This window comes from Micromonospora chersina, assembly GCF_900091475.1.
GTDB classification, from domain to species: domain Bacteria; phylum Actinomycetota; class Actinomycetes; order Mycobacteriales; family Micromonosporaceae; genus Micromonospora; species Micromonospora chersina.
On the sequence record NZ_FMIB01000002.1, the window covers coordinates 5,635,395 to 5,859,961 of the forward strand.

General features: G+C 73.6%; 206 protein-coding genes, 2 tRNA genes, 3 rRNA genes and 1 riboswitch (1 of these 212 only partly in view). Of the genes, 143 read left to right on the forward strand and 68 right to left on the reverse strand.

What is annotated here, in order from left to right:
* Both GA0070603_RS26290 and clpX read left to right on the forward strand, forming a co-directional pair.
* Window positions 1–323, forward strand: partial view of an ATP-dependent Clp protease proteolytic subunit gene (locus GA0070603_RS26290; protein WP_091319117.1) — the end only. It extends 340 nt beyond the left edge of the window; 323 of the gene's 663 nt are visible here — the last part of the coding sequence; its start codon lies beyond the left edge, outside the window; it ends in the stop codon at window positions 321–323.
* A gap of 215 nt (window positions 324–538) precedes the next feature.
* Window positions 539–1,834, forward strand: coding sequence for an ATP-dependent Clp protease ATP-binding subunit ClpX (clpX, locus tag GA0070603_RS26295; protein WP_091319119.1), 1,296 nt, complete (start codon window positions 539–541; stop codon window positions 1,832–1,834).
* Window positions 1,835–1,906: 72 nt separating this feature from the next.
* Here the strand turns inward: clpX and GA0070603_RS26300 are convergent, their stop codons facing one another.
* A complete protein-coding gene (locus GA0070603_RS26300) occupies window positions 1,907–2,530 on the reverse strand; it encodes a helix-turn-helix domain-containing protein (RefSeq protein ID WP_091319122.1) in 624 nt (207 codons plus the stop codon).
* Between the two features lie 41 nt (window positions 2,531–2,571).
* Here GA0070603_RS26300 and GA0070603_RS26305 point away from each other — a divergent pair, with 41 nt between their 5' ends.
* Both GA0070603_RS26305 and GA0070603_RS26310 read left to right on the forward strand, forming a co-directional pair.
* The gene (locus tag GA0070603_RS26305; RefSeq protein WP_091319124.1) at window positions 2,572–3,405 is read left to right on the forward strand and encodes a DMT family transporter; all 834 of its coding nucleotides are present in this window, start codon (window positions 2,572–2,574) and stop codon (window positions 3,403–3,405) included.
* Between the two features lie 40 nt (window positions 3,406–3,445).
* Window positions 3,446–4,243, forward strand: a complete 798-nt coding sequence (locus GA0070603_RS26310; protein ID WP_091319127.1) for a carbon-nitrogen hydrolase family protein — start codon at window positions 3,446–3,448, stop codon at window positions 4,241–4,243.
* A 6-nt stretch (window positions 4,244–4,249) separates the two neighbouring features.
* On the opposite strand, the gene GA0070603_RS26315 is transcribed toward GA0070603_RS26310, so the two are convergent.
* Window positions 4,250–4,477 (reverse strand): hypothetical protein, encoded by a 228-nt coding sequence (locus GA0070603_RS26315; protein WP_212833068.1) that lies wholly within the window; start codon window positions 4,475–4,477, stop codon window positions 4,250–4,252.
* Window positions 4,478–5,133: 656 nt separating this feature from the next.
* On the opposite strand from GA0070603_RS26315, the gene GA0070603_RS26320 reads away from it, so the two are divergent.
* The 3 genes from GA0070603_RS26320 (at window position 5,134) to rrf (ending at window position 10,341) form a co-directional block, all read left to right on the forward strand.
* Window positions 5,134–6,648: ribosomal RNA gene (locus tag GA0070603_RS26320) — 16S ribosomal RNA — on the forward strand.
* A 377-nt stretch (window positions 6,649–7,025) separates the two neighbouring features.
* A 23S ribosomal RNA gene (locus GA0070603_RS26325) occupies window positions 7,026–10,136 on the forward strand.
* Window positions 10,137–10,224: 88 nt separating this feature from the next.
* Window positions 10,225–10,341 (forward strand): 5S ribosomal RNA (gene rrf / locus GA0070603_RS26330).
* Together the 16S, 23S and 5S rRNA genes form the textbook arrangement of a ribosomal RNA operon.
* A gap of 82 nt (window positions 10,342–10,423) precedes the next feature.
* Here rrf and GA0070603_RS26335 read toward each other — a convergent pair.
* Window positions 10,424–11,101 carry a hypothetical protein gene (locus GA0070603_RS26335; RefSeq protein WP_091319131.1) on the reverse strand — a complete coding sequence of 226 codons (678 nt, stop codon included), beginning with the start codon at window positions 11,099–11,101 and terminating at the stop codon, window positions 10,424–10,426.
* 70 nt (window positions 11,102–11,171) lie between these two features.
* Between GA0070603_RS26335 and GA0070603_RS26340 the strand changes: the two genes are divergently transcribed.
* The 3 genes from GA0070603_RS26340 to GA0070603_RS26350 are packed head-to-tail and all read left to right on the forward strand — an operon-like array spanning window position 11,172 to window position 15,561.
* A complete protein-coding gene (locus tag GA0070603_RS26340) occupies window positions 11,172–13,790 on the forward strand; it encodes a valine--tRNA ligase (protein WP_091319134.1) in 2,619 nt (872 codons plus the stop codon).
* Window positions 13,787–15,121 (forward strand): bifunctional folylpolyglutamate synthase/dihydrofolate synthase, encoded by a 1,335-nt coding sequence (locus GA0070603_RS26345; protein ID WP_091319135.1) that lies wholly within the window; start codon window positions 13,787–13,789, stop codon window positions 15,119–15,121. Before GA0070603_RS26340 ends, GA0070603_RS26345 begins: the two co-directional genes overlap by 4 nt.
* Complete coding sequence (locus GA0070603_RS26350) at window positions 15,118–15,561, forward strand: DUF4233 domain-containing protein (RefSeq protein WP_244282612.1); 444 nt, start codon at window positions 15,118–15,120, stop codon at window positions 15,559–15,561. The genes GA0070603_RS26345 and GA0070603_RS26350 overlap by 4 nt, the downstream gene beginning before the upstream one ends.
* A 34-nt stretch (window positions 15,562–15,595) precedes the next feature.
* Here the strand turns inward: GA0070603_RS26350 and GA0070603_RS26355 are convergent, their stop codons facing one another.
* Window positions 15,596–16,840, reverse strand: a complete 1,245-nt coding sequence (locus tag GA0070603_RS26355) for a VOC family protein (RefSeq protein ID WP_091319138.1) — start codon at window positions 16,838–16,840, stop codon at window positions 15,596–15,598.
* Between the two features lie 144 nt (window positions 16,841–16,984).
* On the opposite strand from GA0070603_RS26355, the gene ndk reads away from it, so the two are divergent.
* Complete coding sequence (ndk, locus tag GA0070603_RS26360; protein ID WP_091319140.1) at window positions 16,985–17,410, forward strand: nucleoside-diphosphate kinase; 426 nt, start codon at window positions 16,985–16,987, stop codon at window positions 17,408–17,410.
* A gap of 56 nt (window positions 17,411–17,466) precedes the next feature.
* On the opposite strand, the gene sigJ is transcribed toward ndk, so the two are convergent.
* The 3 genes from sigJ to GA0070603_RS26375 all read right to left on the reverse strand — a co-directional run bounded on the left by sigJ (window position 17,467) and on the right by GA0070603_RS26375 (window position 20,100).
* Window positions 17,467–18,354 carry an RNA polymerase sigma factor SigJ gene (sigJ, locus tag GA0070603_RS26365; protein WP_244282613.1) on the reverse strand — a complete coding sequence of 296 codons (888 nt, stop codon included), beginning with the start codon at window positions 18,352–18,354 and terminating at the stop codon, window positions 17,467–17,469.
* Window positions 18,351–18,791 (reverse strand): carboxymuconolactone decarboxylase family protein, encoded by a 441-nt coding sequence (locus GA0070603_RS26370; RefSeq protein ID WP_091319142.1) that lies wholly within the window; start codon window positions 18,789–18,791, stop codon window positions 18,351–18,353. The genes sigJ and GA0070603_RS26370 overlap by 4 nt, the downstream gene beginning before the upstream one ends.
* A gap of 298 nt (window positions 18,792–19,089) precedes the next feature.
* Window positions 19,090–20,100, reverse strand: coding sequence for an ArsR family transcriptional regulator (locus GA0070603_RS26375; RefSeq protein ID WP_091319144.1), 1,011 nt, complete (start codon window positions 20,098–20,100; stop codon window positions 19,090–19,092).
* A 131-nt stretch (window positions 20,101–20,231) separates the two neighbouring features.
* Here GA0070603_RS26375 and GA0070603_RS26380 point away from each other — a divergent pair, with 131 nt between their 5' ends.
* The 3 genes from GA0070603_RS26380 to GA0070603_RS26390 all read left to right on the forward strand — a co-directional run bounded on the left by GA0070603_RS26380 (window position 20,232) and on the right by GA0070603_RS26390 (window position 26,115).
* A complete protein-coding gene (locus GA0070603_RS26380; protein WP_091319146.1) occupies window positions 20,232–21,788 on the forward strand; it encodes an alkaline phosphatase D family protein in 1,557 nt (518 codons plus the stop codon).
* Window positions 21,789–22,145: 357 nt separating this feature from the next.
* Window positions 22,146–25,292: an isoleucine--tRNA ligase gene (gene ileS, locus GA0070603_RS26385; RefSeq protein ID WP_091319149.1), complete on the forward strand. Its 3,147-nt coding sequence runs from the start codon at window positions 22,146–22,148 to the stop codon at window positions 25,290–25,292.
* A gap of 133 nt (window positions 25,293–25,425) precedes the next feature.
* Window positions 25,426–26,115 carry a lysophospholipid acyltransferase family protein gene (locus GA0070603_RS26390; protein ID WP_091319151.1) on the forward strand — a complete coding sequence of 230 codons (690 nt, stop codon included), beginning with the start codon at window positions 25,426–25,428 and terminating at the stop codon, window positions 26,113–26,115.
* A 4-nt stretch (window positions 26,116–26,119) separates the two neighbouring features.
* Here the strand turns inward: GA0070603_RS26390 and GA0070603_RS26395 are convergent, their stop codons facing one another.
* Together GA0070603_RS26395 and GA0070603_RS32200 are read right to left on the reverse strand one after the other, a co-directional pair.
* Window positions 26,120–27,589: a cryptochrome/photolyase family protein gene (locus GA0070603_RS26395; protein WP_091319153.1), complete on the reverse strand. Its 1,470-nt coding sequence runs from the start codon at window positions 27,587–27,589 to the stop codon at window positions 26,120–26,122.
* An 88-nt stretch (window positions 27,590–27,677) separates the two neighbouring features.
* Window positions 27,678–29,438 carry a hypothetical protein gene (locus GA0070603_RS32200; protein WP_091319156.1) on the reverse strand — a complete coding sequence of 587 codons (1,761 nt, stop codon included), beginning with the start codon at window positions 29,436–29,438 and terminating at the stop codon, window positions 27,678–27,680.
* 249 nt (window positions 29,439–29,687) lie between these two features.
* Here GA0070603_RS32200 and GA0070603_RS26410 point away from each other — a divergent pair, with 249 nt between their 5' ends.
* From GA0070603_RS26410 to GA0070603_RS26455, 10 genes are all read left to right on the forward strand, one after another.
* A complete protein-coding gene (locus tag GA0070603_RS26410; protein ID WP_091319160.1) occupies window positions 29,688–31,673 on the forward strand; it encodes a TIGR03960 family B12-binding radical SAM protein in 1,986 nt (661 codons plus the stop codon).
* A gap of 180 nt (window positions 31,674–31,853) precedes the next feature.
* On the forward strand, window positions 31,854–32,297 hold the full coding sequence (locus tag GA0070603_RS26415; RefSeq protein ID WP_091322314.1) for a hypothetical protein: 444 nt from the start codon (window positions 31,854–31,856) through the stop codon (window positions 32,295–32,297).
* A gap of 13 nt (window positions 32,298–32,310) precedes the next feature.
* Window positions 32,311–33,759, forward strand: a complete 1,449-nt coding sequence (locus tag GA0070603_RS26420) for a hypothetical protein (protein ID WP_091319162.1) — start codon at window positions 32,311–32,313, stop codon at window positions 33,757–33,759.
* 10 nt (window positions 33,760–33,769) lie between these two features.
* Window positions 33,770–35,143 carry a type VII secretion-associated serine protease mycosin gene (gene mycP, locus GA0070603_RS26425; RefSeq protein ID WP_091319164.1) on the forward strand — a complete coding sequence of 458 codons (1,374 nt, stop codon included), beginning with the start codon at window positions 33,770–33,772 and terminating at the stop codon, window positions 35,141–35,143.
* Between the two features lie 244 nt (window positions 35,144–35,387).
* Window positions 35,388–36,107, forward strand: a complete 720-nt coding sequence (locus GA0070603_RS26430) for a TIGR03936 family radical SAM-associated protein (RefSeq protein ID WP_091319166.1) — start codon at window positions 35,388–35,390, stop codon at window positions 36,105–36,107.
* Window positions 36,108–36,238: 131 nt separating this feature from the next.
* Entirely contained in the window at window positions 36,239–39,247 is a 3,009-nt protein-coding gene (locus GA0070603_RS26435; protein ID WP_091319169.1) for an Rne/Rng family ribonuclease, read from the forward strand.
* A 310-nt stretch (window positions 39,248–39,557) separates the two neighbouring features.
* The gene (gene rplU, locus GA0070603_RS26440) at window positions 39,558–39,872 is read left to right on the forward strand and encodes a 50S ribosomal protein L21 (RefSeq protein ID WP_067312477.1); all 315 of its coding nucleotides are present in this window, start codon (window positions 39,558–39,560) and stop codon (window positions 39,870–39,872) included.
* 11 nt (window positions 39,873–39,883) lie between these two features.
* Entirely contained in the window at window positions 39,884–40,138 is a 255-nt protein-coding gene (gene rpmA, locus GA0070603_RS26445; protein ID WP_013288010.1) for a 50S ribosomal protein L27, read from the forward strand.
* Between the two features lie 89 nt (window positions 40,139–40,227).
* Entirely contained in the window at window positions 40,228–41,688 is a 1,461-nt protein-coding gene (gene obgE, locus GA0070603_RS26450) for a GTPase ObgE (RefSeq protein ID WP_091319172.1), read from the forward strand.
* 70 nt (window positions 41,689–41,758) lie between these two features.
* Window positions 41,759–42,208: a GNAT family N-acetyltransferase gene (locus tag GA0070603_RS26455; RefSeq protein ID WP_091322315.1), complete on the forward strand. Its 450-nt coding sequence runs from the start codon at window positions 41,759–41,761 to the stop codon at window positions 42,206–42,208.
* Between the two features lie 9 nt (window positions 42,209–42,217).
* Here GA0070603_RS26455 and GA0070603_RS26460 read toward each other — a convergent pair whose 3' ends face one another.
* The gene (locus GA0070603_RS26460; RefSeq protein ID WP_091319174.1) at window positions 42,218–42,877 is read right to left on the reverse strand and encodes a DUF6766 family protein; all 660 of its coding nucleotides are present in this window, start codon (window positions 42,875–42,877) and stop codon (window positions 42,218–42,220) included.
* 125 nt (window positions 42,878–43,002) lie between these two features.
* The gene (locus tag GA0070603_RS26465; RefSeq protein WP_091319177.1) at window positions 43,003–43,485 is read right to left on the reverse strand and encodes a DUF4383 domain-containing protein; all 483 of its coding nucleotides are present in this window, start codon (window positions 43,483–43,485) and stop codon (window positions 43,003–43,005) included.
* Between the two features lie 199 nt (window positions 43,486–43,684).
* Here GA0070603_RS26465 and GA0070603_RS26470 point away from each other — a divergent pair, with 199 nt between their 5' ends.
* From GA0070603_RS26470 to GA0070603_RS26480, 3 genes are read left to right on the forward strand one after another with little or no spacing between them, the layout of a single operon-like run.
* Complete coding sequence (locus GA0070603_RS26470; protein ID WP_091319180.1) at window positions 43,685–44,470, forward strand: F0F1 ATP synthase subunit B family protein; 786 nt, start codon at window positions 43,685–43,687, stop codon at window positions 44,468–44,470.
* Between the two features lie 31 nt (window positions 44,471–44,501).
* Entirely contained in the window at window positions 44,502–44,966 is a 465-nt protein-coding gene (locus GA0070603_RS26475; RefSeq protein ID WP_091319183.1) for a phage holin family protein, read from the forward strand.
* A complete protein-coding gene (locus GA0070603_RS26480) occupies window positions 44,963–45,613 on the forward strand; it encodes a DUF3618 domain-containing protein (protein WP_091319186.1) in 651 nt (216 codons plus the stop codon). Before GA0070603_RS26475 ends, GA0070603_RS26480 begins: the two co-directional genes overlap by 4 nt.
* Before the next feature lie 87 nt (window positions 45,614–45,700).
* On the opposite strand, the gene GA0070603_RS26485 is transcribed toward GA0070603_RS26480, so the two are convergent.
* Window positions 45,701–46,828 carry a hypothetical protein gene (locus GA0070603_RS26485; protein WP_091319187.1) on the reverse strand — a complete coding sequence of 376 codons (1,128 nt, stop codon included), beginning with the start codon at window positions 46,826–46,828 and terminating at the stop codon, window positions 45,701–45,703.
* Window positions 46,829–46,971: 143 nt separating this feature from the next.
* Between GA0070603_RS26485 and GA0070603_RS26490 the strand changes: the two genes are divergently transcribed.
* The 5 genes from GA0070603_RS26490 to GA0070603_RS26510 all read left to right on the forward strand — a co-directional run bounded on the left by GA0070603_RS26490 (window position 46,972) and on the right by GA0070603_RS26510 (window position 52,289).
* Window positions 46,972–47,610, forward strand: coding sequence for an SRPBCC family protein (locus GA0070603_RS26490; RefSeq protein ID WP_091319189.1), 639 nt, complete (start codon window positions 46,972–46,974; stop codon window positions 47,608–47,610).
* Window positions 47,607–48,785 carry a zinc-dependent alcohol dehydrogenase gene (locus tag GA0070603_RS26495; RefSeq protein ID WP_091319191.1) on the forward strand — a complete coding sequence of 393 codons (1,179 nt, stop codon included), beginning with the start codon at window positions 47,607–47,609 and terminating at the stop codon, window positions 48,783–48,785. The genes GA0070603_RS26490 and GA0070603_RS26495 overlap by 4 nt, the downstream gene beginning before the upstream one ends.
* A gap of 62 nt (window positions 48,786–48,847) precedes the next feature.
* Window positions 48,848–49,378, forward strand: coding sequence for an HPP family protein (locus GA0070603_RS26500; RefSeq protein WP_091319193.1), 531 nt, complete (start codon window positions 48,848–48,850; stop codon window positions 49,376–49,378).
* A 3-nt stretch (window positions 49,379–49,381) separates the two neighbouring features.
* Complete coding sequence (locus GA0070603_RS26505; protein WP_091319195.1) at window positions 49,382–51,829, forward strand: molybdopterin oxidoreductase family protein; 2,448 nt, start codon at window positions 49,382–49,384, stop codon at window positions 51,827–51,829.
* 1 nt (window position 51,830) lies between these two features.
* Window positions 51,831–52,289, forward strand: coding sequence for a hypothetical protein (locus GA0070603_RS26510; RefSeq protein WP_091319197.1), 459 nt, complete (start codon window positions 51,831–51,833; stop codon window positions 52,287–52,289).
* 30 nt (window positions 52,290–52,319) lie between these two features.
* Here the strand turns inward: GA0070603_RS26510 and GA0070603_RS26515 are convergent, their stop codons facing one another.
* The gene (locus GA0070603_RS26515; RefSeq protein WP_091319199.1) at window positions 52,320–53,567 is read right to left on the reverse strand and encodes a cytochrome P450; all 1,248 of its coding nucleotides are present in this window, start codon (window positions 53,565–53,567) and stop codon (window positions 52,320–52,322) included.
* Window positions 53,568–53,896: 329 nt separating this feature from the next.
* On the opposite strand from GA0070603_RS26515, the gene GA0070603_RS26520 reads away from it, so the two are divergent.
* Entirely contained in the window at window positions 53,897–54,286 is a 390-nt protein-coding gene (locus GA0070603_RS26520; protein ID WP_091319202.1) for a hypothetical protein, read from the forward strand.
* Window positions 54,287–54,296: 10 nt separating this feature from the next.
* On the opposite strand, the gene GA0070603_RS26525 is transcribed toward GA0070603_RS26520, so the two are convergent.
* The gene (locus tag GA0070603_RS26525) at window positions 54,297–54,515 is read right to left on the reverse strand and encodes a DUF397 domain-containing protein (protein ID WP_091319205.1); all 219 of its coding nucleotides are present in this window, start codon (window positions 54,513–54,515) and stop codon (window positions 54,297–54,299) included.
* Window positions 54,516–54,581: 66 nt separating this feature from the next.
* Between GA0070603_RS26525 and pepN the strand changes: the two genes are divergently transcribed.
* From pepN to GA0070603_RS26560, 7 genes are all read left to right on the forward strand, one after another.
* The gene (pepN, locus tag GA0070603_RS26530) at window positions 54,582–57,098 is read left to right on the forward strand and encodes an aminopeptidase N (RefSeq protein ID WP_091319208.1); all 2,517 of its coding nucleotides are present in this window, start codon (window positions 54,582–54,584) and stop codon (window positions 57,096–57,098) included.
* Between the two features lie 104 nt (window positions 57,099–57,202).
* A complete protein-coding gene (gene nadD, locus GA0070603_RS26535) occupies window positions 57,203–57,799 on the forward strand; it encodes a nicotinate-nucleotide adenylyltransferase (RefSeq protein ID WP_091319211.1) in 597 nt (198 codons plus the stop codon).
* A 110-nt stretch (window positions 57,800–57,909) separates the two neighbouring features.
* Entirely contained in the window at window positions 57,910–58,314 is a 405-nt protein-coding gene (gene rsfS / locus GA0070603_RS26540; protein ID WP_091319213.1) for a ribosome silencing factor, read from the forward strand.
* Complete coding sequence (locus GA0070603_RS26545; RefSeq protein ID WP_091319215.1) at window positions 58,311–58,940, forward strand: histidine phosphatase family protein; 630 nt, start codon at window positions 58,311–58,313, stop codon at window positions 58,938–58,940. Before rsfS ends, GA0070603_RS26545 begins: the two co-directional genes overlap by 4 nt.
* 48 nt (window positions 58,941–58,988) lie before the next feature.
* Window positions 58,989–59,840 (forward strand): DegV family protein, encoded by an 852-nt coding sequence (locus tag GA0070603_RS26550; RefSeq protein WP_091319217.1) that lies wholly within the window; start codon window positions 58,989–58,991, stop codon window positions 59,838–59,840.
* Between the two features lie 142 nt (window positions 59,841–59,982).
* Entirely contained in the window at window positions 59,983–60,768 is a 786-nt protein-coding gene (locus tag GA0070603_RS26555; protein WP_091319219.1) for an SDR family NAD(P)-dependent oxidoreductase, read from the forward strand.
* Between the two features lie 125 nt (window positions 60,769–60,893).
* Complete coding sequence (locus GA0070603_RS26560) at window positions 60,894–61,616, forward strand: alpha/beta fold hydrolase (protein ID WP_208862950.1); 723 nt, start codon at window positions 60,894–60,896, stop codon at window positions 61,614–61,616.
* Window positions 61,617–61,621: 5 nt separating this feature from the next.
* On the opposite strand, the gene GA0070603_RS26565 is transcribed toward GA0070603_RS26560, so the two are convergent.
* Window positions 61,622–62,257: a class I SAM-dependent methyltransferase gene (locus tag GA0070603_RS26565; RefSeq protein WP_091319223.1), complete on the reverse strand. Its 636-nt coding sequence runs from the start codon at window positions 62,255–62,257 to the stop codon at window positions 61,622–61,624.
* 175 nt (window positions 62,258–62,432) lie between these two features.
* Here GA0070603_RS26565 and GA0070603_RS26570 point away from each other — a divergent pair, with 175 nt between their 5' ends.
* The 4 genes from GA0070603_RS26570 to GA0070603_RS26585 all read left to right on the forward strand — a co-directional run bounded on the left by GA0070603_RS26570 (window position 62,433) and on the right by GA0070603_RS26585 (window position 67,608).
* Window positions 62,433–63,455 carry a ComEA family DNA-binding protein gene (locus GA0070603_RS26570; RefSeq protein ID WP_425270473.1) on the forward strand — a complete coding sequence of 341 codons (1,023 nt, stop codon included), beginning with the start codon at window positions 62,433–62,435 and terminating at the stop codon, window positions 63,453–63,455.
* A 164-nt stretch (window positions 63,456–63,619) separates the two neighbouring features.
* Entirely contained in the window at window positions 63,620–66,022 is a 2,403-nt protein-coding gene (locus tag GA0070603_RS26575; protein ID WP_425270474.1) for a ComEC/Rec2 family competence protein, read from the forward strand.
* Window positions 66,023–66,169: 147 nt separating this feature from the next.
* The gene (holA, locus tag GA0070603_RS26580) at window positions 66,170–67,150 is read left to right on the forward strand and encodes a DNA polymerase III subunit delta (RefSeq protein ID WP_091319228.1); all 981 of its coding nucleotides are present in this window, start codon (window positions 66,170–66,172) and stop codon (window positions 67,148–67,150) included.
* The gene (locus tag GA0070603_RS26585) at window positions 67,147–67,608 is read left to right on the forward strand and encodes a hypothetical protein (protein WP_244282614.1); all 462 of its coding nucleotides are present in this window, start codon (window positions 67,147–67,149) and stop codon (window positions 67,606–67,608) included. Before holA ends, GA0070603_RS26585 begins: the two co-directional genes overlap by 4 nt.
* Before the next feature lie 186 nt (window positions 67,609–67,794).
* On the opposite strand, the gene rpsT is transcribed toward GA0070603_RS26585, so the two are convergent.
* Both rpsT and GA0070603_RS26595 read right to left on the reverse strand, forming a co-directional pair.
* Window positions 67,795–68,061: a 30S ribosomal protein S20 gene (gene rpsT, locus GA0070603_RS26590; protein WP_091319230.1), complete on the reverse strand. Its 267-nt coding sequence runs from the start codon at window positions 68,059–68,061 to the stop codon at window positions 67,795–67,797.
* 316 nt (window positions 68,062–68,377) lie between these two features.
* A complete protein-coding gene (locus GA0070603_RS26595; RefSeq protein ID WP_244282615.1) occupies window positions 68,378–69,358 on the reverse strand; it encodes a phosphotransferase family protein in 981 nt (326 codons plus the stop codon).
* Window positions 69,359–69,411: 53 nt separating this feature from the next.
* Here GA0070603_RS26595 and GA0070603_RS26600 point away from each other — a divergent pair, with 53 nt between their 5' ends.
* The 8 genes from GA0070603_RS26600 to GA0070603_RS26635 all read left to right on the forward strand — a co-directional run bounded on the left by GA0070603_RS26600 (window position 69,412) and on the right by GA0070603_RS26635 (window position 77,038).
* On the forward strand, window positions 69,412–69,948 hold the full coding sequence (locus GA0070603_RS26600; RefSeq protein ID WP_091319235.1) for a DUF4240 domain-containing protein: 537 nt from the start codon (window positions 69,412–69,414) through the stop codon (window positions 69,946–69,948).
* A 95-nt stretch (window positions 69,949–70,043) separates the two neighbouring features.
* Entirely contained in the window at window positions 70,044–71,921 is a 1,878-nt protein-coding gene (gene lepA, locus GA0070603_RS26605) for a translation elongation factor 4 (protein WP_091319238.1), read from the forward strand.
* A 240-nt stretch (window positions 71,922–72,161) separates the two neighbouring features.
* The gene (locus GA0070603_RS26610) at window positions 72,162–72,443 is read left to right on the forward strand and encodes a GlsB/YeaQ/YmgE family stress response membrane protein (RefSeq protein ID WP_091319240.1); all 282 of its coding nucleotides are present in this window, start codon (window positions 72,162–72,164) and stop codon (window positions 72,441–72,443) included.
* A 283-nt stretch (window positions 72,444–72,726) separates the two neighbouring features.
* A complete protein-coding gene (locus GA0070603_RS26615) occupies window positions 72,727–73,011 on the forward strand; it encodes a GlsB/YeaQ/YmgE family stress response membrane protein (RefSeq protein ID WP_091269914.1) in 285 nt (94 codons plus the stop codon).
* Window positions 73,012–73,233: 222 nt separating this feature from the next.
* Window positions 73,234–74,526 (forward strand): sugar ABC transporter substrate-binding protein, encoded by a 1,293-nt coding sequence (locus GA0070603_RS26620; RefSeq protein ID WP_091319242.1) that lies wholly within the window; start codon window positions 73,234–73,236, stop codon window positions 74,524–74,526.
* Window positions 74,523–75,509 (forward strand): carbohydrate ABC transporter permease, encoded by a 987-nt coding sequence (locus GA0070603_RS26625; RefSeq protein ID WP_091319244.1) that lies wholly within the window; start codon window positions 74,523–74,525, stop codon window positions 75,507–75,509. The genes GA0070603_RS26620 and GA0070603_RS26625 overlap by 4 nt, the downstream gene beginning before the upstream one ends.
* Complete coding sequence (locus tag GA0070603_RS26630; protein WP_091319246.1) at window positions 75,506–76,336, forward strand: carbohydrate ABC transporter permease; 831 nt, start codon at window positions 75,506–75,508, stop codon at window positions 76,334–76,336. The genes GA0070603_RS26625 and GA0070603_RS26630 overlap by 4 nt, the downstream gene beginning before the upstream one ends.
* 57 nt (window positions 76,337–76,393) lie before the next feature.
* Window positions 76,394–77,038, forward strand: coding sequence for an MOSC domain-containing protein (locus GA0070603_RS26635; protein WP_091319248.1), 645 nt, complete (start codon window positions 76,394–76,396; stop codon window positions 77,036–77,038).
* 25 nt (window positions 77,039–77,063) lie between these two features.
* Here GA0070603_RS26635 and GA0070603_RS26640 read toward each other — a convergent pair whose 3' ends face one another.
* Together GA0070603_RS26640 and GA0070603_RS26645 are read right to left on the reverse strand one after the other, a co-directional pair.
* Window positions 77,064–77,924, reverse strand: a complete 861-nt coding sequence (locus tag GA0070603_RS26640) for a hypothetical protein (RefSeq protein WP_208862951.1) — start codon at window positions 77,922–77,924, stop codon at window positions 77,064–77,066.
* A 100-nt stretch (window positions 77,925–78,024) separates the two neighbouring features.
* A complete protein-coding gene (locus GA0070603_RS26645; RefSeq protein WP_091322319.1) occupies window positions 78,025–78,810 on the reverse strand; it encodes an enoyl-CoA hydratase-related protein in 786 nt (261 codons plus the stop codon).
* A 19-nt stretch (window positions 78,811–78,829) separates the two neighbouring features.
* Here GA0070603_RS26645 and hemW point away from each other — a divergent pair, with 19 nt between their 5' ends.
* Entirely contained in the window at window positions 78,830–80,053 is a 1,224-nt protein-coding gene (hemW, locus tag GA0070603_RS26650) for a radical SAM family heme chaperone HemW (RefSeq protein ID WP_208863082.1), read from the forward strand.
* Window positions 80,054–80,101: 48 nt separating this feature from the next.
* Here the strand turns inward: hemW and GA0070603_RS32430 are convergent, their stop codons facing one another.
* The gene (locus GA0070603_RS32430; protein ID WP_091319252.1) at window positions 80,102–80,767 is read right to left on the reverse strand and encodes a DUF4870 domain-containing protein; all 666 of its coding nucleotides are present in this window, start codon (window positions 80,765–80,767) and stop codon (window positions 80,102–80,104) included.
* Between the two features lie 230 nt (window positions 80,768–80,997).
* Between GA0070603_RS32430 and hrcA the strand changes: the two genes are divergently transcribed.
* From hrcA to GA0070603_RS26670, 3 genes are all read left to right on the forward strand, one after another.
* Window positions 80,998–82,020, forward strand: coding sequence for a heat-inducible transcriptional repressor HrcA (hrcA, locus tag GA0070603_RS26660; RefSeq protein WP_091319255.1), 1,023 nt, complete (start codon window positions 80,998–81,000; stop codon window positions 82,018–82,020).
* 74 nt (window positions 82,021–82,094) lie between these two features.
* Window positions 82,095–83,237, forward strand: coding sequence for a molecular chaperone DnaJ (dnaJ, locus tag GA0070603_RS26665; protein ID WP_208863083.1), 1,143 nt, complete (start codon window positions 82,095–82,097; stop codon window positions 83,235–83,237).
* Between the two features lies 1 nt (window position 83,238).
* The gene (locus GA0070603_RS26670; protein WP_091319260.1) at window positions 83,239–83,973 is read left to right on the forward strand and encodes a 16S rRNA (uracil(1498)-N(3))-methyltransferase; all 735 of its coding nucleotides are present in this window, start codon (window positions 83,239–83,241) and stop codon (window positions 83,971–83,973) included.
* 110 nt (window positions 83,974–84,083) lie between these two features.
* Here GA0070603_RS26670 and GA0070603_RS26675 read toward each other — a convergent pair whose 3' ends face one another.
* Window positions 84,084–84,854 (reverse strand): SDR family NAD(P)-dependent oxidoreductase, encoded by a 771-nt coding sequence (locus GA0070603_RS26675; protein WP_091319262.1) that lies wholly within the window; start codon window positions 84,852–84,854, stop codon window positions 84,084–84,086.
* Between the two features lie 94 nt (window positions 84,855–84,948).
* On the opposite strand from GA0070603_RS26675, the gene GA0070603_RS26680 reads away from it, so the two are divergent.
* The 8 genes from GA0070603_RS26680 to GA0070603_RS26715 all read left to right on the forward strand — a co-directional run bounded on the left by GA0070603_RS26680 (window position 84,949) and on the right by GA0070603_RS26715 (window position 92,371).
* Entirely contained in the window at window positions 84,949–85,299 is a 351-nt protein-coding gene (locus GA0070603_RS26680) for a histidine triad nucleotide-binding protein (RefSeq protein ID WP_091319264.1), read from the forward strand.
* Window positions 85,300–85,320: 21 nt separating this feature from the next.
* The gene (locus GA0070603_RS26685; protein ID WP_091319266.1) at window positions 85,321–86,697 is read left to right on the forward strand and encodes a serine hydrolase domain-containing protein; all 1,377 of its coding nucleotides are present in this window, start codon (window positions 85,321–85,323) and stop codon (window positions 86,695–86,697) included.
* Between the two features lie 130 nt (window positions 86,698–86,827).
* On the forward strand, window positions 86,828–87,886 hold the full coding sequence (locus GA0070603_RS26690) for a PhoH family protein (protein WP_091319269.1): 1,059 nt from the start codon (window positions 86,828–86,830) through the stop codon (window positions 87,884–87,886).
* Window positions 87,887–87,904: 18 nt separating this feature from the next.
* Window positions 87,905–88,378: an rRNA maturation RNase YbeY gene (ybeY, locus tag GA0070603_RS26695; protein ID WP_091319271.1), complete on the forward strand. Its 474-nt coding sequence runs from the start codon at window positions 87,905–87,907 to the stop codon at window positions 88,376–88,378.
* Window positions 88,354–89,763: a hemolysin family protein gene (locus GA0070603_RS26700; protein ID WP_091319274.1), complete on the forward strand. Its 1,410-nt coding sequence runs from the start codon at window positions 88,354–88,356 to the stop codon at window positions 89,761–89,763. Before ybeY ends, GA0070603_RS26700 begins: the two co-directional genes overlap by 25 nt.
* On the forward strand, window positions 89,756–90,142 hold the full coding sequence (locus GA0070603_RS26705) for a cytidine deaminase-like protein (protein WP_091319278.1): 387 nt from the start codon (window positions 89,756–89,758) through the stop codon (window positions 90,140–90,142). The genes GA0070603_RS26700 and GA0070603_RS26705 overlap by 8 nt, the downstream gene beginning before the upstream one ends.
* On the forward strand, window positions 90,139–91,035 hold the full coding sequence (gene era, locus GA0070603_RS26710) for a GTPase Era (RefSeq protein WP_091319280.1): 897 nt from the start codon (window positions 90,139–90,141) through the stop codon (window positions 91,033–91,035). Before GA0070603_RS26705 ends, era begins: the two co-directional genes overlap by 4 nt.
* A gap of 196 nt (window positions 91,036–91,231) precedes the next feature.
* A complete protein-coding gene (locus GA0070603_RS26715) occupies window positions 91,232–92,371 on the forward strand; it encodes an acyltransferase family protein (RefSeq protein ID WP_091319282.1) in 1,140 nt (379 codons plus the stop codon).
* A gap of 13 nt (window positions 92,372–92,384) precedes the next feature.
* Here GA0070603_RS26715 and GA0070603_RS26720 read toward each other — a convergent pair whose 3' ends face one another.
* Window positions 92,385–93,164 carry a DUF4097 family beta strand repeat-containing protein gene (locus tag GA0070603_RS26720; protein WP_091319284.1) on the reverse strand — a complete coding sequence of 260 codons (780 nt, stop codon included), beginning with the start codon at window positions 93,162–93,164 and terminating at the stop codon, window positions 92,385–92,387.
* Between the two features lie 102 nt (window positions 93,165–93,266).
* Here GA0070603_RS26720 and recO point away from each other — a divergent pair, with 102 nt between their 5' ends.
* The 5 genes from recO (at window position 93,267) to GA0070603_RS26745 (ending at window position 96,333) form a co-directional block, all read left to right on the forward strand.
* Window positions 93,267–94,142: a DNA repair protein RecO gene (gene recO, locus GA0070603_RS26725; RefSeq protein WP_091319286.1), complete on the forward strand. Its 876-nt coding sequence runs from the start codon at window positions 93,267–93,269 to the stop codon at window positions 94,140–94,142.
* A gap of 8 nt (window positions 94,143–94,150) precedes the next feature.
* The gene (locus GA0070603_RS26730) at window positions 94,151–94,951 is read left to right on the forward strand and encodes an isoprenyl transferase (RefSeq protein ID WP_091319289.1); all 801 of its coding nucleotides are present in this window, start codon (window positions 94,151–94,153) and stop codon (window positions 94,949–94,951) included.
* Between the two features lie 70 nt (window positions 94,952–95,021).
* Window positions 95,022–95,207: a hypothetical protein gene (locus GA0070603_RS26735; RefSeq protein WP_091269936.1), complete on the forward strand. Its 186-nt coding sequence runs from the start codon at window positions 95,022–95,024 to the stop codon at window positions 95,205–95,207.
* Between the two features lie 140 nt (window positions 95,208–95,347).
* On the forward strand, window positions 95,348–95,569 hold the full coding sequence (locus GA0070603_RS26740) for a thioredoxin reductase (protein ID WP_091319292.1): 222 nt from the start codon (window positions 95,348–95,350) through the stop codon (window positions 95,567–95,569).
* Window positions 95,566–96,333: a pirin family protein gene (locus GA0070603_RS26745; RefSeq protein ID WP_244282616.1), complete on the forward strand. Its 768-nt coding sequence runs from the start codon at window positions 95,566–95,568 to the stop codon at window positions 96,331–96,333. Before GA0070603_RS26740 ends, GA0070603_RS26745 begins: the two co-directional genes overlap by 4 nt.
* A gap of 6 nt (window positions 96,334–96,339) precedes the next feature.
* Here GA0070603_RS26745 and gndA read toward each other — a convergent pair whose 3' ends face one another.
* The gene (gene gndA / locus GA0070603_RS26750; protein ID WP_091319295.1) at window positions 96,340–97,782 is read right to left on the reverse strand and encodes an NADP-dependent phosphogluconate dehydrogenase; all 1,443 of its coding nucleotides are present in this window, start codon (window positions 97,780–97,782) and stop codon (window positions 96,340–96,342) included.
* A gap of 341 nt (window positions 97,783–98,123) precedes the next feature.
* Between gndA and GA0070603_RS26755 the strand changes: the two genes are divergently transcribed.
* A complete protein-coding gene (locus GA0070603_RS26755) occupies window positions 98,124–98,360 on the forward strand; it encodes a hypothetical protein (RefSeq protein WP_091319298.1) in 237 nt (78 codons plus the stop codon).
* Window positions 98,361–98,452: 92 nt separating this feature from the next.
* Here the strand turns inward: GA0070603_RS26755 and GA0070603_RS26760 are convergent, their stop codons facing one another.
* From GA0070603_RS26760 to GA0070603_RS26770, 3 genes are all read right to left on the reverse strand, one after another.
* Window positions 98,453–99,253 (reverse strand): energy-coupling factor transporter transmembrane component T family protein, encoded by an 801-nt coding sequence (locus GA0070603_RS26760; RefSeq protein ID WP_091319300.1) that lies wholly within the window; start codon window positions 99,251–99,253, stop codon window positions 98,453–98,455.
* An 82-nt stretch (window positions 99,254–99,335) separates the two neighbouring features.
* On the reverse strand, window positions 99,336–100,751 hold the full coding sequence (locus GA0070603_RS26765; RefSeq protein ID WP_091319303.1) for an ABC transporter ATP-binding protein: 1,416 nt from the start codon (window positions 100,749–100,751) through the stop codon (window positions 99,336–99,338).
* 108 nt (window positions 100,752–100,859) lie between these two features.
* The gene (locus GA0070603_RS26770) at window positions 100,860–101,450 is read right to left on the reverse strand and encodes an ECF transporter S component (protein WP_091319305.1); all 591 of its coding nucleotides are present in this window, start codon (window positions 101,448–101,450) and stop codon (window positions 100,860–100,862) included.
* A gap of 74 nt (window positions 101,451–101,524) precedes the next feature.
* Window positions 101,525–101,631: riboswitch (TPP riboswitch) on the reverse strand.
* 77 nt (window positions 101,632–101,708) lie between these two features.
* Between GA0070603_RS26770 and GA0070603_RS26775 the strand changes: the two genes are divergently transcribed.
* The 5 genes from GA0070603_RS26775 to GA0070603_RS26795 all read left to right on the forward strand — a co-directional run bounded on the left by GA0070603_RS26775 (window position 101,709) and on the right by GA0070603_RS26795 (window position 106,823).
* A complete protein-coding gene (locus tag GA0070603_RS26775) occupies window positions 101,709–102,524 on the forward strand; it encodes an alpha/beta fold hydrolase (RefSeq protein WP_091322322.1) in 816 nt (271 codons plus the stop codon).
* Entirely contained in the window at window positions 102,521–103,333 is an 813-nt protein-coding gene (locus GA0070603_RS26780; protein WP_091319307.1) for an AAC(3) family N-acetyltransferase, read from the forward strand. Before GA0070603_RS26775 ends, GA0070603_RS26780 begins: the two co-directional genes overlap by 4 nt.
* Window positions 103,330–104,079: a sugar isomerase domain-containing protein gene (locus tag GA0070603_RS26785; protein ID WP_091319310.1), complete on the forward strand. Its 750-nt coding sequence runs from the start codon at window positions 103,330–103,332 to the stop codon at window positions 104,077–104,079. Before GA0070603_RS26780 ends, GA0070603_RS26785 begins: the two co-directional genes overlap by 4 nt.
* 88 nt (window positions 104,080–104,167) lie before the next feature.
* On the forward strand, window positions 104,168–104,671 hold the full coding sequence (locus GA0070603_RS26790) for a DUF6328 family protein (RefSeq protein WP_091319313.1): 504 nt from the start codon (window positions 104,168–104,170) through the stop codon (window positions 104,669–104,671).
* Between the two features lie 118 nt (window positions 104,672–104,789).
* Window positions 104,790–106,823, forward strand: coding sequence for an acyl-CoA dehydrogenase family protein (locus GA0070603_RS26795; RefSeq protein WP_425270476.1), 2,034 nt, complete (start codon window positions 104,790–104,792; stop codon window positions 106,821–106,823).
* 58 nt (window positions 106,824–106,881) lie between these two features.
* Here GA0070603_RS26795 and GA0070603_RS31620 read toward each other — a convergent pair whose 3' ends face one another.
* From GA0070603_RS31620 to GA0070603_RS26830, 8 genes are all read right to left on the reverse strand, one after another.
* Complete coding sequence (locus GA0070603_RS31620; RefSeq protein ID WP_167537054.1) at window positions 106,882–107,049, reverse strand: hypothetical protein; 168 nt, start codon at window positions 107,047–107,049, stop codon at window positions 106,882–106,884.
* A 9-nt stretch (window positions 107,050–107,058) separates the two neighbouring features.
* On the reverse strand, window positions 107,059–107,664 hold the full coding sequence (locus tag GA0070603_RS26800) for a hypothetical protein (RefSeq protein WP_091322324.1): 606 nt from the start codon (window positions 107,662–107,664) through the stop codon (window positions 107,059–107,061).
* 48 nt (window positions 107,665–107,712) lie between these two features.
* Window positions 107,713–108,105, reverse strand: a complete 393-nt coding sequence (locus GA0070603_RS26805) for a Fur family transcriptional regulator (protein ID WP_091319315.1) — start codon at window positions 108,103–108,105, stop codon at window positions 107,713–107,715.
* The gene (locus GA0070603_RS26810) at window positions 108,102–108,404 is read right to left on the reverse strand and encodes an ArsR/SmtB family transcription factor (RefSeq protein ID WP_091319318.1); all 303 of its coding nucleotides are present in this window, start codon (window positions 108,402–108,404) and stop codon (window positions 108,102–108,104) included. The genes GA0070603_RS26805 and GA0070603_RS26810 overlap by 4 nt, the downstream gene beginning before the upstream one ends.
* 43 nt (window positions 108,405–108,447) lie before the next feature.
* Window positions 108,448–109,323, reverse strand: coding sequence for a metal ABC transporter permease (locus tag GA0070603_RS26815; protein WP_091319320.1), 876 nt, complete (start codon window positions 109,321–109,323; stop codon window positions 108,448–108,450).
* Complete coding sequence (locus tag GA0070603_RS26820; protein WP_091319323.1) at window positions 109,323–110,084, reverse strand: metal ABC transporter ATP-binding protein; 762 nt, start codon at window positions 110,082–110,084, stop codon at window positions 109,323–109,325. The genes GA0070603_RS26815 and GA0070603_RS26820 overlap by 1 nt, the downstream gene beginning before the upstream one ends.
* Window positions 110,081–111,022, reverse strand: coding sequence for a metal ABC transporter substrate-binding protein (locus GA0070603_RS26825; RefSeq protein WP_091319326.1), 942 nt, complete (start codon window positions 111,020–111,022; stop codon window positions 110,081–110,083). The genes GA0070603_RS26820 and GA0070603_RS26825 overlap by 4 nt, the downstream gene beginning before the upstream one ends.
* Window positions 111,023–111,092: 70 nt before the next feature.
* Window positions 111,093–111,350: a DUF6703 family protein gene (locus GA0070603_RS26830; RefSeq protein ID WP_091319329.1), complete on the reverse strand. Its 258-nt coding sequence runs from the start codon at window positions 111,348–111,350 to the stop codon at window positions 111,093–111,095.
* 27 nt (window positions 111,351–111,377) lie between these two features.
* Here GA0070603_RS26830 and GA0070603_RS26835 point away from each other — a divergent pair, with 27 nt between their 5' ends.
* The 3 genes from GA0070603_RS26835 to GA0070603_RS26845 all read left to right on the forward strand — a co-directional run bounded on the left by GA0070603_RS26835 (window position 111,378) and on the right by GA0070603_RS26845 (window position 113,834).
* The gene (locus GA0070603_RS26835) at window positions 111,378–111,719 is read left to right on the forward strand and encodes an antibiotic biosynthesis monooxygenase family protein (protein ID WP_091319331.1); all 342 of its coding nucleotides are present in this window, start codon (window positions 111,378–111,380) and stop codon (window positions 111,717–111,719) included.
* A 148-nt stretch (window positions 111,720–111,867) separates the two neighbouring features.
* Window positions 111,868–112,341, forward strand: coding sequence for an Rv0361 family membrane protein (locus tag GA0070603_RS26840; RefSeq protein ID WP_091322325.1), 474 nt, complete (start codon window positions 111,868–111,870; stop codon window positions 112,339–112,341).
* A gap of 113 nt (window positions 112,342–112,454) precedes the next feature.
* Complete coding sequence (locus GA0070603_RS26845) at window positions 112,455–113,834, forward strand: glycine--tRNA ligase (protein ID WP_091319334.1); 1,380 nt, start codon at window positions 112,455–112,457, stop codon at window positions 113,832–113,834.
* A gap of 52 nt (window positions 113,835–113,886) precedes the next feature.
* Here the strand turns inward: GA0070603_RS26845 and GA0070603_RS26850 are convergent, their stop codons facing one another.
* Complete coding sequence (locus GA0070603_RS26850) at window positions 113,887–114,843, reverse strand: type IV toxin-antitoxin system AbiEi family antitoxin domain-containing protein (protein WP_091319337.1); 957 nt, start codon at window positions 114,841–114,843, stop codon at window positions 113,887–113,889.
* 177 nt (window positions 114,844–115,020) lie between these two features.
* Between GA0070603_RS26850 and dusB the strand changes: the two genes are divergently transcribed.
* Entirely contained in the window at window positions 115,021–116,193 is a 1,173-nt protein-coding gene (gene dusB, locus GA0070603_RS26855; RefSeq protein WP_091319340.1) for a tRNA dihydrouridine synthase DusB, read from the forward strand.
* A 50-nt stretch (window positions 116,194–116,243) separates the two neighbouring features.
* Here dusB and GA0070603_RS26860 read toward each other — a convergent pair whose 3' ends face one another.
* Window positions 116,244–116,894, reverse strand: coding sequence for a C39 family peptidase (locus GA0070603_RS26860; protein ID WP_091319342.1), 651 nt, complete (start codon window positions 116,892–116,894; stop codon window positions 116,244–116,246).
* Window positions 116,895–117,551: 657 nt separating this feature from the next.
* The gene (locus GA0070603_RS26865; protein ID WP_091319344.1) at window positions 117,552–119,333 is read right to left on the reverse strand and encodes a beta-N-acetylhexosaminidase; all 1,782 of its coding nucleotides are present in this window, start codon (window positions 119,331–119,333) and stop codon (window positions 117,552–117,554) included.
* Between the two features lie 309 nt (window positions 119,334–119,642).
* Here GA0070603_RS26865 and ppdK point away from each other — a divergent pair, with 309 nt between their 5' ends.
* From ppdK to GA0070603_RS26885, 4 genes are all read left to right on the forward strand, one after another.
* Window positions 119,643–122,351, forward strand: a complete 2,709-nt coding sequence (gene ppdK, locus GA0070603_RS26870; RefSeq protein ID WP_091319346.1) for a pyruvate, phosphate dikinase — start codon at window positions 119,643–119,645, stop codon at window positions 122,349–122,351.
* Window positions 122,352–122,477: 126 nt separating this feature from the next.
* Window positions 122,478–122,828 carry a VOC family protein gene (locus GA0070603_RS26875; protein WP_091319347.1) on the forward strand — a complete coding sequence of 117 codons (351 nt, stop codon included), beginning with the start codon at window positions 122,478–122,480 and terminating at the stop codon, window positions 122,826–122,828.
* A gap of 3 nt (window positions 122,829–122,831) precedes the next feature.
* Window positions 122,832–124,076 carry a deoxyguanosinetriphosphate triphosphohydrolase gene (locus GA0070603_RS26880; protein WP_091319349.1) on the forward strand — a complete coding sequence of 415 codons (1,245 nt, stop codon included), beginning with the start codon at window positions 122,832–122,834 and terminating at the stop codon, window positions 124,074–124,076.
* 64 nt (window positions 124,077–124,140) lie between these two features.
* Window positions 124,141–124,980 carry a siderophore-interacting protein gene (locus tag GA0070603_RS26885; protein ID WP_091319351.1) on the forward strand — a complete coding sequence of 280 codons (840 nt, stop codon included), beginning with the start codon at window positions 124,141–124,143 and terminating at the stop codon, window positions 124,978–124,980.
* Window positions 124,981–124,984: 4 nt separating this feature from the next.
* Here GA0070603_RS26885 and GA0070603_RS26890 read toward each other — a convergent pair whose 3' ends face one another.
* Window positions 124,985–126,958, reverse strand: coding sequence for an acyltransferase family protein (locus GA0070603_RS26890; RefSeq protein ID WP_091322326.1), 1,974 nt, complete (start codon window positions 126,956–126,958; stop codon window positions 124,985–124,987).
* Between the two features lie 86 nt (window positions 126,959–127,044).
* On the opposite strand from GA0070603_RS26890, the gene GA0070603_RS26895 reads away from it, so the two are divergent.
* The 5 genes from GA0070603_RS26895 to GA0070603_RS26915 all read left to right on the forward strand — a co-directional run bounded on the left by GA0070603_RS26895 (window position 127,045) and on the right by GA0070603_RS26915 (window position 131,628).
* The gene (locus tag GA0070603_RS26895) at window positions 127,045–128,019 is read left to right on the forward strand and encodes an ABC transporter ATP-binding protein (protein WP_091319353.1); all 975 of its coding nucleotides are present in this window, start codon (window positions 127,045–127,047) and stop codon (window positions 128,017–128,019) included.
* Entirely contained in the window at window positions 128,016–128,867 is an 852-nt protein-coding gene (locus tag GA0070603_RS26900; protein WP_091319355.1) for an ABC transporter permease, read from the forward strand. The genes GA0070603_RS26895 and GA0070603_RS26900 overlap by 4 nt, the downstream gene beginning before the upstream one ends.
* 10 nt (window positions 128,868–128,877) lie before the next feature.
* Window positions 128,878–129,129: a helix-turn-helix transcriptional regulator gene (locus GA0070603_RS26905; RefSeq protein ID WP_091319357.1), complete on the forward strand. Its 252-nt coding sequence runs from the start codon at window positions 128,878–128,880 to the stop codon at window positions 129,127–129,129.
* Window positions 129,130–129,198: 69 nt separating this feature from the next.
* A complete protein-coding gene (gene dnaG, locus GA0070603_RS26910; RefSeq protein ID WP_091319359.1) occupies window positions 129,199–131,091 on the forward strand; it encodes a DNA primase in 1,893 nt (630 codons plus the stop codon).
* A complete protein-coding gene (locus GA0070603_RS26915) occupies window positions 131,092–131,628 on the forward strand; it encodes a hypothetical protein (RefSeq protein ID WP_091319361.1) in 537 nt (178 codons plus the stop codon). It abuts the gene before it with no gap.
* Window positions 131,629–131,632: 4 nt separating this feature from the next.
* Here the strand turns inward: GA0070603_RS26915 and GA0070603_RS26920 are convergent, their stop codons facing one another.
* The 5 genes from GA0070603_RS26920 to GA0070603_RS26940 all read right to left on the reverse strand — a co-directional run bounded on the left by GA0070603_RS26920 (window position 131,633) and on the right by GA0070603_RS26940 (window position 138,625).
* A complete protein-coding gene (locus GA0070603_RS26920) occupies window positions 131,633–132,601 on the reverse strand; it encodes a TAXI family TRAP transporter solute-binding subunit (protein WP_091319363.1) in 969 nt (322 codons plus the stop codon).
* The gene (locus GA0070603_RS26925) at window positions 132,598–132,990 is read right to left on the reverse strand and encodes a roadblock/LC7 domain-containing protein (RefSeq protein WP_091319365.1); all 393 of its coding nucleotides are present in this window, start codon (window positions 132,988–132,990) and stop codon (window positions 132,598–132,600) included. The genes GA0070603_RS26920 and GA0070603_RS26925 overlap by 4 nt, the downstream gene beginning before the upstream one ends.
* Window positions 132,987–135,461 (reverse strand): sensor histidine kinase, encoded by a 2,475-nt coding sequence (locus tag GA0070603_RS26930; RefSeq protein WP_091319367.1) that lies wholly within the window; start codon window positions 135,459–135,461, stop codon window positions 132,987–132,989. Before GA0070603_RS26930 ends, GA0070603_RS26925 begins: the two co-directional genes overlap by 4 nt.
* Window positions 135,462–135,524: 63 nt before the next feature.
* Window positions 135,525–136,544, reverse strand: coding sequence for a TAXI family TRAP transporter solute-binding subunit (locus tag GA0070603_RS26935; RefSeq protein WP_091319369.1), 1,020 nt, complete (start codon window positions 136,542–136,544; stop codon window positions 135,525–135,527).
* Window positions 136,541–138,625, reverse strand: coding sequence for a TRAP transporter permease (locus GA0070603_RS26940; RefSeq protein ID WP_425270520.1), 2,085 nt, complete (start codon window positions 138,623–138,625; stop codon window positions 136,541–136,543). The genes GA0070603_RS26935 and GA0070603_RS26940 overlap by 4 nt, the downstream gene beginning before the upstream one ends.
* A 461-nt stretch (window positions 138,626–139,086) precedes the next feature.
* Here GA0070603_RS26940 and GA0070603_RS26945 point away from each other — a divergent pair, with 461 nt between their 5' ends.
* On the forward strand, window positions 139,087–140,019 hold the full coding sequence (locus tag GA0070603_RS26945) for an ABC transporter ATP-binding protein (protein ID WP_091319370.1): 933 nt from the start codon (window positions 139,087–139,089) through the stop codon (window positions 140,017–140,019).
* A 349-nt stretch (window positions 140,020–140,368) separates the two neighbouring features.
* Here the strand turns inward: GA0070603_RS26945 and GA0070603_RS26955 are convergent, their stop codons facing one another.
* Entirely contained in the window at window positions 140,369–140,614 is a 246-nt protein-coding gene (locus GA0070603_RS26955) for a flavin reductase (RefSeq protein WP_091319372.1), read from the reverse strand.
* Between the two features lie 284 nt (window positions 140,615–140,898).
* On the opposite strand from GA0070603_RS26955, the gene GA0070603_RS26960 reads away from it, so the two are divergent.
* The 22 genes from GA0070603_RS26960 to GA0070603_RS27065 all read left to right on the forward strand — a co-directional run bounded on the left by GA0070603_RS26960 (window position 140,899) and on the right by GA0070603_RS27065 (window position 166,631).
* The gene (locus GA0070603_RS26960) at window positions 140,899–141,687 is read left to right on the forward strand and encodes a helix-turn-helix domain-containing protein (protein ID WP_091319374.1); all 789 of its coding nucleotides are present in this window, start codon (window positions 140,899–140,901) and stop codon (window positions 141,685–141,687) included.
* The gene (locus tag GA0070603_RS26965) at window positions 141,678–141,869 is read left to right on the forward strand and encodes a DUF397 domain-containing protein (RefSeq protein WP_091319376.1); all 192 of its coding nucleotides are present in this window, start codon (window positions 141,678–141,680) and stop codon (window positions 141,867–141,869) included. The genes GA0070603_RS26960 and GA0070603_RS26965 overlap by 10 nt, the downstream gene beginning before the upstream one ends.
* Before the next feature lie 129 nt (window positions 141,870–141,998).
* Entirely contained in the window at window positions 141,999–142,793 is a 795-nt protein-coding gene (locus GA0070603_RS26970) for an ABC transporter permease (RefSeq protein ID WP_425270477.1), read from the forward strand.
* 11 nt (window positions 142,794–142,804) lie between these two features.
* On the forward strand, window positions 142,805–143,614 hold the full coding sequence (locus GA0070603_RS26975; RefSeq protein ID WP_091319381.1) for an ABC transporter permease: 810 nt from the start codon (window positions 142,805–142,807) through the stop codon (window positions 143,612–143,614).
* A 63-nt stretch (window positions 143,615–143,677) separates the two neighbouring features.
* On the forward strand, window positions 143,678–144,694 hold the full coding sequence (locus GA0070603_RS26980) for a YihY/virulence factor BrkB family protein (protein ID WP_091322328.1): 1,017 nt from the start codon (window positions 143,678–143,680) through the stop codon (window positions 144,692–144,694).
* 240 nt (window positions 144,695–144,934) lie between these two features.
* Complete coding sequence (locus GA0070603_RS26985) at window positions 144,935–146,113, forward strand: ROK family transcriptional regulator (protein WP_091319383.1); 1,179 nt, start codon at window positions 144,935–144,937, stop codon at window positions 146,111–146,113.
* A 20-nt stretch (window positions 146,114–146,133) separates the two neighbouring features.
* Window positions 146,134–147,696, forward strand: a complete 1,563-nt coding sequence (locus GA0070603_RS26990) for a sugar ABC transporter ATP-binding protein (protein ID WP_425270478.1) — start codon at window positions 146,134–146,136, stop codon at window positions 147,694–147,696.
* Complete coding sequence (locus GA0070603_RS26995; protein ID WP_091319387.1) at window positions 147,693–148,802, forward strand: ABC transporter permease; 1,110 nt, start codon at window positions 147,693–147,695, stop codon at window positions 148,800–148,802. Before GA0070603_RS26990 ends, GA0070603_RS26995 begins: the two co-directional genes overlap by 4 nt.
* Before the next feature lie 91 nt (window positions 148,803–148,893).
* A complete protein-coding gene (locus GA0070603_RS27000) occupies window positions 148,894–149,937 on the forward strand; it encodes a substrate-binding domain-containing protein (protein ID WP_091319389.1) in 1,044 nt (347 codons plus the stop codon).
* A gap of 20 nt (window positions 149,938–149,957) precedes the next feature.
* Window positions 149,958–151,163, forward strand: a complete 1,206-nt coding sequence (locus GA0070603_RS27005) for a Gfo/Idh/MocA family protein (RefSeq protein ID WP_091319392.1) — start codon at window positions 149,958–149,960, stop codon at window positions 151,161–151,163.
* Between the two features lie 257 nt (window positions 151,164–151,420).
* Complete coding sequence (locus GA0070603_RS27010) at window positions 151,421–152,569, forward strand: inositol-3-phosphate synthase (RefSeq protein WP_091319394.1); 1,149 nt, start codon at window positions 151,421–151,423, stop codon at window positions 152,567–152,569.
* Window positions 152,566–153,483, forward strand: coding sequence for an SCO3242 family prenyltransferase (locus tag GA0070603_RS27015; protein ID WP_091319396.1), 918 nt, complete (start codon window positions 152,566–152,568; stop codon window positions 153,481–153,483). Before GA0070603_RS27010 ends, GA0070603_RS27015 begins: the two co-directional genes overlap by 4 nt.
* On the forward strand, window positions 153,480–154,355 hold the full coding sequence (locus GA0070603_RS27020) for a sugar phosphate isomerase/epimerase family protein (protein ID WP_091319399.1): 876 nt from the start codon (window positions 153,480–153,482) through the stop codon (window positions 154,353–154,355). The genes GA0070603_RS27015 and GA0070603_RS27020 overlap by 4 nt, the downstream gene beginning before the upstream one ends.
* A gap of 33 nt (window positions 154,356–154,388) precedes the next feature.
* Window positions 154,389–155,009 carry an EboA domain-containing protein gene (locus tag GA0070603_RS27025; RefSeq protein WP_091319401.1) on the forward strand — a complete coding sequence of 207 codons (621 nt, stop codon included), beginning with the start codon at window positions 154,389–154,391 and terminating at the stop codon, window positions 155,007–155,009.
* Entirely contained in the window at window positions 155,009–155,860 is an 852-nt protein-coding gene (locus GA0070603_RS27030) for a TatD family hydrolase (RefSeq protein ID WP_091319404.1), read from the forward strand. Before GA0070603_RS27025 ends, GA0070603_RS27030 begins: the two co-directional genes overlap by 1 nt.
* Window positions 155,860–157,107, forward strand: a complete 1,248-nt coding sequence (gene eboE / locus GA0070603_RS27035; protein ID WP_139131936.1) for a metabolite traffic protein EboE — start codon at window positions 155,860–155,862, stop codon at window positions 157,105–157,107. The genes GA0070603_RS27030 and eboE overlap by 1 nt, the downstream gene beginning before the upstream one ends.
* A complete protein-coding gene (locus GA0070603_RS27040; protein WP_091319406.1) occupies window positions 157,104–158,498 on the forward strand; it encodes an alkaline phosphatase family protein in 1,395 nt (464 codons plus the stop codon). The genes eboE and GA0070603_RS27040 overlap by 4 nt, the downstream gene beginning before the upstream one ends.
* A complete protein-coding gene (locus tag GA0070603_RS27045; protein ID WP_091319409.1) occupies window positions 158,495–159,562 on the forward strand; it encodes a polyprenyl synthetase family protein in 1,068 nt (355 codons plus the stop codon). Before GA0070603_RS27040 ends, GA0070603_RS27045 begins: the two co-directional genes overlap by 4 nt.
* Window positions 159,563–159,849: 287 nt before the next feature.
* Complete coding sequence (locus GA0070603_RS27050) at window positions 159,850–162,684, forward strand: ricin-type beta-trefoil lectin domain protein (RefSeq protein ID WP_091319411.1); 2,835 nt, start codon at window positions 159,850–159,852, stop codon at window positions 162,682–162,684.
* 74 nt (window positions 162,685–162,758) lie between these two features.
* Window positions 162,759–164,864 carry a lectin gene (locus tag GA0070603_RS27055; protein ID WP_091319413.1) on the forward strand — a complete coding sequence of 702 codons (2,106 nt, stop codon included), beginning with the start codon at window positions 162,759–162,761 and terminating at the stop codon, window positions 164,862–164,864.
* Between the two features lie 78 nt (window positions 164,865–164,942).
* On the forward strand, window positions 164,943–165,428 hold the full coding sequence (locus GA0070603_RS27060; RefSeq protein WP_139131937.1) for a sensor histidine kinase: 486 nt from the start codon (window positions 164,943–164,945) through the stop codon (window positions 165,426–165,428).
* 192 nt (window positions 165,429–165,620) lie between these two features.
* Window positions 165,621–166,631: a sugar phosphate isomerase/epimerase family protein gene (locus tag GA0070603_RS27065; protein ID WP_091319418.1), complete on the forward strand. Its 1,011-nt coding sequence runs from the start codon at window positions 165,621–165,623 to the stop codon at window positions 166,629–166,631.
* A 57-nt stretch (window positions 166,632–166,688) separates the two neighbouring features.
* Here GA0070603_RS27065 and GA0070603_RS27070 read toward each other — a convergent pair whose 3' ends face one another.
* The 4 genes from GA0070603_RS27070 to GA0070603_RS27085 form a co-directional block, all read right to left on the reverse strand.
* Complete coding sequence (locus GA0070603_RS27070) at window positions 166,689–167,873, reverse strand: ROK family transcriptional regulator (protein WP_091319422.1); 1,185 nt, start codon at window positions 167,871–167,873, stop codon at window positions 166,689–166,691.
* 107 nt (window positions 167,874–167,980) lie between these two features.
* The gene (locus GA0070603_RS27075; protein ID WP_167544591.1) at window positions 167,981–169,051 is read right to left on the reverse strand and encodes a sugar phosphate isomerase/epimerase family protein; all 1,071 of its coding nucleotides are present in this window, start codon (window positions 169,049–169,051) and stop codon (window positions 167,981–167,983) included.
* A gap of 87 nt (window positions 169,052–169,138) precedes the next feature.
* Window positions 169,139–172,477: a ThuA domain-containing protein gene (locus GA0070603_RS27080; protein ID WP_091319429.1), complete on the reverse strand. Its 3,339-nt coding sequence runs from the start codon at window positions 172,475–172,477 to the stop codon at window positions 169,139–169,141.
* A gap of 262 nt (window positions 172,478–172,739) precedes the next feature.
* The gene (locus GA0070603_RS27085) at window positions 172,740–173,129 is read right to left on the reverse strand and encodes a hypothetical protein (protein ID WP_091319432.1); all 390 of its coding nucleotides are present in this window, start codon (window positions 173,127–173,129) and stop codon (window positions 172,740–172,742) included.
* A gap of 274 nt (window positions 173,130–173,403) precedes the next feature.
* Here GA0070603_RS27085 and GA0070603_RS27090 point away from each other — a divergent pair.
* From GA0070603_RS27090 to GA0070603_RS27120, 7 genes are all read left to right on the forward strand, one after another.
* Window positions 173,404–173,476: transfer RNA gene (locus tag GA0070603_RS27090), tRNA-Asn, on the forward strand.
* Window positions 173,477–173,652: 176 nt separating this feature from the next.
* Window positions 173,653–175,773 carry an MMPL family transporter gene (locus GA0070603_RS27095; RefSeq protein WP_091319436.1) on the forward strand — a complete coding sequence of 707 codons (2,121 nt, stop codon included), beginning with the start codon at window positions 173,653–173,655 and terminating at the stop codon, window positions 175,771–175,773.
* Window positions 175,763–177,010 (forward strand): NAD(P)/FAD-dependent oxidoreductase, encoded by a 1,248-nt coding sequence (locus GA0070603_RS27100; RefSeq protein ID WP_091319440.1) that lies wholly within the window; start codon window positions 175,763–175,765, stop codon window positions 177,008–177,010. Before GA0070603_RS27095 ends, GA0070603_RS27100 begins: the two co-directional genes overlap by 11 nt.
* Before the next feature lie 133 nt (window positions 177,011–177,143).
* A tRNA-Ile gene (locus tag GA0070603_RS27105) sits at window positions 177,144–177,220 on the forward strand.
* 268 nt (window positions 177,221–177,488) lie between these two features.
* Window positions 177,489–177,848 (forward strand): hypothetical protein, encoded by a 360-nt coding sequence (locus tag GA0070603_RS27110; protein WP_139131938.1) that lies wholly within the window; start codon window positions 177,489–177,491, stop codon window positions 177,846–177,848.
* A gap of 252 nt (window positions 177,849–178,100) precedes the next feature.
* A complete protein-coding gene (locus GA0070603_RS27115) occupies window positions 178,101–178,589 on the forward strand; it encodes a hypothetical protein (protein WP_091319448.1) in 489 nt (162 codons plus the stop codon).
* Between the two features lie 35 nt (window positions 178,590–178,624).
* On the forward strand, window positions 178,625–179,305 hold the full coding sequence (locus tag GA0070603_RS27120; protein WP_091319451.1) for a cytidylate kinase family protein: 681 nt from the start codon (window positions 178,625–178,627) through the stop codon (window positions 179,303–179,305).
* An 8-nt stretch (window positions 179,306–179,313) separates the two neighbouring features.
* On the opposite strand, the gene GA0070603_RS27125 is transcribed toward GA0070603_RS27120, so the two are convergent.
* Window positions 179,314–179,694, reverse strand: a complete 381-nt coding sequence (locus GA0070603_RS27125; protein ID WP_091319455.1) for a YciI family protein — start codon at window positions 179,692–179,694, stop codon at window positions 179,314–179,316.
* Between the two features lie 161 nt (window positions 179,695–179,855).
* Between GA0070603_RS27125 and GA0070603_RS27130 the strand changes: the two genes are divergently transcribed.
* Together GA0070603_RS27130 and GA0070603_RS27135 are read left to right on the forward strand one after the other, a co-directional pair.
* The gene (locus tag GA0070603_RS27130) at window positions 179,856–181,151 is read left to right on the forward strand and encodes an oligosaccharide flippase family protein (protein ID WP_091319458.1); all 1,296 of its coding nucleotides are present in this window, start codon (window positions 179,856–179,858) and stop codon (window positions 181,149–181,151) included.
* The gene (locus GA0070603_RS27135; protein WP_091319461.1) at window positions 181,148–182,461 is read left to right on the forward strand and encodes an O-antigen ligase family protein; all 1,314 of its coding nucleotides are present in this window, start codon (window positions 181,148–181,150) and stop codon (window positions 182,459–182,461) included. Before GA0070603_RS27130 ends, GA0070603_RS27135 begins: the two co-directional genes overlap by 4 nt.
* 64 nt (window positions 182,462–182,525) lie before the next feature.
* Here the strand turns inward: GA0070603_RS27135 and GA0070603_RS27140 are convergent, their stop codons facing one another.
* A complete protein-coding gene (locus GA0070603_RS27140) occupies window positions 182,526–183,749 on the reverse strand; it encodes a Clp protease N-terminal domain-containing protein (protein ID WP_091319463.1) in 1,224 nt (407 codons plus the stop codon).
* A gap of 89 nt (window positions 183,750–183,838) precedes the next feature.
* On the opposite strand from GA0070603_RS27140, the gene GA0070603_RS27145 reads away from it, so the two are divergent.
* Complete coding sequence (locus GA0070603_RS27145; protein WP_091319466.1) at window positions 183,839–184,780, forward strand: inositol-3-phosphate synthase; 942 nt, start codon at window positions 183,839–183,841, stop codon at window positions 184,778–184,780.
* Window positions 184,781–184,814: 34 nt separating this feature from the next.
* Here GA0070603_RS27145 and GA0070603_RS27150 read toward each other — a convergent pair whose 3' ends face one another.
* On the reverse strand, window positions 184,815–185,207 hold the full coding sequence (locus GA0070603_RS27150) for a pyridoxamine 5'-phosphate oxidase family protein (RefSeq protein WP_091319470.1): 393 nt from the start codon (window positions 185,205–185,207) through the stop codon (window positions 184,815–184,817).
* 82 nt (window positions 185,208–185,289) lie between these two features.
* Between GA0070603_RS27150 and GA0070603_RS27155 the strand changes: the two genes are divergently transcribed.
* The 4 genes from GA0070603_RS27155 to GA0070603_RS27170 all read left to right on the forward strand — a co-directional run bounded on the left by GA0070603_RS27155 (window position 185,290) and on the right by GA0070603_RS27170 (window position 187,474).
* Entirely contained in the window at window positions 185,290–185,733 is a 444-nt protein-coding gene (locus GA0070603_RS27155; RefSeq protein WP_091319474.1) for a DUF5990 family protein, read from the forward strand.
* A gap of 20 nt (window positions 185,734–185,753) precedes the next feature.
* A complete protein-coding gene (locus tag GA0070603_RS27160) occupies window positions 185,754–186,353 on the forward strand; it encodes a nucleotidyltransferase family protein (protein WP_091319477.1) in 600 nt (199 codons plus the stop codon).
* Window positions 186,354–186,425: 72 nt separating this feature from the next.
* Window positions 186,426–186,824: a hypothetical protein gene (locus tag GA0070603_RS27165; RefSeq protein ID WP_244282617.1), complete on the forward strand. Its 399-nt coding sequence runs from the start codon at window positions 186,426–186,428 to the stop codon at window positions 186,822–186,824.
* A gap of 32 nt (window positions 186,825–186,856) precedes the next feature.
* Complete coding sequence (locus GA0070603_RS27170) at window positions 186,857–187,474, forward strand: biliverdin-producing heme oxygenase (RefSeq protein ID WP_091319481.1); 618 nt, start codon at window positions 186,857–186,859, stop codon at window positions 187,472–187,474.
* 274 nt (window positions 187,475–187,748) lie between these two features.
* Here the strand turns inward: GA0070603_RS27170 and GA0070603_RS27175 are convergent, their stop codons facing one another.
* A complete protein-coding gene (locus GA0070603_RS27175; protein ID WP_091319484.1) occupies window positions 187,749–188,906 on the reverse strand; it encodes an acyl-CoA dehydrogenase family protein in 1,158 nt (385 codons plus the stop codon).
* Window positions 188,907–189,129: 223 nt separating this feature from the next.
* On the opposite strand from GA0070603_RS27175, the gene GA0070603_RS27180 reads away from it, so the two are divergent.
* The 3 genes from GA0070603_RS27180 to GA0070603_RS27190 are packed head-to-tail and all read left to right on the forward strand — an operon-like array spanning window position 189,130 to window position 192,579.
* Window positions 189,130–189,816 carry a hypothetical protein gene (locus tag GA0070603_RS27180; protein ID WP_091319487.1) on the forward strand — a complete coding sequence of 229 codons (687 nt, stop codon included), beginning with the start codon at window positions 189,130–189,132 and terminating at the stop codon, window positions 189,814–189,816.
* Between the two features lie 25 nt (window positions 189,817–189,841).
* Window positions 189,842–191,929 carry a sensor histidine kinase gene (locus GA0070603_RS27185; RefSeq protein WP_091319491.1) on the forward strand — a complete coding sequence of 696 codons (2,088 nt, stop codon included), beginning with the start codon at window positions 189,842–189,844 and terminating at the stop codon, window positions 191,927–191,929.
* A complete protein-coding gene (locus GA0070603_RS27190; RefSeq protein ID WP_244282618.1) occupies window positions 191,926–192,579 on the forward strand; it encodes a response regulator in 654 nt (217 codons plus the stop codon). Before GA0070603_RS27185 ends, GA0070603_RS27190 begins: the two co-directional genes overlap by 4 nt.
* On the opposite strand, the gene GA0070603_RS27195 is transcribed toward GA0070603_RS27190, so the two are convergent.
* Window positions 192,570–193,151: a TetR/AcrR family transcriptional regulator gene (locus GA0070603_RS27195; RefSeq protein WP_091319494.1), complete on the reverse strand. Its 582-nt coding sequence runs from the start codon at window positions 193,149–193,151 to the stop codon at window positions 192,570–192,572. The two genes, GA0070603_RS27190 and GA0070603_RS27195, sit on opposite strands and share 10 nt — an antisense overlap.
* A gap of 71 nt (window positions 193,152–193,222) precedes the next feature.
* Here GA0070603_RS27195 and GA0070603_RS27200 point away from each other — a divergent pair, with 71 nt between their 5' ends.
* Complete coding sequence (locus GA0070603_RS27200; protein ID WP_091319497.1) at window positions 193,223–194,428, forward strand: FAD-dependent monooxygenase; 1,206 nt, start codon at window positions 193,223–193,225, stop codon at window positions 194,426–194,428.
* A 4-nt stretch (window positions 194,429–194,432) separates the two neighbouring features.
* Here GA0070603_RS27200 and GA0070603_RS27205 read toward each other — a convergent pair whose 3' ends face one another.
* Window positions 194,433–194,960, reverse strand: coding sequence for an SRPBCC family protein (locus GA0070603_RS27205; RefSeq protein WP_091319500.1), 528 nt, complete (start codon window positions 194,958–194,960; stop codon window positions 194,433–194,435).
* Between the two features lie 2 nt (window positions 194,961–194,962).
* A complete protein-coding gene (locus GA0070603_RS27210) occupies window positions 194,963–195,271 on the reverse strand; it encodes an ArsR/SmtB family transcription factor (RefSeq protein WP_091319503.1) in 309 nt (102 codons plus the stop codon).
* An 87-nt stretch (window positions 195,272–195,358) separates the two neighbouring features.
* Between GA0070603_RS27210 and GA0070603_RS27215 the strand changes: the two genes are divergently transcribed.
* Window positions 195,359–196,288 carry an LLM class F420-dependent oxidoreductase gene (locus GA0070603_RS27215; RefSeq protein WP_091319507.1) on the forward strand — a complete coding sequence of 310 codons (930 nt, stop codon included), beginning with the start codon at window positions 195,359–195,361 and terminating at the stop codon, window positions 196,286–196,288.
* Between the two features lie 10 nt (window positions 196,289–196,298).
* Here the strand turns inward: GA0070603_RS27215 and GA0070603_RS27220 are convergent, their stop codons facing one another.
* Window positions 196,299–196,496 (reverse strand): hypothetical protein, encoded by a 198-nt coding sequence (locus GA0070603_RS27220; RefSeq protein ID WP_244282619.1) that lies wholly within the window; start codon window positions 196,494–196,496, stop codon window positions 196,299–196,301.
* A gap of 55 nt (window positions 196,497–196,551) precedes the next feature.
* On the opposite strand from GA0070603_RS27220, the gene GA0070603_RS27225 reads away from it, so the two are divergent.
* Together GA0070603_RS27225 and GA0070603_RS27230 are read left to right on the forward strand one after the other, a co-directional pair.
* Window positions 196,552–197,097, forward strand: coding sequence for a PH domain-containing protein (locus GA0070603_RS27225; RefSeq protein ID WP_091319512.1), 546 nt, complete (start codon window positions 196,552–196,554; stop codon window positions 197,095–197,097).
* On the forward strand, window positions 197,094–198,320 hold the full coding sequence (locus GA0070603_RS27230) for an FAD-binding protein (protein ID WP_091319515.1): 1,227 nt from the start codon (window positions 197,094–197,096) through the stop codon (window positions 198,318–198,320). The genes GA0070603_RS27225 and GA0070603_RS27230 overlap by 4 nt, the downstream gene beginning before the upstream one ends.
* Before the next feature lie 10 nt (window positions 198,321–198,330).
* On the opposite strand, the gene GA0070603_RS27235 is transcribed toward GA0070603_RS27230, so the two are convergent.
* Window positions 198,331–199,473, reverse strand: coding sequence for a site-2 protease family protein (locus GA0070603_RS27235; RefSeq protein ID WP_091319518.1), 1,143 nt, complete (start codon window positions 199,471–199,473; stop codon window positions 198,331–198,333).
* A gap of 182 nt (window positions 199,474–199,655) precedes the next feature.
* Between GA0070603_RS27235 and GA0070603_RS27240 the strand changes: the two genes are divergently transcribed.
* Window positions 199,656–200,780 (forward strand): DUF3103 family protein, encoded by a 1,125-nt coding sequence (locus GA0070603_RS27240; RefSeq protein WP_244282620.1) that lies wholly within the window; start codon window positions 199,656–199,658, stop codon window positions 200,778–200,780.
* An 11-nt stretch (window positions 200,781–200,791) separates the two neighbouring features.
* Here GA0070603_RS27240 and GA0070603_RS27245 read toward each other — a convergent pair whose 3' ends face one another.
* Window positions 200,792–201,640, reverse strand: coding sequence for an alpha/beta hydrolase (locus GA0070603_RS27245; RefSeq protein ID WP_091319522.1), 849 nt, complete (start codon window positions 201,638–201,640; stop codon window positions 200,792–200,794).
* A 43-nt stretch (window positions 201,641–201,683) separates the two neighbouring features.
* Window positions 201,684–202,424, reverse strand: a complete 741-nt coding sequence (locus GA0070603_RS27250) for a TetR/AcrR family transcriptional regulator (RefSeq protein WP_091319525.1) — start codon at window positions 202,422–202,424, stop codon at window positions 201,684–201,686.
* Window positions 202,425–202,536: 112 nt separating this feature from the next.
* On the opposite strand from GA0070603_RS27250, the gene GA0070603_RS27255 reads away from it, so the two are divergent.
* The 5 genes from GA0070603_RS27255 to GA0070603_RS27275 all read left to right on the forward strand — a co-directional run bounded on the left by GA0070603_RS27255 (window position 202,537) and on the right by GA0070603_RS27275 (window position 207,597).
* On the forward strand, window positions 202,537–203,988 hold the full coding sequence (locus GA0070603_RS27255) for an MFS transporter (RefSeq protein WP_091319528.1): 1,452 nt from the start codon (window positions 202,537–202,539) through the stop codon (window positions 203,986–203,988).
* A gap of 83 nt (window positions 203,989–204,071) precedes the next feature.
* Window positions 204,072–204,965, forward strand: a complete 894-nt coding sequence (locus tag GA0070603_RS27260) for an ABC transporter ATP-binding protein (protein WP_091319530.1) — start codon at window positions 204,072–204,074, stop codon at window positions 204,963–204,965.
* A 29-nt stretch (window positions 204,966–204,994) separates the two neighbouring features.
* Entirely contained in the window at window positions 204,995–205,801 is an 807-nt protein-coding gene (locus GA0070603_RS27265) for an ABC transporter permease (protein ID WP_091319533.1), read from the forward strand.
* Between the two features lie 21 nt (window positions 205,802–205,822).
* Entirely contained in the window at window positions 205,823–206,977 is a 1,155-nt protein-coding gene (locus GA0070603_RS27270) for a sensor histidine kinase (protein ID WP_091319537.1), read from the forward strand.
* On the forward strand, window positions 206,974–207,597 hold the full coding sequence (locus tag GA0070603_RS27275; RefSeq protein WP_091319540.1) for a response regulator transcription factor: 624 nt from the start codon (window positions 206,974–206,976) through the stop codon (window positions 207,595–207,597). The genes GA0070603_RS27270 and GA0070603_RS27275 overlap by 4 nt, the downstream gene beginning before the upstream one ends.
* A 6-nt stretch (window positions 207,598–207,603) precedes the next feature.
* On the opposite strand, the gene GA0070603_RS32435 is transcribed toward GA0070603_RS27275, so the two are convergent.
* Both GA0070603_RS32435 and GA0070603_RS27285 read right to left on the reverse strand, forming a co-directional pair.
* Window positions 207,604–208,518, reverse strand: coding sequence for a L,D-transpeptidase (locus tag GA0070603_RS32435; protein ID WP_091319543.1), 915 nt, complete (start codon window positions 208,516–208,518; stop codon window positions 207,604–207,606).
* Between the two features lie 72 nt (window positions 208,519–208,590).
* Window positions 208,591–210,036 (reverse strand): alpha-amylase, encoded by a 1,446-nt coding sequence (locus GA0070603_RS27285; protein WP_091319546.1) that lies wholly within the window; start codon window positions 210,034–210,036, stop codon window positions 208,591–208,593.
* A 248-nt stretch (window positions 210,037–210,284) separates the two neighbouring features.
* Here GA0070603_RS27285 and GA0070603_RS27290 point away from each other — a divergent pair, with 248 nt between their 5' ends.
* The 4 genes from GA0070603_RS27290 to GA0070603_RS27305 are packed head-to-tail and all read left to right on the forward strand — an operon-like array spanning window position 210,285 to window position 214,911.
* Entirely contained in the window at window positions 210,285–211,922 is a 1,638-nt protein-coding gene (locus tag GA0070603_RS27290) for a ferric reductase-like transmembrane domain-containing protein (RefSeq protein ID WP_244282621.1), read from the forward strand.
* Entirely contained in the window at window positions 211,919–213,385 is a 1,467-nt protein-coding gene (locus tag GA0070603_RS27295; protein WP_091319550.1) for an NADH-quinone oxidoreductase subunit NuoF family protein, read from the forward strand. Before GA0070603_RS27290 ends, GA0070603_RS27295 begins: the two co-directional genes overlap by 4 nt.
* 21 nt (window positions 213,386–213,406) lie before the next feature.
* On the forward strand, window positions 213,407–213,997 hold the full coding sequence (locus GA0070603_RS27300) for a TlpA family protein disulfide reductase (protein ID WP_091319553.1): 591 nt from the start codon (window positions 213,407–213,409) through the stop codon (window positions 213,995–213,997).
* Window positions 213,994–214,911: a cytochrome c biogenesis CcdA family protein gene (locus GA0070603_RS27305; RefSeq protein ID WP_091319556.1), complete on the forward strand. Its 918-nt coding sequence runs from the start codon at window positions 213,994–213,996 to the stop codon at window positions 214,909–214,911. Before GA0070603_RS27300 ends, GA0070603_RS27305 begins: the two co-directional genes overlap by 4 nt.
* On the opposite strand, the gene serS is transcribed toward GA0070603_RS27305, so the two are convergent.
* The 5 genes from serS to GA0070603_RS27330 all read right to left on the reverse strand — a co-directional run bounded on the left by serS (window position 214,895) and on the right by GA0070603_RS27330 (window position 220,195).
* Entirely contained in the window at window positions 214,895–216,181 is a 1,287-nt protein-coding gene (gene serS, locus GA0070603_RS27310) for a serine--tRNA ligase (RefSeq protein WP_091319559.1), read from the reverse strand. The genes GA0070603_RS27305 and serS overlap by 17 nt on opposite strands.
* 100 nt (window positions 216,182–216,281) lie before the next feature.
* A complete protein-coding gene (locus GA0070603_RS27315; protein ID WP_091322347.1) occupies window positions 216,282–217,355 on the reverse strand; it encodes a DNA polymerase III subunit beta family protein in 1,074 nt (357 codons plus the stop codon).
* A 47-nt stretch (window positions 217,356–217,402) separates the two neighbouring features.
* Window positions 217,403–218,578 (reverse strand): saccharopine dehydrogenase family protein, encoded by a 1,176-nt coding sequence (locus tag GA0070603_RS27320; protein ID WP_091319562.1) that lies wholly within the window; start codon window positions 218,576–218,578, stop codon window positions 217,403–217,405.
* Window positions 218,579–218,609: 31 nt separating this feature from the next.
* Complete coding sequence (locus GA0070603_RS27325) at window positions 218,610–219,761, reverse strand: zinc-binding dehydrogenase (protein ID WP_091319565.1); 1,152 nt, start codon at window positions 219,759–219,761, stop codon at window positions 218,610–218,612.
* Window positions 219,758–220,195: an SRPBCC family protein gene (locus tag GA0070603_RS27330; RefSeq protein ID WP_091319568.1), complete on the reverse strand. Its 438-nt coding sequence runs from the start codon at window positions 220,193–220,195 to the stop codon at window positions 219,758–219,760. Before GA0070603_RS27330 ends, GA0070603_RS27325 begins: the two co-directional genes overlap by 4 nt.
* A gap of 164 nt (window positions 220,196–220,359) precedes the next feature.
* Here GA0070603_RS27330 and GA0070603_RS27335 point away from each other — a divergent pair, with 164 nt between their 5' ends.
* Window positions 220,360–223,248: a winged helix-turn-helix domain-containing protein gene (locus tag GA0070603_RS27335; RefSeq protein ID WP_091319572.1), complete on the forward strand. Its 2,889-nt coding sequence runs from the start codon at window positions 220,360–220,362 to the stop codon at window positions 223,246–223,248.
* A gap of 12 nt (window positions 223,249–223,260) precedes the next feature.
* Here the strand turns inward: GA0070603_RS27335 and GA0070603_RS27340 are convergent, their stop codons facing one another.
* Window positions 223,261–223,812 carry a DsbA family protein gene (locus GA0070603_RS27340; RefSeq protein WP_091319575.1) on the reverse strand — a complete coding sequence of 184 codons (552 nt, stop codon included), beginning with the start codon at window positions 223,810–223,812 and terminating at the stop codon, window positions 223,261–223,263.
* A 59-nt stretch (window positions 223,813–223,871) separates the two neighbouring features.
* Window positions 223,872–224,549 (reverse strand): BON domain-containing protein, encoded by a 678-nt coding sequence (locus tag GA0070603_RS27345; protein ID WP_091319580.1) that lies wholly within the window; start codon window positions 224,547–224,549, stop codon window positions 223,872–223,874.
* Between the last annotated feature and the right edge of the window lie 18 nt (window positions 224,550–224,567).

Here is a 224,567-nt window from a genome sequence, read left to right on the forward strand (position 1 = left end):
CGGCGGCGGTGCTGCTCGCGGCGGGCACCCCGGGCAAGCGGATGGCGCTGCCCAACTCCCGGATCATCATCCACCAGCCGGCCACCGAGGGCGGCTACGGCCAGGGGTCGGACATCGAGATCCAGGCCCGGGAGATCCTGCGGATGCGCACGCAGTTGGAGGACATGCTGTCCCGCCACTGCAACCGGCCCATCGAGCAGGTCCGCAAGGACATCGACCGTGACAAGATCATGACGGCCGAGGAGTCCAAGGAGTACGGGCTGGTCGACACGATCCTGACCAGCCGCAAGAAGGGTCTGCTGGCGTCTCACGCCGCCAGCTGAGCAGTGCCAGGTCGGAGGTCGGTCGGGGCGTCGTTCCCGGCCGACCTCTGACACACCCGTTTTGGGGGTCGGAGAAACCTCCGGCAGCGGGTAACGTCGGGTCTGTGCCGCTTCGCAGGGTCGGACCGGCGAGGTGGGACGACAGGACGGACGGGCGCGCGGCGCCCGCAGGTCAGGGGCCGGCGGACCGGCCGACGAGTGCAGGGAGAACGTAGGTGGCACGGATCGGTGACGGCGGCGACCTACTGAAGTGCTCCTTCTGCGGCAAGTCGCAGAAGCAGGTCAAGAAGCTGATTGCGGGCCCCGGGGTCTACATCTGCGACGAGTGCATCGATCTCTGCAACGAGATCATCGAAGAGGAGCTGGCCGAGTCCGGCGAGGTGAAGTGGGAAGAGCTTCCCAAGCCGATGGAGATCTGCCAGTTCCTCGACAACTACGTCGTCGGTCAGGAGCAGGCCAAGAAGGCGCTCGCCGTCGCGGTCTACAACCACTACAAGCGGATCCAGGCGGAGGCCGCCGGCGCCCCGGGTTCCGGTAGCGACGGCGTCGAGCTGGCCAAGTCCAACATCCTGCTGCTCGGCCCGACCGGCTGCGGCAAGACCCACCTGGCGCAGACCCTGGCCCGGATGCTCAACGTCCCGTTCGCCATCGCCGACGCGACCGCGCTGACCGAGGCGGGCTACGTCGGCGAGGACGTGGAGAACATCCTCCTCAAGCTCATCCAGGCCGCCGACTACGACATCAAGCGCGCCGAGACCGGGATCATCTACATCGACGAGGTCGACAAGATCGCCCGTAAGTCGGAGAACCCGTCGATCACCCGGGACGTCTCCGGCGAGGGTGTGCAGCAGGCGCTGCTGAAGATGCTCGAGGGCACGGTGGCCAACGTGCCGCCGCAGGGCGGGCGCAAGCACCCGCACCAGGAGTTCATCCAGATCGACACCACGAACGTGCTGTTCATCTGCGGTGGCGCCTTCGCCGGCCTCGACCAGATCATCGAGGCACGCACCGGCTCCGGCGGCACCGGCTTCGGCGCCCGGCTCCGGTCGGTCTCCGAGCGGTCGACCGACGACATCTTCAGCCAGGTCATGCCGGAGGACATGCTCAAGTTCGGGCTGATCCCCGAGTTCATCGGCCGGCTCCCGGTGATCACCAACGTGCGCAGCCTTGACCGCTCCGCGCTGGTCCGCATCCTCACCGAGCCGCGCAACGCCCTGGTCCGGCAATACCAGCGCCTCTTCGAGCTGGACGGCGTCGAGCTGGAGTTCGAGCAGCCCGCGCTGGAGGCCATCGCCGACCAGGCCATGCTCCGGGGCACCGGCGCCCGTGGACTGCGGGCGATCATGGAAGAGGTCCTGCTCTCCGTGATGTACGAGGTGCCGAGCAACCCCGACGCCGCCCGGGTGCTGATCACCCGCGAGGTCGTCCTGGAGAACGTCAACCCGACGATCGTTCCCCGCGAGTTCACCGGCCGGCGTGCCCGCCGGGACCGCGAGGAGAAGTCGGCCTGACCGCCCGCCGCGACCGCGCCCGGGTCAGCTCGGGCGCGGTCCGCCTGACCGCCCGCCGCGACCGCGCCCGGGTCAGCTCGGGCGCGGTCCGCGTGACCGGGTCCGCCGGTCCCACTCGCCCGACGGGGTGACCACCACCATCACCAGCCGCGCCGGCTCGTCGCCCGCGGTGCGGTAGCCGTGCTCGCGGTCGGCGTGGAACTCCACGGTCTCGCCGGCGCGCACCTCGTGGTCGACGCCCTCGACGGTGACCGTGACGGTACCGGCCAGCACGTGCAGCACCTCCCGGGTGCCGCGCGGGTGGTCGGCGGAGTGGTGCGCCTCGCCGGGCTGCAACCGCCACTCCCACAGCTCCACCAGGTCGGGCTCGCCGAGGCCGCTGAGCAGTCGCGCGGTGCCGCCGCCCTGGCCCCGCCACAGCACCGGAGCGTCGCCGGCCCGGGAGACCCGTACGGTGCTCTCCTCGGCGGGTTCGAGCAGCCGGGCGATGTTGACGCCGAACGCGTCGGCCACGCGGCAGAGCGTGCCGACGCTCGGGTTGGTCCGCGCTCCCTCGATCTGCACGAGCATGCCCTTGCTCACCCCGGAGCGGCCGGCCAGTTCCTCGAAGGACCAGCCGCGGGCGGCCCGCAGCTCGCGTACCTGTCGGGCGACCGCGGAGGTCACCGCGCCCACCCGCCCTCCGGCGTCGGTCATCACACTATCCTTCGCGGTCAATATTGTGGTACGACTGCCTGATGTTCCCCATTGTGCTCGCGGCGGTGTCCGCGGTCGCGTTCGGCACGGCCGACTTCTCCGGCGGCAAGGCGTCCCGGCACGCCGACCCGATCGCGGTGACAGTGGTGTCGCAACTGCTCAGCGTCCCGCTGCTGCTCGCCCTCGTGCTGATCGTGCCCGGCACGCCCGGCCCGCTCGACCTGGCCTGGGGGCTGCTCGCCGGGGTGGCCGGCGCGGCCGGCGTGATGCTGCTCTACAAGGCGCTGGCCGGCGGCATGATGGCGGTCGTCGCACCGGTCACCGCGATCACCGCCGCGGTCGTGCCGATCGTCGCCGGGCTGGTCACGGCACACTCCCCGGGCACCCTCGCGCTCGCCGGCGCCGGGCTCGCCGTCGTGGCCATCGCGCTGGTCAGCCTGGGGGAGGGCGGCACCACGGGGCGGGTGTCCGGCCGGCTCATCGGCATGGCCCTCGGCGCCGGGCTGCTCTTCGGGATCTTCTTCGCGCTGCTCGGCCAGGCCGACGAGGGCGCCGGCATGTGGCCGGTCGCCGCGGTACGCGTCAGCTCCATCGCCTTCGGTCTCGCGCTCGCCGTGCGCACCGGCGTACGCCTGCGGCTCGGACCGCGCGTGCTCCGGTGGGCGGCGGCGGCCGGCCTGCTGGACTCGGCGGCCAACGCGCTCTTCCTGGCCGCCGCCGGCCGGGGGCACCTCAGCGTGGTGGCCGCCATCGCCGCGCTCTATCCGGCGAGCACCGTGCTGCTCGCGCTCGCGGTCGACCGGGAACGGCTCCGCCCGGTGCAACTGGCCGGGCTCGGATTCGCCGCCGGCGCGCTGGTGCTGGCGAGCGTCTGAGCCCTGTCGCCGCCCGTCCTCCGCCCGTACGCTGAGCGTCATGCGTGTCGCCGTGTGTCAGCTCAACGCCCGTGACGACCGGACCGCGAACCTCGCCGCCGCCGAGGCCCTGCTGGCCCGGGCCGCGGCGGCCGGCGCGGACCTCGCCGTCCTCCCGGAGTACGTGGACTACCTCGGCCTGGCCGCCGGCATGCCTCCGGCCGAGCCGGTCGACGGCGTGGTCGGCCGCTTCTTCGCGGACGCCGCCCGCCGGCTCGGCATCTGGGTGATCGCCGGCTCGTTCCACGAGGCGGGTCCGGACCCCGAGCACACCTGGAACACCTCGCTGGTCTTCGACCGGGACGGCGCGCTCGCCGCCAGTTACCGCAAGATCCACCTGTACGACGTCGAGATTCCCGGCCGGGTCTCCTACCAGGAGTCGGCCACGGTGGCGGCGGGTGAGAAGCCCGTGGTGGTCGACGTCGAGGGTCTCCGGGTCGGCCTGTCGATCTGCTACGACCTCCGGTTCCCCGAGCTTTACCGGCAACTGGCCACCGAGGGCGGAGCCGAGCTGCTGGTCGTGCCGGCCGCGTTCATGATGCACACCGGGCGCGACCACTGGGAGGTGCTGCTCCGGGCCCGGGCGATCGAGAACCAGTGCTACGTCGCGGCCGCCGGCCAGACGGGTGACCACGAGCCGGGGCGGACCTGCTTCGGGCGCAGCATGGTGGTGGACCCGTGGGGGACGGTCCTCAGCCAGGTTGCCGACGGCCCGGGGCTCGCCGTGACCGACCTGGACCTCGACCGCCTGCGGACGATCCGCGTCGAGGTGCCCAGCCTCGCCAACCGGCGGCTCTGAACCGGCTCAGCTCTCCAGCAGCACGCCGACGACGGTGAAGCCGGCGATCGCCGCCGCGGTGACGAGCAGGGCGGTGGTCATCCGCGAGGGACCGCGCCGGACGAGGCGTCCCACCGACAGCAGGACGACGGCGAGCACGAAGGCGCCGATGACCAGCTGCCAGAACGGCAGGAGGAGCCCGAGCAGGGCCTCCTCGGCGAGCGTCGTCGCCGGGAGCCGGGACACGTCATCCATGCCAGACACTCTGGCACGGATGAGCCCGCGGTGGTCCCGTCCGATGGGCGGCTTTCCGCCGCCGGCCGCCGGCTTCGGCCCGCCGGCCGCTCGGGCAGAGATGATCGTTGATTTGCCTTCTCAGGGCCGTCCGCGTAACTTTCTCTCTGCACGCGGGAGGCCGGACAAACCGGCCGAGAACGGGCGCCAGGCTGGTGGCGGTGACGCCGAGCCAGACTGAGGATCGGGCGGTGCGGAACACTCCGGGAAACACGGGGTTGCGATCGCGAAGCCGACCGGGTAGAGTTCGAAAGCCGGCAGGGAGCCGGGCGGGTGGCCGCGAAAGCGGCGATCGGCCGGTCCGCCGGAAACCACGACAGTAACGACCGCCGGTCACGGCGTGCGTGAGCGTGGATCGGCTCGAACCAAGTTGATCACCTCAAACACGAGGTTGACAGCGAGGATCGCACCGAGTAAGTTAGAGAGGTTGCCCCGGACGGGGTCCTGCTGGTGCGGGGTTCCGGATGGTGTGTGGTTGTTCTTTGAGAACTCAACAGGGTGCTTGTTAAGCCAGTGCCAAATTGATTTATACCCCGGACTGGTCAGGCTTTGTTCTGGCTGGTTGGGATTCCTTTGGCAACACTTTTGTTGTCAGGATGATTGTTCAACAAAGATTTTTGTTGGAGAGTTTGATCCTGGCTCAGGACGAACGCTGGCGGCGTGCTTAACACATGCAAGTCGAGCGGAAAGGCCCTTCGGGGTACTCGAGCGGCGAACGGGTGAGTAACACGTGAGCAACCTGCCCTAGGCTTTGGGATAACCCCGGGAAACCGGGGCTAATACCGAATAGGACCTGGCCTCGCATGAGGTTGGGTGGAAAGTTTTTCGGCCTGGGATGGGCTCGCGGCCTATCAGCTTGTTGGTGGGGTGATGGCCTACCAAGGCGACGACGGGTAGCCGGCCTGAGAGGGCGACCGGCCACACTGGGACTGAGACACGGCCCAGACTCCTACGGGAGGCAGCAGTGGGGAATATTGCACAATGGGCGGAAGCCTGATGCAGCGACGCCGCGTGAGGGATGACGGCCTTCGGGTTGTAAACCTCTTTCAGCAGGGACGAAGCGTAAGTGACGGTACCTGCAGAAGAAGCGCCGGCCAACTACGTGCCAGCAGCCGCGGTAAGACGTAGGGCGCGAGCGTTGTCCGGATTTATTGGGCGTAAAGAGCTCGTAGGCGGCTTGTCGCGTCGACTGTGAAAACCCGCAGCTCAACTGCGGGCCTGCAGTCGATACGGGCAGGCTAGAGTTCGGTAGGGGAGACTGGAATTCCTGGTGTAGCGGTGAAATGCGCAGATATCAGGAGGAACACCGGTGGCGAAGGCGGGTCTCTGGGCCGATACTGACGCTGAGGAGCGAAAGCGTGGGGAGCGAACAGGATTAGATACCCTGGTAGTCCACGCTGTAAACGTTGGGCGCTAGGTGTGGGGGGCCTCTCCGGTTCCCTGTGCCGCAGCTAACGCATTAAGCGCCCCGCCTGGGGAGTACGGCCGCAAGGCTAAAACTCAAAGGAATTGACGGGGGCCCGCACAAGCGGCGGAGCATGCGGATTAATTCGATGCAACGCGAAGAACCTTACCTGGGTTTGACATGGCCGCAAAACTCGCAGAGATGTGAGGTCCTTCGGGGGCGGTCACAGGTGGTGCATGGCTGTCGTCAGCTCGTGTCGTGAGATGTTGGGTTAAGTCCCGCAACGAGCGCAACCCTCGTTCGATGTTGCCAGCGCGTAATGGCGGGGACTCATCGAAGACTGCCGGGGTCAACTCGGAGGAAGGTGGGGATGAGGTCAAGTCATCATGCCCCTTATGTCCAGGGCTTCACGCATGCTACAATGGCCGGTACAATGGGCTGCGATACCGTGAGGTGGAGCGAATCCCAAAAAGCCGGTCTCAGTTCGGATCGGGGTCTGCAACTCGACCCCGTGAAGTCGGAGTCGCTAGTAATCGCAGATCAGCAACGCTGCGGTGAATACGTTCCCGGGCCTTGTACACACCGCCCGTCACGTCACGAAAGTCGGCAACACCCGAAGCCGGTGGCCCAACCCTTGTGGAGGGAGCCGTCGAAGGTGGGGCTGGCGATTGGGACGAAGTCGTAACAAGGTAGCCGTACCGGAAGGTGCGGCTGGATCACCTCCTTTCTAAGGAGCACCTTCACCCGAAAGGGTGCAAGGAGCCCGCGCCACCCGAATGTGGTGGTGGGGTGCTCAATGGCGGAGACACTGGCGAGTCTTTCCCTGGCAACGGCTGGGATCCTTCTAGTACGGCCACCTTCGGGTGGTGTGGAACGAAGTCCTGGTGCGGCTGGGGGAGGATGTAAAGCACCCTGTTGGGTCCTGAAGGAACAACCGTTGGTTGTCTTTCAGAGCCGTGAGCGGAGCGGATGAGCTTCGCCGGCGCCAGGCATGGCCTGGCCTCGCATACCGGATCCTCCTGTGGGGGGTTGCTGGTGTGGGGCGTGTCGGGTTGTGGGTTGGTCGTTTGTTGAGAATTGCACAGTGGACGCGAGCATCTTTGTGGTCAAGTTGTCAAGGGCGAACGGTGGATGCCTTGGCACCAGGAGCCGATGAAGGACGTGGGAGGCCGCGATAGGCCTGGGGGAGCTGTCAACCAAGCTGTGATCCCAGGGTGTCCGAATGGGGAAACCCGGCACCAGTCATGTGGTGTCACCCGCACCTGAACACATAGGGTGTGTGGGGGGAACGCGGGGAAGTGAAACATCTCAGTACCCGTAGGAAGAGAAAACAACAAGTGATTCCGTGAGTAGTGGCGAGCGAAAGCGGATTGAGGCTAAACCGGCTGCGTGTGATACCTGTCAGGGGTTGCGTGGTCGGGGTTGTGGGACCCCGCTGAACGAGCTGACACTCGTTCGAGGAGTTACAAAGTCAGTGGCTAGTCGAACAGTCTGGAAAGGCTGACCGTAGACGGTGAGAGTCCGGTAGGTGAAAGTTGCTGACCTTCTGTGGGTGTTCCCGAGTAGCGGCGGACCCCTGAAATCTGCCGTGAATCTGCCAGGACCACCTGGTAAGCCTAAATACTTCCTGGTGACCGATAGCGGACGAGTACCGTGAGGGAATGGTGAAAAGTACCCCGGGAGGGGAGTGAAATAGTACCTGAAACCGTTCGCCTACAATCCGTCGGAGCCTTGCGGGGTGACGGCGTGCCTTTTGAAGAATGAGCCTGCGAGTTAGTGGCATGTGGCGAGGTTAACCCGTGTGGGGGAGCCGTAGCGAAAGCGAGTCTGAATAGGGCGAATATAGTCGCATGCTCTAGACCCGAAGCGGAGTGATCTAGCCATGGGCAGGCTGAAGCGCGGGTAAGACCGCGTGGAGGGCCGAACCCACCAACGTTGAAAAGTTGGGGGATGACCTGTGGTTAGGGGTGAAAGGCCAATCAAACTCCGTGATAGCTGGTTCTCCCCGAAATGCATTTAGGTGCAGCGTCGCGTGTTTCTTGCCGGAGGTAGAGCACTGGATGGTCTAGGGGGCCCACAAGCTTACCGAAATCAGCCAAACTCCGAATGCCGGTAAGTGAGAGCGCGGCAGTGAGACTGCGGGGGATAAGCTTCGTAGTCGAGAGGGAAACAGCCCAGATCACCAGCTAAGGCCCCTAAGCGTGTGCTAAGTGGAAAAGGATGTGGGGTCGCATAGACAACCAGGAGGTTGGCTTAGAAGCAGCCACCCTTTAAAGAGTGCGTAATAGCTCACTGGTCAAGTGGTTCCGCGCCGACAATGTAGCGGGGCTCAAGCACACCGCCGAAGCTGTGGCATTCACATTTTAACCTCGCTTGGACTTGATTCCTTGTGCAGGTGTGTGGATGGGTAGGGGAGCGTCGTGCCGCGAGTGAAGCAACGGGGTGACCTAGTTGTGGACGCGGCACGAGTGAGAATGCAGGCATGAGTAGCGAAAGAAGGGTGAGAAACCCTTCCGCCGGATGACCAAGGGTTCCAGGGCCAGGCTAATCCGCCCTGGGTGAGTCGGGACCTAAGGCGAGGCCGAGAGGCGTAGTCGATGGACAACGGGTTGATATTCCCGTACCCGCGAAAGAGCGACCCTGACGAACCTCGTTGTGCTAACCACCCAAACCAGCCAAGGTCTTCGGACTGAGGTTGGGGAGCGTGGGAACCTGGCGGGTAGTAGTCAAGCGATGGGGTGACGCAGGAAGGTAGCTGAGCCCGGCCGGTGGTTGTGCCGGGGTAAGCGTGTAGGCCGTGCCGTAGGCAAATCCGCGGTGCATATAGGCTGAGACGTGATGCCGAGCCGATTCAGGTGAAGTCAGTGATCCTATGCTGCCGAGAAAAGCCTCTAGCGAGTTCTTAGCGGCCCGTACCCCAAACCGACACAGGTGGTCAGGTAGAGAATACCGAGGCGATCGGGCGAACTGTGGTTAAGGAACTCGGCAAATTGCCCCCGTAACTTAGGGAGAAGGGGGGCCGGAGACGTGAAGCCCCGCGCGGGTGGAGCGTTGTATGGCCGCAGAGAGCAGGGGGAAGCGACTGTTTACTAAAAACACAGGTCCATGCGAAGAAGTAATTCGATGTATATGGACTGACGCCTGCCCGGTGCTGGAACGTTAAGGGGACCTGTTAGCTCTTCGGGGCGAAGCGGAGAACTTAAGCGCCAGTAAACGGCGGTGGTAACTATAACCATCCTAAGGTAGCGAAATTCCTTGTCGGGTAAGTTCCGACCTGCACGAATGGCGTAACGACTTCCCCACTGTCTCAACCACAGGCCCGGCGAAATTGCATTACGAGTAAAGATGCTCGTTACGCGCGGCAGGACGGAAAGACCCCGGGACCTTTACTATAGCTTGACATTGGTACTTGAGTTAGCTTGTGTAGGATAGGTGGGAGCCGGTGAAGCTCATACGCCAGTATGGGTGGAGGCAATCTTGAAATACCACTCTGGTTGATTTGGGTATCTAACTTCGGACCGTTATCCGGTTCAGGGACAGTGTCTGGTGGGTAGTTTAACTGGGGCGGTTGCCTCCTAAAGGGTAACGGAGGCGCCCAAAGGTTCCCTCAGCCTGGTTGGCAATCAGGTGTTGAGTGCAAGTGCACAAGGGAGCTTGACTGTGAGACTGACAGGTCGAGCAGGGACGAAAGTCGGGACTAGTGATCCGGCACTGGCATGTGGAAGCGGTGTCGCTCAACGGATAAAAGGTACCCCGGGGATAACAGGCTGATCTTCCCCAAGAGTCCATATCGACGGGATGGTTTGGCACCTCGATGTCGGCTCGTCGCATCCTGGGGCTGTAGCAGGTCCCAAGGGTTGGGCTGTTCGCCCATTAAAGCGGTACGCGAGCTGGGTTTAGAACGTCGTGAGACAGTTCGGTCCCTATCCGCCGTGCGCGTAGGATACTTGAGAAGGGCTGTCCCTAGTACGAGAGGACCGGGACGGACGAACCTCTGGTGTGCCAGTTGTCCCGCCAGGGGCACGGCTGGTTAGCTACGTTCGGAAGGGATAACCGCTGAAAGCATCTAAGCGGGAAGCTCGCTTCAAGATGAGGTATCCCACCACTCTTTGAGTGGGTAAGGCCCCCAGCTAGACGACTGGGTTGATAGGCCGGAAATGTAAGCCCGGTAACGGGTTCAGTTGACCGGTACTAATAGGCCGAGGACTTGACTACGAAGCTGCTACGCGTCCACTGTGCAACTCTGAACGAGCGAACAACACCCAACAATGGTTGGTTGAGTTGTTTGACATGTTCATAGAGTTACGGCGGTCATGGCGGAGGGGAAACGCCCGGTCACATTCCGAACCCGGAAGCTAAGCCCTCCAGCGCCGATGGTACTGCACTCGGGAGGGTGTGGGAGAGTAGGACACCGCCGGACAATCTTCCAGTCAGGGCCACCCTTCGGGGTGGCCCTGACTGCGTTCACAAGTGAAATGGCGCCCCGAAGGGGCGCCGCCGGGTCACCGGTGCTGGATGCCCTCGCGGAGCTTGCGGAACAGCGCCGCGGCCTCGTCCACCGACCGGCCCGGGAACATCCCCATCGCGACGCTGCCGTGGTCGGCCCAGCCGCAGACCGCGAAGTCGCCGCCGTCGCCGCTCGTCGTACCGCACTTCATGACGCCGCCCAGGCGGCCGGCGTCCACCTCGCGCAGGGCCGTCACCTTGCCGGTCTCGTCGGCCATCAGCCCGAAGAGGCTGTCCAGGTCCCGCTCCGGCTGCCACAGCAGGGTGGTGCCGCCGAAGAGCAGCACCGACCGCTTGGCGTCCGCCGGGTCGGTGTAGACCGTGCCGAAGCTCCGGTCCAGTTCGATGTCGGCGGCGAAACCGTCGCGCAGGTAGTCGGCGGTGCTGCGGGCCCGGTCGCTGTCGTCCCGCGTGAGCCCCGCCACCGTTGCCGGCGCGGTCAGCTCGGTGTCCTTCTCCGACAGCACCCGCCAGCCACCGAGGCCGAGCGCCCCGGCGCCGGCCAGCCCGACCACCAGCGCGGCCGTGAGCGCGATCTTCCGCCGCCGCGAGACGGGGCGTCGTTCGGGCTCCAGCGCGGGGTCGCGGCGGCTCAGCCGGATCGGCTCGTCGGTCAGGTCGACGGGCTCCGGGCCCTCGTCGACCGGACGCTCGGTGAGGTGCGCGTCGGACATGTCCGCCACCGTACGCGAACTAACAGGTGGCGCACGCGGGGTCTCCGAAAGCGCTCCGTAGACTTTCAGGGTGACCGAGAGACTGGATGCCCGACGCCCCGACGCCCCGACCCTTGCCGGCCAGTACCAGCCCGGCGAGGTAGAGCAGCGACGGTACGAGCAGTGGGTAGCCGCCGGCCACTTCCGGGCGTCGGCGGACAGCGACAAGCCGCCCTTCACCATCGTCATCCCGCCGCCGAACGTCACCGGCTCGCTGCACATGGGCCACGCGTTCGAGCACACCCTCATGGACGCGCTGAACCGGCGTAAGCGGATGCAGGGCTACGAGGCGCTGTGGCTGCCCGGCATGGACCACGCCGGCATCGCCACCCAGAACCTGGTCGAGCGGCAGCTCGCCGGCGAGGGGCTGTCCCGGCACGACCTGGGCCGGGAGAAGTTCGTCGAGCGGGTCTGGCAGTGGAAGGCCGAGTCCGGCGGCGCCATCCTGGGCCAGATGCGCCGGCTCGGCGACGCCGTCGACTGGGACCGCGAGCGCTTCACCATGGACGAGGGCCTGTCCCGGGCCGTCCAGACGATGTTCAAGAAGCTCTTCGACGACGGGCTCATCTACCGGGCGAACCGGATCATCAACTGGTGCCCGCGCTGCCTCACCGCGCTCTCCGACATCGAGGTCGAGCACACCGACGACGAGGGTGAGCTGATCTCGATCCGCTACAGCGACGAGGTAGTGGTGGCCACCACCCGGGCCGAGACCATGCTCGGCGACACCGCGGTCGCGGTGCACCCGGACGACGAGCGCTACCGGCACCTCATCGGCACCGAGGTCGCCCTGCCGCTGACCGACCGGCGCATCCCGATCGTCGCCGACGAGCACGTCGACCCGAGCTTCGGCACCGGCATGGTCAAGGTGACGCCGGCGCACGACCCGAACGACTTCGAGATCGGCCAGCGGCACGACCTGCCGCAGCTCACGATCATGGACGAGCGCGGCATCATCACGGCGCCGGGCCCGTTCCAGGGCCTGGACCGGTACGAGGCCCGCCCGGCGATCGTGGCGGCGCTGCGCGAGCAGGGCCTGATCGTGGCCGAGAAGCGGCCGTACGTGCACGCGGTGGGGCACTGCTCCCGCTGCAAGACCACCGTCGAGCCGCGGCTGTCGCTCCAGTGGTTCGTCAACACCGCCCCGCTGGCCAAGGCCGCCGGTGACGCGGTGCGCGACGGCCGGGTGAAGATCGAGCCGGCCGAGCTGGCCAAGCGCTACTTCGCCTGGGTCGACAACATGCACGACTGGTGCATCTCCCGGCAGCTCTGGTGGGGTCACCGCATCCCGGTCTGGTACGGCCCGGACGGCGAGATCGTCTGCGTCGGCCCGGACGAGGAGCCGCCGACCGGCGACGGCTGGCGGCAGGACGAGGACGTCCTGGACACCTGGTTCTCCAGCGGCCTCTGGCCGTTCTCCACGCTCGGCTGGCCGGAGCGCACCCCGGACCTCGCGAAGTTCTACCCGACCAGCGTGCTGGTCACCGGCTACGACATCCTCTTCTTCTGGGTCGCCCGGATGATGATGTTCGGCCTCTACGCCATGGACGGCGTGCAGCCGTTCGACGTGGTCGCCCTGCACGGCATGGTCCGCGACGAGCACGGCAAGAAGATGTCGAAGTCGTTCGGCAACGTGGTCGACCCGCTGGACTGGATCGACCGGTTCGGCGCCGACGCCACCCGGTTCACCCTCGCCCGGGGCGCCAACCCCGGTCAGGACGTGCCGGTCAGCGAGGAGTGGTGCCAGGGCTCGCGGAACTTCTGCAACAAGCTCTGGAACGCCACCCGGTTCGCGCTGCTCAACGGCGCCCACACCGACGGGCCGCTGCCGGCCGCCGCCGAGCTGTCGACCGTCGACAGGTGGATCCTCTCCCGGCTGGCGCACGTCACGGCCGAGGTGGACGAGCAGTTCGAGGCGTACGAGTTCGCCAAGGTCTGTGACCTGCTCTACCACTTCGCCTGGGACGACGTCTGCGACTGGTACGTGGAGCTGAGCAAGCCGGTGCTCGCCGAGGGCGGGCCGGCCGCCGACGCCACCCGCCGGGTGCTCGGGCACGTGCTGGACCAGCTGCTGCGGCTGCTGCACCCGGTGATCCCGTTCGTCACCGAGGAGCTGTGGACCGCGCTGACCGGCGGCGAGACGGTGATGACCGCCGCCTGGCCGGCGGCCGACCGTACCCTCGTGGACGACGCCGCGGAGGTCGAGGTCGGCACCCTCCAGCGGGTGGTGACCGAGATCCGGCGCTTCCGGTCCGACCAGGGCCTGCGCCCGACGCAGCGGGTGGCGGCCCGGCTCGACGGCCTGGCCGGCGCGGGCATCGCGGCGCACGAGCCGCTGGTCCGCTCGCTGGTCCGGCTCGACGCCCCCGGCGACGACTTCCAGGCCAGCGCCACCCTCGCCATGCCGGGCGAGGTCAGCGTCGCCCTGGACACCCGGGGTTCGATCGACGTGGCCGCCGAGCGGGCCCGACTGACCAAGGACCGGGCGGCCGCCGAGAAGGAGGCCGCGCAGGCGCGGGCGAAGCTGGACAACCCGGCGTTCGTCGGCAAGGCCCCGGAGCCGGTGGTCGCCAAGATCCGCGAGCGGCTGGCGGTGGCCGAGGCGGATCTTGTTCGGATCAACGCCGCCCTGGAGGCGCTGCCGTCGTGACCGACCGCACCGAATTCGCCGAGGTGGAGGCCGCGCTCAACGCGCGCGGCTTCACCCGCATGCGCTTCGAGCTGGAGAAGATCGAGAGCCTGCTCGACCTGCTCGGCAGCCCGCAGCGGGCGTACCCGTCGATCCACCTGACCGGGACCAACGGCAAGACCTCGACGGCCCGGATGATCGACTCGCTGCTGCGGGCGTTCGGGCTGCACACCGGCCGCTACACCAGCCCGCACCTGGAGACCGTCCGGGAGCGGATCAGCCTGGACGGCGAGCCGGTGAGCGAGGACCGCTTCGTGGCGACCTACCGCGAGGTGGCGCCCCTCGCCGAGCTGGTCGACCAGCGCTCCGAGGAGCCGCTCACCTACTTCGACCTGACCACCGCGCTGGCCTTCGCCACCTTCGCCGACGCCCCCGTGGACGTCGCCGTGGTGGAGGTGGGGCTCGGCGGCGCCGAGGACGCCACAAACGTCATCCAGGCCGGGGTCGCCGTGATCACCCCGATCGGGCTGGACCACACCGAGTGGCTCGGCGACACCATCGAGGACATCGCCCTGCACAAGGCGGGCATCATCCACTCCGGCGCCACGGTGATCGCCGCGGCCCAGGAGGAGGAGGCCGCCCGGCCGATCCTGGAGCGCTGCGCCGAGGTGAACGCCACCGTCGCGCGGGAGGGCGCCGAGTTCGGCGTGCTGCGCCGCGCGGTGGCCGTCGGCGGCCAGGTGCTCACCATCCAGGGCCTGGGCGGGGTGTACGAGGAGATCTTCATCCCGCTGCACGGCGCCCACCAGGCACAGAACGCCGCCGTGGCGCTGGCCGCGGTGGAGGCGTTCCTCGGCGCGGGCGCGCGACGGCAGCTCGACATCGAGGCGGTCCGGGAGGGCTTCGCGGCGACCAGCTCGCCGGGGCGGCTGGAGAAGGTGCGCACCGCCCCCACGATCCTGCTCGACGGCGCGCACAACCCGCACGGGATGGCCGCCACCGTCACGGCGCTCCAGGAGGAGTTCGCGTTCAGCAAGCTGGTCGGCGTGCTGGCCGTGCTCGGCGACAAGGACGCGGCCAGCCTGCTGGAGCTGCTGGAGCCGGTGCTCGACTCGATCGTGGTCACCGCGAACAGCTCGCCCCGGGCGATGCCCGTCGACGAGCTGGCCGCGCTGGCCCGGGAGACCTTCGGGCCGGACCGGGTGCAGGTGGCCGAGGAGATGCCGGACGCCATCGAGGCGGCCGTCGCCGAGGCCGAGTCCGACGTGCCGGGCGAGCTGGCCGGGGTGGGCGTGCTGATTACCGGATCGGTGGTGACCGTGGCCGACGCCCGCCGGCTGCTCAAGCGATGACCGGCCCGGTGGAGGAGCGCCCCGGCACGGGCGCCCCGTCCGAAGGCGCCCCGGCTCAGGGCGCTCAGACCGGAGGCGCTCCGGCCGAGGGCGGCGGGCAGCGGCGGTCCGGGCTGCGCAACCCCGACAAGGCGGTCCGCGGCCTCGGCGCCGGCACGCTCGCCCTGGAGGCGCTCGTGCTGCTGCTGGCCATCCAGCCGATCCGGGTGGTCGGCGGCGACCTGAGCGGCGCCGCCCTCGGTGCGATCGTCGCGCTGGCGGTCGCCTGTGTGGCGCTCGCCGGGCAGATGAAGCGGGCCTGGGCCTGGCACGCCGGCACGGTGCTCCAGGGCCTGCTGCTGCTCTCCGGGCTGCTGCACTGGTCGCTGTTCGCGCTCGGCGTCATGTTCGCGCTGGTGTGGGCGTACGCGCTGCACGTGCGGCGGGTCATCCTCGGCTGAGCGGGGCCCCGGTCGCCGTGCTGCGGGGCGGGGCTCAGGCGTCGGCGAGGGTGCGCCACTGGGTGAGCGCCACGCCGTGCCCGTCCGGGTCGCGGAAGGCGGCCGCCCACACCTCCAGCTTCGTGCCCCGGTTGACCACCCGCGGGGCGTACGTGAACCGGACGCCCGAGCCGCGCAGCCGCTCGTACGCCGCCTGGATGTCGTCGACCTCCAGGTTGACGTGGACCAGCCGGCGGCTGATCGGGGCGGCCCCGGTCACCCGGCGCAGCACCAGGCGGGTCGGCCCGGAGGCGAGCACGGCGTTGCCCTCGCCCCGGTCCAGCTCGTCGAAGCCGAGGTCCCGGTAGAAGTCCAGGGATCGGTCGAGGTCGGTGACGAGCAGGGTGATGCCGACCCCGCTGATCGGGCTCGCCACCTCGGCCGGCGCGTCGCCGGCCGGGCCGAAGATGGCCTCGTCCAGCTCCTCCGCGGTGGGCGGCGCGTCGCCGGCCGGCTCGTCCAGCGGGACGTCGATGGGGTCCATCGGCACGGTGTCGAACCCCTCCTCGGCGGGCGGGCGGGGCGCCGGGGCCCGGCGGGGGAGCGGGCCGCCCACGGTCGGCTCGACCAACTGCCCCTCCAGCACGACCCCGCCGCCGGGGCGCTGGTGCAGCACCACGGGCTCCCGCTCCTCCGGCAGCACGGTGAGGTCGTCGAGGAGGGGATCGGGCGCGGGCGGGTAGTCGTCGCGGAAGTCGTCCTCCGGGGCCCGGTCGGCCCACGGCGGGGCCTCCTGCCCGATGAGCACCTCGTCGATCGGGTCCGGGTCGGCGTACTCGGGTGGCAGGTCGGCCACCGCGGCGGCGGTCTCGGCGTGGGTGGGCACCTCGTCCCACAGCACGCGGACGTGCCGCTGGTCGTCAAGGGCGACCCGGACGGGCAGCGCCTGGCCGAGCGACGGCCACTTGGCGACCGGGACCCGCGGCTCGATGATCTTCTTGGACCGGGGCGGCAGGCCGGGCGCGTCGATCACCAGTTGCAGTTCACAGCGGCCGAAGGCGTACTGGGTGGGCGGCTCGGAGGCGCTGTGCACGTGACCCAGCCCGACCACCCAGGTGCGGCCGCCGCCACGGACCGTGGCCAGGGCGATGGCCAGCACCAGCAGGGCGAAACCGAGCGCCACGATGGCCCAGCTCGTCATGCCCAGCCCGAACAGGATCACGAACGTGGCCAGGGTGCCCAGCACGGCGCCGATCAGCTTGCGCACGGGCGCGATCGGTCGGTTCCCGCCATTCGCCACAGTGGACCTCCCAGGGGTTCCAGGGCCAGGCTAGGCCGCCGCGACGACCCAGGGAAGGAGCAGCCGCCGCGCCGGCGCCGGGACCGGGTCGCTACGCTGACCGTACCCAGCCCGACCCGGTTCCGCGCACAGGAGGAAACCAGCGTGTCCAGCAGCAGCCCGGACGAGCGCACGCTCGTACTGATCAAGCCCGACGCGGTCCGCCGCGGTCTGGTGGGGGAGATCCTCGCCCGTTTCGAGCGCAAGGGCCTGCGGATCGACGCGCTGGTGACCCGCACCATGGACGGCGACTTCGCCGACCAGCACTACGCCGAGCACGTGGACAAGCCGTTCTACCCGCCGCTGAAGGCGTTCATGACCGGCGGTCCGCTGGTGGCCCTGGTGCTCTCCGGCGACCAGGTGATCGAGGTGGTGCGCGGCATGATCGGCAGCACCGACGGCCGCAAGGCCGCCGCCGGCACGATCCGCGGTGACTTCTCGCTCTCGAACCGGGAGAACCTGGTCCACGCCTCCGACTCGGTCGACAGCGCCAAGCGCGAGATCGGCCTCTGGTTCCCCGAGCTCGGCTGACCCGGCTTCACCACGGCCCCGGTCCCGCGCCCGCGGGCCGGGGCCGCGGCACGTGCTCAGCCGGGCAGGAGGTCGAGCTTGTCCGGGTTGCCGATCAGGTAGAAGCCGGTGATCCGGCCGTCGGCGGCCGCCACGGAGAGCGTGTAGCGGGCTCCGGACGGCAGGTGCAGCAGCAGCGCCGGCGCGCCGTTGAGCTCGATCCGGTCGCCCCGGACGCCGGGGTGCCGTCGGTGGTACAGGCCGGTGAAGAAGCGGGCGATCCGCTCCGCGCCGAGCACCGGTTTGCGGGCGGCCGAGACCCGGCCGCCGCCGTCGTTCCAGGCGGTGGCGTCGTCGGCCACGAGGCCGGTCAGCCGGGCCAGGTCGCCGTCGCGCGCCGCGGCCAGGAAGGCGTCCAGCAGGCGCCGCTGCTCCGCCGCGCCGGCGGTGAACCGCCGCCGGCCCTCGGCGATCCGGGCGACCGCGCGGTGGTGCAGCTGCCGGCAGTCCGCCGCGGACCGGTCCAGCAGGTCGCCGATCTCGGCGTACGGCAGGGCGAAGGCGGTGTGCAGCACGTAGACCGCGCGCTCGGGCGGGGTGAGCCGTTCCAGCAGGTGCAGCAGCGCGGTGGAAAGCGTGTCCCGCTGCTCGACGGTCTCCAGCGGGCCGAACGGCGACGGATCGGTCGGCACCGGCTCCGGTAGCCACGGCCCCACGTAGGTCTCCCGGGCCGACTGCCGGGCGCGGAGCCGGTCCAGGGCGAGCCGGGTGACCACCCGGGACAGGTAGCGGCGCGGTTCGGCCACGCTGTCCCGGTCGACGTCCAGCCAGCGCAGGTACGCCTCCTGGAGCACGTCCTCGGCGTCGTGCAGGCTGCCGAGCAGCCGGTACGCCAGCCCGAGCAGCATCGGCCGGTGCGCGAGGAGCGCACCGGCCGCCTGCGCCGCCGCCGAGGGTGAGGTCACACCTCGACCGGCGGCTCGGTGCGGGTGCTCACCGAGATCCTGTTCCACACGTTGATTGTGGCGATCGCGACCACCAGATCGGCCAGTTCCTTCTCCGACCAGACCTTCGCGGCGGCGTCCCACACGTCGTCCGGCACGCCGTGCTCGCCGAGCCGGGTCACCGAGTCGGTCAGCGCCAGCGCGGTCCGCTCCCGCTCGGTGAAGAAGGGCGCCTCGCGCCACGCCGCGACGGCGAACAGCCGCCGGCTGGACTCCCCGGCCGCCAGCGCGTCCCGGCTGTGCATGTCCACGCAGAACGAGCAGCCGTTCAGCATCGACGCCCGCAGCTTGACCAGCTCCAGCACGGTGTGGTCGACGTTCTTCTGCACGTACTTCTCCAGGCCGAGCACCGCCTGGTACGCCTGCGGCACCACCGCCGGCATGTCGATTCGGCTCATGGCCGCCTCCCTCATCTCGTCGGTACGCCCATACGACGGATCGGGGTCGCGGCGGTGTGACGGTGCGGGATGTGACGGTGGTCATGGGGGAGCTGCCCGGGCGCCGCCCTGGGGGAATCGGACCGGACAGCTCCCCGTGTCGACCCCCGGTCGACGCCGCGGACCGCTCCCCGCCCCGCGGCGTCGGCCGACTGACCCGGGCGGACGCGAGGCGACCATCCGGCGGGACCGGTGCTGCGCGGGTCACGCTAGGCGCGGGGCGGCCGTCTGCGCCATGGATTCGGGCGTGGCCGAATCCTCACGCGGTCCGGTCCACGGGCTCGCCGGAGAGCAGGCCCAGCAGCGCGGCGCCGGTCGGCTCCAGCCCGTAGAGCACCCGCCGGCCGACCCGCCGGCGGTGCACCACCCCGGCGGCGAGCAGCGCGGACAGGTGCTCCGAGACGGTGCTCGGCGCCAGCCCGAGGGCGGCGGCCAGGCCGGCGGTGGTGGCCGGGCGGCCCAGTGCCCGCAGCACCGTGGCGCGGCCCCGGCCGAGCAGCAGCGCCAGGCGGTCGGTCACCGGGTCCGGTTGCCCGGCCGGCCCGGCGGCCAGCAGCGCCGCGCCCCGGGCCGGGTAGGAGACCGCCACCACGTTCGGGTGGTCGGTGGAGCAGGCCAGCCCGCCGCCGGAGAAGATCAGCGGAATGAGCAGCAGCCGCTGGTCGGCGGCACGGACCTCCTGCTCCCACGGCTTCACCACGGTCAGCACCGGCCGCTCCCACCGGGCCTGCTCGTGCAGGTCGGCCAGGAGCGCGTCCGGCCCGTCGGCGGCCAGCGCCCGCGCCCGGTGCAGCACCTCCTCGTCCAGCGCCGCCCGCATCGCCGGCCACCAGGGCGCGAGCGCCGCCTCCCACCAGCCGAGCAGGTCGTCGGCGACCCGGTCGAGGGCGGCGCGCGGGTCGGTCGCGTACGGGCGCAGCCAGTCCGGGACACCGTCCGGCCAGTGCCGGGCGAGCTGCTCGGCGACCAGTTCCGCCGGGGTGTCGCGCAGCGCGGCGGTCTCCTCGGCCAGGGTCGGCGCGGCGGTGGGCGGGATCGGGCTGAGGAAGTCCGGCATGTTCGCCCCGGCGTCCAGGTAGACCCGCAGCGGCGCCGACTCGGGCAGCCCGGCCAGCACCCGGCGGGCCTGCCGCGCCCAGTCGGTGTAGGGCCAGGGCAGCTCGTCGGGGTTGCGGTGCAGCAGCCAGAAGCCGGCCTGGATCTCCCACAGCGGACTGACCGCGATCCGGGTGTGGGCCACGGTCCTGTCGTCCAGATGGATCCGGATCACGCCGCGAGGCTACCGGTACCGGTGTGGCGGGTGTGGACAGCCGCCGTTGAGGTGCTGGCCACCTCGGGCGGCACCCGCCGTCATGTCCGGCCGGTAGACCGGGCTGGCGGACTTCTGAACCGGGAGGATCCATGACACAACTCGACCGACGTACGCTGCTGCGCGCCGGCCTGGTGGCCGGGGCCGGCGTCGCCGGCGGCGCGGTGCTCGGCGCGCCCGGCGCGCTCGCCGCCCCCGCCTGGCGGCCGGCCGGGCGGCCGCTGCTCACCCACGGCGTGCAGAGCGGCGACGTGACCGCCGACTCGGCGCTGGTCTGGACCCGCGCGGACCGGCCCGGCCGCATGCTTGTGGAGTTGAGCCGCCGGCCCGACCTGCGCGGGGCGCGCGTGGTGCGCGGGCCGGTGCTCGACCCGGGCGGCGACTTCACCGGCCGGGTCCGGTTGCGCGGGCTGCCGGCCGGCGAGCGGCTCCACTACCGGGTCCGGGTGGAGAGCCTGGACCGGCCCGGCCTGTGCAGCGAGCCGCTGGCCGGCTCGTTCGCCACCGCGCCGGGGCGGCACAAGCGCCGGGACGTGCGGTTCGTCTGGACCGGCGACATCGTGGGGCAGGGCTGGGGGATCAGCCCGGACTTCGACGGCCTGGCCATCTTCCGGTCGATGCGCGAGCGCCGCCCCGACTTCTTCCTGTGCAGCGGCGACACCGTGTACGCGGACGGCCCGCTCACCGAGACCGTCACGCTGCCCGACGGCCGGATCTGGCGCAACCTGGTCACCCCGGAGAAGAGCAAGGTCGCCGAGACCCTGGCCGAGTACCGGGGGCAGTTCGCGTACAACCTGCTCGACGAGCACCTGCGGGCGTTCGCCGCGGAGGTGCCGCAGGTGAACCAGTGGGACGACCACGAGGTGCTGAACAACTGGTACCCGGGGGAGATCCTCGTCGACGACGGGTACGCCGAGAAGCGGGTGGACGTGCTCGCCGCGCGGGCCCGGCAGGCGTTCCACGAGTGGCTGCCGGTCGCCGCCGACGGCCCGCTCTACCGCAGGCTGTCGTACGGGCCGCTGCTGGACGTCTTCGTCCTCGACATGCGCACCTACAAGGACCCGAACGACGGCAACACGTACGCCGACCCGGGCCGCGGCCTGCTCGGGCGGGAGCAGCGGGAGTGGCTGGTCCGCGAGCTGACCCGGTCGACGGCGACCTGGAAGGTGATCGCCAACGACCTGCCGGTCGGCCTCGTGGTGCCGGACGGCCCCGGCGCGCAGGAGGGTGTGGCGCAGGGCGACCCGGGCGCGCCGGCCGGCCGCGAGCGGGAGTTCGCCGAGGTGCTGCGTGCCGTGCACCGGGCCGGGGTGACCGGGCTCGTCTTCCTCACCGCCGACGTGCACTACACCGCGGCCCACCACTACGACCCGGCCCGGGCGGCGTTCGGCGAGTTCACCCCGTTCTGGGAGTTCGTCTCCGGCCCGGCCCACGCCGGCGCCTTCGGCCCGAACGCCCTGGACGGCACCTTCGGCCCGCGGGCCGTCTTCGTCCACGCACCGCCCCGCGCCAACACCTCCCCGGCGGAGGGCTTCCAGCACTTCGGCGAGGTGGAGATCGACGGCGAGACGGCCGCCCTGACGGTGAACCTCCGCGACCGGTCGGGCGCCTCCCTCTGGACCACCACCCTCCCGGCCCCCACCCGCTGACCCGCGTCGATCATGAGGTTGGCGGCGACGACGATCTCGGATGCCGCCGTCAACCTCATGATCACCGGGGCGGGGCGATACTCGGAGGCGGGACGGGCGGTGGGTCGAGTACGCTTGTGGGCACACAGGCGACGACCCGGCCATCACCGGCGAGCCTCCGGAAGAACGGCCGGGTGACCGGCTCAGTAGAACCGGACGGGACGGCCCGTCACAGCCGACAACGAGCGGGCGGTCGCACCTTGACCGCCAAGCGGGGTGGTACCGCGGGCCACCCGGGGGCGCCGACACGGCCAACCCGGAGAAGCTCGTCCTCGCAGACCCACCGACGAGTGAGCTGCGCGAGGAGAGCGACCCCCGATGGCCTATCCGTTGCACGACCCGACCGCCGGCGGCGTCCCGGCGAGCCCGGACCTGCCCGCGGTCGAGCGCCGGGTCCTGGAGCACTGGACGGCCGACAAGACCTTCGAGGCGTCGGTCGAGGCCCGCCCCGCCGGGCAGGACGGCAAGAACGAGTACGTCTTCTACGACGGCCCGCCCTTCGCCAACGGCCTGCCGCACTACGGCCACCTCTTCACCGGCTACGTCAAGGACGTGGTGCCGCGCTACCAGACCATGCGCGGCCGGCACGTCGAGCGCCGGTTCGGCTGGGACTGCCACGGCCTGCCCGCCGAGGTGGTGGCCGAGAAGCAGCTCGGCATCACCACCAAGGCGGAGATCCTCGACCTCGGCGTGGCCCGGTTCAACGAGGCCTGCCGCACCTCGGTGCTGGAGTTCACCCAGGACTGGGAGCGGTACGTCACCCGGCAGGCCCGCTGGGTCGACTTCGCCAACGACTACAAGACGCTCGACCTGGACTACATGGAAAGCGTCATGTGGGCCTTCCGGACCCTGCACGACAAGGGCCTGGTCTACGAGGGCTTCCGGGTGCTGGCGTACTGCTGGCGGTGCGAGACCCCGCTGTCGAACACCGAGACCCGGATGGACGACGTCTACAAGGACCGGCACGACCCCACGCTGACCGTGTGGTTCGAGCTGACCGCGGACGAGTCGGCCCCCGAGCCGGTGCGCGGCCCGGTGCGGCTCGGCGTCTGGACCACCACGCCGTGGACGCTGCCGTCGAACCTGGCGCTCGCCGTCGGCCCCGACATCGAGTACGCCGTGCTGGAGCGCGACGGGCAGCGGTTCGTGGTCGGCGCGGCGCGGCTGGGCGCGTACGCCAAGGAACTGGAGGGCTACGAGCAGGTCGGCACCGTGTACGGTCGCGACCTGGTCGGGCGCCGCTACACCCCGCTCTACGACTTCCTCGTCGAGCACGCCGGCGAGAACGCCTACCAGGTGCTCGGCGCGGAGTTCGTCACCACCGAGGACGGCACGGGGATCGTCCACCTGGCCCCGGCCTTCGGTGAGGACGACCAGAACACCTGCAACGCGGCCGGCATCCCGACCGTCGTGACGGTCGACGACCACACCCGGTTCACCGGGCTGGTCCCGCCGTACCAGGGCGAGCAGGTCTTCGACGTGAACAAGCCGGTGATCCGGGAGCTGAAGGAGCGGGGGGTGGTGCTGCGGCAGGACACCTACACCCACTCCTACCCGCACTGCTGGCGCTGCGACACGCCGCTGGTCTACAAGGCGGTCTCCTCCTGGTTCGTGGCGGTCACCCGGTTCAAGGACCGGATGGTCGAGCTGAACCAGCAGATCAACTGGACGCCGGGGCACATCAAGGACGGCTCGTTCGGCAAGTGGCTGGCCAACGCCCGGGACTGGTCGATCAGCCGGAACCGGTTCTGGGGCTCGCCGATCCCGGTGTGGAAGTCCGACGACCCGAACTACCCGCGGGTCGACGTGTACGGCTCGCTGGACGAGCTGGAGCGGGACTTCGGCGTACGCCTGACCGACCTGCACCGGCCGGCGGTGGACGACCTCGTCCGCCCCAACCCGGACGACCCGACCGGGAAGTCGATGATGCGCCGGGTGCCCGAGGTGCTGGACTGCTGGTTCGAGTCCGGCTCGATGCCGTTCGCCCAGGTGCACTACCCGTTCGAGAACCGCGAGTGGTTCGAGCACCACTACCCGGGCGACTTCATCGTCGAGTACATCGGACAGACGCGCGGCTGGTTCTACACCATGCACGTGCTGGCCACCGCGCTGTTCGACCGGCCGGCGTTCCGCAACTGCCTGAGCCACGGCATCCTGCTCGGCTCGGACGGGCGCAAGATGTCCAAGAGCCTGCGCAACTACCCGGACGTCTACCACGTGTTCGACTCGTACGGGTCGGACGCGATGCGCTGGATGCTGATGTCCTCACCGGTGCTGCGCGGCGGTGACATGGCGGTCACCGAGACGCTCATCCGGGACGCCGTGCGGCAGGTGCTGCTGCCGCTCTGGAACGTCTGGTACTTCTTCTCGCTCTACGCCAACGCGGACGGGTACACCGCGAAGCGGCGGACCGACTCGACGCACCTGCTCGACCGGTACGTGCTGGCGAAGACGAACGAGCTGGTGTCGACGGTCCAGGGGCAGTTCGACGCGTACGACATCTCGGGCGCCTGCGCCACCGTCCGGTCCTACCTGGACGCGCTGACCAACTGGTACGTGCGCCGGTCCCGGGACCGGTTCTGGGCGGGCGACGCGGACGCGTTCGACACGCTGTGGACGGTGCTGGAGACGCTCTGCCGGGTGGTGGCGCCGCTGGCGCCGCTGACCGCGGAGGAGATCTGGCGCGGCCTCACCGGCGAGCGGTCGGTGCACCTGACCGACTGGCCGTCGGCGGAGGAGTTCCCGGCCGACCACGACCTCGTGGCCGCCATGGACAACGTCCGGGCAGTCGCCTCGGCGGCCCTGTCGCTGCGCAAGGCCAAGGGGCTGCGGGTCCGGTTGCCGCTGTCGAAGCTGACCGTGGCCTCCCCGGTCGCGGCCCAGCTGCGGCCCTTCGCCGACCTGGTCGCCGACGAGGTCAACGTGAAGGCGGTGGAGATCACCGACGAGGTGTCCGCGTACTGCCAGCAGGTGCTGACCGTGGTGCCCCGGGCGCTCGGCCCGCGGGTCGGCAAGTCGGTCCAGCAGGTGATCAAGGCGGTCAAGGCGGGCGAGTGGGAGCTTGTCGACGGCGCCCCGGTCGCCGCCGGGATCACCCTGGCCGAGGGCGAGTACGAGCTGCGCCTCGTCGCGGCCGACGCCGAGCACTCCGCGCCGCTGCCCGGCGGCGAGGGCGTCGTCGTGCTGGACACCGAGGTCACCCCGGAACTGGCCGCCGAGGGGCTGGCCCGGGACGTGGTCCGCGTGGTGCAGCAGGCCCGCCGGGACGCCGACCTCGACGTCTCGGACCGGATCGTGGTGGCCGTCTCCGCCTCGGAGGAGGTCCGCGCGGCGGTCGCCGCGTACACCGACTTCGTGGCCCGGGAGGTCCTGGCCGACACTGTCGACTTCGCGGAGGGCGTCGACGGCTTCGCCGGCGAGGTCGGCGAGGGCGAGCGGGTGACGGTGGCCGTCCGGCGGGTATGACATCCGGATGGCGGGTCCGGCGGCGTCCGCGCCGCCGGACCCACCCCGCGGACGCCTGACCACCCGATCCGCCGGATGCCGACCCGTCCGCTACCGTGACAGCGCCTGTTCACGTACGACCGCCGGAGGACCCGTGCCCCTGCTCTACACCATCGGCAAGCTCACCGTGGCGCCCACGCTGCGGTTGGCCTTCCGTCCGCACGTGGAGGGGTTGGAGCACATCCCGGCGACCGGCGGCGCGATCTTCGCGGGCAACCATCTCTCGGTGGCCGACGAACTGCTGCTCGGCACGGTGGTGCCCCGGCACCTGGCCTTCTGGGCCAAGTCGGAGTACTTCAAGGGCACCGGCGTGAAGGGCGCGTTCTCCAAGTTCGTGCTCACCGGGCTGGGCGCCATCCCGGTCGAGCGGGCCGGCGGCCGGGCGGCGCTGTCCGCGTTCGACGCCGCCATCCCGGTGCTCAAGGCCGGCGACCTGGTGGCCGTCTACCCCGAGGGCACCCGCTCGCCCGACGGCCGGCTCTACCGGGGGCGCACCGGCGCCGCGCGGCTGGCCGTGGCGGCCGGCGTGCCGATCATCCCGGTGGGCGTGACCGGCACCGACAAGGCGCAGCCCATCGGCACGCGGGTGCCGCGGCCCGGCCGGGCGCAGATCACCATCCGGTTCGGCAAGCCGCTGGACTTCACCGGCCGGTCGGACGACCGCACGTCGCTGCGGGAGATGACCGACGAGCTGATGGCCGAGATCCAGAAGCTCACCGGCCAGGAGTACGTGCCGCGCTACGCGCCGAAGCGCGCCGAGCCCACCGCCGACCCGACCGCCTGAGGCGTCACGGCGGGTCGCTGCCGCGCCGCTTCTCCTGGGCCACCACCGCGTCCAGGTCGCTGAGGCGGCTCAGCTGCTTCATGGTCCGCGCCATCCGCGCGTTCGCCGGGATCCGGCTGCGGTTCCGGGCCAGGAACGCCCAGTAGCCGGCGGTGAACGGGCAGGCGTCCTCACCGAGGCGCTGGCGCGGGTCGTAGCGGCAGCCGCCGCAGTAGTCGCTCATCCGGTTGATGTACGCGCCCCCGGCCACGTACGGCTTGGTGGTCATCCGGCCCAGGTCGGCGTACTGGCTCATGCCGACCACGTTGCCGGTCATCACCCACTCGTAGCCGTCCACGAACCGGGTGTGGAACCACTCGACCAGCTCCGCCGGGCGCCAGCCGCGCTGGAGGGCGTAGTTGCCGAGCACCATGAGCCGCGGGATGTGGTGCACCCAGGCCCGGTCGCGGACGCCGGTGAGCACGTCGGCGAGGCAGCGCGCGCCGACCGCGTCCGCGTCCAGGTCGCGCCACCAGTCCGGCAGGGAACGGCGGGCGCCCAGCTCGTTGCTGTCCCCCCAGCCCTTCCCGAAGTACCAGTAGGTGTGCCAGATGTAGTCCCGCCAGCCCATCACCTGCCGGACGAAGCCCTCCACGGCGGCCAGCGGCGCGCCCTGCCGCCGGTACGTCCGCTCGGCGCCCCGGACCGCCTCCACCGGGTCCAGCAGGCCCAGGTTGAACGAGGACGACAGCAGGCTGTGCGCCAGCCACGGGTCGGTGGAGAGCATGGCGTCCTCGTACCGGCCGAACGCGGCGAGCCGGTGCTTCAGGAAGTGCCGCAGCCGGGCCGTGGCCTCCCCGGCAGTGGCAGGGAAGCGGCGCGGCCCGTCCCGCCCGGTGAACCGGATGCCCTCCCGCGCCCAGCGGTCCAGGTCGGCCCGGACCTCCGCGTCGATGTCGTCCTCCTTCGGCATCGGCGGGGCCGGCACGCCGAGCCGGCCGTCCTTCGGCGGCGGCTCGCGGTTCTCCGTGTCGAAGCTCCACCGGCCGCCGGCCGGCTCGCGGCCGTCCATCAGCACCCCGTGGTGCTCCCGGGCGAACCGGTAGAACGCCTCCATGCGCAGCGCGCCCCGCCGGCCGTCCGCCCAGTCGGCGAAGTCCTCCAGGCTGGTCACGTGGCCCCGGGCCGGCAGCACGGTCACACCGTCCCGCTCGCGGACGAACTCCAGCGCCCGCCGCGACGTGGGGTGGCAGACCTCCAGCGGCTCGCGGACCGTCCGCAGCGCCTGCCCGTACGTCTCGCCGCGCAGAAAGATCGCCTGGTCGCCCAGCTCGGCGGCGCGGTGCCGCAGCGCGGAGAGGATCAGGTGGGCCTTCTGCCGGTGGTAGACGCGGCGCCGGAAGACCGCCTTGGACTCGATGAGGAGAACCGGCTGCTTCCGCTCGTCGAGGAAGTGCGGCCCCAGCTGGTCAGCGAAGAGCCAACGCCGCGACATGTCCTGATTGTCGCCCCTCGCGCCGATCCGGCCCGGGAGGAAGACGGAACCTTTACGTGTTCGATACGTTGCGAACGGTGACGACGGCTCAGGATCCCTCGGGGACCACGACCTGCTCGCGCAGCTCGTCCAGCAGCCGGCCGCTGTCGTCCAGCGACAGCCGGGTGAAGACGCCGGTGGCCAGGCTGCCGTGGTCGACCGAGGTGCACACCACCACCGTGTCGCCGTCGGCCCGGCCGATCGCGCAGCGCTCGTACCGGCCCCGGACGCCGGTCTCCACCGGCACGGACTGTTCGAGGTCGTACCGGTCGGTGAGGCGGACCAGCTCGGCCTCCGCGTCCGACTCTGGGGTGAGTCGGAACCCGGTGCCGCCGAAGAGGGTGACCCGCTTGCCGTCGGTCGTGCCGTAGATGCCCGCGAAGGTGTCCTCGGCGAGCAGGTGCGACTGGCGTACCTGTGACTTCAGCTCCTCGGCGGCGGCCTGGCTGCGCTCGTCCTGGCGCAGCCGCAGCGAGCCGAGCTGGTCGGGCAGGCTCGCGCGGGCCGGGTACTGGGCGGAGAGCGGCTGGGCCCACCAGAGCGGCACGCCGCAGCAGCACGCGACGCTGAGCAGCAGCACCCAGGGCCACCGGCGCCGGCGGCGGACCGGCACGGCCACGTACCCCTTGGGCGGCCGCCACCCCGGCGGCGCGGTCACCGCCGGCGGGGTCTTCCCGCGGCGCTGCTTCGGCACCGTGGGCCGGGGCGGCGGGACCGGCGGGGCGACCGCCGGCGGCGGGGTCGGAGCCGGGCGGGCGGCGGGCGCCGGGTGCCGCGGCGGCGGTGCCGCGACCGGCGGGGCCGGGTAGGGCGGGGTGTGTGCCGGCGGCGGTTGCGGCACCGGGTAGGGCGCCGTGTAGGGCAGCGTCGGCGGCAGCGCCGGGAAGTCGGCGGAGTGCAGGTCCCAGCCGGTGGTGTCCACGCCCGCCCACGGGTCGACCGGGACCTGGTGCTCCGGCGAGTCCGCCGGCGGCGCCGGCGTGGGCTCGGCCGACTCGCCCCAGGCGCGCTTGCGCGGCGGCGGGGGCGGTACGGCCGCCGAGCCGCTCCAGCGGGGCGCGGGAGGCTCGGCGGGGGTGGCGTCCGCCTCGGTCTCGACCCGGGTCGGGTCGGGTCGCCGCTCCACCCGGGTGGGATCGGGACGGGGCGCGACCGGGGCCGATCCCGCGGCGCGGGCGGGGCCGGGCACGGCGGCGGAACCGCGCGCGGGATGGGCCGGGGAGACCGGGGTGGGGTCGGGGTCCGCGGCGGCCGAGGGCTCAGATTTCGCCTCGACGTCCGGCGCCACCTGGGCATCGGGTGCGGCCTGGCCCTCGGGTTCGGCCTGGGCGTCGGCTTCGGTCTGCGTGCCGACTACGGCTTCGGTGTCCCGTGCGGCCTGGGTCCCGGCTTCGGCTTGTGGCTCCGGGTCGGCCTGAGCGGCGGGTTCAGCCGGCGAGGCGGCCGCCGGCGCCGGCTGCGCGCCAGGCTTCGGCTGCGCGGCAGGCTCCTGCGTCGAGGTGGCCTCCGCCCCTGGCGCGGGCTCGGCCGGGGCGGCGGTCTCAGCCGCTGGGGTCGGCTGCGGGTTCGGTGCGGTGGGCGGGGCCTCGGCGTCCGGCGCCACGGACTCCGCCATGGCCGACTCCGGCCCGGGCTCCCGCGCGGAGGAGGCGTCGGTCGTGGTCGGGGGCGTGGGGGCGGCCTGCGGCGGCACGGTGGCCTGCGGCGGCACGTCGGCCGACGGCCCGGTGACCGCCGGACCCCCGTCCCGGCCGGTGGCCGGGGTGCCCCCGTCGGCCGGCCGGTCCGCCCCCGGCTGCGGCTGCGACATCGCGGCAATCTCCTCTCGCGCCGGAGACGAGGTTAGTACCGCCCCGCCACCCCGACGAATCGCCCGGCACGCGCGCTCCCGCACCCGCCACCCGTGTCGATCAAGAGGTTCGCGTCCGGATCGCCGGCGATCCGGACGCAAACCTCTTGATCAACGCGCCCGGGGCAGGCTTCGGCGCTGGTCGGGCCGGGCGGAAAGGGGAGCGGTGCGGCGTGGTGGATGGTGGGGGACCGCGTACCCTTGGGCATCATGAGTGCCCCGTCGACGACGCCGCGCCCGGTCGCGGCCAATTCCGTGTGGCCGCGGCTGGAGCCGCTGCTGCCCCAGGTGACCAAGCCCATCCAGTACGTCGGTGGCGAGCTGGGCGCGGTGGTCAAGGACTGGGACGCGGCGACCGTCCGGTGGGCGCTGATGTATCCCGACGCGTACGAGGTGGGCCTGCCCAACCAGGGCGTGCAGATCCTCTACGAGGTGCTCAACGAGCTGCCCGACGTGCTGGCCGAGCGGACGTACGCGGTCTGGCCGGACCTGGAGAAGCTGATGCGCGCCCACGGCGTGCCGCAGTTCACCGTCGACGCGCACCGGGCGGTGCGCGACTTCGACGTGTTCGGCGTCTCCTTCTCCACCGAGCTGGGCTACACGAACCTGCTCACCGCGATCGACCTGGCCGGCATCCCACTGCTGGCCGCCGACCGCACCGACGCCGACCCGGTGATCGTGGCCGGCGGGCACGCCGCGTTCAACCCGGAGCCGATCGCCGACTTCGTCGACGCCGCCGTGCTCGGCGACGGCGAGGAGGCGGTGCTGGAGATCACCGCGATCGTCCGGGACTGGAAGGCCGAGGGCTGCCCGGGCGGCCGGGACGAGCTGCTGCTGCGGCTGGCCCGCACCGAGAGCGTCTACGTGCCGCGCTTCTACGACGTGGACTACCTGCCCGACGGCCGGATCCAGCGGGTCGTGCCGAACCGCCCCGACGTGCCGTTCCGGGTGCACAAGCGCACGACCATGGACCTGGACGCCTGGCCGTACCCGAAGAAGCCCCTCGTGCCGCTGGCCGAGACGGTCCACGAGCGGTACGCGGTGGAGATCTTCCGCGGCTGCACCCGGGGCTGCCGGTTCTGCCAGGCCGGGATGATCACCCGCCCGGTGCGGGAGCGCTCGATCACCACGGTCGGCCAGATGGTGCAGCAGGGGCTGGAGTTCTCCGGCTTCCACGAGGTGGGCCTGCTGTCCCTGTCGTCGGCCGACCACTCCGAGATCGGTGACATGTGCTCCGGCCTCGCCCAGCAGTACGAGGGCACGAACGTCTCGCTCTCGCTGCCGTCGACCCGGGTGGACGCCTTCAACATCGACCTGGCCCAGGAGCTGTCCCGCAACGGGCGGCGGACCGGCCTGACCTTCGCCCCGGAGGGCGGGTCGGAGCGGATCCGCAAGGTCATCAACAAGATGGTGTCGAAGGAAGACCTGATCCGCACCGTCGTCACCGCGTACACCAACGGCTGGCGGCAGGTGAAGCTCTACTTCATGTGCGGCCTGCCCACCGAGACCGACGAGGACGTCCTCGAGATCGCCGACATGGCGCACGAGGTCATCCGGGCCGGCCGGGCGGCGACCGGGTCCAAGGACATCCGCTGCACCGTCTCGATCGGTGGCTTCGTGCCGAAGCCGCACACCCCGTTCCAGTGGGCCGCCATGGAGCGGCCGGAGGTCATCGACGGCCGGCTGAAGCTGCTCAAGCAGGCCATCAACAGCGACCGGTCGCTGGGTCGGGCCATCGGCTTCCGCTACCACGACGGCGAGCCGTCGCTGATCGAGGGCCTGCTGTCCCGGGGCGACCGCCGGGTCGGCGCGGTGATCCGCAAGGTCTGGGAGAACGGCGGCCGGTTCGACGGCTGGAGCGAGCACTTCTCCTACCAGCGCTGGGTGGACGCCGCGGCCGAGGTGCTGCCGTCCTTCGGGGTGGACCTGGACTGGTTCACCACCCGCGAGCGCGACGAGCTGGAGGTCCTGCCCTGGGACCACCTCGACTCCGGCCTGGACAAGGACTGGCTCTGGCAGGACTGGCAGGACTCCCTGTCCGAGTACGAGCAGGACGACTGCCGCTGGACGCCCTGCTTCGACTGCGGCGTCTGCCCGTCCATGGACACCGAGATCCAGATCGGCCCGACCGGAAAGAAGCTGCTGCCGTTGACCCCGGTCAACGGGCTGAAGCTGCCCACCGGCGCCCAGCAGTAGCGCCGGCGACGCACACCGGAGCGCGGGATCCCCACGGGGTTCCCGCGCTCCGTCACATTCCGGGACTCGTCGCCCGTCGATGTCCCGTGGCGCGGGGTGGGGGTGCCTCGACTGGCCGTCACTCGATACGCTGCGTCCGTATTGGACCGGCCGGGGGCCGGCAGCGGGGAGGGCAGCAGCATGGGTGACATCAGGCCGCCGGACACCGGCGATCTGCACGTCAGCGTCGAGGACCTGGACGCCGCGGCGGAGTACGTCGAGCGCCTCAAGCAGTACGTCGACGACACCATCGGCTACGAGATGGAACGCATCAAGGAGCGGATGAAGGGCGACAGCAACAACGCGCAGACGGTGCCCAACGGCACGCCGTTCGGCGCGTACGAGGACGCCCGCATGCAGTGGCAGGCGCTGACGAAGTCGACGGCGAACATGGAGGGTCACCTCAAGGCGCTCTCCCTCAAGCTGGCCACCCTGAAGCAGGGCACCGAGGACATCGCCAAGGCGTTCCGCGACACCGAGGCCCGCAACGCCGCCAACGGCAAGGAGATCGAGCGGATGCTGGAGTCCGCCGCCCCGCCGCCGGCGACGGGCCAGCAGCCGCCCACCTACCCGTACACGGCCTGAGGGGGAGAAGGTCATGGCTGGAGGAACCTGGGAGCGGTGCGTCCGCGAGGTGACGCTGTCGGCGGACCCGGAGACGGTCGGCTCGGTCGGTGTCGGCTGGAGCAGCCTCTCCACCGGCCTGGGCTACCTGCGCGACGCGCTCGTCGGGCGGTCCTTCGTCGGCCCGATCGCGCCCGGCCAGGAGCGCCCGCACAGCGGCGGCCTGCCCGGCCTGCTCGCCGGCTGGAAGGGCAGCGGCGGCGACGCGTACCGCGAGCACCTGGGCGAGATCGGCAAGGAGATCGAGGAGCTGATCACCCACGCCAGCAACGTGAGCGGTGCGCTGTCGCGGATCGAGGGTGACATCCGCAAGTCGGTGGCGAGCATCCCGATCCCGCTGATGGACGACTTCGGCTGGAACGAGTGGAGCCTGCCCAACGGCACCGAACTCGACGACGCCCGCGACGGCGAGAGCGCCTCGGGCTTCCTCGCCGCGCTGCGCAAGGACTACCAGAGCAACCCCGCCTCGTACGCCGACGGCGCGTTCCGCGACAAGGCCGACGACCTCGAGGCGACCATGAAGGTCGACGGCAACGCCGACGACAACAAGCGCGGCGGCTGGTGGGACACCAAGTCGCACCTGGACAACTGGTACCGGGACAACCAGCAGGCGGCCAACTCGGCCATGTCGCCGCTGCCCGCCGCGGTGGAGACCGAGCGGCCCAAGCTGGTGGTGCCGCAGCCGAGGACCGAGTCCGACGACTACCGCCCCGACGACCGCAAGCCGCCGTCCGGCCTCCCGGGCGGTGGTGGCGGTGGCGTCGGTGGCGGTGGCGCGGGCGGCGGTTTCGGCGGCGGGCCCTCCCTCGGCAGCACCGGCGTGGGCGGCGGGGGCTCCTTCGGCGGCGGCGGTGGCGGATCGTTGACGCCGCCGCCCACGACCGGCGGCCCGGACTTCGGCGGCGGGGCCGGCGGCGGCGCCGGCAGCTACACCCCGCCGTCCACCGGCGCCGGCTACCCGGGCACCGGTGGTCACGACTACGGCAGCGGCCTCGCCGGCGCCGGCGGGCCCAGCACCATCGGCGGCACCGGCGGTCTCGGTGGCGGTCTCAACCCCACGGGGCTCGGCGGCGGGGGCGGCGGCTTCGGCGGTGGTGGGGCCGGTCTCGGCTCGGCCGGCGGCATCGGCGGCGGCGGTCTCGGCGCGGCCGGAGCGGTGGGCATGGGCGGCATCCCCGGCATGGTCGGTGGCGGCAACGGCAAGGTGCCCCCGATGACCAGCGCGGCGAGCGCGTTGCGCAACGCGGCCGGCGCCGGCGCGGGTGGCCTGCGCGGCGGCGCCGGCATGATGGGCGGCGGGATGATGGGCGGGCACGGCGGGGCCGGGCACGGCGGCAGCGGCAGCGAGCACTCGTCGTGGTTGACTGAGGACGACGATCCGTGGGGCAGCGGTGACGCCGCGTCCCCGGGCATCCTGCGCTGAGGACGGACGGATGAGGTTGCACGCGGGCGCGTTCCGACCGGTTGCGGCCGGGCTGCTGGCCGGGCTCATGGTGCTGGGGGTCGCCCAGCCGGCGGCCGCCGCGCCGCGACGGGCCGAGCAGTGGTACCTGGACGAGCTGCGCATCGACCAGGTGCACCGGCTCTCCACGGGGCGCGGGGTGACCGTCGCCGTGGTGGACAGCGGTGTCGACGCCACCCACCCGGAGCTCGCCGGCCAGGTGCTCCCCGGCCGCCGCAGCTACGGCGCCGCGGGCGACGGACGCTCCGACGTGGACGGCCACGGCACCCACATGGCCGGCATCATCGCGGCGAAGAACGCCGGTTCGGACGGGGTGACCGGCATCGCGCCGGGTGTGCGCATCCTGCCGATCAAGACGAAGCCGGGCGACGGGGAGATCAGCGAGGCGGCGTCCGCCCAGGGCATCCGGATGGCCGTCGACGGCGGCGCCAAGGTGATCAACCTGTCCTACGGCGCCATGGGCGCGGCCTCCGCCGACGAGGAGTCCGCGATCAAATACGCCCTGGACCGGGACGTGGTGGTGGTGGCCGCCGCGGGCAACACGGCCAAGGGCGAGGTCGACGTGACAAGCCCGGCCAACGTCCGCGGGGTGATCGCGGTGACCGGCACGACGCGGGGCGGGCGCTTCTGGTCGGGCTCGGCGCAGGGCCCCGAGGCCGTGGTGGCCGCACCCGGCGACGCCATCTACAACGCGGGCCCGGACCACGGCTACGGCTGGGGTGACGGCACCTCCGACGCCACGGCGATCGTCTCCGGGGTGGCGGCGCTGATCCGGTCGAAGTACCCCGACCTCTCCGCCCCCAACGTGATCAACCGGATCATCCGCACCGCCCGGGACGCCGGCCCGCCCGGCCGCGACCCGCAGTACGGCTTCGGCCGCCTCGACGCGCTGGCGGCCCTGACCGCGAAGGTGCCGGCGGTCTCGGCGAACCCGCTCCTGGAGCCGGCCGCGGCCAGCCCGGCCCCGCCGCAGGCCGCCGAGGACGACGACTTCGACGTCACCGAGCACGGCGACCGTGGCGGTCCCACGGACCAGCAGGTCATGGTCATCGGCATCGGCATCGCGGTGGCGCTGCTGGTGCTGGTGGGGCTCGTGGTCTTCCTGATCTGGAACCGGCGCCGCTACCGCCGCGAGGCGGCCCGGGCCGCCGCCGTACCGGACGAACTGCTCGACCAGGGCGCCCGGGGCGGATACGGCACCCCGCCCGTCCCGGCCGGCTACCACGCCCCGCCGGGCGCGCCGGGTGGTCAGGCCCCGCCGGGCGCCAACCCGTACGCCCCGCCGCCCGGTCACGTTCCGCCCCCACCGGGGTCCTACCCGCCACCGGGCGGGAACCGGTCCTGAACCGTGGTGGCCGGCCGGGTGACCTGCGGGTCACCGGCCGGCCACCGTCGCCTCCGGGCGGGGCGGGAATCCCCCCGCCGACCGGTTTCCACCGGTTCGTCCGCCGCTCGCGCCGCCCCGGCTGCGGGCCGCGCCGGCCGCTGCGCCAGGATGGGACGGACACGCAGGTACAGCCGAGGAGCTCACGATCGCCAGAAAGCCTCAACCCGAGGGCGGCCAGGCGCCGGTCGTCCAGCGGGTCCGGATCCGGTACGCCAAGCGTGGACCGCTGCGGTTCACCTCGCACCGGGACTTCGCCCGGGCCTTCGAGCGCGCGCTGCGCCGGGCCGGCGTGCCGATCGCCTTCTCCCAGGGGTTCACGCCGCACCCGAAGATCTCGTACGCCTCCGCGGCGCCCACGGGCGTGGCCAGCGAGGCCGAGTACCTGGAGATCGGCCTGCGCGAGCCGGTCGACCCGGCGCGGCTGCGGGCGGCCCTGGACGCCGCCCTGTCGCCCGGGCTCGACGTCCTGGACGCGGTGGAGGCCACCGGCGGCAGCCTGGCCGACCGGATCGAGGCGTCCCGCTGGCGGATCGAGCTTCCCGAGGTCGACCCGGCCGCGCTGGAGCGGGCGGTGAGCGCGTTCACGGCTGCCGAGGAGATCCAGGTCGAGCGGATGACCAAGCAGGGGCGGCGCACCTTCGACGCCCGTGCCGCCGTCATAGCCATCGATACGCTGCCGCCGTCCGAGACGCCTTCCGGGGCGACGGCCGTACCGTGTGCGATACTCGAACTGGTCGTGCGGCAGGTCACCCCGTCCGTACGACCCGATGACGTCCTTTCCGGCCTCCGCGTGGTGGCCGACCTGGAGCCGCCGGTCTCCCCGAGGGTGATCCGGCTGGCGCAGGGCACGCTGACCGCGCAGGGCGAGATCGTGGATCCGTTGGACGCGGACCGCGACGGGGCAGCCATCGGAGAACGCTGACCGACGGTCGGCGTTCTGGCAGGCAGACTTCGGCGGTCGCGCACCTGCGCGCCCGGCGGAAACACCTTTTGCGGCGACCCTGCGTGGCAGCGCTCACCCGCGCCCGGGGCAGCCAGAACTGGAGAACGTCCATGCTCGAGAACGAGCCCGAGGGCGGCGAACGGACCGGCGCAGAGCCGGCCGAGGCCACCGCCAGCAGCAGCACCGAAGGCACCGCCGAGGTCAAGCCGCCGGCCCGCAAGCGGGCCAGCCGCCGCAAGGCCGCGCCGCTGAACCAGCCGGAGCAGACGGACGCGCCGGTGGAGGCGCCGACGGCGGCGACCGGCAGCGGCGAGTCGCCGCAGGCCGAGGTGTTCGCCCCGGTCGCCGGGGACCTGGAGGCCGCGCCGAAGACCCGGCGGCGGCGCAAGGCGACCCCCGCCAAGGCGGTCGAGGAGCCGGTGGCCGCGGCCGGGGTGGAGGCCGCCTCCGACGAGGTGGTGCCGCCGGTCAAGGTGACCCGTACCCGCCGTCGCAAGACCACCCCGCCGCCCGTGGAGGCCCCGGCCGACGAGTCGCCGACCGAGGCGCCCGCCGAGGCCGCCGGGCCGGCGGCCGAGCCGCACGCGGTCGCCGAGCCGCAGGCCGACGTCGAGCCGGCCGCCGCGCCGGCGCCCGCCGCGGGCGAGCCCGAGGACGAGGACGCGGTCGGCGAGGACGCCGAGGACGAGCCGACCCCTGAGGACCAGGCCCGCCTGGCCCGCGCCGGCGGTCCGGAGGACCGGACGGGTGAGGTGTCGCCGGGGGCGGCCGTGCCGGGCCCGGCCGAGGAGCCGGCCCCGACCACCCGCCGGCGCCGGGCCGCGCTCTCCGCGCCGACCGTCCTGTTCATGCCTCCGCAGCCCGAGGAGGCCCCGGTCGTCCGGGTCACCTACCCGGTCGCCGAGGAGCCGGTCGAGGAGCCGGCGGAGACCGGCCGGCGCCGCCGGCGCGGCCGCCGCGAGGCCGAGCCGGTGGCGGTCGAGGTGGAGGTCGAGGCCGAGGAGGAGCCGACCGCCGAGGCCGAGGAGACCGCCGAGGCGGAGGAGGACGAGGACGAGGCGGCCCTGCGTCGCCGCCGTCGTCGTGGCCGCCGGGGCCGGGGCCGCGGCCGGGGCGCCGAGGAGGCCGAGGACGAGGAGGCCGAGGAGGCCGTCCGTGCCGAGGCCGCCGAAGCGGAGGCCGAGGAGACCGAGGACGAGGAGGAGGCCGAGGGCGAGGGGATGACCCGTCGTCGCCGTCGGCGCCGCCGCCGGGGCGCCGGTGAGGCGGAGACCGCCGCCGAGGACGGCGTGCCCACGGTCGTCAAGATCCGCGAGCCGCGCAAGGCCGTCGACGAGGTGCAGGGCGTCTCCGGCTCGACCCGGCTGGAGGCCAAGCGGCAGCGTCGCCGGGACGGCCGCGAGCAGCGGCGTACGCGCCCGCCGATCCTCAGCGAGTCGGAGTTCCTGGCCCGCCGGGAGGCGGTCGACCGGGTGATGGCCGTGCGCCAGCGGGGTGACCGGACCCAGATCGCGGTCCTCGAGGACGGCGTGCTGGTCGAGCACTACGTGACCCGCAACTCGTCCGGCACCATGGCCGGAAACGTCTACCTGGGCAAGGTGCAGAACGTCCTGCCCAGCATGGAGGCGGCCTTCGTCGACATCGGGCGCGGCCGCAACGCCGTGCTCTACGCCGGCGAGGTCAACTGGGACACCACCGGCCTGGAGGGCCGGGCCCGCTCGATCGAGCAGGCGCTCCGGTCCGGCGACTCGGTGCTGGTGCAGGTCACCAAGGACCCGATCGGGCACAAGGGCGCCCGACTCACCAGCCACATCGCGCTCTCCGGCCGGCACCTGGTCTACGTGCCGAACGGCAACGCCTCCGGCATCAGCCGGAAGCTGCCGGACACCGAGCGCAAGCGGCTGCGGGACATCCTGAAGAAGCTGGTGCCGGACGGCGCCGGGGTGATCGTCCGGACGGCCGCCGAGGGCGCCAGCGAGGACGAGCTGGCCCGGGACGTCAAGCGGCTCCAGGCGCAGTGGGAGGAGATCCAGGCCAAGGCGGCCGAGGGCGGCGCCCCGGTGCTGCTCTACGAGGAGCCCGACCTGGTCATCCGGGTGGTCCGGGACCTGTTCAACGAGGACTTCCGCGAGCTGGTCATCGAGGGTGAGTCGGCGTACGACCTGGTCGAGTCCTACCTGTCGCACGTCTCGCCGGACCTGGTGGCGCGGCTGCGCCGGCACGCCGGCACCACGGACGTCTTCGCCGAGTACCGGATCGACGAGCAGATCCTCAAGGGGCTGGACCGGAAGGTCTTCCTCCCCTCCGGCGGGTCGCTGGTGATCGACCGGACCGAGGCCATGACGGTCATCGACGTCAACACCGGCAAGTACACCGGCTCCGGGGGCAACCTGGAGGAGACGGTCACCCGGAACAACCTGGAGGCGGCCGAGGAGATCGTGCGCCAGCTCCGGCTGCGCGACCTCGGCGGCATCGTGGTGATCGACTTCATCGACATGGTGCTGGAGTCGAACCGGGAGCTGGTGCTGCGCCGGCTCACCGAGTGCCTGGGCCGGGACCGCACCAAGCACCAGGTCACCGAGATCACCTCGCTGGGCCTGGTGCAGATGACCCGCAAGCGGATCGGCGCCGGCCTGCTGGAGGCGTTCAGCGAGACCTGCGAGTGCTGCAAGGGCCGGGGCGTGATCATCCACACCGAGCCGGTGCCGGAGAAGCCGCGCGGCGGCGCGGGGGAGAAGGTCAAGGCGGTCGCCTCGGCCGTCACCGCCCCCGCCGGCGAGGAGAAGGGCCGGCGCCGGGGCCGCAAGGCAGCCCCGGAGAAGCCCGCCGCGGAGGCGGCGGAGCAGCCCGCCCCGGCCGCGCCGGAGAAGGCCGTCGCCGAGGTGGTCGAGAGCCCGGACGACGACTACTACGACACCCAGGGCTACGACCTGTCCCGGTTCGAGAGCCAGGGCGTGGCCGGCCCGGCGGTCACGGACAGCCAGGAGGGCGACTCGGCCCGGCTGGCCGCCGCGGACGACCCGGACGCCCTCGGCGACGGGGACGAGGAGGGCGCCGACACCGGCACCGCCCGCCGGCGGTCCCGGCGTGGCGGCGCCCGGCGGCGCACCCGGCCGTAGGCGCCGACCCGCACGCGCGTTCGACAGGGCCCCTGCCCCGGCCACAGAGCCCGGGGCAGGGGCCTCTGCCGTCTCCGTGGCAGGGCCGCTCAGCGGTGCGTTTCGCCTCACCCGCGCGCCGAACCGGTGGCCCGGTTTGGGTGGCGGGCCGGGTATGGCGTACGCTTGCCTGCGGCGCACTTTGGTGTGCCGAGTTCCCGCGTGCCCGCGCCGCCGGTGTCACGGCTCCCGGCGAGACGCCGTGGGAACGACCGACCGGCAACGGTGGGTAAAGACGCCAGCAGCCTCAACGACAGGGAGTCCGCCTCCGATGTACGCGATCGTCAAGACCGGCGGCAAGCAGTACAAGGTCGCCGAGGGCGACGTGATCGAGGTCGAGAAGCTCACCGGTGCCCCCGGTGACGCGGTGAAGCTCACCGCGGTGCTCCTCGTCGACGGTGACGACCTGGTGACCGACGCGGCGAAGCTTGCCAAGGTCGCGGTGTCCGGCGAGATCGCCGCGCACACCAAGGGCCCGAAGATCCGGATCCACAAGTTCAAGAACAAGACCGGCTACCACAAGCGCCAGGGTCACCGCCAGCCGCTGACCCAGGTCAAGGTGACCGGCATCTCCAGCGGGAAGTAGGTCGTCCTCCAATGGCTCACAAAAAGGGTGCGTCCAGCTCGCGTAACGGTCGCGATTCCGCGGCCCAGCGGCTCGGCGTGAAGCGCTTCGGTGGTCAGGTCGTCAGCGCGGGTGAGATCCTCATCCGTCAGCGTGGCACCAAGTTCCACCCCGGTGACCTGGTCGGCCGTGGCGGCGACGACACGCTGTTCGCGCTGGCCGCCGGCTCGGTCCAGTTCGGCACCAAGCGCGGTCGCAAGACCGTCAGCATCGTGCCGCAGCAGTAATTCGCAGGCGTCGCGGGCCGTGGACCTCGGGTCCCGGCCCGCTTCGCTTTTTCAGGTGCGGGGTGGATCCCGCTGGAAGGATTGGCGTCGTGACGACGTTCGTTGACCGGGTCGTCCTGCACATGCAGGCCGGCGACGGCGGGCACGGCTGTGTCTCCATCCACCGGGAGAAGTTCAAGCCGTTCGGCGGCCCCGACGGCGGTAACGGCGGGCACGGCGGCAGCGTCTCGCTGGTCGTCGACCCGCAGGTGACCACCCTGCTCGACTTCCACTTCCGGCCGCACATGAAGGCCGAGAACGGCAAGGGCGGGGCCGGCTCGAACCGGGACGGCGCCAACGGCCACGACCTGATCATCAAGGTCCCGAACGGCACTGTGGTGCAGACCCTCGACGGTGAGGTGCTGGCCGACCTGGTCGGCGCGGGCACCACCTTCGAGGCGGCCCGGGGCGGGCGCGGCGGCCGGGGCAACGCCTCGCTGGCGAACGCCCGGCGCAAGGCCCCCGGCTTCGCCGAGCTGGGCGAGCCCGGCGACCGGCTCGACGTGGTGCTGGAGCTGAAGAGCGTCGCCGATGTCGGCCTGGTGGGCTTCCCCTCCGCCGGCAAGTCCTCCCTGATCTCGGTGATCTCCGCCGCCAAGCCGAAGATCGCCGACTACCCGTTCACCACGCTGGTGCCGAACCTGGGCGTGGTCCGGGTGGACAACCACACCTTCACGGTCGCCGACGTGCCGGGGCTGATCCCGGGCGCGGCCACCGGCCGGGGCCTGGGCCTGGAGTTCCTCCGCCACGTCGAGCGCTGCGCCGTGCTGGTGCACGTGGTCGACACGGCGACGCTGGAGCCGGGCCGGGACCCGCTCGCCGACATCGACGCCATCGAGTCCGAGCTGACCCAGTACGGCGGCCTGGCCGACCGTCCCCGCCTGGTCGCGCTCAACAAGATCGACGTGCCGGACGGGCGGGACCTCGCCGACATCGTCCGGCCCGACCTGGAGGCCCGCGGCTTCCGGGTGTTCGACGTCTCCACCGCCACCCGCGAGGGGCTGCGGGAGCTGATGTACGCGATGGCCGAGCTGGTCGACCAGGCCCGCCGCGCGGCACCGCCGGCCGAGCCGACCCGCATCGTGATCCGCCCGAAGGCGGTCGACGACGCCGGCTTCACCATCGAGGCGGAGGAGGACGGCTCCTACACCGTCCGGGGCAGCCGTCCGGAGCGTTGGGTGAAGCAGACGAACTTCGACAACGACGAGGCGGTGGGCTTCCTGGCCGACCGGCTGGCCCGCCTCGGCGTCGAGGAGAAGCTGGCCAAGGCCGGCGCCCAGGCGGGCGACCTGGTCCGCATCGGCGACCGGGAGTTCGACTGGCAGCCGACCCTCTACGCCGGCGTCGACTTCGTCCCCGGCAACCGGGGCACCGACGTCCGGCTGGAGGACAAGTCGACACGCGTCTCCGCCGCGGAGCGGCTGGCCGCCCGCAAGGCGCGCCGGGTCCGTGCGGAGGACGAGGTGGTGGCCGCCCCGCAGGACGACGCCGACGACGAGGACTGGGACTAGTTCCGCTCCGTCCGTGTTCGGGATGTTGGCCGGAAACCTCCGCGAAATCCGGCCGACCTACCGTGACGGCATGCTGATCGAATCCCGTCCCGCCACGGATCCGGAGATCGCCGCTCTGGTCGTCGCCCAGCAGCGCGAGCTGCGCGAGGCCGACGGCGGCCTGGACGGGCAGGCGACGATCACCCACGACGACATCCGCTACCTGGCGGTGGTCGACGGCGGGCGGGCGGTCGCCTGCGGAGGGCTCCAGGCCCTCGACGCCGAGACCGGCGAGCTGAAGCGGATGTACGTCCGGCCGGCGTACCGGGGGCGGGGCATCGCCCGGCAGTTGCTGGCCGCCCTGGAGGAGTTGGCCTTCCGGCAGGGGCACAGCACCGTCTGCCTGGAGACCGGCACCTACCTCCCGGCCGCCATCGGCCTGTACCGGTCCTGCGGCTACCGGCCCGTCCCGGTGTACGGGGAGTACGTCGACAACCCGTACAGCGTCTGCTTCGCCAAGCGCCTGCCGGTCGCCGCCTGAGCCGACGGCCTAGGCGCCGGTCTGGGCGTGCGCGGCGGTGACCGGCTTGGACTCGGGGCTGGCGTGCTGGCGCAGCACGATGCTGAGCAGGATCAGCACGCCGACGGCGAGGAACTCGCTCTGCCAGTTCTGCATCGACTGGAACCAGAAGTCGCTGGTGCCGAGGAACTGCCAGGCGCTGATGGGGGCGGCCCCGCTCTGCAACGCCTGCTCCTCGTTGTACGCGGCCACGCCGCCGAAGAGGTGGCCGAGGAACGCCCCACCGAAGATCATGAGCAGCGCGATGGAGAGGCTGTTCCGGTAGACCACGAGCGGGAGGCCACCGGCCCGCACCGGCCAGGGGGAGTCCGGGTTGGCGTGCCGCGGGTCGTCCTCGGGCCGGTCCGTCTGGTCCTCGGGCTTCGACTCGGCCGAGCCCTTCTGCACCAGGTACGCGGTGAGCAGCACGTAGCCGCCCATCTGGAGGAACTCCGACTCCCAGTTCTCGAAGACCGCCTCCGCGAAGTGGCCCGTGCCCAGGTACGCCCACCAGCTCAGCGGCGTGGCGCCGTACTCGGCCAGCTCCTCGTTGTGCACCTGCCAGCCGAACACGCTCTGTAACAACAGGAAGACCACGAACGCGCCGAGCATGGCGACCGTGAGCGCGTTCTCCCGCAACCACCGTGGCATCGCCGGACCTCCTCGTCCCGCCGGGGTCACTCCCCGTGGTGGTCCTCGTGCCCCGGGCGGTGATCGGGCAAACACGTGCCCGGTGTGTCCGCGGGCGATGCCGCCCGATCGGGTGACGGCGCTGGTCAGGGCCGATCGAGAGGGCTGTCCGGCCGGCCGCCGGTGCCCAGCTCGTTGTTGAGCAGCAGGCCCAGGGCGAGCATGCCGAAGCCGAGGAAGAGGTGCAGCCAGTTGTCGGCGTCGTTGAGCGGGATGAAGTTCGCGGCGGTCTCCCGGTCGATGGCGAAGCCGTACAGCCAGAGGCCCAGGTAGGCCGCGCCGCCGCCGGCCAGGAACAGCCGCGCCCCGGCGATCCGGCGGGCCAGCACGAGGCCGGCCAGGCCGAAGAGCAGGTGCAGCAGGTTGTGCAGGATCGACACCTGGAACAGGCCGATCAGCTTGGCCTCGGAGTGGTGGCCGGCGAACTTGAGGTCGCCGTAGTGGGTGGTGAAGCCGGGCACGAAGCCGAGCACGCCGATCAGCAGGAAGACGGCGGCCACCGCGAGGGCGACCTTCTGGATCGCCGGCCGGGGCCGGGCCGGGGCGCGTCCGCGCACGGCACGTGCCATCGCTGTCACCTCCGTGGAACTCACCGCCGCCCGGGCGGGCAGACCCTCCATTGTGTGACCGACGCCTGCCGCTTCCGCAGAGAAATGACGAATCAGGCATGGACGCGACGACCGGGGGTAGGGAATTCGACACGCCGACAGCAACGTCGGCGTGATCCCCCGAGCACAACCGCTACGAATTCCGAGCGGAAGGGACATCATGACCTACGATCTCTCATCCACGTCCGGCACGTACGAGTCGACCAACGGCGGCGGGGTCCGTGACCAGGCCCGCCAGGTCGGCAACGAGGCCGCCAACGCGGGCGGCGCGGTCGCCCAGACCGCCAAGGAGCAGGGCCAGGAGGTCGTCGGCGAGGCGAAGCGCCAGGCCCGCAACCTCTACGGCGAGGCCCGGAACCAGGTCACCGCCCAGACCAGCCAGCAGCAGCAGCGCGCGGCGAGCGGGCTGCGGTCGCTGGCCGAGGAGATGCGCTCGATGGCGCAGAACGGCGGCAGCGGCGGCCCGGTCACCGAGCTGGCCCACCAGGCCGCCGACCGCGTGCACGGCGTGGCCGGCTGGCTGGAGCAGCGCGAGCCGGGCGACCTCCTCAACGAGGTGAAGACCTACGCCCGCCGCAACCCGGGCACCTTCCTGCTCGGCGCCGCCGTCCTGGGCGTGGTCGCCGGGCGGCTGACCCGGAACATCGCGGCGATCGGCGACGGCGCCGACGGTGTCCGGCCGTCCTACGACCCGGACCGCACCGCGGTCATCCCGACCTCGCGGGCGGTGCCGGAGCAGGTGCCGCCGGGCGGCTACCTCGACCCGACCCCCGGCACGTACGCCGAGCCGGACCCGGGTTACTCCGCGCCGGGCGCGACCTACCCGGCCGGCGGCGCCCCGAACACCTGGGCCGACCCGGAGGGTGGCACCGGCCAGCCGCTGCCCCCGCCGAGCCGGACCGACCCGCTGCCGGGCGTGCCGTCGAGCGGCGTGAACCGTCCGTGAACGGCCTGACCGGCAGAAGGGAGGCGACGGCATGAGCATGCCGACGCAGGGGTCCGGACTGGACTCCGGCTACCAGGCGGCGGGCGCGCCGCCCACCGCGGACGAGGTCCGGGGCAGCTCCATCGGTGAGCTGATGCGCCAGGTCACCACCGACCTGTCGACGCTGATGCGCCAGGAGGTCGAGCTGGCCAAGGCCGAGATCCGCCAGGAGGGCAAGAAGGCGGGCAAGGCCGCCGGGCTCTTCGGCGGCGCCGGCTTCGGCGGCTACATGGTGGCGCTCTTCGTCTCCATCGCGATCTGGCAGTTCCTGGACAACGTGATGGATTCGGGCCTGGCCGCGCTGATCGTGGCCGTGATCTGGGCCGTCGTCGCCGGGGTCCTCTACTCGATGGCGAAGAAGAACGCCGAGCGGATCCGCGGCCTCAAGCAGACCAACGACAGCGTGCAGCGCATCCCCGACGCGCTCAAGCCGCACCCGGAGGGAGTCACCCGATGAGCACCGACCCCGACCAGATCCGCCGGGAGATCGAAGCCACTCGCAGCAACCTGAGCTCGGACGTGGACGCCCTGGCGTACAAGGTCAGCCCGAGCCGCATCGTCGACGACCGCAAGCAGCGCGTCCGCAGCGCGCTGACGAATGTGAAGGACAAGGTGATGGGAACCGCATCGGACCTCGGCCACAGCACCGGCCACGCCGCCTACTCGGTGGGCGACCACGCCTCCTCGGCTGCGTCCACGGTCGGCGACAAGGCGCACGCCGCCGCCTCGACCGTGGGTGACGCCGCCCAGCGGGCGCCGCAGGTGCTGCGGGAGAAGTCCGAGGGCAACCCGATCGCCGCCGGCGTGATCGCCTTCGGCGTCGGCATGCTGGTCTCCTCCCTGATCCCGGCCACCCGCCGCGAGCAGCAGGTCGCCGCGCAGGTCAAGGAGAAGGCCGCCGAGCACGGCGGCGTGGTCAAGGAGAAGCTCGGCGAGGTCGCCAGCGAGCTGAAGGAGGAGCTGCGCGAGCCGGCGCAGCACGCCACCGAGTCGGTGAAGGCCACCGCGCAGGACGCCGTGCACGCGGTCAAGGACGACACGAAGACCGCCGCGCAGGACGTCAAGGACACCGCCCAGCAGTCCCGCGACCAGGTGCGGTACTGATCAGGGCATCCGTACGCCGCAGCTCGCGGCCACTCCCGGCAGCACGCCGGGGAGTGGCCGCGAGCTGTTCGCGTCCGGGGTGACCACTCAGCCGGCCAGCCGGTCCGCCCGGGCCGGGGCCCGCGCGGCGCCGGTCTCCACCCAGAGCACCAGGTCGTCGGGCCGGCGATCGGCCAGCCGCCGGCGCAACGCCCGGGTGGAGTGCGCGACCGGGCGGGCGTCCGCGCCGGGACCGCCCTCGCGCAGCCGCCCGCCCAGGGTGAGCCAGGCGCAGACCCCGCGTTCGAGCAGCCAGACCGGCGCCGCGAGCGCGGTGTGCGCCGGGAAGACCCGGGCGCCGCCGGCCCGCCGCCGGCCCAGCTCCGCCACGGCCACCGTGGCCACCCCGGCCCGCAGCAGCAGCCCGGGCCGACGGGCGGCGAGCGCGACCGCCGCGGCCGGCAGCACCGCCAGCGCGGCCACCAGCCACCCGGGTCGGGCCAGGTCGTCGTACGCCTGCCGGACCCGCTGCCGACGGAACCGCGCGACGGTGGGCGGGCGCCGGCGCACGTACAGCCAGGCGGGGGCCGCCGTGGCGGCGCCGTAGGCGCGGACCGTCCGGACCAGCTCCAGGCCCCCGAAGAGCACGTCCGGGTCGTAGCCGCCCATGGCCAGGAAGGTGCTCCGGCGCACCGCGAGGCTGCCCGGCCGGTCCCCGCCCAGCGCCCGGTGCAGCAGCAGCCGCCCGGTGTCCCACCAGGCCGGCCAGGGCAACGGGTCGAAATGGTGCTGCGGCCGGACCAGGTCCACCCGGTCGAGCAGCCCGTGCACGGTCCCCAGCGCCGCGCGGTCGTACCGGACGTCGGCGCCGGCGATCACCACGTGTTCGTGGCGGGCCAGGGCCACCCCGGTGAGCACACCGAGCGCCGTGCCGTTGCGCCCGTGCAGCGCGGGATCGGGCGGGACGTGCCGGACCAGGCCGCGCCAGGCGGCGGCGTGCCGGGCGAACAGCTCCGGCGGTGAAGCGTCCACCACGATCACGTCCACCGACCGGCTCAGCTCGCGCAGGTAGCCGGTCAGCTCGGCGAGTTCGGTGTCGCCGGTCCCGGGCAGCGGCAGGACGTACGCCATCGGGAGCCGGTCCGGCGCGGGCGCCGCGTCGGGGTCCCGCGGGACGAACGGCGCGCCGTCGGCGGCCGGAAGGCGCCGGCCGTACTTCTCGCGGTCAAAGGCCACGCGTGCCCCTCTCCGGTCTGGCAGGGTGGCCGGCAGCGTGCCCGAAATTTCGGTGATCAAACCGTTTCACCGTTTCGACCCCGTCGGGCCGGGTAGCGCTGCGGGATGCGGGCGGTCCGAGACGCCCCGGTGGAGGAGACGTGATGAGCAGCAACGCGACGAGGTGGGCGCTGGCCGGCGCCGCCACGATGACCGCGCTCGGGGTCGGCCGGGTGGTGGCCCGGCGCCGGCGCCGGCACCAACCCGACCGGGCGGACGGCTGGTACGTCGTCCACCGGGGGATCACCGTGGACCGGCCGATGCCGGCGGTGATCGGCTTCTGGACCGACCGGGAGCGGCTGGACCGGGGGCTCGCCGAGTGGGCGACCCTGGAGCAGATCGACGACAACCGCTGGCGCTGCGTGGCGAGCGACCCGGCCGGCGGGGGCACCGAGTGGCGGGCCGAGATCACCGTCGACGGCCCGGGCCGGCTGAGCTGGCGGGTCACCGACGGGCCCGTGGCCCAGGAGGGGCGGGTCGAGCTGGTGCCCGCGCCGCAGGACCGGGGCACCGAGATCCGCGCCGAGCTGCGCTGGCGGTCCGGTCCGGTCCGCCGGGCGCTCGGTCTGGCCACGGGGGACGATCCGGATATCGCGCTGCGCAGCGGCCTGCGGCGGATCAAGTCGCTGATCGAGACCGGGCAGGTGCTGGACACCCGGCACGACCCGTCGGGGCGCAGCCCGAAGCAGGAGGAGGCGACCGACCGGATCCGGGAGAAGCTGATGGCGGGAGGGCGGCCGTGAGGGCGCTGTGCTGGGAGGGCGTCGGCCGGCTGGCCGTGCGCGACGTGCCGGAGCCGACCATCCGGTCGGCCGGCGACATCATCGTCAAGGTGCGGGCCAGCAGCGTCTGCGGGTCCGACCTGCACCTCATCAACGGGTACCTGCCGGCGATGCGTGAGGGTGACATCCTCGGTCACGAGTTCATGGGCGAGGTGGTGGAGACCGGCCCGGACGTGCAGCGGATCAAGGTGGGCGACCGCGTCGTGGTGGGCTCGGTGGTGGCCTGCGGCGGCTGCTGGTACTGCCGCACCGAGCAGTACTCGCTCTGCGACAACTCCAACCCGCAGCCGGTCTTCACCGAGAAGCTCTGGGGTCACTCACCGGCCGGCATCCTCGGCTACTCGCACGCGGCCGGCGGCTACTCCGGCAGCCACGCCGAGTACATCCGCGTGCCGTTCGGTGACGTCGGCGCGTTCACCGTGCCCGACGGGGTGCCCGACGACTCGGTGGTGTTCGCCTCCGACGCCATGCCGACCGGCTGGATGGCCGCCGACTTCTGCGGCCTCAAGGGCGGCGAGGTGGTTGCCGTCTGGGGTGCCGGCGGGGTCGGACTGATGGCCGCCCGGTCCGCGCAGATCCTCGGCGCCGAGCGGGTCATCGTCATCGACCGCCTGCCGGAACGGCTGGCCACCGCGACGCAGCGGCTCGGCGTGGAGACGATCAACTACGCGGAGACCGACGTGCTGGAGGCGCTGCGCGAGATGACCGCCGGGCGCGGGCCGGACGCCTGCATCGAGGCCGTCGGCATGGAGTCGCACGACGTGGGGCCGACCTACGCGTACGACAAGGCGAAGCAGACGGCCCGGCTCCAGAGCGACCGGCCGACCTCGGTCCGGCAGGCCATCATGGCCTGCCGCAAGGGCGGCACGGTGAGCATCGTCGGCGTGTACGGCGGCCTGGTCGACAAGTTCCCGCTCGGCGCGGCCATGAACAAGGCGCTGGTGCTGCGGATGGGGCAGATGCACGCCCAGCGCTACATCCCGATGCTGCTGGACCGGCTCGCCATCGGCGAGATCGACCCGGGCTTCCTGGCCACCCATCCGATGTCACTGGAGGACGGCGCCCGGGGCTACGAGGTCTTCCAGAAGAAGGAGGAGGGCTGCCTGCGTACCGTGCTGCACCCGCAGGTGGCCTGACCGGCGCGACACCGCCGGGACGTGCGTCGATTCGAAATCCCGGGGCGGGGTACAGCATCCCCATGCCCGCCGAGATCGATGAGACGCCGTCCCGGCCCGCCGCGCGGGCCTTCGCCGGCAGCGCGGTCGCCGTGGTGGTGGCCGGCGCGGTCGCACTGCTGACCCGGCAGCCGTGGCTGTTCCCCAGCCTCGGACCGGCGATCATGCTGCACATCGAGCAGCCCGCCAAGCCGGAGTCCTCGCCCCGCAACACGGTCGTCGGGCATCTGGTGGCGCTCCTCGCCGGGTACGCGGCACTGCTCGCCACCGGCCTCGCCGACCATCCGAGCGCGCTCCAGGAGGGAGTGTCCGGGGCGCGCATCGTCGCCGCGGCCGCCTCGCTCGCGGTCACCGCCGCGGTGCTGGTGCTGCTGAAGGCCCCGCACCCGCCGGCCGGCGCGACCACACTGATCGTGAGCCTCGGGCTCCTGCACACCCCCGGCCAGCTCGTCGTCGCCTTCGCCGCCGTGCTGCTGGTGACCGTGGTGGACCTGCTGTTCAACCGGGCGACCGGTCGACCGATGCCGCTCTGGGCGGCGCCGAAGGAGGGCTGAGCGATGGTGGACCGGATCGCCGACCCCTGGGGGCCGCGCACGCCGTACGGTCCGGGTGAGCGCTGGCCGGTGCGGGTGGACACCTTCCTGGCCGACGGGCACACCGAGGCCGACGTGCAGCGCTGGGTGCCCAGCGCCTCGATCCTGCACTCCAACGGCGACGCCATGGACATCGCCGTCCTGGACGACCGGATCGTCGGTGTCCGGGGCCGCTCCGGCGACCGGATCAACCACGGCCGGGTCGACCCGAAGGACCTCTACGGCTGGCAGGCCAACCACAGCCCGGACCGGCTGCGCCGGCCGCTGGTCCGCGACGGGGACCGGCTGGTCGAGACCGACTGGGACACCGCCATGGGCCGGATCGTGGCCCGCTCGAAGGAGTTGCTGGACGGGCCGGGCGGCTGGGGCCACTTCGGCTTCTACACCAGCGGGCAGCTCTTCCTGGAGGAGTACTACACGCTCGGCGTGATCGGGAAGGCCGGGCTCGGCACCCCGCACATGGACGGCAACACCCGGCTCTGCACCGCGACCGCCGCGGCGGCGCTCAAGGCGTCCTTCGGCACCGACGGGCAGCCCGGGTCGTACACCGACGTGGACCACTGCGACGCGATCGCGCTGTGGGGGCACAACGTCGCCGAGACCCAGACGGTGCTCTGGACGCGGATGCTGGACCGGCGGCGCGGGCCCAACCCGCCGGCGATGCTCGCCGTCGACCCGCGCTCCACGCCGGTGGCGCGGGAGGCCGACGTGCACCTGGCGCTGCGCAACGGCACCAACCAGGCGCTGCTCAACGGCCTGCTCCGCGAGGTGATCCACCGCGGCTGGTACGACGAGGCGTACGTCCAGGCGCACACCCTCGGCTTCGACGAGCTGTGCCAGGTGGTGGAGGACTACCCGGTCGCGAAGGTGGCCGAGATCTGCGACCTCAAGGCCGCGGACATCGAACGCGCCGCCGAGCTGCTCGGGCGGTCGGAACGGCTGCTCTCCACCGTCCTCCAGGGCTTCTACCAGTCCAACCAGGCCACCGCGGCGTCCTGCCAGGTGAACAACCTGCACCTCATCCGCGGCATGCTCGGGCGGCCCGGCGCCGGGCTCTACCAGATGAACGGGCAGCCCACCGCCCAGAACAACCGCGAGTGCGGCGCCGACGGCGACCTGCCCGGCCTGCGCAACTGGGCCAACGAGGAGCACATCGCCGAGCTGGCCCGCCTGTGGAACGTCGAGGTCGACAGGATCCCCCACTGGGCGCCGCCGACGCACGCCATGCAGATCTTCCGGTACGCCGAGCAGGGCTCGATCAAGCTGCTCTGGATATCGGCCACCAACCCGGCGGTCTCCCTGCCCGACCTGGCGCGGATCCGCCGGATCCTGGCGAACCCGGAGCTGTTCGTGGTGGTGCAGGACCTCTTCCTGACCGAGACCGCCGAGCTGGCCGACGTGGTGCTGCCGGCGGCCACCTGGGGCGAGAAGACCGGCACCTTCACCAGCGTCGACCGCACCGTGCACATCTCCGACAAGGCGGTCGAGCCGCCCGGCGAGGCCCGGCCCGACCTGGACATCTTCCTCGACTACGCGCGCCGGATGGACTTCCGGGACAAGGACGGGAACCCGCTGATCACCTGGACCGGGCCGGAGGAGGTGTTCGAGGCGTGGAAGGAGTGCTCGCGCGGGCGGCCCTGCGACTACACCGCGATCACCTACGACAAGCTGCGCACCGGCGGCGTCCAGTGGCCGTGCACCGACGAGCACCCGGACGGCACCGAGCGGCTGTACACCGACGGGGTGTTCAACACCGACCCGGACTACTGCGAGTCGTACGGCCACGACCTGGCCACCGGGGCCGAGCTGCTGCCCGGGGAGTACCGGGCCAAGCAGCCCGGCGGGCGGGCGTTCCTGCACGCCGCGCCGTACCAGCCGTCCCCGGAGGTGCCGAGCGGGGACTTCCCGCTGCTGCTCACCACCGGGCGGACCGTCTACCAGTTCCACACCCGGACCAAGACCGGCCGGGCCACCCAGCTCGTGCACGCCGCCCCCGAGTCGTGGGTGGAACTCAACCCGGCCGACGCCGGACCGCTCGGCGTCGGCGAGGGGGACCTCGTGCGCATCGAGTCGCCGCGCGGCACCGTCCGCGCCCGGGCCCGCGTCTGCGGGGTACGCCCCGGCGTGGTCTTCGTCCCCTTCCACTACGGCTACTGGGACGCGGCCGACGGGGCCGCACCCGGCGAGGGGCGGCACGACCGGGCGGCCAACGAGCTGACCATCACCGCCTGGGACCCGGTCTCCAAGCAGCCGATCTTCAAGGTGGCGGCGGTGCGGGTGGTGAAGGAGGCCGACTCGGGCGGCCGGCCCTCGCCCGCGCCGACGGTGGGCGGGTCCGCCCCGCCGGAGGGCTCCGGGATCCCGGCCACTGTCGGCGGGCCGGCCGCCGAGGCGCCCTCGAGGGGGGAGTGACATGCACCTGGCCCACTATCTCGGCCTGCTGCACAAGGCCCAGGAGCGCCTCGGTGACGCGTTCACCGAGGTGGGTAAGGCGCACGGGGACGAGCCGGACGTCTTCCACACCTGCGAGAAGCTCGCCATCCAGTGCCGCGGACACGCGGAGAAGCTGGCGCCCTTCGCCCGCCGGTACGCCGAGGAGGCCCCGGCCGAACCGGACCGGCTGCACTCCGAGCTGTTCTCCGGCACCCGGACCGGACCGATCGGGCTGCTCCGCGACCTCCAGGACCTCTACCTGATGGCCGCCCAGTGCGACATCTGCTGGACGGTGGTCGGGCAGGCCGCGTACGGAGCGCGGGACGAGGACCTGCTCGGCGTGGTCAAGGCGTGCGAGCAGGAGACCGCCATCCAGCTCAAGTGGCTCCGCACCCGGATGAAGCAGGCCGCCCCGCAGGCGCTCGTGGTCGCCGAGTGACCGGTTGATGTTCGGCGCGTGGTGCGCTGATCACGCGGTCCGGCGTACCCCGTCGACGACCAGGCCGCTCGGCGGCAGGGTGGGCATCCGGCCCAGGTCCAGCGCCAGGTCCTGCGGCGGCACCCGGTAGCTCATCGACCCGGTCAGGTTGCCGACCGCCCGTTTCAGCAGCTCGATGGTGATCCACTCGCCGGCGCAGCGGTGGCCGGTGAGGTGGTCGCCGCCGCCCTGCGGCACCATCCCGTACGGGTCGTCCCGCCAGCCGTCGAACCGCTCCGGCCGGAACCGCTCCGGCTCGGGCCAGAGCCGCGGGTGGTGGTTGGTGCCGTACAGGTCGAGCAGCACCCGCCGGCCCTGCGGGAAGGCGTACCCCTGCCACTCGAACGACCGCCGGACCCGGGCCGCGGCGACCGGGAAGAACGGGTAGTAGCGGCGGACCTCCTGCACGAAGCTCTCGGTGGCCGCGTCGTCGCCGCGCACCCGGTCCCGCCAGTGCGGGTGGTCGTGCAGCGCCAGCGCGGCGAAGACCACGAAGCGGTCCACCGCGACGGTCGGGCGGAGGATGTTCAGCAGTTCCACCGCGGCGATCCGGCGCGGCAGCAGGATGCCCCGCTCGTCCCGGTGCCCGGCGATCACCCGCAGGGCGCTCCCCTCCGGCGCGGGCAGCGCACCGGAGCGCACCCGCTCGATCAGGTCGCCGGCCCACCGTTCGGCGCGGCGACGGCCGAGCACGCCCCGCCAGTACCGGGGCCCCACCGCGGCCGGCCCCTCGATCATCGCGTGCATCTCGGCGGTCCGGCGCGGTACGTCGGCGTCGGCCAGCGGCACCCCCGCCCAGGCCCAGACCGCCCGGGTCAGCATCCGGGCCACCTCGTCGTAGAGCACCACCGGTCCGGACTCGGCCCAGGCCGGGATCCGGGCCCGCCACTCGTCGTCGAAGAGCTGCCCGAGGTGGCGGACCGCCGCCGGCGTCATGATCGACATGAACATGGCCTTGCGGTCCCGGTGCGTCGCGCCGTCGAGGCCCTGGACGCCGCCGACGCCGACCAGGGTGCGCTGCCCGCGCATCGGCATGGCGCCGCGCCGCACGAAACGCTCGTTGTCGTAGAACAGCTCGGCGGCCGGGCGGCCGCGCAGGCAGATGGTCGGCTCCAGCAGCAGCCGGGTCTGGAAGATGTCGCTGCCGAGGCGGTCGCACCGCGCGCCGACGAACCGGTAGCCCTCGCGGAGGAACGCCAGGGTGCTCTCCGGGCTGCGGTCGCTCGGGATGGTGCTCATCGGCTGCTCCTGACGCGGCTCGGCGGCCCTGCACGGTCGCTGCGCTACCTACCCGGGGCGGCGCGGGCGAATCCTCCACCCGGGCCCCGCCCGTCCGTCCGTCCGGCCGCACGCGTCTGCGCCGCCGGCGCTCTCGGGCCGTCCCGGCCGCCCGGTCTCCCGGTTCCGGTGGTCGCGGCGTGCCGGGGGAGGGGTCGGCGGAGAGCGCGGAAGCTGGCCCCTCCCAGGGCGCGGAAAAGCTGGTTGTCTTCGGGGCGGGGCCGGCGGCGGCCGGTCCCGCCCGCGCCGGCACGACCCCGGCGGGGCGGCATCGGCGACGGGGAGGACGGATGCGCGACGACAGGGCGGCACACCGGCGGCACCGGCGGGCGGTGGCCGGGCTGCGGCACGGCGACCGGAAGGAACCGCTGATCGCCCCGGCCCGGCGCGCCGGGGCCCGGCCACCCCGGCACTTCACCGTGCACCTCGGCTTCGAGGCGGCCGACCCCACGAGCGCGCGGGAGCTGGCCGTGGCATACGCCGAGGCGCTCGGCCTGCTCCGCCCGGAGCTGGCGCTCGGCGCGGCGGCGCTCTCCCCGGCCGACGCCTGGCACCGCGCGGAGCGGCTCTTCTGCGGGGCGGTCGGCCCCGACGGCGAGCGCTGCGCGGACGTGGCCGGCCACCCGGGCTTCCACCACGCGCCCGGCCCCGGCGGGCTCGGCTGGGGCGACGGTGACTGAGCGCCCGGGCTCAGCTCAGGTCGAACTCGCCGTCCTGGGCGCCCGCCACGAAGGCGTCCCACTCGTCCTGGGTGAAGACCAGCACGGGCCCGTCCGGCTCGGCCGAGTTGCGCATGCCGATCAGGTCGTCGACGAAGGCCACCTCGACCGCGCTGTCGGACGTGTCGCCGTCGGCCCGCTGCCAGACCGCCCGGGACAGGTCGAAGTCGCCCTTGGGGTGCTGACCCATCGTTGTTCCTCCATCGCCACGGGTAACGGGGGAGCCCACTCGGACCCCATCGGGCAGGATAAGCGGATGCCGAGCCTGAGCCGTGTAGAGGCGACCGCGCGTGGCGCGCTGATCACCGTCGAGTCCTACCAGGTGGACCTCGACCTGACCGGCGACGCCGAGCGGTTCCGCTCCACCGTCACCATCCGGTTCCGGGCGACCCCCGGCGCCGAGACCTTCGCCGAGGTGAAGCCCCACCGACTCCTCGGGGTGCGCCTCAACGACCGGGACGTCGACCCGGCGCTGCTGGACGACAACCGCCTGCCGCTGACCGGGCTCACGGCGACGAACACGCTGACCGTCAGCGCCGAGATGGCCTACTCCAACACCGGCGAGGGGGTGCACCGCTTCGTCGACCCGGCCGACGGCGAGACCTACCTCTACGCCATGTCCTTCCTCGACGACGTGCAGCGCATCTTCGCCGCGTTCGACCAGCCCGACCTCAAGGCCCCGGTGACCCTCTCGGTCACCGCCCCGCCGGAGTGGACGGTCGCCGCCAACGGCCGGGTCGCCGACCGGCCGGCGCCGGGGCGGTGGGAGTTCGCGCCCACCGCGCCGCTGGCCACGTACTTCGTCACGCTGATCGCGGGCCCCTGGCACGTCCGGGAGGACGAGCACGACGGCATCCCGCTCGCCGTCTACTGCCGGAAGTCCCTCGCCGCGCACCTGGACGCCGACGCCGAGGAGATCTTCACGGTCACGAAGCAGTGCCTCGACCGGTTCCACCAACTCATCGCCGAGCGCTACCCGTTCGGCAAGTACGACCAGGCGTTCGTCCCCGAGTTCAACGCCGGCGCCATGGAGAACCCGGGCCTCGTGACCCTGCGCGACGACTACGTCTTCCGCTCCGCGGTCACCGACACCCAGCGCGAGCTGCGGGCGACCACCATCGCGCACGAGATGGCGCACATGTGGTTCGGCGACCTGGTCACCATGCGCTGGTGGGACGATCTGTGGCTGAACGAGTCCTTCGCGGAGTACCTGGGCACCCGGGTCACCGCCGAGGCCACCCGCTTCACCCAGGCGTGGACCACCTTCGCCATGCGCCGCAAGGCGTGGGGCTACGCGGCCGACCAGCGCCCCTCCACCCACCCGGTGGCCCCCGAGGAGGTCACCGACGCGGCCCAGGCGCTGCTCAACTTCGACGGCATCTCCTACGCCAAGGGCGCGAGCGTGCTGCGCCAGCTGGTCGCCTGGGTCGGCGACGAGTCCTTCCTGGCCGGCCTCAACGCGCACTTCGCCAAGCACCGGTTCGGCAACGCCACCCTCGCCGACCTGCTGGAGAGCCTGAGCGCCGCCAGCGGGCGGGACCTGGCCGACTGGGCCGAGCGCTGGCTGCGCCGCCCGCAGGTCAACACGCTGCGGATGGAGGCCGCAGTCGACGCCGACGGCCGGTGGGCGGAGGCGGCCGTGGTGCAGACCGCGCCGGAGGCGTACCCGGTGCTGCGCCCGCACCGCATCGGCGTGGCCCGCCACGCCGCCGACGCCCCGGTCCACCACTTCGAGGTCGACCTCGACCCGGCCGCCGACCGGGGCCGCACGGTGCTGGCCGAGCTGGTGGGGCAGCCGGCCACCGGCCTGCTGCTGCCCAACGCCGGTGACCTCACCTTCGCCAAGATCCGGCTCGACCCGGCCTCGGCGGACGCGGTGCCCATGGTGCTCCCGGGGCTGGCCGACCCGCTGGCCCGGGCGCTGCTCTGGGGCGAGGCCCTGGACGCGGCCACCGACGGCGAGCGGCCGGTGACCTCGCTGGTCTCCCTCATCGCGGCGGCGTTGCCGGCCGAGACCGAGGTGATCATCGCGGAGGACGTGCTCAGCCTCAGTCGCAACCTCGTCGACCGCTACCTGGACCCGCTCGCCCGGGAGGCGGCCCTGCTCCGCGTCGCCGGGGCGTGCGCCACCCTGCTGGCCGGCGCACCGGCCGGCGGCTCGCTGCAACTCGCCGCGGCCCGCGGGCTGATCGAGGCCACCACCGACACGGGGCTGCTCGCCGGCTGGCTGGCCGGCGACGGCGTGCCCGAGGGGCTGGCGGTCGACGCCGACCTGCGCTGGGCGCTGCTGCACCGGCTCGTGGTGCTGGGCGCGGCCGGCGAGCCGGAGATCGCCGCCGAGGCGGCAGCCGACCGCAGCGCCACCGGTGCGGAGCGGGCCGCGAGCTGCCGGGCCGCGCTGCCCGACGCCGAGGCCAAGCAGGCCGCCTGGGAGATCGTGACCAGCAACACCGACCTCTCCAACCGCCTGGTCGAGGCGACCGCGGAGGGCTTCTGGCAGCCCGAGCAGGCCGAGCTGACCGCCGGCTACGTCGAGCGGTACTTCGCCGACATGCCGGCGGCGGCGCGGCTGCGTACCCCCTGGACGGCGGACCGGGTCGCCACCCTGGCGTTCCCCCGCTACGCCGTGGCCCAGCCCACCCGCGACATGGCCGCGGCGCTGCTGGCCCGCGACGACCTCACGCCGGGGCTGCGCCGGCGGGTCGTCGACCTCGACGACGACCTGCGCCGCGCCCTCGTCGCCAGGACGGCGGTGGCCGCCGCGGGCGCCTGACGGGGCGACCGCGCCGGGTGGGGCGTACCCCTGTCCGGCGCGGTCCGTGGGACGGCCCGGCGGCCCCGGCGGACGCTCGCCGGGCCCCGGCCTACGATCGCGGGGTGGAGGAAGACATCCGGCGGATCGGGATCATGGGCGGCACCTTCGACCCGATCCACCACGGGCACCTGGTGGCGGCCAGCGAGGTGGCGGACCGGTTCGGCCTGGACGAGGTGGTCTTCGTGCCCACCGGGCAGCCGTGGCAGAAGGCGGACGAACCGGTCAGCTCGGCCGAGGACCGTTACCTCATGACGGTGATCGCCACCGCCTCCAACCCCCGCTTCCAGGTCAGCCGGGTCGACATCGACCGGGGCGGCCCCACCTACACCGTCGACACGCTGCGCGACCTGCACGCCGAGTACGGCCCGAAGGTGCAGCTCTTCTTCATCACCGGCGCGGACGCCCTGGAGCGCATCCTGTCGTGGAAGGACCTGGACGAGGTCCTCGAACTGGCCCACTTCATCGGGGTGACCCGTCCCGGCTTCGAGCTGTCCGACAAGCACCTGCCCGCCGACTCGGTCAGCCTCGTGCAGGTGCCCGCCATGGCCATCTCGTCGACCGACTGCCGTGCGCGGGTCGCCCGGGGCGAGCCGGTCTGGTACCTGATTCCCGACGGTGTGGTGCAGTACATCGCCAAACGGCGGCTCTACCAGCGGTGATTCCGCCCGGAACGTGAGCGTTTGTCCGCGTAATCGACCAGAACTGACAAGTCGCCGCCCCGGCGGGTGTGAGAGGCTTGGAGGGTCGCACGGTTGATCGAAGGAGAACGGTGACAGTTTCCGAACGCGCTCACGAGCTGGCGATGGCCGCCGCCCAGGCCGCGGCCGACAAGAAGGCGCAGGACATCGTCATCATCGACGTGGGCGACCAGCTCGCGATCACCGACGCGTTCCTGCTGGCCGCCGCGCCGAACGAGCGTCAGGTGCTCGCCATCGTCGACGCCATCGAGGAGCGCCTGCTGGAGCTGCCGGAGAAGGCAAAGCCGGTCCGCCGCGAGGGCGAGCGGGGCGGCCGCTGGGTGCTGCTCGACTACGTCGACATCGTGGTCCACGTGCAGCACACCGAGGAGCGCGAGTTCTACGCCCTCGACCGGCTCTGGAAGGACTGCCCGCAGATCCCGTTCGTGGACCGGGACCTCGCCGACTCGGCCGCCGGCACCGCCAGCGCGGAATGACCCGCCTGATCATCTGGCGGCACGGCAACACCGACTGGAACGCCGCCGGCCGGGTCCAGGGCCAGACCGACGTGCCGCTCAACGACCTCGGCCGCGAGCAGGCCCGGACCGCCGCGCCGGTGCTGGCCGCGCTGCGCCCGGACGCCATCGTCGCCAGCGACTTGCGCCGGGCCGCCGACACCGCCGCCGCGCTCGCCGCGCTGACCGGGCTGCCGGTCCGCTCCGACCCCCGGCTGCGCGAACGGCACTTCGGCCAGTGGCAGGGCCTCGCCCTCACCGAGGTCGCCGAGCGCTTCCCCGACGAGTACGCCCGCTGGCGGGCCGGCGACCCGGACCCCGGCGCGGGCATCGAGAGCCTCGACGACCTCGGCAAGCGGCTCGGCGCCGCCTTCCAGGAGGCGGCCGACCTGGCCGCCGGCGGCACCGTGGTCGTCACCACGCACGGCGGCGGCGCCCGGCAGGGCGTCGGCCACCTCCTCGGCTGGGACCACGCGGTGCTGCGCAGCGTGGGGTCGCTGGCCAACTGCCACTGGACCGAGCTGCGGCACGACGACGTCCGGGGCTGGCACCTGCGGGCACACAACGTCGGGCTGATCACCCAGCCCGCACTCACCGACGCGGTCTGAGCCGTTCGGCCCCGGCGCTCCGCCGTGACATCGGCTAGCGTGCCGGGCATGCCCGTCGCGGTCGTCACCGACTCCACCGCCTACCTGCCGCCCGACCTGGTCCGTGCGCACCGGCTCACCGTCGTCCCGCTGACCGTCGTGCTCAACGGCGCCGAAGGGCTGGAAGGCGTCGAGACCTCCCCGGAGGACGCCACCCGCGTCCTGAGCGGCCGGCGGGTCACGGTGAGCACCTCCCGGCCGGCCCCCGAACAGTTCGCGCAGGTCTACCGGCAGCTGCTCGCCGACGGCGCCGACGGGGTCGTCTCCGTGCACCTCTCCGCCGAACTCTCCGGCACCGTGGAGGCCGCCCGGCTGGCCGCCGCCGAGGTCGGCGACGACCGGGTCACCGTTGTCGACAGCCGCTCCACCGGCATGGGCCTGGGCTTCCCGGTGCTCGCCGCCGCCGCGGCCGCCGCCCGGGGCGCGGACCTGACCGGGGTACGCCAGGCGGCGCTCGACGCCGTCGACCGCACCACCATCTTCTTCTACGTCGACACCCTGGAGTTCCTGCGCCGGGGCGGCCGCATCAACGCGGCCGAGGCACTGCTCGGCACCGCCCTCTCGGTCAAGCCGATCATGCACATGCCGGACGGCGTGATCGTGGTGCGGGACAAGGTCCGCACCGCCAGCCGGGGCATCGCGCGCCTCGTCGACCTGGCGGTCGAGGCGGCCGGCGACGCCGACGTCGACCTCGCCGTGCACCACCTCGCCGCGCCGCAGCGCGCCGACCAGTTGCTGGCCGCGCTGACCGAGCGGCTGGGCGGCCGGCTCCACGACACGTACGTCACCGAGGCGGGAGCGGTGATCGCCGCGCACGCCGGCCCGGGCCTGGCGTGCGTCGTCCTCCACCGGCGCCCGTGACGGCGTCCGCTGCCGTGTTTGCCGGGCCGCGACTGGTCGTATCTTGGCGAGTTTCCGCTCCCCTCGAACGGCAACTCGCCAGGATTGCCGGGCCTCGGGTGGTCGCACCGTCCTCCGTGGTCGCCGCGTCTCGGGTGGCCGGATGAGCGCCGGGTCTTTCGTGGTGACCGGCGGGGGCCGGGGCGTCGGGCGGGCCATCGTCGAGCGGCTGGCCGCCGGCGGTGGCACCGTCGTCGTGGTCGAGCGGGACGAGTCCGCGCTGGACTGGCTGGCCGGGCACCCGGCCGCGGACCGGCTGCGCGCGGTGGCCGGCGACGCCGCCGACGAGGACACCACCGGGCGGGCCGCCGACCTGGCCGAGGCGGCCGCCCCGCTCGCCGGCTGGATCAACAACGCGGCCGTGTTCCGGGACGCCGCCCTGCACCGCGCGCCGGCGGGGGAGGTGTTCGACCTGATCGCCGCCAACCTGCGCCCCGCCGTGGTCGGCGCCGGCACCGCCGTACGCCGGTTCCTGGCCGCCGGCACCGGCGGCGCGATAGTCAACGTCTCCTCCCACCAGGCCCGCCGGGCGGTGCCGGGCGCCCTGCCGTACGCCACCGCCAAGGCCGCCGTCGAAGGGCTGACCCGGGCCCTCGCCGTGGACTACGGCGGCCGGGGGATCCGCACCAACGCGGTAGCGCTCGGCTCGATCCACACCGAGCGGCACGCCGCCTTCCTGGCCGGCCTGGATCCGGCCGAGGCGGACCGGGTCGAGGCGGAACTGGCCCGGCTGCACCCGGTGGGCCGGATCGGGCGTGCCGGGGAGGTCGCCGAGGTGGTGGCCTTCCTGCTGTCGCCGGGAGCGGCCTTCGTCAACGGGGTGACCCTGCCGGTCGACGGCGGCCGGGCGGCGCTCGGCCCGGACCCCGAGGCACGGTTGGCGTGGTGACCCTGGTGGTGGACGGGGGCCGGGCGGCACTCGGCCCGGACCCCGAGGCGCGGTCAGCCTTGTGACCCTGGTGCTGGCCGGGGTCGGGCGGCGTCGGGTCCGGTGCCGGAGGCAGACTGTGCACTGTGGACCGTCCCGCGATCGTCCTGGTGCACGGCACCCGCTTCGCCCGCGGCCAGTGGCAGCCGCAACTGCCCGCCCTGGCCGCCGACTTTCCGGTCACGGCCGTCGATCTGCCCGGGCACGGCAGCCGCGCGGCCGAACCCTGGAACCTCGACCGGGCCGCCGACATCGTGGCCGAGGCGGTCCGCGACCTCGACGCCGGCCCTGCCCTGGTCGTGGGGCACTCACTCGGCGGGTACGTCTCGCTGCACGTCGCCCGCCGACATCCGGACCTGCTGGCCGGGCTGGTGCTGATGGGCGCGAGCGTGGCCACCACCGGGCCGCTGACCGTCCCGTACCGGCTGTTCGCGTCGCTTGTCGCCCGGCTGCCGGCCGCCCGGCTCACCCGCTGGAACGACCGCCTGCTGCGCCGCCTCTACCCGCCCGAGGTCGTCGACGCCACCATCGCCGACGGGTACGCCTTCCACACCCTCCCGGTCGCCTGGCGGGACATCATGGGCCGGTTCGACGCGTCGAGCCTGGCGGCGGTGCGCGCCCCGGTGCTCATCCTCAACGGGGAGCGGGACCGGCTGTTCCGCTCGGGGGAGCGGGAGTTCGCCCGGGCGCGCCCCGGCACCCGGATCGAGCTGGTCCCGGGCGCCGGCCACCTGGCCAACTTCGACAACCCGGCAGCGGTCACCGACGCCGTACGCCGCTTCGCCCGGGAGCTGTCCCCGGCCCGCTGACGTCGTTACTCGCGCTCGGGGCGGCGCAGTGTCAGCGACTGGAACCGGTGGCCGCCGCCGACGTCCACGGCATGGAAGTCCACGACCTCGAACGACGCGGCGGCGAACGTGAGCAGTTGCTCGTCGGTGCGGAACGAGAAGAAGCGCGGCGGCTCGTGCTGGTCGTCGCTGAGCGGACCCTCGGCGCTCTCGGTGCCCCCGTACACACCGACGAAGAACAACCCGCCGGGGCGCAGAACCCCCCGGATCGCCGCCAGGACCGCGGGTAGGTCCTGGTTGGGGACGTGCAGCAGGCAGTTCAACGCGAACACCGCGTCGAACGAGTTGGCCGGGAAGTCCAGCCGCAGGAAGTCCATGACGTGGGCCTCGATGCCCTTGGCCCGGCAGTGCTCGACCATCGCCGGCGAGAGGTCGGCCGCGACGACGCCGAAGCCCTCCCGCTGGAACCAGGCGCTGTCCTGTCCGGTGCCCGCACCGATCTCCAGCAGCCGCGCACCCGCCGCCAGCCGGTCACGGAACGCCTGCCGTTCCGCCACCTTCCACGGCTCCTTGGTGAGCCCCTCACGCCATGCCGCACGCCCGTCGTAGGCCTCTCGTAAGGGACTGAGCACGTCGGCGTATCGGATTGTCATGTCGGCCATTGTTAACGAGCCGGGGTGGTCGCGGCGCCCCGGCTCGACAGCTCTGACGCCCGCCCTGCGAGGGCCCGATAGCACAGAAAAAGGCGGTCCGGGGGGTCGTCCACAGGGCCGTCGGTCGTCCACAGGCGAGCGCCGACGTCCGCCCCGGGCTGAGTTGGCGCCGTAGCTTCCAGCCGTGTCAGAAGACGAGGAGACGACGGTACGGCGGCGGCTGTCCCGGCTGTTCGAGCCGGTCGACGGTCTCGTCGCGCCCGGCGGTGCCGCCCTGGCGGCAGAGGGATCGCGGCTCGGTCCGGGTCTCGACCCTGACCTGCCGTGGGCTGAGCTGGCGCGATCCTCTGCTGCCCCTCGACCACTCGCGGCGGCCGCGGGTCCGGCTCCCGTGCGTGGGTCCGGCCGCGCACCCGAGCCGGGCCGGGTGTCCTCGGATCCCGAGGCCGGTGAGAGCTGGCCGAGAAGTCCTGCCGACGAGGCCCTGCCGGCCGATGGGGAAGGTGGTCGACTCGGGCCCGAACCGGGGGATGCCGGCGGACGACGTCCTTCTCTGGCGTCCCGGTTGCCCGGGCCGGGTGCCTTCGATCCCGGCCGGCGGGGTGTCCGGGCCCTCGCGGCCGTGGCGGTCGTCGTCGTGCTGGTCGCGGGAGTCTGGGCCTGGCGCTCCCGGCCACAGGCGGAGCCGGTCCGTCCGGCCGCGGCGGTCGGCGCACCGGAGACCTCCGCGCCAGCGCCCACCGCGTCCGCCGGTCAGGTGGTGGTGGCGCTGGCCGGCAAGGTCCGTCGCCCGGGCCTCGTCCGCCTCCCGGCCGGCGCACGGGTGGCCGACGCCATCGAGGCGGCCGGCGGCGCGCTGCCCGGCGTCGACGTCGCCCTGCTCAACCCGGCCCGCAAGGTCACCGACGGCGAGCTGATCCTGGTCGGCGTCAGCGCCCCACCCGGCCAGGCCGCCCCGCCCGGGCCGGCGACCGGAGGCGGCGGACCCGCGGCCGGCGGCGCGGCGCCGGGAAGCGGCCCGGTCAACCTGAACACCGCCACCCTGGCCCAGCTCGACGCGCTGCCCGGCGTCGGCCCGGTGCTCGCCCAGCGGATCCTCGACCACCGCGACCAGCACGGCAACTTCCGCTCGGTCTCCGACCTGCGCCAGGTCGACGGCATCGGCGACGCCCGGTACGAACAGCTCAAGGACCTGGTGACGGTGTGAACACCGGCGAGCCGCAACGCGACCACCGCGCATCGGATATCCCGTCGGCGGCGACCTCCGCTGTCCGATCGGCGGGGACCTCCGCCGGAGGGCGTCATCCGGCCTCGATATCCGGCGGGAGGCGTCATCCGGCTGCGACCGTCGCCGGTGTCGCCGTTGGTCCTGTGGCGCCAGTGAGCGCGCCGGTGGACGGCGGCAGCGCGACGGCGGGGGAGGTGCCCGACCTGCGGCTGGCCGGGCTGGCCGTGGCCGCCTGGCTCGCCGCACTGGCCGGCCTGCACTCCAGCGTGACGGCGAGCGCCACGCTGGCCGCCGTCGCCGCCGGCCTGGCGCTGGTCACCGGCGCGCACCTGTGCGGCCTGCTCGGCCGCCCGGCCGACCCGGTCCGCCGCTACGGCTGGATCGCCGTGGCCGTGCTGCTCGGCGTGGTCTGCGGCGCGACCGCCACCGCGGCCCGCCTGGCGGTCCGCGACGCCGCCCCCGTGCGGGCGCTCGTGGCCGAGCGGACCCTGGTCACCGCCGAACTGGTGGTCCGCGACGACCCGCGCCCCATCCGGAGTGCCACAGGTCGTCCGGCGACCCTGCTGGTCAGCGCGGACCTGACCCGCCTCACCGACCCCGCCGGCCGCCGGGTCACCGGCACGGTGCGCGGCCTCGTGCTGGCGAGCGACCCGGCCTGGCGCACGCTGCTGCCCGGGCAGCGGGTGACCGCGAAGGGCCGGCTGTCCGCCCCGCGCGGCGGGGACCTCACGGCTGCGGTGCTGTCGGCCACCGGGCCACCGATTCGGCACGGCGCGGCACCGTGGCCGCAGCGGGCGGCCGGGGCGCTGCGGGCCGGGCTGCAACGGGCCTGCGCGCCACTTCCCGACGCCCCGGGCGGGCTGCTGCCCGGCCTGGTGGTGGGGGACACCAGCCGGCTGCCGCCCGAGGTGGAGGAGGACTTCCGGGCCACCGGCATGACCCACCTCAACGCGGTGTCCGGGTCCAACGTGGCCATCGTCGTCGGGGCGGTGCTGCTGCTCGCCCGCTGGGCGCGGGCCGGTCCGCGGACGGCCGCCGCGCTGTGCGTACTCGCCCTGGTCGGGTTCGTGATCCTGGTCCGGCCCTCGCCGAGCGTGGTCCGCGCCGCGGCCATGGGGGCCATCGGGTTGGCCGCGCTCGCCACCGGTCGGACCCGGGCCGCGCTGCCCGCCCTCGCCGCCGCGGTCACCGTGCTGGTGCTTGTGGACCCGGAGCTGGCCGGGGACCCCGGGTTCGCGCTCTCCGTCTGCGCCACCGGTGGGCTCCTGCTGCTCGCCCCCGGCTGGCGGGACGGGCTGCGCCGGCGTGGCGTACCGCCCGGGTTGGCCGAGGCCCTGGCCGTGCCGGCGGCCGCGCAGGTCGCCTGCGGCCCGGTGATCGCCGGGATCTCGGGGACGGTGAGCCTGGTCGCGGTGCCGGCGAACCTGCTGGCCGTGCCGGTCGTCGCGCCGGCCACGGTGCTGGGCGTGCTCGCGGCGGTGCTGTCACCGGTCTGGCCGGCCGGCGCCGAGTTCGCCGCCTGGCTGGCGAGCTGGCCGGCGCGCTGGCTGGTGACCGTGGCCGGGCAGGGGGCGCGGCTGCCCGCCGGGAACCTGCCCTGGCCGGGCGGGGTTACCGGGGCCCTCCTGCTGGCCGCCGTGAGCGTGGCGCTGCTGGTCGCCGTCCGGCGGCCGGTCCTCCGGCGGCTCGTCGCGGTCGTCGTGGTAGCCGTGGTGCTCGGCGCGCTGCCCGTCCGGCTGCTCGCGGCCGGCTGGCCACCGCCGGGCTGGGTGATCGTGGCGTGCACGGTGGGGCAGGGGGACGCCCTGGTTCTGCCGGTCGCCGCCGGACGGGCCGTGGTGGTCGACGCCGGCCCGGACCCGTCCGGGGTGGACGGATGCCTGCGCCGGCTCGGCGTACGCGAGGTGTCGCTGTTGGTGGTCAGCCACTTCCACGCCGACCACGTGGGCGGGGTCGCCGGGGTGTTCCGCGGCCGGCGGGTGGCGGCGGTGGCGACCCCGCAGTGGTCCGAGCCGCCGTACGGCGTCGCCCAGGTACGCGACGCGGCGCGCGGGGGCGGCACCCCGCTGGCACCGGTGCAGGCGGGCTGGCGGTGGCGGGCCGGGGCGGTCGAGGTGGCCGCGATCGGGCCCCCGTATCCGCTGCGCGGCAGCCGGTCGGACCCGAACAACAACTCCCTGGTGCTGGCCGCCACCGTGCGCGGGGTCCGGATCCTGCTGCCCGGCGACGCCGAGACCGAGGAGCAGCGGGCGCTGCTGGAGACCGTGCCGTCCGCCGCCATTCGGGCCGACGTGCTGAAGGTCGCCCACCACGGGTCGGCGTACCAGGATCCGGAGTTCCTCGCGGCGGTCCGCCCGGCGGTCGCGCTGGTCTGCGTGGGCGTCGACAACGACTACGGGCACCCCAACCCGGGCCTGCTCGACCGGCTGACCCGGACCGGCGCCCGGGTGCTGCGCACCGACACCGACGGCGACGTGGCCGCGGTGCGCGCCGGCGCCGGCCTGGCGGTGGTGGCTCGCGGGACAGGTCCGGGGCGGCGGCGGTGAGACCGGCTCGGGAAGCGCCCCGAGAATCGAGGCGGCTTATTGGGATAGCTGGTAGATCGACTCAAATGTCTGGATTTGCGCTGAGTGCGGGCCGTGCCGTCACAGTCCCCGATGACCAGGCACGATCCGGTCGGAGGCCGTGCGAATATGGGCGACGTGACCCCCGCCAGCCTGCCCCCCATTCTGCTCGTCCTCGGCGACGAGGAGCTGCTCGCCACGCGAGCCGTCTCCGAAGCCGTCGCCCGAGCCCGCAGCGTCGACCCGGATGTGGACGTCCGGGAGTACCAGGCCGGCTCGCTGGCGGTGGGCGAGATCGCCGAGATGCTCAGCCCGTCGCTGTTCGGCGGCCGCCGGGTGCTCGTGCTCCGTGCCGGACAGGACGCCCGCAAGGACCTGGTCACCGCCCTGCTCGGATACGCGAAGAACCCGGACCCGGACGTGCAGCTCGTGGTGCTGCACCTGGGCGGCGCGAAGGGTAAGGCGTTCGCCGACGGGCTGCGGGCCGCCGGCGCGACAGTGGTGCCGGCGGTGAAGCTCAAGGGTCATCGGGAGCGCGTCGCGTTCGTCCGGGACGAGATCCGCCGCCTCGGCGGCAAGTGCACCGAGGACGCGGCCGAGACGCTGATCGCGGCCGTCGGCACCGACCTGCGTGAGCTGGCCGCCGCCTGCTCCCAGCTCGTCGCCGACACCGACGGGCGGATCGGGGCCGACACGGTGTCCCGCTACTACCGGGGGCGCGTCGAGGTGACCGGCTTCACGGTGGCCGACGCGACGATGGTCGGTGACGTCCCCGGCGCCCTGGAGGCGCTGCGCTGGGCGCTGCACGTCGGCGTCGACCCGGTGCCGATCGCCGACGCCCTCGCCGACGGGGTGCGGACCGTCGCCCGGGTCGCCTCGGCCGGGCGGGGGAGCCCCTACCAACTGGCGAGCAGCCTGGGCATGCCGGCCTGGAAGATCGAGCGGGCCCAGCGGCAGGGCCGGGGCTGGACGCCGGAGGGCCTCGTGGAGGCCATGCGCGCCGCCGCCGAGTGCAACGCCGCCGTCAAGGGCGGCGCCGACGACCGGGCGTACGCGCTGGAGCGGGCCGTCTTCTCCGTGGCCGCGGCGCGGCAGGGCGGCGGCCGGTGACCCGAACGTGGTCGACGGTCCCGACGGACGAGGAGCGGTACCGGCCGCTCTACGCCCGGGTCCTCGGGCTGCGTTTCGTCAACCCCGGCGGGGTGCTGTGCTTCCTCTTCTTCGAGGGCGCCGTGGCGCTGGCCGTGCTGCTCGCCCTCGCCGAACTGGTGACCTGGTGGGCGGTGCTGGTGCTGCCGGCGGCGGTGGCGGCCATGGTGAAGCTCAACGACATGGTCGCCGAGATCGTGATCCGCACCGCGGCGCAGGTGCCGGAGCAGGAACGGGACCGCTTCCGCCGGCAGATGGAGCCGGTGGTCGGCCGGGCCAGCGTGCCGTCCACTGCCCGGGCTCTGCCCGGCGGGGTGTCCCTGGCCGGCGACCCGAGGGTGCGAGCGAGCCGTCCCGCCGACCCGCCCTCCGACATCGAGCCTTGGCCGGACCCGGCCCGGCACGATCCGTACCGCTGACCGGCCCCGACCCGGCACGACCCGTATCTGAGTCGCGGCAAGCTCCCGGCCGGCACTCGGTCGTCGGCTGCCGGACCGGGAGTCGAGCCGATCAGGAGTGGTTCCGACGGCCGGTTACCCGAACGCAGACGGCCGGAAGCCCCGGGGCGGTAACCCCGGGGCTTCCGGTCAGGTCTGAGGCGCTCGTCAGGCCGAGAACGAGGCGACGCGCTTGGCGATCGCCGACTTCCGGTTGGCCGCCTGGTTGGCGTGGATGACACCCTTGCTGGCAGCCTTGTCCAGCTTGCGGGTGGCCTCACGCATCAGGGTGGTGGCCTTCTCGGTGTCGCCCGCCTCGGCAGCCTCGTTGAACTTCCGGATGGCGGTCTTCAGCGACGACTTGACCGACTTGTTACGCAGCCGGCGCTTCTCGTTCTGCCGGTTGCGCTTGATCTGGGACTTGATGTTCGCCACGCGACAGCCTCGTCTTGATAGCTCGGGTTGGTCTGCTTTCACGCACGGCGGACATGCGCCATCGCCGCGCGAAAAGCCAGGTTACCAGGTCGCCCGGCGGCGAGCCAAAACGCCTCCGGTGCCCCGGGGCGTCCGCCCTGCTCAACCCGGCCCGCCGCCCGATCGGGCCGCGCACCGCCGCCCTGCGCAGAGCCCCACACCGCAGCCCCGCGCGGAGCCCCGGACCGCAGCCCCGCGCAGAGCCCCGCACCGCAGCCCCGCGTAGAGCCCCGCAGCATCGAGCCGCGTACAGCCGCCCGCATCGAGCCGCGCACGCTCACGTCCAGCCCTGGCGGGCGGCGAGCCAGGACAGGGCCTGCTCGCCGCTCCAGCGCTGGTGGGCCCGGATGTGCGGGGACGCGGTGGACGGGCCGGCGGCGGCGCCGGTGAGGAGGTAGCCGGAGAGTGCGGCGAGGGTCACGTCCAGCGCGTCGGCGGGGGCGCCGGCGGCGGCCGGGTGGCCGGCGAAGGCAGCGTTCGCGTCGAGGCCGCTGGCGTACCCGGTGATCAGCAGGGTGACCAGGTCGAACCAGGCCGGCCCGTGGCAGAGCCAGTTCCAGTCGCAGATCCAGGCCCGGCCGGCGGCGTCCAGCAGGACGTTGTCCACCCGCAGGTCGCAGTGGGCCAGGCCGGGGGCGGCGTCGGCGTAGCCAGGGAGGCGGGACTCCAGCGCGGCCAGCTCGGGCAGCGGCGCCCAGGGCGGTAGCGCGGGCGCCGGTTCGCGGCCGGCGGCCACCTCGCCCCACCAGAGGATGTCGTCGCGGGCCAGGTCGGCGAGGCGCGGCAACCCGAGCGCCACGAGGTCCGCGGGCGGCGCGGCGAGCGCGGCGGCCACCTCGGCGTACGCGGTGAGGGCGGCGTCCAGCTCGGCCGGCTCCCAGGGCAGCCGGGGCGTGTGCCCGTCGACAGCGGTCAGGGCGAGCGCGTACCAGCCGGCCTCGGTGAGCGCCCAGCGCGGGCGGGGGACCGGCAGGCCGGCGGGGAGCCGGGCCAGGACGGCGGCCTCGTGGGCGTACCAGTCGACCAGGTGCCGCTGCTCGGCGAGGGCCGCCGCCTTCACGAAGACGGGCTCGCCGGTGGGGCCGGTGAGCACGGCGGCGAAGCCGCGCGTGAAGCCCGCACCGGCCGGGCGGACCGTCACCGGGTGCCCGCCGAGCCGGGCGGCCAGCGCGTCCCGCAGCCCGGCGGGCAGCTCGGCCCAGTCCGGCCGGTCGGCGGTGGCGTCGTACGGCACCGGGGGCAGCGAGATCGCGGGCACCCGCCCATGCTGCCGCACCGGGACGTCGGTGTGCTCTGCCAGACTGGCCAGCCATGAGGACCGACGAGTTCTGGCAGTTGATCGACGACGCCCGGGCCGGGGGCGGGGGAGAGCCCGCGGCGGTCGCCGCCCGGGCCGTGGCGCTGCTCGCCGAGCGGGACCCGGAGGAGATCGTCGGGTACGCCCACCACCAGCAGCGGGTGCTCGCCGCGTCGTACAAGGTCGACCTCTGGGGCGCGGCCTACCTGATCAACGGCGGCGCCTCGGACGACGGCTTCGAGTACTTCCGGGGCTGGCTGATGACCCAGGGCCGGGCGGTGTTCGCCCGGGCGGTCGCCGACCCGGACTCCCTCGCGGAGCTGCCGCAGGTCCGGTCCGCCGCGCTCAGCGGCGAGGAGTTCGAGTGCGAGGACATGCTGGCGGTGCCGTGGGAGGCGTACCGGAAGGCCACCGCGGCCGACCTGCCGGCGGACCGGGACCCGGTGCGGGCGCCGGACCTGAACGACTTCTGGGACTTCGACGACGAGGAGGAGGCGCGGCGCCGCCTGCCGAAGCTCGCCACTCTCTTCGTCGAGCCACCCGAGGAGTGACGGGGGAGCACCGGCGCGCCCCGGACGACGTGGGAGCATAGAGGGGGCCGGCGGCGCGCCGGCCCGCTCACGTCAGCCGACCAGAACGGACAGCTGTGCCACCGACGCTCGATCCCGGCGCTAACGCTCCTGGTGCCACCGACCCGGCGCGCATCAGGAACTTCTGCATCATCGCCCACATCGACCACGGGAAGTCGACCCTGGCCGACCGGATGCTGCAGCTCACCGGCGTGGTCGACCCCCGGCAGATGCGTGCGCAGTACCTCGACCGGATGGACATCGAGCGCGAGCGCGGCATCACCATCAAGAGCCAGGCCGTCCGGATGCCGTGGACCATCCGCGAGGGCGACCGGGCCGGCGAGACCGCCGTGCTCAACATGATCGACACCCCGGGCCACGTGGACTTCACCTACGAGGTGTCCCGCTCCCTGGCGGCCTGCGAGGGCGCCATCCTGCTCGTCGACGCCGCCCAGGGCATCGAGGCGCAGACCCTCGCGAACCTCTACCTGGCGCTCGAGAACGACCTGCACATCATCCCGGTGCTCAACAAGATCGACCTGCCGGCCGCGCAGCCGGAGAAGTACGCCGAGGAGCTGGCCCACCTGATCGGTGGCGACCCGGCGGACTGCATCAAGGTCTCCGGCAAGACCGGTGAGGGCGTGCCGCACCTGCTCGACGAGATCGTCCGGCAGTTCGTGCCTCCGGTCGGCAAGGCCGACGCCCCGGCCCGCGCCATGATCTTCGACTCGGTCTACGACGTCTACCGCGGCGTGGTCACCTACGTCCGGGTGGTCGACGGCCTCATCAGCGCCCGGGACCGGATCAAGATGATGTCCACGGGCGCCGTCCACGAGCTGCTGGAGATCGGCGTCATCTCCCCGGAGATGGTGAAGGCCGACGCGCTCGGCGTCGGTGAGGTGGGCTACCTGATCACCGGTGTGAAGGACGTCCGCCAGTCCCGGGTGGGTGACACGGTCACCATCAACGCCAACCCGGCCAAGGAGGCGCTCGGGGGCTACAAGGACCCGAAGCCGATGGTCTACTCCGGCCTCTACCCGATCGACGGGTCCGACTACCCCAACCTCCGTGAGGCGCTGGACAAGCTCAAGCTCAACGACGCCGCCCTGGTCTACGAGCCGGAGACCTCGGGTGCCCTCGGCTTCGGCTTCCGCTGCGGCTTCCTCGGCCTGCTGCACCTGGAGATCATCCGGGAGCGGCTGGAGCGGGAGTTCAACCTCGACCTCATCTCCACCGCGCCGAACGTGGTCTACCGGGCCATCCAGGAGGACGGCGAGGAGATCGTGGTGACCAACCCGAGCGAGTACCCGACCGGCAAGATCGCCGAGGTGTACGAGCCCACGGTGCGGGCCACGGTGCTCACCCCGAACGACTACGTCGGCGCGGTGATGGAGCTGTGCCAGGGCCGGCGGGGCAGCCTGCTCGGCATGGACTACCTCTCCGCCGACCGGGTGGAGCTGCGCTACACCCTCCCGCTGGCCGAGATCATCTTCGACTTCTTCGACCAGCTCAAGAGCCGGACCAAGGGCTACGCGTCGCTGGACTACGAGCCCTCCGGCGAGCAGGCGTCCGACCTGGTCAAGGTCGACATCCTGCTGCACGGCGAGCCGGTGGACGCGTTCAGCGCGATCGTGCACAAGGACAAGGCGTACAACTACGGCACCACGATCGCGGCGAAGCTGCGTTCGCTGATCCCGCGCCAGCAGTTCGAGGTGCCGATCCAGGCGGCCATCGGCAGCCGGGTGATCGCCCGGGAGACCATCCGCGCCATCCGCAAGGACGTGCTCGCCAAGTGCTACGGCGGTGACATCAGCCGGAAGCGCAAGCTGCTGGAGAAGCAGAAGGAGGGCAAGAAGCGGATGAAGATGGTGGGCCGGGTGGAGGTCCCGCAGGAGGCCTTCATCGCCGCGCTCTCCTCCGACTCCGGCGACGGCAAGCCCGCCGGCAAGAAGTAACGCGTTGACGCCACGGCCGGCGCCCCCGTCGCGGGGCGCCGGCCGTCCGCGTACCCGGAGATTTTTTCCTCGGCGGCGGGCCGTGCGAAACCGCTCCCACCTGCGGCCCTTCACGCCGGGCCGGGGCTGGCGCTGGGCGGGGCGGGGAGTGGGTCGGTTTGGTTTTTCGGCGGCTCGGGAACTTACCGGTCACGACAGGAACCACACAGACCGTGTGAAACCTCTTAGAAGGAGACAACCGTGACCGTCTGGGGCATCATCACCGCGCTCGTCGTTGGTCTGATCGTCGGTGCGCTGGGCCGCCTGGTCGTTCCGGGCCGCCAGAACATGCCGATGTGGCTGCACATGCTGATCGGCGTGGGCGCCGCGCTGCTGGGCACCGTCCTGGCCCGCGCCATGGGCATCGCCACCGAGACCTCCGGCATCGACTGGATGGAGCTGCTGGTCCAGGTCGTGCTCGCCGCCATCGCCGTCGCCCTGGTGGCCGGCGTGGGCCGTCGCCGCAGCGTCTCGCGCTACTGACGCAACACCCCTCGAAGCGCCTCAGCGGGCGCCCGACCGGACGGTCGGGCGCCCGCTGGCGTTTGCGCCCGGCCGGTGAACGGGCATTGAACGGGGTCAGCGCGGGAAATGGCCGGCCGCTCGCCTCCCGGCGCCCGGATTCGGCCACGAAAGACCAGCTCAGAGCCCTCCGGAGCAATTCGTCACCGGAGTCGGTTTGGATTTTCGGCGGGTCGGGAACTTAGCGGTCACGACAGGAACCACACGATCCCGTGTGACTCATTCTGAGAGAAGGAGGGCGACCGTGGAGCTCACCGTTTGGGGCATCATCACCGCGCTCATCGTTGGTCTGATCGTCGGCGCTCTGGGCCGCCTGGTCGTCCCGGGCCGTCAGAACATGCCGATGTGGCTGCACATGCTGATCGGCGTCGGCGCCGCGCTGCTGGGCACGATCGTCGCCCGGGCGTCCGGCTTCGCCGACACGGCCGGCATCGACTGGCGGGAGCTGCTGCTGCAGGTTCTGTTCGCCGCCATCGGCGTGGCCCTGGTGGCCGGTGTGGGGCGTCGCCGCGGCGTCTCGCGCTACTGACCTCATCCCCCTGAGCGCTCCAGCGGGCGCCCGACCGACCGGTCGGGCGCCCGCTTCCATGTCCGCCTGAGCTGCCCGGACGGCACCCCTGCCGCCCGGGCGCACGCCTGCGATACGGTCGCCACGGCCGTCCGCCGCGAGTACCCCCTGTTGTAAAGGAAATTTTCCTACTAAGGTGCGGCGGAGAAGGTTAGTGCCAACCGGCCCCGAGGGAGATATGGCGTGAACAGGTGGAAGCGGCTGGCTCCGGTCACCGCCATCGTGGCGTCGGCCGCGATGGTGCTGTCCGGATGCGGTGGCTCCGACGACGACGACAAGGCCGCGGACAACAGCAAGCTGACGGTCTGGATGATGGGTGAGGGCGGCGACGCCCAGACCAAGTTCCTCGACGGCGTCGAGGCGGAGTTCAAGAAGAAGCACCCCGAGACCGACGTCGTGGTGCAGTACATCCCCTGGCTCGAGGCGCCGAAGAAGTTCCAGGCCGCGCTCGCCGGCGGCGAGGGGCCGGACGTCACCGAGCTGGGCAACACCGAGACCCAGGGCTGGGCGGCGCAGGAGGCCCTCGCCGACGTCTCGGGCAAGTTCAACAGCTGGTCCGAGGGGAAGGACATCCTCCCCGACCTGGTGAAGAACGCCCAGCTCGACGGCAAGCAGTACGGCGTCCCGTGGTACGCCGGCGTCCGCGCCATCTACTACCGCACCGACTGGTTCGCCGAGGCGGGCGTGAAGCCGCCGACGACCTGGGACGAACTGGTCACCACCGCGAAGGCCGTTCAGGCCAAGAAGCCGGGCACCTACGGCATCGCGCTGCCCGGCAACTCCGAGCTGCCGTTCTACTCCTTCCTCTGGGCCGCCGGCGCGGAGATCGCCACCAAGGACGGCGACAGCTGGAAGTCCGGCTACAACACGCCGGAGGCGCAGAAGGCGGTCAAGTTCTGGACCGACCTGGTGACCGTGCACAAGGTCGCCCCGCCGGCGGCCGCCGGCTGGAACGAGGTCGACGCCCGTACCCAGTTCGCCACCGGCAAGGCCGCCATGGCGTTCGCCGGTAGCTGGCAGGGCGGCGCGATGAAGAAGGACAACCCGGACATCGAGAAGGTGTGGGGCACGTTCCCCATCCCCGGTCCGGACGGCAAGGCCGCCCCGGCCTTCGCCGGTGGTTCCGACATCGCCCTCTGGAAGGACAGCAAGCGCCAGGACCTGGCCTGGGACTACCTGACCGTGCTGCTGAGCAAGCAGAAGGACCAGGAGTTCGCGAGCAGCCTCGGCTTCTTCCCGGTCTACAAGGACCTGGTCAGCGGCGGCAACTACGCCAACGACAAGGTGATGGCGGCGTTCGCCACCGCCATGCAGAACACCAAGCTGACCCCGCTCACCCCGAAGTGGGTGGAGGTGAGCCGGACCAAGACGGTGACCCAGGCCATGAACAGCTCCGTCATCAAGGGGCAGAAGACGGTCGAGAAGGCCACCGCCGACGCGGCCACCGAGATGGAAAGCATTCTCAACGCCAAGTGACCACGCTGACCAAGGCCACCGGCGAAGCCGCCGCGCGGGAGACCCCCGCGCGGCGGCGCCGCCGCGTGGACCGCCTCCCGTACCTGTTGCTCCTGCCCTGCCTGGCCATCATCGGGGTGCTGCTTCTCTGGCCCCTCGGCCAGGTCGTGATGATGTCCTTCTACAAGCTGGACAGCGTCCGGCAGTTGCGGGGGGACCGCGAGTGGCCGTGGGTCGGCCTGGCCAACTACGCGCAGATCCTCGGCGACCCGTTCTTCCGTACGGTGCTGCGCAACACCGTGCTCTTCGCCGTGGCCAACGTGGTGCTCACCATGATCCTCGGCACCCTGGTCGGGCTGCTGCTCAACCGGCTCGGGAAGAAGATGGCCACCTTCGTGGCGAGCTGCGTGATGCTGGCCTGGGCCACGCCCGCGCTGACCGGCACCATCGTCTGGAAGTGGATCTTCGACGACACCAGCGGCCTGGTCACCTGGCTGTTCAACAAGCTTCCGGACGGGCTCTCCACGGCCGTGTTCGGGCGCAGCGACTGGACCGGCTACGGCTGGTTCAACGACCCGCTGCTCTTCTTCGCCATCCTGACCCTCGTGGTCGTCTGGCACTCGTTCCCGTTCATCGCGGTCAGCGTGCTGGCCGGCCTGAAGAGCGTGCCGAGCGAACTCCAGGAGGCGGCCCGTGTGGACGGGGCCGGGCCGTGGCGGGTCTTCTGGTCGGTGACCTTCCCGATGCTGCGGCCGGTCTTCGGCATCCTCGTGGTGCTCTCCACGATCTGGGACTTCAAGGTCTTCACCCAGCAGTTCGTGCTGGCCGGCGGCACCCAGGACCGGTCGACCTTCATGCTCTCCATCTACTCCTACGCGGAGGCGTTCTCGCCGCCGCCCAAGTACGGCCTGGGCTCCTCGATCGCCGTCATCCTCACCCTGATCCTGCTCGTGGTGACCGGCGTGTACGTCCGTATGGTGCTCCGGCAGGAGGACGAGTCGTGAAGAAGATCGCCCTCAACGGCGCCGGGCTGCTGGTCGCGCTGTTCGCGGCCTTCCCGGTCTACTGGATGGTCGCCACCTCGCTGAAGCCCAACCGGGAGATCTTCTCGGCCACGCCGCGCCCGGTGCCCGCGAAGCCGACCCTGGAGCACTACCGGGAGATCCTCACCGGCAACCTGATCCCGGGCGTCACCTTCACCGACTTCTTCCTCAACAGCGCGCTGGTCGCGGTGGCCACCGTCGTGCTCAGCGGGCTGGTCGCGCTGCTCGCCGCGACCGCTGTGGCCCGGTTCCGCTTCAAGCTGCGCACCACCTTCCTGATCCTGCTGCTGGTGGTGCAGATGATCCCGCTGGAGGCGCTGGTCATCCCGCTGTTCCTCATGATCCAGCGGCTCGGCCTCTACAACACCCTGCCCAGCCTGATCCTGACCTACCTCGGCTTCTCGCTGCCGTTCGCGGTCTGGATGCTCCGCGGCTTCGTGGCCGCGGTGCCCAAGGAACTGGAGGAGGCGGCGGCGATCGACGGGGCCAGCCGGGCCCAGACCTTCCGCAAGGTCCTCTTCCCGCTGGTCGCGCCCGGCCTGGTGGCCACCAGCATCTTCTCCTTCATCACCGCGTGGAACGAGCTGATCTTCGCGTTGACCTTCGTCAACGACCAGAGCAGGTACACGCTGCCGGTGGCCATGACGTTCTTCTTCGGGCGGGACGACACGGCGTGGGGCTCGGTGATGGCCGCCTCGACGCTGTTCACCCTGCCGGTGATCGTCTTCTTCCTGCTGGTCCAGCGCCGGATGGTCTCCGGCCTGGTCGCCGGCGCGGTCAAGGGCTGAGGCGCGCGGGCGGAACCCGTTTCCCGGCGCCCGGCCGCGGCACCTAGGCTGACCGCCATGACAGGCAGGCTGGCGGCGGTGAACCTCGGCGTGGTGACCGAGGCGGAGTGGGCGGGTGACCCGAGCGGTCGCAGCGGCATCGACAAGCGGCCCGTCGACGGCCGGGTGGACATCCGGTTCGCCGGCGTCGCCGGCGACTTCATCGGCGAGCGGGCCCACCACGGCGGCCCCGACCAGGCGGTCTACGCGTACGCCGAGGAGGACGCCGGCTGGTGGGCCGGCGAGCTGGGCCGGGCATTGCGGCCGGGCGCCTTCGGCGAGAACCTCACCACCTGGGCGGTGGACGTCACCGGGGCGGTCATCGGCGAGCGCTGGGCCGTCGGCTCGGCGCTGCTGGAGGTGACAAAGCCCCGCACCCCGTGCACCACCTTCGCCGGGTTCTGGGGCATGCCCGACCTGATCAAGCGGTTCACCGTCCGGGGCGCGCCCGGCGCGTACCTGCGGGTGCTGCGCGAGGGCGAGGTGGGCGCCGGCGATCCCGTCGAGGTGGTCGACCGGCCGGCGCACGGCGTGACGATCGGCGAGGTGTTCCGGGCGACCACGCTGGAGCCGGACCTGCTGCCGCGCCTGCTCGACGTGCCGGAGCTGCCCGAGTCGCTGCGGGAGAAGGTCCGCCGCCGCCTCGGCGCCGCCGCCGGCTGACCGCCCGGCCCGCAGCGAGGCCGGGTCAGGCCGCGGCGAAGACCTCGGCCAGCACCTGGGTGGCCGGGTCGCCCTTCACCTTGGCCCAGGTGCCCTGCTCGGCCGTCCACTCCAGCTCGCCGAAGCGGACCCGCTTCACCCCGTGGTCGTCGGCGTGCGAGACCAGCCAGTGGGCGTACCGCCAGCCGTTGCGGCTGTCGACGGCCGGCACGGTGAGCCCGGTCAGGTCGGTGGCCGAGTTCAGCTCCGGCAGGCCCCAGTCCAGGGCCAGGCTCTGGAGGAGGGCGGTGGCGGCGGCCGGGCCCCGCATCGTCGGCGTCGGGCCGACCGTGCAGGCCACCGCGCCGGTGGCGTCGCCGAGCAGGGCGCGGGTGAGCACCTGCGACTCGTCCGCCCACTTCTCGTACGCCTCGGGGTAGGCCGACCGCTGCACCCGCTGGGCGGCCTCGGTGACCCGCAGCTTCTCCCAGCCCTTGACCTTCTTCAACGCGGCGTAGAACTTCTTCGCGGCGTAGCGCGGGTCGCGGATCTCCTCCGGCGTGCCCCATCCCTGGCTCGGGCGCTGCTGGAACAGGCCGAGCGAGTCCCGGTCACCGTGCGCAATGTTGCGCAGGTGCGACTCCTGGTACGCCGTCGCCAGCGCCACCACCACGGCCCGCTCGGGCATGTCCCGCTGCACGCCGATCGCCGCGATGGTGGCCGCGTTGGCCATCTGCTCGGCGCTGAGCACGACCTCCCCGTCGGCCTGGACGGTGCAGGTCCGGCTGGCCAGCGGCAGCCGCAGGTGGTGCCCGAACTGCTTCGTGACGAACCAGACGCCGAGCAGGGCCAGCACGGCCACCACCACACCCGATGCCACGATCGCCCCACGCGTCCGCACCCGCACCCCCAGTCCCGACAGCCCGCCCAGCGTACGTCGCCCACTCCAGTCTCCGGGTCGGCCGACCGGACGCCTCACGGTCCGTAGCCGACCCGTGCCTCCGGCCTCAGTCTGCGGCGGGCACCCAGGCCGCGGGCCGCTTCTCCCGGAACGCGAGGACGCCCTCCCGGCCCTCCTCGGACAGGAAGTACCCGGTGGAGAGCGCGGCCAACTCGGCGATCTCGGCCCGCAGGTCGGTGGCGGCCGGGCGGCGCAGCAGCTCCTTGGTCCCGGCGAGGGCCTTCGGCGCCCCCTTCACGAGCGAGGCGCGGTAGCGGTCCACGGCGGCGTCCAGCTCGTCCGCCGGCACGGCGGCGGTGACCAGGCCGATCTCGGCGGCCCGCCGGCCGTCGAAGGTGTCGCCGGTCAGGTACAGCTCGGCGGCGGCCCGGGGGTGCAGCCGGGGCAGCACGGTCGCCGAGATCACCGCGGGGATCACCCCGATCCGGACCTCGGTGAAGGCGAACGTGGCCTCCTCGGCGCAGATCGCGAGGTCCGCGGCGGCGATCAGACCCAGCCCGCCGGCCCGCGCCGGCCCGGCCACCTTCGCCAGCACCGGCTTCGGGCACTCCCGGACGGCCACCAGCACGTCGCCCAGCATCCCGGCCGGCACGCTCCCGCTGGCGTACGCGGCGGCGGTCTCCTTCAGGTCGGCCCCGGAGCAGAACACCGGGCCGGTGTGGTCCAGCACGATCGCCCGGACCGCGTCGTCGGCGACGGCCGCGGTCAGCCCGGCCAGCAGCTCGGTCATCAGCGGGGTGGAGAGCGCGTTGCGGTTGTGCGGGCTGTCCAGGGTGAGGGTGGTCACCCCACGGGCCGTGGCGACCCGCACGAGAGCGTCCGGAGAGGTCATGCCGGGCACACTAGTGGCCATGCCCGGCGTCCTTCCAGAAGGCGAACCCGTCCCGCGCGACGGGGCGCTGCCCGCTGCCGCCCGCCGCGCCGTCGGCGCGCGCGGCTTCGGCGTGTACGTGCACGTCCCGTTCTGCGCCAGCCGGTGCGGCTACTGCGACTTCAACACCTACACGGCGGCCGAGCTGGGCGGCGGCGCGAGCCGCGAGACGTACGCCGACACCGTGCTGGCCGAGCTGGCCCTCGCCGGCCGGGTGCTGGGCGACACCCCGCCGCCCCGGGTGGACACCGTCTTCGTGGGCGGCGGCACGCCCACGCTGCTCCCCGCCGACGACCTGGCCCGGATCCTCGACGGCATCGACCGCACCTGGGGACTGGCCGCCGGCGCCGAGGTGACCACGGAGGCCAACCCCGAGACGGTCACCCCGGAGTCGCTCAGGACGCTGCGGGCCGCCGGCTACACGCGGATCTCGCTGGGCATGCAGTCCGCGGCGCCCGGGGTGCTGGCGATCCTCGACCGGCAGCACAGCGCCGGCCGGGCCACCGCCGCCGCGCTGGAGGCCCGCGACGCCGGCTTCGACCACGTGAACCTGGACCTGATCTACGGCACGCCGGGGGAGAGCGCCGAGGACTTCGCCGCCTCCCTGGACCAGGTGGTGGCGGCGGGGGTGGACCACGTCAGCGCGTACGCCCTCATCGTGGAGGACGGCACGCGGCTTGCCGCCCGGATGCGGCGCGGCGAGCTGCCGTACCCCAGTGACGACGTGGCGGCGGACCGCTACCTGGCCGCTGAGGCCGCCCTCGGCGCGGCCGGCTTCTCCTGGTACGAGGTCTCCAACTGGGCGCGCTCCGAGGCGGCCCGGTGCCGGCACAACCTGCTCTACTGGACGGGCGCCGACTGGTGGGGCCTCGGCCCGGGGGCGCACAGCCACGTCGGCGGGGTGCGCTGGTGGAACGTCAAGCACCCGACGGCGTACGCCCAGCGGCTGGCCGCCGGGGAGTCGCCCGGCCTGGCCCGGGAGGTGCTCACGCCGGACGAGGCGCACATGGAGGACGTGATGCTGCGGCTGCGGCTCGCCACCGGGCTGCCGCTGTCCGGGCTCGACGAGGCGGGTCGGGCGGGCGCCGAGCGGGCCCGGGCCGACGGCCTGCTGGATGCCGAGGCGTACGCCGCCGGCCGGGCGGTGCTCACCCTGCGCGGCCGGCTGCTCGCCGACGCGGTCGTGCGCGACCTGCTGCCCTGATCGCCTGACGCGCCGGGTCCCGGCCGGCCCGTGGGCCGGCCGGGTCGGTCACTTCACGAACGTGTAGGTCATCGGGTAGCGGTAGAGGACGCCCTCGGTGGCCTTCACGCCGCCGATGATGCCGAAGATGATCGGGATCAGGGCGACGATGATCGGGATGAAGAACAGCAGGCCGCAGGTGACCACGGCCAGCACGAAGCTGATCAGCGTCGCGATGACCCAGGTGATCTGGAAGTTCAGCGCGGCGACCGCGTGCGCGCGCACGGTGGGGGACTGCTGGCCCTTGGCGGAGAACGCGATGAGCGGCGCCACCCAGCCGAGCAGGCTGCCGCCGACCACGACACCCACCGGGCCGCCGAAGTGCGCGATGAGCGACCAGGTCTTGTCGTCGTTGTTGGCGTAGCCGGCGGGCGCACCGTACGCGCCGCCGCCCGGGTAGCCGGCGCCCGGCGCGCCGTAGCCGCCCGGCGGGGGGTAGCCACCCGGCGGAGGGTAGCCGCCCGGGGGCGGGTAACCGCCCGACGGCGGCTGGCCGCCGGGAGGCGGCGGATAGCCACCGGGCGGGGGATAGCCGCCCGGCGCCGGTGCCCCGGACAGTGGTGCGGTGGGGGGCTCGTCCGCCGACGACGAGCCGTACGGTGCCGACGGCGGGGTCGCCTCCGGCGGCGGGGCGCCGGAGTCCCCCGCTCCGGGAGGGCGAGGAGGTTCAGTCATGGCCGTCACGGTAGGTCCCGGTGGCAAGGGCGCACCAGAGCGGGATCGCCCGGGATGTCCGGCTGTTCGGCCCTGGCGGGCCGGATGTGCGGCGGGCCGCACCGGAGGTGCGTCGCTGATCATCGCGTCGGCGGGCACGCCGACGTAGACTGGCACTCGCTACAGTCGAGTGCCAGACGCCCGGCGGACGCCCCGCGCCGGTGCGACGAGGTGCGTCAGGAGGTGGGGAGATGGGTCTCGACGACCGCAAGCTCGCCGTGCTGCGCGCGATCGTCGAGGACTACGTCGCCACGCAGGAGCCGGTCGGCAGCAAGGCCCTGGTCGAGCGCCACCAGCTGGGCGTCTCCCCGGCGACCGTGCGCAACGACATGGCGGTGCTGGAGGAGGAGGGCTACATCCGGCAGCCGCACACCAGTGCCGGCCGGGTGCCCACCGACCGCGGCTACCGGCTGTTCGTCGACCGGCTCTCCCGGGTCAAGCCGCTCAGCCCGGCCGAGCGCCGGGCCATCGAGCGCTTCCTGGTCGGCGCGGTCGACCTCGACGACGTGGTGCACCGCACCGTCCGGCTGCTGGCACAGCTCACCCGACAGGTCGCCGTGGTGCAGTACCCGAGCCTCGCCCGCTCCAAGGTGCGCCACCTGGAGCTGGTGCCGATCTCCACCACCCGGCTGATGGTCGTCATGATCGCCGACACCGGCCGGGTCGAGCAGCGGCTGGTCGAGATGCCCGGGCCGGTCCCGGCCGAGGACGTGACCGACCTGCGCCGCCTGGTCAACGAGAAGCTCGTCGGCAGTCGGCTGTCCGACACCCCGCCGCTGGTGCAGGCCCTGGTCGACGAGTCCACGCCGCAGCTGCGCCCGGCCATGGCCACGCTCTCCACCGTGCTGCTGGAGACCCTGGTCGAACGGCACGAGGAGCGCATCGCCCTGGCCGGCACGGCCAACCTCACCCGGGGCGGCCTGCTCGACTTCCAGGGCTCGCTGCGGCCGATCCTCGAGGCGCTCGAGGAGGAGGTCGTGCTGCTCAAGCTGATCGGGGAGGCCGAGCCGAGCACCACCCGGGTGCTCATCGGCGACGAGAACGAGATCGACAACCTGCGCGCCGCCTCGGTGGTCAGCACCGGCTACGGCCCGGGTGCCACCATCGTGGGTGGTCTCGGCGTGCTCGGCCCGACCCGGATGGACTACCCCGGCACCATCGCCACGGTGAGGGCCGTGGCACGCTACGTGGGCGAACTGCTGGCCCAGAACTGACCAGTCAGGGCCGACGGCCGGCTCCGGCCGACGACCGGCGCAACGCGAGACGAAACATGAGGACACCGAACGCAGTGGCCAGGGACTACTACGGCATTCTCGGCGTGAGCCGGGACGCCTCCGACGACGAGATCAAGCGCGCCTACCGCAAGCTGGCGCGGCAGTTCCACCCGGACGTCAATCCGGACCCGGAGGCACAGGAGAAGTTCAAGGACATCAACGCCGCGTACGAGGTCCTCTCGGACGATCGGAAACGGCAGATCGTCGACCTGGGCGGCGACCCGCTCGCCCCGGGCGGCGGGGGCGCGGGTCCGGGTGGTCCGGGCGGCGCCGGCCCGTTCGTCGGCTTCCAGGACATCATGGACGCGTTCTTCGGCGGCGCCGCGGGCGGCGCTCGTGGCCCTCGGCCGCGTACCCGGCCGGGCGCCGACGCGATCCTGCGGCTGGAGCTGGACCTGAACGAGACGGCGTTCGGCGTCGAGGCGCCGATCACCGTCGACACCGCGGTGCTCTGCACCACCTGCGCCGGCGCCGGCACCGCGGCCGGCACCCACCTGGCCACCTGTGAGGCGTGCGGCGGTCGCGGCGAGGTGCAGTCGGTGCAGCGGACCTTCCTCGGCCAGGTGGTCTCCGCCCGGCCGTGCACCGTCTGCCAGGGCTACGGCACCACCATCCCGCACCCCTGCCCCACCTGCGCGGGCGACGGCCGGGTGCGCACCCGCCGGTCGCTCACCGTCAAGATCCCGGCGGGCGTCGAGGACGGCATGCGGATCCGGCTGGCCCAGCAGGGCGAGGTGGGCCCGGGCGGCGGCACCGCCGGCGACCTCTACGTGGAGATCCACGAGCGGCCGCACGACGTCTACTCCCGCAAGGGCGACGACCTGCACTGCCGGGTCACCGTGCCGATGACCGCCGCCGCGCTCGGCACCCGGCTGACCATCAAGACGCTGGACAGCGAGGAGACCGTCGACGTCAAGCCGGGCACCCAGCCGGGCAGCACGCTGCGGCTGCGGGCCCGCGGCGTGCCGCACCTGCGCGGCACCGGCCGGGGCGACCTCTACGTCCACCTCGACGTGCGGACCCCGACGAAGCTCGACGCCGACCAGGAGCGGATGCTGCGCGATTTCGCCAAGACCCGGGGCGAGGAGGTCGCCGAGCTGAGCAAGCAGGGCGGCTTCTTCTCCCGGATGCGCGACGCCTTCAACGGGCACGCCTGAGGTGTCGGCGCCGCTGTTCCTGGTCGAGGCGCTGCCCACCGGTGACACGCTGACGCTGGACGGCCCGGAGGGGCACCACGCGGCCACCGTGCAGCGGCTGCGCGTCGGCGAGGAACTGCTGCTCGCCGACGGGCGGGGCGGCACGGCCACCGCCGTGGTCAGCGCGGTCGGCAAGGGCACCCTCGACCTCCGGGTCACCTCCCGGGGGTACGTCGACGCGTCCGTCCCGAGGCTCGTCGTGGTGCAGGGCATCGCCAAGGGCGACCGGGGCGAGCTGGCCGTGCAGGCCATGACCGAGGTCGGGGTGGACGAGATCGTGCCCTGGGCGGCGTCCCGGTCGGTGACCCAGTGGCGCGGGGACCGGGGCGTACGGGCCCGGGAGAAGTGGGCGGCCACCGCCCGGGAGGCGGCCAAGCAGGCCCGCCGCCCGTGGCTGCCGGTGGTGGCCGGCACGCCCGACGAGTCCACCACCACGGTGACCCGCCGGATCGCCGGGGCGGCCGCCGCGTTCGTCCTGCACGAGGAGGCCGAGGAGCGGCTGACCACGGTCGACCTGCCCGACGCGGGCGAGATCGTCCTGGTGGTCGGCCCCGAGGGCGGCATCGCCGACACCGAACTGACGGCCTTCGAGCAGGCCGGCGCCCGCCCGGTCCGCCTGGGCCCGTCGGTGCTCCGCACGTCGACAGCCGGCGTGGCCGCGTTAAGCGTGCTCTCGGCCCGCCTGTCCCGCTGGTAACCCCATCCTCTCCCCGTCGATCTTGCACTTTCTGCCCCGGCAAAAGGCGTATATCGCCCACCTTCCGGGCCGCAACTGCAAGATCGGCGGGGTGGGGGGCGGGGGGGGGGTTAGGTGCGGAGGTAGGAGGCGCCGTTCAGGTCGACGATCGTTCCTGAGGCCCACTCCGCCTCGGGGCTGGCTAGCCAGTGGACCGCTGCGGCGATCTCCTCGGGGCGGGCCACGCGGTTGAACGGGGACTGGGCGCGGATGGCGTCGCCCCGCTCGCCGCTCAGGTGGGTGGTGGTCATGTCGGTCGCCACGAAGCCCGGCGCCACGGTCGCCACCGCGATGCCGTACGGGGCCAGGGCCAGCGCCAGCGACTGACCGAGCGCGTTGAGCCCCGCCTTGCTCGCCCCGTACGCGGGCTGCTCCGGCTCACCCCGGAAGGCGCCCCGGGACGACACGTTCACGATCCGGCCACCCCGCTCCCGCATGTGCTGGGCGGCGCACCAGGTGGCGTTCGCGGCGCCGGTCAGGTTGGTCTCCAGGACCAGCCGCCACTGCTCCTGCCACTGCGCGTAGGTGTTGCCGAAGACCGGGTGGGGCAGGTCGCGCGGGCCGTAGACGCCGGCGTTGTTGACCAGGACGTCGAGGCCACCCAGGCGCTGCGCCGCCTCGTCCACCATGGCCCGGACCGCCTCCGGGTCGGCCAGGTCGGCGCGTACCACCACGTGCCCGTCGCCGGGCAGTTCCGCCCGCAGCGCCTCGGCCAGGTCCGCGGAGTCCCGGTGGTGGATCGCCACCCGGTCCCCGCCCGTCGCGAACGCCCGCGCCACCGCGCGGCCGATGCCGCGCGAGGCCCCCGTCACCAGTACCGCCCGTCCCGCCCGTCCCGCCATGCCGGCCATCCTGCCGCACCCGCCCGGCGTGGTTAGGAAGGGCCCCTTCCTATGCAGCAGGCGTTAACAGGGGGCCCTTCCTTACACTGCCCCGATGGGAACCGACTGCCTGTTCTGCCGGATCGTCGCCGGGGAGATCCCGGCCACCGTGGTCCGCGAGACCGCCACCACCCTGGCCTTCCGGGACATCGACCCGAAGGCGCCCACGCACGTGCTGGTGATTCCGAAGGAGCACTACGCGGACGTGGTCACCCTGGCCGAGGGCGACCCGGGGCTGGCCGGTGAGCTGCTCGGCACCGCCGCCGTGGTGGCCGAGGAGGAGGGGCTGACCGTGGACGGGTTCCGGCTGATGTTCAACACCGGCCCGTACGGCGGCCAGGAGGTCTTCCACGTGCACGCGCACCTGCTCGGCGGCGCGCCGCTCGGCCCGATGCTCTGCCGGTGAGCCGCTGCCTAGACTGCCCTCATGATCACGGTGCATGACCGGCTCGGCCGGATGGTGCGGCAGGCGCAGGCCCACGGGCGGATCCCGGCGGTGTCGGTGGCCCTGCACCGGGCCGACCGGCCGCTCTGGACCTGCGCGGTCGGCGGGACCGGCAACGACACCCCGCTCGGGCCGGAGACGGTCTTCCGGATCGGCTCGGTCACCAAGACCTTCACGGCCGTGCTGGTCATGCAGTGCCGGGACGAGGGGCTGCTCGACCTGGACGACCCGATCGGGCGGCACCTCGACCTGCCGGCGCACGGCGAGCTGACCGTACGCCGGCTGCTGTCGCACACCGCGGGCCTCCAGCGGGAGCCGCACGGCGACGTGTGGGACAGCCTGCGCGCGCCCGACGTCACCGAGCTGCTCGCCGACCTGGCCCGGGTGGAGCGGGTGCTGCCCACCGGGCGGCGTTACCACTACTCCAACCTCGGCATGGCCCTGCTCGGTGAGCTGGTGGCCCGGCTGCGCGGGGGCACCTGGGCCGAGGTGCTGGCCGAGCGGGTGCTCGCCCCGCTCGGGCTGGCCGCCACCGGCCCGACGCCGGGCGGCCGGGCGGCGACCGGGTTCCTGGTCGACGCGTACTCCGACGAGGCCCGGCCGGAGCCGAACACGGACTTCGGTGCGGTGGCCCCGGCGGCGCAGCTCTGGAGCACCGCCCCGGACATGGCGCGCTGGGCGGCCTTCCTGGCCGACCCGGCCGCGCTGGACCCGGCCGGCGCGGTGCTCGCGCCGGCCACCCTCGACGAGATGCGCTGGCCGCTGACCACGACCGACGAGACGCTCTGGGCCGGCGGCTTCGGCCTCGGCCTGATCCTGGTGCCGCAGCCGGGGCGGGTGATGCACGTGGGGCACGACGGGGCGATGCCCGGTTTCCTGGCCGCCGTCTACGGGCGGCGCGGCGGTGACGGCACCGCGGGCGCGATGGGCTGCGCGGTGCTCGGCTCCTCGGGCACCGGCGTGGAGGTCTTCGAGCTGACGCACCGGCTGCTGGCCACCGCCGCCGAGCACGACCCGGCCGACGTCGAGCCGTGGCGGCCGGGCGCGCCCGCCCCGGAGCACCTGCGGGGCCTGCTGGGCCGCTGGTGGGGCGAGGGCTTCGAGTACGTCTTCTCCTGGCACGACGGGGCGCTGCGGGCGCGGGGTGCGGACGACCCGGCCGGCAAGCCCCCCTCGGTCTTCGCCCCGCTGCCGGACCGGCCGGACGTGTTCCGCACGGTCGCCGGCCGGGAGGTGGGCGAGCTGCTCCGGCTGACCCGGGACGAGCGCGGGGTGGTGGTCCGGATGCACTGGGCCACCTACCGGTTCACGCGGCACCAGGAGACCTTCGAGGGGTACGACTTCCGCGCCGGCAGTTGATCTCCTACCGCCGGAAATGGGCGAGGTGCGGTCGGTGTTGACCCGATACGATGGGAGTCACGACCGCCGCGCCAGCAGGGCCCGGCGCCGAGTTCGAGAGCAGGTGGCGTAGGGCCCGACGGCCCGATCTATGACCGGCACCCCACCTCCCGGCCCGCCCCGGGTGCAGACCAGGATCACGGTCCCCGACCAGAAGATCATGGTGAACCTGCTCGGCGCGGGCGACGAGATCCTGCGGCTCGTCGAACGCTCGGTCAACAGTGACGTCCACGTGCGGGGCAACGAGATCACCATCACCGGCGCGCCCGCCGACAACGCCCTCGCCGAGCGTCTCTTCAGCGAGCTGCTCGAACTGATCGAGAAAGGCGAGACCCTGACCACTGATGCCGTCCGGCGCACCGTCGGCATGCTCGAGCAGGGCGGCGCCGAGCGGCCCGCCGAGGTGCTGACGCTCAACATCCTCTCCCGGCGCGGTCGCACCATCCGCCCCAAGACCCTGGGGCAGAAGCGCTACGTCGACGCCATCGACGCGCACACCATCGTCTTCGGCATCGGCCCGGCCGGCACGGGCAAGACCTACCTGGCCATGGCGAAGGCCGTCCAGGCGCTCCAGGCCAAGCAGGTCAACCGGATCATCCTGACCCGGCCGGCGGTCGAGGCGGGTGAGCGGCTGGGCTTCCTGCCCGGCACGCTCAACGAGAAGATCGACCCCTACCTGCGCCCGCTCTACGACGCGCTGCACGACATGCTCGATCCGGAGTCCATCCCGAAGCTGATGGCCGCCGGCACCATCGAGGTGGCGCCGCTGGCGTACATGCGGGGCCGCACCCTGAACGACGCGTTCATCATCCTCGACGAGGCGCAGAACACCACGCCCGAGCAGATGAAGATGTTCCTCACCCGGCTCGGCTTCGGTTCCAAGATCGTGGTCACCGGTGACGTCACCCAGGTGGACCTTCCCGGCGGGACGACCAGCGGCCTGCGGGTGGTCCGGGAGATCCTGAGCAACGTCGAGGACGTGCACTTCGCCCAGCTCTCCAGCTCCGACGTGGTCCGCCACAAGCTGGTGGGCGACATCGTCGACGCGTACGCCCGCTGGGACGCCGAGCGGGAGAACCAGCAGGCGCAGAGCGTGCACGCCGTGCCCGGGCGGACCGCCCAGGGCGGCCGGGCCGGCCGGCGCCGCTAACCCACCAGAGGAAGACAGTTGTCCATCGAGATCGCCAACGAGTCCGGTGTCGACGTCGACACCGACGCCGTGCTCGCCGTCGCCCGGCACGCCCTCGACGAGATGGGGGTCAACCCCCTCGCCGAGCTGTCCGTGCTGCTGGTCGACATCGAATACATGTCGGAGCTGAACCACCGCTGGATGGGTGGCGACGGCCCGACCGACGTGCTCGCGTTCCCCATGGACGAGGGCAGCGTCGACCACGGCCCGGGGGAGAGCGCCCCGGCCGGCGGTGAACCGGCTCTGCTCGGCGACATCGTGCTCTGCCCGGAGGTGGCCGGCAAGCAGGCCGCCACCGCCGGGCACTCCGCCGCCGACGAGCTGCACCTGCTCACCGTGCACGGCGTGCTGCACCTGCTCGGCTACGACCACGCCGAGCCGGAGGAGGAGCGGGAGATGTTCGGTCTCCAGGCGCGACTGCTGGCCAGCTGGCGGTCGACCCGATCGCAGTGACAGCCACCCTGGCGGCCGGCGGCGCGCCCGCCGGCCTGCCCGATCTCCCTCTCCTCGCCGTCGCGGCCGGGCTGGTGGTGCTCGCCGGCCTGATCGCGATGACCGAGGCCGCGCTGGCCGCCGTCTCCCCGGCCCGGGCCGCCGAGCTGGCCCGGGACGGCGCGCGTGGCGCGCGTACCCTCCAGGCGGTCGCCGGTGACGTGGTCCGCCACCTCAACCTGCTGCTCCTGCTCCGGCTGCTGGCCGAGCTGACCGCCACCACGCTCGTCGCGCTGGTGGCTGTGGACACCTTCGGCGCCGGCTGGCGGGCCGCCCTGGTCACCGCCGGGGCGATGACCGTGGTCAGCTTCGTGGTGGTCGGCGTCGCGCCGCGCACCCTGGGCCGGCAGCACGCCTACGCGGTGGGCCGCGCGGTCGCGCCGCTGGTGCGCTGGCTGGGCCGGGCGCTCAACCCGCTGGCCTCGCTGCTGATCCTGATCGGCAACGCGGTCACCCCGGGGCGCGGCTTCCGGGAGGGGCCGTTCGCCACCCAGGTCGAGCTGCGGGAGCTGGTCGACCTGGCCGAGCAGCGCGGCGTGGTCGAGCACGGCGAGCGGCAGATGATCCACTCGGTCTTCGCGCTCGGCGACACCATCGCCCGCGAGGTGATGGTGCCCCGCACCGAGATGGTGTGGATAGAGGATTCCAAGACCCTCGCGCAGGCGCTGGCGCTCTTCCTGCGCTCCGGCTTCTCCCGGATCCCGGTGATCGGCGAGAACGTCGACGACGTGCTCGGCGTGCTCTACCTCAAGGACCTGATCCGGCGGATCCAGGGCAGCCCGGAGGCCCGGCAGATGCCGGTGGCCGAGCTGATGCGCCCGGCGACCTTCGTGCCCGAGTCCAAGCCGGTCGACGACCTGCTCTCGGAGATGCAGGCGGCCCGCAACCACCTGGTCATCGTCGTCGACGAGTACGGCGGCACCGGCGGCCTGGTCACCATCGAGGACATCCTGGAGGAAATCGTCGGCGAGATCACCGACGAGTACGATGTCGAACGCCCGCCGGTCGAGCGCCTGGCGGACGGGGCCGTGCGGGTGACCGCCCGGCTGCCGGTGGAGAATCTGGGCGAGCTGTTCGACACCGACCTGCCCACCGACGAGGTGGAGACGGTCGGTGGCCTGCTCGCCCAGGCGCTCGGCCGGGTGCCGATCCCGGGCTCCGGCGCCGAGGTGGCCGGGCTCCGGCTGATCGCCGAGGGCACCACCGGTCGGCGCAACCGGATCGACACCGTGCTGGTCAGCCGGGTCGAGCCGGGCGACGCGCCGGACAGCGCGGGGCGCGGCGAGCAGACCGACCCCCGCGGCAACCACAACCGTTCCGAGGAGAGGCAACCCGCCGATGCCTGAGTCACCCGCCGTGCCGGCCGCCCGGCCCACCCCGTCCGACCCGGCCGAGCTGAGCGCCGAGGACGGCAAGCTGGTCGTCCTGGCCCGGGGCGCGCGGGGCCGGGTGGGCGCCGTGGAGGGCGCGGCGGTCCGCGACCAGGACGGCCGGACGTACGCGGCAGCCAGCGTGGCGCTGCCGTCGCTGACCCTGACCGCGCTCCAGCTCGCGGTCGCCTCGGCGGTGGCGGCGGGCGCGAGCCGGCTGGAGGCCGCCGTGGTGGTGACCGAGGCGTCGACGCTTGACGGCGCGGGGCACGCCGCGGTCCGGGACCTCTCCGCCGACGCGCCGATCCACGTGGCCGCGCCGGACGGCACCGTCCTCGGCACGGTGGTCGAGTGAGCGACGCGCAGGGGCGGCCCTACCGGGCGGGTTTCGGCTGCTTCGTCGGGCGGCCGAACGCCGGCAAGTCGACGCTGACCAACGCGATCGTCGGCACCAAGATCGCGATCACCTCGAACAAGCCCCAGACCACCCGGCACATCATCCGGGCGGTGCTGCACCGGCCGGAGTCGCAGCTCGTGCTCGTCGACACCCCGGGCCTGCACCGTCCGCGCACGCTGCTCGGCGAGCGGCTCAACGACCTGGTCCGGGAGACCTGGAGCGAGGTCGACGTGATCGGCCTCTGCATCCCGGCGAACGAGCCGATCGGGCGGGGCGACCGGTTCATCACCGGTGAGCTGGCCGACCTGCGGGCCACCGTGCTGGCCGTGGTCACCAAGACCGACCTGGTGGACAAGAAGCGGCTGGCCGAGCAGTTGCTCGCGGTGAGCGAGCTGGGCGAGTTCGCCGACGTGGTGCCGGTGAGCGCGGTCTCCGGGCACCAGGTGGACACCCTTGTCGACGTGATGACCGGCTACCTGCCGGAGTCGCCGCAGCTCTACCCCGACGACATGCTCACCGACGACCCCGAGCAGGTGCTCGTCGCCGAACTGGTCCGTGAGGCCGCTCTGGAGGGGGTCCGGGACGAGCTGCCGCACTCGATCGCCGTGGTGGTCGAGGAGATGATCCCCGAGGGCAACGTCACCAAGATCTACGCGGACGTGTACGTGGAGCGACCGAGCCAGAAGGCGATCGTCATCGGTCACCGGGGCAGCCGGCTCAAGCACGTCGGCACCACCGCCCGCCGCCAGATCGAGGAGCTGCTCGGCACCCGGGTCTACCTGGACCTGCACGTCCGGGTCGCGAAGGACTGGCAGCGCGACCCGAAGCAGTTGCGCAAGCTCGGCTTCTGACCCCGTACGCCCGACCGCCGGTCCTCCGATCCGGGGGGCCGGCGGTCCGCGTTTTCCGGCGGTTGTCGGGCTGGTCCGGATCGGCCGGCTTTATGGGATGTTTCACTTTTGACCCGGCCCCGCGCACCGTTTCGTCGCGCCAGGTCGGAGGGTAGGGAGGCGTTGCTGCCCCCGCCCCCGACGCCCCCGCGAGCTGATGCGAAACCGATACCTCGACCTGCTCCGCTTCCTGGCCATCGTTCGAGTCGTCGTCTACCACGTCACCGGCTGGGCGACGCTGACCCTGATCTTCCCGGCGATGTCGGTGATGTTCGCGCTCGCCGGCTCGCTGATGGCGGCGTCGCTGGACCGGACCGGCGTACCGGCCGTGGCGCGTCGGTTGCGCCGGCTGCTGCCGTCGCTCTGGGTGCTCGCCGCCGTCTTCGTGCCGGCCATGCTGCTCACCGGGCTGCCGCTCACCCCGAAGGTGCTGCTGTGGCTCTTCCCGGTCAGCGACCCGCCGGCCAACGACTGGGGCGCCATCGCGCTGAGCCCGATCTGGTACCTGCGGGACTACCTCTGGTTCGTTCTCGCCTCGCCGGTGGCCCTGTGGCTGTTCCGCCGGGCCCCGCTGCCCACCCTGCTGGCCCCGTACGCGCTGCTCGCCGCGATCGAGTTCGGCGTGCTGGCGAACCCGCCGACCGTGCTGCGCGAGTTCGGCCTGTACTTCGGCGCCTGGCTGCTCGGCTTCGCCCACCACGACGGCCTGCTGCGCCGCACCGCCAACCGGGTGCTCGTCCCGCTCGCGGTGGCCCTCGGCGCGGCCGGCCTGGGCTGGGTCCTCACCCACCCCGGCCCTCGCGGGTACGACCTGAACGACATCCACCTGGGCAACGCGCTCTGGTCGGCGGCGTTCATCCTGGTGGCGATCGGCCGGGCGCCGGCCGCGGCGCCGTGGGTGGACCGCGTCCCGGCGCTGGGCCGGGCGGTCACCGTGCTGAACCGGCGCGCGCTGACCGTCTACCTGTGGCACATGCCGTTCGTGGCCGCGCTCACCCCGCTCGTGGATGTGGTCGGCTGGTCGCACCGGGACCCGGTCGGGCTGGCGATCCGGGTGGTGCTGGTGTTCGCGCTTGTCGGCGTGGTAACCCTCCTGGTCGGCTGGGTCGAGGACCTGGCCGCTCGGCGTACCCCCGAACTGGTGCCCGGCCGCCCCAGGCGGACCGTGGCGGAGCGGGCGGCGGCCGCACCGGCCAGCCCGGCGCCCGCCGGCGCGGCTACCGCACTCGCGGTGGCCGGCGCCCGGGTGCCGGGGCCGCGCCGCGCGCCGGAGCGGGCCGACCGCACACCGCGCTGACCGGCGGCCGCCCTCAGCGCTGGTGGACGGTCACGTTGCCGCTGGTGGCGGTGACGTCGAGCAGCAGGGAGGCGGCCGGGTCGTCCGGCACCCTCAGGTCGGTGTCGCCGGACTTCGCGTCCGCCCGCACCCGGTACCGGCCCGGCGGCACGGTCAGGTCGACGTCGCCGCTGGTCGCGTGCAACCGGGCCGCGGCCGGCTTGTCCAGTTCGACGACGAGGTTGCCCGAGGTGGCCTCCGCGTCCAGGCCGGCGGCGAGCCGGCGGGCACTGATGTCGCCGGAGGAGGCGCGCAGCCGGACCGGGCCGGTCGCGTCGACCACCTCGATGTTCCCCGAGGTGGTGGTGGCGCGGACCTCGCCACGGGCCTCGGTCACGGTGAGGTCGCCGGATTTCAGCGTGAAGTCCACCGGCCCGACCCGGTTCAGGGTGACGTTCCCGGAGCTGGTCTCACCGCGCACCGTCACGCCTTCCGGGGCGGTCACCTCCCAGGAGACCGTGCACCGGGGGCCGCAGTCGTTCGGCAGCACCAGCTCGTCGCCCTTGATCTCGTACCGGGTGTCCGGCTCCCCGCCCTGGTAGCGGACGATCCGCTTGATCCGCACCTGGTCGGGCGCGCCGGTAGCCCGGATCGTGATGTCGCCCGCGCCGCCGGCCGGCACGGTGATCCGGGTGATCTTCGCGCTCTCGGTCTGGTCGTAGTCGAGGCGGCGGAACGACAGGGTGTCGCACCCGGCGAGGACGATCAGGGTGGCGGCCGCGGCTGCGGCGACGGCGGTCCGGTGCAGAGCCATGGCCAGGACGCTACGGGCGACCGCGCGGGCGGCGCATCCGGGTTCGACCGCCGGTCCACCCCGAAGAGACCCTGAGATCACACCCCGAGGGAGAATGGCCCGATGGCCGGATACCGCCGACAGCTCTACCGCGACGACGCGGTGGTGCTGCGCGTGCAGAAGCTGGGGGAGTCCGACCGGATCATCACCCTGCTCACCCGCCGGCACGGCCGGCTGCGCGCGGTGGCCCGGGGCGTACGCCGCACCACCAGCAAGTTCGGCGCCCGGCTGGAGCCGTTCGGGCACGTCGACCTCCAGCTCGCCGGCGACCCCAAGGGCAACCACGGCAGCTCGCTGCACACCATCAGCCAGGCCGAGGGCATCGACCTCTACGGCAAGCGGTTCCTCGGCGACTACCCCCGCTACACGGCGGCCAGCGCGATCGCCGAGACCGCCGAGCGGCTCACCCCGATCGAGCGTGAGCCCTCGCTGCGGCTGTTCCAGCTCACCCTCGGCGCGCTGCGCTCGCTGGCCACCGGCGACCACGCCACCACCCTGGTGCTCGACGCCTACCTGCTGCGCGGCATGGCCTTCGCCGGGTGGGCACCCGCGCTGACCGCCTGCGCGGTCTGCGGCACCCCGGGGCGGCACCGGGCCTTCTCGGTCCCGGCCGGCGGCGCGGTCTGCCCCGACTGCCGGCCACCCGGCGCCGCCCACCCCGCCCCGGCCACCATCGACCTGATGTCCGCCCTGACCACCGGCGACTGGGCGTACGCCGACGCCACCGAGACCGGTGTGCGCCGCGAGTGCAGTGGCCTGGTCGCGGCGCACCTCCAGTGGCACCTGGAACGCGCGCTACGCTCGCTGCCGCTGGTCGACCGGGGTGCCCCGGCGTCCAGCGCGGTCCCGCCGCCCGGCGGCGCGGGGCCGGGTGTGGTCCCGCCGCGCACCGGAGGCGGGCCCACCGCCGCTGGTGTGAACAGGGAGATGACCGAGTGATCCGATCGATGAGGGCCGGCCGGCGCGAGCCGCTGCCGCCGACTCCGCACCCCTCCGGCGCCCGGCCGCCGGCGCTGCCGGCCGACGCGCTGCCGAAGCACGTCGCCGTGGTGATGGACGGCAACGGCCGCTGGGCCAAGGAGCGCGGGCTGCCCCGGACCAAGGGTCACGAGCAGGGCGAGCACAGCCTCTTCGACACCATCGAGGGCGCCATCGAGCTGGGCATCCCCTACCTGTCGGCGTACGCCTTCTCCACCGAGAACTGGCGGCGCTCGCCGGACGAGGTCCGCTTCCTCATGGGCTTCAACCGGGACGTCATCCGGCGCCGCCGGGACCAGCTCGTCGACCTGGGCGTCCGGGTGGTGTGGTCCGGCCGGGCCGGGCGGCTCTGGAAGAGCGTCATCTCCGAGTTGCAGACCGCCGAGGAGATGTCCCGCGGCAACTCGACGCTGACCCTCCAGTTCTGCGTCAACTACGGCGGGCAGGCGGAGATCGCCGACGCCGCCGCCGCGATCGCCCGCGACGCTGCCGCCGGCCGGATCGACCCGGGCAAGGTCACCGAGAAGACCATCGCGAAGTACCTCTACCACCCGGAGGTCCCCGAGGTGGACCTCTTCCTCCGCCCCTCCGGCGAGCAGCGCACCTCCAACTTCCTGCTCTGGCAGAGCGCGTACGCCGAGCTGGTCTTCCTCGACACCCTCTGGCCGGACTTCGATCGCCGCCACCTCTGGTACGCCTGCGAGCTCTACGCCCAGCGGGACCGCCGCTTCGGCGGTGCGCTGCCCAATCCGGTGGCCCCCACCACCTGAGGTCGCGCTTACCGATGCCGCCTGCTGGGTATCAATCCGGACAGCAGGCAGATTGCGGAGGTGAACCCACATGATTCAGAAGCGGATTGCCCAGTGGGCGGTCATGGCGGTCGCCGTGCCGCTGGCAGCGGCCGGCGCGCGCCGGCTCAGCCACACCCTGGAGGCCCGTCGCGGCCCGACCGGGGTGAGCCGACTGCTCACCAAGGGCGCCGACATGCTGCGGCCGCAGAAGGCCAAGCGCCGTCGGTTCTGGTGACGTCGACGGTCCGCCGCAGCGTTGCGGCGGGCCGTGCCGCGGGCGCCCCGCGTCCGGCTTTCCGGCCGGGAGCGGGGCGCCCGCGCGTACGATCGGCGCGAGGGCGCGCCGCCGGGACGCGCCCGCCACGGGGGTGGGGGATGCCGGATCTCCGGTTCAAGATGATCATGGCGTTGAACGCGGCGGACCTGGGCAGCCCGATCTGCGAGCAGGTCGCCGACATCTGCGCGGAGATCGCCGAGCAGCACTGCGCCGAACTCGGCCACGCGCCCGCCGTGCGCGCCGGTGAGATCGGCGAGCTGGCCACCGGCGAACCGGCGCTCACCTGGGCGCCGGCCGAGACCGGGCAGCGTGCCTGGTGACGGCGACGATGCCCGCGCCGGCGGTGGACGTCCGCCGGGCCGACGACCGGTTCAAGACCCGGCTGTCGTGGCTCGACTCCAAGCACTCCTTCTCGTTCTCCCGGCACTACGACCCGGCCAACACCCACCACGGGCTGCTGCTGGTCAACAACGACGACGTGGTGCACCCGGGCACCGGTTTCGAGACCCACCCGCACCAGGACATGGAGATCGTCACCTGGGTGCTGCGTGGTTCCCTGGTCCACCAGGACTCCACCGGCCACTCCGGCGTCATCTACCCGGGCCTGGCCCAGCGGATGAGCGCCGGCACCGGCATCCTGCACTCGGAGAAGAACGACTCCTGGCGGCTGGAGAACACCGCCCCGCACCGCGACCCGGTCCACTTCGTGCAGATGTGGGTGCTCCCGGACGAGGAGGGGATCGACCCCGGCTACGAGCAGCTCGAAATCGGCGACGAGTTGCTGCGGGGCGGCCTCGTGCCGGTCGCCTCCGGCATGGACCGGTACGACGGCGCCTCCGCCATCCGGATCCGCAACCGGTACGCCACCCTGCACGCCGCCCGGCTCGGCCCCGGCGACTCGGTGAACCTGCCCGAGGCGCCCTTCCTGCACCTCTACGTGCCCAGCGGCGCCGTGACGCTGGAGGGGACCGGCGAACTCGGTGAGGGCGACGCGGCCCGGATCACCATGGCAGGGGGCCAGCGGGTCACCGCCGCCGAACCCGCGGAGATCCTGGTCTGGGAGATGCACGCCACGCTCGCCTGAGCGCGCTCACGCCTCCACTTCGGAGCGGTCACCCGCCCAGAGCGTGTGGAACGACCCCTCCCGGTCCACCCGGTGGTAGGTGTGCGCGCCGAAGTTGTCCCGCAGCCCCTGGATCAGCGCGGCCGGCAGCCGCTCGGCCCGCAGGGCGTCGAAGTAGGCCAGCGACGACGAGAAGGCCGGCGTGGGCACGCCCGCCCGGGCCGCGTCGGCCACCACCCGCCGCCAGGCCGGAACCCCTGCGCCGACCCGGTCGGCGAACCAGGGGGCCACGAGCAGCGTGGACAGGTCCCGCTCGCTGTCGTACGCCTCCCGGATCCGGTCCAGGAAGCGCGCCCGGATGATGCAGCCGCCCCGCCAGATGGTGGCCGTGCCGCCCAGGTCGATGTCCCAGTCGTACTCCCGGCTGCCGGCGCGGATGTGGTCGAAGCCCTGCGCGTACGCGACGATCTTGCTGGCCAGCAGCGCGCGCCGGACGTCCTCGACGAACGTGTCCCGGTCGTCCACCTGCCACTTCTCGCCCGCGTCGGCGAACGCGCGGCGGGCGGCGGCGCGCTGGTCGGCGTGCCCGGACAGCGACCGGGCGAAGGTGGCCTCCGCGATGCCGGTGATGGGGATGCCGAGGTCCAGGGCGCTCTGCACGGTCCACCGGCCGGTGCCCTTCTGCTCGGCCTGGTCCAGCACCACGTCGACGAACGGCCGGCCGGTCGCCGCGTCTGTGTGCCCGAGCACCTCGGCGGTGATCTCGATGAGGAAGGACTCCAGCTCGCCGCCGTTCCACTCCCGGAAGATCTCCGCGATCTCCGCCGGGCTCGCCGACAGGCCGGCCCGCAGCAGGTCGTACGCCTCGGCGATGAGCTGCATGTCCGCGTACTCGATGCCGTTGTGGACCATCTTCACGAAGTGGCCGGCGCCGTCCGGCCCGATGTGCCGGCAGCACGGGACGCCGTCCACCTGGGCGGCGATCCGCTCGAAGATCGGGCCGAGCTTCCGGTAGGACTCGGCCGAGCCGCCCGGCATGATGCTGGGCCCGCGCAGCGCACCCTCCTCGCCCCCGGAGACCCCGGTGCCCACGAAGTGCAGCCCGTGCCCGCGCAACGCCTCCTCCCGGCGGCGGGTGTCGGCGAAGTGCGCGTTGCCGCAGTCGACGACGATGTCCCCCTCCTCCAGCAGCGGGACCAGTTCGTCGATCACCGCGTCGGTGGGGGCGCCGGCCTTCACCATGACGATCACGGCGCGCGGGCGCTCCAGCGAGGCGACGAAATCGGCCATCGACTCCGAGGCCACGAACATGCCCTCGCCGCCGTGCTCGGCGAGCAGGCTGCGGGTGCGCTCGGGCGAGCGGTTGTGCACGGCCACGGTGAAGCCGTTGCGGGCCAGGTTCCGGGCCAGGTTGCGGCCCATCACCGCCAGGCCGGTGACCCCGATCTGCGCCGTCGCCTGCTGTGCCATGCGTACCGCCACCCCTCGTCTCCGGTGCCCGTGCTGCGACCGTATCGCGGCGCGTACGGCGCGGGGCCGGGACGTCGACGCCGGGTGAGGGAGTGGTTGCCGTCGGTCCTTCCGTAATTCGGGTGCGCGTCCGGGCGGCGGTGGGTTAGCGTTCCGGCATGCGTAACTGACGCCCACCTCTCGCAGGCCCGGTCCACCGTGCGTACCGCCGTGGACCGTGCGCCCCGGGCGTCCGCATCCTCCGCGCCACCGGTCGGTGGTGGCGTCGTGTGCCTCGTCGGACCGCCCGGGTGTTCCCCGCTCGCCGTGCCCACGGGTGCCCGACAGTCAGGAGGCAGCGTATGCCCGCCAAGCGCAGTCCGAAGAAGTCCCACAAGCCCGCGCCGTCCCCGGTGGACCTCACCCCGGCGGATCTCGACGCGCTCACCGTGGCGCCGGCCGCGCCGGTGGTCCTGCCCGGGCGCACCGACACGCCGCCGCCACCGAAGGCCGGCCCGCCCGCCGGCCGGGACGCCCGGCTCTCCGGGCGCAGCCAGCGCGCCGGACAGACCCGGTTCTACGCCTTCCGGCGCAGCTGACCGGCACTGATCGACTCGGGTTGCGGCAGTGCGTGGTGTCCCGCCGTCGGGACGACCGCCGCAACCCGAGCCGCTATGCCGGCGGCCGCCGATCAGCCGATCAGCGGCCGGAAGGTGCCCAGCAGCACGCTGACCGTCAGCGCCGCCGCGGCCAACGTCCCGGCGGCGACCACCAGCAGGGTGTCGGCCCGGGTGAAACGCTGCCGGCGGGCGACCGTACGCGGGGTGCCGGCGTCGAAGCCCCGGGCGTCCATGGCCACGGCCAGCCGGGTGCCCCGCCGGATCGCCCCGACCAGCAGCGCGAACGCCGTCGACCCGAACAGCCGCAGCTTGGCGATCGGGTTGCGGCCGGCGTCCACACCCCGCGCCCGGCGGGCCATGCTGATCATCCGCCACTCCTCCTCCAGCAGCGGCACCAGCCGGAACGCGGCCAGCGCGCCGATGGCGAACCGGGCGGGCGCCTTCGCGTTCTGGATCAGCGCGTCGGCCAGGTCGGTGGGATCGGTGGTGGCGAAGACCAGGATCCCGGGCAGCGCCACGGCGAGCATTCGCAGCACCAGACCCAGCGCGGTGACCAGCACGCCCTCGGTGACCAGGACCGGGCCGGCCTCGACCAGCACCCGGCCGGAACGGTCGGCGGCGAAGAGCACGAGCGTGACCAGGATGCCGCCGGCGCCGGCCAGCAGGGGCCAGGCCCGCCGGGCCAGCACGCCGTAGCGGACGCCGAACAGTGGCAGCACCGCCAGTTCGACGGCGATGGCGATGGCCGGGGCCACCGGGTCGAGGGTGGCCACCAGGATGAGGGTGAAGACCAGCGCGGCGGCCAGCTTCGCCACCGGGTTGCGCCGCGCCAGCGGAGCCCCTGGCGCGGCGACCGGTTTCACGCTGATCATCGGCGCTCCACCGTGACGGTGGGGGTGGCGGTCGCCATGGGCGCTGCCGGGCGACGGCCGGGCGCTCGGAGTGGCGCGGGCGTCATCGGCGCTCCAGGGTGATCGTCCGGTCGGCCAGCGCGGCGACGAAGTCCGCGTCGTGGGTGACCGCGACGACGCCGTGGCCGGCGTCGCGCAGGTCGGCCAGGAGGTCGACCAGCTCGAGCCAGGTCCGCCGGTCCTGGCCGAAGGTGGGCTCGTCGCAGATCAGCAGGCGGGGCGCGGTGGCCAGGGCAGTCGCCACGCTCAACCGCCGCGCCTCCCCGCCCGAGAGGGTGTACGGGTTGGCGCCCGCCAGCCGGTCCAGCCGCAGCCGCTCCAGCAGCGCGTCCACGGTGGCCGTCACGGCCGCCTCCGGCTGCCCGGTGCGGCGCGGACCGAGGGCCAACTCGTCCCGGACGGTGCTCGTGACGAACTGGTGCTCCGGGTCCTGGAAGACGGAGCCGATCCGGCCGGCCAGGGCGGGCGCCCGCCAGCGGTGCGGGGGAGTGCGCGCGTCCCGGCCGGCGAGCGCGGGGGTGGCGGCGACCGTACCGGCGCCGGGGCGGAGCAGGCCGCCGAGCAGCAGGGCCAGGGTGGACTTGCCGGCGCCGTTCGGGCCGAGGACGGCGAGCGCCTCGCCGGCGCGTACCCGAAGGTCGGTGGGGGCCAGCCGGGGCGGCAGGCCGAGCCGGTCGGCGGTGAGCAGCGCCTCGCCGGGCGGCGTGGTGGCGTGCCGGGGCGGCACGGTGCGGCCCGGCACCCAGACCCCGGCGGCGGCCAGCGCGTCGCCGTGTGCGGCGAAGACCGCCTCGGGCGGCCCGTCGGCGCGCACCCCGCCGCCGGGTTCCAGCACGACCACCCGGTCGACCAGCGGCAGCGCCTCGGCGACCCGGTGCTCGACCAGGATCAGCGTGGTGTCCGCGTCCAGGGCGGCCGCGACGGCCCGGCGGACCAGGTCGGCGCCGGCCGGGTCGAGGTTGGCGGTCGGCTCGTCGAGCAGCAGCAGCCCCGGCCGCAGGGCGAGCGTGCCGGCCAGGGCGAGCCGCTGCTGTTCGCCGCCGGACAGCGCGGCAGTGGGCCGGTCGCGGTCGTAGGGGAAGCCGACCCGGCGCAGCGCCTCGTCCACCCGGGGCCAGATCTCCTCGGCGGGCACGCCGCGGTTCTCCAGCCCGAACGCCACGTCGTCGCCGCAGCGGGCCATGACGAGCTGGCTCTCCGGGTCCTGGAAGACGATGCCGACCCGCTCCCGGGCCTTGCGCGGGTCGAGCCCGTCGATCTCGACGGTGCCCTCCTGCTCACCGGAGTCCTCCGGCAGCAACCCGGCCAGCGCGGCAAGCAGAGTGCTCTTCCCAGCGCCGGAAGGCCCAAGAAGCAGAACCCGCTCCCCGCTCTCGACGCGCAGGTCAACGCCCCGAAGGGCCCACCCCTTCCGCCCGGCGTGCCGCCACCCGAACCCCCGCAACTGCACGGCACCCACGCGCCCACCTCCCCTCTCGGCCCACCCTGCCCCGTCGATCATGAAGTTGACGGCGGTTTCAGAGATCGACATCGCCGCCAACTTCATGATCAACGCGGTCGTGCGCTGTTACACCAGGGCGCGGTCGCGGCCTGCGGGGAAGCGGTCCAGGACGCCCGTGTTGGCCAGGGCCTTGGTGAGGAGGTGGGAGCCCAGGCCGGCGATCACCGTGGCGCTGACGATGGTCAGCAGGGCGTAGGGCAGGCGGTAGCTGACCAGGTCGTAGGTCTTGTTCCAGTAGACGAAGTCGAAGATCGCCGCGGTCAGGCCGGTCAGCGCGCCGGCCAGCAGGGCGACCGGCAGCCGGTACGCGCGGTAGCGGAACGCGGCGAAGGCCAGCTCGGCGCCGAGGCCCTGCATGAGGCCCTGCACGATGACGATGCCGCCCCACTGGCTGCCCAGCAGCGCCGAGATGATCGCCGCCAGCAGCTCGCAGTAGAGCGAGGCGCCGGGCTTGCGGATGACCAGCCCGCCGAGCACGGCCGGCACCAGCCAGACGCCGTAGATGAGTGTCTGCGCGGGCGGGAAGAACGCGAAGGCCGCGTCCGTGGCGCCCCAGAGCAGCCCCCAGGCCCAGAAGATGACGCCGAAGGCGACGGCGATCACCGAGGCGACGACGATGTCGACGGTGCGCCAGCGGTTGCTGTCGGTGTGGTTCATGACTGACTCCCAGTTCAGGTGAGGAACCAGGAGAAGACGCACGCCGCGCCCGGTGGTCACCGGACGGCGGCGCGGCTGGAGGTCGACCGAACTCCCTGCGCTGGCATTACCCAGATCAGGTTCGAGGGTCTGCGGGCACCGGCCCGCACTCTCAGCGCTGTGCGCTCCCCTGTCGGATGTGAAGTTGTCTCGTCGGAGACGCTAGCACCGACCCCGGCCCCGGGCCCAGCAGGGCGATCGCCCGTTAGGGTGGCGATCATGCGGGTCGACGCGCGAGGTCTGACGTTCGAGGTACGCACCGGCGGCCCCGAGGGCGGCGAAGCCGTCCTGCTGCTGCACGGTTTCCCGCAGCACGCCGGCGAGTGGGACGAGGTGACCCCGGCGCTGCACGCCGCCGGGCTGCGCACGTACGCCCTCGACCAGCGCGGTTACTCGCCCGGCGCGCGGCCGGCGGACGTCGCGGCGTACCGGATCCCGGAGCTGGTGGCCGACGCGGCCGCCGTGCTCGACGCGCTCGGGGTGACCACCGCCCACCTGGTCGGCCATGACTGGGGCGCGATCGTGGCGTGGGGGCTTGCGGCCGCGCACCCGGAGCGGGTCCGCACGCTGACCGCCGTGTCGGTGCCGCACCCGGCGGCGATGGGGCACGCGCTCGCCACCGACCCGCGGCAGAAGGCCCGCTCCTCCTACATCGCCCTGTTCCGCAAGCCGGGCAAGGCGGAGAAGGTGCTGCTGGCGTTCCGCGCGGCGACCCTGCGCCGGATGCTCGCCGGGGTGGGCGACGTGGACCGCTACGCCGACCCGATGCGCGAGCCGGGCGCGCTGACCGCCGCGCTGAACTGGTACCGGGCCATGACCGGGGCGGACATGAAGGCCGTCGGGCCGGTGGGCGTGCCGACCACGTTCGTCTGGAGCGACAGGGACGTGGCCATCGGCCGGACCGCCGCCGACGCGTGCGCCGCCCACGTCACCGGCGACTACCGCTTCGTGGTGCTGCCCGGCGTCACCCACTGGATCCCGGACGAGGCGCCCGGCCCGCTGGCCGCGGCGATCCTGGCCCGCGCCGGCCGATGACCGCGAGCCCCGCGCCGGCCCGGCCGCACACCCGCGCGTCGCTCGCCGCGCAGCTCCACGACCTGGGGGTACGCCCCGGCGCGACAGTCCTGGTGCACGCCTCCCTGCGCCCGCTGGGTTTCCTCTGCGGCGGCCCGGAGGCCGTGCTGCTCGCCCTGCGCGACGTGCTCGGCCCGGCCGGCACGGTGGTGGTGCCCACCCACACGCCGGAGAACAGCGACCCGGCGGGGTGGAGCAACCCGCCGGTGCCGGCGGACTGGTGGCCGGTGATCCGCGAGGAGATGCCGGGCTTCGACCCGGCGGTCACGCCGAGCCGGTTCATGGGCGCGTTCGCCGAGCTGGTGCGCACCTGGCCGGGGGCGCGGCGCAGCGACCACCCGCACGTGTCGTTCGCCGCGCTCGGGCCGGCCGCCGCGCGGATCGTCGACGGCCACGCCCGGGCCGACATGCTGGGCGAGGGCTCCCCGCTGGCCCGCCTCCACGACCTCGACGCCGACGTGCTGCTGCTCGGCGTGGACCACGGCAGCAACACCTCCCTGCACCTGGCCGAGTACCGGCAGCCCGCGCCGCCCCGGCAGCGCTGCGGCGCGGCCGTGCTGACCGCGGACGGCGGGCGGGAGTGGGTGTGGTGGGACGACATCCGCCTGGACGACGAGGGTTTCACCCGGCTCGGCGCCGACCTGGAGGCCACCGGTGCGGTGCGGCTCGGGCCGGTCGGCGACGGGACGGGCCGGTTGATGAGGCAGCGGGCGGCCGTCGACTTCGCGGTCGAGTGGCTGGCCCGGCACCGACGGACGGAGGGAACATGACGGTGAGCGCGGATGCGTACCTGGCGGTGGTGACCGAGACGATCGGCCGGGTCGCCGCCGACCAGCGGGAGAACGTGGCCCGCGCGGCGGACCTGATCGCCGCGTCGCTGCGCGCCGACGGGGTGGTGCACGCGTTCGGCACCGGCCACTCCGAGGCCCTCGCCATGGAGATCGCCGGCCGGGCCGGCGGGCTGGTCCCCACCAACCGGATCGCCCTGCGCGACCTGGTCCTGCACGGCGGTGAGCCGGCCGACGTGCTCGGCCCGAAGCTGGAACGCGAGCCTTCCGTGGCGCACCGCCTCTACGAGCTGGCCCCGGTACGACCGCAGGACGTGTTCGTCCTCGCCTCCAACTCCGGGGTGAACGGGGCGATGGTCGAGTTCGCCTCGATCGTCAAGGAGCGCGGGCACGGGCTGGTGGCCATCACCTCGGCGCAGCACTCGGCCCGGATGACCTCGCGCCACCCGTCCGGGCGCAAGCTCGCCGACTTCGCCGACGTGGTGCTCGACAACGGCGCACCGTACGGCGACGCCACCCTGCCGCTGCCCGGCGGCGGCGCGGTCGGCGCGGTCTCCTCGATCACCGCCGCGCTGCTGGCCCAGCAGATCGTGGCCGAGGTGGTCGCCCGGCTGCTCGCGGCCGGGGAGCGGCCCCCGGTCTACCTGTCCGCCAACATCACCGGCGGCGACGAGCACAACGCCGAGCTGGAGGCCCGGTACGCCGGCCGCATCCGCCGGGGGGCGTGAGCGCGTTTCACGCTCGGCCCTATCGGGCACTGGCAGGCTGCCGGTGGGAGGCCCCCACCGGCAGTACCGTCTTCCCTGGAGGTAGCGGGTGTCCAAGGAAACCGAGAAGCAGCGCTGGCAGCGCAACTTCGCCGACCTGCTCCAGGAGCTGCGGGTGGCGCAGACGGGCGTGCAGATCCTCTTCGCCTTCCTGTTGACCCTGCCGTTCAGCAACGGGTTCACCCGGACGAGCGGTTTCCAGAAGGACGTCTACATCGTCGCGTTGCTGTCGGCCGCCGCGGCCACCGCGATGATCATCTCGCCGGTGGCCTTCCACCGGGCCCTGTTCCGCCAGGGCCGCAAGCCGGAGCTGGTCCGCTTCGCGCACCGGATGGCCAGCGGCGGCCTCGGCTTCATGCTGATCTCGATGGTCAGCGCGGTTCTGCTGATCACCGACTTCGTGCTGAGCCGGCCCATCGCCTTCCTGCTGAGCGCGATCACCGGCGTCTGGTTCCTGGTCTTCTGGGTGATCCTGCCGTTCGCCCGGCGCAACTGGGGTGACGACGACATCGACGACGAGGACGACGATCCGCCGGCGCTGGCCGGCGACTGACGGCGCCGGTCCCGCCAAATCGGACGTGCGCGCGAGGCTACCCCTGGGTAACACCCGGGGGTAGCGTCGTTTTCGTCGCACGTCGACGCAGCCGGACCGAGGTCTCCAGGAGGCAGCCGTGACCACGACACACAACAGCCGACCCGACCCCGCCGGACACGGCGGCCCGACCGGGCGGGTGGCACCCATCGACGACCCCCGGCAGCCGGCCGACGCGGACGGGGCCGGGCCGCTCCCCGCCGAGGCCGGCCAGGTCTCCGAGAAGGAGGCGCGGCAGGTCGCCGAGGCGGCCCGCGAGGCCGCCTGGGACCGGCCCAGCTTCGGCAAGGAACTCTTCCTCGGCCGCTTCCAGCTCGACCTCATCAACCCGTGGCCCCGCTCCGATCCCGACGACGTGGCGCGGGCCGAGGAGTTCCTCGGCGCGTTCGGGGCGTACCTGGACTCCGAGGTGGACGGTGCGGCCATCGAGCGGGACGCGCGCATCCCCGACGACGTGTTCCACGGCCTGGCCCGGCTCGGCGCCTTCGGCATGAAGATCGACCGGAAGTACGGCGGCCTCGGGCTGAGCAACCTGCACTACTGCCGGGCGCTCATGCGGGCCGGCTCGGTGAACCCGTCGATCGGCGCGCTGCTGTCCGCGCACCAGTCGATCGGCGTGCCGCAGCCGCTGAAGATGTTCGGCACCCCCGAGCAGAAGCAGCAGTTCCTGCCCCGGCTGGCCGCCGGCGAGGTCTCCGCCTTCCTGCTCACCGAGCCGGACGTCGGCTCCGACCCGGCCCGGCTGGCCACCACGGCCGAGCCGACCGAGGACGGCACCGGCTACCGGCTCAACGGCGTCAAGCTCTGGGCCACCAACGGCACGGTCGCCACCCTGCTCGTGGTGATGGCCCGGGTGCCGGCGGCCGAGGGGCGGCGCGGCGGCATCACCGCCTTCGTGGTGGAGGGCGACAGCGAGGGCATCACCGTCGAGCGGCGCAACGAGTTCATCGGGCTGCGCGGCCTGGAGAACAGCCTCACCCGGTTCCACGACGTCTTCGTGCCGAAGGAGAACGTGATCGGCGGCGAGGGCAAGGGCCTGAAGATCGCGCTGACCACGCTGAACACGGGCCGGCTCTCGCTGCCGGCCATGTGCGTGGGCGCCGGCAAGTGGGCGTTGAACGTGGCCCGCGAGTGGGCAGCGGACCGGGTCCAGTGGGGCCGGCCGGTCGGCGAGCACGAGGCGGTCGCCAAGAAGCTCGCCTTCATCGCCGCCACCACGTACGGCATGGAGTCCATGCTCGACCTCTGCTGCCTGCTCGCCGACGACGACCGCAACGACATCCGGATCGAGGCCGCGCTGGTGAAGCTCTACGCCAGCGAGATGGCCTGGAAGATCGCCGACGAGCTGATCCAGATCCGGGGCGGTCGCGGCTACGAGACGGCCGACTCCCTCGCCGCCCGGGGCGAGCGCCCGGCCGCGGTCGAGCAGCTCCTGCGCGACCTGCGGATCAACCGGATCTTCGAGGGCTCCACCGAGATCATGCACCTGCTGATCGCCCGCGAGGCGGTCGACGCGCACCTGTCGGTGGCCGGCGACATCATCGACCCGGACGCCGGGCTGGGCCGCAAGGCGAAGGCCGGCGCGCGGGCCGGCGTCTTCTACGCGAAGTGGCTGCCCACGCTGGCGGTCGGCAAGGGGCAGGCGCCCGGGGCGTACCACGAGTTCGGCCCGCTGGCCGGCCACCTGCGGCACGTCGAGCGGACCTCCCGCAAGCTGGCCCGGTCCACCTTCTACGCGATGTCCCGCTGGCAGGGGAAGATGGAGCGCAAGCAGGCGTTCCTCGGCCGGGTGGTGGACATCGGCGCGGAGCTGTTCGCCATGTCGGCGGTCTGCGTGCGGGCGGTCGCCGAGCGCGCCGAGCACCCGGAGAACATGGAGCTGGCCGACCTGTTCTGCCGGCAGGCCCGGCTGCGCGTCGACGAGCTGTTCACCGGGCTGTGGTCCAACACCGACGCGGTCGACGTGGCGGCCGCGAAGCGCATCATCGCCGGCCGGTACGCGTCCGTGGAGGACGGCGTGGTCACCCCGCCCGCCGACCGGCCCTGGGTGGCCACCTGGCAGCCGGGTCCGTCCACGGCGCAGGACGTCCGCCGCCGCATCCCGCCCGCATGAAAGGAAGGGCCCCCTGTTAACGCCTGCGGTATAGCAGGGGGCCCTTCCTAACCCGTGGTCAGCGGGCGACCGCCCAGGCGATCACCCCGGCCAGGATGAGCCCGTTCAGCCCGGCGAGCACCAGGTACGCGGCCGGCGGGATCCGGCGGCCCTTGCGGACGAAGCTCACCAGGACGCCCGCGTATATGAGCAGCAGGACCGCGACGACGATCAGGAAGTACAGCACCGGAACACCTTAACGGCCGGTACGCAGCCCGAGTCCGCGCAGCTCCAGTGCGGCGAGCGCGTCGACCGTCTCGTCGTCGCCGCGGCGCCACGCCTCGGCCACGTCCGGCGCGATCCGGTTCAACTTGGCGAGGGGCTGCCCGGCGAGCGCGCGCAGGGCCAGCAGGTCCCGCCCGGCCGGGGCGGCGGCGAGGGCCTTCGCCGCGCCGGCCCGGCGCATCCAGCGCACCCGCAGCGGCAGCCAGCCGAACAGCACCAGCCCGAGCGGGAAGACCAGCACGGCGGCGGTGAGCGCCAGGGCCAGCTGGCCGACCAGTTCCTGCTGGTCGCGGCCGGCCTCGGCGACCGCGCGGGCGGCCTCGGCGGCCTTGGTGAAGGGGCCGGTCAGCTCGTCGCCGACCAGGGGGACCCGGGCGACCTTCCCGCCCGCGTCGGCCAGGTTGTCGGCGAGCCCGCCGCCGGCCCCCTCCAGCTTCTCGCCGGGCACGGCGAGCTTCTCGACGAGGTCGTGCAGCCAGAGCGCGAAGCGGATCGCCGCGTACACCCAGACGACCACGAGCAGATCGGTGAGGAGCTGACGGAGGGCGGTCGGAAAACGGTCGGCGTAGATCTTCACGCGGGACAGCGTGCCACGGCCCGGCCGCCGGGGCACGGGGCAGTTTTCTCAGCCCGCGCAGGCCGGGCAGGTGCCGAAGATCTCCAGGGTGTGGCTGACCTCGGCGTACCCGTGCTCGGCGGCGACCCGCTCGGCCCAGCTCTCCACCGCCGGGCCGGCCACCTCCACCGTCCGGCCGCAGGCCCGGCAGACCAGGTGGTGGTGATGGCCCTCGCTGCACCGCCGGTAGAGGTGCTCGCCGCCGGGCGGGCGCATGACGTCGATCTCGCCGGCGTCGGCGAGCCCCTGGAGGGTCCGGTAGACGGTGGTCAGCCCGACCCGCTCGCCGCGCTGGCGCAGCATGGCGTGCAGGTCCTGGGCGCTGTGGAAGCCCTCGACCTCGGCCAGCAGGGCGCTCACCGCGGTGCGCTGCCGGGTGTTGCGCAATGCCCCCTCGGTCATGACGGCCCCTCCCCGGCGTGGCTGACCGCGTCCGCCACGATGTGCGCGACGTGCTCGTCCACCAGGGCGTACGCGATCTCCCGGCCGCGCCGCGAGCCGCGCACCACGCCGGCGCCGCGCAGCACGCGCAGGTGCTGGGAGACCAGCGGCTGCGGGGCGCCGAGCTTCTCCACGAGTTCGTGCACGCAGCGCTCGCCCTGGGCCAGCTCGCTGACGATCGCCAGCCGGATCGGCGCCGACAGCGCGCGCAGCAGGTCACCCGCGCCCTCGAAGGCGTCGTACCCGTTCGTGACCGTCATCCCGTAACGGTAACCAATGCCAGCAGCGCCGGCCGGGACGGCCTCACCCCAGGACCACCTCGTGCTCCGGCGGCTCGGCCACGGGCGCGGCGGCCGGGCGGGTCCGCCGCCGCAGCGCCCGCCGGCCGGCGGCCAGCAGCGCCACCACCAGGAACGAGCCGATCGCCAGCAGCACCACCGAGGCGCCGGGCGCGGTGTCGGCGCTGGCCGCCACCCAGACCCCGGCGCCGGCCGCGAACAGCCCCAGCGCCATGGCCGCCGCCATGGTGCTCCGGAACCCCCGGGTCACCTGCTGCGCGGTCGCCACCGGCACCACCATGAGGGCGCTGATCAGCAGCACACCGACCGCCCGCATGGCGATGGTCACCGTCACGGCGGTGCCTACGGCGAGGAGCATGTTCAACGCCCGCACCGGCAGGCCGGAGACCCGGGCGTACTCCTCGTCGTGGCAGACCGCGAAGAGCGCCGGGCGCAGCGCCAGCATGGTCACCAGGATCGCCACGCCGAGCACGCCGATGGTGATCAGGTCGGCCGGCGACGTCGTGGTCAGCGACCCGAAGAGGTACGCGTTGAGCGACCCGCTGCTGGCGTCGGAGAGCCCGACCAGCATCACGCCGCCGGCGATGCCGCCGTAGAACAGCAGCGCCAGGGCCAGGTCACCGGAGGTACGCCCGCGCGAGCGGACCAGCTCGATGACGATCGCGCCCAGCGTGGCCGCGACGACCGCGACCAGCACGGGGGAGCGGTTGAGCAGCAGACCGGCGCCGACGCCGGTGAGCGCCACGTGGCCGATGCCGTCGCCGATGAGCGCCAGCCGGCGCTGCACCAGGTAGATGCCGAGCGCCGGGGCGGCCAGCCCGATGACCAGCGCGCCGACCAGGGCGCGCAGCATGAAGTCGTAGTGCAAGAAGAGATCCATCACATGCTCCACAGCCCGGCGGGCTCCTCGTCGCAGTGCGGGTGCACGTGGTCGTGGCCCGGCTCGGCGTGGTGCCCGGCCGGCTCCGGGACCGCGCCGTCGTGGCAGATGCCGCCCTGATGGACGACGACGGCCCGGCTGATCAGCGGGCGCAAGGGCCCCAGCTCGTGGGCGACCAGCAGCACCGTGCCCCCGCCGTCGCGGAAGTCCCGCAGCGCGGTGGCGAACGCCTCCTGGCTGGCCGCGTCCACCCCGGCGGTCGGCTCGTCGAGCACCAGCAGCTCCGGCCGGCCCGCGAGCGCCCGGGCGATCAGGGTGCGCTGCTGCTGGCCGCCGGAGAGGGTGGCGACCGGGTCGCCGGCGCGGTCGGCGAGCCCGACCGCGCGCAGCGCCGCGGCCACCGCCTCCCGGTCGGCCCGGCCCGGCGGGCGCAGCACGCCCCGGCGGGCCAGCCGCCCGGAGGCCACCACCTCGCCCACCGTGGCGGGTACGCCGCTGCCCGCGCCGAGCCGCTGCGGGACGTACCCGATGCGGTGCCACTGCCGGAAGCGGCGCTGCGGCGTGCCGAAGAGGGTGACCGACCCCGCGCCGAGCGGCACCAGGCCGAGGACGGCGCGGATCAGTGTCGACTTGCCGGAGCCGTTGGCGCCGAGCACGGCCACCACCTCGCCGGCGGTGACGGTCAGGGAGATGTCCCGCAGCACCGCCCGGCCGTCGTAGCCGACGGCGGCGTGCGCGACCTGGATCACGGGTTCGGTCATGAGCAGTCCAAGGCGGTCCGCAGGGTCTGGAGGTTGGCGCGCATCGCGGAGAGGTAGTCGCCGTCGGCCGGCGGGCCCTCGATGGGGTCGAGCACGGCGGTCTTCGCCCCGACCTCCCGGGCCACGGTCTCGGCGACCTTCGGGCTGACGAGCGTCTCGAAGAAGATGGTGGTGGCACCGTGCTCGCGGGCCTCCTTGGCGACCTCGGCGAGGCGCTGCGGGGAGGGCTCGGCGTCCGGGCTCAGGCCGGTGATGCCGACCTGTTCGAGCCGGTAGTGCTCGGCCAGGTAGCCGAACGCGGTGTGGCTGGTCACGATCTCGCGGCGCTGGCAGGTGGCCAGGCCCCGGGTGTAGTCGGCGTCGAGGCCGGTCAGCTCGGTGCGCAGCGCCGCCGCCCGGGCGGTGAAGTCGGCGGCCCGGTCGGGGTCGATCTTCGCCAGCCGCTCGGCGAGCCGGTCGCCGACAGTGGCCAGCCGGGTCGGGTCCAGCCAGAGGTGCGGGTCCTTGCCGCCGCTCTCCTCGTGGCCGTGCTCCTCGCCCTCGTGCTCGTGGCCGCCGGCCGCGGTGTCCAGCAGCGGCTGCACGCCGGCGACGTCGAACGCGCGGTCGCCGCCGTTCTGCTCGACGGCCTCGTCCACGGCGGGCTGGAACCCGGTGAGGTAGATGATCAGCTCGGCGTCGGCCACCTGGCCCACCTGCCGGGGGTTGAGTTCGAGGTCGTGCGGCTCGGCGCCGGGCTTGGCCAGGTTGGTGACCCGGACGGCGTCGCCGCCAATCTTCTCGGCGAGGAACTGGAGCGGGTAGAAGGCCGCCACCACGTCGACCCGGTCCGGGTCGCTCCCGCCGCCCCCGCCGTCCGAGCAGGCGGCGAGACCGCCCAGGCCGAGCAGGGCGACGGTGGCGGCGGCGAGGGCACGGGGGGCTGAGCGGACGGTCATGTGACTACTGTCCGCGATAACGAAATTGATTGTCAAAAACGCATGATTGCATGTCTGTGCAGGTCAACTGTCAGAGCAGCTTCGCCAGCGCGATCGCGATCAACAGGGTCAGCATCAGCAGCCGGAGCACCCGGGTCGCCGGGGACTGCACCGGCCAGGTGACGGTCATCAGCCACACCAGCCCCGCGGCCAGCGCCAGCAGCACCACGCCACCCGCCACGCCGGGCGCGAAGAGCCCCACCAGCACCAGGACCAGCGCGGCCAGGAAGACCGTCGTCGGGTTGAGCCGGGCCAACCGGGACAGCACGGGACTCTGCGTACGCTGCATGCCACAGACTCTACGAGGAGGAAGCCGGTGCTGGTCACCAACCGGTTCGTGGTGGACGCCGACGGGGCGGACGAGTTCACCCGGGAGGCGCACGCCGCCCTCGCCGCGCTCGCCGCCCGCCCGGGCTACCTGCGCGGCGAACTGCTCCGCGCGCTGGACGACCCCGACCACTGGTGCCTGATCACCGAGTGGGAGTCGGTCGGGGCGTACCGCCGGGCGCTGGGCGGCTTCGACGTCAAGGTCACCGCGGTGCCGCTGCTCGCCCGGTCGGTGGACGAACCCTCGGCGTACGAGACACTGGCCAGTGCCGCGCCGGACGGCGAGATCGTCGTGGTGGCCAGTGATCGGGCCGCAGGTCCTTACCGCTGATGCCGGGGGCACTACCCTGGCGCGTATGACCGCTCCCGGGCCGGCCGCCCCACCACCCCCGCCCGTGCCGTCCGGCGTGTCGCCCGTGCCGGGGTCGCCGGGTGAGCCGGGCGTCCCCGTGCCGCCGGTGTCGCCGGGCGAGCCCGGCATTCCTTCGCCGCCGCCCGGCCCCGGCGTCGCCCCGCCGTTCGCCGCCCCGCCCACCGAGGGCGGCCGGGCCCGGCTCTGGCTCGGCCTCGGCGTGGGCGCGCTCGCCGTGCTGCTCTGCTGCGGCGGGGGCGGCGCGGCCGTGGTCGGGCTGGCGGTGAGCAACGTGCAGGCCGTCGAGGAACAGGGCCGCGCGGTCACCGACGACTACTACCAGGCGCTCGTCGCGAAGGACTGGTCCAAGGCGTACGACCAGCTCTGCGACGACGCCCGGCGGCGCGAGTCCCGGCGCGAGTTCGAGCAGCGGGTGGCCACCGAGCCGCAGGTCTCCGGCTACCGGGTGGGCGAGGTCGACACCACCACGCTGACCGTGCCCGTGGACGTGACCCTGGCCGGCGGCAAGCGGGAGGCGCAGACCGTCACGCTGGCGCCGGACCAGCAGACGGGCGGCATGGAGGTGTGCGGGGTGAGCTGACCGCGCCCCGGTATTCTGCTGGGCTCGGGACCGCGGTGGTCGTACCGTTGTCCCGAACCGTCCGGTTCTACTCACATCACCCCCGCCGACCGCCAGCCGGCGTAGGAGGAAACATGCCAGCCGACCGTATCGACGCCGTCGTCAGCCTCGCCAAGCGCCGGGGCTTCGTCTTCCCCTCCAGCGAGATCTACGGGGGCACCCGGTCGGCCTGGGACTACGGTCCGCTCGGCGTCGAGCTCAAGGAGAACGTCCGCCGGCAGTGGTGGAAGACCATGGTCCAGCAGCGCGACGACGTCGTCGGCCTGGACTCCGCGGTCATCCTGGCCCGCAAGGTGTGGGAGGCCAGCGGCCACATCGCCGAGTTCGTCGACCCGCTCACCGAGTGCCAGTCCTGCCACAAGCGGTTCCGCGCCGACCACCTCGAAGAGGCGTACGAGGCCAAGCACGGCAAGCCGCTGACCTCGCTCACCGAGCTGAACTGCCCCAACTGCGGCAACAAGGGCACCTTCACCGAGCCGAAGATGTTCAACGGCCTCATGAAGACCTACCTGGGCCCGGTCGAGAGCGACGAGGGCCTGCACTACCTGCGGCCGGAGACCGCCCAGGGCATCTTCGTCAACTACAAGAACGTGGAGACCGTCGCCCGGAAGAAGCCGCCGTTCGGCATCGCGCAGACCGGCAAGTCGTTCCGCAACGAGATCACCCCGGGCAACTTCATCTTCCGCACCCGGGAGTTCGAGCAGATGGAGATGGAGTTCTTCGTCGAGCCGGGCACCGACGAGAAGTGGCACGAGTACTGGCTCTCCGAGCGCTGGAACTGGTACCTCGACCTGGGCCTCTCCGAGGACAACCTGCGCTTCTACGAGCACCCCAAGGAGAAGCTCTCCCACTACTCGAAGCGCACGGTCGACATCGAGTACCGGTTCCAGTTCGGCGGCACCGAGTTCGCCGAGCTGGAGGGCATCGCCAACCGCACCGACTTCGACCTGTCCACGCACAGCAAGCACTCCGGCGTCGACCTGTCGTACTTCGACCAGACCAAGGGCGAGCGCTGGATGCCGTACGTGATCGAGCCGGCCGCCGGCCTCACCCGCGCGGTGCTGGCCTTCCTACTCGAGGCGTACGACGAGGACGAGGCCCCGAACACCAAGGGCGGCGTGGACAAGCGCACCGTCATGCGCTTCGACCCGCGGCTGGCCCCGGTCAAGGTGGCGGTGCTGCCGCTGTCCCGCAACGAGGCGCTCTCGCCGAAGGCCAAGCAGCTCGCCACCGACCTGCGCAAGCGCTGGGTGGTCGAGTTCGACGACTCGCAGGCCATCGGCCGCCGCTACCGGCGGCAGGACGAGATCGGCACCCCGTTCTGCGTCACCGTCGACTTCGACACTCTCGACGACAACGCGGTGACGGTACGGAACCGGGACACCATGACCCAGGAGCGCGTCTCCCTCGACCAGGTCGAGCGCTACCTCATCGAGCGCCTGCCCGGCTGCTGACCCCCAAGGAGGGGCCCCTTCTTGCCGTTTCCGGTAGAGAAGGGGCCCCTTCTCACACCTCCCGGGCCGGACGGGCGACGACGGGGGTGCTGGCGCCGCCGCGGGTGGCGTAGGCCTCCTCCACGATGCGGCGTACGGCGGCGGGGTCGCGCCGGATCTGCGCCGGGGTGAAATGGAGGATCAAGACGCCCAGGCGGCTCAGTTCGTTGTGCCGGTCCAGCGTGCGCGCCCAGTCCTCCGGGCTGAAGTGGTATTCCTGCGAGTCCACCTCCAGCGCCACTCCGGCCTCGGGCAGGTAGCCGTCGGGGGTCGGAAGCCGTCGTCCCTCGGCGTCGACCAGGCGGGGATTCCACAGAACGGCCGGCAGCACCGGGCTGCCGGCCAGGCACTCCCGCAACTCCGCCTCAGGTGTCGACCGGGTGCCGGAGACGACCTCAGAGAATGCCTTCCTGACCAGTGCCGTACGGCTGCGCCTGGCCCGGCGGATCTCCGCATCCAACGCGGCGAGATCGGTGAAGCCGCGCTGGACGGCTTCGGCGACGATGGCCCGTACCGGACGCAGCTTTCGCAGGTCCCGAGCGGCGTCGACGACGGCGCGCGCCGGCGAGCAGACCGCGTAGTTGGCGGTGAGCCGCGCTCGGGAGTCAAGGGTCAGCGCCCGGGAGATCACCGCGTGACCGGCGGACCTGCGTCGGGTGTGGTGCGGCACCAGCAGGTGCACGTCCTCGGTGTGGGGGCTGTACCGGAAGCCGTACCAGCGCAGCGCGGCGAGCCCGGTCAGCTGAGCGTCCGGTCCGGCGTAGATGGCGGCGGAGATGCGCCGTTGCTCACCGGTCAACGTGCCGCTGAACAGCGCGTACGTAGCCGGCAGCACCCGTTGCCACACGCCACGACGAGTCTGTCGGTAGAGGTACATGTCATCGAAGCCTGTCGCGAGCAGTTGGGCTCTGGTCAGGATTTTCTGCTGACGCTGCGCCACCTCGTCGAGGGCGGCCGGGTAGTCGACCATGGGGACACCCTTCACCGCTCGCGCCGACCATGCTGCCGCTGTCCGTCCGCCTGTGCACCGCTCCCTCCCTGTGCACGACCCCCACAGCGGCGGGCGCCTGTGATATGCGCCCCTGTTAACAGGGGACCCCTGCTATGCACAGGACGATAAGAAGGGGCCCCTCCTTACACTTGTGCGGTGACCGCCCCGACCCTGCCCGCGCTGCGCCCGCTGACCCTCGGCCCCCACGAGGTGTGGCCGCCCGTGGTGCTCGCGCCGATGGCCGGGATCACCAACGTGGGCTTCCGCCGGCTCTGCCGGGAGCAGGGCGGCGGCATCTACGTCTGCGAGATGATCACCACCCGGGCGCTCGTCGAGCGGAACCCGAAGACCCTCCGCATGATCGCCTTCGGCGCCGACGAGCACCCGCGCAGCCTCCAGCTCTACGGCACCGACCCGGAGATCACCGCCGCCGCCGTGCGGATCGTGGTCGAGCGGGACCTCGCCGACCACATCGACCTCAACTTCGGCTGCCCGGTCCCCAAGGTCACCCGCCGCGGCGGCGGGTCGGCCCTGCCGTGGCGGCGCCGGCTCTTCGCCCGGCTGGTCCGGGCCGCGGTGGACGCCGCGTCCCCCGCCGGGGTGCCGGTCACCGTGAAGATGCGCAAGGGCATCGACGACGACCACCTGACGTACGTCGAGGCCGGCCTCGCCGCCCAGGACGCCGGCGTGGCCGCGGTCGCCCTGCACGGGCGTACGGCCGCGCAGCGCTACTCGGGCACCGCCGACTGGGACGCCATCGCCACCCTCAAGCAGGCGCTCGACGTGCCGGTGCTCGGCAACGGCGACATCTGGGAGGCCGACGACGCGCTGCGGATGGTCGCCCACACCGGCGTCGACGGCGTGGTGATCGGGCGCGGCTGCCTGGGCCGGCCCTGGCTCTTCGCCGACCTGGAGGCCGCCTTCAACGGCCGCACCGAGCGGCGGCTGCCGAACCTCGGCGAGGTGGCGGCGACCATGCGGCGGCACGCCGAACTGCTTGTCGACCAGTTCGTCGCCGGCGCCCGCAACCCGGCCCGGGGCGAGCGCGACGGCTGCACCGACTTCCGCAAGCATGTCGCCTGGTACCTGAAGGGCTTCCCGATCGGCAGCGAGCTGCGCCGCTCCCTCGCCATGATCGACAGCCTGGCCCAGCTCGACGACCTGCTCGGCAAGCTCGACCCGACAGTGCCGTTCCCGGTGGAGACCCTGGGCCAGCCGCGCGGCCGCACCAACTCCCCGGGCAAGGTCTTCCTGCCCGACGGCTGGCTGGCCAGCCGCGACGACGACACCCCGCCGGACGGCGCCGAGCTGGACGACTCCGGCGGCTGACGCGACGAAGGGCCGGCCCCTTTCGGGGCCGGCCCTGTCGTGTGCGGTTGTCAGCTGGCGGAGTAGCCGCGGGTGGCGATCCAGTCGGCCAGGTTGTCCACGCTCATCCGGTAGGAGGCCATGTTCGGGTCGGCCGAGTCCGCGATGGTCACGGTCTTCCCGTCGTCGCGGTAACCCACGACGCTGATGTAGTGGCCACCCTCGAAGGAGTGGGTGTTGCCGTCGGTGTCGGTGGCGGTGCCGGCGATGTTGGCGACCACGGCCCGGCCGTCATCGACGGTGCGCACGATGTCGGCGCGCAGGGTGTCGGTCTGCTTGTCGTCGGCCTTGCCGTCGCGGATCTCCACCGACCGGTAGTGCTTACCGGTCTCCTTGTTCAGCACCGGGGTGATGTCGTTGATGCTGTTGGTGCCGTTCTCGGTGGTGCCCATCTCCTTGGCCATGGCGTCCACGTCGATGTTCTTGCCCAGCACGGACAGGGCGTTACGCGTGGCGGCCGGACCGCAGTAGTAGAAGTTGGGCTGGGCCTCGTAGCGGACGTCCAGCTCCCGCTCGCCGTGGCCCTTACGGTCGGTGCTGACCTGGGCGGTCTTCTCGGCCGGGGTGGCCTGCGCGGCGATCGCGGGGCCGGCGATGCCGACGGTGGTGGCGGCGATGCCGGCAGCGGTCAGAACGGTGTTACGCAGCAGATCGGTACGCATGATGAGTGCCTCTCTGTCGGGGGTACGGCACGCACGCACAGGGGGTGTACGGGTGCCGGTGGAGAAGTCTTCGGGAGATGCCCGGCGATCAGGGGGCGACCTGCTCGGGCGGTCCGGGGGTGTAACCGTCGGCGGCGGGGAGTGATTCCCTCGGCCTGATCCGACGTCCCGGGGGATGTAACGACCGGGGGTCAGGGGGTGATTCCCTGGCTCACCGGCTCGGACCTGTGGTGCGCGGTCCGGGGATGTAACGACCGGGGCCGGGAGGCCATTCCCTCGGCTCCATCCGGCTCGGACCTGGGGGGTCCGGGGGATGTAACGACCGGTGGGGGCCGGTCATTCCGGCCGGCGGCCCTCGCTCCGGGGCGGGGTCCTGCGCGGTCTGCCATGTACAACGACCCCGCCCCCGCCACGATTCCGCCCCGCCGGTGGCGCCGACCACCCGACGAGACCGGCCGAAACCGCCAGCCTGGCATCAACTCACGCACCGCGAACCGGACACCGGCCCCATTCGGCGCAGCCGGCACCGACCTCCGACCGGCAGCCGGCGGCGTTGATCAATAGCTTTGCGTCAGGGGTGGGGCTGTTCTTGACGCAAACCTCTTGGTCAACTTCGTCTGAGCGGTCGCGCTGCCGGAGAGAGTGCGGTGTGCCGGTTCAGTGGGTGTTGGCGGTCGTGTCGCCCGTGCGCTGGGTGGGGACGGTGGGCGCCCCGGGCCAGGGGACGTCGGGCGAGGGGTGGAACGTGATGCCGGCGGCCGTCCAGCGCGGGCCGTGGCCGGCGAGCCGCTCGCGGAACCCGGCCCAGTCGTGCGTCGACCGGGGCGACCAGCCCAGTTCGGCGACGGCGGGCAGGCGGGGGAAGAGCATGAACTCCACCTCGGCGAGGGTGGTGACCGACTCGGTCCAGAGCGGCGCCTCCACACCCAGCACCGCCTCGGCCGGCACGCCGGTGAGGTGCGTGCCCGGATCCCAGTCGTACGCCCGGTGCACGTCGATGAGGCCGGCCCAGTCGTGCCCGATCGGGGTGTCGGCGGCGTACTTCATGTCCAGGTAGACCCGGTTGCCGGGGGAGAGGATGAGGCGGGCGCCCCGGCGTACCGCCTCGGCGGTCTCCGGGTCGTCGCCGTTGGTGCCCCACCACTGGAGCACCCGCCCGTCGACGTGCCCGGCCGGGGCGAGCTGGTGCCAGCCCACCACGGTCTTGCCGGTCGCCGCGACGATCGTCTGGGCCCGCTCGACGAAGGCGCGGTACGTGTCGGCCGGCACCTTGAACGCCTCGTCGCCGCCGAGGTGCAGCCAGGGGCCGGGGGTCAGCGCGGCGACCTCGCCGACCACGTCGGCGACGAAGGCGTACGTCCGCTCGTCGGCGGGGTCGACGTAGCTGAAGCCGACCTCGGTGCCGGTGTACGGCGGCGGCGGCACCTTGCCGGGCGCCAGCTCCGGGTAGGCGACCAGGGCCGCGTTGGTGTGCCCCGGCAGGTCGATCTCCGGCACCACGGTGACGTGGCGGCGGGCCGCGTACGCGACGATGCGCCGGTAGTCGGCCTGCGTGTAGAAGCCGCCGGTGCCGCCGCCCACCTCGGTGACACCGCCTACCTCGGCGAGGCGGGGCCAGGAGTCGACGGCGATCCGCCAGCCCTGGTCGTCGGTGAGGTGCAGGTGCAGGTGGTTGAGCTTGTACCGGGCGAGGTGGTCGACGACGCGGAGCACGTCCTCGACCGGGAAGAAGTGGCGGGCCACGTCGAGCATGGCGCCCCGGTAGGGGAAGCGCGGCCGGTCGATGATGCTGCCGCCGGGCACCGCCCAGCGCTCGGCGACGGGAGCGGCGCCGTCGATGGCGGCGGGGAGAAGCTGCCGCAGCGTCTGCGCTCCGTGGAACAGGCCGGCCGCGGTGGCGGCCGTGATCCGCACGCCGGCCGAGGTCACGTCCAGGCGGTAGCCCTCGTCACCCAGCCCGTCGACCGCACCAGCCACGTCGACCGGGCCGGCCTCGTCGGCCGCACTGGCCGCACTGGCCGCACTGGCCGCACCGGCCGCACCGGCCGCGTCGACCCCGCCAAGCGGCTCGGTGAGGGGCGCCTCGGACAGCGTCAGCACGAGCGGGCCGTCGGCCGGGAGCGGGCCGTCGGTGACCGGCAGCGGGAAGCCCGTCGCGGGGCGCAGCCAGTCGGCGAGCTGCTCGGCGACGTCCCGGCCGGCCGCGCTGACCCGGATCGCGGCGTCCGCCGTCAGCGTGAAGTCGGCTGCCGGGTCGGGGAGCACCCGCTCCGGCGCGGGCACCACGTCGCCGAGCCGCACCGGTGCGGGCGGGGCGAGCAGGTCGCCGGCCCGCCGCTCGGCGGTGCGGGCCAGGTCCGCGGCGGCGGGCTGCCGGCCGGGGAGGCGGTCGAGCAGTTCGGGGCCGCTCTCGGTGGGGGCGGCGGGGGTGGTGGGCACGGCGACGGCTCCCGGGGTGTATTTGCGCGGGATATGGCAAAGGTCAGGTTCAGCAAAACCAGTGCCGTCAAGAGTACGAGGGGAATCGGAATTGCGTGATCGTGCGCGTGGAAGCGTTCCCAAAAACCGGTACGGACGCGGATAGTGGGGACCGTTGTGCCGATTGTCACCGAACGGTCCCAGGCCACTCGAAGTTCGCTTAACCTTCGCCCACCGATCGCTGACGAGCCGGGATTACCGGTGGTCGCTCCCGGGGTATGTCCGAACTGAACCTTCGTTAAGTGTCAATGGCGCGCGTGGGAGGCTCTGGTGGCAGCGCAAGAGACGGTCGAGCACAAGTACGTCTACGACTTCGCCGAGGGCAACAAGGACCTCAAGGACCTGCTCGGCGGCAAGGGGGCCAACCTGGCCGAGATGACCAATCTCGGCCTGCCGGTCCCGCCCGGCTTCACGATCACCACCGAGGCCTGCAAGGCGTACCTGGCGACCGGCCGGGAGCCGGACGGGCTGGCCGCCCAGATCGAGGCGCACCTGGAGTCCCTGGAGCGGGAGATGGGCCGCAAGCTCGGCGACCCGCAGGACCCGCTGCTGGTCTCCGTCCGCTCCGGCGCCAAGTTCTCCATGCCCGGCATGATGGAGACCGTCCTCAACGTCGGCCTCAACGACCGCAGCGTCGTCGGGCTGAGCGCCCAGGCCGGGGGCAACGACCGGTTCGCCTGGGACTCCTACCGCCGCCTGATCCAGATGTTCGGCAAGACCGTCTGCGAGGTGCCGGGCGAGGAGTTCGAGCACGCGCTCGACGACGCCAAGCGCGCCAAGGGCACGCAGAACGACCTCGACCTGGACGCCGACGACCTGCGCGGGCTGGTCGACGCGTACAAGAAGATCTTCGCGAAGCACACCGGGCGGGAGTTCCCGCAGGAGCCGCGCGAGCAGCTCGACCTGGCCATCCGCGCGGTCTTCGAGTCGTGGAACGCCGAGCGCGCGGTGGTCTACCGCCGCCAGGAGCGCATCCCGGCCGACCTGGGCACCGCGGTCAACGTGGTGGCCATGGTCTTCGGCAACCTCGGCGCCGACTCCGGCACCGGCGTCGCCTTCACCCGCGACCCGGGCAGCGGGGCGCAGGGTATCTACGGCGACTACCTGGCCAACGCCCAGGGCGAGGACGTGGTGGCCGGCATCCGCAACACGGTGCCGTTGCAGGAGCTGGAGCAGATCGACAAGAAGTCCTACGACGAGCTGCTCGACTACATGGCGCGGCTGGAGGAGCACTACAAGGACCTCTGCGACATCGAGTTCACCATCGAGCGCGGCAAGCTCTGGATGCTCCAGACCCGGGTCGGCAAGCGCACGGCCGCCGCCGCGTTCGTCATCGCCGGGCAGCTCGTCGACGAGGGGCTGATCGACCTGGACGAGGCGCTGCACCGGGTCAACGGCGCGCAGCTCGCCCAGCTCATGTTCCCGCGCTTCCAGCTCGACCACGAGTTCCAGCCGGTGGCCAAGGGCATCGGCGCCTCGCCGGGCGCCGCCTCCGGCAAGGTGGTCTTCACCTCCGCCCGGGCCGTCGAGCTGGCCGCCGAGGGTGAGTCGGTGATCCTGGTCCGCCGGGAGACCAACCCGGACGACCTCAACGGCATGATCGCGGCCAAGGGCATCCTCACCTCGCGCGGCGGCAAGACCAGCCACGCGGCGGTGGTGGCCCGCGGCATGGGCAAGACCTGTGTCTCCGGCGCCGACGAGCTGGACGTCAACGTTCCGGCGAAGAAGTTCACCGTGGCCGGGCAGACCGTGAACGAGGGCGACGTCGTCTCGATCGACGGCACCACCGGCAAGGTCTACCTCGGCGAGGTGCCGGTCATGCCGTCCGAGGTGGTGCAGTACTTCGAGGGCGAGCTGGACCCGGAGCAGTCCGACGACGCGCTGGTCAAGGCCGTACACCGGATCATGACGCACGCCGACGAGAAGCGGCGGCTGCGGGTCCGGACGAACGCCGACACGGGTGCCGACGCGGCCCGGGCGCGGCGGTTCGGGGCCGAGGGCATCGGCCTGTGCCGCACCGAGCACATGTTCCTCGGTGACCGCCGGGAGCTGGTCGAGCGGCTGATCCTCGCGTCCACCGACGAGGAGCGGGAGAAGGCGCTCGCCGCCCTGCTGCCGCTCCAGCGGGAGGACTTCATCGAGATCTTCCGCGAGATGGACGGCCTGCCCGTCACCGTGCGGCTGATCGACCCGCCGCTGCACGAGTTCCTGCCCCCGCTGGAGCAGCTCGCGGTCAACGTGGCGGTCGCGCAGGAGCGCGGCGAGGACGTGGCCAAGGAGGAGGCGCTGCTCGCCGCCGTCCGGCGGATGCACGAGGAGAACCCGATGCTGGGCCTGCGCGGCGTGCGGCTCGGCCTGGTCATCCCCGGCCTGTTCGCCATGCAGGTCCGCGCGATCGCCGAGGCCGCCGTCGAGGTCACCCGGTCCGGCGGGTCGGCCTGCCCGGAGATCATGGTCCCGCTGGTCGGCGCGGTCCAGGAGCTGGAGACGGTACGCGCGGAGGCCGAGAAGATCATCGCCGAGGTGGTCGGGGACAGCGGCGTGGAGGTGCTGATCGGCACCATGATCGAGGTGCCGCGGGCGGCGCTGACCGCCGGGCAGATCGCCGAGGCCGCCCAGTTCTTCTCCTTCGGCACCAACGACCTCACCCAGATGGGCTGGGGCTTCTCCCGCGACGACGTCGAGGGCGCGTTCTTCTGGCGCTACCTGGAGCTGGGCATCTTCGGCATCTCGCCGTTCGAGTCCATCGACCGGGAGGGCGTCGGCCGGCTGGTCCGGATCGCCGCCGAGGAGGGCCGGGCGGCCCGGCCGGGGCTGAAGCTCGGTGTCTGCGGCGAGCACGGCGGCGACCCCGACTCGGTGCACTTCTTCCACGAGGTCGGCCTCGACTACGTCTCCTGCTCGCCGTTCCGCGTGCCGGTCGCCCGGCTGGAGGCCGGCCGCGCGGTGATCACCACCACCGGCTCCGACTCCCGCTGACGGCGTGACGCATCCGGGGCCACCGGCGCTGAGGTCGGTGGCCCCGCTCGCGTCCAGGCGCGCCATTCCGGCCCGCCGGGCGTAACCTGGGCTCCCGCGTACGTGTCGATCAGGAAGGGTGGCCGCATGACCAGCGTCTGGGAGAACCTGACGGTCGACGCCCAGGACCCGTCCCGGCTCGCCCACTGGTGGGCGGAGGCGCTCGGCTACCAGGTGATCAGCGACAAGCCGGACGAGGTGGAGATCCGCCGCACGCCCGACACGCTGCCCGGCATCGTCTTCGTCCCGGTCAGCGGCCCCAAGGAGGGCAAGAACCGGCTGCACATCGACCTGCGCCCGGCCGACCTGGAGGCGGAGGTGGAGCGCCTGGTCGACATGGGCGCCCGGCACGTCGACATCGGGCAGGGCGAGGTGGAGTGGACCGTGCTGTCCGACCCGGAGGGCAACGAGTTCTGCGTCCTGCGGCCGCGGGGATGACGGTTGACCGCCGGTTCCGGCGCTGACGACGCGGCGCGCCTCGTCACCGAGGCGCCCAAGGACACCGGGTACGGGCGGTCGCCGTACGAGCGGGACCGGGCCCGGGTGCTGCACTCGGCGGCGTTCCGGCGGCTCGCCGCGAAGACCCAGGTGCACACCGCCGGCACCGACGACTTCCTGCGTACCCGGCTGACCCACTCGCTGGAGGTCGCGCAGATCGCCCGCGAGATGGGCGCCCGACTGGGCTGCGACCCGGACGTGGTGGACACCGCGGGGCTGGCGCACGACCTCGGCCACCCGCCCTTCGGGCACAACGGCGAGGAGGCCCTGGACGCGCTCGCCGCGGGCTGCGGCGGCTTCGAGGGCAACGCGCAGACGCTGCGGGTGCTCACCCGGCTGGAGGCCAAGGTGCTGGCCCCGGACGGCCGCTCCGCCGGGCTGAACCTGACCCGGGCCTCGCTCGACGCGGTCGGCAAGTACCCGTGGGAGCGCCGGCCCGGCCGGCGGAAGTTCGGGGTGTACGCCGACGACCGCCCGGTCTTCGCCTGGCTGCGCGAGGGCGCCCCGCCGGGGGACCGGCGCTGCCTGGAGGCGCAGGTGATGGACTGGGCCGACGACGTGGCGTACTCGGTGCACGACGTCGAGGACGGCATCCACGGCGGCTACGTGAGCCTGCGCCCGCTGCTGGAGGACGCCGACGAACGGCGGGCGCTGTGCGCCGACGTGGCGGCCGCGTACTCCGGGGAGGCCCCCGAGGACCTGGGTGAGGTGCTTGCCGAACTGCTCGCCGACCCGGTGCTCGCCCCGCTCGCCGCGTACGACGGCAGCCACCGGGCCCTCGCGGCGCTGAAGACCACCACGAGCGTGCTCACCGGCCGCTTCGTGTCGAGCGTGGTGGCCGCCACCGAGGAGCGGCACGGCCCCGGCCCGCACCGCCGGTACGCCGCCGACCTCGTGGTGCCGCGCCGGATCCGGGCCCAGTGCGCGCTGCTCAAGGGCATCGCCCTGCGCTACGTGATGCGCCGCCCCGGCGCCGGCCCCCGGTACGCGCAGCAGCAGGAGATCCTCGCCGACCTGGTCGCCGCCCTGCTCGACCGGGCCCCGGAGGCCCTCGACCCGGTGTTCGCGCCGCTGTGGCGGGCCGCCCCGGACGACGCGGCCCGGCTGCGCGTGGTGGTCGACCAGGTGGCCTCGCTCACCGACCCGGCCGCCCTGGCCTGGCACGGCCGCCTGGCGGCGGGCCGCTGACCTGCGGGTCCGCAGTCGGACAGCCCGGTGGGGGCGATCAGCGACTTAGGCTAGCCTAAGAAGCATGACGGAGCAGCGCCCCAAGAAGCTCACCGCCGCCACGGTCGTGCGGACCGAGCGGCCCACCCCGCACCTGATCCGGCTCGTGCTCGGCGGTGCGGAGCTGACCGGCCTGCCGGTGGGCGCCTACACCGACCACTACGTGAAGTTCGTCTTCCCGCCGGCCGGGGTGCGCTACCCGCACCCGACCGACCTGGCCACGATCAAGCGCGAGTTCCCGGCGCAGCAGTGGCCGCGGCTGCGGGCGTACACGGTGCGGGCCTGGGACGCGGCGGCGGGCGAGCTGACCGTGGACGTGGTGCACCACGGCGACGAGGGGCTGGCCGGGCCGTGGGCGGCCGGGCTGCGTCCCGGCGACGAGGTGCTGTTCACCGGCCCCGGCGGGGCGTACGCCCCGGACCCGACGGCCGACTGGCACCTGCTGGCCGGGGACGAGAGCGCGCTGCCGGCGATCGCCGCCGCGCTGGAGCGGCTGCCCGCAGGGGCGCCCGCCAAGGTGTACGTCGAGGTGGACGGCCCCGCCGACGAGCTGCCGCTGGCCAGCGCGGGCGCGGTCGAGCTGCGCTGGCTGCACCGCGCCGGCCGCCCGGTGGGCGAGCCGCTGGTCGAGGCGCTGCGGGCCCTGGAGTTCCCGGCCGGCCGGGTGCACGCCTTCGTGCACGGCGAGGCCACCGCGGTGAAGGAGCTGCGCCGGCTGCTGCGGGTCGAGCGCGGTGTGCCGCGGGGCGACCTGTCCATCTCGGGTTACTGGCGGCGGGGCATGGACGACGAGGGCTGGCGTTCCACCAAGGCGGCCTGGAACGCGCAGGTCGAGGCCGAGGAGTCGGCGGTCGCCGCCGCCTGAGCGGTCACGCCCCCCGCACCGCGAGCCGGTAGAGCTCGGGGAGCAGCCACGGGGCGATCCACCGCTGCACGCCCTCGGGTGTGAAGTGGAGCCCGTCGCTGCGCACCCGGACCCCGCCCGCCTCCCAGGCGAACCGCCCCTCCGGGCAGGCCCGCCGGTTGAGGTCGAGCACTGTGGCGTGGTGCCGTTCGGCCGCCGCGCGCAGCAGCCGGTTCCACGCGTCCACCCGGGCCGGGTCGTCCTCCGGCCAGAGGCCGCCGTCGGGCCGTTCCGCGCGCCGGGTGTACGGCGCGGTCAGCAGGGTCACGTGCGCGCCCCGGCCGGCCGCGATGCCGACGGCCCGGTCCAGTTCGCCGGCGAGGTACCTGTCGAACGCCGGCTCGCCGACGTGCTGCCAGCGCCCGTCGAGCTTGCGGTCCATCAGCTCCCAGCGGTCGAGCAGGATGACCGCCACGTCCGGGTCGTCGGCGCGTACGCCCCGCTGCCAGCGGGCGTCCCAGTGCTCGCAGCCGGGGTAGTTCGGGTGCGGCTCCCCGATGTAGCGCACCTCGGGGAGCCGGGCGATGCCGCAGCCCTGCACGGCCCGCACGCTGACGGTGAACTTGTCCTGCTCGGGCAGGTAGGTGCCGAGCGACCACGAGACGGAGTCGCCGAGGAAGGCGATCCGGGGCGGCCCGGGCCGCCGCCCCGGGCGGCGTGCCGGGGGCACCGGGGTGGGGGAGCCGGCGGCGGCCCCGGCGGTCGGGGGCGCGGCGTCGAGGGCGATCGCCGGCTTCGGCGGCGGGGCGGGTGGCACGGTGCCGAGCACCGCGACCGCGGCCACGCCGGCCACCGCCGTGCCGGCCAGCGCGGGCGCCGGCCGGGGCAGCCGCCGGACCCGCCGGATCGGACGCTCCACCAGCAGGTACGACCCGCCGGCCGCGGCCAGCGTCACCGCGCACCGGGCGGCGAGCAGGGCCAACCCGGTCAGCCCGGTCCGCTCGGCGGTGAGCCACTGGAACAGCGGCCAGTGCCAGAGGTAGACGCCGTAGGAGATCCGCCCGAGCCAGACGAGCGGCGCCAGGGCGAGCAGCCGCGCGGTCGGGGAGGCGGGGCTCACCACCGCGTGGGCGATGACCGCCGCCACGGCGAGGGCGGCCGCGGTGAGGCCGCCCCGGTAGAGCCAGGCGTCGCCGCCGTCGGCGGTGGCCCAGCACCAGCCGGTGAGGGCGGCCCCGGCCAGCGCCAGCGCCCCGAGGACCGGGTGGCGTGCCGGTCGGCCGGTCACCGCCGCGTCCCGCCGGGCCAGCGGCACGGCGAGCGCCGCGCCGACCAGGAGGGCGACGGCCCGTGTGTCGGTGCCGTAGTAGACGCGGTCCACGGTGCCCGGGGTGAACAGCGCCGCGGCGGCGAGCGCCGACCCGGCCGCGCCCAGCAGGACGAGCGGGAGCGCGACGCCGAGCCGGCGGCCGGGCGGGACGGCTCCCCGCCGGGCCGCCCAGGCCAGCAGCGCGATCAGCAGCAGTGGCCAGAGCAGGTAGAACTGCTCCTCGATGCCGAGCGACCAGGTGTGCTGCAGCGGCGACGGGCTGCCGGTGGCGGCGAAGTAGTCCCCGCCCCGGTTCGCCATCCGCCAGTTGGCGACGTACCCGAGCGCGGCGAGCGCGTCCCAGCGCAGCGCGCCGAGTTCGGTGCCGGGCATCAGCTTCCGGGAGACCAGCACCACGACGAGGAGCACCAGCAGCAGTGCGGGAAGCAGCCGGCGTACCCGCCGGCCCCAGAACGCGACGAGGTCGATGCGGCCGGTGTGCTGGTGCTCGGCCAGTAGCAGCGACGTGATGAGGAACCCGGACAGCACGAAGAACGCGTCCACCCCGAGGAAACCGCCCGGGAGGGCGGCCACCCCGCCGTGGAACGCGAGGACGGCCGCGACCGCGAGCGCGCGGACCCCGTCCAGGGCCGGCTGGTAGGGGATCCTGGCCCTGCTCGTACCCGACATGGGCCGGTTGTCCCCGTTTGCGGCCGCCATACACCCGACGACGCGGGTGTACCTCAGTTTGTAGTAGAGGTGCTACATTCCGGGGTATGACTGCGGTCGAACTGCCGGGCGCCGCCACGGCTCCCCACCCACCCGACGAGGACCTGGTCCTCGACGTACGCGACCTGCGCATGCGGTACGGCACCGTCGACGTGCTGCACGGGGTCGACCTCACCGCCCGGCGCGGCGAGGTGCTCGCCCTGCTCGGCCCCAACGGCGCCGGCAAGACCACCACCATCGAGATCCTGGAGGGCTTCCGGCTGCGCTCGGCCGGGTCGGTCCGGGTTCTCGGCGTCGACCCGGGCCGGGGCGACGAGCGCTGGCGCGCCCGGATCGGCGTGGTGCTCCAGTCCTGGCGCGACCACGGCAAGTGGCGGGTCCGGGACCTGCTGGCCCACCTCGGCGACTTCTACGCGCCGTACGCCACAGACCGGATTCCCCGGCCCTGGCCGACCGGCGACCTGCTGGAGACGGTGGGCCTCACCGCGCACGCCGGCAAGCGGGTGCACCAGCTCTCCGGCGGCCAGCGCCGCCGGCTCGACGTGGCCGTCGGCATCGTGGGCCGCCCGGAGCTGCTCTTCCTGGACGAGCCGACGGTCGGCTTCGACCCGGCCGCCCGGCGCGAGTTCCACGAGCTGGTGCACCGCCTGGCCGACCTGGACGAGACCACCATCCTGCTCACCACGCACGACCTGGACGAGGCGGAGAAGCTGGCCGACCGAATCCTCATCCTGGCCGGCGGCCGGATCATCGCCGACGGGTCGCCCGACGAGCTGTCCCGCCGCGTCGCCGGCGACGCGGAGATCCGCTGGACCCGCGACGGCGAGCGCTTCGTGCACGCCACGGCCGACGCGACCGGCTTCCTGCGCGACCTGCTCCGCGAGCACGGCGACCGGGTGCAGGAGCTGGAGGTCCGCCGGGCCAGCCTGGAGGACGCCTACATCACGCTGGTCCACGAGGAGGAGTCCGGGCAGCGGGCCGGCCGGGCCGCCCGGGTCTGGCAGCAGGGGAGCGAGCGATGAACCCGACAGTGACGGCCGTCCGGGCCGGCGTCCGGCGCGGCGTGATCGAGCTGCGCAACACCTTCACCAACGCGCAGGACCTCTGGAACTACTTCTTCCCGACCGCGGTCCTGCTGGTCGCCATGTTCTTCATGCGCGGCTCCACGGTGCCCGGCACCGACTTCTCCCTCGGCGCCCGGGCGCTGCCCAGCACCATCGGCATGGGCCTGATCTTCGGCGGGCTGCTCGGCCTCTCCCAGCAGCTCATCGTCGACCGGGAGGACGGCACCCTGCTGCGGGCCAAGGCGACGCCCAACGGGATGCTCGGCTACCTCATCGGCAAGATCGTGCTGATCTCGGCGGTGTCGCTGATCGGAGTGGTGCTCCAGCTCACGCCGGGCCTGTTCTTCCTCGACGGGATCCGGCTCGGCGACCCCGGCGCCTGGCTCACCCTGGCCTGGGTGGTGCCGCTCGGGCTGGTGGCGACGCTCCCGCTGGGCGCCGTGGTCGGCTCGCTGATCGAGAATCCCCGGAACATGGGCCTCGTGGTGCTGCCGATCTTCGGCCTCATCGCGCTCTCCGGCATCTTCTACCCGATCAACGGCCTGCCCGGCTGGCTCCAGGGCGTCGCCCAGGTCTTCCCGGTCTACTGGCTAGGGTTGGGCATGCGCTCGGCGCTGCTCCCGGCCGACCTGGCGGCGGTCGAGCTCGGCGGCTCCTGGCGCCACCTGGAGACCCTCGGCGTGCTCGGGGCGTGGGCGGTGCTCGGGCTGGTGCTGGCCCCGGTGGTGCTGCGCCGGATGGCCCGGCGGGAGTCCGGCTCGCGGGTGGCGGCCCGGCGGGAACGGGCCATGCAGCGGGTCGGATGAGAGGGCGCCGATGAGCGAGACCGTGCACAACCGGATCGCGGTGCTGCGCGCCGAACGGGGGATCTCCCGGCGGCAGCTCGCCGACGCGCTGGGCGTGCACTACCAGACGGTCGGCTACCTGGAACGGGGCGAGTTCCGGCCCAGCCTGCACCTGGCGCTGCGGATCGCCGCGTACTTCGAGGTGCCGGTCGAGGTGGTCTTCTCCATCGAGCCGTTCCCCCGGATCGGGGACGCCACCACCGGGGCCGGCCGCTCGGCGTGACCGGGGGCGGGCGGCGTCCGCCACACGCCCGTCCCCCCGACCGCCGGATCGTCGGTCCGGCAGGGCAGGATGTACGCCGAGGAGGTGGCGGAGATGGCGGGGCGGATCCGGGACGAGGACATCGCGCTGGTCCGCGAGCGCACCTCCATCGCCGAGGTCATCTCGGACACGGTGACGCTCAAGTCGGCCGGCGGCGGCAACCTCAAGGGCCTCTGCCCGTTCCACGACGAGAAGAGCCCCTCGTTCAACGTCTCGCCGGCCCGCAACGTCTGGTACTGCTTCGGCTGCGGGGCGGGCGGCGACGCGATCAAGTTCCTCATGGACGCCGAGCACCTGAGCTTCGTCGAGTCCGTCGAGCGGCTCGCCGCCCGCGCCGGCATCCAGCTGCGCTACGTCGAGGACGACCGCTCGGCCCCGCGCCCCCGCCCGCAGCAGGGGCAGCGGCAGCGCCTGGTGGCCGCGCACGTCGCCGCTGTCGACTTCTACCAGGCGCAGCTCAGCACCGCCGGCGCCCGCAAGGCCCGGGAGTTCCTCGCCGAGCGGGGCTTCGACCGGGCCGCCGCCGAGCGCTACGGCTGCGGCTTCGCCCCCGACGCCTGGGACCTGCTCACCAAGCACCTCCGCCAGCAGGGTTTCACCCACGACGAGCTGGTCACGGCGGGGCTGTCCCGCCCGTCCCGGTCGGGCAGCCTGATCGACCGGTTCCGGCGCCGGCTGATGTGGCCGATCCGCGAGATCACCGGCGACGTGATCGGCTTCGGCGCGCGGAAGCTCTTCGACGACGACGACGGCCCGAAATACCTGAACACCCCCGAGACGCCGATCTACAAGAAGTCGCACGTCCTCTACGGCATCGACCAGGCCAAGCGCGAGATCGCCAAGCAGGGCAAGGTGGTGGTGGTCGAGGGCTACACCGACGTGATGGCCTGCCACCTGGCGGACGTCCCCACGGCGGTGGCGACCTGCGGCACCGCGTTCGGCGCCGACCACATCTCGGTGCTGCGCCGGGTGCTCTTCGACAGCGACGAACGAGCCGGCGAGATCATCTTCACCTTCGACGGCGACGCCGCCGGCCAGAAGGCGGCCCTGCGCGCGTTCGAGGACGACCAGCGCTTCGTCGGGCGCACGTTCATCGCGGTCAGCCCCGACAACATGGATCCGTGCGAGCTGCGCCTGGCCAAGGGCGACCTGGCGGTCCGCGACCTGGTCGCCCGCCGAGAGCCGCTCGTCGACTTCGCGCTCCGCCACGTGATCAACCGGTACGACCTGGACACCGTCGACGGCCGGGTGGAGGCGATGCGCCGGGCCGCCCCGCTCGTCGCCAAGATCAAGGACCGGGAGAAGCGCCCCGAGTACGTCCGCAAGCTGGCCGGCGACCTCGGCATGGAGATCGAGCCGGTGCAGCGCGCGGTGCTCGCCGCGGCCAACGGTCAGCCGGCCGGGGCGCCCGCCGCGCCGGCCCGGCCCGCTCCGGCCACGCCCAGCGTGGACAGTCCACGCGCGATGGTCGAGCGCGAGGCGCTGAAGCTCGCCCTCCAGGAGCCGGTGCTGGCCGGCCCGATGTTCGACGCGGTCGAGGCGGCCGAATACCGGCACCCCGTGCACGTGGCGGTCCGCGCGGCCATCGCGGCGGCCGGCGGGGCGGCGGCGGCCACCGGCGGCGCGGTCTGGATCGAGCAGGTCCGCGACGCCTGCGACGACCTGGCCGGCCAGGCGCTCGTCGGCGAGTTGGCAGTGGAGCCGCTGCGCATCGACGGCGAGCCCGACCCCCGGTACGTGTCGGTCACCATGGCCCGCCTCCAGTGGGGTTCGGTGACCGGGCGGATCAAGGACCTCAAGTCGAAGATCCAGCGGATCAACCCGGTGAGCAACAAGGACGAGTACTTCGCCCTCTTCGGGGAACTGCTCTCGCTGGAGCAGCACGCGCGGGCGTTGCGCGAGCAGGCCGCCGGAGGGCTGTAGATGGGACTGTTCAGCCGCAAGCCGAAGCTGCCGCCGGCCGACCGGCCGCCGCTGCGCGCCGACGAGCGGGTGCTCGCCTGGGCCGCCGTCGGCAACGGCGAGGGCGACGGCGTGGTGGTGGCCAGCAACCTGGGGCTCTGGCTGCCCGGGCGGGGCGAGCGGATCGGCTGGCACGACGTCCTCAAGGCGGTGTGGTCCGGCCGCGAGCTGACCGTCACCCCCGCCGACCGGGTCGCCGAACGCGACGGCTACCTGGTGGTCGCCGACTGTCCGGCCGAGACCTACCTGCTGCTCGACCCGGGGGAGCTGCCGCACCAGGTGCGGGCCCGGGTCACCCGCTCGGTCGCGTACACGGCGCACCACCCGGTGCCCGGCGGCGCCGGCCGGATCGTCGCCCGCCGGGTGCCCGGCGCGGACGGGCTGACGTGGACGGTGCGGTACGACCCGGGCACCCCCACCGACGACGAGGCGGTGACCGCCGAGACGGACCGGCTCGTCGCCGCCGCCCGGGCCGCCACCGCCCCCGCGGACCTCTAGGCCGTCAGCCGTTGCGGTAGTAGCGCACGGCGCCCGGGTGCAGCGGGATCGGCTGGCTGGCGGCGGCGCTCTCCCGGGTGAAGTTCGCCGCCTCCGGGTGCACCTTGATCAGCTCGCCCTGCCAGGTGAAGAGCACCCGGGTCAGGTCGTACGCGAGCTGGTCCGGCATGTCGGCGGCCACCAGGATCACGTTCGCCACCGTGATGGTCGGGGTGGGCGCCGGGGTGCCGTAGACCTCCTTGGGCAGCACGGCCGTCGTGTAGACCGAGCCGTAGCGGGCGGCCAGCGGCTCGGCCAGCTCGGTGAGCGGGAGCAGCCGGAACGCCCCGGGCGCGCTGGAGAGCAGGTCCTTGATGCCCGGGGTGGGCAGGCCGCCGGAGAAGAACATCCCGTCCAGGGTGGCCGCCCGCATCCGCTGCACGGTCTCCGGCAGCGACAGGTTGAGCCGCTGGATGTCCTTGTCCGGGTCGATCCCGCCGGCGGTGAGCAGCCGCCCGGCGATGATGTCCGTGCCGGACCGGGGCGAGCCGGTGGAGATCCGCTTGCCGCGGAGATCGGCGAAGCTGTCGATCTTTGCGCCGGCCCGGACGATGACGTGGGTGTAGTTGCTGTAGACCCGGGCCAGTGCGCGTACCGGCTGCGGCTGGCCGTCGAACGCGCCCCGGCCGCTGACCGCGTCCGCGGCCGTGTCGGCGAGGCTGAAGGCGATCTCCATGTCGCCGCCGGCCAGCCGGGTGATGTTCTCCACCGAGGCGCCGGTCGGCTCGGCCCGCGCCTCGTAGCCGGGCAGGTGCCGGCTGATGAGGTCGGCGTAGCCGCCGCCGAGCTGGTAGTAGACGCCTGTGGTGTTGCCGGTGGCCAGGAAGATCCGCCCGTCGTGCCAGGCGCGCGGCCCGGTGTCGGCCCCGCCGCAGCCCGCCAGCAGGGCGGCCAGCAGGAGCGCGGCGACCAGCCGCAGCGGGCGGCGGGTCACCGGCGGGCCGCCGGTTCCAGCGCCTCCGCCACCCGCTGCACCAGCGTCGCCGTCTCGTAGCCGATCTGGCCCAGGTCGCAGCCGGGCGCGGCGAGCACCCCGAGCAGCGCCCGCTCGCCGACCGCCATCACCAGCATGACCCCGCCGTCCATGTCGACGATCTGCTGGCGTACCCGGCCGGCGGACATCAGCCGGGCCGCGCCGACGGTCAGGCTGGCCAGCCCGCTGATCACCGCGGCGAGCTGGTCGACCTGGTCGGGTGCGAGGTCGGGGGACGCGGCGAGCCGCAGGCCGTCCTCGGACACCGCGAGGGCGTGCGACACGTCCGGCACCTGCTCGGCGAAGTTCGCCAGCAGCCAGTCGAGTCCGGCGGTCACGGGTGGGGTCATGGATTTCTCCCGGTGGGTGTGGTGTTCGGGGCACGGCGCATCGCGCTGGCCACCCCCTCGGCGAGGGCAGACAGGCGGGCGCGTACCACCTCGGGGTCGAGCAGGTCGTCCGCGGGCCGTGGCGGGGCGGTGGTGGGCAGCGGCGCGGGAAGCTGCCCGCCGCGGGTGCGGCGCGGCAGCCCGGCGCCGGTGGTCTGCGGCGCCGCGGGCGGGGCGCCGGCCGGCCGGATCCGGGCGGCGCTCGGCGCCAGCAGGGCGGCGCCGGGCGGGCGTACGGCGGCGACGCCCCGGACGGCGGCGGGCGGCGGTCCGCCGGCCACGGGCCCGGCGGGCGCCGGGTCGCCGGCCTCGACAGCCGTCCCGCGCTGCGGGCCGGGCGTTGGCCGGAACCCCAGGGCGGCCGGCTCGGGGGCGGTGGTGACCAGGTGCCGGGCGCCGGTGGCCGGCCGCCGTGTCGCCGGGCCGGTGGCTCTGGGCCGGAACCAGGGGGCGCCGCGGCCGGCTGCCGGGCGGGCCTCGGCGGCCGGCCGCCGGGTCACCGACTCGACCCGGGTCAGGACCGCCTCGGGCACCTCCACCTGGGCGACAGTGCCGCTGCCGGTGTGGTGCAGCTGCACCCGGATCCCGTGGCGGGCGGCCAGGTGCGCCACCACGTGCAGGCCCATGCTGCCGGCCGCGGCGCTGGACAGGGTGGCCGGCGCGGCGAGCCGCTCGTTGATGGTGGCCAGCCGGGTCTCGCTGATGCCGATGCCCTGGTCGTGCACCCGCAGGGTGAGCCCGTCGACGGTGCGCCGCCCGTCGACCAGCACCCGGGCGTCCGGTGGCGAGTAGACGGTGGCGTTCTCCAGCAGTTCGGCCAGCAGGTGCACCAGGTTGCCGGTCGCCGCGCCGTGCACGGCGGCGGTCGGCACGTCGATCTCCACCCGCGGGTAGTCCTCGATCTCGGAGGCGGCCGCCCGGACCACGTCGTCGAGGAGCAGCGCGCCCTCGTGCCCGCGGCCGGGCTCGCCACCGGCGAGGACCAGCAGGTTCTCGCCGTTGCGGCGCAGCCGGGCGGCGAGGTGGTCCAGGGCGAAGAGCCGGGCCAGCGCGTCCGGGTCGGTCTCCTCGCGTTCGAACTCGTCGAGCAGGCGGAGCTGGCGGGTGATCAGCGTGCGGATGCGCCGGGCGAGGGCCTCGGCCATCCGGGTCACGTCCAGCCGCAGCTCGGCCTGCTCGCCGGCGAGCCGCAGCGCGGCCTTGTTGACCGTGTCGAACGCCTCGGCCACCTGGGCCACCTCGTCCCGGTCCCGGCGGATCCCGTCGGTCAGCCGGGTGGCCGTGCCCTCGACCGGCGCGCCCTCGCCCGCGGCGATCGCGGTGATCCGCTCCGGCAGCTCCCGGTTCGCCATGGTGAGCGCCGCGACCCGCAGCCGGCGCAGCCGCCGGCTGGTGCGGACCGCCAGCAGCACGGCGGTGAGCAGGGAGCCGAGCGCCACGGTGCTTGTCGCGCCGGCCGTGAGCAGGGCCCGCTGCCGGGCGATCCGGGCCAGCGCGGCGGCGTCCCGGTCCAGGCCGTCGGAGAGTTCCCGGCCGAGCAGGTTGTAGCGGCGGATGGCGCCGCTCTGGGCCACGTACCAGGCGTCGCCGTCGGTCTTCAGCGACTCCGGGGCTCCGTCGGTGTCCAGCACGGCGTCGCGCATCCGCCGCGACGCCTCCACGTCGGCGCCGTCGACCAGCCGGTACCAGGCGGAGCTGGCCGGGCCGGCGGCGATCCGGAGGAACTCGGCCTGGCGCTGCTCGCGGGCGCCCCGGAGCCGGCCCAGCCGGGCCAGCTCGCCCCGGACCAGCGCGCCGCGGACGAACACCCCGCGCAGCAGGTCGCGTTCCAGCGCCGACAGGTGCTCCTGGGCGGCCACCGCGGCCACCTCCCGTGCCTCGTTGGCCAGGTCGGCGTCGCGCAGTTGGGCGGGCAGCGCGTCGGCGACGGCGAGGAGCGACTCGACGAGCGTCGCGTACGCCGGGTCGCCGCTGTCCCCGCCGAGCGCCAGGTCCCGGGTGGGCGCGAGCTGGCCCAGCCGGCCGTCGGCGTCGTTGAGCACCGGGTTCAGGTCCGGGGCGGCCCGCCGGGCGTCGCCGCTGGCGGTGCGGTAGCGGGCGACGGCCCCGTCCACCCGGCGCCGCTGCGCGTCGACGAGCGGCCGGCCGGCGGTGCCGCCGCGCTGGCGCAGCGCCGCCGTCTCGCCGAGTTCCCGTTCCAGCTCGTGCACCAGCCGCACGGTGGCGGTGGCGGTGCCGGCGAGCACGCGGGCCCGGTCGGCGTCGGCGGAGGCGTCGAGCGCCGCGTCGGTCTGGGCGGCGCCGAGCACCACCAGGCCGACCGTGGCCACCAGGATGGGTGCGAGCAGTTGCACCCGCACCGAGCGGAGATGCCCGGTGCGGTCCGCGGGCCGGTGGTGCCGGCGTACGCGGGCGGGGTGGGGCAGCGGCACGGGGGTCTCCCGGTCGATGTCGGGGCCGGGCCCGGACGCTCGTTCCGGGCCCGGCTCGTCGGGTCAGCTCGCGCCGAGGTCCTTGAGCGCCCGGTCCGCCCCGCGGTGCAGCCCGACGGGGTCGGTCTTGCGGGCGTTGGCCAGGTCGATGCCCTTGGCGGCCGGGTTGGCCTGGGCGAGCGTGTCCTTCTTCTCGAAGACCGTCTTCGTGATCACGCAGGCCACGTCGGCGTCGAGGTTGTCCCGGACCAGCAGCACGTTCGGCACCACGATGGTGGGCACGTCGGCGGGCGTCCGGTAGATGTCCTTTCCGATGGTGCCGGCCTGGTACGCCGGGTTCAGCTCGGCCATCTTCGGCAGCAGCGGGGTGATGTCGAGGAACCTCACCTTGTCGCCGGTCGTGGTGAACAGGTCGGTCACCCCGCCGGTGGGCACGCCGCCGGACCAGAAGAAGCCGTCGATGCTGCCGTCCTTCATGCCGTCGACGGTCTTGGTCAGGTCGAGCCGCTGCGCCTGGATGTCCTTGGCCGGGTCCAGCCCGGCGGCGGTGAGCAGCCGGTTGGCGATGACCTCGGTGCCGGACTTGGGCGACCCCGTGGAGATCTTCCTGCCCTTCATCCCGGCGACCGAGGTGATCCCCGAGTCGGCCCGGACGACCACCTGGGTGTAGTTGTCGTAGATGCGGGCCAGCGCCTTGACCGGCTGCGGCGAGCTGAAGCTGCCCTTGCCCTGCACGGCGTTGACGGCCGTGTCGAAGAGGGAGAACGCCACGTCGTACTGGCCGGCCACGAGTTGCTCGACGTTCTGCACCGAGGCGCCGGTCTCGGCGGCCGTGCCGGTGAGCTTGCCCCCGGTGGTCGCGGAGAGCTGGCCGGCCAGCGCGTTGCCGACCACGTAGTAGACCCCTGTGGCGTTGCCGGTGGCGATGCCGACCCGGGTGTCCTTGGTGACCTTGCAGGTGACCTCACGGGCGGCGTCGTCCTTCGCCGCGCCGTCCTGACGGCCCCCGCATCCGGCGGCGCCGGCCGCGACCAGGGCCAGCGCCCCGACGCCCGCGGCGATCCGCACGTCGATCCGTCTCACTCTCTCTCCTCCCGGTGGTCCACCAATTCAGCTACCGACGGGCCGCCGGCGCGGCCGGCGGATCCACGTCGGACGAGCACGCCCGCGACGGCCAGCGCGGCGAGCACCGCGCCGACCGCGACGGGCAGGGGTTCGAGCCAGAGCAGCACCAGCCCGGCGACCGCGCCGAGGATCCGCTCCGGCGTGCCGGCGGGCCCGACGCCGGGCAGCCAGCCGCCGGCCGCCACTGCCAGCACCGTGACACCGAGCGCGGAGACCACGCCGGCCACCGCGATGCGGCCCGCCCCGCCGATGCCGAGCAGGCCGAGGCCGGTCGGCGTGATCACGAAGGCGATCGGGATGAGGTACGCGGGCAGCGCGTACCGGAGGGTCTGCCACATGGTCGGCACCAGCCGGCCGCCGGTGACCGCGGCGGCGGCCACCGCGGCGAGGGCGGTCGGCGGGGAGACCTCGGACAGCACCGCGAAGTAGAAGACGAACATGGCCGCGGCGGGGGCGGCGACGCCGAGGTGCAGCAGCGCCGGGCCGATGATCACCCAGCCGATCACGAAGGACGCGGTCACCGGCACGGCCAGCCCGAGCAGGCTGAGCGCGACGGCCGCGAGCAGCGCGGTGAGGGCGAGCACCACGGCCGGCTCGGAGCTGACCGCCTGCGCCCCGCCGACCAGCAGCGCGGCGGCCTGCGGGCCGAGGCCGGTCTTGGTGGTGGTGGCCGTGATGATGCCGGCCGCGGCGCAGACCGCGCTCACCGCGAGGACCCCGCGTACGCCACCGCTGAGCGCCTCGACGAGCCGGGCGGGGGTGAGCCGGTGCCGGCGGTCCAGGAAGGACAGCGCGGCGGCCAGCACGGTGGCGATGACCACGGCCCGGGTGGCCGAGAGACCCATGGCCAGCACCACGATGATCACGATGAGCGACAGGAAGTGGTAGCCGAAGCGGAGCAGCAGGCGCCCGGCCGAGCCGGTGTCGATGACCACCGGGCGGACCCCGGACCGCCGGGCGTCGATCTCGACGGAGAGCAGGATGCCCAGGTAGTAGAGGACCGTCGGCACTGTCGCCCAGCCGAGCACCTGGAGGTACGACACACCCAGGTACTCGGCGATGATGAAGGCCGCGGCGCCCAGCGTCGGCGGGGAGAGGATCGCGCCGACGCCCGCGGCGGCCAGCATGCCGCCGGCCCGCTCGGCCGGGTAGCCGGCGCGGCGCAGGATCGGCCAGGTCACCGCCCCGATGCTGACCGTGGTGGCCGCGCCCGAGCCGGAGACCGTGCCGAGCAGGAAGCCGGAGGCGACGGCCGTCCGCCCGGCGGCGGTGCGGGAGCGGCGGAAGGCGGCGGCGGAGAGTTCGACGAAGAACCGGCCCGCGCCGGAGAGGTCCAGCACCGCGCCGTAGATGGTGAACAGCACGATGTACGAGGCGGCCACGTCCAGCGGGGTGCCGTAGAAGCCGCTGTCGGAGTTGTAGAAGGCGTCGACCAGTTGCGCGAAGTCGAGCCCGGCGTGGGCCACCGGCCAGGACTGCGGCAGCAGCCCGCCGTAGTAGCCGTAGGCCAGGAACAGCAGGCAGACGGCGGGGAGGATCCAACCCGTGGTGCGCCGGCACGCCTCCAGCAGCAGGAGCAGCAGCACGGTGCCCAGCGCCACGTCCAGCGGCTCCAGCAGGCCCTGCCGGTCGAGGAACGCGTCGTAGCCGCCGCCGCCCGTGCCGACGGTCACCGGCAGCACGGGGTAGAGGCAGGCCAGCAGCGCGGTGAGGGCGAGCAGCCAGTCGACCGGGCTGGGGCCATCCCGCTCCGCCGGCCCGTCGTCCGCGGGCCGCCGGCGCAGCCGCACCCCTGAGGGGTACGCCAGGAAAACCATCGGCAGCACGCCGGCGAGGAAAAAGATGAGGTAGTACTTGCTGCCCTGCGGAAGCGGGAAGAACACCTGCCAAAGGGCGAGCAGGGCGACCGTGACCGTGCCGCCGGTGAACAGCAGCCCGACCGGTCCGGACAGCACCCGGCCCGGTTTCTCGTCCTCGAAACGGGCCGCCAGTTCCCGCGTGTCGTGGTGCGCTCCCACCGGTCCGTCGTCGGCCCACACCGGGTCGGCGGTGGCGCCCTCGTCGGGCGCGAGCGGCACCGCAGCGGTGTCCAGATCGGACGCCGTGGTTCGCGCCGCGGCGGAGCGGGGCGGCGGGGGAGTCGCGTCGGAGGGGCGAACGGGCGGCACGATGGGGCACGATACGCGAATCGTCTACATCATGGGAACATTGCCCGGCATGATTGCATTGAGTGACCGGAATGAACGGTCAATCACTCACCGCACGCTGATTCCGAGCTGTCCTCACAATTGTTGCGCGAAAAGCGGTAACAATTTTCCGGCATTCGCTCGCGCCCGGCCGGCATCCGTCCACTATGGTGAGTTAGGTCCGGTTCCTCGGCCACCGGCGGGCGCTCCTCAATTGATCACCTTCCGTAGCCGGTGTCACTCTGCGTGCCTGCCTGACTGCGCCTCCGCGTTAACCGGTCGAGTCTGTCGGACCGGGCGGTTAGGGTCGGCCCGTGACCAGCACGCAACCACTCATCCAGGCACGGGGGCTGGTGAAGCGGTTCGGCGACTTCACCGCCGTCGACGGCATCGACGTCGAGGTGCGCCCCGGCGAGGCGTTCGGGTTCCTCGGCCCCAACGGCGCCGGCAAGTCCTCCACCATGCGCATGATCGGCTGCATCTCGCCGCCCTCGGGCGGGGAGCTGCGCATCCTGGGCATGGACCCGGTCCGCGACGGCCCGGCGATCCGGGCCCGGCTGGGCGTGTGCCCGCAGCTCGACAGCCTTGACCCGGAGCTGACCGTCCGGGAGAACCTCACCACCTACGCGCGCTACTTCGGCATCCCGCGCCGGGTGGCCCGCGAGCGGGCCGCCGAGCTGCTCGACTTCGTCCAGCTCACCGAGCGGGCCGAGAGCAAGGTGGAGCCGCTCTCCGGCGGGATGAAGCGGCGGTTGACCATCGCCCGCGCGCTGGTCAACAACCCCGAGATCGTGCTGCTCGACGAGCCCACCACCGGCCTCGACCCGCAGGCGCGGCACCTGGTGTGGGAGCGGCTGTTCCGGCTCAAGCAGCAGGGCGTCACGCTGGTCCTCACCACGCACTACATGGACGAGGCGGAGCAGCTCTGCGACCGGCTCGTGGTGATGGACGGCGGCCGGATCGTCGCCGAGGGCTCGCCCCGGGCGCTGATCGAGCGGCACTCCACCCGCGAGGTGGTCGAGCTGCGCTTCGCCGCCGAGTCCCAGGAGCCGTTCGCCGGCAAGCTGGGCGGGCTGGGGGAGCGGGTCGAGGTGCTGCCGGACCGGGTCCTGCTCTACGTGGCCGACGGCGACGCCGCGGTGGCCGAGGTGACCGCGCGCGGCCTCGTCCCGGCCGGCGTCCTGGTCCGGCGCAGCAGCCTGGAGGATGTCTTCCTCCACCTCACCGGCCGCACCTTGATCGACTGAGCACGTCAACGGCGCCCTCAACGCCGGCCTGACGCCGTCGGAGATCGTCGAAGCGCTGCTCCAGGCGGTGGTCTACTGCGGGTGCCGCGGGCGGTCAACGCCACACTCGTCGCCAGGAAGGTCTTCGCGGAGCGCAACCTGCTCCCCGTCCACCCCGCCCCGGCCGGCTGACCCGGCCGCGGTCCCGCCACCGGCCGACACGGACCCGCGTCCGAGCCGTGTCCGCCGGGCGACGCGGATCTTGGAGGCACCCGGGTCGATCAAGAGGTTTGCGCCGTACTCCACGCGAATCCCGACGCAAACTTCTTGATCAACGCCAGTGGGGTGAGGTCGGCGTCGTGGAAGGGCGTCAGCGTGCGCGGGCCCAGGTGACGAAGCGGTCGGTCAGGCGCTGTGGCGTGTTCCGCCCGTGCGTGTCGGCGAGGTCCGCCGTGGCCTCGCACAGCAGCGTGCCGAGGTGGACGAGTAGCGCGATCCGGTCCTCGCGATACTCGCCGAGCAGCGCCAGCCGCGCCGGTGAGCACGGCCACGGCGCCCCGCAGGCGCGGCAGCGCCAGGACGGTCGGGCCGCCACGTGCGGGCGGTAGCGGGGCATCAGCGCACGCCCTCCTCGCCGCCGCGCGCCCTGGGGTGCGGGAACCTGAGTCGCATGAGTGGAGCCTCCGTCGTGGGAAGGGGGTGCCCGCCCACCTCGTCGTGCGCGGGCGCCCCCGGCCTGGTTCCGCCCGCCGTCCGGTGCCCGTGAGCGGTTCCGCTGCGTGACAGTCTGGTGACCGGGCGACTACGGTGGGAGATCCCGCGCGCCGACGACCAGGGCGTACGGCGGCCGGCCCGGAGCGGTACGAGGATGTACGGAGGCTGTCCGTGGACCGTTCGTCCATGCTGGACCACTTCGCCGAGGAGCTACGGCTCGCCCGGGCCACAAGTGGGCTGTCCCAGAGCGCGCTTGCCGAGGCCCTGAGCTACTCGGGCGCGCTGGTGGCCAAGGTGGAGACGTGCGAGCGCCGGCCGGGCCTCGACTTCGCCCGCCGCTGCGACACGGTGTTCGGCACGGACGGGCGGTTCGAGCGGATCCAGCGGCGGATCAGCCGGGAGACCGTGGTGCCGTGGTTCCGCGACTGGGCGGGCATCGAGCAGGAGGCTCGTGCGCTGCGCACGTTCGAGCCGCTGTGTGTGCCCGGCCTGTTGCAGACCGAGGGCTACGCACGGGCGATCCATGCCGGCGGCGGCCTGTTCGCGGCGGACGAGATCGAGCGGCAGGTGACGACCCGGTTGGACCGGCAGGCGGTACTCACGCGCGACCGGCCGCCGTTGCTCAGCGTGGTCGTGGACGAGTATGTGCTGCGCCGCCGCATCGGCGGGCCGGAGGTGATGCGCGAGCAGTTGCAGCACCTGGTGAAGCTGGGCTGTGGGCTGGCCCGGGTCCGTATCCACGTCGTGCCCATGTCGGCCGGCGCGTACCCTGGGCTCGCTGGACCCTTCGTGATCGCCACCTTGCCCGCCGGGGAGGACGTCGTCTACCTGGAGGGGCAACGCCATGGACAGGTGGTTGACCGAACCGACTTCGTGCAGCAGATGGTCGAGGTGTGGGAGTCGATCCGGGGCGAGGCACTATCGCACCAGCAATCCCTCGACCTGATCGCGGAAGTGGCGGAGACATGGACCTGACCGGCGCCCGGTGGCGCAAGAGCACCCGAAGCAGTGGCCAGGGCGGCAACTGCGTGGAGGTGGCCGGGAACCTTCCCGGCGTGGTCGCCGTACGCGATTCCAAGGACCCAACCGGTCCGGTGCTGGCGTTCGCCCCGCACGCGTGGCGCGCGTTCCTCACGCGGGTCGCCCGCCGGCCGTAGCGGCCCGACCCGGCCCACGAGCACGGAAACCCCGGCGACACCGTGCGTCGCCCGCCGTAGGGTGACCGGCGGGCTGTCGTACCCGGGCGGTAGGAAGGGCGACATGCGCGGAGGACGGGGGTGGTCCAGGTGACCGTGGCGGAACGGGCCGGTCCGGGGCTGCCCCGCGTGCCGGCGCTGGCGGTGCTCTCCCATTACCTGGTCGGCTACCGCCGGACGTGGCGGGCGGGTGTCTTCTCGTCCTTCCTGCTGCCGGTGCTCACCGTGCTCGGCTTCGGCGTCGGGGTCGGCGCGTACGTGGACCAGGGCGTGGACGGGGTGACCTACCTGGACTGGCTGGTGCCCGGGCTCATCGCCTCCACCGCCTTCCAGGTGGCCACCGCCGAGTCGACCTGGCCGGTGCTCAGCAACTTCCGGTGGATCCGCACCTACCACGCGCAGGTCGCGGCGCCGCTGCGGACCGGCGACATCCTCGGCGGCCACCTCGCCTTCGTGCTGTTCCGGGTGCTCACCAGCACGGCGGCGTTCCTGCTGGTGACGGCGCTGTTCGGGGCGTTGCGCTCGCCCTGGGCGCTGGCCGTCCTGCCGGTGAGCGTGCTGCTGGGCCTGGCGGTGGCCGCGCCGGTCTTCGCGTACGCCGCGGCGGTGCCGGGCGACAGCTACCTGGCCCTGCTGTTCCGGTTCGCGGTGATCCCCATGACCCTCTTCGCGGGGGTGTTCTTCCCGGTCGGGTCGCTGCCCGACGGGCTGCGCCAGTTCGCCTACGCGACCCCGCTCTGGCACGGGGTGGACCTGTGCCGGGCCGCCACGCTGGGCGTCGCTCCGGAGTGGTCGGTCACCGGTCACCTGCTCTACCTCGCCGTCTGGGCCGGCGCCGGCTGGTGGCTGGCCCGCCGCGTGTTCCACCGTCAGCTCGTCGTCTAGGGGAGGGTGTCGTGGTCAATCTCGTCCTGCCCCGGCTGGTCAGCTTCGAGGGCGCGCCGCGCCGCTCGGCCTCGGTGGCCGAGCGCAACTTCACGGCGCTGCGCAGCGCCTACTGGCTGGTGCTGCTCTCCGGCTTCCTGGAGCCGGTGCTCTACCTGTTCTCGATCGGCGTCGGGGTGGGCGCGCTGGTCGGCGACCTGCCCCTGCCCGGCGGTCAGGTGGTCTCCTACGCGGCGTTCGTGGCCCCGGCCATGCTCGCGTCGTCGGCCATGAGCGGGGCGCTGGCCGAGACCACCTTCAACTTCTTCGGGAAGATGAAGTACATGAAGCTGTACGACGGGGTCATCGCGACCCCGGTGCAGCCGTTCGAGATCGCCCTCGGCGAGCTGGGCTGGGCGATGATCCGGGGCGCCCTCTACTCGGCCGCGTTCCTGGTCCTCATGGTGACGATGGGCCTGACCAGCGCGGGCCGGGCTCTCGCCGCGTTCCCGGCGGCGGTGCTGGTCGGCTTCGCGTTCGGCGCGCTCGGCATGACCGTCTCCACGCTGATGCGCAGCTGGCAGGATTTCGACCTCATGGGGTCGGCCCAGTTCACCCTCTTCCTCTTCTCCGGCACGTTCGTCCCGGCCGAGGCCTACCCGGCGGTGCTGCGCTGGGTGGTCGAGGTGACCCCGCTCTACCGGTCGGTGCACCTGATCCGGGGCATCTCCGTGGGCGCGTCCGGCTGGTCCTGGCTGCTCGACGTGGCCTACCTGGTGGCGTTGACGGTCGGGATGCTCGCGGTCGCCTCCCGGCGGATGGGCAGGCTGTTGTACAAGTAGGTGGTTAACCGGCCCTCCCGCCGGGGCATGTCGTGGGACGACACCGACGACGAGGGAGGGGCGATGGCCACCGACGAGTCTTCCGCCCGGCACGGGCGCGACCGGACCGGGCCGGTCGGCCCGGACGAGGGGCCGGACAGCCCCACCGACCTGCCGGGCACGGGTTGGGTGGCGACGCTCAAGCGCACGGTCCGCGAGTTCCAGGACGACAGCCTGACCGACTGGGCGGCCGCGCTCACCTACTACGGGGTGCTGTCGATCTTCCCGGGGATGCTGGTGCTGATCTCCGTGCTCGGCCTGCTGGGTGACCGCGCCACCCAAGGAGTCAAGGACACCGTCGACCAGGCGGTGCCGGAGGAGAGCGTCCAGAAGATCATCGAGAGCGCCATCGACCAGGCCGGCGCCTCCGGTGGCCTGGCCAGCCTCGCGGCGATCATCGGTCTGCTGGCCGCGTTCTGGTCCGCGTCCGGATACATCGGCGCCTTCATGCGCGCCTCGAACAGCATCTACGACGTGCCGGAGGGCCGGCCGATCTGGAAGACCCTGCCGATCCGGCTCGGCGTGACCGCGGTGATCGGCGTGATGCTGCTGATCAGCGCGGTGATCGTGGTCTTCACCGGTGGTCTCGCCGAGCAGGCGGGCAACGCCATCGGGCTGGGCTCGACCGCCGTCACGGTGTGGAACATCGCCAAGTGGCCGGTGCTGCTGGTGCTGGTCAGCCTGATGTTCGCGATCCTCTACTGGGCCTCGCCGAACGCCCGGCACGGCGGCTTCCGCTGGGTGAGCCCCGGCGGGATCCTGGCCGTGGTGATCTGGCTGGTCATCTCCGGCCTGTTCGCCCTCTACGTGGGCAACTTCGCCTCGTACAACAAGACCTACGGCGCGCTGGCCGGTGTGATCGTCTTCCTGGTCTGGCTCTGGCTCAGCAACATCGCCATCCTGCTGGGCGCCGAGTTCGACGCCGAACTGGAGCGCAGCCGCGCCATCGCGGCCGGGCACCCGGCCGACGAGGAGCCGTACGTCGAGCTGCGCGACGACCGGAAGCTGAAGAAGAAGCGCAACGCGGCCACCCGCCGCTGACCGACCGTTCCACCCCCGCCGCCCCCGCGCGCCGCCCGCGCCGGGGGCGGCGGCGTGTTCCGGGCCGCTCACCTCGGCGGAGTTTCCATGATCCAGTACCCGCTTTTGCTCAGATGGACAAAAGTTTGGCCCGGATGTGCCGAAGCTATGGACACGTGCCCCGGAAGGCTCCTACTGTGTCGGACACGACACGTCGCCGTTGCGTCGATGTGAACGACTCCGATGCGGAGGTGAGTCCCGGTGCGGACGGTCGACCCCCTGCACGTACAGCTCCTGCGAACGCTCCGGGACGAGGGGGCGGTCTCCCGGGCCGAGCTGGGCGACCGGCTCCAGATGCCCCGCCCGCGCCTCCTCGCCGAGCTGGAACGCCTGGTCAACCTCGGTTACGTGGCCGAGGCCGGTCTGGCCGCCTCCCGGGGCGGGCGCCGCTCCACCCTTGTCGAGCTGAGCCCGCACCTGCGCTTCGCCGCCGTCGACCTGGGCGCCAGCTCGATCGACGTCGAGGTGGTGAACGGCCGGCTGGAGCCGGTGGCCGCCTACACCGAGCCCGCCGACATCCGGTCCGGCCCGAAGGTGACCCTCCAGCGGGTCAACGAGCTGCTGCACAAGGCCAGGGTGGACGGCGCGTACGAGCGGCTCGACGCCATCGGCATCGGCGTCCCCGGCCCGGTGAGCTTCCGGGACGGCGTGCCGGTCTCCCCGCCGATCATGCCGGGCTGGGACCGCTTCCCCGTCCGTGAGCTGCTCACCCGGGAGCACGGCTGCCCGGCGGTGGTCGACAACGACGTCAACATCATGGCGATCGGCGAGCGGCACGGCGGCGTCGCCCACTCGGTGGACGACTTCCTGTTCATCAAGATCGGCACCGGCATCGGCTGCGGCATCTACCTCAACGGGGAGGTCTACCGGGGCACCGACGGGTGCGCCGGCGACATCGGCCACATCCAGGTCGACCCGAACGGTCCGATGTGCTCCTGCGGCAACCTCGGCTGCCTGGAGGCGGTGTTCAGCGGGGCCGCGCTGGCCCGGGCGGCCACCGCGGCGGCCCGCGCCGAGGTGTCGCCCGCGCTCGCCGAGCGGCTCGCCGCCCGGGGCGCGGTGACCGCGCTGGACGTGGCGCAGGGGGCGGTCGAGGGGGACGTCACCTGCATCCAGCTCATCCGCGACGGCGGCCGGCGGGTCGGCAGCGTGCTGGCCGGCCTGGTCAGCTTCACCAACCCGTCGATGATCGTGATCGGCGGCGGGCTGGCCCAGCTCGGCCACATCCTGCTCGCCGAGATCCGCAGCGTGGTCTACCGCCGCTCGCTGCCGCTGGCCACCGGCAACCTACCGGTCGTCCTGTCCGAGCTGGGTCCGCGCGCCGGCGTCGCCGGCGCCGCCGTGCTGGCCAGCGACCTCGCCTTCGGCGAAGCCGCATGAGTGACAGCGAGGAGGTCGAGGTGACGAACGAACCGCTGGTCGAGGCGCCCGCCGACACCGTCGCGGGCGAGGTGGTGCTGCGCCTCACCGACGTGGTCAAGACCTTCCCCGGCGTACGCGCGCTGGACGGGGTCCAGCTGGAGGTGCGCGCCGGCGAGGTGCACTGCCTGCTCGGGCAGAACGGCGCCGGCAAGTCGACCCTCATCAAGGTGCTCGCCGGGGTGCACCGGCCGGACTCCGGCGAGGTGGTGTGGCGCGGCGAACCCGCCGCCTTCGCCAACCCGCAGGCGGCCATGCGGGCCGGGATCGCCACCATCTACCAGGAACTCGACCTGGTCGAGGACCTGTCGGTGGCGGAGAACGCCTTCCTGGGCCACGAGCCGCGCCGTCTCGGCTTCGTCCGGCGCGGGCACATGGCCCGCAGGACCCGGCAGATCCTGGCCCGGCTCGGCCACCCGGAGATCCCGCCCGGGCGGCTGGTCCGGCACCTTCCGGCGGCCGGCAAGCAGATCGTCAGCATGGCGCGGGCGCTCTCCCACGAGGCCCGGCTCATCATCATGGACGAACCGAGCGCGGTGCTCGCCCACGACGAGGTGGGCAACCTGTTCCGGATCATCCGGGAACTCACCGCGCAGGGCATCGCGGTCATCTACATCTCCCACCGGATGGAGGAGATCCGCGAGATCGGCGACCGGGTGACCGTACTCAAGGACGGCCGGACCACCGCGGCCAACCTGCCGGCCCGCGACACGCCCACCCGCGACCTGGTCGCCCGGATGACCGGCCGGACCATCGAGTACGTCTTCCCGGACCGCCCCGACGACGACCCGAGCGGCCAGGAACTGCTGCGGGTGGAGGGGCTGACCCGGCACGGCGAGTTCGCCGACGTCTCGCTCGGCGTGCGCGCCGGGGAGATCGTCGGCATCGCCGGCCTGGTCGGCTCCGGCCGCTCGGAGCTGCTGGAGACGATCTACGGCGCCCGCCGGGCGCAGGCCGGCACGGTCCGGATGGGTGGGCGGACGCTGCGGCCGGGCAGCGTCGGCGCGGCGGTGCGGGCCGGCATGGGGATGGCCCCCGAGGAGCGCAAGAGCCAGGCGCTGCTGCTCGGTGAACCCATCTACCGCAACGTCACGCTTGCCACCTTCGGCCGGTACGCCCGCCTCGGCTTCACCGACGCCGGGCGGGAACGGGCCGCGGCGGACCGGATCGCCGCCTCGCTGGACCTGCGTCCCCGGGACGTCCGCCGTGCGGTGCGCACCCTCTCCGGCGGCAACCAGCAGAAGGTGGTGGTCGGCCGGTGGCTGCTCGGGAACACCCGGCTGCTGCTGCTCGACGAACCGACCCGGGGCGTGGACGTGGGCGCCCGGGCCGAGCTGTACCAGGTGATCCGGGAACTCGCCGCGCGGGGCGTCGGGGTGCTGCTGGTCTCCAGCGAGGTGCCCGAGGTGCTCGGCCTGGCCGACCGGGTGCTGGTGATGCGGGAGGGCCGGGTGGTCCGCGAGGCCCCGGCCGGCGAACTCGACGAGAACACCGTGCTCGACCTCGTCATGGCGGGGTCCCTCATGGAAGGCGCGCCAGCATGAGCGAGACGACACCCACCGCGGCGCCGGAGCGGGCGGCCGACCTGCCGGCCCAGTCGCCGCCGGTCGACCCCGCCGAGACCGCGAAGGCCGACGCGTCGGCCCGGCTCTCCTGGTGGCGCGGCGACGGCGGGGAGGGCGCCAAGCGCAACCTCGGCCTGCTGGCCACCCTGGTGGTGCTCGTGGTCATCGGCATCCTGACCCGGCCCGACCTCTACGGCGACGCCAGCTGGGTGTGGGGCAACACGCTCACCATCCTCAAGCTCGCCTCGGTGGTCGGCGTGGTCACGGTCGGGATGACCTTCGTGATCATCGGCGGCGGCATCGACCTCTCGGTCGGCGCGATCGTCGCGCTCGCCGGGGTCTGGTGCACCACTGTCGCCACCCAGAGCTACGGCGCCGGCGGCATGATCTTCAGCGCGCTCACCGTGGGGCTGGCCGTCGGCGTGGTGAACGGGCTGCTCATCTCGTACGGGCGGCTGGTGCCGTTCATCGCCACGCTGGCCATGATGGTCGCCGCCCGCGGCCTGGCCGCCGAGATCTCCGACAAGCAGACCCAGGTCTCCAACGACAGCTTCATCAACGGCATCGCCACCGTGAAGCTGCTCGGCATCCCGCTGCTGGTCTACATCCTCGCCGCGGTGGTGCTGGCCGGCTGGGTGCTGCTCAACCGGACCACCTTCGGCCGCCGCACGGTGGCCGTCGGCGGCAACCCCGAGGCGGCCCGGCTCGCCGGCATCAACGTCCGCCGGCACACCGTGCTGCTCTACGCGCTCTCCGGCCTCTGCTGCGGCATCGCCGCGATCATGCTGACCGCGCAGGCCACCTCCGCCCAAGCGGCGATGGCCAACCTCTACGAGCTGGACGCGATCGCCGCCGCGATCATCGGCGGCACGCTGCTCAGCGGCGGGCGGGGCACCATCATCGGCTCCCTGCTCGGCGTGATCATCTTCTCGACGATCACGAACCTCTTCGCCATCAACGGCCTCTCCACCGAGGCCCAGAACATGGTCAAGGGCGGCATCATCGTCGCGGCCGTCCTGGTCCAGCAGGTGCAGTTCCGCAGCCTCTCCCAGTTCCTCGCCCGCAACCGCGCCACCACCACCTGATCCCACCGCGTCCGCCAGACCGCCGTCGCACCGACGGTGGTCCGGCCCACCGCACCCGAAAACACCCCACCACCTCATTCAGGAGGCCGTCATGACAAGTGACCTGTCACGCCGCCGGCTGCTCTTCGGCGGGGCCGCGCTCTCCGCCGGCGTGCTGCTCGCCGGCTGCACCAGCAACGAGCAGACCCCCACCCAGGCCCAGACCAAGGCCGCGGCCACCGGCGCCAACAGCGAGCCGGGCAAGAAGGTGACAATCGGCTTCTCCGCCCCGGCCGCCGACCACGGCTGGATCGCCGCCATCACCAACAACGCCAAGGCGCAGGCCGGGGCGTACTCGGACGTGGAGCTGAAGAGCGTGGAGGCCGGCGCGGACGCGGCGGCCCAGCGTGCGGCGCTGTCCACCCTGATCTCCCAGAAGCCCGACGTGATCGTGCTGCTGCCGCACGACGGCAAGGAGCTCAACGCGTTCGGCCTGGAGGCCATGAAGGCGGGCATCCCGGTGGTCAACCTGGACCGGGCGTTCCCCGACGCGCGGGCCTACCGGCTCCAGATCAAGGGCGACAACTACGGCATGGGGGTGGCCGCCGCCACCTACATCGCCGAGCAGCTCAAGGCCAAGGGCGTCAGCAACCCGGTCATCGGCGAGATCCCCGGCATCGACTCGCTGGAGCTGACCCAGGAACGCTCCAAGGGCTTCGCCGACACGCTGGCCTCGCTCGGCCTCAAGGTGGCCAACCGCCGCCCGGCCGAGTTCACCGCCGACTCGGGCCAGCAGGCCGCCACCGGGCTCTTCCAGGCCCTGCCGAAGATCGACGCGCTCTGGAACCACGACGACGACCAGGGCATCGGCGTCCTCGCCGCGGTCAACCAGGCCAACCGCAAGGAGTTCTTCATGGTCGGCGGCGCCGGCTCGAAGAAGGCCATGGAGGACATCGCGGCCGACAACACGGTGCTCAAGGCCACCGTCACCTACAGCCCGTCGATGGCCTCCTCGGCCATCTCCCTGGCCCGCCTCATCGGCCAGGGCAAGGGCATGTCCGACCTGGTCGAACTCCAGGTACCGAAGGAGATCGTCCTCGCCTCCGAGACGATCACCAAGGAGAACGCGAGCAACTACCTGAAGCTCGGGTTCTGACACACGGGGGGAGACCCACCTTGTCCACTCACGACAACGTCCTGCGGGTCGGGATGGTCGGCTACGCGTTCATGGGCGCCGCGCACTCCCAGGCGTGGCGCACCGTGAACCGCGTGTACGACCTGCCGGCGCAGGTGCGGATGGCGCTCGTCTGCGGTCGCGACGAGCCGAAGGTGGCCGAGGCCGCCGCACGGCTCGGCTGGGACGGGCACACCACGGACTGGCGGCGGCTCGTCGAATCCGACGAGATCGACGTGGTCGACATCTGCACACCGGGGGACAGCCACTGCGAGATCGCCCTCGCCGCGCTGGCCGCGGGCAAGCACGTGCTGTGCGAGAAGCCGCTGGCCAACACCGTCGAGGAGGCCCGGCAGATGACGGCCGCCGCCGCCCGGGCCCGGACCGCCGGGGTACGCGCCATGTGCGGCTTCAACTACCGGCGGGTGCCCGCGGTCACCCTGATGCGGCGGCTCGTCGCCGACGGGCGGCTCGGCGAGATCCGGCACGTCCGGGCGGTCTACCTCCAGGACTGGATCGTGGACCCGCAGTTCCCGCTGGTCTGGCGGTTGCAGAAGGACAGGGCGGGCTCCGGCGCGCTCGGCGACATCGGCGCGCACATCATCGACCTGACCCAGTACGTGACCGGGCAGCTCATCACCGGGGTCAGCGCGGTCACCGAGACGTTCGTCAAGGAACGGCCGCTGCCGGCCGGGTCGAGCGGCCTGGCCGCGCAGGCCGACGGCAACGGCCGGGCGACCGGACCGGTCACCGTGGACGACGCGGCGGTCTTCGTGGCCCGCCTCGACGGTGGCGCGCTCGCCACCTACGAGGCGACGCGGTTCGCCACCGGCCGCAAGAACGCCCTGCGTGTCGAGATCAACGGCTCGAAGGGCAGCGTGGTGTTCGACCTGGAACGCCTCAACGAACTGGAGTTCCTCGACGCCACCCGACCGTCGGCCGAGCAGGGCTTCAGCCGGATCCTGGTGACCGAGCCGGAGCACCCGTACCTGTCGGCGTGGTGGCCGCCCGGCCACATCATCGGCTACGAGCACTCCTTCACCCACCAGATGCGCGACTTCGTCGAGGCGGTCGCCACCGGCGTCGACCCGACGCCGTCGTTCGCCGACGCGTTGCAGGTCCAGCTCGTGCTCGACGCCGTGACCCGCTCCGCCGAGCGGGCCGCCTGGACGGAGGTGGAGCCCGCGCTGGCCGAGCTGGCCGCCTGACCGATCCACCCCGCGGCGCGCCCCACGCGCCGCCCGACACCGCTGTCCACGCGGCGCACCGCGCCGCCCGAAGGGCTTTCCGGCGCCGGCCGGCGAGGGCCCGCCGCGGTTGCGCCCCGCGGCGGGGACGAGGCCGGCCCCGGGGAGCGTGCCGCCGGAGACTCGGCCGGCACGAACCAGCAGGCCGTCCGGTGCGGCCGGACCGGGATTCCCCGGCCGCACCGGCGGACCGGCCCGACGACGGGGAGGCAGGAACCATGCGTACGGGTGTCTGGCTGGTGGGAGCGCGCGGCTCGGTCGCGACCACCAGCATCGTCGGGGCGCTCGCCCTGCGGGCCGGGCTCACCGGCCCGACCGGTTGTGTCACCGAGCTGCCCGAGCTGCGCGGGCCCGCCCTTCCGTCCTTCGCCGATCTGGTGTTCGGCGGACACGACGTGGTGGACACCCCGCTGCCCAAACGCGCCGAGGCGCTCGCCGCCGCCGGGGTGGTGCCCGGCCGGCTGGTCGACGCCCTCGCCGGTGAGCTGGCCGAGGTGGAGGCGGCTTTGCGTCCCGCGCCGGCCGGCGGCAGCGCGGCCGAACAGGTCGCCGCCGTGGCCCACGACGTGTCCGAGTTCCGCCGCCGGCACGCGCTCGACGGGGTGGTGGTCGTCAACGTCTCCGCCACCGAACCGGCGCCCGAGCCGCACCCGGCCCACGACGACCTCGCCGCGCTGCGGGCCGCGCTGGCCGGCCCCTCCGAGGTGCTGCCGCCCAGCTCGCGGTACGCGTACGCGGCGTTCACGGCCGGCTGCCCGTACGTGGACTTCACCCCGTCCACCGGCGCCCGGCTGCCCGCCCTGGCGGCACTCGCGCGGGAGCGCGGCCTGCCGTACGCCGGGCACGACGGCAAGACCGGCGAGACCCTCGTCAAGTCGGTGCTCGCACCGATGTTCGCGCTGCGGCACCTGGCCGTCCGCTCCTGGTCCGGTGTCAACCTGCTCGGCGGCGGCGACGGCGCCACGCTCGCCGAGCCCGCCGCCAACGCGGCAAAGGTCGCCAGCAAGCAGCGGGTGCTCGGGGAGACCCTCGGCTACGTCCCGCAGGGCGACACCCGGATCGACCACGTGGCCGAACTGGGCGACTTCAAGACCGCCTGGGACCTGGTCACCTTCGCCGGCTTCCTCGGCACCGGCATGCGGCTGGAGTTCACCTGGCACGGCTGCGACTCGGCGCTCGCCGCGCCGCTGGTCCTCGACCTGGCCCGGCTCACCGCCGCCGCGCACGCCGCCGGCCGGACCGGGCCGCTGGCCGAGCTGGCCTTCTTCTTCAAGGACGGGATCGACGCCCCCACCCACGCGCTGGCCGAGCAGTGGACGCTGCTGCGGGAGTTCGTCGCCGGCCTGCACGCCGGGGCGGCCCGATGACCCGCCTCGCCGACCTCGCCGAACTGGTCCGGGCGCCGGCCGCGCTCTCCGTGCCGGGGGACGTGCTGTCCGGCGCGGCGGCGGCCGGCGTGCTGGACCGGCGTACGCCCGCGCTGGCCGGTGCCTCGGTGCTGCTGTACTGGGCCGGGATGGCCGCCAACGACTGGGCGGACCGGCGGCTCGACGCCGTCGAGCGCCCCGAGCGGCCGATCCCCTCCGGCCGCGTCCGCCCGGCCACCGCGCTCGGCGTCGCCGCCGGCCTGACCGCCGCCGGGCTCGCCGTGGCCGGCGCCGCCGGGGGCCGGCGCGCCGCCGCCGTCGCCGTCCCCCTCGCCGCCACCATCTGGGGGTACGACCTGCTCGCCAAGAACACGGCCGCCGGCCCGGCCGTGATGGCCGCCTGCCGGGGCCTGGACGTGCTGCTCGGCGCGAGCGTCGGCCCGGCCCGTGGCCGTGGCGGGCGGCAGTCGCCGCCGGCCGCTCGCGGGCTCCTCCGGACGCCGCCGGCGGCTCGCGGGCTGGTCCGGGCGCTGCCGGCCGCGCTGACCGTGGCCGCGCACACCTGGACCGTCACCGCGCTGTCCCGCCGCGAGGTCTCCGGCGCCGACCGGCGGCTGCCCCGGGCCACCCTGGCCGGGACCGCGCTGGTCGCGGCCACCGCGCTGGGTCGCCCCGACCCGGTGCCGGTGGCGCTGGCCGCCGGCTACGCGGGCCGGTACGGCGCCGCGCAGGCCCGGGTGCTCGCCGACCCGTCGCCCGCCCGGGTACGCGCCGCCGTCGGCGCCGGCATCACCGGCCTGCCCGCGTTGCAGGGCGCGCTGACCGCCCGGGCCGGCGCCCGGCTGCTCGGCCTCGCCGTCGCCGCGGCCGCCCCGCTCGGCCGCCGCCTGGCCCGACTGATCTCACCGACATGACCACCCCGCCGCCGACGACGCTCGACCCGGCCGGGCTGCGATTCGGGTACGGCACGAACGGGTTTTCGAACCACCGGCTCGGCGACGCGCTCGCCGTCCTGGCCGACCTCGGCTACCAGGGCGTGGCGCTCACGCTGGACCACGACCACCTGGACCCGTTCACGCCCGGGCTCGCCCGGCGGGTGGCCGCCGTGCGCCGCCGGCTGGACGCGCTCGGCCTGGCCGTGGTGGTCGAGACCGGTGCCCGCTACCTGCTCGACCCCTGGCACAAGCACGCGCCGACGCTGCTGCACGACGACCCCGCCCCGCGGATCGACTTCCTCCGCCGCGCCGCCCGGATCGGCGCGGACCTGGGCGCCGAGGCGGTGTCGTTCTGGGCCGGCGTCCGCCCGCCCGAGGTGCCGGCGGCGCTCGCCTGGCAGCGCCTGGTGGCCGGCTGCGACGCCGTCTGCGTCGAGGCCGCGGCGGCCGGAGTGCCGCTCGGCTTCGAACCCGAGCCGGGCATGCTTGTCGAGGACATCGCCGGCTGGTTCCGGCTGCGGGAGGCAGTGGGCGCGCCACCCGGCTTCGGGATCACCCTCGACATCGGACACTGCCGCTGCCTGGAGCCGCGGCCGGTGCCCGACTGCGTGACGGCGGTCGCCGAGCACCTGGTCAACGTGCAGATCGACGACATGCGCCGGGGCGTGCACGAGCACCTGGAGTTCGGCGCGGGCGAGATCGACTTCCCTCCGGTGCTGCGCGCCCTCGCCGCCGCCGGCTACCGCGGCCTGGTGGCCGTCGAACTGCCCCGGCACTCCCACGCCGCCCCGGCCGTGGCCGCCCGCTCGCTCGACTTCCTCCGCGCCGCCGCCTGCAAAGGCGGTGGTTGAGCACCTGCCACCCGGCTCGAAAGGGGAGACGGCATGACACCCGACCGACTGCGCGCCGCGCTGCGGGGCGTACCCGATCCGCAGTGGCTGGACGCGGCCCTGCGCCGCGTCGCGAGCGAGCCCGCCGCGATCCCGCGACTGTTCGCCCTCGCCGCCCGGCGGTGCGGCCGGGGGCCGCTGCCCGACCCGCCCGGCTGGACCGTCGACGAGGCCGCCCGAACGCTGCTGCTCACCGCGCTCCCCGCCGACCACGCCGCGACGGCCGAGGCGCTCTACCGGCACGGTGACGCCGCCGAGAAACGCGCCGTGCTGCGCGCCCTTCCGCTGCTGCCGATCGGGGCGGAGTGCGTGCCGCTGCTGCACGACGCGATCCGCACCAACGACACCCGGCTGGTGGCCGCAGCCCTCGGCCCGTACGCCCGGCACCTGGAGCAGCCCGCCTGGCGGCACGCGGTGCTCAAGTGCGTCTTCACCGGCGTGCCGCTGGCCGTCGTCGACGACCTGGACGGGCGGGCGGACGGCGAACTGGCCGCGATGCTCGCCGCGCTCGCCGCCGAGCGGAACGCCGCCGGCCGCGCCATGCCCGCCGACGCCACCGACCTGCTCGACCGGCTCGGCGCCGGCTCGCACCCGACCACCGCCAGGGAGGCGTGATGCGCATCTTCGACCCGCACATCCACATGACGTCCCGGACCACCGACGACTACGAGCGGATGGCCGCGGCCGGGGTGCGCGCCGTGGTGGAACCCGCCTTCTGGCTGGGCCAGCCGCGCACCAGCGTGGACACCTTCGTCGACTACTTCGACTCGCTGATCGGCTGGGAGCCGTTCCGGGCCGGCCAGTTCGGCGTCCGGCACCACGCCACCGTGGCGCTCAACCCGAAGGAGGCCAACGACCCGCGCTGCCGCCCGGTGCTCGACCTGCTCCCGCGCTACCTCGACAAGGACGGCGTGGTGGCGGTCGGGGAGATCGGCTACGACTCGATGACCCCGGCCGAGGACGCCGCCTTCGCCGGCCAGCTCGCCCTGGCCGTGGCGCACGACCTGCCCGCCCTCGTGCACACGCCGCACCGGGACAAGGCGCGCGGCGTCGAGCGCACCCTCGCCGTCGTCGCCGAATCCGGCATCGAACCCGGGCGGGTGCTTGTCGACCACCTCAACGAGGTCACCGTGAAGCTGGTGCGGGACACCGGCTGCTGGCTCGGCTTCTCCATTTATCCCGAGACGAAGATGTCGCCGCCGCGGATGGTCGAGCTGCTGCGGACGTACGGGACCGAGCGGATGCTTGTCAACTCGGCCGCCGACTGGGGGCGCTCCGACCCGCTGCTCACCCGGGCCACCGGCGAGGCCATGCTGCTCGCCGGGTTCACCGAGGACGACGTGGACCAGGTGCTGTGGCGCAACCCCGTGGAGTTCTACGGCCAGTCCGGCCGGCTGGACCTCACCGACCTGGAGGGTGCCGCCGCCACGTTCGCCGGCAACTCGATCCTGCGTGGAGGCGAGTGATGCGGCTGCGGCACGCCGACGGGACGACCGTCCACCTCGGCTACTGCACCAACGTCCACCCCGCCGAGGACCTGCCCGGGATCCTCGCCCAGCTCGACACCTACGCCGTCGCCGTCCGCCGGGCGCTCGACACCGACCGGCTGGGGCTGGGGCTGTGGCTGGCGGCCCCGGTGGCCGCCGCGCTCGCCGCCGACCCGGCGGCCCGCCGCCGGCTCCGGCACGAGCTGACCGTACGCGGGCTGGAGGTGGTCACGCTCAACGGCTTCCCGTACGCGGCCTTCCAGGCCCCGGTGGTCAAGGGCGCCGTCTACCACCCGGACTGGACCACGCCGGACCGGCTCGCGTACACCCTGGACCTGGCCCGGGTGCTGGCCGACCTGCTCCCCGACGACGCGGCCCGCGGCTCGATCTCCACCCTGCCGCTGGCCTGGCGCACACCGTGGGACATCGGCCGGGCCGAGGCCGCCCGCCGCCGCCTCGACGCCCTCGCCGTCGGGCTGGCGGCGGTGGAGCGGGAGACCGGCCGCGCCGTCCGGGTCGGCTTCGAACCGGAACCGGGCTGTCTGGTGGAGTCCACGGGACAGGCACGCGAGGTATTGTCAGCCATGGATACCGAGCGGCTCGGGATCTGCGTGGACCTGGCACACCTCGCCTGCGCCTGGGAGGAGCCGGTCGAGGCCCTCGCGCGGCTGCGCGACGCCGGGCTGCCGGTGGTCAAGGTGCAGGTCTCCGCCGCCGTGGAGGCGCCCGACCCGGCCGGCTCGGCCGAGGCACTGCGCCGCTGGGTCGAGCCGCGCTTCCTGCACCAGACCCGCGCCGCGGGCTGCGCCGGCGCCACCGACCCGGCCGACCCGGCGTACGCGGCCGACGACCTGGACGCCGCCCTCGACGCGCGGCTGCCCGGGGCGTGGCGGGTGCACTACCACGTGCCGTTGCACGCACCACCCGAACCGCCGCTGCGATCCACCGTGCCGGTGCTCCGGGCCGCCCTCGCCGCGCTCTACACCGGCCCGGTCGCCGGCTGCGACCACCTCGACGTCGAGACGTACACCTGGGGGGTGCTGCCGGCCGCGCGACGGCCGCACACCGACGCGGAGCTGGCCGCCGGCATCGCCGCCGAGCTGGCCTTCGCCCGCGACGAGCTGGTCGGCCTGGGGCTGGCCACCACGGCGGGGGCCGTGAGCGCGTGGAGTGAGCCGGTTCTGCGAGCCCCGCAGTCGCGAACGAAGGAAGGTGCTGCCTCGTGAGCCGGCGGCTCGTGGTGCTCGACGTGGTGGGGCTGACCCCGCGGCTGCTGGCGCACATGCCCCGGCTGCGCGCGATCGCGGAGGCCGGCTTCGCCGCCGAGCTGGGCACCGTGCTGCCCGCGGTGACCTGCTCGGTGCAGTCGACCTTCCTGACCGGCGAGCCCCCGTCCGGGCACGGGATCGTCGGCAACGGCTGGTACTTCCGCGACCTCGGCGAGGTGCTGCTCTGGCGGCAGCACAACGCCCTGGTGGGCGGGGAGAAGCTGTGGCAGGCGGCGCGCCGGGTCGAGCCCGGCTACCGGGTCGCCAACGTCTGCTGGTGGTACGCCATGGGCGCCGACGTGGACTGGACGGTGACCCCGCGCCCGATCTACCACGCCGACGGGCGCAAGGAGCCGGACTGCTGGACCGACCCGCCGGAGCTGCACGACGAGCTGACCGGCGCGCTCGACACCTTCCCGCTGTTCACCTACTGGGGGCCCGGCGCCGGGCTGCCCTCGTCGGCCTGGATCTGCCGGGCCGCCGAGAAGATCCTCGCCGACCACGCGCCGGACCTCACCCTCGTCTACGTCCCGCACCTCGACTACGACCTGCAACGCTTCGGCCCGTCCTCGCCCCGGGCCGCCGCCGCGGCGGCGGAGCTGGACGCGGTGCTCGCGCCGCTGCTCGACGCCGCCCGGGAGCGGGACGCCACGGTGGTGGCGCTCTCCGAGTACGGCATCACCGACGTCTCCCGGCCGGTGGACGTCAACCGGATGCTGCGCGCCGAGGGGCTGCTGCGGGTCTACACCCAGGCCGGCATGGAATACCTGGACCCGTGGACCTCGCGGGCCTTCGCGGTCGCCGACCACCAGGTGGCGCACGTCTACGTGCGGGACCCGGCCGACGTGCCCGCGGTGGCGAAGCTCTGCGCGGCCCTGCCCGGGGTGGCCGAGGTGCTGGACGCCGCCGGCCAGGCCGGGTACGGGCTGGACCATGCGCGCTCCGGCGAGCTGGTGCTGGTGGCCGAACCGGACGCCTGGTTCACCTACTACTACTGGCGGGACGACGCCCGCGCGCCCGACTTCGCCCGGCTCGTCGAGATCCACCGCAAGCCCGGCTACGACCCGGCCGAACTCTTCTTCGACCCGGCCGCGCCGGGCGCCGCGAAGCGCCGGGCCGCTGTCGCGCTGGCCCGCAAGAAGCTCGGGATGCGCTACCTCATGAGCGTGGTCGGCCTGGACGCCGGGGCCCGGGCGGTGCGCGGCTCCCACGGCCGGCTCCCCGCCGACCCGGCCGACGGGCCGGTGCTGCTCTGCTCCGACCCGGCCGCGGCCCGGGACCGGCTGGCCGCGACCGACGTGAAGGCGCTGCTGCTCCACCTCGCCGGACTGGCCCGGGAGGCCCCATGACCGTGACCGTCGCACCGACCGACCCGGCCCTGCTGCGGGACCGCTTCGACGCGGCGCTCGCCGCGTTCCTCCGCGAGCGCGGGCCGGGTCGGCCGGACGACGGCACGGGGGCCGTGCACGCGGTGCTCCGCCGGTTCGTCCTGGCCGGCGGCAAGCGGCTGCGGCCGCTGTTCTGCTACTGGGGCTGGCGGGGCTTCGGCGGCCCCGACGGGGGCCCCATCGTGGTGGCCGCGGCGGCGCTGGAGCTGTTCCACGCCTTCGCGCTGATCCACGACGACATCCTGGACCGCAGCGACCGCCGGCGCGGCGAGCCGACCGTCCACCGGATCTTCGCCGACCGGCACGTCCGGGCCGGCTGGCGCGGCGACCCCGAGGCGTACGGCCGGCAGGCGGCCCTGCTCTGCGGCGACCTGTGCGCCGCCTGGTCCGGGCAGATGTTCCACGGCTGCGGGCTGGACACCGAGCGGCTGCGCCGGGGCCACGCCCTGCTGGCCCGGATGCGGGCCGAGGTGATCGCGGGGGAGTACCTCGACGTGGTGGCCGCTGCCGGCGACGGCTCGGTGGCCAGCGCCCTCGCGGTGGTCCGGATGAAGACGGCGCGCTACACGGTGACCCGCCCGGTGCAGGTGGGCGCCGCCCTGGCCGGGGCGGACCCGGAGGTGGTGGCGGCGCTGGCCGGGTTCGGCGACCCGCTCGGGGACGCCTTCCAGCTCCGCGACGACCTGCTCGGCGTCTTCGGCGACCCGGCGCTGACCGGCAAGTCCAACCTGGACGACCTGCGGGAGGGGAAGCCGACCGTGCTGCTGGCGCTGGCCCGGGCGCACGCCGGGCCGGCCGGGTTGGCACGGCTGCGGGCGCTTGTCGGCGACCCGGCGCTGGGCCCGGCGGGCGCCGCCGAGGTGCGTGGCATCGTCGAGGCGTCCGGTGCGCGGGCGGCGGTGGAGCGGATGATCCGGTCGCGGGCCGACGCCGCCCTGGCCGCCCTGGACCGGCTGCCGCTGACCGGGCCGGCCCGGGCGGCGCTGGCGGACCTGGCGGCCCGGGCCGTGGACCGGCGTCGCTGACGCCGACTTTTGTCGCAGATTGACGAAAGTCGTTCCGGAACCAACGGAAGGTATGGACAGCCGAATCGAAAGGTCTTAATGTCGTGCGCAAGCACGAAGCTGTTTCGCCGAGGTGAACCGCCCCCAACCGGCACCCTCGACGAGGTGACTGCCGGCCGGCCGCAACCACCGGTGGTCACGGCCCACCGGGCCTCATCCGGCGGGCCCGGCGCAGCATCCCCCGCACGGCATCCGGCGCGACGCGCGCCCGATCCTGGCTGCGCGCGTCAGGAAGGGACAGCAGAGGCATGTCCAGCCCCCACCACACCCCCACCCGACGATGGCTCCCCGCCGGATCGGCGCTGCTACTCGCGGCGGCCGCCGGCGCGGTCGGCCTTGCCGCGACGCCCGTCCCGGCGTCCGCGCACCCCATCTCCGCGACCGACTTCCAGCAGGTGGAACTCGCCCGCGGCGTCGCCGAGACCGGCGAACCGATGTCCCTCGCGGTGCTGCCCGACCGTTCGGTCCTGCACACCGCCCGCAACGGCACGCTGCGGCGCACCGACGCCGCCGGCGTCACCACAGTGATCGGCACGCTGTCCGTCTACACCCACGACGAGGAGGGGCTCCAGGGCGTCGGCGTCGACCCCGGCTTCGGGAGCAACCGGCAGATCTACCTCTACTACGCGCCCCCGCTGTCCACCCCGGCCGGCGACGCACCCGCCACCGGCACCGACTTCTCCGTCTGGCGCGGCGTCAACCGGCTCTCCCGGTTCACCCTCAACGCCGACTTCACGCTCAACCAGGCGAGCAAGGTCGACGTGCTGGACGTGCCGGCCGACCGGGGCATCTGCTGCCACGTCGGCGGCGACATCGACTTCGACGCCGCCGGCAACCTCTACCTCTCCACCGGCGACGACACCAACCCGTTCGACTCCGGCGGCTACGCGCCGATCGACGAGCGGACCGACCGCAACCCCGCGTACGACGCGCAGCGCAGCGCCGGCAACACCAACGACCTGCGCGGCAAGATCCTGCGGATCAAGGTGAACGCCGACGGCTCGTACTCGATCCCCGCCGGCAACCTCTTCCCGGTCGGCACCGCGAAGACCCGGCCGGAGATCTACGCGATGGGCTTCCGCAACCCGTTCCGGATGAGCGTGGACCGGGCCACCGGCGTCGTCTACGTCGGCGACTACGGCCCGGACGCCGGCACCAGTTCGGCCCGCGGCCCCTCCGGGCAGGTTGAGTTCGACCGCGTCACCGCGCCCGGCAACTACGGCTGGCCGTACTGCACCGGCACCAACACGGCGGCCGAGACGTACGCCGAGTGGGACTTCGCCACCGGCACGGCCGGCGCGAAGTACAACTGCGCGGGCGGCCCCACGAACAACTCGTTCCGCAACACCGGCCAGAGCACGCTGCCGGCCGCCAAACCGGCCTGGATCCGGTACGCGGGCGACGCCGGCAGCCCGCCCGAGTTCGGTGGCGGCTCCGAGTCGCCGATGGCCGGCCCGGTCTACCGGTACGACGCCGCCAACCCGTCCACCACGAAGTTCCCGCAGTCCTTCGACGGGCAGTTCTTCGCCACCGAGTTCGGCCGGGGCTGGATCAAGCCGATCCACCTCAACGCCGACGGCACGCCCGGCACCATCGATTCCTTCCCGTGGACCGGCAAGCAGGTGATGGACTCGGCGTTCGGGCCGGACGGCGCGTACTACGTGCTCGACTACGGCACCGGCTACTTCAACGGCGACGCCAACTCGGCGCTGTACCGCTTCGACTACCTCGGCGGCGGCAACCGCGCGCCGGTGGCCCGGGCCGCCGCCGACAAGACCTCCGGCGCCGCGCCGTTGGCGGTCGCCTTCTCCTCGGCCGGCTCGTCCGACCCGGAGGGCGGGGCGCTCACGTACGCCTGGGCGTTCGGTGACGGCGGCACCTCGACGGCGGCGAACCCGTCGCACACCTACACCGCCAACGGCCGGTACACCGCCACGCTGACCGTCCGGGACCCGCAGGGCGCCACCGGCACCGCCAGCGTGATCATCACGGTCGGCAACACCGCGCCGACGGTCACCGTGAACAGCCCGGGCAACGGGCAGCTCTTCTCCTTCGGCGACACCGTGCCGTTCCGGATCACCGTCACCGACCCGGAGGACGGCACGATCGACTGCACAAAGGTCAAGATGACCTACGTGCTCGGCCACGACCAGCACGGCCACCAGATCACCTCGGCGACCGGCTGCACCGGGTCGATCAGCATCCCGGTCGACGGCGAGCACGACGACGCGGCGAACATCTTCGCGATCTTCGACGCCGAGTACACCGACTCCGGCGGCCTGACCACGCACACCCAGCACACCCTCCAGCCCCGCCACCGGCAGGCCGAGCACTTCAAGACCTCGTCCGGGATCAACACCTTCGACAAGGCGACCGCCGAGGGCGGCAGGACGGTCGGCGACATCCAGAACGGGGACTGGATCGCGTTCGAGCCGTACCAGCTCGGCAACGTCACCGGGTTCAGCGCCCGGGTCTCCTCGGCCGGGGCGGGCGGCACCCTCCAGATCCGGGCCGGCTCGGCCACCGGCACCGTGCTGGGCTCGGCCACCGTGCCGGTGACCGGGGCGTGGGACACGTTCACCACGGTGACCGGCGCGATCACCAACCCGCCCGCCGGGACCACCACCCTCTACCTCACGTTCGCGGGCGGCACCGGCGCGCTCTACGACGTGGACTCGTTCACCCTCACCACCTCCGCCGTCCGCACCGGGCCCATCCGGGGGCTGGCCGGCAAGTGCCTCGACGTCCGCAACGCCGCGACCGCCGACGGCACCCAGGTCCAGCTCTACACCTGCAACGGCACCGCCGCGCAGAGCTGGACGGTGACCCCGAACGCGACCATCAAGGCGCTCGGCAAGTGCCTCGACATCTCCGGCGGCGCGACCGCCGACGGCACGAAGATCCAGCTCTGGACGTGCAACGGCACCGGCGCGCAGAACTGGTCCGCCCAGGCCGACGGCACGCTGCGCAACCCGCAGTCCGGCAAGTGCCTCGACGTCTCCGGCAACAACTCCGCCGACAGCACCCCCGTACACCTCTGGACCTGCACCGCCGCGCCCAACCAGAAGTGGCTCCTGCCCTGAGCTGAGAAAGGAGGGGCCCCTTCTTAACGCCTGGCGTTGTACAGGGGCCCCCTCCTAACACCTAGGAGAGCGACATGAGACTTCTCCGCACCGTTCTCGGCGCGGCCACCGCCGTCCTCGCCACCCTCGCCTGCACCACCCCGGCCACCCCGGCGGCCGCCGCCGACGCGCCCTACGACGTGCTGGTCTTCTCCAAGACCGCCGGCTTCCGGCACGACGCCATCCCGGCCGGCATCCAGGCCATCCGCGACCTCGGCGTGGCGAACAACTTCACGGTCACCGCCACCGAGGACGCCGCGCAGTTCACCACCGCCAACCTCGCCCGGATCGAGGCGGTGGTCTTCCTCAACACCACCGGCGACGTGCTCAACGCCACCCAGCAGACCGCCTTCGAGGCGTACATCGGCGCGGGCGGCGGCTACGTGGGCGTCCACGCCGCGGCCGACACCGAGTACGACTGGCCGTTCTACGGCAACCTGGTCGGTGCCTGGTTCGCCTCCCACCCGGCCATCCAGGCGGCGAACGTGAAGGTGGAGGACCGGGCGCACGCCGCCACAGCCCACCTGCCGCAGACCTGGAACCGCACCGACGAGTGGTACAACTACCGCACCAACGCCCGGTCCACCGCGCACGTGCTGGCCACCCTCGACGAGTCGTCCTACTCGGGCGGCTCCATGGGCGGCGACCACCCGCACGCCTGGTGCAAGGCGTACGCGGGCGGCCGGTCCTTCTACACCGGCGGCGGCCACACCCAGGCGTCCTACGCCGAGCCCGCGTTCCGCGCCCACCTGCTCGGCGGCATCCGGTACGCGGCCGGCCGCAGCAGGGCCGACTGCCGCCCGGAGACGGGCTACACGGCGCTCTACAACGGCGCCACCACCGGCTGGTCCCAGGCCGGGCCGGGCAGCTTCACCAACGCCGACGCCACCCTCACCTCGGTCGGCGGGATGGGCCTGTACTGGTACAGCGCGAAGCAGTTCACCAACTACTCGCTGAAGCTCGACTGGCGGCTGGCCGGCGACGACAACTCCGGCGTCTTCATCGGCTTCCCGCCGTCGAGCGACCCCTGGTCGGCGGTGAACAACGGCTACGAGATCCAGATCGACCCGACCGACAGCCCCGACCGGACCACCGGTTCGGTCTACACCTTCAAGTCCGCCGACCTCGCGGCCCGGGACGCGGCGCTCAACCCGGCGGGGGAGTGGAACACCTACGAGCTGCTGGTCGAGGGGGAGCGGCTCCAGGTCTTCCTGAACGGCGTGAAGATCAACGACTTCACCAACACGGACCCGGCGCGGTCCCTCGCCGGCCACGTCGGCATCCAGAACCACGGCACCGGCGACGACGTCTCGTTCCGCAACATCCGGATCAAGGAACTGGGTGGCACGCCGCCGACCGGGAACACCACAGTGCAGGCGGAGGCGTTCAGCTCCGCCAGCGGCGTCACGCCGTTCACCAAGGCCGGCGCCAACGGCGGGCAGACCCTCGGCTACGTCGACCCGGGCGACTGGGCCGCGTACCAGGGGCTCGACCTGACCGGGGTGACCTCGTTCCGGGCCCGGGTGGTCTCCGGCGGGCCGGGCGGCACCATCCAGATCCGCACCGGCTCCCCGACGGGCACCGTGCTCGGTCAGGTGGCCGTGCCCAACACCGGAAGCTGGACGACGTTCGCCGACGTCAGCACCGCGCTGACCGGCGTGCCGAGCGGCAGCCAGACCCTCTGGCTGACCTTCACGGGCACCGGCTCCGGGCTGTTCGACGTCGACGACTTCACGCTGGTCCGGGGCGGCGGCGGTGGTGGCACCGGCCCGATCCGGGGCCTGGCCGGCAAGTGCCTCGACGTGCGTAGCGGCGCCACCGCGGACGGCACCCAGATCCAGCTCTACACGTGCAACGGCAGCACCGCGCAGACCTGGACGGTGACCCCCAACTCCACCGTCAAGGCGCTGGGCAAGTGCCTCGACGTGTCCGGCGGCGCGACCGCCGACGGCACGAAGATCCAGCTCTGGACGTGCAACGGCACCGGCGCGCAGAACTGGTCGGCGCAGGCCGACGGCACGCTGCGCAACCCGCAGTCCGGCAAGTGCCTCGACGTGGCGGGCAACAACTCCGCCGACAGCACCCCGGTGCAGCTCTGGTCCTGCACCGGCGCCGCGAACCAGCGGTGGACCCTGCCCTGACGGGCGGGCCGGCGGCGGACCGGGCGACCTGCGGGATCCGCCCGGTCCGCCGCCGGGGTGCTGCCGTACGGTGACCGTGTGGGACGCCTGGAGCGGTGGCGTCGGGTCGCCCGGGCGGGCCCGAGGGTCGGTGGCGCGGTGCGGGCCGCCCTGCTCCGCGTGCTGCGCCGCGACGGTCAGCCGGCCGGGCCCGCGCCCAGCCTCACCCGGCTGGACGCGCTCATCGACGAGTTCGCCGCCGGCCAGCCGGTGCGCTGGCGGGTGGGCGGCCAGCCCCGCCCGCTGCCCGGGGCGGTCGACGTGGCCGCGTACCGGATCATCCAGGAGGCCCTGACCGACGCGTGCCGGACCGCGCCGGGCGCGGCCGCCGCGGTCCGGCTGCGCTACGACCCCACCGGCCTCACCGTCGAGGTACGCGGCGACGGGCCCGCCGTCCCGCCCGCCGGCCTGCGGGCGCGTGCCGAGTCGGTCGGCGGCCGCCTCCACGCCGGCCCGGACCCCGAGGGCGGCTGGCTGGTCCGCGCCGACCTGCCCGCACCCGAGGACGAGGCGGAGCTGTCCTGACCCTTCCGCGCCGGTCCGGTCCGACCTAGAGTGAGGGCGGCGACCGTGAGGTGGCCGGTGACCCGGCGGGAGGCGCAACCCGGCGGGCCCCGACGCGAACGCGTCCACCGGTGCCGTCGTGGCCGCCCGCACCCGGTCGCCTCGCCCCGGTCCGCAACGGAATCCCCCCATCACGACAGGGGAGAAGGACACATGGCGCGACCCATCACGCTCTTCACCGGCCAGTGGGCCGACCTTCCGTTCGACGAGGTCTGCCGGCTCGCCGCCGAGTGGGGCTACGACGGCCTGGAGATCGCCTGCTGGGGCGACCACTTCGAGGTCGACAAGGCGCTCGCCGACGAGGCGTACGTGGACCGCAAGCGGGCCACCCTCGCCAAGCACAACCTCCAGGTCTTCGCCATCTCCAACCACCTGGTCGGTCAGGCGGTCTGCGATCACCCGATCGACGAGCGGCACCAGGACATCCTTCCCGCCCGGATCTGGGGCGACGGCGAGCCGGAGGGCGTCCGCCGCCGCGCCGCCGAGGAGATGAAGGACACCGCCCGCGCTGCCGCGAAGCTCGGGGTGAAGACGGTGGTCGGCTTCACCGGCTCGTCGATCTGGCACACCCTGGCGATGTTCCCGCCGGTCTCGCCGGCCATGATCGAACGCGGCTACCAGGACTTCGCCGACCGCTGGAACCCGATCCTCGACGTCTTCGAAGAGGTGGGCGTGCGCTTCGCCCACGAGGTGCACCCCAGCGAGATCGCCTACGACTACTGGACCACCAAGCGGGCCCTGGAGGCGATCGGCCACCGGCCCGCGTTCGGGCTGAACTGGGACCCGTCGCACTTCGTCTGGCAGGAGCTGGACCCGGTCAACTTCATCTTCGACTTCGCCGACCGGATCTACCACGTCGACTGCAAGGACGCGAAGGTGCGCACCGGCGACGGCCGGCGCGGCCGGCTCTCCTCCCACCTGCCCTGGGCGGACCTGCGGCGCGGTTGGGACTTCGTCTCCACGGGCCACGGGGACGTGCCGTGGGAGGACTGCTTCCGCGCGTTGAACGCGATCGGCTACACCGGCCCGATCTCCATCGAGTGGGAGGACGCCGGCATGGACCGCCTCGTCGGCGCCCCGGAGGCGCTCCAGTTCGTGCGCCGGCTCGCCTTCGACGCCCCGTCCGCCGCCTTCGACGCGGCCTTCAGCAGCAGCCGGGACTGACCCCCCGGTAAGGAGGGGCCCCTTGTTAACAAGCGTCTGTTAACAAGGGGCCCCTCCTTACCTTGCGGCGAAGACCTGGTCGCTGACCAGCCGGGCCGCGCCCACCAGGCCGGCCCGGTCGTCGAGGTCGGACAGGACGATAGGCATGCTGCCGGTGGCCAGCGGGGTCGAGCGCCGGTAGACGACGCCCCGGATCTCGGCCAGCAGCACCGGGCCGATGCCGGGCGCGGCGCCGCCGATGATCACGATGGCCGGGTTGACGAAGCTGACCAGGCCCACCAGCACCTGCCCGAGCCGGCGGGCGGCGTCGCGGACCAGGGTCTGCGCGGCCGGGTCGCCGGCGGTCGCCGCCGCGGCCACGTCGGTCACGGTGAGCGCGCCGGCGGCGGCCAGCCGGTCGGCGAGCGCCGTCGAGCGCCCGCCCCGCGCGGCGGTCACCGCCTCCCGCACCAGAGCGGCATCCCCGCAGTACGCCTCGACGCAGCCGGTGTTGCCGCAGGTGCACAGCGGCCCGTCCTCGGTGAGCTGGAGGTGCCCGATGTCCCCGGCGCCGCTGGCCGCGCCCCGGTAGAGCGCCCCGCCGAGCACCAGGCCGCAGCCCACCGCGTCGCCCAGCTTCACGTAGAGGAAGTCCTCGAACGGCCGGCCGGTGCCGGCGTGCCGCTCACCCAGGGCCATCACGTTGGCGTCGTTGTCCACCTGCACCGGGCAGCCCAGCTCGGCGGCGATGGTGTCGCGTACCGGGAACTGGTGCCAGCCGGGCAGCGCGGGCGGGGAGACCGGGGCGCCGTCGCGGACCGCTACGGGCGCGGGGAGCGCCACCCCGACGCCGGTCAGCCGGGCCAGCCCGGCCTCGGCCCGCAGCTTGCCGAGCAGTTCGACCGCCCGGCCGACCACCGCCTCCGGGCCGAGCCGGACGTCGACCGGCTCGCCGTGCCGGGCGAGCAGGGTCAGCTCGCCGTCGGTGAGCGCGACCTCCAGCCGCCCGCCGCCGACCCGCACCGCGCCGAAGCGCACCTGCCGGCCGACCCGCAGCAGCGAGGAGCGGCGCCCGCCCCGGGACGCGGCCGGCCCGGCGGTCTCCACCAGGCCCTGCGCGGTCAGCCGGTCCGCCTCGGCGGTGAACCGGGCCCGGGGCAGCCCCAGGACGTCGGCCAGTTCGACCCGCGAGCGCGGGCCGTCGTCGCGCAGCAGGCGCAGCAGCCGCGCCTGGTCCGCGTTCTCCGGTCCGACCATCGTCATCACGATCACCTCCCCCCGAATGTGCCACACCGGCGTCACGGCGGTGTGACGCGAGGGGGCCGCACCGGTTTCCGGTGCGGCCCCCTGCGATCGAACTGTCGGGTCGGTCAGCCCCGCAGACCCGACATGTGCTGGTAGCTGATCTCCGCGTAGCGCAGCGACCGGCCCGGGTCGGCGGCGCCACCCGGCGCGTTGTCCTGCTCCCACATCGGGTTGTGGTAACCCTTCGCCCCCATGTTGGCGAAGAAGTTCCCGTAGTCGATGTCGCCCTCGCCGAGCGGCACCATCGCGTAACCGGCCGCACTGGCCGGGTCGTAGGTGCCGTCCTTGGCGTGGAACAGCGGGAACCGGATGGGCTGGGCCGCGACCACGGCCAGCGGGTCGAAGACGCTGGTCTGGGTCACCCCGTCCGGGTCGGTGTAGCTGCGGAACCGGTGCTGGGCCACGTGCGCCCAGTAGATGTCCATCTCGAACCAGACCCACTCCGGGTTGGTCCGCGCGATGAAGTACTCCAGCTTCCGGACGCCGGAGGACCGGGTCGGCCGGCCCAGCGCGTCCAGCGGCCCGCTGTCCAGCAGGAAGTTGTACGCGGCGTCGTGGTTGTGCGTGTACAGCTTCAGGCCCCGGGCCGCGGCCATCTCGCCGAAGGTGTTCCACCGGTCCACGGCGGCGTCCCAGTCGGCCTTGTAGTTGCTGCCGGTCGGGTCGCTGCCGGTGCCGATGTGGGTCATGCCGAGGATCTCGGCGGTGTCCAGCGTCTGCTCGAACGCGGCGATGGTGGCCGGGGTGACAGTGCCCGGGATCGACGCGTGCGAGCCGTTGGCGCGCAGACCGTTGTCGTCGAGGATCTTGCGGATCTCCGCCGGGGTGATCTGCCGGCCGAGGATCGAGGTGTGCTGGGTGTACCCGGCGAACTCGACCTCCTTGTAGCCGATCTCGGCGAGCCGGCCGAGGACCCGCTCGAACCCGAAGGGCACGCCGCTGCCGTCGTCGGCCGCGCCGATCCGGTCCCGGACGCTGTAGAGGATGATGCCCCGCTTGCCGGTCGGGACGAGCAGCCCGTTGCCGGCGAAGGCGGCCGACGGGAGTCCGGCGGCGCCGACGGCGACGGCGCCCGCCGCCCCGGCGATGGTGCCGAGCACCCGGCGACGGCTCATGCCGTGCGATGTGTCGTTCATGTCCTGACTGCCTTTCTGACGGTGCTGGGTGGTGTGGGAGGACGGAAGGCCGGGTGGGGCCGCCCGGGTGGCGGCCCCACCCGGGCGTCACGGGGTGACGCCGATGCCCTGGCCGGTGAACTCGACCCAGTTGAGGTTGCCGAAGCCGCTGGCCGGGCCGCCGGGAACGGTGGTCAGGACCAGGTAGAGCTTGTGCGTCCCGCCGGGGTCGGTGACCGGCACGGTGGTGCTCGTGAAGGCGTTGTTGCCGGAGGTCGCGTTGACCGTGGCCGTGGCCAGCAGCGGGCCGGTGGGGGAGTCCAGCCGGAACTGGACGCCGAACCGGGGCTGCCCGGCGGTGGCGGCGCTGCCCCCGGAGGTCCGCAGCGTCACCGACTGCATGTTCTTCAGGTTCACGGTGTTGTTGATCGCGATCCAGTCGCCGGGGTCGAGGCTGCCGCGCTGCTGCCCGCCCCCGGTGTCGGCGCTGGTGCCGACCGTGGTGCCGGACTCCTCGGTGGCGAACTCGACCTCCTGGCGCTTGGCCTGGATGATCTGCTGGTCCACGGTGGTCAGCGCCGGCTGGCCGTTGGCGCCCTTGTCCGTGTACGACGCGCTGACCACGCCGTAGATGTAGCCGCCGTGCGAGGCGTCGTCGGCGTCCGTGGGCAGCACCCCCGAGCAGCCGAACTGGTTGGCCTCACCGTGCCCGTGGCTGTCGTGGCCGAGCACGAAGGTCACCTCGACCTTGGCGCAGTCGACAGGCCCGTCCTCCGGGTCGGTGACGGTGACCGTCCACGGGATGTCGTCGCCCCAGCTGAAGAAGCCGCCTTCGAGCGGGGTGGTGACCGTGACTGTCGGCGCGGTGTTGCCGACCGTGATCGTGGTGTTCGCCGACGCGGTCTTGCCGCTGGAGTCGGTCACCGTGAGCCGGGCGGTGTAGACGCCGTTGGTGGTGTAGGTGAACGACGGGTTCGGGTCGATCGAGTCGGTGGTGCCGTTGCCGTCGAAGTCCCAGGCGAACGAGATGGAGTCCGCCGGGTCCGGGTCCTTCGAGCCGTCGCTGGAGAAGGCGACGGTCAGCGGCGCCCGACCGTTCGTCGGGGTGGCGTTCAGCACGGCGGTCGGCGCCCGCAGGCCCTTGACGTAGCTGAACTTGAGCATCGCCGCGTCCGGGTTGACGTTGAAGAACCCGTCGCCGTACGTCAGCAGGTAGAAGTTGCCGTCCGCGCCCCAGCGCATGTCCATGGGGTTGTCGCAGAGGAACGGCTTCGCGGGCGTGGTGGGCGCCTGCCCGCAGTTCAGCACATTGTTGATCTTCAGGATGTCGCCCTGGTCGTCCAGCCGGATCTCCTTGAGGGTGTCCCGGGTGAACTCACCGAAGAAGATCGCGCCGTCGTAGTACTCGGGGAACTTCGTCTCCGACCTCAGCTCCGGGTCGAAGTCGTACTTCGCCGCTCCGTGCGGGCCGACGCCGCCCGTGCCCAGCTCCGGGAAGAGCACCGGGCAGGTCTGCGTGGGAGTCGACAGGTAGGACTCCGGGCAGGGCGTCGGGGCCTGGAACGAGTACCACAGCTCTGACTTCTCCACCCGGGGCAGGTCGGTCAGGCCGGTGTTGTGCCGCGAGGTGTTCTTCGGGGCGGCGCAGTCGAACGGCGCCACCGGGGAGATCGGGGTGGTGGTCCAGTTCATCTCGATGTACGGCAGGTTCGGCTGCACGCACATCGGCCAGCCGTAGTTCGCCGGCTTGTCGACGACCATCATCCGGCCGGTGCCGGCGGGACCGCGGCCCACCTGGGCGACCGAGGAGTCCGGCGAGTAGTCGGTGATGTAGGCGACGTCGTTCTTGTCGAGGGTGATCCGGAACGGGTTCCGGAAGCCCATGGCGTAGATCTCCGGCCGGGTCTTGTCGGTCCCGGCCGGGAACAGGTTCCCCGCCGGAACGGTGTACGACCCGTCCGCGCCGACGGTGATCCGCAGGATCTTGCCGCGCAGGTCGTTGGTGTTGGCCGAGCTGCGCCGGGCGTCGACGAACGGGGCCTGGTAGACGCCGGTGGCGCTGACCGAGTCGTTGTGCGGCGAGAAGCCGCCGGACCCGCCGCCGCCGGCCGGGGTGTCGTCCCCGGTGACCAGCCAGAGGTTGTTCTCCGAGTCGAACGCGATGTCACCGGCCACGTGGCAGCAGGCGCCCCGGTCCACCGGCACCTGGAGGATCTTCTGCTCGGTGCTCAGGTCCAGCGACGGCGTCTCCCCGTCGACGAACTTGAAGCGGGAGAGCTGGAAGTAGCCCTTCCACACGTCCCAGGCGTTCGGGTCGGTGCTGGTCGTGGGCGCGCTGCCCGTGGGGGTGTCCAGCGGGGGCGCGTAGTACAGGTAGACCCACCTGTTGGTGGCGAAGTCCCGGTCCACCGCGGGGCCGTACATCCCGTCCTCGCTGTTGGTGTAGACGGGGATCTGGGCCAGCACGGTGGTCTGGTTGGTCTCCGGGTTGTGCAGCCGTACGCCGCCGCGCCGGTCGGTCTGGAGCACCCGGCCGTCGGGGAGCACGTCGAAGCCGATCGGCTCGTTGACGTTGGGCTGCGCCCCGACCACCGTCATCTGGTAGTTGGCCAGCACGGTCGCGCCGCAGTCGCCGTCGGTGACGCCGGCCGCCCACTGGATCGCCCCGCCGAGGTGGGCCCGCAGGTCGGCGCTGTCGTAGCTCTCCGGGGTCGCGCCGAGTCCGGTGTAGAACGAGCGGCCGCCCTGGTAGTCCTTGCACCAGGTGACCGGGTGGTCGAAGCCCATGCTGCCGCCGGTGTACGTCTTCTCGTCCACCGTGGCCAGCACGTGGGAGACGCCCCGGACGTTGGCCGCGAAGTTGTACCACCGGTCGGTGGTGGACCAGCGCTGCGGCAGCGTCTCCGACGCCGGGTGGACCCGGTCGGCGACGGTGACGGTCGCCCGGCTCGCGGCGGTCGGCGCGCCGGTGGCCCGGGTGCCGAGCACGTTGGTGAGGAACGACCAGTCCGGCTCGGCCTCGATGGCGGAGTGGACGCCCACGAAGCCCCCGCCGTCGCGGTAGTACGCCTCGAAGGCGGCCTGCTGGGCGTCGTCGAGCACGTCGCCGGCGGTGTTCAGGAACACCACGGCGCGGAACTGCTTCAGGTGGGCCTGGTCGAACTTGCGCGGGTCGTTGGTGACCTCGACGGTGAAGCGGCGCTCCTGACCCAGTTTCTGAACCGCCTGCACGCCGGCCGCGGTGGCGGCGTTGTTGCCGGTGGCCGACCTGGTGAAGACGAGCACCTTGTACTGGATGCCGTTGCTGACGGGTGCGGGGGCGGTGAGCACCGGCGCGGCCTGCGCCGGGGTCGGGGCACGCTCCGCCGTCGCGACGAGCGACGCGGCGACGAGAGTGAGCAGGCTGAGATGGGTGGCGGCCCTGCGGCCGAACGGTCTTCTGCGCATCGAACCTCGCTCTGGTCGGGCGGGTCCGCCTCAGCGCCGGGACGAGGCTGAGGAGGTCGCTGGGAGGTGACGAGAGCCTGGCCAGGTTCTACGCGAGACGATATTTGCGCCCGGGACCAAAGAGAAGAGGTAGAAGCCAAAAGTTTTCGATGAACCACTCAGACTTTTGTTCAGGATGAGCAAAAGTAGGAGCGGGGTCTCGTTCGGACAGACGAGAGCGGGCCGGTCGCCCGATGGCGACCGGCCCGCTGCCCGGTTGGCGTCAGAGGTTGTTGCTCGTGCCGGACGACCTGGTGCTCGTGCCGGAGGTCGACGTGCTGGTCGAGCTCGTGCCGGTCGAGCCGGACTTGGCGCCGACGGCGGCCGGCGTGCCGGCGAACGGCTTGTCGGCGTCGGTCAGCCCCTGCTTGCTGCCGTTGCCGGTGGCGGTGCCCAGCTTCTCACCGAGCTTGGTCTGCCCCAGCTTGTCCTTGCCCTCGGAGTAGAGCCGGGTCGCCTGGGCCTGCGCGACTCCCGCCGCCTCCTGGACGGTCGGGTGGTCGAGCACCTTGCGGCCCCGGACCACCAACTCCTCGTACTTCTCCCGGCCGGCACGGGCGCCCAGGACGAATCCCGCAGCCAGCCCGCCAAGAAACATGATCTTTCCGCGCATGGCGGCTCCTTCCGTACCTGACGCGCCGCCGATCCCGGCCCGGTGGCCCCGGGCGGGAGCGACCTTCTCGCGCCTGCGTCCTCTGTCGTCCGCTAACTACCCATCCTGCTCTCCGCTCATACCTGCCTGTGCCGAGATGGCGATTTGTCCGATATTCTTGGGTCTCGGTCGGGTGGGGGACGTGGGGTAACCCCCTGGCGCACCACCCCCCGATGTCCTGTACTCTTGTCCCCGTCGCACGGCGCGGAGAGATCCGCAGCCGGGTGACCTACGGTCCCCCGTAGCTCAATTGGCAGAGCAGCCGGCTGTTAACCGGCAGGTTTTTGGTTCGAGTCCAAACGGGGGAGCTCCGCTCCACACGACGCCCGTCGGCCCAGGCCGGCGGGCGTTTCGCGTTGCCGGCGCCCGCGCCCCTCGACAGCCGGTTTCCGCCCGTGACGCCACTTCGCCCGGCAGGATGGTCGATGTCGACTTAGACTCCCGCTGCGTCGATTACTGCGTCGATTCAAGGGTGGACGGACACATGGCCGGAGGGCGGGGCCGCTGGACCGCGACGGTGATCGCGGTGGTCGTGGTGCTGAGCTGGCTGGTCGTCGGCGGCGTCGCCGGGCCCTACGCCGGCAAGCTCGGCGACGTCGCCACGAACGACAACGCCTCCTTCCTGCCCGCCGACGCCGAGGCCACCCGCGCGCAGGACCTCGCCGCCGGCTTCGTGGACCGGGAGACCACCCCCGCGCTCGTCGTCTACGAGCGCACCTCCGGCATCACCCCCGCCGACCAGCAGCGGGTCCAGGCCGACACGGCCCGCTTCGCGGAGCTGCCCGGCGTGGTCGGCCCGCTGCCACCGCCGATCGTCAGCGAGGACCGGCAGGCCGTGCAGGTGGTCGTCCCGATCGACGCGGCCGAGGGCGAACAGATCGGCGCGGTGGTCGACCAACTGCGGGAGATCGCCGGCGCCGACCGGGACGGGCTCACCGTCGACGTGGCCGGCCCGGCCGGCCTGCTCGCCGACCTCATCGAGGTCTTCACCGCCATCGACGGGCCGCTGCTGCTGGTCACCCTCGTCGTGGTGCTCGTCATCCTGCTGATCGTCTACCGCAGCCCGGTGCTCTGGGTCTTCCCGCTGCTCGCCGCCGGGATGTCGTACTCGCTGGCCGCGCTCTTCGTCTACCTCCTCGCGAAGAACGACGTCATCAAGCTCAACGGGCAGGCCCAGGGCATCCTCACCGTCCTCGTCTTCGGCGCCGGCACCGACTACGCGCTGCTGCTCATCGCCCGCTACCGGGAGGAACTGCACCGGCACGAGCGGCCCTGGGACGCCATGCGGGCCGCGTGGAAGGGCGCCGCCCCGGCGATCATCGCCTCCGGCGCCACCGTCATCGTCAGCCTGCTCTGCCTGCTGCTGTCCAGCCTCAACTCCAACCGGGCGCTCGGCCCGGTGAGCGCCGTCGGCATCGCCGCCACCCTGCTCGTGATGCTCACCTTCCTCCCCGCCCTGCTGCTGCTCGGCGGGCGGTGGGCGTTCTGGCCCCGGCGGCCCCGGTACGACCACGCCGACCCGCGGACCGAACACGGCATCTGGGGGCGGATCGCGGGGTTCGTGGCCCGCCGCGCCCGTACCGTCTGGATCGTCACGGCGGTGGTCCTGGCCGCGCTCGCCCTCGGGGTGACCCAGCTCGGCGCCACCACCCTCGGCCAGTCCGACCTGTTCACCCAGCGCACCGACTCGGTGGCCGGCCAGGAGGTGATCGCCCGCCACTACCCGGCCGGTACCGGCAGCCCGGCCACCATCTTCACCAACCAGGCCACCGCACAGCAGGTCGCCCAGGTGGCGCAGGGCGTACGCGGGGTGTCCTCGGTGCGCCCGTTCAGCCGGCAGGGGCCGGCCGGGCCGCCCGAGGTGGTCGACGGGCGGGTGCAGTTGCAGGCCACCCTCGCCGACCCACCGGACAGCAACGGCGCCGAACGCGCCATCCGCGAGCTGCGCGTCGCGGTCCACCGGGTGCCCGGCGCCGACGCGGTGGTCGGCGGCTTCACCGCCATCAACGTGGACACCGCCGACGCCTCCACCCGGGACCGCAACGTCATCATCCCGGTGGTGCTGCTGGTCATCGCGGTCATCCTGGCCGTGCTGCTGCGGGCCCTGCTCGCCCCCGTGCTGCTGATCGCCACCGTGGTGCTGTCGTTCCTGGCGACGCTCGGCCTGTGCGCGCTGATCTTCAAGTACCTCCTCGACTTCCCCGGCGTCGACCAGTCGTTCCCGCTGTTCGCGTTCGTCTTCCTGGTCGCCCTCGGCATCGACTACAACATCTTCCTGATGAGTCGGGTCCGCGAGGAGTCGGTCCGGCGCGGCACCCGGGCCGGCGTGCTCACCGGCCTGGCGGTCACCGGCGGCGTGATCACCTCCGCCGGCATCGTGCTCGCCGCCACCTTCTCCGCGCTCGCCGTACTGCCCCTGGTGGTACTCGTCGAGCTGGGCGTGGCGGTCGCCGCCGGCGTGCTGCTCGACACCATCGTGGTGCGCTCGCTGCTGGTGCCCGCGCTCGCGTACGACATCGGGCCGACAGTCTGGTGGCCCGGCCGGCTGTCCCGGACCAACCGGGACGGCGACCGGGCCGGCACGGAGGTGGCCGATGCCCACTGACACCGACGTGGTCATCGTCGGCGGCGGCCTGGCCGGCCTCGCCGCCGCCCGCCGGCTCCACCGTGCCGGCGTGCCCTGGCGGCTCGTCGAGGCCGCCGACCGGCTCGGCGGCCGGGTCGCCACCGACGAGGTCGACGGCTACCTTCTGGATCGCGGCTTCCAGGTGCTCAACACGGCGTACCCGCGGCTCGCCGGCCTCGTCGACCTCGGCGCCCTCGACCTCGGCCGGTTCACGTCCGGCGTGCTGGTCCGCCGCGGCGACCGGCTGGACCGCCTCGTCAACCCGCTGCGCGACCCCGCCGGCGCGCCCGGCACCCTGACCGCGGGCGTCGGATCGCTTGTCGACCGGCTCCGCTTCGCCGCACTCGCCACCGGCTGCGCCACCCTGCCCGTGGGCCGGCTGCTCAACGCCCCCGAGACCACCACCGAGACGGCGCTGCGCCGGGCCGGCCTCTCCGCCGCGTTCATCGAGGAACTGCTCCGGCCGTTCCTCTCCGGCGTCGTGCTCGACCGCGAGCTGGCCACCTCCAGCCACGTGCTGGCCGTCCTCCTGCGCGCCTTCGTCCGCGGCCGGATCGGCCTGCCCGCCCGCGGCATGGCCGCGCTGCCCGCCGCCGTCGCCGGCCCGCTGCCCGCCGAACTGATCGACCTGGACAGCCCGGTCGCCGAGGTCGCGCCGGGCCGGGTCCGCACCCCCGCCGGCGACATCACCTGCCGCGCCGTCGTGGTCGCCGTGGACCCGCCGGCCGCGGCCACCCTGCTGCCGCGGCTCCAGCGGGTACGCATGCACAGCTACACGACCTACTACCACAGCACCGACACCCCACCGCTGGCCGAGCCGATCCTGCTCCTCGACGGGGAACGGCGGGAACTCGTCGCCAACACGGTGGTGGTCAGCAACGCGGCACCCACGTACGCGCCGGCCGGCAGGCACCTCGTCGCCACCTCGGTGGTCGGCCCGCAGCCCCCGCCCGAGCCGCTGATCCGCCGCGAGCTGGACCGCCTCTACGGCCGCTCCACCGCCGACTGGACCCACCTCACCACCGTGTCGGTGCCCGAAGCGCTGCCCGCCGCGCCGCCGCCACAGGGCCGGCTCCGCAAGCCGGTCGCGCTCGGCGAAGGACTCTTCGTGGCCGGCGACCACCGCGACAGCCCGTCCATCCAGGGCGCCCTCGCCAGCGGCTGGCGGGCCGCCGGCGCGGTGCTGGCCGAACTGCGCCGCACCGGCGCGATGTGACCACCGGCGCGACGGAGCGATCCGCTGCGCGCTGTTATTCTCGCGTTGCCCATCGTGCCGGCCAGATCATCAACCCGGCCCGACGGGTGATGGCCGGTGATCCGTCGAGCGGGTTACGATCCGGCGCGGTAGCGGGGCGGTAGCTCAGCGGGTTAGAGCAGGGGACTCATAATCCCTCGGTCGCGGGTTCGAGTCCCGCCCGCCCCACCAGCCGTTTTTCCTGGTCAACGATGCTTGGGTCGACCCGGACGAACCGCATCGCCGTGTGCCGTGGTTCGTGCGGCGTCAGGCCGTCGAGCCCGGTCGACTCCGCAGCCCGATCGAAGACGCGGCGACGGAAGTTGTTGATGCGCAACACCTCGCCGGCCGAGGAACGTGCACTTCAGCTCAAGTTCTCTGTTGCCAGGTGACTCAGCGCCTGGTCGAAGCCAACGGCCAGTGCCTATTGGACCGGTCGAACGACGCCTAACATGAGCCGATGATCGAGCAAAGTCAGCGACGCGTTCCTGTGCCGGTCGCCGCCGCCTCCGTGATTCTGCTCGTGGCGGCCGCGCTCTCGGCGTCGATGATGTTTGCGAGTGGTCCATCCATCGCCATCGGGTTGATAGGGGTGCTTCTTCTCCTGGCGTTGGCGTACGGCCTGTGGCGTGGTAGCGGCCGGGCCCGATTTTGGACAACAGTTATCTCGACCGCCAGCGTTGTGTACGGCGTCGTCGCGATCACCAAGGCTGAGGCTCTAGGGCTACTGCAGATCGTTGGTGCATCAGTCATCGTTGGCCTGTTGCTGGTGCCGGCATCGTCTCGGCGGTGGTTTCACGACCTGCCGGCGGAGGAGTAGCGCCGACCTTCAGTTGAGCGTGGGGTCCGCGAGCAGCGTCGCAGCGACCGCGACGCAGAGGCCGAGCCGTCGTACCGTCAACGCCGCGTCCCATCCAACGGCACGCTGTGCCTGGACCTCCTGGACGGGATCGACTACCGGCCTGCCCTGATGCAGTTCGGCTCGACGCTCGATGGCGGCCCGCCGGAAGCCGTGTCGGGAAATCGCCAATGATGTGAGTCGATCAAATGGTCGGCCGTAGGTTGCGTGGGCATGAGACTGAAACTCGCCCTTGCCGTCGCGATCGCGGCGCTGGCGTCCGTCATCGTCCTTCCGGCCGCCGCCCAGGCCGCACCGGACAGCCTGGCCTGCGCTGCCGCGGGCAGCTACAGCCGCGTCGTCGGCGGCACGCCGACCACCTTCTGGCTGGTCGGCTCGGTCAGCACCTATCGGTACTGGCACGTCGTCGACGCCACCTCCGACAGCTACCAGCGCAGCTACGTGGTGCGGTGCAGCGGCGAAACCATCGTCACCGCTACGGATCTGGCCGTGACCGCCACCGGCGGGGACCGCTGCGGCAGCACCTCCACCACCCCGTACCAGTACGTCGGCGCCCGGACCGGCCTTGAGCCGAACCCGAGCTGGCCAGGGTTCTACCTGGAGTACGAGTACCACTACTGGCACGTGAAGCGCTGGGTGTGGTCCGGATCCTTCGGGTACTGGACCTACGACCACTCGGAACTCGCCCGCTGCCTGATCTGACACGGGACCTTCGGGCGACCAGGACGGGGCAGGACATGGACCGGGGCTCCCGCGACGAGTTGCTCGGCCGCCTGGCTGAGGCGGTTTGCTCCGTCAGGGTCGTACACCCGACGCGAGTTGCCGTCGACGGACCGCCCGCCGCCGGCAAGACCACTCTCGCCGACGAGCTGGCCGCCGTCCTGCGCGGGCGGGGCCGCGATGTCATCCGCGCGACGATCGACGATTTCCTCTTCCCCCGTGCGCAGCGCTATCCGCGCGGCGAGTACTCGGCCGAAGGCTGCTACTTCGACACCCACGACCACGGCGCGCTGAACCGGGTTCTGCTGGATCCGCTCGGCCCGGGCGGAGACCGACGCTTGCAGCACGCGGTCTACGACCGCACCGCGGATTCTGTGCTGTCCCCGCCGGTCACGACCGCCCCCGCCGACGCCGTGCTGGTCTTCGACGGCGTCTTTCTCCTGCGCCCGGAACTGGTTGACCGGTGGGAGCTGCGCATCTTCGTGTCGACCGCCCTCGAGACGACCGTGGACCGTGCCGTGATCCGGGAGCGCCGGGTGTCATCCCGGGCCGAGGTCGAACGGCGCTGGCGCCGGCGTTACATCCCGTCCCAACAGTTCTACTTCGCGACGGTCCGCCCGGCCGATCACGCCGACATCGTCGTGCACAACGACGAGCCCCAGCAGCCGATCTGGGAGGACCGCACCGGAACACACTGACCGCCGGGCTACCTCTCCCCGGAACCGTTACGCCCGGTCTGCCCGGGACCGCGGAACCGGTGGACCTCCTGCGGCCAGCCGAGCACGGTCGCGAGCCTGCCGGCCCAGTGTCGCGCCGCCGCGTCGTCGGGCACGTCCACGACGACGAAGCCGCCGAGGTGCTCCTTGGTCTCGACGTAGGGGCCGTCGGTGAAGACCGGCCTGCCGTCAACCGGCTCGACACTGCACACCGTGGTGGACCGGTCGAGCCCGCCGTTGGTGAAGATGAGGACGCCGTCGGCCTGCATCTCCTCGATCACGGTCCGGGCGGCCATGCTCTTCTCACGCAGTTCCTCCGCCGTGTGGTCGGGCACCCACTCATCGTTGAAGGTGATCAGGTACTCCGTCATGGTCGTCTCCTCTCAGCGCACACTCGTTCTACGAACGGCTGCGCCCTGATCCGACATCATCCTGGAAACCTCCTTCGGAGCGGCACCTCGTCACCGTCACCCCCATCGGGTCGTTCCCCCAGGTACCGGCCGGGGGCGGTCGGTGGGAGGGCGGGACGACTGTGACGACCGCAGGGCGGCTGACAGCCGCGGTCAAGAACCGCAGGACCGCGAACATCGCGGTCCTCGTCGGCGCGCAGACCGTCAACCTCGGCGGGGTCCTCGTCGTCACGGCCCTGTTCGCCCCGGCCGACTTCGGCCGGTTCGCGACGCTGTTCGCGGTCGCCGCGATGGTCGGCGGAGCCAGCCCGCTGCGGCTCGAGGTGGCGGCCACCACCGCCACCGAGGCGGACGCCGCGCAGCTCATCCGGGCGGCGATGCGTTCCAACCTCGTCGCCGCCGCCGCGACCGGGATCATCGCCCTCACCTGCCACACCGTGTGGGGGCAGCTCGACGGCGGGGCCCTCGCCGAGTCGGCGGCGCTGGCCGCCGTCACCTACGCCATCGCGGCCGCCGGCACCTACACCTATGCGCGCGTACGGGAACGCCGCTACATGCGCGTGTCCGGCAGCAAGCTCCTCACCGCCGCCGTGCAGGTCGCCGGCCAGGTGGCGGCCAGCGTGGTGATGCCGACCCCGGCGGGCCTGCTCGCCGCGGCCGCCGTCGGCTACGGCGCCGGCACGCTGCTCCTGCTCACCCCCACCCCCACCGGCGGGATCACCCTCCCGCCGATGCGGGACGTCCTCCGCCGGCACCGCGCGTTCATGCTCGCCGCGGCGCCGGCCGGGATCGTGTCGGCCGTGGCCGTCAACCTGCCGGTCGCGGCGTCCGGCGTCGCGCTCGGTACCGTCGCGGCGGCCGACGTGGCGTTGGCGCTGCGGATCGGGGCGCTCCCGTCGGCGCTGCTCGGGCAGGCGCTGATGCCGCTGCTCCTCGGGGAGATCACCCACCGGGTACGCACCGACGCGGCGCTGGCGTTGCCGACCTTCATGCGGGCCCTGCGGGGCCTGACCGCTGCGGGTTGCGTGTCCGTCGCCGCCGTCGTCGCCGCCGGCTGGTGGCTGATCCCTGTCGTCCTCGGTGAGCAGTGGCACGGGGTGGGGCTGGCGTTGCTGCTGCTCTCGCCGTTCCTCCTCGGCCAGTTCGCCGTGGCCCCGGTCAGCCAGAGCCTCAACGCCGCCGGACGGAACGCGACGCAACTCGTGTGGGACGTCGCCCGGTTGGCGGCGACCGCGGCGGTGTTCGGGGCCGCCGCGGCAGGCGTGATCGGCTACCGGGCCTGCCTGCTGTGGTTCTCGGCGATGATGGCCGCCGCGTACGCCGCGCATGTCGCGCTGACCCGGGCCGCGCTGGCCGGGCTGCCCGACGCATCCCGCAAGGAACCGGTGGCGGCGACGGCGACGGCGGCATACCGGTGAACACCACGCCGGCGCCCACCGTGACGGTCACCGCCCGGGACGTGGCCGCGGTCGCCCCGATCGTCGCCCTGCCGGCGGCGGTCCTCCTCGACGGTTCCCGGCTCGTCGCCGACGCGCTCGCACCCGTGGCCGGCGCGGCGGCCGCCCACCCGCACCTGCTGCTGTACGCGACGCTCGCCGCGGCGGCCGCCGTCACCCTGGCGGGCTGGTCGCGGCGAGGGTTCCGGCCGCTCGCCGGATCGGGGCCGTTCCTGGTGCTGCTGCTGTCGTTCACACCCGGACTGGTGCTCACGTCCTTCGACGCCTACTCGACGACGAAGGTCACGACGATGCTCACCGTCACGCCGCTGCTGGTTGTCGGCGCGCTGACGGTGGTCGACCGGCCCGCCCGCCGTGCCGCCGCCCTGTGGGTGCTCGCATTCCTCGGCGTCCTGGTGGCCGTGCTCGCGCTGGCCGTGCCCGAGCCCGCCTACGAGATCCAGCAGGCGGTGGTGCTCCGGGGCAACGTCACGATCTCCACCGCCCGTGTCATCGGCTTCGGGGCGGTGGCCCTGCTCTGCCTGGCCGTGGCGCACCGGCGGTTGCCGATCCGGGTGGTCGCCGCCGCCGGCGCGGCCGCCCTGGTGGTGCCGCTGACGTTGACCGGTTCACGAGGCCCGGTCGTCTCCGCTGTCGCCGCCGCCGCGGTGCTGGTGGTGCTGCGCAGCCGAGGCGGCCGGTGGATGACCATCGTGCCCGGCGTCGCGGCGGTCACCGCCGTCGCTGCCGCTGTCGCGTCGTCGCTGGTGCCCCAGCAGTCCGCGGCCCGGTTCGAGGTGCTGTCCGGCGGCCCTCTCGATCCGTCCTCGCAGGCCCGGGTGGCGTTGTCGCACCTGGCGTTCGACACGTTCACGGCGCACCCGATCGGGCTGGGCTGGGGTGACTTCGGGTCGGTGGTGCCGGGCTACCTGCTGGCGTACGCGCCGGGCCGGGAGGACATCGTCTACCCGCACAACCTGCCGCTGGAGGTGGCGGTGGAAGGCGGGTTGGTGGCGTTGGCAGGACTGCTGCTGCTGGCCGCCGCGGTGGCCCGGGCCGTGTGGGTGCGGCGCGGCGACCCCACGGCCGCCGGGATGGGCGCCCTCGTCGTGTACGCGACGGTGAACGCGCTGTCGAGCGCGGACATCAACGGCAACGTCATGGTGTGGGTGTTCAGCGCCGTGGCGCTCGTGGCCGGGTCCCAGCGGGCTGGGGCGCACCGCAAGGTGGACGCTGCCGCGCCGGTGCCCCGAGCCGGCCGCACACCGGTCGGTACGGCCGCCCCTCGCTGATCTCCCACCGGCGGCGGGGCTTCCCGGCTTCGCGGGATGGAGGCCGGCCCGGCACCTCGGCCGGCTACCGGCCGGCCGGTGGCTGCCAGGCGGCGGGTGCGGCGCGGAGGTCCTGCTCGACCCGCGCGCGTACCGCCGTCGGGTCGACGCCGAGGTCGCGCAGCACCGCGCTGCCGCCGCCCGCGTCGTCCTCGATCAGCGCGAGCAGGAGGTGACCGGTGCCCGTGTCGGAGTGCCGGTAGGCGAGCGAGATCTCCATGGCGCGCGTCACGGCGGTGACGACGTCGGCGTCCGCGAACGGGTCGCCCAGGCGCTGGCTGCTCAGCTGCTCGGTGAGCACCTCGGCCGGCGGCTCCTCGGGCCCGCCGCGCCGTGCGGCGAGCACGCGGAGGCGGTGGGCGTCGACACCGTGGCCGCGCAGGACGGCCGCGCCCCGGTTGCGGCTCGACTGATGGGCGGGTACCGGGATCCGGGCCGCTTCGAGGGTGGCGTCATGGGTGAGCATCGCGAGCAGGATGTGCAGCGGGCCGATCACGTCCTGGCCGAGCCGGATCGCCTGGCGTTTCGCCTCGAACTCGACTCCGGCCAGTATCGGGCCGAAGCGGCTGAGCCGGGACGCACGCGCGAAGAACCGACCCGCGACGCGGTCGACAAGCGAACCGGAACGGGGCCAGAGCGCCAACCGCACGTCGTCGAGATCCGGGTAGGGCTCGTCGGGCCGTCGCATCGCCGGTTCGGCGCGCAACCGGTCGATGGCCGAGAGCCGTGCGTACTCGTGGGGGAAGATGTAGGTGGTCCCGTCGCAGCCGCGCAGTCGCAGCATGCCGAGCACGAGATGGGACAGGTTGGCGAACGGCGTGCCGCTGTCGCGTGCGGCGTGCAGCGCGTCGGCGAGGGTGACACGGACGCCGCTCGTCCACAGTGGATGCACGCTCTGCTGTCCGAGGCGCCGGCCCGGCTGGCGACGGAACCGCCACTCGACCTCGCGGAGAATCGCCTGCACCTCGTCGTCGAACTCGCTCGCCGGCCCGGACACCAGTTCGCCGACCGCGCGTGCGGCCGGGATGCGGCGCGGGTCGGCCGCCATCCGCATGAGGTTCGCGCCATTCGCACCCGCGAGCAGCCACGGCGGAACCGACCTGGGGTACGGCGCGACCCGGCACAGCACGTCGAGGGTGCCGACGCTGTCCGCCCCGCGCTGGACCGCGCCCGAGTACGCCCGCAGTAGCACCCGCATCGGCATCGCGCCGAGCGCGACGAAGGGTCGCTGCTCCTCGTGCGGCAGCACTGGTCCTCCAGGTTCGGGACGGAATGGCGTGCCTGGACAGCTCGCTCACGCCATGGTGCCTCCTTCCCGCACGCGCGTACCCTTCGTGCGTGATCAACAACGTGAAGCTCGCGGTCGTCGGCGTCGGCAACAACACGTCGGCGCTGGTGCAGGGGATCGCCTTCCACCGCGGCACCGGCAGCCTGGTGGGCGTCCACCGGCCGGAGGTGGCCGGGCTGGCGGTCGGTGACATCGACGTCGTCGCGGCCTTCGCCCTCTCCGACGGCAAGGTCGGCAAGGACCTGCACGAGGCGATCTTCGTTGCGCCCAACAACTTCCCGCGGCTCGACGTGGAGCTGCCGCCCGCGGGCGTGACGGTGCAGGCCGGTCTCGTCGACTCGACGGAGGTCGAGCGGGTGGCACACGCGCTGGAGGGCGCCGAGGTGCTGCTCTATTCCGCGCCGAGCGGCAGGCCCGAAACCGCCCACGCGTACGCCGAGGCGGCCCTGCGGGCGGGCGTGGCGTTCGTGAACACCACCTCGGACGCGGTCGCCCGGGAACCGCTGTGGCTCACGCGGTTCGAGGAGGCCGGCCTGCCGCTGCTCGGCGACGACCTGGCCAGCCAGTTCGGCACCTCCGTGGTGCACCGCGCACTGCTGCGGTTGCTCGAGGAGCGCGGGCTCACCCTGGTCAGTTCCTACCAGGTGAATCTGGGGGGTACGGAGGACTTCCGTAACCTGGTCGAGAACCCCAACACCAAGGCGCGGTCCAAGTTGAATGCCGTCGGGTCCGACAAGGTGCAGATGGCGCCCCTCGGATATCTCCCGCACCTGCGATCCCAGAAGATCGCCCACCTCAACGTCGAAGCGCAGGGCTGGGGTGGGACAGCGGTGAGCCTGGACGTGCGGCTGAAGGTGGACGACCCGAGTGGCGCGGCTGGCGTCAACATCGACCTGATCCGGATGGCCGCCGCCGCTCTGCGTTCCGGCCGTGGTGGCTACCTCGCCGAGGCGGCGTCGTACCTGAAGTCCCCGCCCGGAACCGCGATCTGACGACACGGGAGGTTTCCCCGCTCGGGGCGACCGATCACTGAGCCGTGCCCGCGAACAGCCACCGTCGGACCGGAACCTCCAGCAACACCCGCTCACCCTCCGGCTCCCCGACGTCCCATCCCTCGTACTTGTCTGCGAACGCCTCGACGACAGTGGCGGGGTAGTCGCCGCGGTGCAGGTGGGCGACGCCCTCGGCCACCACGGGAGCGGTCCCGTCCTCCAGGGCCAGGGACACGCGCGGGTCGACCTCCAGGTTCCGTGCCTTGACGCTGCGAGCGTCGCAGCCGATCCACCAGGTGCCGTCCGCGTAGATGAACCAGACCGGCGTCACGTGGGGAGAACCGTCGCGGCGCACGGTGCACAGCCACACGTTCCGCTCGTCGGCCAGCCGGGTCTCGACGTCGGGGGGCGGGAGAGGTGAGGTCATGTGGGAAGTGGACCACACCCGGGATGGGCGCGGATGCCGCTGGCGGCCCGCCGTCGCGAAGCGGGAGACCTAGAGTCGGGGAATGCTGATCCGGATCGAGGGCGGCGACCTGCCGGGCCGGCGTACCGGCGCCGAGGCGGACCTGCTGCGGCTCCGCAACGTGCACGTGGGGATGCAGCGCAGGGCCGAGGTGGTCGACCGGGTGCCCGCCGACGCGCGGGAAGCGGCCTGGCAGTTCGAGGTCACCAGCCGCGAGGTGGACGGCCTGCTCGACGTCGGTGGGCCGTGGGTGCACGGCCGCCCGGGGGCGCGATTCCTCTACCTCAGCTGGGGTGCGGTGACGGAGGACCGTTTCGAGATGTTCCGCCGGGCGAAGCTCCTGTTCGGTGACATCCCGGGGACGCTGCTGCGCGCCGGCCACGAGGGAGCCGGTGTGCTGGTCGGCCGGCTCCGGTTGACGGACGCCGAGGGTGGGCCGGTGTGTGCCCGGGTCCGGCCATCCGGCGTCCACTGGACGGTGGAGTGAGCGCGCCGGTGGGTTGCGGCATGTCGCCGACCACTGAGCCGAGTGGTCCCCGGACGGCCGAGCTGGCCGAGCTGGTCGCGGGGTGTCCCTGGCTCCTCGACGTGCTGGTGGTGGTGCGGGAGGCCGGTCTACCGGACGCGTGGGTCGGGGCGGGCGTCCTTCGGGACCTGGTCTGGGGCCGGCGGTACGGCGGCGGCTTCGACCCGCGGGCCGTGCGGGACGTCGACGTCGCGTTCTTCGACCCCGACGATCTCACCCCGAGCGGCGACGCCGCGGCGACGGAACTGCTGCGCCGCCGCGACCCGGCGATCCCGTGGGAGGCGACCAACCAGGCCGCCGTGCACACCTGGTACGAGAGCGTGTTCGGCGTCGGTCCGGTCGATGCGCTGCGCTCGGTGGGCGAGGCGGTGGCCACCTGGCCCGAGACCGCCACCTGTGTGGCGGTGCGTCTCGACGCTGCCGGGACGCTGCACGTCTGTGCCCCGCTCGGGCTGGACGACCTGCTCGACGGGGTGTGGCGGCGGAACCCGCGCCGGGTGACCGTGGAGCTGTCCCGTGCCCGCCTCGCCCGCCACGATCCGGGCAGGCGCTGGCCTGGGGTGCGGATCCTGCCGCCGTAGCGATCACCGACGCCTCCCGACCCGAGTACGGATGCTCATTTCTCTGGCGGCGTGACGCGGCAGGATCGGGCCGTGACGAAGACGATGCGTACCCTGCTCGGCGGCCTGCTTCTGGCGGCGGCGACGGTCGGGGCCTGGTGGGCGTGGCTGGGCTGGGAGTCGGGCTACACGGTCGACCCGGAGACCGGCGCGACCAGCGGCCCGTACGCGGTCTGGCAGGTCGCCGCCGCCGTGCTCACCCTGATCGTGATCGCGGCCGTGGGCGGCTGGTTCTGGACTCCGTGGCTGGTGGCGCCGGTGATGACGGTGACCTTCACCGCGGTCTGGGCGGTGCGGGCCGCGTCGACGGACGCCAGCGGGCTCTGGGCGGTGGGGGCGGCGCTGGTCCCCATCGGCACCGCCATCGGGGCGACAGTGGTCAGCGGCGCGGCAGCCTGGCTGCGTCGCCGCGGTGGTGCCCCCGCCCGCTGAGGAGCGGACCGCCCGGCGGGCATACTTGCCGGATGTCTGAGCAGGCCCGCCGCGCGCGACCGGAGGCCGTGTCGCCGATGCTGGCCGCGTTGCGGACCGGCACCCGCGACCACCATCTGGCGCTGGAACGCGACCTCGACCTGCCCGGCCGGATCCGGACCCGGGCCGACCTGGCGGCCGTGCTCTCGGCGCTGCTCGCCGCGTGGGCCCCGCTGGAACGCGACCTCGCCGCCGCGGACTGGTCCGGGCTGCGGCTCGACCCCCGGCTCGGCGCGGCGACCGGCCTGCTCCGCGCCGACCTGGCCGCGCTCGGCATCGCGCAGGCGGCGGGCGACGGCCGGGAGGACGGCGGTGTCCGGTTCGACACCCGGGCCCGGGCGGTCGGCGGACGGTACGTGTTGCTCGGCAGCGCGCTGGGCGGCAGCGTCATCGCTCCCGTGGTGGAACGGCGGCTCGGCCTCGCCGAGGGCGAGGCGACCGGCTTCTTCCGGCGCAGCGGCCGCGCGCCCGGGCGCGACTGGCGGGACTTCCGCGTGGCGCTGACCGCCGGCGAGTGGCCACCGGCGGAGCTGGCCGAGGCGGCCGAGGCCGCCCGCGCCACCTTCACCTTCGTGGGCCGGACCGCCGCGCCGCTGCTCCGCGCGGCCTGACCGCCCGCGCGCGCCGTCCTCACCCTCGTCCGCCGGACCGCCGGACCGCCGGACCGCCGGATCGCCGGATCGCCGGATCGCCGGATCGCCGGACCGTCACGCCGCTGCTCGGCGTCGGCCAGGGGCGGGAAGCCGGCGGAGAGACGGTCGTCCGATGCCCGCCGCCCGCAACGCGGCGGGCCGGCCGCCGAACCCCCCTCGACGGCCGGCCTGCCGCGGGCCGGCGCCCCTCGCGCCGGCCGGGGACCGGGCCCCACCGGTCCCCGCGACAAGGTCAGTACGCCAGCGCCACCGGCCGGCCCAGCAGCCGCGCGCCGTTGTTGCCCAGCCAGCCCTCGGCGGCTGCCGCGTGCTGGGCGAACGTGTGGATGTCCCGGAACCGGCGCTGGAGCGGGGAGGAGTCGCGGGCCGCGCCGCCGCCGGCCGCCCGGTAGCAGGTGGCCACGGCGGCGATCGCCTGCTCGGTGACCCAGGGCAGGGCCGCCGAGATGGTCGGTTGCAGCGTCGGGATCCGCTCCGGGTCCTGTGCGCAGGCGGCCCAGAGGTCGTCGGCGAGGTCGGCGAGGAGCGTCCGGGCGGCGCGCACGTTCAGGTCGGCCCGGCCCAGGTGAATCCGGAAGGCGGGGGAGTCGGCGAGCGGCTGCCGGGCGTACAGCCGCTGCCGGTCGCCGCCGAGCAGGGCGGTCAGGTCGTCGAGCGCGCCCTGCGCGATGCCGACCGCCACGGCGCCCAGGTGCAGCACGAACTGCGCCAGCGGCGCCACGAACCCCGGGCCGGGCAGGCACGGCGTGCCGGTGAACAGGTCGAAGGTCGCCTCCGCCGGGCAGAAGGCCGAGTCGACCACCACGTCGTGGCTGCCGGTGCCGCGCAGGCCGAGCACGTGCCAGGTGTCCACAACTTGCACCCGGTCGGCCGGGAAGAGCATCGAGCGGGTCTCCGGCGGCGCGCCGTCCGCGCCCGGAATGGGCTGGCCGTCGGCGGTGACCAGGCAGTTGCCGAAGATCCAGTCGGCGTGCCGGCAGCCGCTGGCGAACGCCCAGCGCCCGCTGACCTGGAAGCCGCCGTCGGCCAGCTCGGCCCGGCCCTGCGGGGCGAAGGCGCCGGCCACCACGACGTCCGGGCCGGCGGCGTAGATCTTGTCGAACCGCTCGCGGGACAGCAGGGCCAGCAGGTGCGGGGTCTCCGCGCCGATCATCACGGTCCAGCCGGTCGAGCCGTCCGCCCGGGCCAGGGTCTCCAGCACCGCCATGCCGGTGCGCAGGTCCACCTCGTACCCGCCGTGGTCGCGCGGCACGAACATCCGGAAGCAGCCGGCGGCGCGGAGCCGGTCGAGCAGGTCGGCGGGCAGTTCCCGCTCCCGCTCGATCTCCGCGGCCCGCGCGGTCAGCTCGGGCGTCAGCTCGCGTACGGCGGTCAGCAGGTCGTGCGCCATTGGTGGCCTCCCTCGGCATCGTGTGCGGCTCCACGGTGGGCGGCCCACCGTCCCGGCCGCCAGGGACACCGACACCGACCGGTCGGGACACCGCCGGAGCCCGGGTACGCCCCGGGAACCGCCCGGACGGTCGGGACGCCCCGCCCCATGTGCCCGGGACGCCGGGACGGCGACGCTGCACCGAGCGGCCATCCGCCGCGCTCGCGTACCCGAAGGAGGAACCATGACCAGCGCCCTGCTCGACACCACCGGCGCGCCGGCCGCCACCGACCGCCCCCGCCGGGGCTGGGCGGTCGCCGGAGCCGTCGCCGGCCTCACCGGCATCGCCCTCTTCCAGTTCAGCCCGGCGCTGACCGACGTGGACCGGTCGCTGCTCGCGGACAACGCCCGCTACGTGGCCGCGATGGACGGCCGCGAGGCGTACCTCTGGGTCTTCCAGGTCCTGGCCGTGCTGGCCGCCGGGTGCCTGGCGGTCTTCGCGGCCGGGCTGCGACGGCGGCTGGCCGCCCGTGAGCCGGCCGGTGGCCTGCTGCCCGACGTGGCGGCGGCCGGCCTGCTGCTCACCGCCGCGCTGCTGCTCGTCGGCGGCGGGGTCTCCACCGAGCTGTACTGGGACCTGCTGCACCTGTCCGAGACCGACCCCGACACGGTCGCCGCGCTCGCCGCTCTCTACAGCACCTTCCCGTGGGTGTGGGCCGGTGCCGGGCTCAGCGCGGGCGCGGTGGCCGTGGCCGGGCTGCGCCGCCGGTCGGTGAGCCGCTGGCTCGCGGTGTTCAGCCTGGTGATGGCGCTGCTCGTGGTGGTCACCCAGGCGGTGCCGCTGCAGTACCTGGCGCTCGCCCCGACGGCGCTGTGGGCCACTGTCGCGGGTCTGACGTTCGCGCTGGAGCGGCGGGGTCTCGGAAACTGACCCGGCGACTGCCAGGATCAGGGCCATGTCCGCCGATCCGACGGCCGCGCCGTCCCGCGACCGCCGCCGCCCGGTCGCCGCCCGGCTGGTCGCCGTCGGCTGCGCGCTCCTGCTCGTGGGTACGGCGGTCTGCTGGGTGGCGGCCCGCCGGCCGTGGGGCCTGTCGCAGCTCTACTTCCTTGTCGACTTCACCGACTGCGCGGTCTACGGCACGGTCGCCTGGCTGGTCCTGCTGCGCCGGGGTCACCCGGTCGCCTGGCTGCTCGCCGCGACCGGGCTGGGCGGCGGGCTCTCGGCGCTCAGCGCGCAGTACGTGGACCTGCTGGCGGTCCGGCCCGACCTGCCCGCGCCGGTGCTGCTCACCTCGGCCCGGGACTGGGCCTGGGTGTTCGGGATGCTCTCGCTCATCACGGTGGTGCCCTGGCTGGTCCGGGAGGGGCGGCTGCCTCTGCCGGCCCGGGTCGCCGTGGCGGCCGGCGCCCTGGTCACCGCCGGGGTCGCGGTGTTCCACCTGACCTGGCCGGGGCGGCCGGGGCATCCCTCCGGAGCGCCGTTCCCGGTCACCGCGCCGCGCTGGGCGGAGTTCGTGGTCGCGGGGGAGCCCTGGCTGTTCCGGGTGGTGCCGCTGCTCGGGCTGGTGGCCGCCGCCGGGGTGCTGCGGCGGTGGCGTACCGGGCCGCCGGCCGAGCGGGTGGGGCTGGGCTGGCTGGCGGTCGGCACCCTGCTGCTCGCGGTGAGCTTCGCACCGCTCGGCTTCCCCGTCGAGTGGGCCCGCCAGGTCCCGGACTGGCTGGCCCCGACCGCGATGCTCGCCTCGCAGGCGTTCTTCCCGGCCGCGGTGCTGGCCGTGGTGCTCCGGCAGCGGCTGTGGGGCATCGAGATCGCGGTGCGCCGCACCCTGGTCTGGTTCCTGCTCACCTTCCTGCTGGTCGCCGCGTACGTGGTCGGGGTGAGCGTGCTCGACGGGCTGCTGCCGTCGTCGCCGGCCGTGCCGGGGGTGCTGGTCACGGCGCTGGTGGCGGCCGGCACCCAACCGGCCCGGTCCCGGGTGCAGCGGGGCGTGGACCGGCTGATCCACGGCGAGGCGGTGGAGCCGCTCGGCGTGGTCCGTGGCGTCGGCCACCGGATCAGCGCCTCCGCCGACCCGGCGGACGTGCTGGACGGGGTGGCCGGCAGCGTGACGGACCTGCTCCGGCTGGGTGCCTGCGCCATCGAGGTGGACGGCCCCGAGCCGTACGCCGCGCACGGCTCCTCCGCCGGCCCGGTGGGCGCGCCGCTGGTGCTGCCGCTGCTCCGGGGCGGCACCGAGATCGGCCGGCTGGTCGCCTGGGCCCGGGCGGGGGAGCGGCTGGACGGGCGGACCCGCGCGGCGCTGCTGGACCTGGTGCCGCTTGTCGCCTCGGCCGCCAGCCTGGCCGCGACCGGGCGGGCGCTGGCCGCCTCGCGGGCCCGGCTGGCCGAGGCGCGCGAGGAGGAGCGGCGCAAGCTGCGCCGGGACCTGCACGACGGGCTCGGCCCGGCGCTGGCCGGGGTGGCGCTGGGCCTGGCGGCGGCCCGTAACCTGCTCACCGTGGATCCCGAGGCGGCCGGCCGGTTGCTGGACCGGTTGCGCGACGAGACCGACCAGCGGGTGGAGCACGTGCGGGACCTGGCCCGGGGGCTGCTGCCGCCGGTGCTGGGCGAGCGCGGCCTCGCCCCGGCGCTGCACGAGCTGGCCCAGCGGTACGCGGGCTCCGGGCTGGCCGTCCAGGTCGAGGCCGAGCCGCTGCCGCTGCCGGAGCCGGTGGCCACCGCGATCTACGGGATCGTCTCCGAGGCGGTCCGCAACGCGCACCGGCACGCGGGCGCGGCGGACTGCCGGGTGACCGTGCGGCACGACGACGAGGGGCTCACGCTCCGGGTCGAGGACGGCGGCCGTGGCATCGTGCCGGGCACCCCGGCCGGGATCGGGATGCGTTCGATGCGGGAACGGGCCGAGGGGATCGGCGGGGTGTGCGTGGTGGCGCCGGGGCCGGACGGCGGTACCACTGTCACCGTCCGGGTGCCGGCCGCACGGCTGTCCGGCGACGCCGCGCCGGACGAGGCCGGGCAGCCGTTCGCGGTGGTCCCGTGACCGGGGAGACGATCCGGGTCGCGGTGGTCGACGATCACCCGGTGTTCCGGCTCGGCATGAGCGCGCTGCTGGCGTCGACGGCCGGGCTGGAGGTGGTCGGCGAGGCGGCCGACGCGGACGCCGCGTTGCGGGTCGCCGACCAGCACCTGCCCGACGTGATCATCATGGACCTGCACCTGGGCGGCCGCTCCGGGGTGGCGGCGACCCGGGAGATCGTGGCCCGGCACCCGGGGATCGGGGTGCTGGTGGTGACGATGCTGGACGACGACGACTGGGTCTTCGCGGCGCTGCGCGCCGGGGCCCGCGGCTACCTGCTCAAGGGCGCCGCCCCGGCCGAGGTGGAGCGGGCGGTCCGGGCGGTGGCCAACGGCGAGGTGCTGCTCGGCCCGGTCATCGCGAGCCGCGCGGTGAGCTACCTGTCCGGGGCGCGCGGCGCCGGGGCCGCCCCCTTCCCCGAGCTGACCGACCGGGAGCGCGAGGTGCTGGATCTGGTCGCGCAGGGGCTGAGCAACGTGGTCATCGCCCGGCGGCTGACGCTGAGCCCGAAGACCGTCCGCAACCACCTGTCGAACGTGCTGGCCAAGCTGCAGGTGGCCGACCGCGCCCAGGCCATCGTCCGGGCCCGGGAGGCGGGCCTCGGTCAGCCCTGACCGAAATCGGTGCTGAGGGCCCGCAGCGCGCGGGTCAGCTCGCGCGCCGAGGGGGCCGCCGCCGGGTCGACCAGCCACTGGGCCGCGACGCCGCCGATGAGCGCCTGGTGGAAGGCGCCGAGGGCGAGCGCTGTCGACTCGTCGAGGGCCGGGTCGAGCCGGTGGAAGACCTGGGCCAGCCCGAGCCGGGCCTGCCGGGTGACCCCGGCGAACGCCTCCCGCAGCTCGGGCGCGCGGTCCAGCTGGGCGATCAGCTCGAACTGGACGGCCCAGAGCGGCCGGAGCCGGGTGAACGACTCGATGATCCGCTCCCACGCCGCCTCGAAGCGCTGCTCGGGAGTGGCCTCCGGCCCGGCGTCCTCGGCGAGGGCACGTTGCAGCTCCTCGCCCCACTCCGCCATGGCCTCCACGAGCGCCTCGTTGAGCAGCGCCTTCGTCGTGCGGAAGTGGTAGCCGATGGCAGCCAGGCTGGTGCCGGCCGCGCCGGCCACGTCCCGGGCCGTGGTGGCCGAGTACCCCTTCTCCATGAGGCAGCGCTTGGCGCCGGCGAGCAGGTCCTCCCGATTTCCCATGGCGGAAGCGTAGCCGATTCCTTGAACAAGCGTCTTGCACAGACGTCTAACACGCTTGTACCGTCGGTGGCATGACTGACGTCCTGATCTCCGGCGCCGGTGTCGCCGGCCCCGCGCTCGCCTGGTGGCTGCGCCGCCACGGCTTCCGGCCGACCGTCGTCGAGCGCGCCCCGGCGCTGCGCGACGGGGGCTACAAGGTGGATGTCCGGGGCGCGGCGCTGACCGTGCTGGACCGGATGGGCCTGCGCGAGCAGGTGCGCCGGCACGACACCGGGATGCGGCTGGCCCGCTTCGTGGACGCGTCCGGCACGCAGCTGGCCACCATGGACGCCGCGCTCTTCGGTGGCCGCGAGGGCGACGACGTCGAGCTGATGCGCGGAGACCTGGCCCGGCTGCTCGTCGAGGCCACCGGCGACGTGGAATACCTCTTCGGCGACTCGATCGCCGCGCTGGACCCGGCCGCCGACGGGGTGGACGTGACCTTCGCCGGGGGCGGGCGCCGCCGCTTCGACCTCGTGGTCGGCGCCGACGGGCTGCACTCGACAGTACGCCGGCTGGCGTTCGGCCCCGCGGCGGCGTACCTGCGCCCGCTGGGGCACCACATCGCGATCTGCACCGTCCCCGCCGGGTTCGGCGAGGAGCGGGTCGAGCTGATGCACCCGGCGCCGGGCCGGACCGTCGGCGTCTACCGCACCGCCGGCGCGCCCGACGCCCGGGCGCTGTTCCTCTTCCCCTCGCCCGCCGAGGAGCCGGACCACCGTGACCTGCCCGCCCAGCGGGCGGCACTGGCCGGGGCGTTCGGCGGGGCCGGCTGGCGGGTGCCCGAACTGCTCGCCGCCGCCGACGAGGCGCCGGACTTCTACTTCGCTCCCATGAGCCAGGTGCGGATGGACCGCTGGTCCGCCGGCCGGGTCGGGCTGGTCGGCGACGCCGGCTACGGCCCGTCGCCGGCCTCCGGGCAGGGCACGAGCCTCGGGCTGGTCGGGGCGTACGTGCTGGCCGCCTCGCTGGCCGAGGCCGGCGGGGACCCGGTCGCCGGGTTCGCCGCGTACGAGCGCCGGATGCGCCCGTTCGTCGCGGCGAACCAGCGCCTGGCCGAGCGCAACCTCAAGGGGATGGTGCTGTCGTCGGCCGCGCAGATCCGGTTCCAGACGCTGATGCTGCGCCTCATGCCGCGCCTGCCCGGCCGGGAGCGGATGATCAGCCGGGTCACCGAGCCGATCCGCCGGGCGGCCACCGCGATCACCCTGCCGGACGCCCCGGCGGCCGCGGCCTGACCGGTCAGTCCGCCAGGCGCTCGTCGTACGCGGCGCGCAGGTCGTCCCAGCCGAACTCCTTCGCCTCGGCGCCCCGGATCGGGCCGACCGGGTCGCCGTCGAGCAGGTGGCCGGCGACGTCGAGGCAGAGGTGCCAGCCGGCGGCCATGCTCGCGCCCAGGGCCCGGTCGTCGAAGCGGTGCCGCAGGGTGAGGCGGGTGCCGGCCGCCGTGCCGGCCAACTCCCAGCACAGCAGGCCGTCGCCCCAGGTGTATTCGAGCAGGCGGGGTGGCTCGGCGCGCCGCACGGTGGCCGGCGCCGGCCAGCTCCGCTCGCCGTCGACGGTGCTCAGCGTGACCGCTCCGGGCGTGCCCAGGTCGCGGTCGGCCAGGAAGGGCGCCCACTGGGCGAGCCGGTCCGGCTCGGTGAGCGCGGCCCACACCTTCTCCGGCGGATGCCGCAGGTCGCGGACGAGGATGAGGTCCCACCGGTCGCCGGCCGCCGCCCAGGAGACGTCGGCGAGCGGGCCGGGCCGGAAGCTGTCGCGGTCCATGATCACTCCTGACTGTCGAGATGACGTTCCAGGGCGTCGAGGTGGTCGGTCCACATCCGCCGGTACGGCCCGAGCCAGTCGTCCACGGCGCGCAGCGGGCGGACGTCGATGCGGTAGATCCGCTGCTGGGCGGCGGTGCGGCAGCTGACCAGGCCGGCCTCGCGCAGCACCTTGAGGTGCTTGGAGACGGCCGGCTGGCTCATGCCGAGCGCGGCCACGAGGTCCCCGACGCTGCTCTCCGACCGGCGCAGCCGGTCGAGGATGCGGCGTCGGGTGGGCTCGGCCAGCACGGCGAAGGCATCCCCGGACACGCCCCCAATATGCCCCGGCGCTCATATGCCTGTCAAGGAATACGAGGCGCGGGCGCGGCGGGCCGGCCGGCTTCCTATGCTCGGGTCATGGAACTGCGGATCTTCACCGAACCCCAGCAGGGCGCCAACTACGACCAGCTGCTCGCCGTGGCGCGCCAGGCGGAGGAGACCGGCTTCGGCGCCTTCTTCCGCTCCGACCACTACCTGAAGATGGGCTCGGTGAGCGGCGACCCGGGACCGACCGACGCCTGGACCACCCTCGCCGGCCTGGCCCGGGACACGAAGACGATCCGGCTCGGCACCCTGATGACCGCCGCCACCTTCCGGCTCCCCGGCCCGCTCGCCATCACCGTCGCCCAGGTCGACCAGATGAGCGGCGGCCGGGTCGAGCTGGGCATCGGCGCCGGCTGGTTCGCCGAGGAGCACACCGCGTACGGGATCCCGTTCCCGCCGCTGGGGGAGCGGTTCGACCGGCTGGAGGAGCAGCTCGCGGTCATCACCGGGCTCTGGGAGACGCCGGCCGGGTCGACCTTCGACTTCCCCGGCAAGTACTACCCGGTCAGCGACTCACCGGCGCTGCCCAAGCCCGTCCAGCAGCCGCGCCCGCCGATCCTGCTCGGCGGCACGGGCCCGAAGCGCACGCCCCGCCTGGCGGCCCGCTACGCCGACGAGTTCAACCTGCCGTTCGCCCCGGTCGAGGACGCGGCTGCGCAGTTCCAGCGGGTGAAGGACGCCTGCGCCGAGATCGACCGGGACCCCGCCACCATGACCTGGTCCAACGCCCTGGTGCTCTGCTGCGGCCGCGACGACGCCGAGGTGGCCCGGCGCGCCGCCGCGATCGGCCGGGAGCCCGCCGAGCTGCGCGAGAACGGCGCCGCCGGCACGCCCGCTGAGGTCGTCGACAAGCTCGGCCGGTACGCGGAGATCGGCAGCGAGCGGGTCTACCTCCAGGTGCTCGACCTGGCCGACCTGGACCACCTGGAGCTGGTCGCCGCCGAGGTGATGCGGCAGGTGTGAGCGCGAGGGCTCAGCGGGCCGGCCCGGCGGCCCGGGGCGGCGGCCCCGGGTGGGGGATCGGGTCCGGCTCCGGCTCCGGGGCCGGCGGCGGCGCCGGGGCCGTGCCGTACTGGCCACCGGCCGGGTCGGGGCCCACACCGGTCGGGTCGATCTCCTCCTCCGACGGATACACGTCGCCGCGGAGGCTCGGGTCGCGGTAGCTGCTCATGTCCACAGGGTGCCCTACCGGACGGCGGGGCAACCGCGGCTTGCGCGATTGGCGGATGATGCACCCGGACACCGGGGACGGGAACGGGGGGAACGACGTGGAGCTGCACCGCAACCGAGGGGTCCTGCCGCTGGCCCTCGTCTGCGTGGCGGGCGGGGTGATGGTGCTCGCCGTGGCCGGTGACGGGCCGGTGCTGCGGATGCTTGTCGCCCTGGGCATCGTGGCGATCGGCGTCAAGGTGCTGGTCGGCGCCCTGCGGCCGTACCGCTGCGTCCTCGGCCCCGACGGGCTGGAGGTGCGCCGGCCGGGCCTGCGCGGGACGTACCGCTGGGAGCAGTTCGCGGCGCTCGCCCTCGACGACGCCGGCCGGCTGGTCGGCGTGCCCGGTGCCGGCCTGCCACCGGGCCTGCCGGCGACCGCCCGGCACCCGCGCGACGGCCGTCCCGCCGTCGAACTGCTCGACCTCCGCCAGGTGCGGGAGAGCCCCGACGAGGTGACGGCGGCGTTGACCCGGTACGCGGGCGACCGCTTCACCGACGCGCGCACCCGGCCGACCGGCGCGGATGACGAGACCGGCACCGATCGGGAGGCCACCGCATGACCGGCACCAACTGGGCGGGCAACGTCACCTGGTCGGCCCGCGCCCGCCACGAGCCGTCCACGCTGGACGAGCTGCGCCGGCTGGTGGCCGGCGCGGACCGGGTCCGGGCGGTGGGCACCGGCCACTCGTTCAACCGGCTCGGCGACACCACCGGCGTGCAGGTGTCGGTGGCCGGGCTGCCGCCGACGGTGGCGCTCGACCGCGACCGGGGCACCGTCACCGTCTCCGCCGGAATGCGGTACGGCGACCTGGCCACCGCGCTGCACACGCAGGGGTACGCGGTGGCGAACCTCGCCTCGCTGCCGCACATCTCGGTGGCCGGTGCGGTCGCCACCGCCACCCACGGCTCCGGGCCCGCCCACGGCAACCTGGCCACCGCCGTGGCCGCGCTGGAACTGGTCACCGCCGACGGCGACCTGCTCACCGTGGACCGCGCCGACCCCCGGTTCGCCGGGCTGGCGGTCCACCTCGGCGCGCTGGGCGTGGTCACCCGGCTCACCCTCGACGTGGTGCCCGCCTTCGAGGTGCGCCAGTACGTCCGCCTCGGCCTGCCCCGCGCGGCCCTGGACGACGCCCTCGACGCGGCCTACAGCGTCAGCGTCTTCACCGGCTGGCGGTCACCCCTGTTCGACCAGGTGTGGCTCAAGCAGCGGGCCGACCAGCCGCCGCCCCCGGCGGACTGGCTGGACACCCGGGCCGCCGATTCGCCGCGCCACCCGGTGCCCGGCATGCCGGCGGAGAACTGCACCGAACAGCTCGGCGTGCCCGGGCCGTGGCACGAGCGGCTGCCGCACTTCCGGCTCGGCTTCACCCCGAGCAGCGGCGACGAACTCCAGTCCGAGTGGCACCTGGCCCGCGCGGACGGCGCCGCGGCGCTGGCCGCCCTCGACCCGGCGGCCGGGCGGATCGCGGCCGTACTCCAGGTCTGCGAGCTGCGTACGGTGGCCGCCGACGGGTTGTGGCTGAGCCCGAACCACGAGCGCGACAGCCTCGCCGTCCACTTCACCTGGGTGGGCGACCCGGCCGCGGTGGCACCCGTGCTCGACGAGGTGGAGGAGCGGCTCGCGCCGTTCGCCCCGCGCCCCCACTGGGGCAAGCTCTTCGCCCGCGACCCGGCCGCCGCCTATCCCCGCCACGACGACTTCCGCGCCCTGCTGCGCGAGTTCGACCCGGCCGGCAAGTTCCGCACCGCGTTGCTGGACCGCTACTTCCCCCGGGACTGAGCGGCGAGGGCTAGGAGCGGCGGGCGGTCATCTGTTCGCGCATGCTGCCGCGCTGCACCGCGCGGCTGATGTCGCTGGGCGAGACGATCCCGACCAGCCGCTGGTCGGTCACCACGAGCGCCCGGCCGTCGGCGCACTGGCTGAGCCGGGGGAGCAGGTCGGTGAGCTGCTCGTCCGGGTTGGCGAGCACCAGGTCCTCGGCCCGGCAGGAGACCTCGGCCAGGGTGGTCGAGGCGCGCCGGTCGGCCGGAATGCCGCGGACCCGGTCGAGGGTGACCAGCCCGACCGGCCGGCCCTCCTCGGTCAGCGGCAGCGCCGAGTGCCGGTACGCGAAGAGGTAGTGGTCGACGAAGTCGGCGACGGTCATCTCCCCGGAGGCGGTCTGCGGCTGCGGTGTCATCACCTCGGCGACCCGGATGCCGCGCAGCGCGCTGCCCATCCGGGCCTGGCGTTCCTCCATGCCGGCGGCGCCGATCAGGAACCAGCCGATGAGTGCCAGCCAGAGCCCGCCCACGCCGGTGCCGGCAATGAACTGCCAGAGCCCCAGCCCGATCAGCAGCGCGCCGAGGACCCAGCCGGCCCGGGCCGCCACCACGGACGCCTTCGTGCGGTCGCCGGTGGCCTTCCACACCGCCGCCCGCAGCAGCCGGCCGCCGTCGAGCGGGGCGGCCGGCAGCACGTTGAAGATCGCCAGCAGCACGTTGATGCCGGCCAGCCAGGACAGCGCGCCGAGCAGCAGGCCGTGCACGCCGGCCAGGGCGAGCACCACCGCGATCGCACCGAAGAACAGACCGATGATCAGGCTGACCAGCGGGCCCACCCCGGCGATGCGCAGCTCGGCGCCCGGGTCGCGGGCCTCGCCCTTCAGCTCGGAGACGCCGCCGAAGAGCCACAGCGTGATCCCCTCGACCTCGATGCCGTTGCGCTTGGCGACCACCGCGTGGGCCACCTCGTGGGCGAGCAGGCCGAGGAAGAAGACCACCGCGGCGGCCAGCCCGGCGGCCACGTACGCCACGGCCGAGTGGCCCGGGTACGCGCGGGGGAACTGGCTCGCGGACAGCGCCCACGCGATCAGCAGGAAGATGACCAGGACGCTCCAGTTGACCCCGACGGGTACGCCCGCGATCCGGCCAAGCCGGAAGCTCGCCCTCATTCCCCCGTCATACCCGCCCCGGTCGGTGCCACACCAGGGCGCGAAGTCCCGAACTTTCGCTTGCCGTACGTCAAGCGAGCATTGACGGCGCGTGGCATTCGCCGATATCTATCCGGGTAAGTCGCCGTCAGATCTTCCGGGCGCCGCCACGAGCGGCGCCCGGAAGAGGTAGAGGAGTCCAGGTGAATCCACGCACCGTCCGCCGCGCCGCCGTGTCGCTGGGCATCGCGGTCGCCACCCTGACCGCAGCGGTCGCCACCCCGGCGTACGCCCGGCCCGTCCACCCCGCGCCGCCGGCCGCCGCCGGCCCGGTGTCCACCGTCCTCGACGGCGTCGCCCGCCAGGTCGCCGGGGCCCTCGCCGACGAATCCGCCCTGCGTCGACTGGGCGCCGCGGTCGCCGCCGGCCCGGTGGACCTGCTCGCCGCCCCGGTGAGCGGCCGGCTCACCGGCGAGCTGCGCACGGCCAACGAGCGGCTGCTGGCCGCCAAGGGCCTGCCGGCCGGCACCGGCTCGCTGCTGCGGCTGCGCCTGGCCCAGCCGGACCTCCGCGCGGCGCTGGCGCGCGGCGAGGCCCCGCTGGTCGCGGCCACCCCGACCGACGACTCGGCGGCGAGCGTCGTCGCCTACGACCGCTCCGGCGGGGCGGTGGTGCTGGACGCCGCCCGGGTGCCGCGGCGGCCGGTGCTGGTGGTCGAGGTGGACGGCGAGCGGGCGCTCTCCGCCGGGCTGGCGCTGATGCGCGAGCAGTTGGGCGCGCGGGGGATCGGCCCGGCGTCGTCGACCCGGACCGCGTCCGCCGGGCTGACCGCGTCGGGCGGCTACTGGGCCACCAAGGTCGACGCCGTGCGGCTCAATGACGACAAGGAGCCGTGGATCAAGGGCGCCGCCGAGATCTACACCGTCGTCGCCGGCTTCGGGCTGGACGGCAAGGCCAAGGTCGACCTGGTGCAGATGCCGTACCTGGACAACGACGGCACCACGTACTACCCGAACCAACTCCTCGTGCACTTCTCGGCGTACAAGTACAACCTGGCCGACGTCGTCATGATGGAGGACGACGGGGACACCAACTACTCGGCGCTGGTCAAGGCGATCGCGAACGCGCTGCTGGTCATCGTGGACGGCGGCGCGTACACGCCGCTCGTCAACGCGGTCCTGGACGCCATCCCCACGTCCTGGTACACCGACGACCCGGACTTCGTGGACGCCTGGTACACACTCAGCACCACCAGCAGCGGCCGGAGGTACGGGGCGGGCGGCAACGGCTGGATGGACGTCGTCCCGTACTGGGTCTCGGAACTCTGATCCGGCCCGGTTCAGCGGCGGGGGGCCGTGCTGACGACGGTGGGCGAGTACTCGTTCGCCGCCTCCACGGCCCACTCCAGCGCGAAGTCCGCCTCCTCCTCCCAGCCCGGCTCGCCGCCCACGAAGTGCGACCGCCCCGGGAACTCCCGGTAGCTGATGACCGCCGTCGAGCCGCGGTAGAGGTTGGCCACGGAGGAGGCCAGGGAGGCCGGCACCACGTGGTCCTCACCGCCGGCCGTCACCAGCAGCGGCGCCCGGTCGGCCCGTTTGGTGTCCACCGCGGTCGCCGAGTTCGGGTCCAGGTTGGCGAACGCACCCTCGAAGAAGACGTGGCCCGCGGCGGGCACCGCGTACCGCTCCCAGGAGGCGTCCGAGTACTCCGGGCTGATCGTGTTGCCGAAGGCGTAGCGGAAGTCCTCGCGGGTGAACGGCACCGCGCGGTGCCGGTTCGCCGGGTTGCGCAGGACGGCGAACCCGGAGCGCAGCGTGCTGAGCGGCAGCTTCAGCACGCCCTTCACCGGGGCGGGGTGCAGGCCGACGACGGCGGCGCCGAGGCCCCGGTCCCGCAGCAGTTGCGCGATGAGGCCGCCGAACGAGTGCCCCATGATGATCGGCGGCCGGGGCAGCCCGCGGATGATCGCCGTGTAGTGGTCGACGATCCCGGCGATCCGCTGCGCGGCGATCGGCGTGGGGTCCTCCCGCAGGCGCTCGACGTCCACGTCCATCCCCGGCCAGGCCGGGGTGAGCACCTTGAAGCCGCGCGCCGCGTACCTGTCGACCCAGTGCTCCCAGCTGCGTGAGGTCATCCAGAGGCCGTGGATCAGCACGACCGTGTCGACCCGTCCCGTTGGTACGCCCATGCCCTGACCTCCCTGGTGCCGTGACGACCGGGCCGGGCCGTGGTTACCCGGCCCGGCCGCCCTCACGCCCCGCCGGGACGTACGTGGCGACGCCCCGGACCAGCAGGTCGACGCCGAAGAGGAACCGCTCGTCGCCGCCGCCCTCCATGAGGTCGTCCAGGTGGCCGGTGACGTTCGGGTACGTCTCGGCGGGCAGGCCCCCGTAGTACGTGCGCAGCTGCTGGGACAACCCGGCCCACCAGGTCTCCCGGTCCTGCCCGGAGGCCCGCACCTTCTCCTCGTAGAGGGCGCCCTCGTAGGCGTCGCCGGCGATGTAGAGGAAGAGCCGGTCCAGGAACCACGCCGCCGGGCGGGGCGGCACCCCGCCGGCGAACAGGATGGCGAGCATGCCCTCGGTGACCCGCAGCGCGTTCGGACCGGTGGGGATGGTGGCGAGGGAGGCGAGCGCGAGGTTGGTGTGGGTGGCGTACACCCGGTACGCCTGGAGGGCCACCTCCCGGATCTGCTCGTCCCACCGGTCCGGCTCGGGGTCGGGCACGACGATCTCGGCGCTGGCCCGGTCGACAAGCAGTTCGAGCAGTTCCTCCTTGCCCGAGACGTGGGCGTAGAGCGAGGCGGGGCCGGTGCCCAGCTCCTGCGCCACGCGCCGCATGCTCAGCGCGCCGAGCCCTTCCCGGTTGATCAGGGCGAGGGCGGCGTCGACCACTGCCTGCTGGCTCAGCGGGCGGCGGGTCGCCCGGGTCCGGGGCCGGGTACGCCACGGGGGCGCGGGGGTTTCGTTCACTGACGACCTCCGGGGATCGGGGCGGACTCGAACATCGTACTTGCTGCGAACGCCGTTCGTTGATAGAACAGTGTTCGTCAACGAACAGTGTTCGCTTCCGATCGGGGGATCCATGACCACCGAACTCACCGCGCCGCATCCCACGGCGCCTGCCGTCGCGGGTCACCGCTGGCGCTGGATCGCCCTCGCGGTCATCCTCACCGCCGAGGTGATGGACCTGCTCGACGTGCTCGTCACCAACCTCGCCGGCCCGGCGATCCGGGCCGACCTCGGCGGATCGCCCACGGTCATCCAGTGGATCGGCGCCGGCTACACCCTCGCCATGGCCGTCGGCCTGGTCACCGGCGGCCGCCTCGGCGACCTGTACGGCCGCCGCCGGATGTTCCTGATCGGGGTCCTCGGCTTCACCGCCGCCTCGGCGGCCTGCGCGCTCGCCGGCAACCCCGGCACGCTGATCGCCGCCCGGGTGGCCCAGGGGCTGCTCGGCGCGCTGCTCCTCCCGCAGGGCCTCGGGCTGATCAAGGAGATGTTCCCGCCGGAGCAGCTCGCCGCCGCCTTCGGCGCGTTCGGCCCGGTGATGGGGATCTCCGCGGTCGGCGGTCCGATCCTGGCCGGCTGGCTGGTCGACGCCGACCTGGCGGGCACCGGCTGGCGTGCCATCTTCCTCATCAACGTCCCGCTCGGCCTGCTCGCCGCCCTGGGCGCGGCCCGCTTCCTGCCGGCCTCCCGCCCCGGCCACGCCACCCGGCTCGACCTGCCCGGCGTCGCGCTCCTCTCGGTCGCGGTGTTCCTGCTGGTCCACCCGCTGGTCCAGGGGCGCGAGCTGGGCTGGCCCCTGTGGAGCTTCGCGATGCTCGCCGGCGCCGTCGTGGTGCTGGCCGTCTTCGCCCGCTACGAGCAGCGCCGGCAGCGGGCCGGCCGGGACCCGCTCGTGGTGCCCGCCCTGTTCCGCCGCCGCGCCTTCACCGGCGGGCTGGTCGCGGGGCTGGCCTTCTTCACCGCGCTGGCCGGCTTCTCGCTGGTCTTCAGCCTCTACCTCCAGCTCGGCCTCGGCTGGTCGCCGCTGCGCGCCGGGCTGGCCGGCGTGCCGCAGGCGCTCGGCATGGTGGCCGCCTTCGTGCTCGCCGGTGCCGGCCTGGCCCAGCGGCTCGGCCGGCGCCTCATCCACCTCGGACTCGGGGTGGTGCTGGCCGGCGTCGCCGGGATGCTGCTCACCCTCACCCTGGCCGGCGCCGACGTCACCCCGTGGCGGATGACGCCCGCCCTGCTGGCGGTCGGCTTCGGCATGGGCCTGGTCATGGCGCCGTTCTTCGACATCGTGCTCTCCGGGGTCGAGGAGGCGGAGACCGGCTCGGCGTCCGGCACGCTCACCGCCGTGCAGCAGCTCGGTGGCGCGCTCGGCGTGGCGCTGCTCGGCACGGTCTTCTTCGACGGGCTCACCGACTCGGTGTCGCACGCCGTGCGGGTCACTCTCCTCGCCGAGCTGGGCCTGCTGCTGGTCACCGTGGCGGGCGCGTTCCTGCTGCCCCGCCGCGCCCGTGAAGGGGTCGGCGGCGGGCACTGAGCGCCGACCCCTGACAAATGTCACGGCCGGAAGATGACGACCGCTCCGGGGACCGGACCGCCGGTCCCCGGAGCATCGTTGTCATGACCGACACCCACCCTGCCGTCGAGCTCGCCGGACTCACCAAGACCTTCGGCCCGGTGACCGCCGTCGACGGGCTCGACCTCCGCATCGCCCCGGGCGAGGTGGTGGCCTTCCTCGGCCCCAACGGCGCCGGCAAGACCACCACCGTGGACATGCTGCTCGGGCTGGCCCGGCCGGACGCCGGCACCGTCCGGCTCTTCGGCGGCACTCCCGCCGACGCCGTCCGGCTCGGCCGGGTCGCCGCCGTGATGCAGACCGGCGGCCTGCTCAAGGACCTCACCGTCGCCGAGACGGTACGGATGACCGCCCACTTCTACGGCCACACGCGGCCGGCCGCCGAGGTGCTGGAGCGGGCCGGCATCGCCGACATCGCCGACCGGCCGGTGGGCAAGTGCTCCGGCGGCCAGCAGCAGCGGCTGCGCTTCGCCCTGGCGCTGCTGCCCGACCCCGACCTCATGGTGCTCGACGAGCCGACCACCGGGATGGACGTCGAGGGGCGCCGGGACTTCTGGCAGGCCATCCGGGCCGACGCCCGCTCCGGCCGCACCGTCCTGTTCGCCACCCACTACCTCGACGAGGCCGACGCGTACGCGGACCGGATCGTGCTGGTCCGCCAGGGCCGGGTCGTCGCCGACGGCACCACCGCCGAGATCAAGAACCTGGCCGCCGGTCGGGTCGTCCGGGCCACCCTGCCCGGCGCCGACCAGGCCGCCCTGGCGGCTCTGCCCGGCGTGCAGTCGGTCGAGGTGCGCGGCGACGCCGTGCTGGTCCACACCGAGGACTCCGACGCCGTCGCCCGGCACCTGCTCACCCGGACCGACGCCCGGGACCTGGAGATCACCTCGCGCAACCTCGAAGAGGCCTTCCTCGCCCTGACCACCACCGCCGCCTGACCGCCGACCGCGCCGATCCGGAGAACGAGATGACTGTCACCGCCCCGTCCGCCACCACCTCGTCCGACCGGGCCGGGAACCGCCGGCCCCCCGCCCTGGGCGGCTTCTCGACAGCCGTGCTCGGCATCGAGATCCGCCGGGTGCTGCGCAACCGCCGCACGCTCGTCTTCATCCTGATCATGCCGGCGGTGTTCTTCCTCCTGTTCGGCCTGCCGCAGCGCGGGCAGAACCTGGACAACGGCCTGCCGGTCACCGGCTGGATCATGATCAGCCTGGCCGTCTACGCGGCAATGGTCGCCACCACGAGCGCCGGCGCGGCCGTCGCCACCGAGCGGGCGCTGGGCTGGAGCCGGCAACTGCGGCTCACCCCGCTGCGCCCGGCCGCGTACGTGGCCACGAAGGTGGCCACCGCCATGGTGCTCGGCCTGCTGGGCGTGCTTGTCGAGTTCGCCGTCGGCGCGGCCTCCGGGGTCCGGTTGCCGGCGCACGTCTGGGTGGAGTCCGGCCTGACCGCGTGGATCGGCTCCCTCGTGTTCGCCGCCCTCGGCCTCTTCGTCGGCTACCTCGCCCCGGCCGAGAACGTCATGCAGTTCATGGGACCGGTCCTGGCCGTCCTGGCCATGCTCGGCGGGCTGTTCGTCCCGCTCGACGTGCTGCCCCACGCGCTCCAGCAGATCGCCAAGTTCACCCCGGTGTACGGCGTCGGCCAGCTCGCCCGGGCGCCGCTGACCGGAGCCGGGCTGGACTGGGTAGCGGTCGGCAACGTGGCCGCCTGGACGGCGTTCTTCGGCCTGGGCGCGGCCCGGCTGTTCCGCCGCGACACCAGCCGCGTCTGACGCGCGACCGCGGAGGTTAGCGTGTTCACCGTGGGCCTGCCGCGCGAACAGAGCCGGCCGGTGAGCCGCCGCTGGCGGATCACCGGCTGGCTCCTGGCCGCGGTCTGGCTCTTCTTCCTCAACATCCCGCTGCTCACCGCCCTGCACCAGCCCGAGGTCTGGCGCCGGGTGCTGGGCGCGGTCACCCTCGTCGCCTTCGGCCTGCTCTACGTCTGGGTGTTTGAGTGGGCGCGCGGGATGCGGCAGGCGCACCGGAACATCCCCCGCGCACGGGCCTGGGCGGCCCTGGCGGCGCTGCTCGGTCTCGGCCTCGCCGGCATCCCCGGCACCGAGGGGGACTGGCTGACCACACTGGTCTTCGTCGCGGCGGCGGCGGTGTTCCTGCTGCCGCCGCGGGAGGCGCTGCTGGTGGTCGTGCTGGCCGCGCTCACCCCGCCGGTGGCGGCGGCGCTGGTCCCCGGCTGGGAGGCGGAGGGGACGGTGGTCTTCGCCGTCGTGCTCGCCTCGTTCGCCATGTTCGGGGTCAGCAGGCTGGCCCAGCGCAACGCCGAACTCCAGGCCGCGCAGCAGGAGATCGGCCGGCTGGCGGTGGCCGAGGAGCGGGCCCGCACCGCACGGGACCTGCACGACATCCTCGGGCACTCGCTGACCGTGGTGGCGGTGAAGGCGGAGCTGGCCGGTCGGCTGCTGGAGCTGGATCCGGCGAAGGCGGCCACCGAGATCGCCGACATCGAGCGGCTGGCCCGGCAGGCCCTCGCGGACGTGCGGGGCACCGTCGGCGCGTACCGCGGGGTGAACCTGGCGACGGAGCTGGCCGGCGCACGCTCGGCGCTGGCCGCCGCGGGCATCGCCGCGGACCTGCCCGAGACGGCGCCCGCGCTGCCGGCGGAGCGGGACGAGCTGTTCGGCTGGACGGTCCGCGAGGGGGTGACGAACGTGGTCCGGCACAGCGGCGCCCGGCGCTGCGAGATCCGGGTCGACCCGACGGCCGTGGAGATCCGCGACGACGGCCGGGGGCCGGCCGGCGAGCCGGAAGCGGCCGGCCACGGCCTGGTGGGGCTCCGCGAGCGGGCCCGGCGGCTGGACGCCACGGTCACCGTCGGCCGCCCCCGCGGCGGGCGCGGCTTCCTGCTCCGGGTGGCGCTGCCCGGCGCCGGACGGGGGACGACCGGATGACCGGGCCGATCCGGCTGCTGCTCGCCGACGACCAGGCACTCGTCCGGGGCGCGCTCGCCGCGCTGCTGTCCCTGGAGCCGGACCTGACCGTCGTGGCCGAGGTGGGACGGGGCGACGAGGTGGTGCCGGCGGCGCTGCGGACCACGCCCGACGTGGCCCTGCTCGACGTGGAGATGCCCGGCCTGGACGGGGTCGCGGCGGCCGCGGCGCTGCGGGCCGCGCTGCCCGGCTGCCGGGTGCTCGTGGTGACCACCTTCGGCCGCCCAGGCTACCTGCGCCGGGCCATGGAGGCGGGCGCGAACGGCTTCGTGGTCAAGGACACCCCGGCGCGGCAGCTCGCCGACGCGGTCCGCCGGGTGCACGCGGGGCTGCGGGTGGTCGACCCGACGCTCGCCGCGGAGACGCTGGCCACCGGGCCGAGCCCGCTCACCGAACGGGAGACCGAGGTGTTGCGTACGGCCCGGGGTGGCGGCACTGTCGCGGAGCTGGCGGCGACGCTGCACCTCTCTGAGGGGACGGTACGCAACCACCTCTCCGCGGCGATCGGCAAGACCGGTGCCCGCAACCGGGCCGACGCGGTCCGGGTGGCGGAGGAGAACGGCTGGCTGCTCGGCGACTGAGCCGGCTCAGGCGGTGGCCGGCGGGGCGGGAAGCTGGTCCACCACCACGACGGCGGTGCCGGGGCGCAGCTCGGCGAGGAGCTGCCGCTGGCCGCTGCGGGTGAGCCGGATGCAGCCGTTGGTGACGTTCCTGCCGAGCGTGTCGTCGGTGTACCAGCTGTGCAGTCCGATGTGGGCGCCGCGCAGCCCGGTCGGCACCGCGTGCGGGTCGTCGGGGATCGCCCCGAGGGCGAAGATGTCCACCCCGCCGTAGACGTCCTGCGGTGGCGGGGTGCGGCCGAGGACGAAGGTGCGGCCCAGCGGGGTGGACTGGCCGGGCATGCCGAGGCTGACCTCCCAGGAGCGCACGGCGCGGCCGTCCCGGAACCAGGTGAGCCGGTGCGGGCGGCGTTCCACAACGATCTGGTCGGGCAGCGCGACGGTGTTCCAGCCGCCCTCCGGCAGCCAGGCGATCCGGCGGTTGGCCGAGGGGAGCAGGACCGCGGTCCAGCCGACCCGCCGCTCGACGATCGGCACGGTCAGCTCGACGCCGCTGATGGTGGGGGCGAGGAAGGCCAGCGGCCGGCCGCCCGGCGCGTCGTACGCGGCCACGGTCCGGGTCGGTGCGAGCCCCTCGGCCAGCGGCCGGGTGTCGGCCGGGTCCGGGTCGGCGGGGAACCCGCCGGGCGCCGGGTCGTAGGTGACCACCGGCAGGTCGTCCGGGGCGGGCGCGGCGGCCGGCACGGACTCCTCGGGGGACGGGCTCGGCTCGTCGGGCGCGGGCGGGACCGCCGCGGTGGGTGCGGCGCCGACCGGCGCCGGGGCCGGACCGGCGGTGAGGGCCCGGCCGACCAGCAGCGCGGCCGCGAGCAGCACCGGTACGCCGACGGCGGCGAGCAGCCAGCCGAACGTCCAGCGCGAGAACAATCGGTCAAACAGCACGATTGGTACTGTAATCGGGCGCTCGGCCCCCGGGTCGCGAATCGGCGGCGCGGGGGCCGATGTCGTCCCTGGTCAGGACACCTTCGCGCCGATGTGGATGGCGATCGCGTCGTGCGCGTTGACGGTCGCGGCGAACCAGCCGTTCGAGTCCACGGTGATCACCGGACCGCTGCACGAGCCGTTGCTGAAGTCGCCGTGGATCACGTCGCAGTAGCGGCCGGCGGGCAGTCCGGTGTAGAAGGACCGGCCCGTGATGGCGAAGTCCTCGTCGTTGAGGGTGAGGTAGCCCTTGCCGGCCCGGCTGAACGCGATGTGCTGCCAGCCGTTGTCGTACCAGTTGGCGACGCCGGCGCCCTGGGTGGCGTTGGCGAAACCGACCATGTTGGCGATCACCCGCCAGCGGTGCTCGCACTCCCAGCCCGAGTAGCAGGTGGTGTTCGAGGTCTTGTTGCTGGCGTCCGAGGGCGGGCCCTGGTCCTTGTTGCTGAACGTGTAGCTCGACATCACCGCGGGGGTGCCGTACGGCCAGGCGAGCATGAAGGCGTTCGCGAGGGCGTACTCGCCGCGGTCGCGGTAGGTCAGCACACCGCCGTCGCGCTGGGTGTCGTGGTTGTCGGTGAAGACCACCGCCGAGCCGCCCGGCAGGTAGCCCCACGACTCGCCGAAGTTCCGCAGGTACGCCAGCCGCTCGCTGTTGAACATCCGGGCCAGGTCCTTGCCGTACCGGAACTCGTGCACGTCGCCGTTGCCGGTGTACTCGGTCGGCTGGACCGGCTCGCCGGCGCCGTAGATGACCTCCTGCACGAGGTACGCCGAGCGGGACAGCTTGCCCTTGATCGCGGCGATGTCGGCGGCCGGCATGTGCTTGCTGGCGTCCAGCCGGAAGCCGTCGACGCCGAGCGAGAGCAGGTCGTTGAGGTACGTGGCGAGCCGGGTGCGCACGTAGTCCGACTCGGTCTTCAGGTCGGCGAGGTTGACCAGCTCGCAGTTCTGCACCTCGTACCGGTCGCCGTAGTTGACGATGTCGTTGTTGCCGTTGCGGCCGCAGTAGTGGAAGTCCTGCGAGCCGTAGGTGCCCGGGTAGTCGTAGTGGCCGTAGGTGCTGCCGGCCCAGCCGGTGCCCCCGTTGTCCTGGCCGGACATGTGGTTGACCACGGCGTCGACGATCACCTTGACGCCGGCGTTGTGGCAGGTGTTCACCATCGACTGGAACTGGGCGCGGGTGCCCTTGCGGGACTCGATCCGGTAGCTGACCGGCTGGTAGGCCACCCACCACTGGTTGCCCTTGACGTGCTCCTGCGGCGGGCTCACCTGGACGTAGCCGTAGCCCTTCGGGCCGAGCACTGTGGTGCACTCGTTGGCCACCGAGGTCCAGTTCCACTCGAAGAGCTGGACGATGACCTTCTTGCTGCCGGGGGTGGAGGCGGCGGCCGGGGGAGCCGCCACGGTGGTCGGGACGAGCAGGCTGGCGGCCAGGCCCAGGGCGAGGGCCGCCGAGCGGCATCGACGTCGATGCATCGGGACTCCTGAGGGGGTGTGCGGCGCGGGGGAGTCTTCAGTGCCGACTTCTTGCAAGTCGGCCTGAAATTTTCGGCAAGGTTACAAGCGTGTTGCAAGAAATGTCAACGCATGGACATGTGTCGTTGCGACAGGCGCTACACGCGCCCGGGTGCCGGACGGTTCGACGGACCGGCCGAGAAATTCGCCACCGGAGGTGATCCGCCCGTGCCGTCCGTCCGTACTGGAGGAGGGAACAGGGTCGGCCGGTGGGGCGCCGCCGCGAGACGATCGAGGAGCAGATGGCCCGGGCAGAGCAGAACGAGAAGGCGACGACCGTCCGGACCACCAGCACCAGCCGAGGTGCCCGGACCATGTCGAGGCCCGCGATGGTGGCGCTCGCCGCGTCCGCGCTCGCCGTCGCGTGGGCCGGTCTGGAACTGGCCGGCGCCGGCGCCGTCATGTACTCGTACGGATTCTTCTTCACCGAGTTCTTCGCCGGGGTGGTCGCCCTGGTCTCGCTCAGCCTCACCGTGATGCTGGGGCTGCTCGCCACCGACCGGCTGGTGCTGCTCATCCGGCACCGGGTGCTCCTCCAGTCGGCGCACCGGGCCACCGGCGTTCTCGGCGTGGCCGGTCTGGTCTTCCACGTGATCACCAAGATCTCGACCGGCCGCGCCGGCCCGACCGACGCGGTGGTGCCGTTCCTCGGCGGCCGGGGCCTCTACGTCGGGCTGGGCACCGTGGCCGCCCTGCTGATGGTCGGCGTGCTCTGGACCGGCATCGTCCGGGTCCGGTTCGCCGGCGTCGGTCCGCGGTGGATGTGGCGGGCGCTGCACTCCATGGCGTACGTCTCCTGGCCGTTCGCGCTGCTGCACGGCCTCAACGCCGGCCGGACGGCGAAGACCTGGGTGGTGCTGAGCTACCTGGCCTGCGTGCTGCTGGTGGTGGTCGCGCTGCTGGTCCGGCTCTCCGTCCACCTCGGCAAGCGCAGCCGGGAGCAGCACCAGGCCGCCGCCCTGAACAAGGCGATGGCCGGCAAGGGGGAGGAGCGCACCGGCCTGCTCGCCGGGCTGACCCGCCGCAGGGCCGCCGCCAAGGAGGAGAGCCGCTCCGGCCGGGGCCGCGACGGCGGCTGGGCCGAGACCACCGCCACCTGGACCGCGCCGGCCGGCACCGCGCGGCGCCGCGACCCCGAGCGGTTCGCCGTACCCGTGGTCCCGGAACCCGGAACGCTGCGCGAGCCGGTCCGCGCGGCGGCTGCCCGGCGGCGTGCCGAGGCGCCGGTCTCCCCGGCCCGCCGCGCCGAACGCGAGCGTCCCGCCCGGGGCGAGGAACGCGTGGCCACGGCCCGGCGCCGCGACGACGAGCGGACCGCCCGCCGCTACCGGGACGAGGAGGAAGTCCGCACCCGGCGGTCCCGCGACGAGGAGGCCGCCAGCTACTCGGCCCCGCCGGAGAGCGGCGGACGGCACTCGGCCCCGCCGGACACCGGCGCCCGCTACTCCACCCCGGCGGAGGTCGCCCGCTACTCGGCCCCGCCGCGCGGGACCGACGAGCCGGAGGAGCCGTGGGACAGCCCGCGCCGCTGGGAGAGCCGGCCGGTCTCCGGCGAGCCCGTCTCGTCCGGACCGATCTCGGGCAGCCCGATCTCGTCGGCACCGCGCAGCGGCAGCGGCCGGCACAGCGCCGAGGAGGACGTGCCGGAGGAGCCGGACTACTGGCGCCCGCCGGCCCGGTACGCGGCCGACGACGCCTTCGTCGACGACACACCGACCCTTGTCGACCTCGCCTCCCGGCGGGCCCTGCGGGCCTCCGGCGAGAGCCGGTCGAGCCGGCGCAAGCGGGCCAACGCGGACGCGGTGGACGGCGCGTACTGGGCCGGGCTGCGGGGTGAGGCCAGGTGAGGCGGACGACCGTGCCGCCGGTGGCCTGCGTCGGCGAGCCCCGGCTCACCGCCGGCTTCGCCGAGTTCGGGAGACTCGACCTGCTGGCACACGAGGAGGTGCACGGCCCGATCGGGCCGGTGGAGCCGGCCGCCCTGCTGCGGCTCGCCGAGGCGATCGACCTCAAGGGCAAGGGCGGGGCCGGCTTCCCGTTCGCCCGCAAGCTGCGCGCGGTGCTGGAGTCCTGCGAGCGGCAGGACCTGTCCGCCGTGGTGGTGGTCAACGCCACCGAGGGGGAGCCGGCGAGCTGGAAGGACAAGGTGCTGCTCACCCGGGCCCCGCACCTCGTGCTCGACGGCGCCGCCCTGGCCGCGTACGCGCTGGACGCCGACGAGATCGTGATCGGGGTGTCCGACGACGACGTGGGTCGGCCGTCGCTCACCGAGGCGTTGCAGGAGCGGCGGATGCCGGTGCCCACCACCATCGTCACGGTGCCGCACCGGTTCATCTCCGGCGAGGGCGGCGCCCTGGTCAACGGCATCAACGGGCTGCCGCACATCCCGCCGGGCACCAAGAAGCGGTCCAGCGACTCCGGGGTGAACGGCCTGCCCACCCTGCTCTCCAACGCCGAGACGTACGCCCAGCTCGCGGTCGCCGCCCGGATCGGCCCGTACGAGTACGCGGCGCTCGGCACCGACGACGAGCCGGGCACCGTGCTGCTCACCGTCACGGGCGCGGCCGAGCGGCCCGCCGTGGTGGAGTGCGCGGCGGGCACCCCGCTGCGCGAGATCCTGGAGCTCTGCGAGGTGCCCGACGGGCCGGGCATCCTCATGGGCGGCTACCACGGCAAGTGGATCACCCCGGAGGCGGCGGCCCGGGCCGAGGTGTCCCGCACGGGGCTCGCCGCGGTCGGCGGCACGCTCGGCGCCGGCATCATCGTCCCGCTGAGCCGGGACACCTGCCCGCTCGGCGAGGCCGCCCAGGTGGTCCGCTACCTGGCCGGCGAGTCCGCCGGCCAGTGCGGCCCCTGCAAGATGGGCCTGCCCGACCTGGCCCGTGCCGTCGACCTCGCGGTCTCGGGCAGCGCGCCCATCGAGGTGGTCCGCGCCGCGGCCGGCGACGTGAAGGGCCGGGGCGCGTGCAGCCACCCCGACGGCACCGCCCGGTTCGCGCTCTCCGCCATGGAGGTGTTCGCCGAGGACCTGCGGCTGCACGCCACCGGCGAGGGCTGCGGCAAGCGGGTCAAGGGCCTCATGGGGCTGCCCGGCGCGCCCGACGGCAACCCGCAGAAGCTCACCCTCGACTGGTCCCGCTGCGACGGGCACGGGCTCTGCGCCCACGTGGTGCCGGACTTCATCCGGCTCGACGGCAACGGTTACCCCGCCTTCCCCGCCACCCCGGTGCCGACCTGGCTGCGGCAGGGGGCGCTCAAGGCGGTAAAGGTCTGTCCCGAACTCGCGCTCCGGCTGGTCAAGGCCGAGTAGCCGAACCCCGAGGAGACGCGGATGCCCCCACGTACCGCCCGCCGCCTGGTCACCGCCGCCGTGCTGGCCGCCACGCTGCCCGGCGCGGCGTCCTGCGCGGTCGGCCCCGAGCGGGCCACCCCGGTCGGCGTGGTGGCCGCCGCGTCGCCCGCCGCCGCACCGGCCGGTTCCCCGTCGCCGGCCGCTCCGGTGGTCCCGGCCCGCGTGCCGGAGACGCTGTCGTTCACCGCGAAGACCCTGGACGGTACGGCGTTCTCCGCCGCCGCCCTGGCCGGGAAGCCGGTGGTGCTGTGGTTCTGGGCGCCGTGGTGCGCCACCTGCGCCAGCCAGGCGTGGACGGTAGCCGAGATCGCCCCGAGGTACCGGGACACCGTGCCGATCGTCGGCGTCGCGGGGCTGGGCGAGCAGAAGGCCATGAAGGAGTTCGTCACCGAGTTCGACCTGGCGGGCACCCCGCAGCTCGACGACCGGTCCGGGACGCTGTGGCGCCGGTTCGAGGTGGTTGAGCAGAGCACCTTCGTCATCGTGGACCGGAACGGGCGGGTGGTCCACCAGGGCTTCCTCGACGGGGAGTCGCTCACCCGCCAGGTCGACGCGCTGGCCCGGGGATGACCGGCGGGCTGCTGCTCGCGCTGACCGCGGGCATGCTGGCCGCGGTCAACCCGTGCGGCTTCGCCATGCTGCCCGCGTACCTGTCGCTGCTGGTCGCCGGCCCCGCCGACGGTCGCGGCGCGGTCGGGCGCGCGCTCACCGCCACGGCCGGGCTGACCATCGGGTACGCGCTGGTCTTCGGCGCCTTCGGCCTTGCCGTCGCGCCGCTGGCCGACTGGCTGCGCCCCCGGTTGCCCTGGCTGACCGTGACCCTCGGCGTGCTGGTGGCGCTTGCCGGCTGCTGGCTGCTCGCCGGCCGGCGGCTGCCCACCGCCCGCCCGCTCGCCCGGGCGCCCCGGCTCACCCGCACCTGGCCGTCCATGGTCCTGTTCGGGGCGGCGTACGCGCTGACCTCGCTGACCTGCGCCATCGCCCCGTTTCTGGCGATCGTGGTGACCAGCCTGCGGGCCGGCTCGACGCTGCGCGGGCTGGCGCTCTTCGGCGCGTACGCGATGGGGATGGCCCTGGTGGTCGGGGTGGCGGCGCTCGGCGTGGCCCTGCTGCGCGGCCGCCTGGTGGCCCGGCTGCGCGGCGCCGGCGCGTGGGTGCCCCGGCTGAGCGGCCTGATACTGCTGGTCGCGGGCGGCTACGTCGCCTGGTACGGCTGGTACGAGGTACGCCTCGCCCTGGGCCGCCACGACGCCTTCGGCGACCCGGTCGTGCGGGCGGCGACCGAGGTGCAGCAGACCCTGGCCCACACGGTGAACTGGGCCGGCCCGGCCCTGCTGGCAGCCGCGCTGGCCGGGTTGCTCCTCGCGGCCCGCCGCCGCCCCCGCGATCTTGCACTCGTGGCCCCGGCAAAGGCCGCAAGTCGGACTCCTTGCGGGCCGGAAGTGCAAGATCGCGGGGCGGAGCCCGTCAGCGGATCGGGGTGAGGCGGTCCGTTCCCAGCTTGTCGCGGAGCACCTCGGGGACCACGACCGAGCCGTCGGGCTGCTGGAACTGCTCCAGGATGGCCGGGAAGAGCCGGCTGGTGGCCAGCGCCGAGCCGTTGAGGGTGTGCACGAAGCGGGTCTGCTTGCCGCCCGGCTCCCGGTAGCGGATGGCGGCCCGGCGGGCCTGGTAGTCGCCGCCCCAGGAGACCGACGACACCTCCTTGTACTTGCCGGTGCTCGGCATCCAGACCTCGACGTCGAGGGTCTTCTTCATGGCGGCGCTGGAGTCGCCCGCCGCGAGCAGGCTGGTCTGGAAGTGCAGGCCCAGCTTCTCGACCAGGCCCTCCACGTGGCCGACCATGGCCTCCAGCGCGGCGCCCGCCTGCTCCGGCAGGGTGAACTGGAAGATCTCCACCTTGTTGAACTGGTGGCCGCGCACCGTGCCGCGCTCGTCCGAGTGCGAGCCGGCCGCCTCGCGCCGGTAGCAGGGGGTGTAGGCGAAGGCCTTCAGCGGCAGCTTGGCGGTCTCCAGGATCTCGTCCTGGAACGCGCCGAGGATCGCCGTCTCCGCGGTGGGCAGCAGGAACTGGCCGCGCGGGGCGGACTGCTTGTCCAGGTGGTAGACGTCGTCGTAGAACTTCGGGAACTGGCCGGCGGCGAAGCCGGCGCTGTCGAGCAGCAGGTGCGGCGGGAGCAGGAACTCGTAGCCGGCCTGGATGTTCTGCTCGATCAGCCAGTTGACCAGCGCCCACTCCAGCCGGGCGCCGAGGCCCGTGTACATCCAGAAGCCGGAGCCGCCGAGCTTCACCCCGCGCTCGTGGTCGACCAGGCCGAGCGCCCTGCTCAGCTCCACGTGGTCCCGGACCTTCTCGACGGCCGGCGGCTCGCCGAAGGTGCGCAGCACCCGGTTGGCCTCCTTGCCACCGGCGACCACGTCGTCGGCGGGGAGGTTGGGCAGCTCGCTCATGGTGCCGCGCAGCCGGGACTGCACCTCGTCCAGCTGGGACTCCAGCTCGGCGAGCTGCTTGCGCTCGGCCTCCGGCGCGACCGGCTCCGGCGTGGTGCCGGACCGCTTCGCCTCCGCGTACGCCCGCGCCTCGGCCTTGCGGCGCTGCCGCTCGGCGTCGATCTCCATGATCAGGGCACGGCGTTCCTGGTCGAGCCGCTGGATGTCGTCCAGCGCCCGGTTGACCTCGGCGGGATCCAGACGCTTCGCCAGCGCGGTCGCCACCGCCTCGCGATCCTTCCGGATCAACTCCATGTCGAGCATGCTGCTCGTACGCCTCCGTCCAGGCAGTCAGGTGGGACCCCCAGATGCTACCGTCGCGTCCCGTTCCGCCCGCCCCGGCCCGCGCAGGCCGCCGTCCAGGTCAGAGGCGGACCGGCATGAGGATGGAGAAGACGTCCTCGTCGTCGGGCCGGCGCACGGCCAGCGGGGCGATCGGCCCGTCCAGCTCCAGCACGAGCTGGCCGCGGCCGCCCGCGTCCAGGGCCTCCAGCAGGTACTCCCGGTTCACCCCCACCCGCAGCCCGTCCGGGGCGTCGGGCCCGACCACGCGCAGCCCGCCCCGGTCGTCCAGGCCCAGCACGACCACCTCGTGGTCGACCCCCGCGTACTCCCGGAGCAGCACCGGAGCGCCCTCGGCGGTGAGCGCGCGGCGCAGCGCCCCCACGTCGACCGGGATCCGGTGGGCGGGCGCGTCGCCGACCTGCCCGTGCAGCAGGCGGCGGTAGTCCGGGAAGTCGTACGGCAGCACGGCGGCGGTCACCGGCCGGCCGGCCACCGAGACCTCGACCCGGTCCGGGGTCACGGTGAGGAGCGCCTCCGGGGTGATCCCGGCGCCGGTGTCGAGCAGGGCGCGCAGCGCGTCCACCGCGTCCGCCGGGAGCAGCGCCCGCACCGGTGGGCCGTCGACCCTTCCGCCGACCCGGGCCACGGCCAGCCGGTGCCGGTCGGTGGCGACCAGCCGGACACCGTCCGGCTCGACCTCCAGGAGCACGGCGGAGAGCACCGGCAGCTCCGGATCGGCGCCGACGGCGAACCGGACGGCGTCCACGGCGCCGGCCAGGTCGGCGCGGCGCAGCACGAGTCGGGTGGTGGTCATGGTGGTCTCCTCCGGATCGATCAGGGCGCGGATCCGGGAGAGCTCACGGCGGGCGTCGGCGAGGCCGTCCTCCAGGCGGCGCAGGTGCGCGTCCAGCAGCCGGTGCACCGCCGCCGGCCGGTGCCGGTGCCGCAGCGCCTCGGCGATCCCGGCCAGCGGCATGCCGACGCGGCGCAGCCCGGCGACGAGGCGGGCCGGGGCCACCTGGTCGTCGGTGTACCAGCGGTAGCCGGTCGCCGGGTCCACCAGCGCCGGCACCAACACCCCGGAGCGGTCGTAGAACCGCAGCGCGCTCACCGTCAGCCCGCTGGCCCGGGCCAGCTCGCCGATGCTGCGCAGTTCGCTCTCCACGACGCCGGATCCTGGGGCCTCAACCCGGTCGAGGGTCAAGCGTCCAGCACCCGGAACGTGATTCCGGCCCGGACCAGCCGGTCCAGCAGGGCGTCGCCCATCGCGGTCACCGGGGTCACCTGGCCGGCGGTCGCCGGCAGGTCGTCGAAGGCCAGGCAGAGCGCGGACTCGGCGAGCATCTTGGCGGTCTCGTCGTAGCCGGGGTCGCCGCCGGCCACCTCGGTGCGTACCGTCCGGCCGCCGCCCGTGCCGACGAACCGGACCCGGAACCACGACTTCGCCCGCTGGGCGGCGCTCGGCCCCTGACCGGAGGAGAGCCGGCCGAGCAGCCAGCGCCGGGTGGGCGGCAGCTTCACCAGCCCCACCACGCCGGCCAGGCCCACCCCGGCGGCCAGCACGGTGGGCAGCCGCTTCACCGCGGCGAAGTGGCGGTAGCGGAAGTCCGGGCCGTACTCCGGGCGGGCCGCCGCCGACCGGCGGACCACCTGCGGGTCGATGGTGGGCAGCGGCACCGCCCACAGCCCGAACTCCTTGACTCGGCCGACCCGACCGGGCACCGCCCGGACCCGCCGGCCCTCCGGCCGCGGCTCGACCGCCCTGCGCGCCTTCGCCGCCCGGCTCATCTCGCCTGTGCGGGAGAACGCGGTGAGCGCCGAGTGGTACGTCCCGGCGGAGAAGCGTCCACCGGCCCGGACGTAACCGTCCACCGTGACGGGCCCGTCGGTGGGCAGCTGCTTGACGGTGAACCAGGCGCCCAGGTCGTGCGGGACCGAGTCGAAGCCGCAGGCGTGCACCAGCCGCGCCCCGGTGCGCACGGCCTCGGCGTGGTGCCGCACGTACATGAGGTCGACGAACTCCGGCTCGCCGGTGATGTCGAGGTAGTCCGTGCCGGCGGCGGCGCAGGCCGCGACCAGCGGCTCGCCGTGGTGGATGTACGGGCCGACGGTGCTGGCGACCACCCGCGCGCTCTCCGCCACGGCCCGCAGCGACGCCGCGTCGGTGACGTCGGCGGTGAGCAGCGGCAGCCCGGCCAGGTCCGGGTCGACGGCGGCCAGCCGGTCCCGCACCCCGGCCAGCTTGCCCGGGTTGCGGCCGGCCAGCGCCCAGCGCAGCCCCTCCGGGGCGTGCCGGGCCAGGTACTCGGCGGTCAGGCCGCCGGTGAACCCGGTGGCGCCGAAGAGGATGAGGTCGTACGGGCGGTCGTCGCGCATCCGCCGAGTGTGCCACCCCGGGCCGCCGCGATCACGGGGAGAAGACCGCCCGGACGCAGCCGTCGGCCCGGTCCCGGAACAGCGCGTAACCGTCCGCGCCCCGCTCCAGCGGCAGCCGGTGGGTGGCCAGGTGCTCGGTACGCAGCTCGTCGCGGGCCATCCGCTCCAGCAGCATCGGGATCCAGCGCTGCCCGTGCTGCCGGCCGCCACGTACGGTCAGCCCCTTGTCGAGCACGGCGCCGAGCGGGAAGGTGTCCACGAAACCGGTCCCGGCGCCGAGCAGCACCACGGTGCCGCCCTTGCGGCAGGAGTGCACCGCCTCGCGCAGCGCCGGCGCCCCCTCCGCGCGCCGCCCGGGCCGGGCGGCGAACAGCCCCGGCGACCGTGCCGCCGGCCCGGCCGCCTCCACGCACACGTCCGGGCCCCGCCCGCCGCTGCGCTCCCGCAGCTCGGCCGGGACGTCCAGGTACCGGAAGTTGAGCGGCTCCGCGCCGACGTGCCGCTCGACCATGCGCAGCCGCTCGTCGTGGTCGTCGACCACGATCACCCGGTCCGCGCCACGCAGCCGGGCCGCCGCCGCGGTGAGCTGGCCGACCGCTCCCGCGCCCCAGATCGCCACCACGTCGCCGGGGGCCACCTCGCCCAGCTCCGCGCCCATCCAGCCGGTCGGAGCGGCGTCCGAGGCGAAGACCGCCCGGTCGTCGCTGACCCCCTCGGGCACGGTGAACGCGCCGACGTCGGCGTACGGCACCCGGACGAACTCGGCGTGGCTGCCGGCGAAGCCGCCGAGCAGGGCCGGTCGCCCGTAGCAGCCGCCGGTGGGCTGCCCCCACTCCGGCTCGGCCCCGGCCGCGCCGGTCGTCCCGTTGTCGCAGCAGGCGAAGAGGCCCTGCCGGCAGAACCAGCAGGCCCCGCAGGCGATCCCCGCGCAGACCACCACCCGGTCGGCGACCCGGTGCCGGCGTACCTCCGGCCCGACCTCGACCACCTCGCCGAGGAACTCGTGCCCGAGCACGTCACCGGCGGCCAGGTGGGGGACCGCGCCGGCCAGCAGCTGCAGGTCGGCGCCGCAGGTCACACTCCGGCGGACCCGCACGATCATGTCCTGGGCGTTGCGCAGCTCCGGGTCGGGCACCTGCCGGACCGCCAGCGTGTCGGCGCCCTCCCAGCAGAGCGCCCTCATCCAGCCGTCCCCGGACGGTCCAGCCGCGAGCGGTCCGCCCGCAGCACCTCCCCGGTCTCCACGAGCTGCTTCGCCTCCCGCAGCGCCTGCCGCAGGAACCGGCCGGGATCGTCGCCGACCAGGTGGGCCGCGAGCCCCGGCAGCGTGGGCTCGCCGCCGAGCGGGCGGACCGCCAGTTCGGTGCCCCGGCCGCCGGGGGCCGGGCGGGCCGCCAGCTCGACCGCGCCGTCGAGCCGGCGCAGCGGTTCCGGCCAGCGCCCCGGCGGCAGCACCTCCTCGGGCCGCCCGGCCACCGTCACCACCTGCCAGCGTCCGGGCCGCGGGTCGGGCGCGGCCGTGGGCGGGCGGCGCCGGTGCCGGCGTACGCGGGCCAGCGCCCCGCCCGCCAGCACGAGGGCGAGCCCACCGCCGGCCAGCCGTCCCATCCGTGCCACAGGCCCCTCCCGTCGTCGCGGGTCCCGGGCGGCCGGGCCCGCACGGCCGGCCGCCCGCGTGCCTTCAGGATGCGGCCGGCCGGGGTGAGCGGGGTTCGCCCCGAAGGGGTGAACGGGCCCGGGCCGGGTAACCGCTGCCCGCACCGACCCGGGGGAGGGGCCGCATGCCGGATGAGGCTGACCGCGTCGAGGTCACCGCGTCGCCGACCGACGTCACCACGGCGACCGACGTGACGCCGGGCTGGGGCGGGTCGGCGGGAGGACTCGGGGTGGTGGGCCCGCCGCTGCTGGCGTCCCGGCTCTCGCCCGCCGCGCTGCCCGAGCCGGTGCTGGTCCGGCCCCGGCTGCTGGACCGGCTCGACCGGGGCGCCGCCGGGCCGGTCACCCTGGTGCTCGCGCCGGCCGGCTGGGGCAAGACGACACTGCTCGCCGGCTGGGCCCGGGCCGTGTCGGGCGAGCCGCCGCCGGCCTGGGTGACGGTGGAGGCGGGGGACACCGGGGAGCGGCTGTGGGCGTACCTGGCGGCGGCGCTGCGGGCGGCCGCCGACGGGGTGCCGGGCGAGGGACCGCAGCCGCCGCTGCCGGACGGGCCGCCCCGGCCGGACCAGCTCGAACTGCTCGCCGCCGCGCTCGCCGCCCGGGAACGCCCGGTGCTGCTGGTCCTGGACGACCTGCACCGGGTGACCGACCCGGCCGCGCTGGCCGGGCTGGAGTTCCTGCTCCGGCACACCGAGGGGCGGCTGCGGGTGGTGGCCGGCGCGCGGACCGACCCGCCGCTGGCCCTGCACCGGTGGCGGCTGGCCGGGGAGCTGACCGAGATCGGCCCGGCGGAGCTGGCGTTCACCGCCGACGAGGTGGCCGACCTGCTGGTCGCGCACGGGGTGCCGCTGCCGGCCGAGGCGGTGCCGCGCCTGGCCGACCGGACCGGGGGCTGGCCCGCCGGCCTGCGCTTCGCCGCGCTGGCGCTGCGCGCCCAGGCGGACCCGGCCCGCGCGGTCGACCGCTTCACCGGCGACCAGCCGGACGTCGCCGGTTACCTGCGTGACGAGGTGCTCGCGCCGCTGGACCCGGCCGCCCGGGACGTGCTGCGCCGCAGCGCGGTGGCCGCCGCGGTCTGCGCCGACCTGGCCGACGCGGTGACCGGGCGGCCGGACGCCGGTCAGGTGCTGGCCGACCTGGCCCGGGACGGCGGCTTCGTCCAGCGGGACGGGAGCAGCCCGCCCTGGTACCGGTGCCAGCCGCTGCTGGCCGACCTGCTCCGCGACGAGCTGGACCGGCTCCCCGCCGACGAACTGGGCGAGCTGCACCGGCGGGCCGCCGGCTGGTACGCGGGCCACGACCGGCCGGCCGAGGCGCTGCGGCACGCGCTGGCCGCCGGCGAGTGGGACACCGCCACCGAACTGCTGATCGCCCGCTGGCCCGAGCTGGCGCCGTACGAGCGGGACCGGCCGGCAGCCCCCGCCCCACCCGAGCCGCCGGCCGAGGCGGTGCGCCGGGATCCCGAGCTGGCGCTGGCCGGCGCGGCCGAACGGGCGTACGCGGGGGACGCCGAGGCGGCCGCGGGACAGCTGCGGCGGGCCGTCGAGCACGCCCGCGACCTGCCCGCCCCGCGCCGGGACCGGTTCCGGCGGCTGGCCGTCGCGGTCGAGCTGACCCTGGCCCGGCTCGCCGGGGACCACGACGAGGTACGCCGTGCCGCCGGGCGACTGCTCGCCACCGGCGCCCCGGACGGCCCGGTCGACGACCCGCGGGCCGGTGCGGCGGAGGACGCCGACGTGCGGGCGGTCGCCGGCACCGCGCTCGGGCTGGTGGCGCTGGCCGAGGGGGACCTGTCCGAGGCCGCCGCGCGCTTCGCCGAGGCGCTCGCGGGGGCGCGACGGGCGGTCCGGCCGCGTACCGAACTGGTCTGCGCCAGCCGCCTGGCGCTGCTGGACGCCGCGCGCGGGGCGCTGCGGAACGCCGAACGGCACGCCCGGGAGGCCCTGGCCCTGCCGTCCTGCCAGGGCTGGTCGTCCCGGTTGGACTGCGGGTACGCGTACCTGGCGCTGGCCCTGGTGGCGTGGGACCGCGACGAGCCGGCGGAGGCCGCCGCGCACCTGACCCTGGCCGGGCCGGCGACGGCGGAGCCGGGCGCGGCGGCGCTGGCGGCGCTCTGCCGGGCCGGGCTGCTGGCGGCCGGCGGGGAGCCGGCGGCGGCGCTGCGCGCCCTCGTGGCGGCGCGGGAGACGGCACCCGGCCCGGAGCTGGGCGCCCGGCTGACCGCCGACGAGGCCGAGCTGCGCACCGCCGTGGGCGACGTGGACAGGGCCCGGGCCGTACTCGTCGACGCGGGAGCCGGCGCGACGGACGCCGCGACCGCGGCCGATCCGTCACCCACGACGGGCGCCGTGGCCGGAGCCGGTTTGTCGCGCGCGCCGGGCTCGGGGTGGGCCGGCCCGGAGCAGGGTGGGGCAGGCGGTGCACAGGCCGCCCTGGACGTGGCGCTCGCCCGGGTGCGGCTGCGGTCCGGTGACCCGCGCGAGGCCGGGCGGGCGCTGCCCGACTGGACCGGCCCGGACGCGGCGGCCTGGCCGCTGTCCGTGCGGCTCTCCGCCGGGGTGCTCGACGCGGTACTGACCGGCGCGGGCGGTGACGACCGCCGGGCCGGGCGGATCCTGGAGCAGGTGCTGGACCTGGCCGAGCCGGAGGGCTACCGGCGGGTCTTCACCCGCGCCGAGCCGGCGGTCCGCGACCTGCTCGCCGCGCACCTGGACTCCGGCACGGCGCACTGGCCCACGGTGAGCGACCTGGTCCGCGGGGCCGACGAGCGCCGTGCCGACGAGCCGCCGGAGCGCCCGGCCGGACCGGAGCGGGCCCTGGACGAGCCGCTGACCGAGCGGGAGCTGACCATCCTGCGCTACCTGCAGAGCATCCTGTCCAACGTGGAGATCGCCAGCGAGCTGTCGCTGTCGGTCAACACGGTGAAGACCCACGTGCGCAACATCTACCGCAAGCTGGACGCGACCCGCCGGCGGGAGGCCGTCCGGCGGGCGCGGGAGCTCCGGCTGATCTGACCGGGCCCGGGGTCAGGGGTTCGCGGCGGCGTCCACGGCGGCCAGCAGGTCGGCCAGGTCGTAGCCGCCGTCGTGGCGCACCTCGTTGACGAAGAGCGTCGGGGTCCCGTCGACCCCGCTGCGGATGCCGCCGACGAAGTCCTGCCGGACCCGATCGGCGTGGGCCTGGCGCCCCACCTCCGCGCCGACCTCGTCGGGTGGCAGCCCGAGCTGCTCGACCCCGAGCGACAGGTGCACGGGGTCGAGCTGGTCCTGGTGCTCGTAGAGCCAGTCGTGCATCTCCCAGAACCGTCCGCGCCGGCCGGCCGCCTCGGCGGCCTCGGCCGCGCTCTCCGCGTACGGGTGGACGTTGGCGATGGGGAAGTGCCGGTAGACCAGCCGGACCGTGTCGACGCGTTGGCGCAGCACCTCGGCCAGGTTGGCGTACGCGGCGCCGCAGAACCGGCACTGGAAGTCGCCGTACTCGACGAGGGTCACCGGCGCGTCGGCCGGCCCGCGGGCGTGGTCCGCCGCGGTCACGGGGACGTGCAGGCGGGCGGTGGTGACCTGGAGAGGCGTGGTCATGGTTCCCACCCTCGCCCACGACGGGGTGAGCCGGGATCACCCGGCCCGGGTGGTCCGGCTCACTGCCCCACGGTCACGTGGTTGTGCACCTCCCGGATGCCGGGCGCGTTCCACACCACCCGCTCGATCTCCGCGCGCTCCGGCGCCGAGTGGACCAGCCCTTCCAGCAGCACCGTGTCGCCGTGCACCCGGACGCTGATCCCCTCCGCCTCGGTGGCGGCGTTGCGGGCCAGCGCGTCCACGATCCGCTCGGCCAGGTCGCGCCCGTCGGCGCGGGCGCTCGGCCGCACCGTGATGCCGTTGCTCACCCCGCGTACGCCGGTGAGCCGGGCGACCGAGCGTTCGGCGGCACGGCGCTGGTACTCCCACTCGACCTCGCCGTGCAGGGTGACCCAGCCGTCGGCGACTGTCACGTCGAGGGCCTCGATCGGCACGAACGCGTCCCACTCCAGCGCGCGGCTGGCCGCCGTGGCGATCTCCGGGTCGCTCTTCTCGGCGGAGGTGGCGATCCGGACGGCGACGTCGTTGGCGACCGCCCGGACGCGGGGCACGCGGTGGGCGGCCCGCTCGGCGGCCCACTTCTTGGCGTAGCTGTCCACCGAGCCGCTCAGCGTCACCACGCCCTCGGTGACGGTCACCCCGATCTCGTTGGGCCGCACCCGGGGCTCCCAGGTCAGTTCGTCGAGGACGGCGGTCTGGATCTCCTGGTCGGTACGGGTGGTCGTGGCGGTGGCCATGCTGGCTCCCTCCGGGTC

What these genes read in the sequence shown, in the direction of transcription:
- GA0070603_RS26300 (WP_091319122.1), bottom strand. Translation starts at nt 2,530, where the DNA reads ATGACCGACGCCGGAGGGCGGGTGGGCGCGGTGACCTCCGCGGTCGCC.
- GA0070603_RS26305 (WP_091319124.1), top strand. Translation starts at nt 2,572, where the DNA reads ATGTTCCCCATTGTGCTCGCGGCGGTGTCCGCGGTCGCGTTCGGCACG.
- GA0070603_RS26310 (WP_091319127.1), top strand. Translation starts at nt 3,446, where the DNA reads ATGCGTGTCGCCGTGTGTCAGCTCAACGCCCGTGACGACCGGACCGCG.
- GA0070603_RS26315 (WP_212833068.1), bottom strand. Translation starts at nt 4,477, where the DNA reads ATGGATGACGTGTCCCGGCTCCCGGCGACGACGCTCGCCGAGGAGGCC.
- GA0070603_RS26335 (WP_091319131.1), bottom strand. Translation starts at nt 11,101, where the DNA reads ATGTCCGACGCGCACCTCACCGAGCGTCCGGTCGACGAGGGCCCGGAG.
- GA0070603_RS26350 (WP_244282612.1), top strand. Translation starts at nt 15,118, where the DNA reads ATGACCGGCCCGGTGGAGGAGCGCCCCGGCACGGGCGCCCCGTCCGAA.
- GA0070603_RS26370 (WP_091319142.1), bottom strand. Translation starts at nt 18,791, where the DNA reads ATGAGCCGAATCGACATGCCGGCGGTGGTGCCGCAGGCGTACCAGGCG.
- GA0070603_RS26380 (WP_091319146.1), top strand. Translation starts at nt 20,232, where the DNA reads ATGACACAACTCGACCGACGTACGCTGCTGCGCGCCGGCCTGGTGGCC.
- ileS (WP_091319149.1), top strand. Translation starts at nt 22,146, where the DNA reads ATGGCCTATCCGTTGCACGACCCGACCGCCGGCGGCGTCCCGGCGAGC.
- GA0070603_RS26395 (WP_091319153.1), bottom strand. Translation starts at nt 27,589, where the DNA reads ATGTCGCGGCGTTGGCTCTTCGCTGACCAGCTGGGGCCGCACTTCCTC.
- GA0070603_RS32200 (WP_091319156.1), bottom strand. Translation starts at nt 29,438, where the DNA reads ATGTCGCAGCCGCAGCCGGGGGCGGACCGGCCGGCCGACGGGGGCACC.
- GA0070603_RS26410 (WP_091319160.1), top strand. Translation starts at nt 29,688, where the DNA reads ATGAGTGCCCCGTCGACGACGCCGCGCCCGGTCGCGGCCAATTCCGTG.
- GA0070603_RS26415 (WP_091322314.1), top strand. Translation starts at nt 31,854, where the DNA reads ATGGGTGACATCAGGCCGCCGGACACCGGCGATCTGCACGTCAGCGTC.
- GA0070603_RS26420 (WP_091319162.1), top strand. Translation starts at nt 32,311, where the DNA reads ATGGCTGGAGGAACCTGGGAGCGGTGCGTCCGCGAGGTGACGCTGTCG.
- mycP (WP_091319164.1), top strand. Translation starts at nt 33,770, where the DNA reads ATGAGGTTGCACGCGGGCGCGTTCCGACCGGTTGCGGCCGGGCTGCTG.
- GA0070603_RS26435 (WP_091319169.1), top strand. Translation starts at nt 36,239, where the DNA reads ATGCTCGAGAACGAGCCCGAGGGCGGCGAACGGACCGGCGCAGAGCCG.
- rplU (WP_067312477.1), top strand. Translation starts at nt 39,558, where the DNA reads ATGTACGCGATCGTCAAGACCGGCGGCAAGCAGTACAAGGTCGCCGAG.
- rpmA (WP_013288010.1), top strand. Translation starts at nt 39,884, where the DNA reads ATGGCTCACAAAAAGGGTGCGTCCAGCTCGCGTAACGGTCGCGATTCC.
- GA0070603_RS26455 (WP_091322315.1), top strand. Translation starts at nt 41,759, where the DNA reads ATGCTGATCGAATCCCGTCCCGCCACGGATCCGGAGATCGCCGCTCTG.
- GA0070603_RS26460 (WP_091319174.1), bottom strand. Translation starts at nt 42,877, where the DNA reads ATGCCACGGTGGTTGCGGGAGAACGCGCTCACGGTCGCCATGCTCGGC.
- GA0070603_RS26465 (WP_091319177.1), bottom strand. Translation starts at nt 43,485, where the DNA reads ATGGCACGTGCCGTGCGCGGACGCGCCCCGGCCCGGCCCCGGCCGGCG.
- GA0070603_RS26470 (WP_091319180.1), top strand. Translation starts at nt 43,685, where the DNA reads ATGACCTACGATCTCTCATCCACGTCCGGCACGTACGAGTCGACCAAC.
- GA0070603_RS26475 (WP_091319183.1), top strand. Translation starts at nt 44,502, where the DNA reads ATGAGCATGCCGACGCAGGGGTCCGGACTGGACTCCGGCTACCAGGCG.
- GA0070603_RS26480 (WP_091319186.1), top strand. Translation starts at nt 44,963, where the DNA reads ATGAGCACCGACCCCGACCAGATCCGCCGGGAGATCGAAGCCACTCGC.
- GA0070603_RS26490 (WP_091319189.1), top strand. Translation starts at nt 46,972, where the DNA reads ATGAGCAGCAACGCGACGAGGTGGGCGCTGGCCGGCGCCGCCACGATG.
- GA0070603_RS26500 (WP_091319193.1), top strand. Translation starts at nt 48,848, where the DNA reads ATGCCCGCCGAGATCGATGAGACGCCGTCCCGGCCCGCCGCGCGGGCC.
- GA0070603_RS26505 (WP_091319195.1), top strand. Translation starts at nt 49,382, where the DNA reads ATGGTGGACCGGATCGCCGACCCCTGGGGGCCGCGCACGCCGTACGGT.
- GA0070603_RS26510 (WP_091319197.1), top strand. Translation starts at nt 51,831, where the DNA reads ATGCACCTGGCCCACTATCTCGGCCTGCTGCACAAGGCCCAGGAGCGC.
- GA0070603_RS26515 (WP_091319199.1), bottom strand. Translation starts at nt 53,567, where the DNA reads ATGAGCACCATCCCGAGCGACCGCAGCCCGGAGAGCACCCTGGCGTTC.
- GA0070603_RS26520 (WP_091319202.1), top strand. Translation starts at nt 53,897, where the DNA reads ATGCGCGACGACAGGGCGGCACACCGGCGGCACCGGCGGGCGGTGGCC.
- GA0070603_RS26525 (WP_091319205.1), bottom strand. Translation starts at nt 54,515, where the DNA reads ATGGGTCAGCACCCCAAGGGCGACTTCGACCTGTCCCGGGCGGTCTGG.
- pepN (WP_091319208.1), top strand. Translation starts at nt 54,582, where the DNA reads ATGCCGAGCCTGAGCCGTGTAGAGGCGACCGCGCGTGGCGCGCTGATC.
- GA0070603_RS26545 (WP_091319215.1), top strand. Translation starts at nt 58,311, where the DNA reads ATGACCCGCCTGATCATCTGGCGGCACGGCAACACCGACTGGAACGCC.
- GA0070603_RS26550 (WP_091319217.1), top strand. Translation starts at nt 58,989, where the DNA reads ATGCCCGTCGCGGTCGTCACCGACTCCACCGCCTACCTGCCGCCCGAC.
- GA0070603_RS26555 (WP_091319219.1), top strand. Translation starts at nt 59,983, where the DNA reads ATGAGCGCCGGGTCTTTCGTGGTGACCGGCGGGGGCCGGGGCGTCGGG.
- GA0070603_RS26565 (WP_091319223.1), bottom strand. Translation starts at nt 62,257, where the DNA reads ATGGCCGACATGACAATCCGATACGCCGACGTGCTCAGTCCCTTACGA.
- holA (WP_091319228.1), top strand. Translation starts at nt 66,170, where the DNA reads ATGGGCGACGTGACCCCCGCCAGCCTGCCCCCCATTCTGCTCGTCCTC.
- GA0070603_RS26600 (WP_091319235.1), top strand. Translation starts at nt 69,412, where the DNA reads ATGAGGACCGACGAGTTCTGGCAGTTGATCGACGACGCCCGGGCCGGG.
- GA0070603_RS26635 (WP_091319248.1), top strand. Translation starts at nt 76,394, where the DNA reads ATGACAGGCAGGCTGGCGGCGGTGAACCTCGGCGTGGTGACCGAGGCG.
- GA0070603_RS26645 (WP_091322319.1), bottom strand. Translation starts at nt 78,810, where the DNA reads ATGACCTCTCCGGACGCTCTCGTGCGGGTCGCCACGGCCCGTGGGGTG.
- hemW (WP_208863082.1), top strand. Translation starts at nt 78,830, where the DNA reads ATGCCCGGCGTCCTTCCAGAAGGCGAACCCGTCCCGCGCGACGGGGCG.
- GA0070603_RS32430 (WP_091319252.1), bottom strand. Translation starts at nt 80,767, where the DNA reads ATGACTGAACCTCCTCGCCCTCCCGGAGCGGGGGACTCCGGCGCCCCG.
- hrcA (WP_091319255.1), top strand. Translation starts at nt 80,998, where the DNA reads ATGGGTCTCGACGACCGCAAGCTCGCCGTGCTGCGCGCGATCGTCGAG.
- GA0070603_RS26675 (WP_091319262.1), bottom strand. Translation starts at nt 84,854, where the DNA reads ATGGCGGGACGGGCGGGACGGGCGGTACTGGTGACGGGGGCCTCGCGC.
- GA0070603_RS26680 (WP_091319264.1), top strand. Translation starts at nt 84,949, where the DNA reads ATGGGAACCGACTGCCTGTTCTGCCGGATCGTCGCCGGGGAGATCCCG.
- GA0070603_RS26685 (WP_091319266.1), top strand. Translation starts at nt 85,321, where the DNA reads ATGATCACGGTGCATGACCGGCTCGGCCGGATGGTGCGGCAGGCGCAG.
- GA0070603_RS26690 (WP_091319269.1), top strand. Translation starts at nt 86,828, where the DNA reads ATGACCGGCACCCCACCTCCCGGCCCGCCCCGGGTGCAGACCAGGATC.
- GA0070603_RS26705 (WP_091319278.1), top strand. Translation starts at nt 89,756, where the DNA reads ATGCCTGAGTCACCCGCCGTGCCGGCCGCCCGGCCCACCCCGTCCGAC.
- GA0070603_RS26715 (WP_091319282.1), top strand. Translation starts at nt 91,232, where the DNA reads ATGCGAAACCGATACCTCGACCTGCTCCGCTTCCTGGCCATCGTTCGA.
- GA0070603_RS26720 (WP_091319284.1), bottom strand. Translation starts at nt 93,164, where the DNA reads ATGGCTCTGCACCGGACCGCCGTCGCCGCAGCCGCGGCCGCCACCCTG.
- recO (WP_091319286.1), top strand. Translation starts at nt 93,267, where the DNA reads ATGGCCGGATACCGCCGACAGCTCTACCGCGACGACGCGGTGGTGCTG.
- GA0070603_RS26730 (WP_091319289.1), top strand. Translation starts at nt 94,151, where the DNA reads ATGAGGGCCGGCCGGCGCGAGCCGCTGCCGCCGACTCCGCACCCCTCC.
- GA0070603_RS26735 (WP_091269936.1), top strand. Translation starts at nt 95,022, where the DNA reads ATGATTCAGAAGCGGATTGCCCAGTGGGCGGTCATGGCGGTCGCCGTG.
- GA0070603_RS26740 (WP_091319292.1), top strand. Translation starts at nt 95,348, where the DNA reads ATGCCGGATCTCCGGTTCAAGATGATCATGGCGTTGAACGCGGCGGAC.
- gndA (WP_091319295.1), bottom strand. Translation starts at nt 97,782, where the DNA reads ATGGCACAGCAGGCGACGGCGCAGATCGGGGTCACCGGCCTGGCGGTG.
- GA0070603_RS26755 (WP_091319298.1), top strand. Translation starts at nt 98,124, where the DNA reads ATGCCCGCCAAGCGCAGTCCGAAGAAGTCCCACAAGCCCGCGCCGTCC.
- GA0070603_RS26760 (WP_091319300.1), bottom strand. Translation starts at nt 99,253, where the DNA reads ATGATCAGCGTGAAACCGGTCGCCGCGCCAGGGGCTCCGCTGGCGCGG.
- GA0070603_RS26770 (WP_091319305.1), bottom strand. Translation starts at nt 101,450, where the DNA reads ATGAACCACACCGACAGCAACCGCTGGCGCACCGTCGACATCGTCGTC.
- GA0070603_RS26775 (WP_091322322.1), top strand. Translation starts at nt 101,709, where the DNA reads ATGCGGGTCGACGCGCGAGGTCTGACGTTCGAGGTACGCACCGGCGGC.
- GA0070603_RS26780 (WP_091319307.1), top strand. Translation starts at nt 102,521, where the DNA reads ATGACCGCGAGCCCCGCGCCGGCCCGGCCGCACACCCGCGCGTCGCTC.
- GA0070603_RS26785 (WP_091319310.1), top strand. Translation starts at nt 103,330, where the DNA reads ATGACGGTGAGCGCGGATGCGTACCTGGCGGTGGTGACCGAGACGATC.
- GA0070603_RS26805 (WP_091319315.1), bottom strand. Translation starts at nt 108,105, where the DNA reads ATGACCGAGGGGGCATTGCGCAACACCCGGCAGCGCACCGCGGTGAGC.
- GA0070603_RS26810 (WP_091319318.1), bottom strand. Translation starts at nt 108,404, where the DNA reads ATGACGGTCACGAACGGGTACGACGCCTTCGAGGGCGCGGGTGACCTG.
- GA0070603_RS26815 (WP_091319320.1), bottom strand. Translation starts at nt 109,323, where the DNA reads ATGGATCTCTTCTTGCACTACGACTTCATGCTGCGCGCCCTGGTCGGC.
- GA0070603_RS26820 (WP_091319323.1), bottom strand. Translation starts at nt 110,084, where the DNA reads ATGACCGAACCCGTGATCCAGGTCGCGCACGCCGCCGTCGGCTACGAC.
- GA0070603_RS26825 (WP_091319326.1), bottom strand. Translation starts at nt 111,022, where the DNA reads ATGACCGTCCGCTCAGCCCCCCGTGCCCTCGCCGCCGCCACCGTCGCC.
- GA0070603_RS26830 (WP_091319329.1), bottom strand. Translation starts at nt 111,350, where the DNA reads ATGCAGCGTACGCAGAGTCCCGTGCTGTCCCGGTTGGCCCGGCTCAAC.
- GA0070603_RS26845 (WP_091319334.1), top strand. Translation starts at nt 112,455, where the DNA reads ATGCCAGCCGACCGTATCGACGCCGTCGTCAGCCTCGCCAAGCGCCGG.
- GA0070603_RS26850 (WP_091319337.1), bottom strand. Translation starts at nt 114,843, where the DNA reads ATGGTCGACTACCCGGCCGCCCTCGACGAGGTGGCGCAGCGTCAGCAG.
- GA0070603_RS26860 (WP_091319342.1), bottom strand. Translation starts at nt 116,894, where the DNA reads ATGCGTACCGATCTGCTGCGTAACACCGTTCTGACCGCTGCCGGCATC.
- GA0070603_RS26875 (WP_091319347.1), top strand. Translation starts at nt 122,478, where the DNA reads ATGACCAGCGTCTGGGAGAACCTGACGGTCGACGCCCAGGACCCGTCC.
- GA0070603_RS26885 (WP_091319351.1), top strand. Translation starts at nt 124,141, where the DNA reads ATGACGGAGCAGCGCCCCAAGAAGCTCACCGCCGCCACGGTCGTGCGG.
- GA0070603_RS26890 (WP_091322326.1), bottom strand. Translation starts at nt 126,958, where the DNA reads ATGTCGGGTACGAGCAGGGCCAGGATCCCCTACCAGCCGGCCCTGGAC.
- GA0070603_RS26895 (WP_091319353.1), top strand. Translation starts at nt 127,045, where the DNA reads ATGACTGCGGTCGAACTGCCGGGCGCCGCCACGGCTCCCCACCCACCC.
- GA0070603_RS26900 (WP_091319355.1), top strand. Translation starts at nt 128,016, where the DNA reads ATGAACCCGACAGTGACGGCCGTCCGGGCCGGCGTCCGGCGCGGCGTG.
- GA0070603_RS26905 (WP_091319357.1), top strand. Translation starts at nt 128,878, where the DNA reads ATGAGCGAGACCGTGCACAACCGGATCGCGGTGCTGCGCGCCGAACGG.
- dnaG (WP_091319359.1), top strand. Translation starts at nt 129,199, where the DNA reads ATGTACGCCGAGGAGGTGGCGGAGATGGCGGGGCGGATCCGGGACGAG.
- GA0070603_RS26915 (WP_091319361.1), top strand. Translation starts at nt 131,092, where the DNA reads ATGGGACTGTTCAGCCGCAAGCCGAAGCTGCCGCCGGCCGACCGGCCG.
- GA0070603_RS26925 (WP_091319365.1), bottom strand. Translation starts at nt 132,990, where the DNA reads ATGACCCCACCCGTGACCGCCGGACTCGACTGGCTGCTGGCGAACTTC.
- GA0070603_RS26955 (WP_091319372.1), bottom strand. Translation starts at nt 140,614, where the DNA reads ATGCCCCGCTACCGCCCGCACGTGGCGGCCCGACCGTCCTGGCGCTGC.
- GA0070603_RS26960 (WP_091319374.1), top strand. Translation starts at nt 140,899, where the DNA reads ATGCTGGACCACTTCGCCGAGGAGCTACGGCTCGCCCGGGCCACAAGT.
- GA0070603_RS26965 (WP_091319376.1), top strand. Translation starts at nt 141,678, where the DNA reads ATGGACCTGACCGGCGCCCGGTGGCGCAAGAGCACCCGAAGCAGTGGC.
- GA0070603_RS26980 (WP_091322328.1), top strand. Translation starts at nt 143,678, where the DNA reads ATGGCCACCGACGAGTCTTCCGCCCGGCACGGGCGCGACCGGACCGGG.
- GA0070603_RS26995 (WP_091319387.1), top strand. Translation starts at nt 147,693, where the DNA reads ATGAGCGAGACGACACCCACCGCGGCGCCGGAGCGGGCGGCCGACCTG.
- GA0070603_RS27000 (WP_091319389.1), top strand. Translation starts at nt 148,894, where the DNA reads ATGACAAGTGACCTGTCACGCCGCCGGCTGCTCTTCGGCGGGGCCGCG.
- GA0070603_RS27010 (WP_091319394.1), top strand. Translation starts at nt 151,421, where the DNA reads ATGCGTACGGGTGTCTGGCTGGTGGGAGCGCGCGGCTCGGTCGCGACC.
- GA0070603_RS27015 (WP_091319396.1), top strand. Translation starts at nt 152,566, where the DNA reads ATGACCCGCCTCGCCGACCTCGCCGAACTGGTCCGGGCGCCGGCCGCG.
- GA0070603_RS27020 (WP_091319399.1), top strand. Translation starts at nt 153,480, where the DNA reads ATGACCACCCCGCCGCCGACGACGCTCGACCCGGCCGGGCTGCGATTC.
- GA0070603_RS27025 (WP_091319401.1), top strand. Translation starts at nt 154,389, where the DNA reads ATGACACCCGACCGACTGCGCGCCGCGCTGCGGGGCGTACCCGATCCG.
- GA0070603_RS27030 (WP_091319404.1), top strand. Translation starts at nt 155,009, where the DNA reads ATGCGCATCTTCGACCCGCACATCCACATGACGTCCCGGACCACCGAC.
- eboE (WP_139131936.1), top strand. Translation starts at nt 155,860, where the DNA reads ATGCGGCTGCGGCACGCCGACGGGACGACCGTCCACCTCGGCTACTGC.
- GA0070603_RS27045 (WP_091319409.1), top strand. Translation starts at nt 158,495, where the DNA reads ATGACCGTGACCGTCGCACCGACCGACCCGGCCCTGCTGCGGGACCGC.
- GA0070603_RS27050 (WP_091319411.1), top strand. Translation starts at nt 159,850, where the DNA reads ATGTCCAGCCCCCACCACACCCCCACCCGACGATGGCTCCCCGCCGGA.
- GA0070603_RS27055 (WP_091319413.1), top strand. Translation starts at nt 162,759, where the DNA reads ATGAGACTTCTCCGCACCGTTCTCGGCGCGGCCACCGCCGTCCTCGCC.
- GA0070603_RS27065 (WP_091319418.1), top strand. Translation starts at nt 165,621, where the DNA reads ATGGCGCGACCCATCACGCTCTTCACCGGCCAGTGGGCCGACCTTCCG.
- GA0070603_RS27070 (WP_091319422.1), bottom strand. Translation starts at nt 167,873, where the DNA reads ATGACGATGGTCGGACCGGAGAACGCGGACCAGGCGCGGCTGCTGCGC.
- GA0070603_RS27075 (WP_167544591.1), bottom strand. Translation starts at nt 169,051, where the DNA reads ATGAACGACACATCGCACGGCATGAGCCGTCGCCGGGTGCTCGGCACC.
- GA0070603_RS27080 (WP_091319429.1), bottom strand. Translation starts at nt 172,477, where the DNA reads ATGCGCAGAAGACCGTTCGGCCGCAGGGCCGCCACCCATCTCAGCCTG.
- GA0070603_RS27085 (WP_091319432.1), bottom strand. Translation starts at nt 173,129, where the DNA reads ATGCGCGGAAAGATCATGTTTCTTGGCGGGCTGGCTGCGGGATTCGTC.
- GA0070603_RS27095 (WP_091319436.1), top strand. Translation starts at nt 173,653, where the DNA reads ATGGCCGGAGGGCGGGGCCGCTGGACCGCGACGGTGATCGCGGTGGTC.
- GA0070603_RS27100 (WP_091319440.1), top strand. Translation starts at nt 175,763, where the DNA reads ATGCCCACTGACACCGACGTGGTCATCGTCGGCGGCGGCCTGGCCGGC.
- GA0070603_RS27110 (WP_139131938.1), top strand. Translation starts at nt 177,489, where the DNA reads ATGATCGAGCAAAGTCAGCGACGCGTTCCTGTGCCGGTCGCCGCCGCC.
- GA0070603_RS27115 (WP_091319448.1), top strand. Translation starts at nt 178,101, where the DNA reads ATGAGACTGAAACTCGCCCTTGCCGTCGCGATCGCGGCGCTGGCGTCC.
- GA0070603_RS27120 (WP_091319451.1), top strand. Translation starts at nt 178,625, where the DNA reads ATGGACCGGGGCTCCCGCGACGAGTTGCTCGGCCGCCTGGCTGAGGCG.
- GA0070603_RS27125 (WP_091319455.1), bottom strand. Translation starts at nt 179,694, where the DNA reads ATGACGGAGTACCTGATCACCTTCAACGATGAGTGGGTGCCCGACCAC.
- GA0070603_RS27150 (WP_091319470.1), bottom strand. Translation starts at nt 185,207, where the DNA reads ATGACCTCACCTCTCCCGCCCCCCGACGTCGAGACCCGGCTGGCCGAC.
- GA0070603_RS27155 (WP_091319474.1), top strand. Translation starts at nt 185,290, where the DNA reads ATGCTGATCCGGATCGAGGGCGGCGACCTGCCGGGCCGGCGTACCGGC.
- GA0070603_RS27160 (WP_091319477.1), top strand. Translation starts at nt 185,754, where the DNA reads ATGTCGCCGACCACTGAGCCGAGTGGTCCCCGGACGGCCGAGCTGGCC.
- GA0070603_RS27170 (WP_091319481.1), top strand. Translation starts at nt 186,857, where the DNA reads ATGTCTGAGCAGGCCCGCCGCGCGCGACCGGAGGCCGTGTCGCCGATG.
- GA0070603_RS27175 (WP_091319484.1), bottom strand. Translation starts at nt 188,906, where the DNA reads ATGGCGCACGACCTGCTGACCGCCGTACGCGAGCTGACGCCCGAGCTG.
- GA0070603_RS27180 (WP_091319487.1), top strand. Translation starts at nt 189,130, where the DNA reads ATGACCAGCGCCCTGCTCGACACCACCGGCGCGCCGGCCGCCACCGAC.
- GA0070603_RS27185 (WP_091319491.1), top strand. Translation starts at nt 189,842, where the DNA reads ATGTCCGCCGATCCGACGGCCGCGCCGTCCCGCGACCGCCGCCGCCCG.
- GA0070603_RS27195 (WP_091319494.1), bottom strand. Translation starts at nt 193,151, where the DNA reads ATGGGAAATCGGGAGGACCTGCTCGCCGGCGCCAAGCGCTGCCTCATG.
- GA0070603_RS27200 (WP_091319497.1), top strand. Translation starts at nt 193,223, where the DNA reads ATGACTGACGTCCTGATCTCCGGCGCCGGTGTCGCCGGCCCCGCGCTC.
- GA0070603_RS27205 (WP_091319500.1), bottom strand. Translation starts at nt 194,960, where the DNA reads ATGGACCGCGACAGCTTCCGGCCCGGCCCGCTCGCCGACGTCTCCTGG.
- GA0070603_RS27215 (WP_091319507.1), top strand. Translation starts at nt 195,359, where the DNA reads ATGGAACTGCGGATCTTCACCGAACCCCAGCAGGGCGCCAACTACGAC.
- GA0070603_RS27220 (WP_244282619.1), bottom strand. Translation starts at nt 196,496, where the DNA reads ATGAGCAGCTACCGCGACCCGAGCCTCCGCGGCGACGTGTATCCGTCG.
- GA0070603_RS27225 (WP_091319512.1), top strand. Translation starts at nt 196,552, where the DNA reads ATGATGCACCCGGACACCGGGGACGGGAACGGGGGGAACGACGTGGAG.
- GA0070603_RS27230 (WP_091319515.1), top strand. Translation starts at nt 197,094, where the DNA reads ATGACCGGCACCAACTGGGCGGGCAACGTCACCTGGTCGGCCCGCGCC.
- GA0070603_RS27235 (WP_091319518.1), bottom strand. Translation starts at nt 199,473, where the DNA reads ATGAGGGCGAGCTTCCGGCTTGGCCGGATCGCGGGCGTACCCGTCGGG.
- GA0070603_RS27245 (WP_091319522.1), bottom strand. Translation starts at nt 201,640, where the DNA reads ATGGGCGTACCAACGGGACGGGTCGACACGGTCGTGCTGATCCACGGC.
- GA0070603_RS27255 (WP_091319528.1), top strand. Translation starts at nt 202,537, where the DNA reads ATGACCACCGAACTCACCGCGCCGCATCCCACGGCGCCTGCCGTCGCG.
- GA0070603_RS27260 (WP_091319530.1), top strand. Translation starts at nt 204,072, where the DNA reads ATGACCGACACCCACCCTGCCGTCGAGCTCGCCGGACTCACCAAGACC.
- GA0070603_RS27265 (WP_091319533.1), top strand. Translation starts at nt 204,995, where the DNA reads ATGACTGTCACCGCCCCGTCCGCCACCACCTCGTCCGACCGGGCCGGG.
- GA0070603_RS27275 (WP_091319540.1), top strand. Translation starts at nt 206,974, where the DNA reads ATGACCGGGCCGATCCGGCTGCTGCTCGCCGACGACCAGGCACTCGTC.
- GA0070603_RS27285 (WP_091319546.1), bottom strand. Translation starts at nt 210,036, where the DNA reads ATGCATCGACGTCGATGCCGCTCGGCGGCCCTCGCCCTGGGCCTGGCC.
- GA0070603_RS27300 (WP_091319553.1), top strand. Translation starts at nt 213,407, where the DNA reads ATGCCCCCACGTACCGCCCGCCGCCTGGTCACCGCCGCCGTGCTGGCC.
- GA0070603_RS27305 (WP_091319556.1), top strand. Translation starts at nt 213,994, where the DNA reads ATGACCGGCGGGCTGCTGCTCGCGCTGACCGCGGGCATGCTGGCCGCG.
- serS (WP_091319559.1), bottom strand. Translation starts at nt 216,181, where the DNA reads ATGCTCGACATGGAGTTGATCCGGAAGGATCGCGAGGCGGTGGCGACC.
- GA0070603_RS27320 (WP_091319562.1), bottom strand. Translation starts at nt 218,578, where the DNA reads ATGCGCGACGACCGCCCGTACGACCTCATCCTCTTCGGCGCCACCGGG.
- GA0070603_RS27325 (WP_091319565.1), bottom strand. Translation starts at nt 219,761, where the DNA reads ATGAGGGCGCTCTGCTGGGAGGGCGCCGACACGCTGGCGGTCCGGCAG.
- GA0070603_RS27335 (WP_091319572.1), top strand. Translation starts at nt 220,360, where the DNA reads ATGCCGGATGAGGCTGACCGCGTCGAGGTCACCGCGTCGCCGACCGAC.
- GA0070603_RS27340 (WP_091319575.1), bottom strand. Translation starts at nt 223,812, where the DNA reads ATGACCACGCCTCTCCAGGTCACCACCGCCCGCCTGCACGTCCCCGTG.
- GA0070603_RS27345 (WP_091319580.1), bottom strand. Translation starts at nt 224,549, where the DNA reads ATGGCCACCGCCACGACCACCCGTACCGACCAGGAGATCCAGACCGCC.